The sequence below is a fragment of the Nocardia sp. CA-128927 genome (genome assembly GCF_050955855.1).
Taxonomy (GTDB): Bacteria; Actinomycetota; Actinomycetes; order Mycobacteriales; family Mycobacteriaceae; genus Nocardia.
Genome location: NZ_CP192087.1, coordinates 7,611,805 through 7,836,653, shown reverse-complemented (window position 1 = coordinate 7,836,653; position 224,849 = coordinate 7,611,805). Strand labels below are relative to the sequence as shown.

230 protein-coding genes, 5 tRNA genes and 1 pseudogene (2 of these 236 only partly in view) are annotated in these 224,849 nt (G+C 66.7%); 125 read left to right on the top strand and 111 right to left on the bottom strand.

What is annotated here, in order from left to right; genetic code table 11:
• Positions 1-211, top strand: partial view of an IS1380 family transposase gene (locus tag ACQPW1_RS36235; RefSeq protein ID WP_433655183.1) — the end only. Its footprint begins 1,175 nt before the window's first position; only the last 211 of its 1,386 coding nucleotides appear in the window; its start codon lies beyond the left edge, outside the window; its stop codon occupies positions 209-211.
• A 734-nt stretch (positions 212-945) separates the two neighbouring features.
• Complete coding sequence (locus ACQPW1_RS36230; protein WP_433656858.1) at positions 946-1,392, top strand: hypothetical protein; 447 nt, start codon at positions 946-948, stop codon at positions 1,390-1,392.
• Positions 1,393-1,502: 110 nt separating this feature from the next.
• Here the strand turns inward: ACQPW1_RS36230 and ACQPW1_RS36225 are convergent, their stop codons facing one another.
• The 4 genes from ACQPW1_RS36225 to ACQPW1_RS36210 are packed head-to-tail and all read right to left on the bottom strand — an operon-like array spanning position 1,503 to position 6,957.
• Positions 1,503-4,721: a helicase HerA domain-containing protein gene (locus ACQPW1_RS36225; RefSeq protein ID WP_433656856.1), complete on the bottom strand. Its 3,219-nt coding sequence runs from the start codon at positions 4,719-4,721 to the stop codon at positions 1,503-1,505.
• Entirely contained in the window at positions 4,718-5,326 is a 609-nt protein-coding gene (locus ACQPW1_RS36220; protein WP_433656854.1) for a hypothetical protein, read from the bottom strand. The genes ACQPW1_RS36225 and ACQPW1_RS36220 overlap by 4 nt, the downstream gene beginning before the upstream one ends.
• A gap of 27 nt (positions 5,327-5,353) precedes the next feature.
• On the bottom strand, positions 5,354-6,415 hold the full coding sequence (locus ACQPW1_RS36215) for a hypothetical protein (protein WP_433656852.1): 1,062 nt from the start codon (positions 6,413-6,415) through the stop codon (positions 5,354-5,356).
• Between the two features lie 8 nt (positions 6,416-6,423).
• Complete coding sequence (locus tag ACQPW1_RS36210; protein ID WP_433656850.1) at positions 6,424-6,957, bottom strand: DUF4365 domain-containing protein; 534 nt, start codon at positions 6,955-6,957, stop codon at positions 6,424-6,426.
• Between the two features lie 112 nt (positions 6,958-7,069).
• Here ACQPW1_RS36210 and ACQPW1_RS36205 point away from each other — a divergent pair.
• Positions 7,070-7,441: pseudogene (locus ACQPW1_RS36205) on the top strand (23S rRNA (adenine(2503)-C(2))-methyltransferase RlmN); the annotation flags it as partial.
• A 39-nt stretch (positions 7,442-7,480) separates the two neighbouring features.
• Here the strand turns inward: ACQPW1_RS36205 and ACQPW1_RS36200 are convergent.
• Positions 7,481-8,056 carry a hypothetical protein gene (locus ACQPW1_RS36200; protein ID WP_433665594.1) on the bottom strand — a complete coding sequence of 192 codons (576 nt, stop codon included), beginning with the start codon at positions 8,054-8,056 and terminating at the stop codon, positions 7,481-7,483.
• Between ACQPW1_RS36200 and ACQPW1_RS36195 the strand changes: the two genes are divergently transcribed.
• Entirely contained in the window at positions 7,999-8,397 is a 399-nt protein-coding gene (locus tag ACQPW1_RS36195; protein ID WP_433665437.1) for an Rv3235 family protein, read from the top strand. The two genes, ACQPW1_RS36200 and ACQPW1_RS36195, sit on opposite strands and share 58 nt — an antisense overlap.
• 102 nt (positions 8,398-8,499) lie before the next feature.
• Here the strand turns inward: ACQPW1_RS36195 and ACQPW1_RS36190 are convergent, their stop codons facing one another.
• From ACQPW1_RS36190 to ACQPW1_RS36180, 3 genes are all read right to left on the bottom strand, one after another.
• A complete protein-coding gene (locus ACQPW1_RS36190) occupies positions 8,500-8,820 on the bottom strand; it encodes a hypothetical protein (RefSeq protein ID WP_433656848.1) in 321 nt (106 codons plus the stop codon).
• Positions 8,821-9,188: 368 nt separating this feature from the next.
• A complete protein-coding gene (locus tag ACQPW1_RS36185) occupies positions 9,189-9,353 on the bottom strand; it encodes a hypothetical protein (protein WP_433654852.1) in 165 nt (54 codons plus the stop codon).
• Positions 9,350-10,483: an IS701 family transposase gene (locus ACQPW1_RS36180; RefSeq protein ID WP_433654850.1), complete on the bottom strand. Its 1,134-nt coding sequence runs from the start codon at positions 10,481-10,483 to the stop codon at positions 9,350-9,352. Before ACQPW1_RS36180 ends, ACQPW1_RS36185 begins: the two co-directional genes overlap by 4 nt.
• Positions 10,484-10,551: 68 nt before the next feature.
• Between ACQPW1_RS36180 and ACQPW1_RS36175 the strand changes: the two genes are divergently transcribed.
• Positions 10,552-10,785, top strand: coding sequence for a DUF397 domain-containing protein (locus ACQPW1_RS36175; protein ID WP_433656846.1), 234 nt, complete (start codon positions 10,552-10,554; stop codon positions 10,783-10,785).
• Positions 10,786-10,929: 144 nt separating this feature from the next.
• Positions 10,930-11,757, top strand: coding sequence for a helix-turn-helix domain-containing protein (locus tag ACQPW1_RS36170; protein ID WP_433656844.1), 828 nt, complete (start codon positions 10,930-10,932; stop codon positions 11,755-11,757).
• Positions 11,758-11,825: 68 nt separating this feature from the next.
• Here the strand turns inward: ACQPW1_RS36170 and ACQPW1_RS36165 are convergent, their stop codons facing one another.
• The gene (locus ACQPW1_RS36165; RefSeq protein WP_433656842.1) at positions 11,826-12,626 is read right to left on the bottom strand and encodes an SAM-dependent methyltransferase; all 801 of its coding nucleotides are present in this window, start codon (positions 12,624-12,626) and stop codon (positions 11,826-11,828) included.
• A gap of 342 nt (positions 12,627-12,968) precedes the next feature.
• Between ACQPW1_RS36165 and ACQPW1_RS36160 the strand changes: the two genes are divergently transcribed.
• Complete coding sequence (locus ACQPW1_RS36160) at positions 12,969-14,264, top strand: cytochrome P450 (protein WP_433656840.1); 1,296 nt, start codon at positions 12,969-12,971, stop codon at positions 14,262-14,264.
• Positions 14,265-14,405: 141 nt separating this feature from the next.
• The gene (locus ACQPW1_RS36155) at positions 14,406-15,191 is read left to right on the top strand and encodes an SAM-dependent methyltransferase (protein ID WP_433656838.1); all 786 of its coding nucleotides are present in this window, start codon (positions 14,406-14,408) and stop codon (positions 15,189-15,191) included.
• A 4-nt stretch (positions 15,192-15,195) separates the two neighbouring features.
• Here ACQPW1_RS36155 and ACQPW1_RS36150 read toward each other — a convergent pair whose 3' ends face one another.
• The 3 genes from ACQPW1_RS36150 to ACQPW1_RS36140 all read right to left on the bottom strand — a co-directional run bounded on the left by ACQPW1_RS36150 (position 15,196) and on the right by ACQPW1_RS36140 (position 17,406).
• Positions 15,196-16,452 (bottom strand): type II toxin-antitoxin system HipA family toxin, encoded by a 1,257-nt coding sequence (locus ACQPW1_RS36150; RefSeq protein ID WP_433656836.1) that lies wholly within the window; start codon positions 16,450-16,452, stop codon positions 15,196-15,198.
• Positions 16,449-16,754: a helix-turn-helix domain-containing protein gene (locus ACQPW1_RS36145; RefSeq protein WP_433656834.1), complete on the bottom strand. Its 306-nt coding sequence runs from the start codon at positions 16,752-16,754 to the stop codon at positions 16,449-16,451. The genes ACQPW1_RS36150 and ACQPW1_RS36145 overlap by 4 nt, the downstream gene beginning before the upstream one ends.
• Before the next feature lie 175 nt (positions 16,755-16,929).
• A complete protein-coding gene (locus tag ACQPW1_RS36140; protein ID WP_433656832.1) occupies positions 16,930-17,406 on the bottom strand; it encodes a DUF6194 family protein in 477 nt (158 codons plus the stop codon).
• A gap of 61 nt (positions 17,407-17,467) precedes the next feature.
• Between ACQPW1_RS36140 and ACQPW1_RS36135 the strand changes: the two genes are divergently transcribed.
• The 3 genes from ACQPW1_RS36135 to ACQPW1_RS36125 all read left to right on the top strand — a co-directional run bounded on the left by ACQPW1_RS36135 (position 17,468) and on the right by ACQPW1_RS36125 (position 19,378).
• Positions 17,468-18,199, top strand: a complete 732-nt coding sequence (locus tag ACQPW1_RS36135) for a MerR family transcriptional regulator (protein WP_433656830.1) — start codon at positions 17,468-17,470, stop codon at positions 18,197-18,199.
• 51 nt (positions 18,200-18,250) lie between these two features.
• The gene (locus ACQPW1_RS36130) at positions 18,251-18,757 is read left to right on the top strand and encodes a VOC family protein (RefSeq protein WP_433656828.1); all 507 of its coding nucleotides are present in this window, start codon (positions 18,251-18,253) and stop codon (positions 18,755-18,757) included.
• 321 nt (positions 18,758-19,078) lie between these two features.
• Positions 19,079-19,378, top strand: coding sequence for a hypothetical protein (locus tag ACQPW1_RS36125; RefSeq protein ID WP_433656826.1), 300 nt, complete (start codon positions 19,079-19,081; stop codon positions 19,376-19,378).
• A 109-nt stretch (positions 19,379-19,487) separates the two neighbouring features.
• Here ACQPW1_RS36125 and ACQPW1_RS36120 read toward each other — a convergent pair whose 3' ends face one another.
• From ACQPW1_RS36120 to ACQPW1_RS36105, 4 genes are all read right to left on the bottom strand, one after another.
• Positions 19,488-20,444: an alpha/beta fold hydrolase gene (locus tag ACQPW1_RS36120; protein ID WP_433656824.1), complete on the bottom strand. Its 957-nt coding sequence runs from the start codon at positions 20,442-20,444 to the stop codon at positions 19,488-19,490.
• Positions 20,445-20,548: 104 nt separating this feature from the next.
• Positions 20,549-21,355: an AfsR/SARP family transcriptional regulator gene (locus ACQPW1_RS36115; RefSeq protein ID WP_433656822.1), complete on the bottom strand. Its 807-nt coding sequence runs from the start codon at positions 21,353-21,355 to the stop codon at positions 20,549-20,551.
• Positions 21,356-21,588: 233 nt separating this feature from the next.
• Positions 21,589-22,062 (bottom strand): calcium-binding protein, encoded by a 474-nt coding sequence (locus ACQPW1_RS36110; protein WP_433656820.1) that lies wholly within the window; start codon positions 22,060-22,062, stop codon positions 21,589-21,591.
• Positions 22,059-23,312 (bottom strand): FAD-dependent oxidoreductase, encoded by a 1,254-nt coding sequence (locus ACQPW1_RS36105; RefSeq protein ID WP_433656818.1) that lies wholly within the window; start codon positions 23,310-23,312, stop codon positions 22,059-22,061. Before ACQPW1_RS36105 ends, ACQPW1_RS36110 begins: the two co-directional genes overlap by 4 nt.
• Positions 23,313-23,395: 83 nt before the next feature.
• Here ACQPW1_RS36105 and ACQPW1_RS36100 point away from each other — a divergent pair, with 83 nt between their 5' ends.
• Complete coding sequence (locus ACQPW1_RS36100; RefSeq protein ID WP_433656816.1) at positions 23,396-23,983, top strand: TetR/AcrR family transcriptional regulator; 588 nt, start codon at positions 23,396-23,398, stop codon at positions 23,981-23,983.
• A 53-nt stretch (positions 23,984-24,036) separates the two neighbouring features.
• Here ACQPW1_RS36100 and ACQPW1_RS36095 read toward each other — a convergent pair whose 3' ends face one another.
• Both ACQPW1_RS36095 and ACQPW1_RS36090 read right to left on the bottom strand, forming a co-directional pair.
• A complete protein-coding gene (locus ACQPW1_RS36095; RefSeq protein WP_433656814.1) occupies positions 24,037-26,004 on the bottom strand; it encodes a glycosyl hydrolase family 18 protein in 1,968 nt (655 codons plus the stop codon).
• A gap of 394 nt (positions 26,005-26,398) precedes the next feature.
• Positions 26,399-27,256, bottom strand: coding sequence for a C1 family peptidase (locus ACQPW1_RS36090; protein WP_433656813.1), 858 nt, complete (start codon positions 27,254-27,256; stop codon positions 26,399-26,401).
• 262 nt (positions 27,257-27,518) lie between these two features.
• On the opposite strand from ACQPW1_RS36090, the gene ACQPW1_RS36085 reads away from it, so the two are divergent.
• Together ACQPW1_RS36085 and ACQPW1_RS36080 are read left to right on the top strand one after the other, a co-directional pair.
• Positions 27,519-28,181: a papain-like cysteine protease family protein gene (locus ACQPW1_RS36085; protein ID WP_433656811.1), complete on the top strand. Its 663-nt coding sequence runs from the start codon at positions 27,519-27,521 to the stop codon at positions 28,179-28,181.
• The gene (locus ACQPW1_RS36080) at positions 28,178-28,780 is read left to right on the top strand and encodes a hypothetical protein (protein WP_433656809.1); all 603 of its coding nucleotides are present in this window, start codon (positions 28,178-28,180) and stop codon (positions 28,778-28,780) included. The genes ACQPW1_RS36085 and ACQPW1_RS36080 overlap by 4 nt, the downstream gene beginning before the upstream one ends.
• A 13-nt stretch (positions 28,781-28,793) precedes the next feature.
• On the opposite strand, the gene ACQPW1_RS36075 is transcribed toward ACQPW1_RS36080, so the two are convergent.
• The gene (locus tag ACQPW1_RS36075) at positions 28,794-29,180 is read right to left on the bottom strand and encodes a DUF5997 family protein (protein ID WP_433656807.1); all 387 of its coding nucleotides are present in this window, start codon (positions 29,178-29,180) and stop codon (positions 28,794-28,796) included.
• Positions 29,181-29,324: 144 nt separating this feature from the next.
• Between ACQPW1_RS36075 and ACQPW1_RS36070 the strand changes: the two genes are divergently transcribed.
• A complete protein-coding gene (locus ACQPW1_RS36070) occupies positions 29,325-30,266 on the top strand; it encodes a LysR family transcriptional regulator (protein ID WP_433656805.1) in 942 nt (313 codons plus the stop codon).
• Positions 30,267-30,390: 124 nt separating this feature from the next.
• Here ACQPW1_RS36070 and ACQPW1_RS36065 read toward each other — a convergent pair whose 3' ends face one another.
• Positions 30,391-30,723, bottom strand: coding sequence for a hypothetical protein (locus tag ACQPW1_RS36065; protein ID WP_433656803.1), 333 nt, complete (start codon positions 30,721-30,723; stop codon positions 30,391-30,393).
• 135 nt (positions 30,724-30,858) lie between these two features.
• Positions 30,859-31,128, bottom strand: coding sequence for a DUF2631 domain-containing protein (locus tag ACQPW1_RS36060; RefSeq protein ID WP_433656801.1), 270 nt, complete (start codon positions 31,126-31,128; stop codon positions 30,859-30,861).
• A gap of 161 nt (positions 31,129-31,289) precedes the next feature.
• Between ACQPW1_RS36060 and dxr the strand changes: the two genes are divergently transcribed.
• The 5 genes from dxr (at position 31,290) to ACQPW1_RS36035 (ending at position 38,083) form a co-directional block, all read left to right on the top strand.
• Positions 31,290-32,429 (top strand): 1-deoxy-D-xylulose-5-phosphate reductoisomerase, encoded by a 1,140-nt coding sequence (dxr, locus tag ACQPW1_RS36055; protein WP_433656799.1) that lies wholly within the window; start codon positions 31,290-31,292, stop codon positions 32,427-32,429.
• Positions 32,430-32,707: 278 nt separating this feature from the next.
• The gene (locus tag ACQPW1_RS36050; protein WP_433656797.1) at positions 32,708-33,907 is read left to right on the top strand and encodes a M50 family metallopeptidase; all 1,200 of its coding nucleotides are present in this window, start codon (positions 32,708-32,710) and stop codon (positions 33,905-33,907) included.
• 143 nt (positions 33,908-34,050) lie between these two features.
• Complete coding sequence (gene ispG, locus ACQPW1_RS36045; RefSeq protein ID WP_433656795.1) at positions 34,051-35,208, top strand: flavodoxin-dependent (E)-4-hydroxy-3-methylbut-2-enyl-diphosphate synthase; 1,158 nt, start codon at positions 34,051-34,053, stop codon at positions 35,206-35,208.
• 111 nt (positions 35,209-35,319) lie between these two features.
• Positions 35,320-36,186: a GNAT family N-acetyltransferase gene (locus ACQPW1_RS36040; protein WP_433656793.1), complete on the top strand. Its 867-nt coding sequence runs from the start codon at positions 35,320-35,322 to the stop codon at positions 36,184-36,186.
• Positions 36,187-36,274: 88 nt separating this feature from the next.
• Positions 36,275-38,083, top strand: coding sequence for a penicillin-binding transpeptidase domain-containing protein (locus ACQPW1_RS36035; RefSeq protein WP_433656791.1), 1,809 nt, complete (start codon positions 36,275-36,277; stop codon positions 38,081-38,083).
• Here the strand turns inward: ACQPW1_RS36035 and ACQPW1_RS36030 are convergent.
• From ACQPW1_RS36030 to ACQPW1_RS36010, 5 genes are all read right to left on the bottom strand, one after another.
• Positions 38,077-38,235, bottom strand: a complete 159-nt coding sequence (locus ACQPW1_RS36030) for a hypothetical protein (RefSeq protein ID WP_433656789.1) — start codon at positions 38,233-38,235, stop codon at positions 38,077-38,079. The genes ACQPW1_RS36035 and ACQPW1_RS36030 overlap by 7 nt on opposite strands.
• A gap of 435 nt (positions 38,236-38,670) precedes the next feature.
• Positions 38,671-39,171, bottom strand: a complete 501-nt coding sequence (locus tag ACQPW1_RS36025) for a peroxynitrite isomerase (RefSeq protein ID WP_433656787.1) — start codon at positions 39,169-39,171, stop codon at positions 38,671-38,673.
• 124 nt (positions 39,172-39,295) lie between these two features.
• A complete protein-coding gene (locus ACQPW1_RS36020; protein WP_433656785.1) occupies positions 39,296-39,787 on the bottom strand; it encodes a hypothetical protein in 492 nt (163 codons plus the stop codon).
• 12 nt (positions 39,788-39,799) lie between these two features.
• Positions 39,800-40,855: a MerR family transcriptional regulator gene (locus ACQPW1_RS36015; RefSeq protein WP_433656783.1), complete on the bottom strand. Its 1,056-nt coding sequence runs from the start codon at positions 40,853-40,855 to the stop codon at positions 39,800-39,802.
• Positions 40,856-40,897: 42 nt separating this feature from the next.
• Positions 40,898-41,245, bottom strand: coding sequence for a winged helix-turn-helix transcriptional regulator (locus ACQPW1_RS36010; protein WP_433656781.1), 348 nt, complete (start codon positions 41,243-41,245; stop codon positions 40,898-40,900).
• A 72-nt stretch (positions 41,246-41,317) separates the two neighbouring features.
• On the opposite strand from ACQPW1_RS36010, the gene ACQPW1_RS36005 reads away from it, so the two are divergent.
• The gene (locus ACQPW1_RS36005) at positions 41,318-42,076 is read left to right on the top strand and encodes an SDR family oxidoreductase (protein WP_433656779.1); all 759 of its coding nucleotides are present in this window, start codon (positions 41,318-41,320) and stop codon (positions 42,074-42,076) included.
• A 408-nt stretch (positions 42,077-42,484) separates the two neighbouring features.
• Positions 42,485-42,937 carry a DUF4254 domain-containing protein gene (locus ACQPW1_RS36000; RefSeq protein ID WP_433656777.1) on the top strand — a complete coding sequence of 151 codons (453 nt, stop codon included), beginning with the start codon at positions 42,485-42,487 and terminating at the stop codon, positions 42,935-42,937.
• Here ACQPW1_RS36000 and ACQPW1_RS35995 read toward each other — a convergent pair whose 3' ends face one another.
• Together ACQPW1_RS35995 and ACQPW1_RS35990 are read right to left on the bottom strand one after the other, a co-directional pair.
• The gene (locus ACQPW1_RS35995; protein WP_433656775.1) at positions 42,938-43,438 is read right to left on the bottom strand and encodes a hypothetical protein; all 501 of its coding nucleotides are present in this window, start codon (positions 43,436-43,438) and stop codon (positions 42,938-42,940) included. It lies immediately after the preceding gene.
• Between the two features lie 92 nt (positions 43,439-43,530).
• Complete coding sequence (locus ACQPW1_RS35990; protein WP_433656773.1) at positions 43,531-44,913, bottom strand: APC family permease; 1,383 nt, start codon at positions 44,911-44,913, stop codon at positions 43,531-43,533.
• Positions 44,914-45,128: 215 nt separating this feature from the next.
• Here ACQPW1_RS35990 and ACQPW1_RS35985 point away from each other — a divergent pair, with 215 nt between their 5' ends.
• Positions 45,129-45,944, top strand: a complete 816-nt coding sequence (locus ACQPW1_RS35985) for an ABC transporter permease (RefSeq protein ID WP_433665436.1) — start codon at positions 45,129-45,131, stop codon at positions 45,942-45,944.
• Positions 45,941-46,771 carry an ABC transporter permease gene (locus ACQPW1_RS35980; RefSeq protein WP_433656771.1) on the top strand — a complete coding sequence of 277 codons (831 nt, stop codon included), beginning with the start codon at positions 45,941-45,943 and terminating at the stop codon, positions 46,769-46,771. Before ACQPW1_RS35985 ends, ACQPW1_RS35980 begins: the two co-directional genes overlap by 4 nt.
• Here ACQPW1_RS35980 and ACQPW1_RS35975 read toward each other — a convergent pair.
• The 4 genes from ACQPW1_RS35975 to ACQPW1_RS35960 all read right to left on the bottom strand — a co-directional run bounded on the left by ACQPW1_RS35975 (position 46,768) and on the right by ACQPW1_RS35960 (position 49,837).
• The gene (locus ACQPW1_RS35975) at positions 46,768-47,631 is read right to left on the bottom strand and encodes a helix-turn-helix domain-containing protein (protein ID WP_433656769.1); all 864 of its coding nucleotides are present in this window, start codon (positions 47,629-47,631) and stop codon (positions 46,768-46,770) included. The two genes, ACQPW1_RS35980 and ACQPW1_RS35975, sit on opposite strands and share 4 nt — an antisense overlap.
• A 210-nt stretch (positions 47,632-47,841) precedes the next feature.
• Positions 47,842-49,101: an NADH:flavin oxidoreductase/NADH oxidase family protein gene (locus ACQPW1_RS35970; RefSeq protein ID WP_433656767.1), complete on the bottom strand. Its 1,260-nt coding sequence runs from the start codon at positions 49,099-49,101 to the stop codon at positions 47,842-47,844.
• Between the two features lie 12 nt (positions 49,102-49,113).
• The gene (locus ACQPW1_RS35965) at positions 49,114-49,629 is read right to left on the bottom strand and encodes a phytoene desaturase family protein (RefSeq protein WP_433656765.1); all 516 of its coding nucleotides are present in this window, start codon (positions 49,627-49,629) and stop codon (positions 49,114-49,116) included.
• Positions 49,565-49,837, bottom strand: a complete 273-nt coding sequence (locus tag ACQPW1_RS35960) for an FAD-dependent oxidoreductase (RefSeq protein ID WP_433656763.1) — start codon at positions 49,835-49,837, stop codon at positions 49,565-49,567. The genes ACQPW1_RS35965 and ACQPW1_RS35960 overlap by 65 nt, the downstream gene beginning before the upstream one ends.
• A gap of 129 nt (positions 49,838-49,966) precedes the next feature.
• On the opposite strand from ACQPW1_RS35960, the gene ACQPW1_RS35955 reads away from it, so the two are divergent.
• The 3 genes from ACQPW1_RS35955 (at position 49,967) to ACQPW1_RS35945 (ending at position 51,986) form a co-directional block, all read left to right on the top strand.
• On the top strand, positions 49,967-50,545 hold the full coding sequence (locus tag ACQPW1_RS35955; protein ID WP_433656761.1) for a TetR/AcrR family transcriptional regulator: 579 nt from the start codon (positions 49,967-49,969) through the stop codon (positions 50,543-50,545).
• Positions 50,546-50,660: 115 nt separating this feature from the next.
• A complete protein-coding gene (locus ACQPW1_RS35950) occupies positions 50,661-51,089 on the top strand; it encodes a ribonuclease domain-containing protein (RefSeq protein ID WP_433656759.1) in 429 nt (142 codons plus the stop codon).
• Positions 51,090-51,626: 537 nt separating this feature from the next.
• On the top strand, positions 51,627-51,986 hold the full coding sequence (locus ACQPW1_RS35945) for a DUF4254 domain-containing protein (RefSeq protein WP_433665435.1): 360 nt from the start codon (positions 51,627-51,629) through the stop codon (positions 51,984-51,986).
• Between the two features lie 218 nt (positions 51,987-52,204).
• Here ACQPW1_RS35945 and ACQPW1_RS35940 read toward each other — a convergent pair whose 3' ends face one another.
• From ACQPW1_RS35940 to ACQPW1_RS35905, 8 genes are all read right to left on the bottom strand, one after another.
• A complete protein-coding gene (locus ACQPW1_RS35940; protein ID WP_433656757.1) occupies positions 52,205-55,498 on the bottom strand; it encodes a hypothetical protein in 3,294 nt (1,097 codons plus the stop codon).
• A gap of 125 nt (positions 55,499-55,623) precedes the next feature.
• The gene (locus ACQPW1_RS35935; protein WP_433656755.1) at positions 55,624-56,220 is read right to left on the bottom strand and encodes a DUF4126 domain-containing protein; all 597 of its coding nucleotides are present in this window, start codon (positions 56,218-56,220) and stop codon (positions 55,624-55,626) included.
• 135 nt (positions 56,221-56,355) lie between these two features.
• A complete protein-coding gene (locus tag ACQPW1_RS35930; RefSeq protein ID WP_433656753.1) occupies positions 56,356-57,153 on the bottom strand; it encodes an ABC transporter permease in 798 nt (265 codons plus the stop codon).
• 4 nt (positions 57,154-57,157) lie between these two features.
• The gene (locus tag ACQPW1_RS35925) at positions 57,158-58,054 is read right to left on the bottom strand and encodes a 2-aminoethylphosphonate ABC transporter permease subunit (protein ID WP_433656751.1); all 897 of its coding nucleotides are present in this window, start codon (positions 58,052-58,054) and stop codon (positions 57,158-57,160) included.
• Between the two features lie 124 nt (positions 58,055-58,178).
• Positions 58,179-59,396 (bottom strand): ABC transporter ATP-binding protein, encoded by a 1,218-nt coding sequence (locus ACQPW1_RS35920; protein WP_433665434.1) that lies wholly within the window; start codon positions 59,394-59,396, stop codon positions 58,179-58,181.
• Positions 59,397-59,475: 79 nt separating this feature from the next.
• Positions 59,476-60,549, bottom strand: coding sequence for a 2-aminoethylphosphonate ABC transporter substrate-binding protein (locus ACQPW1_RS35915; protein ID WP_433656749.1), 1,074 nt, complete (start codon positions 60,547-60,549; stop codon positions 59,476-59,478).
• 83 nt (positions 60,550-60,632) lie between these two features.
• Positions 60,633-61,322, bottom strand: a complete 690-nt coding sequence (locus tag ACQPW1_RS35910) for a phosphonatase-like hydrolase (RefSeq protein ID WP_433656747.1) — start codon at positions 61,320-61,322, stop codon at positions 60,633-60,635.
• An 8-nt stretch (positions 61,323-61,330) separates the two neighbouring features.
• Complete coding sequence (locus tag ACQPW1_RS35905; protein ID WP_433656745.1) at positions 61,331-62,458, bottom strand: TIGR03364 family FAD-dependent oxidoreductase; 1,128 nt, start codon at positions 62,456-62,458, stop codon at positions 61,331-61,333.
• Positions 62,459-62,556: 98 nt separating this feature from the next.
• Here ACQPW1_RS35905 and ACQPW1_RS35900 point away from each other — a divergent pair, with 98 nt between their 5' ends.
• Positions 62,557-63,336, top strand: a complete 780-nt coding sequence (locus ACQPW1_RS35900) for a GntR family transcriptional regulator (protein ID WP_433656743.1) — start codon at positions 62,557-62,559, stop codon at positions 63,334-63,336.
• A 20-nt stretch (positions 63,337-63,356) separates the two neighbouring features.
• On the opposite strand, the gene ACQPW1_RS35895 is transcribed toward ACQPW1_RS35900, so the two are convergent.
• Entirely contained in the window at positions 63,357-63,863 is a 507-nt protein-coding gene (locus ACQPW1_RS35895; protein ID WP_433665433.1) for a C1 family peptidase, read from the bottom strand.
• Between the two features lie 614 nt (positions 63,864-64,477).
• Here ACQPW1_RS35895 and ACQPW1_RS35890 point away from each other — a divergent pair.
• Positions 64,478-65,119 (top strand): papain-like cysteine protease family protein, encoded by a 642-nt coding sequence (locus tag ACQPW1_RS35890; protein ID WP_433656741.1) that lies wholly within the window; start codon positions 64,478-64,480, stop codon positions 65,117-65,119.
• Positions 65,116-65,703, top strand: a complete 588-nt coding sequence (locus ACQPW1_RS35885) for a hypothetical protein (RefSeq protein ID WP_433656739.1) — start codon at positions 65,116-65,118, stop codon at positions 65,701-65,703. The genes ACQPW1_RS35890 and ACQPW1_RS35885 overlap by 4 nt, the downstream gene beginning before the upstream one ends.
• Before the next feature lie 230 nt (positions 65,704-65,933).
• Here the strand turns inward: ACQPW1_RS35885 and ACQPW1_RS35880 are convergent, their stop codons facing one another.
• On the bottom strand, positions 65,934-66,944 hold the full coding sequence (locus tag ACQPW1_RS35880; RefSeq protein ID WP_433656737.1) for an LLM class flavin-dependent oxidoreductase: 1,011 nt from the start codon (positions 66,942-66,944) through the stop codon (positions 65,934-65,936).
• Between the two features lie 142 nt (positions 66,945-67,086).
• On the opposite strand from ACQPW1_RS35880, the gene map reads away from it, so the two are divergent.
• The 5 genes from map to ACQPW1_RS35855 all read left to right on the top strand — a co-directional run bounded on the left by map (position 67,087) and on the right by ACQPW1_RS35855 (position 70,987).
• Complete coding sequence (gene map / locus ACQPW1_RS35875; protein ID WP_433656735.1) at positions 67,087-67,950, top strand: type I methionyl aminopeptidase; 864 nt, start codon at positions 67,087-67,089, stop codon at positions 67,948-67,950.
• A gap of 100 nt (positions 67,951-68,050) precedes the next feature.
• Positions 68,051-69,595 carry a cobyric acid synthase gene (locus tag ACQPW1_RS35870; protein WP_433665432.1) on the top strand — a complete coding sequence of 515 codons (1,545 nt, stop codon included), beginning with the start codon at positions 68,051-68,053 and terminating at the stop codon, positions 69,593-69,595.
• A 95-nt stretch (positions 69,596-69,690) separates the two neighbouring features.
• Positions 69,691-69,987, top strand: coding sequence for an AbrB/MazE/SpoVT family DNA-binding domain-containing protein (locus ACQPW1_RS35865; RefSeq protein ID WP_433656733.1), 297 nt, complete (start codon positions 69,691-69,693; stop codon positions 69,985-69,987).
• Positions 69,984-70,376: a PIN domain-containing protein gene (locus ACQPW1_RS35860; protein ID WP_150405688.1), complete on the top strand. Its 393-nt coding sequence runs from the start codon at positions 69,984-69,986 to the stop codon at positions 70,374-70,376. Before ACQPW1_RS35865 ends, ACQPW1_RS35860 begins: the two co-directional genes overlap by 4 nt.
• A 47-nt stretch (positions 70,377-70,423) precedes the next feature.
• Positions 70,424-70,987 (top strand): alpha/beta hydrolase, encoded by a 564-nt coding sequence (locus tag ACQPW1_RS35855; RefSeq protein ID WP_433656731.1) that lies wholly within the window; start codon positions 70,424-70,426, stop codon positions 70,985-70,987.
• Positions 70,988-71,078: 91 nt separating this feature from the next.
• Here the strand turns inward: ACQPW1_RS35855 and ACQPW1_RS35850 are convergent, their stop codons facing one another.
• Positions 71,079-72,116 carry an alpha/beta hydrolase gene (locus ACQPW1_RS35850; protein WP_433656729.1) on the bottom strand — a complete coding sequence of 346 codons (1,038 nt, stop codon included), beginning with the start codon at positions 72,114-72,116 and terminating at the stop codon, positions 71,079-71,081.
• Between the two features lie 206 nt (positions 72,117-72,322).
• On the opposite strand from ACQPW1_RS35850, the gene mqo reads away from it, so the two are divergent.
• The 7 genes from mqo (at position 72,323) to ACQPW1_RS35815 (ending at position 79,599) form a co-directional block, all read left to right on the top strand.
• Entirely contained in the window at positions 72,323-73,858 is a 1,536-nt protein-coding gene (gene mqo / locus ACQPW1_RS35845; RefSeq protein ID WP_433656727.1) for a malate dehydrogenase (quinone), read from the top strand.
• A 12-nt stretch (positions 73,859-73,870) separates the two neighbouring features.
• Positions 73,871-74,320 (top strand): GNAT family N-acetyltransferase, encoded by a 450-nt coding sequence (locus ACQPW1_RS35840; RefSeq protein ID WP_433656725.1) that lies wholly within the window; start codon positions 73,871-73,873, stop codon positions 74,318-74,320.
• Positions 74,321-74,470: 150 nt separating this feature from the next.
• The gene (locus ACQPW1_RS35835) at positions 74,471-76,498 is read left to right on the top strand and encodes a magnesium chelatase subunit D family protein (protein WP_433665431.1); all 2,028 of its coding nucleotides are present in this window, start codon (positions 74,471-74,473) and stop codon (positions 76,496-76,498) included.
• An 87-nt stretch (positions 76,499-76,585) separates the two neighbouring features.
• Positions 76,586-77,200 carry a cob(I)yrinic acid a,c-diamide adenosyltransferase gene (cobO, locus tag ACQPW1_RS35830; RefSeq protein WP_433656723.1) on the top strand — a complete coding sequence of 205 codons (615 nt, stop codon included), beginning with the start codon at positions 76,586-76,588 and terminating at the stop codon, positions 77,198-77,200.
• Positions 77,194-78,645 (top strand): cobyrinate a,c-diamide synthase, encoded by a 1,452-nt coding sequence (locus tag ACQPW1_RS35825; RefSeq protein WP_433656721.1) that lies wholly within the window; start codon positions 77,194-77,196, stop codon positions 78,643-78,645. Before cobO ends, ACQPW1_RS35825 begins: the two co-directional genes overlap by 7 nt.
• A 107-nt stretch (positions 78,646-78,752) precedes the next feature.
• Positions 78,753-79,166: a cobalamin biosynthesis protein gene (locus ACQPW1_RS35820; RefSeq protein WP_433656719.1), complete on the top strand. Its 414-nt coding sequence runs from the start codon at positions 78,753-78,755 to the stop codon at positions 79,164-79,166.
• A gap of 64 nt (positions 79,167-79,230) precedes the next feature.
• The gene (locus tag ACQPW1_RS35815) at positions 79,231-79,599 is read left to right on the top strand and encodes a VOC family protein (RefSeq protein WP_433656717.1); all 369 of its coding nucleotides are present in this window, start codon (positions 79,231-79,233) and stop codon (positions 79,597-79,599) included.
• Position 79,600: 1 nt separating this feature from the next.
• Here the strand turns inward: ACQPW1_RS35815 and ACQPW1_RS35810 are convergent, their stop codons facing one another.
• Together ACQPW1_RS35810 and ACQPW1_RS35805 are read right to left on the bottom strand one after the other, a co-directional pair.
• Positions 79,601-80,698 (bottom strand): hypothetical protein, encoded by a 1,098-nt coding sequence (locus tag ACQPW1_RS35810; RefSeq protein WP_433656715.1) that lies wholly within the window; start codon positions 80,696-80,698, stop codon positions 79,601-79,603.
• Between the two features lie 8 nt (positions 80,699-80,706).
• A complete protein-coding gene (locus ACQPW1_RS35805; RefSeq protein ID WP_433656713.1) occupies positions 80,707-81,837 on the bottom strand; it encodes a phosphotransferase family protein in 1,131 nt (376 codons plus the stop codon).
• A gap of 322 nt (positions 81,838-82,159) precedes the next feature.
• On the opposite strand from ACQPW1_RS35805, the gene ACQPW1_RS35800 reads away from it, so the two are divergent.
• Positions 82,160-83,548 (top strand): DoxX family protein, encoded by a 1,389-nt coding sequence (locus ACQPW1_RS35800; protein ID WP_433656711.1) that lies wholly within the window; start codon positions 82,160-82,162, stop codon positions 83,546-83,548.
• On the opposite strand, the gene ACQPW1_RS35795 is transcribed toward ACQPW1_RS35800, so the two are convergent.
• A complete protein-coding gene (locus ACQPW1_RS35795) occupies positions 83,541-84,500 on the bottom strand; it encodes an isopenicillin N synthase family dioxygenase (protein WP_433656709.1) in 960 nt (319 codons plus the stop codon). The two genes, ACQPW1_RS35800 and ACQPW1_RS35795, sit on opposite strands and share 8 nt — an antisense overlap.
• 58 nt (positions 84,501-84,558) lie before the next feature.
• Positions 84,559-85,032 (bottom strand): nucleoside deaminase, encoded by a 474-nt coding sequence (locus tag ACQPW1_RS35790; protein ID WP_433656707.1) that lies wholly within the window; start codon positions 85,030-85,032, stop codon positions 84,559-84,561.
• Between the two features lie 85 nt (positions 85,033-85,117).
• Here ACQPW1_RS35790 and ACQPW1_RS35785 point away from each other — a divergent pair, with 85 nt between their 5' ends.
• Positions 85,118-86,659, top strand: a complete 1,542-nt coding sequence (locus ACQPW1_RS35785; protein WP_433656705.1) for a PucR family transcriptional regulator — start codon at positions 85,118-85,120, stop codon at positions 86,657-86,659.
• Between the two features lie 127 nt (positions 86,660-86,786).
• Here the strand turns inward: ACQPW1_RS35785 and ACQPW1_RS35780 are convergent, their stop codons facing one another.
• Positions 86,787-88,172 carry a purine-cytosine permease family protein gene (locus tag ACQPW1_RS35780; RefSeq protein ID WP_433656703.1) on the bottom strand — a complete coding sequence of 462 codons (1,386 nt, stop codon included), beginning with the start codon at positions 88,170-88,172 and terminating at the stop codon, positions 86,787-86,789.
• Between the two features lie 94 nt (positions 88,173-88,266).
• Positions 88,267-89,241: a hypothetical protein gene (locus tag ACQPW1_RS35775; protein ID WP_433656701.1), complete on the bottom strand. Its 975-nt coding sequence runs from the start codon at positions 89,239-89,241 to the stop codon at positions 88,267-88,269.
• Positions 89,242-89,463: 222 nt separating this feature from the next.
• Here ACQPW1_RS35775 and cobA point away from each other — a divergent pair, with 222 nt between their 5' ends.
• Positions 89,464-90,654 carry a uroporphyrinogen-III C-methyltransferase gene (gene cobA, locus ACQPW1_RS35770; protein ID WP_433665430.1) on the top strand — a complete coding sequence of 397 codons (1,191 nt, stop codon included), beginning with the start codon at positions 89,464-89,466 and terminating at the stop codon, positions 90,652-90,654.
• A 299-nt stretch (positions 90,655-90,953) separates the two neighbouring features.
• Positions 90,954-92,414, top strand: coding sequence for an MFS transporter (locus ACQPW1_RS35765; RefSeq protein ID WP_433665429.1), 1,461 nt, complete (start codon positions 90,954-90,956; stop codon positions 92,412-92,414).
• A gap of 19 nt (positions 92,415-92,433) precedes the next feature.
• On the opposite strand, the gene ACQPW1_RS35760 is transcribed toward ACQPW1_RS35765, so the two are convergent.
• The 3 genes from ACQPW1_RS35760 to ACQPW1_RS35750 form a co-directional block, all read right to left on the bottom strand.
• Positions 92,434-92,847, bottom strand: coding sequence for a PPOX class F420-dependent oxidoreductase (locus ACQPW1_RS35760; protein WP_433656699.1), 414 nt, complete (start codon positions 92,845-92,847; stop codon positions 92,434-92,436).
• A gap of 97 nt (positions 92,848-92,944) precedes the next feature.
• Entirely contained in the window at positions 92,945-94,312 is a 1,368-nt protein-coding gene (locus ACQPW1_RS35755) for an aspartate aminotransferase family protein (RefSeq protein ID WP_433656697.1), read from the bottom strand.
• A 55-nt stretch (positions 94,313-94,367) separates the two neighbouring features.
• On the bottom strand, positions 94,368-95,858 hold the full coding sequence (locus tag ACQPW1_RS35750) for a CoA-acylating methylmalonate-semialdehyde dehydrogenase (protein WP_433656695.1): 1,491 nt from the start codon (positions 95,856-95,858) through the stop codon (positions 94,368-94,370).
• 136 nt (positions 95,859-95,994) lie between these two features.
• Here ACQPW1_RS35750 and ACQPW1_RS35745 point away from each other — a divergent pair, with 136 nt between their 5' ends.
• From ACQPW1_RS35745 to ACQPW1_RS35735, 3 genes are all read left to right on the top strand, one after another.
• Entirely contained in the window at positions 95,995-97,593 is a 1,599-nt protein-coding gene (locus ACQPW1_RS35745; RefSeq protein WP_433656693.1) for a PucR family transcriptional regulator ligand-binding domain-containing protein, read from the top strand.
• 57 nt (positions 97,594-97,650) lie between these two features.
• On the top strand, positions 97,651-98,358 hold the full coding sequence (locus tag ACQPW1_RS35740) for an NADPH-dependent F420 reductase (protein ID WP_433665428.1): 708 nt from the start codon (positions 97,651-97,653) through the stop codon (positions 98,356-98,358).
• 598 nt (positions 98,359-98,956) lie between these two features.
• On the top strand, positions 98,957-99,592 hold the full coding sequence (locus ACQPW1_RS35735) for an HD domain-containing protein (protein ID WP_433656691.1): 636 nt from the start codon (positions 98,957-98,959) through the stop codon (positions 99,590-99,592).
• 165 nt (positions 99,593-99,757) lie between these two features.
• On the opposite strand, the gene yaaA is transcribed toward ACQPW1_RS35735, so the two are convergent.
• The gene (gene yaaA / locus ACQPW1_RS35730; RefSeq protein ID WP_433656689.1) at positions 99,758-100,501 is read right to left on the bottom strand and encodes a peroxide stress protein YaaA; all 744 of its coding nucleotides are present in this window, start codon (positions 100,499-100,501) and stop codon (positions 99,758-99,760) included.
• A gap of 58 nt (positions 100,502-100,559) precedes the next feature.
• On the opposite strand from yaaA, the gene ACQPW1_RS35725 reads away from it, so the two are divergent.
• The gene (locus ACQPW1_RS35725; protein ID WP_433656687.1) at positions 100,560-102,317 is read left to right on the top strand and encodes a proline--tRNA ligase; all 1,758 of its coding nucleotides are present in this window, start codon (positions 100,560-100,562) and stop codon (positions 102,315-102,317) included.
• A 162-nt stretch (positions 102,318-102,479) separates the two neighbouring features.
• Complete coding sequence (locus tag ACQPW1_RS35720) at positions 102,480-104,231, top strand: acyl-CoA dehydrogenase family protein (protein ID WP_433656685.1); 1,752 nt, start codon at positions 102,480-102,482, stop codon at positions 104,229-104,231.
• Between the two features lie 51 nt (positions 104,232-104,282).
• On the opposite strand, the gene ACQPW1_RS35715 is transcribed toward ACQPW1_RS35720, so the two are convergent.
• Together ACQPW1_RS35715 and ACQPW1_RS35710 are read right to left on the bottom strand one after the other, a co-directional pair.
• A complete protein-coding gene (locus tag ACQPW1_RS35715; RefSeq protein WP_433656683.1) occupies positions 104,283-104,717 on the bottom strand; it encodes a ferritin-like domain-containing protein in 435 nt (144 codons plus the stop codon).
• 73 nt (positions 104,718-104,790) lie between these two features.
• Complete coding sequence (locus tag ACQPW1_RS35710; RefSeq protein ID WP_433665427.1) at positions 104,791-105,297, bottom strand: hypothetical protein; 507 nt, start codon at positions 105,295-105,297, stop codon at positions 104,791-104,793.
• 322 nt (positions 105,298-105,619) lie between these two features.
• Between ACQPW1_RS35710 and rimP the strand changes: the two genes are divergently transcribed.
• The 8 genes from rimP to ACQPW1_RS35670 all read left to right on the top strand — a co-directional run bounded on the left by rimP (position 105,620) and on the right by ACQPW1_RS35670 (position 114,443).
• A complete protein-coding gene (rimP, locus tag ACQPW1_RS35705; protein ID WP_433656681.1) occupies positions 105,620-106,294 on the top strand; it encodes a ribosome maturation factor RimP in 675 nt (224 codons plus the stop codon).
• A complete protein-coding gene (gene nusA / locus ACQPW1_RS35700; RefSeq protein WP_150405716.1) occupies positions 106,291-107,322 on the top strand; it encodes a transcription termination factor NusA in 1,032 nt (343 codons plus the stop codon). Before rimP ends, nusA begins: the two co-directional genes overlap by 4 nt.
• A gap of 68 nt (positions 107,323-107,390) precedes the next feature.
• On the top strand, positions 107,391-107,750 hold the full coding sequence (locus tag ACQPW1_RS35695; RefSeq protein ID WP_433665426.1) for a YlxR family protein: 360 nt from the start codon (positions 107,391-107,393) through the stop codon (positions 107,748-107,750).
• Positions 107,751-107,860: 110 nt separating this feature from the next.
• Positions 107,861-110,902: a translation initiation factor IF-2 gene (gene infB, locus ACQPW1_RS35690; RefSeq protein ID WP_433656679.1), complete on the top strand. Its 3,042-nt coding sequence runs from the start codon at positions 107,861-107,863 to the stop codon at positions 110,900-110,902.
• Positions 110,903-111,000: 98 nt separating this feature from the next.
• Positions 111,001-111,291 carry a DUF503 domain-containing protein gene (locus ACQPW1_RS35685; RefSeq protein ID WP_433656677.1) on the top strand — a complete coding sequence of 97 codons (291 nt, stop codon included), beginning with the start codon at positions 111,001-111,003 and terminating at the stop codon, positions 111,289-111,291.
• Between the two features lie 24 nt (positions 111,292-111,315).
• Positions 111,316-111,759 (top strand): 30S ribosome-binding factor RbfA, encoded by a 444-nt coding sequence (gene rbfA / locus ACQPW1_RS35680; protein WP_433656675.1) that lies wholly within the window; start codon positions 111,316-111,318, stop codon positions 111,757-111,759.
• A gap of 13 nt (positions 111,760-111,772) precedes the next feature.
• A complete protein-coding gene (locus ACQPW1_RS35675; protein ID WP_433656674.1) occupies positions 111,773-112,774 on the top strand; it encodes a DHH family phosphoesterase in 1,002 nt (333 codons plus the stop codon).
• A 253-nt stretch (positions 112,775-113,027) separates the two neighbouring features.
• On the top strand, positions 113,028-114,443 hold the full coding sequence (locus ACQPW1_RS35670) for an MATE family efflux transporter (RefSeq protein ID WP_433656672.1): 1,416 nt from the start codon (positions 113,028-113,030) through the stop codon (positions 114,441-114,443).
• A 44-nt stretch (positions 114,444-114,487) separates the two neighbouring features.
• Here the strand turns inward: ACQPW1_RS35670 and ACQPW1_RS35665 are convergent, their stop codons facing one another.
• The gene (locus tag ACQPW1_RS35665) at positions 114,488-114,892 is read right to left on the bottom strand and encodes a hypothetical protein (protein WP_433656671.1); all 405 of its coding nucleotides are present in this window, start codon (positions 114,890-114,892) and stop codon (positions 114,488-114,490) included.
• Positions 114,893-115,120: 228 nt separating this feature from the next.
• On the opposite strand from ACQPW1_RS35665, the gene ACQPW1_RS35660 reads away from it, so the two are divergent.
• The 3 genes from ACQPW1_RS35660 (at position 115,121) to truB (ending at position 117,796) form a co-directional block, all read left to right on the top strand.
• On the top strand, positions 115,121-116,077 hold the full coding sequence (locus ACQPW1_RS35660; protein WP_433665425.1) for a metallophosphoesterase family protein: 957 nt from the start codon (positions 115,121-115,123) through the stop codon (positions 116,075-116,077).
• Between the two features lie 145 nt (positions 116,078-116,222).
• A complete protein-coding gene (npt, locus tag ACQPW1_RS35655) occupies positions 116,223-116,891 on the top strand; it encodes a 4'-phosphopantetheinyl transferase Npt (RefSeq protein WP_433656669.1) in 669 nt (222 codons plus the stop codon).
• A complete protein-coding gene (gene truB / locus ACQPW1_RS35650) occupies positions 116,891-117,796 on the top strand; it encodes a tRNA pseudouridine(55) synthase TruB (RefSeq protein ID WP_433656667.1) in 906 nt (301 codons plus the stop codon). Before npt ends, truB begins: the two co-directional genes overlap by 1 nt.
• Before the next feature lie 340 nt (positions 117,797-118,136).
• Here truB and ACQPW1_RS35645 read toward each other — a convergent pair whose 3' ends face one another.
• Entirely contained in the window at positions 118,137-118,745 is a 609-nt protein-coding gene (locus tag ACQPW1_RS35645; protein WP_433656665.1) for a TetR/AcrR family transcriptional regulator, read from the bottom strand.
• A 140-nt stretch (positions 118,746-118,885) separates the two neighbouring features.
• Here ACQPW1_RS35645 and ACQPW1_RS35640 point away from each other — a divergent pair, with 140 nt between their 5' ends.
• Positions 118,886-119,305, top strand: coding sequence for a DUF4345 domain-containing protein (locus ACQPW1_RS35640; RefSeq protein ID WP_433656663.1), 420 nt, complete (start codon positions 118,886-118,888; stop codon positions 119,303-119,305).
• Between the two features lie 102 nt (positions 119,306-119,407).
• Positions 119,408-119,830: an EF-hand domain-containing protein gene (locus ACQPW1_RS35635; RefSeq protein WP_433656662.1), complete on the top strand. Its 423-nt coding sequence runs from the start codon at positions 119,408-119,410 to the stop codon at positions 119,828-119,830.
• 164 nt (positions 119,831-119,994) lie between these two features.
• Here ACQPW1_RS35635 and ACQPW1_RS35630 read toward each other — a convergent pair whose 3' ends face one another.
• The 3 genes from ACQPW1_RS35630 to ACQPW1_RS35620 are packed head-to-tail and all read right to left on the bottom strand — an operon-like array spanning position 119,995 to position 122,170.
• Positions 119,995-120,696, bottom strand: coding sequence for a GntR family transcriptional regulator (locus ACQPW1_RS35630; protein ID WP_433656660.1), 702 nt, complete (start codon positions 120,694-120,696; stop codon positions 119,995-119,997).
• Positions 120,683-121,414 (bottom strand): maleate cis-trans isomerase family protein, encoded by a 732-nt coding sequence (locus ACQPW1_RS35625; RefSeq protein WP_433656658.1) that lies wholly within the window; start codon positions 121,412-121,414, stop codon positions 120,683-120,685. Before ACQPW1_RS35625 ends, ACQPW1_RS35630 begins: the two co-directional genes overlap by 14 nt.
• A 15-nt stretch (positions 121,415-121,429) precedes the next feature.
• Complete coding sequence (locus ACQPW1_RS35620) at positions 121,430-122,170, bottom strand: maleate cis-trans isomerase family protein (protein WP_433656656.1); 741 nt, start codon at positions 122,168-122,170, stop codon at positions 121,430-121,432.
• An 86-nt stretch (positions 122,171-122,256) separates the two neighbouring features.
• Between ACQPW1_RS35620 and ACQPW1_RS35615 the strand changes: the two genes are divergently transcribed.
• Both ACQPW1_RS35615 and ACQPW1_RS35610 read left to right on the top strand, forming a co-directional pair.
• Complete coding sequence (locus ACQPW1_RS35615) at positions 122,257-123,222, top strand: D-2-hydroxyacid dehydrogenase (RefSeq protein ID WP_433656654.1); 966 nt, start codon at positions 122,257-122,259, stop codon at positions 123,220-123,222.
• A gap of 93 nt (positions 123,223-123,315) precedes the next feature.
• Positions 123,316-124,716, top strand: coding sequence for an amidase (locus ACQPW1_RS35610; RefSeq protein WP_433656652.1), 1,401 nt, complete (start codon positions 123,316-123,318; stop codon positions 124,714-124,716).
• 481 nt (positions 124,717-125,197) lie between these two features.
• Here the strand turns inward: ACQPW1_RS35610 and ACQPW1_RS35605 are convergent, their stop codons facing one another.
• Together ACQPW1_RS35605 and ACQPW1_RS35600 are read right to left on the bottom strand one after the other, a co-directional pair.
• A complete protein-coding gene (locus tag ACQPW1_RS35605) occupies positions 125,198-125,692 on the bottom strand; it encodes a DUF3830 family protein (protein WP_433656650.1) in 495 nt (164 codons plus the stop codon).
• Between the two features lie 130 nt (positions 125,693-125,822).
• Entirely contained in the window at positions 125,823-127,064 is a 1,242-nt protein-coding gene (locus tag ACQPW1_RS35600; RefSeq protein WP_433656648.1) for an aspartate aminotransferase family protein, read from the bottom strand.
• A gap of 144 nt (positions 127,065-127,208) precedes the next feature.
• On the opposite strand from ACQPW1_RS35600, the gene ACQPW1_RS35595 reads away from it, so the two are divergent.
• Both ACQPW1_RS35595 and ACQPW1_RS35590 read left to right on the top strand, forming a co-directional pair.
• Positions 127,209-128,678 carry an NAD-dependent succinate-semialdehyde dehydrogenase gene (locus tag ACQPW1_RS35595; RefSeq protein ID WP_433656647.1) on the top strand — a complete coding sequence of 490 codons (1,470 nt, stop codon included), beginning with the start codon at positions 127,209-127,211 and terminating at the stop codon, positions 128,676-128,678.
• Positions 128,675-129,760: a tartrate dehydrogenase gene (locus ACQPW1_RS35590; RefSeq protein WP_433656646.1), complete on the top strand. Its 1,086-nt coding sequence runs from the start codon at positions 128,675-128,677 to the stop codon at positions 129,758-129,760. Before ACQPW1_RS35595 ends, ACQPW1_RS35590 begins: the two co-directional genes overlap by 4 nt.
• Before the next feature lie 136 nt (positions 129,761-129,896).
• Here the strand turns inward: ACQPW1_RS35590 and ACQPW1_RS35585 are convergent, their stop codons facing one another.
• Positions 129,897-130,565, bottom strand: a complete 669-nt coding sequence (locus tag ACQPW1_RS35585; RefSeq protein ID WP_433665424.1) for a metal-dependent transcriptional regulator — start codon at positions 130,563-130,565, stop codon at positions 129,897-129,899.
• Between the two features lie 236 nt (positions 130,566-130,801).
• On the opposite strand from ACQPW1_RS35585, the gene ACQPW1_RS35580 reads away from it, so the two are divergent.
• The 4 genes from ACQPW1_RS35580 (at position 130,802) to ACQPW1_RS35565 (ending at position 136,239) form a co-directional block, all read left to right on the top strand.
• Positions 130,802-131,773, top strand: coding sequence for a bifunctional riboflavin kinase/FAD synthetase (locus ACQPW1_RS35580; RefSeq protein ID WP_433656644.1), 972 nt, complete (start codon positions 130,802-130,804; stop codon positions 131,771-131,773).
• A gap of 162 nt (positions 131,774-131,935) precedes the next feature.
• A complete protein-coding gene (gene rpsO, locus ACQPW1_RS35575; protein WP_194834828.1) occupies positions 131,936-132,205 on the top strand; it encodes a 30S ribosomal protein S15 in 270 nt (89 codons plus the stop codon).
• Between the two features lie 372 nt (positions 132,206-132,577).
• Positions 132,578-134,857 carry a polyribonucleotide nucleotidyltransferase gene (locus ACQPW1_RS35570; RefSeq protein WP_433656643.1) on the top strand — a complete coding sequence of 760 codons (2,280 nt, stop codon included), beginning with the start codon at positions 132,578-132,580 and terminating at the stop codon, positions 134,855-134,857.
• An 86-nt stretch (positions 134,858-134,943) separates the two neighbouring features.
• Entirely contained in the window at positions 134,944-136,239 is a 1,296-nt protein-coding gene (locus ACQPW1_RS35565) for a M16 family metallopeptidase (protein ID WP_433656641.1), read from the top strand.
• A gap of 4 nt (positions 136,240-136,243) precedes the next feature.
• On the opposite strand, the gene ACQPW1_RS35560 is transcribed toward ACQPW1_RS35565, so the two are convergent.
• From ACQPW1_RS35560 to ACQPW1_RS35550, 3 genes are all read right to left on the bottom strand, one after another.
• Positions 136,244-136,609 carry an adenylate/guanylate cyclase domain-containing protein gene (locus ACQPW1_RS35560; protein ID WP_433665423.1) on the bottom strand — a complete coding sequence of 122 codons (366 nt, stop codon included), beginning with the start codon at positions 136,607-136,609 and terminating at the stop codon, positions 136,244-136,246.
• Positions 136,504-137,409, bottom strand: a complete 906-nt coding sequence (locus tag ACQPW1_RS35555) for a hypothetical protein (protein WP_433656640.1) — start codon at positions 137,407-137,409, stop codon at positions 136,504-136,506. Before ACQPW1_RS35555 ends, ACQPW1_RS35560 begins: the two co-directional genes overlap by 106 nt.
• Before the next feature lie 71 nt (positions 137,410-137,480).
• Positions 137,481-137,810: an ArsR/SmtB family transcription factor gene (locus tag ACQPW1_RS35550; RefSeq protein WP_433656638.1), complete on the bottom strand. Its 330-nt coding sequence runs from the start codon at positions 137,808-137,810 to the stop codon at positions 137,481-137,483.
• 93 nt (positions 137,811-137,903) lie between these two features.
• Between ACQPW1_RS35550 and ACQPW1_RS35545 the strand changes: the two genes are divergently transcribed.
• From ACQPW1_RS35545 to ACQPW1_RS35535, 3 genes are all read left to right on the top strand, one after another.
• Positions 137,904-139,124 carry an MFS transporter gene (locus tag ACQPW1_RS35545; protein ID WP_433656636.1) on the top strand — a complete coding sequence of 407 codons (1,221 nt, stop codon included), beginning with the start codon at positions 137,904-137,906 and terminating at the stop codon, positions 139,122-139,124.
• A gap of 74 nt (positions 139,125-139,198) precedes the next feature.
• A tRNA-Gly gene (locus tag ACQPW1_RS35540) sits at positions 139,199-139,270 on the top strand.
• Between the two features lie 76 nt (positions 139,271-139,346).
• The gene (locus tag ACQPW1_RS35535) at positions 139,347-139,517 is read left to right on the top strand and encodes a hypothetical protein (RefSeq protein WP_433656634.1); all 171 of its coding nucleotides are present in this window, start codon (positions 139,347-139,349) and stop codon (positions 139,515-139,517) included.
• A gap of 23 nt (positions 139,518-139,540) precedes the next feature.
• Here the strand turns inward: ACQPW1_RS35535 and ACQPW1_RS35530 are convergent, their stop codons facing one another.
• A complete protein-coding gene (locus tag ACQPW1_RS35530) occupies positions 139,541-140,023 on the bottom strand; it encodes a MarR family winged helix-turn-helix transcriptional regulator (RefSeq protein ID WP_433656632.1) in 483 nt (160 codons plus the stop codon).
• Positions 140,024-140,109: 86 nt separating this feature from the next.
• Here ACQPW1_RS35530 and ACQPW1_RS35525 point away from each other — a divergent pair, with 86 nt between their 5' ends.
• Positions 140,110-140,991 (top strand): VC0807 family protein, encoded by an 882-nt coding sequence (locus ACQPW1_RS35525; protein WP_433656631.1) that lies wholly within the window; start codon positions 140,110-140,112, stop codon positions 140,989-140,991.
• On the opposite strand, the gene ACQPW1_RS35520 is transcribed toward ACQPW1_RS35525, so the two are convergent.
• The 3 genes from ACQPW1_RS35520 to ACQPW1_RS35510 form a co-directional block, all read right to left on the bottom strand.
• Positions 140,978-141,895, bottom strand: coding sequence for a transglutaminase-like domain-containing protein (locus tag ACQPW1_RS35520; RefSeq protein WP_433656629.1), 918 nt, complete (start codon positions 141,893-141,895; stop codon positions 140,978-140,980). The two genes, ACQPW1_RS35525 and ACQPW1_RS35520, sit on opposite strands and share 14 nt — an antisense overlap.
• 69 nt (positions 141,896-141,964) lie before the next feature.
• Entirely contained in the window at positions 141,965-142,900 is a 936-nt protein-coding gene (locus ACQPW1_RS35515; protein ID WP_433656627.1) for an FAD-dependent oxidoreductase, read from the bottom strand.
• Positions 142,901-143,475: 575 nt separating this feature from the next.
• The gene (locus ACQPW1_RS35510; RefSeq protein WP_433656625.1) at positions 143,476-144,363 is read right to left on the bottom strand and encodes a PaaX family transcriptional regulator C-terminal domain-containing protein; all 888 of its coding nucleotides are present in this window, start codon (positions 144,361-144,363) and stop codon (positions 143,476-143,478) included.
• A gap of 121 nt (positions 144,364-144,484) precedes the next feature.
• Between ACQPW1_RS35510 and ACQPW1_RS35505 the strand changes: the two genes are divergently transcribed.
• Positions 144,485-145,477 carry an alpha/beta hydrolase family protein gene (locus tag ACQPW1_RS35505; RefSeq protein WP_433665422.1) on the top strand — a complete coding sequence of 331 codons (993 nt, stop codon included), beginning with the start codon at positions 144,485-144,487 and terminating at the stop codon, positions 145,475-145,477.
• Here the strand turns inward: ACQPW1_RS35505 and ACQPW1_RS35500 are convergent, their stop codons facing one another.
• On the bottom strand, positions 145,478-145,630 hold the full coding sequence (locus ACQPW1_RS35500; RefSeq protein WP_433656623.1) for a DUF2867 domain-containing protein: 153 nt from the start codon (positions 145,628-145,630) through the stop codon (positions 145,478-145,480).
• 111 nt (positions 145,631-145,741) lie between these two features.
• Positions 145,742-146,149, bottom strand: coding sequence for a hypothetical protein (locus ACQPW1_RS35495; protein ID WP_433656621.1), 408 nt, complete (start codon positions 146,147-146,149; stop codon positions 145,742-145,744).
• A 240-nt stretch (positions 146,150-146,389) separates the two neighbouring features.
• On the opposite strand from ACQPW1_RS35495, the gene ACQPW1_RS35490 reads away from it, so the two are divergent.
• Positions 146,390-147,793, top strand: coding sequence for a pentapeptide repeat-containing protein (locus ACQPW1_RS35490; protein WP_433656619.1), 1,404 nt, complete (start codon positions 146,390-146,392; stop codon positions 147,791-147,793).
• A 3-nt stretch (positions 147,794-147,796) separates the two neighbouring features.
• On the opposite strand, the gene ACQPW1_RS35485 is transcribed toward ACQPW1_RS35490, so the two are convergent.
• From ACQPW1_RS35485 to ACQPW1_RS35470, 4 genes are all read right to left on the bottom strand, one after another.
• The gene (locus ACQPW1_RS35485) at positions 147,797-148,897 is read right to left on the bottom strand and encodes an SGNH/GDSL hydrolase family protein (protein WP_433656617.1); all 1,101 of its coding nucleotides are present in this window, start codon (positions 148,895-148,897) and stop codon (positions 147,797-147,799) included.
• Positions 148,898-149,126: 229 nt separating this feature from the next.
• On the bottom strand, positions 149,127-149,474 hold the full coding sequence (locus ACQPW1_RS35480; protein ID WP_433656615.1) for a VOC family protein: 348 nt from the start codon (positions 149,472-149,474) through the stop codon (positions 149,127-149,129).
• Between the two features lie 188 nt (positions 149,475-149,662).
• On the bottom strand, positions 149,663-150,742 hold the full coding sequence (locus ACQPW1_RS35475; protein WP_433656613.1) for a sensor histidine kinase: 1,080 nt from the start codon (positions 150,740-150,742) through the stop codon (positions 149,663-149,665).
• On the bottom strand, positions 150,739-151,407 hold the full coding sequence (locus ACQPW1_RS35470) for a response regulator (RefSeq protein ID WP_433656611.1): 669 nt from the start codon (positions 151,405-151,407) through the stop codon (positions 150,739-150,741). The genes ACQPW1_RS35475 and ACQPW1_RS35470 overlap by 4 nt, the downstream gene beginning before the upstream one ends.
• A 181-nt stretch (positions 151,408-151,588) precedes the next feature.
• On the opposite strand from ACQPW1_RS35470, the gene ACQPW1_RS35465 reads away from it, so the two are divergent.
• Positions 151,589-152,914, top strand: a complete 1,326-nt coding sequence (locus ACQPW1_RS35465; protein WP_433656609.1) for a DUF418 domain-containing protein — start codon at positions 151,589-151,591, stop codon at positions 152,912-152,914.
• A 299-nt stretch (positions 152,915-153,213) separates the two neighbouring features.
• The gene (locus tag ACQPW1_RS35460; protein ID WP_433656607.1) at positions 153,214-154,326 is read left to right on the top strand and encodes an alcohol dehydrogenase catalytic domain-containing protein; all 1,113 of its coding nucleotides are present in this window, start codon (positions 153,214-153,216) and stop codon (positions 154,324-154,326) included.
• Positions 154,327-154,790: 464 nt separating this feature from the next.
• Here ACQPW1_RS35460 and ACQPW1_RS35455 read toward each other — a convergent pair whose 3' ends face one another.
• Positions 154,791-155,231 (bottom strand): MarR family winged helix-turn-helix transcriptional regulator, encoded by a 441-nt coding sequence (locus ACQPW1_RS35455; protein ID WP_433656605.1) that lies wholly within the window; start codon positions 155,229-155,231, stop codon positions 154,791-154,793.
• 92 nt (positions 155,232-155,323) lie between these two features.
• Here ACQPW1_RS35455 and ACQPW1_RS35450 point away from each other — a divergent pair, with 92 nt between their 5' ends.
• Genes ACQPW1_RS35450 through ACQPW1_RS35440 form a run of 3 tightly spaced genes read left to right on the top strand, consistent with a single transcriptional unit; the run spans position 155,324 to position 156,520 of the window.
• Positions 155,324-155,746, top strand: coding sequence for a MarR family winged helix-turn-helix transcriptional regulator (locus ACQPW1_RS35450; RefSeq protein WP_433656603.1), 423 nt, complete (start codon positions 155,324-155,326; stop codon positions 155,744-155,746).
• Positions 155,747-155,774: 28 nt separating this feature from the next.
• Positions 155,775-156,077: a type II toxin-antitoxin system Phd/YefM family antitoxin gene (locus tag ACQPW1_RS35445; protein WP_433656602.1), complete on the top strand. Its 303-nt coding sequence runs from the start codon at positions 155,775-155,777 to the stop codon at positions 156,075-156,077.
• Complete coding sequence (locus ACQPW1_RS35440; RefSeq protein ID WP_433656600.1) at positions 156,077-156,520, top strand: type II toxin-antitoxin system VapC family toxin; 444 nt, start codon at positions 156,077-156,079, stop codon at positions 156,518-156,520. The genes ACQPW1_RS35445 and ACQPW1_RS35440 overlap by 1 nt, the downstream gene beginning before the upstream one ends.
• Here ACQPW1_RS35440 and ACQPW1_RS35435 read toward each other — a convergent pair whose 3' ends face one another.
• From ACQPW1_RS35435 to ACQPW1_RS35425, 3 genes are read right to left on the bottom strand one after another with little or no spacing between them, the layout of a single operon-like run.
• Complete coding sequence (locus ACQPW1_RS35435) at positions 156,521-156,724, bottom strand: alpha/beta fold hydrolase (protein WP_433656598.1); 204 nt, start codon at positions 156,722-156,724, stop codon at positions 156,521-156,523.
• Between the two features lie 4 nt (positions 156,725-156,728).
• Positions 156,729-157,169 (bottom strand): alpha/beta fold hydrolase, encoded by a 441-nt coding sequence (locus tag ACQPW1_RS35430; protein WP_433656596.1) that lies wholly within the window; start codon positions 157,167-157,169, stop codon positions 156,729-156,731.
• Positions 157,170-157,343, bottom strand: coding sequence for a hypothetical protein (locus tag ACQPW1_RS35425; protein ID WP_433656594.1), 174 nt, complete (start codon positions 157,341-157,343; stop codon positions 157,170-157,172).
• Between the two features lie 134 nt (positions 157,344-157,477).
• Between ACQPW1_RS35425 and dapB the strand changes: the two genes are divergently transcribed.
• The 7 genes from dapB to ACQPW1_RS35390 all read left to right on the top strand — a co-directional run bounded on the left by dapB (position 157,478) and on the right by ACQPW1_RS35390 (position 164,268).
• The gene (gene dapB / locus ACQPW1_RS35420) at positions 157,478-158,224 is read left to right on the top strand and encodes a 4-hydroxy-tetrahydrodipicolinate reductase (RefSeq protein WP_433656592.1); all 747 of its coding nucleotides are present in this window, start codon (positions 157,478-157,480) and stop codon (positions 158,222-158,224) included.
• Positions 158,225-158,416: 192 nt separating this feature from the next.
• Positions 158,417-158,914 (top strand): hypothetical protein, encoded by a 498-nt coding sequence (locus tag ACQPW1_RS35415; protein ID WP_433656590.1) that lies wholly within the window; start codon positions 158,417-158,419, stop codon positions 158,912-158,914.
• A 309-nt stretch (positions 158,915-159,223) separates the two neighbouring features.
• The gene (locus ACQPW1_RS35410) at positions 159,224-159,679 is read left to right on the top strand and encodes a flavodoxin family protein (protein WP_433656588.1); all 456 of its coding nucleotides are present in this window, start codon (positions 159,224-159,226) and stop codon (positions 159,677-159,679) included.
• Between the two features lie 165 nt (positions 159,680-159,844).
• Positions 159,845-160,531, top strand: a complete 687-nt coding sequence (locus tag ACQPW1_RS35405) for a response regulator transcription factor (protein WP_150405770.1) — start codon at positions 159,845-159,847, stop codon at positions 160,529-160,531.
• 89 nt (positions 160,532-160,620) lie between these two features.
• The gene (locus ACQPW1_RS35400; RefSeq protein ID WP_433656587.1) at positions 160,621-161,814 is read left to right on the top strand and encodes an ATP-binding protein; all 1,194 of its coding nucleotides are present in this window, start codon (positions 160,621-160,623) and stop codon (positions 161,812-161,814) included.
• Positions 161,807-162,826: a hypothetical protein gene (locus ACQPW1_RS35395; protein ID WP_433656585.1), complete on the top strand. Its 1,020-nt coding sequence runs from the start codon at positions 161,807-161,809 to the stop codon at positions 162,824-162,826. Before ACQPW1_RS35400 ends, ACQPW1_RS35395 begins: the two co-directional genes overlap by 8 nt.
• 242 nt (positions 162,827-163,068) lie before the next feature.
• Entirely contained in the window at positions 163,069-164,268 is a 1,200-nt protein-coding gene (locus ACQPW1_RS35390) for a winged helix-turn-helix domain-containing protein (protein ID WP_433656583.1), read from the top strand.
• Positions 164,269-164,413: 145 nt separating this feature from the next.
• Here the strand turns inward: ACQPW1_RS35390 and ACQPW1_RS35385 are convergent, their stop codons facing one another.
• Positions 164,414-164,857, bottom strand: a complete 444-nt coding sequence (locus ACQPW1_RS35385) for a hypothetical protein (RefSeq protein WP_433656581.1) — start codon at positions 164,855-164,857, stop codon at positions 164,414-164,416.
• Between the two features lie 282 nt (positions 164,858-165,139).
• Here ACQPW1_RS35385 and dapA point away from each other — a divergent pair, with 282 nt between their 5' ends.
• Entirely contained in the window at positions 165,140-165,988 is an 849-nt protein-coding gene (dapA, locus tag ACQPW1_RS35380) for a 4-hydroxy-tetrahydrodipicolinate synthase (RefSeq protein ID WP_433665421.1), read from the top strand.
• Between the two features lie 166 nt (positions 165,989-166,154).
• Complete coding sequence (locus ACQPW1_RS35375) at positions 166,155-168,215, top strand: ribonuclease J (RefSeq protein WP_433656579.1); 2,061 nt, start codon at positions 166,155-166,157, stop codon at positions 168,213-168,215.
• Positions 168,216-168,275: 60 nt separating this feature from the next.
• On the opposite strand, the gene ACQPW1_RS35370 is transcribed toward ACQPW1_RS35375, so the two are convergent.
• Positions 168,276-168,836, bottom strand: coding sequence for a hypothetical protein (locus ACQPW1_RS35370; RefSeq protein WP_433656577.1), 561 nt, complete (start codon positions 168,834-168,836; stop codon positions 168,276-168,278).
• Positions 168,837-168,865: 29 nt separating this feature from the next.
• Entirely contained in the window at positions 168,866-169,246 is a 381-nt protein-coding gene (locus ACQPW1_RS35365; protein WP_433656575.1) for a DUF4189 domain-containing protein, read from the bottom strand.
• Between the two features lie 161 nt (positions 169,247-169,407).
• Between ACQPW1_RS35365 and ACQPW1_RS35360 the strand changes: the two genes are divergently transcribed.
• Complete coding sequence (locus ACQPW1_RS35360) at positions 169,408-170,031, top strand: TIGR03085 family metal-binding protein (RefSeq protein WP_433656573.1); 624 nt, start codon at positions 169,408-169,410, stop codon at positions 170,029-170,031.
• A gap of 234 nt (positions 170,032-170,265) precedes the next feature.
• On the top strand, positions 170,266-172,836 hold the full coding sequence (locus ACQPW1_RS35355) for a DNA translocase FtsK (protein WP_433656572.1): 2,571 nt from the start codon (positions 170,266-170,268) through the stop codon (positions 172,834-172,836).
• A gap of 175 nt (positions 172,837-173,011) precedes the next feature.
• Here the strand turns inward: ACQPW1_RS35355 and ACQPW1_RS35350 are convergent, their stop codons facing one another.
• The gene (locus tag ACQPW1_RS35350) at positions 173,012-173,395 is read right to left on the bottom strand and encodes a hypothetical protein (protein WP_433656570.1); all 384 of its coding nucleotides are present in this window, start codon (positions 173,393-173,395) and stop codon (positions 173,012-173,014) included.
• Between the two features lie 107 nt (positions 173,396-173,502).
• Here ACQPW1_RS35350 and tnpC point away from each other — a divergent pair, with 107 nt between their 5' ends.
• Positions 173,503-174,894, top strand: a complete 1,392-nt coding sequence (tnpC, locus tag ACQPW1_RS35345) for an IS66 family transposase (protein WP_433655073.1) — start codon at positions 173,503-173,505, stop codon at positions 174,892-174,894.
• Between the two features lie 155 nt (positions 174,895-175,049).
• Here tnpC and ACQPW1_RS35340 read toward each other — a convergent pair whose 3' ends face one another.
• The 9 genes from ACQPW1_RS35340 to ACQPW1_RS35300 form a co-directional block, all read right to left on the bottom strand.
• Positions 175,050-175,994, bottom strand: coding sequence for a hypothetical protein (locus ACQPW1_RS35340; protein WP_433656568.1), 945 nt, complete (start codon positions 175,992-175,994; stop codon positions 175,050-175,052).
• Positions 175,995-176,260: 266 nt separating this feature from the next.
• Positions 176,261-176,773, bottom strand: a complete 513-nt coding sequence (locus ACQPW1_RS35335) for a hypothetical protein (RefSeq protein WP_433656567.1) — start codon at positions 176,771-176,773, stop codon at positions 176,261-176,263.
• Between the two features lie 457 nt (positions 176,774-177,230).
• A complete protein-coding gene (locus tag ACQPW1_RS35330; RefSeq protein ID WP_433655183.1) occupies positions 177,231-178,616 on the bottom strand; it encodes an IS1380 family transposase in 1,386 nt (461 codons plus the stop codon).
• 419 nt (positions 178,617-179,035) lie between these two features.
• Positions 179,036-179,111: transfer RNA gene (locus ACQPW1_RS35325), tRNA-Arg, on the bottom strand.
• A 19-nt stretch (positions 179,112-179,130) separates the two neighbouring features.
• A tRNA-Leu gene (locus ACQPW1_RS35320) sits at positions 179,131-179,207 on the bottom strand.
• A 10-nt stretch (positions 179,208-179,217) separates the two neighbouring features.
• Positions 179,218-179,289 (bottom strand) — tRNA-Arg (locus ACQPW1_RS35315).
• A 12-nt stretch (positions 179,290-179,301) separates the two neighbouring features.
• A tRNA-Tyr gene (locus ACQPW1_RS35310) sits at positions 179,302-179,383 on the bottom strand.
• 305 nt (positions 179,384-179,688) lie between these two features.
• A complete protein-coding gene (locus tag ACQPW1_RS35305) occupies positions 179,689-180,315 on the bottom strand; it encodes a hypothetical protein (protein WP_433656565.1) in 627 nt (208 codons plus the stop codon).
• A 97-nt stretch (positions 180,316-180,412) separates the two neighbouring features.
• Positions 180,413-181,237, bottom strand: coding sequence for a class I SAM-dependent methyltransferase (locus ACQPW1_RS35300; protein WP_433656563.1), 825 nt, complete (start codon positions 181,235-181,237; stop codon positions 180,413-180,415).
• Positions 181,238-181,370: 133 nt separating this feature from the next.
• Between ACQPW1_RS35300 and ACQPW1_RS35295 the strand changes: the two genes are divergently transcribed.
• Positions 181,371-182,342 carry a TerC family protein gene (locus ACQPW1_RS35295; RefSeq protein WP_433656562.1) on the top strand — a complete coding sequence of 324 codons (972 nt, stop codon included), beginning with the start codon at positions 181,371-181,373 and terminating at the stop codon, positions 182,340-182,342.
• A gap of 16 nt (positions 182,343-182,358) precedes the next feature.
• Here ACQPW1_RS35295 and ACQPW1_RS35290 read toward each other — a convergent pair whose 3' ends face one another.
• From ACQPW1_RS35290 to ACQPW1_RS35280, 3 genes are all read right to left on the bottom strand, one after another.
• Entirely contained in the window at positions 182,359-182,898 is a 540-nt protein-coding gene (locus tag ACQPW1_RS35290) for a hypothetical protein (protein ID WP_433656560.1), read from the bottom strand.
• Positions 182,899-183,048: 150 nt separating this feature from the next.
• A complete protein-coding gene (locus ACQPW1_RS35285) occupies positions 183,049-183,333 on the bottom strand; it encodes a YciI family protein (RefSeq protein WP_433656558.1) in 285 nt (94 codons plus the stop codon).
• 19 nt (positions 183,334-183,352) lie between these two features.
• Complete coding sequence (locus ACQPW1_RS35280; protein WP_433656556.1) at positions 183,353-183,919, bottom strand: amino-acid N-acetyltransferase; 567 nt, start codon at positions 183,917-183,919, stop codon at positions 183,353-183,355.
• 238 nt (positions 183,920-184,157) lie between these two features.
• Between ACQPW1_RS35280 and pgsA the strand changes: the two genes are divergently transcribed.
• From pgsA to pspM, 5 genes are all read left to right on the top strand, one after another.
• Positions 184,158-184,817 (top strand): CDP-diacylglycerol--glycerol-3-phosphate 3-phosphatidyltransferase, encoded by a 660-nt coding sequence (pgsA, locus tag ACQPW1_RS35275; RefSeq protein ID WP_433656554.1) that lies wholly within the window; start codon positions 184,158-184,160, stop codon positions 184,815-184,817.
• Complete coding sequence (locus tag ACQPW1_RS35270; protein ID WP_433656552.1) at positions 184,814-185,362, top strand: CinA family protein; 549 nt, start codon at positions 184,814-184,816, stop codon at positions 185,360-185,362. Before pgsA ends, ACQPW1_RS35270 begins: the two co-directional genes overlap by 4 nt.
• Positions 185,363-185,477: 115 nt before the next feature.
• Complete coding sequence (locus ACQPW1_RS35265) at positions 185,478-185,960, top strand: helix-turn-helix domain-containing protein (protein WP_433656550.1); 483 nt, start codon at positions 185,478-185,480, stop codon at positions 185,958-185,960.
• A 200-nt stretch (positions 185,961-186,160) separates the two neighbouring features.
• Positions 186,161-186,991: a PspA/IM30 family protein gene (locus ACQPW1_RS35260; protein WP_433656548.1), complete on the top strand. Its 831-nt coding sequence runs from the start codon at positions 186,161-186,163 to the stop codon at positions 186,989-186,991.
• A 136-nt stretch (positions 186,992-187,127) separates the two neighbouring features.
• On the top strand, positions 187,128-187,991 hold the full coding sequence (pspM, locus tag ACQPW1_RS35255; RefSeq protein WP_433656546.1) for a phage shock envelope stress response protein PspM: 864 nt from the start codon (positions 187,128-187,130) through the stop codon (positions 187,989-187,991).
• A 49-nt stretch (positions 187,992-188,040) separates the two neighbouring features.
• Here the strand turns inward: pspM and ACQPW1_RS35250 are convergent, their stop codons facing one another.
• From ACQPW1_RS35250 to ACQPW1_RS35240, 3 genes are all read right to left on the bottom strand, one after another.
• Entirely contained in the window at positions 188,041-189,255 is a 1,215-nt protein-coding gene (locus ACQPW1_RS35250) for a phthiocerol/phthiodiolone dimycocerosyl transferase family protein (protein WP_433656544.1), read from the bottom strand.
• Positions 189,256-189,573: 318 nt separating this feature from the next.
• Entirely contained in the window at positions 189,574-189,882 is a 309-nt protein-coding gene (locus ACQPW1_RS35245) for a hypothetical protein (RefSeq protein ID WP_433656543.1), read from the bottom strand.
• Between the two features lie 170 nt (positions 189,883-190,052).
• Complete coding sequence (locus ACQPW1_RS35240; RefSeq protein WP_405165762.1) at positions 190,053-190,247, bottom strand: hypothetical protein; 195 nt, start codon at positions 190,245-190,247, stop codon at positions 190,053-190,055.
• A 381-nt stretch (positions 190,248-190,628) separates the two neighbouring features.
• On the opposite strand from ACQPW1_RS35240, the gene ACQPW1_RS35235 reads away from it, so the two are divergent.
• Complete coding sequence (locus ACQPW1_RS35235; RefSeq protein ID WP_433656541.1) at positions 190,629-190,796, top strand: hypothetical protein; 168 nt, start codon at positions 190,629-190,631, stop codon at positions 190,794-190,796.
• A gap of 37 nt (positions 190,797-190,833) precedes the next feature.
• Complete coding sequence (locus tag ACQPW1_RS35230) at positions 190,834-191,583, top strand: DUF2382 domain-containing protein (RefSeq protein ID WP_433656539.1); 750 nt, start codon at positions 190,834-190,836, stop codon at positions 191,581-191,583.
• 238 nt (positions 191,584-191,821) lie between these two features.
• Here ACQPW1_RS35230 and ACQPW1_RS35225 read toward each other — a convergent pair whose 3' ends face one another.
• Positions 191,822-192,733, bottom strand: a complete 912-nt coding sequence (locus ACQPW1_RS35225; protein WP_433656537.1) for an AfsR/SARP family transcriptional regulator — start codon at positions 192,731-192,733, stop codon at positions 191,822-191,824.
• On the bottom strand, positions 192,730-193,230 hold the full coding sequence (locus ACQPW1_RS35220; protein ID WP_433656535.1) for a cupin domain-containing protein: 501 nt from the start codon (positions 193,228-193,230) through the stop codon (positions 192,730-192,732). The genes ACQPW1_RS35225 and ACQPW1_RS35220 overlap by 4 nt, the downstream gene beginning before the upstream one ends.
• 98 nt (positions 193,231-193,328) lie before the next feature.
• Here ACQPW1_RS35220 and ACQPW1_RS35215 point away from each other — a divergent pair, with 98 nt between their 5' ends.
• From ACQPW1_RS35215 to ACQPW1_RS35205, 3 genes are all read left to right on the top strand, one after another.
• Positions 193,329-194,279 carry a LysR family transcriptional regulator gene (locus tag ACQPW1_RS35215; RefSeq protein ID WP_433656533.1) on the top strand — a complete coding sequence of 317 codons (951 nt, stop codon included), beginning with the start codon at positions 193,329-193,331 and terminating at the stop codon, positions 194,277-194,279.
• A 109-nt stretch (positions 194,280-194,388) separates the two neighbouring features.
• Complete coding sequence (locus ACQPW1_RS35210; protein WP_433656531.1) at positions 194,389-194,559, top strand: hypothetical protein; 171 nt, start codon at positions 194,389-194,391, stop codon at positions 194,557-194,559.
• Between the two features lie 318 nt (positions 194,560-194,877).
• A complete protein-coding gene (locus tag ACQPW1_RS35205) occupies positions 194,878-195,594 on the top strand; it encodes a PIG-L deacetylase family protein (RefSeq protein WP_433656530.1) in 717 nt (238 codons plus the stop codon).
• A 69-nt stretch (positions 195,595-195,663) separates the two neighbouring features.
• Here the strand turns inward: ACQPW1_RS35205 and ACQPW1_RS35200 are convergent, their stop codons facing one another.
• The gene (locus tag ACQPW1_RS35200; RefSeq protein ID WP_433656528.1) at positions 195,664-196,266 is read right to left on the bottom strand and encodes an HD domain-containing protein; all 603 of its coding nucleotides are present in this window, start codon (positions 196,264-196,266) and stop codon (positions 195,664-195,666) included.
• A 121-nt stretch (positions 196,267-196,387) separates the two neighbouring features.
• Between ACQPW1_RS35200 and ACQPW1_RS35195 the strand changes: the two genes are divergently transcribed.
• From ACQPW1_RS35195 to ACQPW1_RS35185, 3 genes are read left to right on the top strand one after another with little or no spacing between them, the layout of a single operon-like run.
• The gene (locus ACQPW1_RS35195) at positions 196,388-197,551 is read left to right on the top strand and encodes a glycosyltransferase (protein ID WP_433656527.1); all 1,164 of its coding nucleotides are present in this window, start codon (positions 196,388-196,390) and stop codon (positions 197,549-197,551) included.
• 59 nt (positions 197,552-197,610) lie between these two features.
• Positions 197,611-197,802: a DUF3046 domain-containing protein gene (locus ACQPW1_RS35190; RefSeq protein WP_150405823.1), complete on the top strand. Its 192-nt coding sequence runs from the start codon at positions 197,611-197,613 to the stop codon at positions 197,800-197,802.
• On the top strand, positions 197,799-199,043 hold the full coding sequence (locus tag ACQPW1_RS35185; RefSeq protein ID WP_433656525.1) for a phosphotransferase: 1,245 nt from the start codon (positions 197,799-197,801) through the stop codon (positions 199,041-199,043). Before ACQPW1_RS35190 ends, ACQPW1_RS35185 begins: the two co-directional genes overlap by 4 nt.
• 3 nt (positions 199,044-199,046) lie before the next feature.
• On the opposite strand, the gene ACQPW1_RS35180 is transcribed toward ACQPW1_RS35185, so the two are convergent.
• A complete protein-coding gene (locus ACQPW1_RS35180; RefSeq protein WP_433656523.1) occupies positions 199,047-199,565 on the bottom strand; it encodes a CGNR zinc finger domain-containing protein in 519 nt (172 codons plus the stop codon).
• A gap of 151 nt (positions 199,566-199,716) precedes the next feature.
• On the opposite strand from ACQPW1_RS35180, the gene ACQPW1_RS35175 reads away from it, so the two are divergent.
• The 3 genes from ACQPW1_RS35175 (at position 199,717) to ACQPW1_RS35165 (ending at position 201,612) form a co-directional block, all read left to right on the top strand.
• Entirely contained in the window at positions 199,717-200,178 is a 462-nt protein-coding gene (locus ACQPW1_RS35175; RefSeq protein ID WP_433656522.1) for a VOC family protein, read from the top strand.
• Positions 200,179-200,246: 68 nt separating this feature from the next.
• Positions 200,247-201,134, top strand: coding sequence for a pyridoxamine 5'-phosphate oxidase family protein (locus ACQPW1_RS35170; protein ID WP_433656521.1), 888 nt, complete (start codon positions 200,247-200,249; stop codon positions 201,132-201,134).
• A gap of 28 nt (positions 201,135-201,162) precedes the next feature.
• A complete protein-coding gene (locus ACQPW1_RS35165; protein ID WP_433656519.1) occupies positions 201,163-201,612 on the top strand; it encodes a nuclear transport factor 2 family protein in 450 nt (149 codons plus the stop codon).
• Positions 201,613-201,762: 150 nt separating this feature from the next.
• Here the strand turns inward: ACQPW1_RS35165 and ACQPW1_RS35160 are convergent, their stop codons facing one another.
• Entirely contained in the window at positions 201,763-203,193 is a 1,431-nt protein-coding gene (locus ACQPW1_RS35160) for an MFS transporter (RefSeq protein ID WP_433656517.1), read from the bottom strand.
• Positions 203,194-203,292: 99 nt separating this feature from the next.
• On the opposite strand from ACQPW1_RS35160, the gene ACQPW1_RS35155 reads away from it, so the two are divergent.
• The 3 genes from ACQPW1_RS35155 to recX all read left to right on the top strand — a co-directional run bounded on the left by ACQPW1_RS35155 (position 203,293) and on the right by recX (position 206,420).
• Positions 203,293-204,315 carry an Lrp/AsnC family transcriptional regulator gene (locus ACQPW1_RS35155; protein WP_433656515.1) on the top strand — a complete coding sequence of 341 codons (1,023 nt, stop codon included), beginning with the start codon at positions 203,293-203,295 and terminating at the stop codon, positions 204,313-204,315.
• A 169-nt stretch (positions 204,316-204,484) separates the two neighbouring features.
• Positions 204,485-205,531 (top strand): recombinase RecA, encoded by a 1,047-nt coding sequence (gene recA, locus ACQPW1_RS35150; protein ID WP_433656513.1) that lies wholly within the window; start codon positions 204,485-204,487, stop codon positions 205,529-205,531.
• Between the two features lie 340 nt (positions 205,532-205,871).
• Entirely contained in the window at positions 205,872-206,420 is a 549-nt protein-coding gene (gene recX / locus ACQPW1_RS35145; protein ID WP_433656511.1) for a recombination regulator RecX, read from the top strand.
• 1,608 nt (positions 206,421-208,028) lie between these two features.
• On the opposite strand, the gene ACQPW1_RS35140 is transcribed toward recX, so the two are convergent.
• Positions 208,029-208,379 (bottom strand): hypothetical protein, encoded by a 351-nt coding sequence (locus ACQPW1_RS35140; protein ID WP_433656509.1) that lies wholly within the window; start codon positions 208,377-208,379, stop codon positions 208,029-208,031.
• A 156-nt stretch (positions 208,380-208,535) separates the two neighbouring features.
• Here ACQPW1_RS35140 and ACQPW1_RS35135 point away from each other — a divergent pair, with 156 nt between their 5' ends.
• From ACQPW1_RS35135 to ACQPW1_RS35125, 3 genes are read left to right on the top strand one after another with little or no spacing between them, the layout of a single operon-like run.
• Positions 208,536-208,871 carry a hypothetical protein gene (locus ACQPW1_RS35135; RefSeq protein ID WP_433656507.1) on the top strand — a complete coding sequence of 112 codons (336 nt, stop codon included), beginning with the start codon at positions 208,536-208,538 and terminating at the stop codon, positions 208,869-208,871.
• A 40-nt stretch (positions 208,872-208,911) separates the two neighbouring features.
• On the top strand, positions 208,912-209,370 hold the full coding sequence (locus ACQPW1_RS35130) for a DUF6879 family protein (RefSeq protein ID WP_433656505.1): 459 nt from the start codon (positions 208,912-208,914) through the stop codon (positions 209,368-209,370).
• Positions 209,351-210,205, top strand: a complete 855-nt coding sequence (locus tag ACQPW1_RS35125; RefSeq protein WP_433656503.1) for a helix-turn-helix domain-containing protein — start codon at positions 209,351-209,353, stop codon at positions 210,203-210,205. The genes ACQPW1_RS35130 and ACQPW1_RS35125 overlap by 20 nt, the downstream gene beginning before the upstream one ends.
• Positions 210,206-210,208: 3 nt before the next feature.
• Here ACQPW1_RS35125 and ACQPW1_RS35120 read toward each other — a convergent pair whose 3' ends face one another.
• From ACQPW1_RS35120 to ACQPW1_RS35100, 5 genes are all read right to left on the bottom strand, one after another.
• The gene (locus ACQPW1_RS35120; protein WP_433656501.1) at positions 210,209-212,458 is read right to left on the bottom strand and encodes a M20/M25/M40 family metallo-hydrolase; all 2,250 of its coding nucleotides are present in this window, start codon (positions 212,456-212,458) and stop codon (positions 210,209-210,211) included.
• A 145-nt stretch (positions 212,459-212,603) separates the two neighbouring features.
• Complete coding sequence (locus tag ACQPW1_RS35115) at positions 212,604-213,497, bottom strand: amino acid ABC transporter permease (protein ID WP_433656499.1); 894 nt, start codon at positions 213,495-213,497, stop codon at positions 212,604-212,606.
• The gene (locus tag ACQPW1_RS35110) at positions 213,494-214,174 is read right to left on the bottom strand and encodes an amino acid ABC transporter permease (RefSeq protein ID WP_433656498.1); all 681 of its coding nucleotides are present in this window, start codon (positions 214,172-214,174) and stop codon (positions 213,494-213,496) included. The genes ACQPW1_RS35115 and ACQPW1_RS35110 overlap by 4 nt, the downstream gene beginning before the upstream one ends.
• A 95-nt stretch (positions 214,175-214,269) precedes the next feature.
• Entirely contained in the window at positions 214,270-215,106 is an 837-nt protein-coding gene (locus ACQPW1_RS35105) for a glutamate ABC transporter substrate-binding protein (protein WP_433656496.1), read from the bottom strand.
• Positions 215,107-215,203: 97 nt separating this feature from the next.
• Positions 215,204-215,932, bottom strand: coding sequence for an amino acid ABC transporter ATP-binding protein (locus tag ACQPW1_RS35100; protein ID WP_433665420.1), 729 nt, complete (start codon positions 215,930-215,932; stop codon positions 215,204-215,206).
• Between the two features lie 370 nt (positions 215,933-216,302).
• Here ACQPW1_RS35100 and miaB point away from each other — a divergent pair, with 370 nt between their 5' ends.
• On the top strand, positions 216,303-217,862 hold the full coding sequence (miaB, locus tag ACQPW1_RS35095; protein WP_433656494.1) for a tRNA (N6-isopentenyl adenosine(37)-C2)-methylthiotransferase MiaB: 1,560 nt from the start codon (positions 216,303-216,305) through the stop codon (positions 217,860-217,862).
• 103 nt (positions 217,863-217,965) lie between these two features.
• Positions 217,966-218,739, top strand: a complete 774-nt coding sequence (locus ACQPW1_RS35090; protein WP_433656492.1) for an Rv2732c family membrane protein — start codon at positions 217,966-217,968, stop codon at positions 218,737-218,739.
• A 154-nt stretch (positions 218,740-218,893) separates the two neighbouring features.
• Here the strand turns inward: ACQPW1_RS35090 and ACQPW1_RS35085 are convergent, their stop codons facing one another.
• Positions 218,894-220,255, bottom strand: coding sequence for a DUF349 domain-containing protein (locus tag ACQPW1_RS35085; protein WP_433656490.1), 1,362 nt, complete (start codon positions 220,253-220,255; stop codon positions 218,894-218,896).
• Between the two features lie 253 nt (positions 220,256-220,508).
• On the opposite strand from ACQPW1_RS35085, the gene ACQPW1_RS35080 reads away from it, so the two are divergent.
• From ACQPW1_RS35080 to hflX, 5 genes are all read left to right on the top strand, one after another.
• Positions 220,509-221,261 (top strand): hypothetical protein, encoded by a 753-nt coding sequence (locus ACQPW1_RS35080; protein ID WP_433656489.1) that lies wholly within the window; start codon positions 220,509-220,511, stop codon positions 221,259-221,261.
• Entirely contained in the window at positions 221,258-222,184 is a 927-nt protein-coding gene (miaA, locus tag ACQPW1_RS35075) for a tRNA (adenosine(37)-N6)-dimethylallyltransferase MiaA (protein WP_433656487.1), read from the top strand. The genes ACQPW1_RS35080 and miaA overlap by 4 nt, the downstream gene beginning before the upstream one ends.
• A complete protein-coding gene (locus ACQPW1_RS35070; protein ID WP_433656485.1) occupies positions 222,181-223,017 on the top strand; it encodes a TrmH family RNA methyltransferase in 837 nt (278 codons plus the stop codon). Before miaA ends, ACQPW1_RS35070 begins: the two co-directional genes overlap by 4 nt.
• Before the next feature lie 33 nt (positions 223,018-223,050).
• Positions 223,051-223,953, top strand: coding sequence for a diaminopimelate epimerase (gene dapF, locus ACQPW1_RS35065; RefSeq protein ID WP_433665419.1), 903 nt, complete (start codon positions 223,051-223,053; stop codon positions 223,951-223,953).
• A 350-nt stretch (positions 223,954-224,303) separates the two neighbouring features.
• Positions 224,304-224,849, top strand: partial view of a GTPase HflX gene (hflX, locus tag ACQPW1_RS35060; protein WP_433665418.1) — the beginning only. Its footprint extends 909 nt past the window's final position; 546 of the gene's 1,455 nt are visible here — the first part of the coding sequence; it begins with the start codon at positions 224,304-224,306; the stop codon falls past the right edge of the window.

Sequence of the window (224,849 nt, the reverse complement as noted above, 5' to 3'; positions counted from 1 at the left end):
GCTCGCACTCGACCTGACCGCCTGGATGCAGACACTCGCCCTGCACGACCACCCCGCACGTCGCTGGGAACCGAAAACGCTACGGCTGCGGCTGTTTTCAGCCGCCGGACGCATCGCCCGCCATGCCCGCAAAACCACACTGCACCTGGCGCGGCACGCCCCCTACACCGAACTGCTCACCACCGCCGCAGCACGCCTGCAACCCGGCTGACCAGCCAGAAACCGTCCCTGCAACCAAGGAAACCAACCACCCGGGCCAGTGGAACCCGGCAGCCAGCCCGCTGCGCGGGCCAGCTGCCCTGCCCGCAACCGGAAAACTACGACCGAAACACCCAATCCGAACCCGATCAGGCCAGCACATCAACCCGGCGAAAGATCGAGGTTAGGACTGCACTTCTTAGGGGTGTAGTCCTCATAGTGACGCGACTGCTGTCGGCGCGGAGTCTTTGCCGCCGATATAGCCTGCGATTCCACGTGTGGCTGCGGATCCAGCAGCCCACCCAAAACCGACATCCGTTGACGGTGCTGGAGGACTGCCACTCGCTTGCCCGCGAGCAGGACATATTTCGGGCGAGCAAGTCCGTTTTACCGCATCACCGAGCCACTGATCACCTTCTACGAGGCAGTCATGCGTCCGGCCCGGGAGCGGCCGGAAAGTGTTCAGGCGCAGCAGGTTTGGGCGCGGACCAAGGAGCGGTTCGCGGCTCAGGTCGCCGGCGCGACTTCTAGCAGCAAGTGGTACGCGATCCTGAAACTCGTTGAGTTGAAGTCGTTCGGTATGTCAAACGAGTACGGTGCGCAGTTGTCCGTGACACTCGCGGCCAGAAAATCGCCCGGCTTGCGGTGGTCGTGAGCTATGGTTCCGGCTGCTCGTCCGGTTCACCTCTACGGGGAAGCGCAGGAGTTCGTCTCGTTTGACTCGACTTCGCACATGCTGGAGGCAGTGTGGTTTGGTTCGATCGATTGGAAAGTGAACGTGCAGCGTTGTCGGCGATTTTCGGCGATCCCGGCAATCGGCACGTCGTTGAGATTCCGATCGGCGGCCGGGAGTTCGTCGACATTGTTGCGAGCGGAAACGGCAAAAATGCCGAACTCCGGGTCCGGCTTGTCGATGGAACGACCCTTGAGATGAGGTTGGCGTATCTCTCGGTGGTCGGCGACTGTGCAAAGGAAACCGCAGTTCAGAGGTACGACGACAGCAGCCTGAATGTCTGGTACTCGGGTGTGGGGTTGGTCGTGCGATCGCTCGATCTCAGCTGTCGCGCAGATGATGGTGATGCCGAGGAGTGGGAGGCGGAGTTCGAGAACGACGTTCGGTCCTGGATCGACGGGGGATTCGAAGGGGAACTCAACTATTCGGTCTATGCACGCGTTGCTCTGACTCACCGTTGATGGATCCACGATGAGGCGTGCGCTGTCCGGATCGCCCGGCGTTCGACACCTCCAGTCGAGCCGGTTGTCCGCGTCGGCTTGTTTGGAATCTCCAGCACGAATTCTGCGATTTACCGCGAGTCGCGGCGGGCGCGGTCGAGGACTTCTTCCTCGGTGAGGGCGCTGGCTGGGTGGTGGCTGAGGCACATCGGGGTGACGATTTTGCTGAAGCCGGCACCTTCGGTTGCACCGTAGAACCTGCCTGCGGGTAGGCGTGAGATGTCGTCGATTCGGCCGCCCTTGGCTCGGGCCAATTCCTGGGCGGCTTGGATCTGTGCGGGGGCGTTCAGTCTGCCGAAGAGTTGGGTTGCGGCGTTGCCGGTGACCATGTTGTGCAGCGCTTTCGGCGCCTGGGTGGCGTACACGAGGCCGAGGCCGTACTTGCGGGCCTGGGTCGCAAGTTTGAGGGTGCTTTCTGTGGATGCCGTTGTCCCACGTGACGGTGCGAAGGTCTGGGCCTCGTCGAGCACGAGCAGGCCGCCGATCGGCCTGTCACCGGCCGGGTTTCGCTTGATCCAGGCAAACAGGGCCAATTCGAGTTGGTTGACGAAGGTCTGGCGTTGCTCGTCGGTGGGCAGTCCGATACAGCTGATCACCGAGATCCTGGCGCGTTTGCCCGCGGTCGGAGTGAGGAGCACGCCAGGGTCGAGGCGGGCACCGGCACCGCCGAACACCGGATCGTTGATCATGGCCGCGTGGAGTTCGTCGGCCATGTCCGCCGCCAGGCTGGCGCCATTCCTGACAGTGCTCACTCCCTCGGGCAGATTACCGAGCAAGGCGACGAATGCGTTGAGGTCCGAGCCACCGTCCCTGGCGAAATGCGCCAGCGCCTGGGTCAGCACAGCGGTGCCTGTGCGCAGTTTCCGCGCGGTCAGACCGGCACGGGAGATCAGGCCGGCGACCGAGGCATCGATAGAAGTGCGGAACTCGTCAGGATCATCGAGCATGCCGGTGAAGTCGGGCAGCGGGTTCAGCGCGAGCGGACGACCTGCTTCGCGCCGGGGAGTCCAGACGATCACCTCGGTGTCAGCGAAGTAACGGTCGGCATGTTCGGGGTCGTTGTTCGCCCAACCGTCCGGCTTCGACGGCCACCGGTCGCCCAGTCGGGACAGGTCATTGTTGGTGTCGATCAGGATGGATGAAACGCCATGAATCGCAACTTCTTCGACCAGACGACGGAGCAGGACGGTCTTGCCCGATCCGCTGCCCGCGAAGACCGCGGTGTGCTTCCTCAGCAGTACCAAGGGAATCTGGAAGCTGAGCCCGGTCTCCACGTTGCGCCCGAGAACGATCGACGGTTCGTTGTCGTCGGCTGCGGTCATCGATACCGCTGTGGCGGATTCCGCTGTTGGAGAAGGCATCTCGCCCTCCGTGGATACTGGGCCAGCAACTGTGGACTGGTCGCCCTCGACCATGCTGAACGGTTCTGGCCCGACGTCGATCAGTTGTTCCGGGCTGCTCGCGTCGGTTGTCTTCCTTCCCTCCGTAGGAAGCGATTCCAGGGCAACGGCTCCGGTCCGATTCCCGGCAAGTACCCGGCTGAACAATTGCGATCTGCTCGCCGGCCGTCGAGCCGCCAGCCAGCCGAGGAGCTCCGGCGAACCCTCGCTAAGCACGGTTCGGAGCGCTGTAAAGGTACGCAGATCGTCTGCTGATATCGGCAGCGCGATTCCTTGCGAGACTTCGAATTCGGCGACAGCCGCGGTCGTGACCGGGCCGGTCGAGAAGGGCGCATTGCGCAGAATCACCAGGTGCCGTTTACTGGCTCCGGGGTGGATTCCCGCCTCCAGACAAGCCGACCGCAGTCGAGTCAGTACTGCTCGGTGGTGGCTGTGGGCGATGGCCCGGAAGCTCCAATGCACCTCGTCCTCGTTGGCCTCGTCGAGTGTCTGGCGTAGCCGGGCATGTAGGGCGGGCTGGACGATCGTCGCCTGATCGACTGTCAGGTCCTGCTCGCCGCGTTGCTCGAGCACATAGCATTGCAGCGCAGCGTTCAGTAGCGAAAACATCAGAGTGTCTTCGTGTTTAGGATCCATCGGTGCGATAACGTCCGCAGTGGTTCGCAGGTCGGTGAACCGCTGGTCCAGCGTTGCCAGATCTACAGCGGCGGGCTCAGCAGGGGTGCGTATGCGCTGATCTGAGGTGCCGAAATGGGCCAGCTCGTTGACCTCATTCTCGGCCAGGCACCGGCTTGCGTGCGCTTCTACCAGTTGGAGTAGCCGACGTGGGGTGAAGTTGGGTACGTCCGGGTCGTCGAAAGCTTTCGGCAGCACCGGCCAAGTCGGATACGGCGGCTCGAAACCTGCTTCACCGTATAGGTTTCCGAGGTGACGTTCGACGATCGCGGAAGCCGTTGCAGCGGAAGGCATCGTGGTCGAGAGTGTCAGAACCTTGAAGCGGTCTTCGGCTGAATTCGTTGCTCGCGTGGCGATCAGCTCCCACGACTTGGGTATGCACGCGGCGACGATCAGCGTGCGGACGGTCTCCTCGCGCATCTGCATGAGACCATCCGCGAGCTGGCTCGCGAGGTCATTCTCGTCGTTCGAACCGGACTCAGCTATGACTGTGTCGACCTGGTCCAGCGCCAGAACAACGGGACCGGTGAGCGCAAACAACCGGATCACGTGCTGGAATATCAACTGTGGCGAGTCATTTCGGCGACGGAAACCCCAAGCGGCGCGGTCTGATTCGTCGATGCCATCGGCCAGGGCCAAATAGCTGTACCCGATCTCCCGCAGTTCCCGCTTGGCTTGATAGAGCACGAGGGCCCGCAACGTGTCCTTGCACTGCATCGCTACTCGCTCATCGAGCGCGTCGATCCGCTCGACAAATTCGTCGAGATCGTCTCTGCGAACGGCGATTGTGCCGTGCAGTCGCATCCGCAGCTCTTTCCCACAGCCGGTGATGTCGGCGAGGATGTTGAGCATCCTGCCTAGTTGCCCACCATCGGGAGCGAGCAATTGGTTGACGACGCCATGCACCGCGCCTGCCCAAAACGACTGACCCATGATCAGTTTGGGCATGAAGAACGAGCCGCCTCGTTGCTGTACATAGTGCCGGAGCCAGCCGAGCATATGTGTCTTGCCGACACCGCGATCGCCGCTGAGCACCAGCCCACGCGGAGTGCTGTTGGGCCGCCGCTCGGCCGCTTGCACCGCGCGGGTGATCTCGTCCACCGCCACCGGATGCAGGCCGTCGACGTGGTAGTTCAGCGGACTCCACACTTGGTCGGCGCCGAGCACACTGCTGAACTGGATCGTTGCCAGCGCATGGTGGTATTCCTCATTCACCGTGCCACCTCGATGGTGAGCACATGTCGCGGCGTGCCACCCAGCACCACCGCCGCATCTCGATCCACATCCGTCAGGGTCTTCTGGTCTGCCTCCGCGCGCACGTGGACGTCCTCGCGGCGAGCCAGGAGCGCGAGGGCTCGGTCGACATCTTTGCGAGGTACAGCGTCCAATCGTTCTCGCAGCACGGCAAGTCGCAACGGCGAACCGGTCTTGCGGGTCAGCTCCGCATAGGCCGCCTCCACCTGGCTCGCTACATCTGGTCGGAAGATATCGGCGAGTGTCTGCCCGGAGTCGTCGAGATGCCGCCGAAGGCCACCCAGCACTGCGTACAGGGTGCCACCGGCGGACCCGGATCGCGCGGGGCGTTCGTTGGCCAACTCCTCGGCGCACCGCACCGCCCCTCGGTCTGTTAGCTCGTGCACAAACGCGCGATTCACCATCGTGCTGCTGACCAGCGCGAGTTCATTGAGGTGCCGGCGAAACTTGCCGTCGAGTTTTATGCCCGCGACAGCGTGCAGTTCGGCATTGGTGAGCTCACGTGCCTCAGCCATCAGGACGAGCAGGACACAACGTTCGCTCAAGGTCAACCGGTCATCGCTCATGTCAATCCCGTTCCATTCCAATGGTGTTCACAAATCTGTTCGGTCGGTTACCGTGAAACCTGCTGCGGTGACATTGATTCCAGCGGGACGACCGGTAACGGTTCCTGCCGCTCGGACCGTGTGACCATCGCGGTGGGCGGTGATCGCAACCTCGTAATTACCACTGTCGCCGAGGGATACGTTCACCAGCCGTGTTCTTCCGACGGGGGCGCCGTCGACGACGAGCACCCCACGCACCCTGATGTGCCATCGGTCACTGCCCGGGTCGTCGGACAGGCTGATCACGGGTCCTTCGACGACGCCCACGGGAGGCAGGGGCGCCGGATCGACGCGCAGTCCGCCACGGCGAATTCGCTCGCCTGCCCCTGTCGGGAACTGCACGGACACCTCCGGCCTCGGCATCAGCCAGGACCAGTGAAAACCCAGTTCGAAAGCAAGAGTTTCGCCAGGCCCGGCCAATTCGGCGAGCGCCTCGCACTCGGCTGGTGAGATGCCTTGACGAAAGATCTGTTCGAAGGCATCGGCGTCCGACGAGTACGCGGCCTGACGCACCGCATCGGAGCCACGCAGCAGACGCAACGCCGTCTGCCGTCCGAGTGGATCTGGATCGTCCGGATCGATGGGCAGAGCGATGTCGAGACCAGGTATCCCATCGCTAAGCGTCAGGAGTGAACCTTCCAGCAACGCGCTGACTGTGCTTCCCGGGATGTCGTGACGCATGGAACCGGATTCGTCCATGGCCTCTTGCGCGCAAAACGTAATCAGGTCGCGCACGGCGAGAATCGTGCGGGCGCCCGCCGGAAGCGTGATCGATCCGGGGTCGGCCGATGTGCGGTAGGCGACGACATCTGCTGCGGGAGCGGTCATGTCGCGCCAAATCGCGGCCGGCGACCGACCTTCTGCGTCGGCGACACACTGCACGAGTTCGCGCAGCCTCGTTGTCGCGTCGGCGACGACATCGCTGGGTGGGACGAGGACGTCGAAGTCCTGCCAGGTCCACACACTCGCGTTGCGCCACTGGCCGGTGATGGTCCAGCCGTGCCCACGCAAGTAGCCGACCACGCCGTCGATCGTCGGTATTCGTGTCATCCGCGTCGTCATCTGGTCGGTAGCAAGGCGCTCTCAGTGATGAGTGCGCGCAGGCTGGTGGCAGTAAGGATGTTGCTCATCGGGATCTTCACCCGCAACCGCCGCTGGGCGTCTGGGGCAGGCAGTGTCTCGAGGTTGCTGAGCGACGTGTAATAGCCGATATGCCGAAGCAACAGTCCGGCTGTGCGCAGATCGGCGTAGTGGTTCGTGCTGCGCGGAACATGAACGACGAACAGGTAACGCGGCACCGTGAAGTCCGGACCCGCGAGTTTGTTGAACTGTCGCTGGTTCAGTCCGTCGAAATTGATCAGCCCGCTTCGGGTTTGGAGGGTGGAGACAGTCTTCACCTGCACATCGATCCGCGGCGAGAAACCGCGCGGGGTTCGACCCGGTAGCTTGATACAGAGATCGACCCCATCCAGGTCTACGTCGTCCTGTGACCAGCTCAAACCCGCAGCTGAAGCGAGGACGCGTATGTAGTCGGCTCCGAACTTGCCTTGGTGATTGCCGGCATCGAGTTGGTGATCACTTGCGTCGAGCACTGCGCCCCCCTGAAGCCGTAACCACCCCCGAACAGCGTTGACGACAATACTGTAGCAACTGGTCAGTCGCCATCTTGGGCTTTCACCCAATTGCCTTCCGGCGCAACGGATCGAACTCTGTGACACTCTCGTTCCGGTGGCCAACCGCTGGCCGATCGCCGAGGTCCTCGACGCCGCCCGCTACTACGCCGACAAGTCCGGCCGCCGCGTCTCCATCGAGTACGCATTGATCCGCGACATCAACGACCAGCCCTGGCGCGCAGACCTGCTCGGCCAGAAGCTGCACAAGGCGTTGGGCTCGCGCGTGCACGTCAACGTCATCCCCCTGAACCCGACCCCCGGCAGCAAGTGGGACGCCAGCCCGAAACCGGTTGAGGCCGAGTTCGTTCGCCGCGTCAACGCCCAAGGTGTGCCGTGCACCGTCCGCGACACCCGCGGCCAGGAAATCGCCGCGGCGTGCGGCCAATTGGCAGCTGAAGGCTGATTTCGATTCCGCCGATTGGCGGGCCGAAAGCGAACAACCTCAAGCCTGATGCTCGTCGACAACGCCGATCCAGAGATAGTCGCGAGCGCGTGTAGCGGCAACCAGGCTCTGACGATCCCTGCGGTCCGATTCGAACGACGTGATTCCCTGGGTGTTCGCTTCGACGATCCGGAAGACCTCCCCGAAATCAAGCCCCGTGGCGAGGTGCGCCGTACAGCCGTCGGTGGACTTGGTCGCGGGCGGGATCGGAGCCCCGCCAGCGTTGCCAAGGCGTGGTAGTTCATGACCTTCAGCCCGGCGCGTGCGGAGGCGCAGGAGCTGGTAAGAGTGGTCGCTTGGTTGGTAGACAGGGTTTGGTCTGCGTGGGATGCTTTCGCGATCGCGGGGGACGCGACGGGAACCGAGGGGGATTTGACGTGGATAGCTTTGTGGTGCGGCGGCCTGCGCCGAGTGCGGAACCACCAGTGGCAGACCGTCGGCAATGTGCGGGGGAGGCGTCCTTTTCTGCGAGTCGGCCATCAGATGATCGTCGACCGGCACCGCACGCCGCGCGGTCTCTGCGGTCAGGTAGGGCGGCTCCGCGTCGCCTGCCGTGTGCTGAGCACGTCGGGTCACGCTCGATCGGCGAATCAGATAGCGAGGCAAGGGAGTTCGCTCACAGAGCGCTACGACTCACCCTCGAGGTACTCGATCACCGCCGACCAATTGCTCACCTCGACGCCATGGCTGATCTGTCGGTGGTATCGACGGTACGGACCTTGGTCAGGGGTGGTTTCGTGCCTGGTCATGTGTTAGGCACGGCGGTACTGACACGAGTGGACGTCGTAATGGTCAACAGCGACGCTGCGGAGCTGTGCGCCGCGTACGACCGAGGGCATCGCCATTTCGCACTAGCCGCACACATTGCCCGCACTCGCGCTGATCGCTGGCACATGACTGCCCTCCGAGTGCTATGACCGACGCGATGGTCAGCGCGGGCGCAAGCGGCGGGTAGTCGCCGCGGTCTTGCGGCCAGTTGGCAGCCGAAGGCTAGTGTCCCGTTCGTGAAGGTTGCGGATTCATGCGTCGCCTGCGGCGGCGGGGAGCTCGCTGGAATCGAACAGGGTTGTCCAGAACTCGTGTTGCACGGCATTCCACAAGTCTTGATGCTGCGGTAGCTTCTCGCGCGCGTCGGCGAGATCCAGCGAGGATGCGTCGCTGTCGAAGACGATTGTTCCGGGCTGCGCCAGCGGGAGCGGCTTGTCCGGCCATTCGACCGCTGGGCCGGGGTCGTTGAACAGCGTTATCCGCAGAATCCACGGGCGTCGCCGAATCAGCTGCCAGTCAGCGGCTTTCCGTCCATCGGCCGTTGTGGTTGTGCGTAGTCCTCTGCGTCTCATCGCGATTGCCCCCGCCGGTGATGCTCCCCGATGCCGGGGGATACGCCACCCCGGCATCGGGAAGTTTCGTGCACCGACACTGCGACTCGGCGGCAGCGGACGCGCGGCTCGGCATCGGTCCGGGGGGCAGGAAGCGAGTCGGCTGCCTGTTCGTCGAAACGATCCATGCCGTGTGTCCTTCTGTGGTGCAACAGCGTTCGGTTGCCCACGCTGCACGCCCCGGACGGAGCGATCTGGGCGATCACAGTGTTTCAGACACTGTGCGCAGATGCAACGGCATCTGCGACTGCACCTGCGAACGCACGTACATCTGCACGTGCGTTGGCGTGTACAGTGTTTGGTGAGTGGCGTTAATACTGCAACGACACTCAGTTGAGGGGGTGTCCGCGGCGTCGGTAGTGGGAGAGGCGGGCTTGGTATTGGCGGCGGCGTCGCCATCTCGACCAGGCCCAGGTGTGATCGGTGTCATGGTGGCGGGTGAGGACGAGTGCGACGAGTAGTCGGCGGATCTCCGGTAGTGTCAGCGCGATCATGCCTTCGTCGTGGTCGACGAGTCCCCTTTTGCGGCAATGGCTTTGGACGCGGCCAGCCAGGCCAGGGCGAGCATCGACAGGGTGATGTGGGCGTACCAGGCCCGCCAGGATCGGACCTGGTAGTGGTCGAGTCCGGCCTCGCCCTTGGCTTGTTGGAACGCTTCCTCGATGTGCCAGCGAGACCCGGCCGTGAAGGCCAGATCGACCAGCCGCGCCGAGGCTGGGCCGTAGCAGAGGTAGTAGGCGATCTCGGTCGGGTTGCTGATGCTGCGCCGCGCCAGCAGCCAGTGCCCGCGCCCACCTGCCCAGGTGCCCTCGATCTGGCGGCGCGCCCAGTCGAATTCCCGGGGCCCGTGCGCGCCGGCACCGACCGAGAGCCGCTGCCACGTCGAAGCCTTGAACTCGGCGACCAGGGCGTCAGCGCGGGCACTGCGGTCGGCGCGGGTGGTGATCTGCTGATCGCATCGGGTGGCCATCACATAGAACACGTCACGTTCTTCGAGCCAGTCACGCAGGTAACCAGCCTGGCCGTAGGCTTCGTCGGCGGTGAACCATCGAAACGGCACCCCGGCGGCGAGTATCCGCTCCAGCATGGCGATCACCTGCCGCGGTTTGGTGGCGAACTCGACCTCGTCAGGGATGCCCGCGCCCCGGCAGCGGTCACGGTCACCGGTCCACGACTGGGGCAGATACAGTTCCCGATCGATCAACGCGTGCCCGTGCGTGGACGCATACGCCAGAAACACTCCGATCTGGCAGTTCTCGGTGCGTCCGGCCGTTCCCGAGTACTGCCGTTGCACCCCAGCCGATTTCACACCCTTCTTCAGGAACCCGGTCTCATCGGCTGCCAGCACCGCCTCCGGATCACCGAGATGTTCGATGACGTAATCACGCACGTCGTCGCGCACACCCTCGACATCCCAGTCCGCCTTCCGCAACAACCGCTGCATCCCCTGTGGGCCTGCCTCCCCGGCATGCTCGGCCACGGTCCACCCGTTCTTGCGTTCCAGACCCGCGACCAGCCCCGACACATATTCACCCGCCCGAGCACGCGGCTCAGACCGCGTGAACCGGGCCCCGATCCTGCTCATCAACGAATCAAACTCCGCCACAACACGATCCAACACCACACAACAGAACTACCAGCAACTACTCAACTGAGTGTCGTTGCAGTATTAACCAGAGAGTCGAGAGTGTCATGTCGGAGAGAACTGCGGAGCGCGAGCTACCTTCGAGCGAAATCGCCTGGCGGAAGAGCTCATACAGTGGCCCGCACGGCAATTGTGTAGAGGTGGCACAGTTTTCGGCCGATCGGATCGGATTGCGCAATTCGCGGTACCCACGCGGAACGGTGCTGACGTTTGCCCGTACGGAGTTCGATGCGCTCGTCGGGGCGATCAAGCACGGCGGCTTCGATAGCCTGATGCTGTAAAGTGTTTCGTTGGTGTGGCTACTGGGACGTGGCTCCCATGCGCATCGGCGGCGACACAACATCGGAGACGACTTGATGGCAATCAGGCCGGAACATGCTAGTCCTGCGGTAGCGGACCTCTCCGCGGCAAGAGGGCCAACGGTTTTGCGGATCGCGCTCGGCGGCCAACTGCGCAAGCTCCGTGAAGAGTGCGATATCAGTCGGCGCGTCGCCGGTGAGGCACTGCGGGCGTCCGAAACCAAGATCACGCGTATGGAGCTGGGTCAGACCGGTTTCAAGGAACGCGACATGGGGGACTTGCTCACCTTGTATGGGGTGCTCGACCAGGACGAGCGTGAGCGCTTTCTGGACTTGGCCCAACAGGCGAACCGGCCCGGTTGGTGGCATCGCTACAGTGACCTGCTCCCATCCTGGTTCGAGACGTACGTCGGCCTGGAGCAGGCCGCCCAGCGGATCCGAATCTACGAAACCCATTACATCCCAGGTCTTTTTCAGACTGCCGACTACGCCCGATACATCTTCGGTCTCGACTCGGCGCAGCAAGCGCAGCGCCTGGTCGATATGCGGATGCGTCGGCAGCGGATCCTGACTCGCGAACCGGACGCACCGTCGGTGTGGGCGGTCGTCGATGAGCATGTGCTGCGCCGGCAACCTCCGGACCCTCGAATTGCCCGGGAACAGCTGGAGCATCTCCTCGAGCTGATCGAGCGGCCGAACATCACCCTGCAGGTGCTGCCGGAGACGGCTGGTCCCACTCCCGCCGAAGGCGGCTCGTTCAGCATGCTTCGGTTCCCCGAACCGGAGCTGCCCGACATTGTCTACCTCGAACAGCTCACTGGCGCACTCTATCTGGACAAGAGCTCGGATCTACAGCACTACCGGCAGCTGATGGACGTCCTGAGTGCGGCCTATGCCGAACCACCGGAAGCGACACCCGCCGTGCTGAAGAAGCTCCTTGCGGCCCTGCCGTAGCGCTGCGTCGATGACCGGTGGCGCGCACGGAGTTACCCGCGCGGGCCGCCTGGATCACGCTGCCGGAGTCAGGGTTTGCGAGCGATCGCGCCGATCATGAGGCGTTCGGCGATGGTCAGGTTGTCGCGGACGATGCGGTCCGGGCGCCATTGCGGCAGGTAAACCAATCCGGGGTCGACCATCTCGAGGCCGTCGAACAAGGCTGCGACTTCGTCGTGCGTGCGGAAGCGGCCGGTGCCGAGGAAGGTGAGGAACGTCTTCTCGAGTTCACGGGCCTCGGGACCCGAGTCGCAGAAGTGGGTCAGGAACAGGTAGCTGCCCGACGGCACCGCACTCATGTACGCGTCGACAATGCCCTTCGGGTCCTCGTCGTCGTGCAGGTGATGCAGCATGCCCACCAGCATCACGGCCACCGGTTCGGTGAAGTCGATCAGTTTGTGGACGCCGGGCGAACCCAACACCGCCGCCGAGTCGCGCAGATCGGCCGTTTCTACGTTGGTGAGTCCGTTGGTGGCCAACAGGGCTCGCCCGTGCGCCAGCACGATCGGGTCGATGTCGACGTAGACCACCCGCGCCTGCGGGTCGACGCTCTGGGCGACCTGGTGGGTGTTCTCCATTGTCGGCAGTCCCGCACCGAGGTCCAGGAACTGCCGGATTCCGGCCTCGCCGGTCAGGTACCGCACACCGCGGCCCAGGATCGCCCGGTTGTACCAAGCGAGTTCGCCGATCTGGGGCATGGTCTCCCGAAGTCGATCAGCCACTTCTTGATCGACATCGTAGTTGTCCTTGCCGCCCAACACTGCGTCGTAGGCCCGGGCGATGCTGGGCCTGCCCAGGTCGATCCCTTCCGGCACTTCGGGATTGGCCACAATCCACCTCTCTCGACGTACGGCCCAGCGGGTCGCGTTCGGACGCCCCAGTCGGTAGTCCGCAACCGATCATGCTGCTGCTCAACAACATTAGCACCGTGCTTCCGGATCGGTCGTTCAGCGCACAGGCGCACCAATGTCTGGGCAACGCCCGGAGTGTGGCGCGGATGATCTGGGATCCGAACCCAATGTGTCGGCGGTTCAGTGGGTTTCGGCGGATGGCGGCACCGGTGGAGCGCGAAAACTGGAACCTGTTGCTGTTTGTCCTGCATGATCGTCTACAGCAGGGGGCATCACTGTGCGCGCCTGTGCCGATCGAGACAAGCGAACCGAGGCCCACAGATGTCCACTTCGCCGCCGCAGGTGCAGTTGCCCGACGATTTCTTCCGCCGCGCATACGAGATCTACCCGAGCTTGCGGGCAGCCGGTGGCGTGCACGAGGTGACCTTTCCCGGCGGTGGCGTCGCGATCCTGGTCACCGACTACAAGCTGGCCCGCCAGGCACTGGGCGAGGAGAGCCTGCGCAAGAACCCCGCCGCGACCACCAGTCCCGAGGTCAAGCAGTTCGCTGAGCTGACGTTGCCTGGGCTCGCGATGGCGGAGCGACTGCCGTGGTCGGATCCGCCCGAGCACACCCGCCTGCGGGCGCTGGTGGCCGACGCATTCACGCCCCGGACCGTGGCCGCGCTCCAGCCACGCGTGCAAGAGATCGCCGAGCGCCTGCTCACCGACCTCGCCGCAGCCGCCGATGCGCCCGTCGACCTGCTACCGGCGTACGCCACACCACTACCGGTGCAGGTGATCTGCGAAATCCTTGGCGTTCCGACCGGTGATCACCAGCAGTTCGGCGAATGGGTGCAGACGATGTTGCTGTCCCAGAACCCGGGTCAGGAACGCGCTCGCGCAAGCAAGAAGTTCGGCTACTACCTCATGGAGCAGGTGCGGCACCGCAGACAGCGCGCCGACCTGGTGTCTTGGACCCCGGACGACCCGCTGCCTGCGGATCTGCTCGGCACGTTGATCATTCGCTGTGATGCCGCTGTCGCTGCGGACCCCACGACAGCCGGGCTGCCGACGGCCGACCGGATTGCCGCGGCCGACCATGCGATCGCAACGAACACCACCGTGCTCCTGGCCGCCGGGTACGAAACCACTCGCGGGTTGATCGCCAACAGCATCATGCTCCTGACACCCGAGATCCGCGACGAACTCACCGCCGACCCGGATCGCATCGACACCTATGTCGAGGAGGTGCTGCGCATCCTGAGCCCAGGACCGTTCGCCACACTGCGCTACACCACGGCGCCATTGCTGTTGGGGCAGGTGGAGATTCCGCCGGGTCGGGTGGTCATCGTGGGGCTCGGCGCGGCCAACACCGATCCTGCGGTCTTCGACGACCCACTGCGGGTGCGCCTGTCCGACCGCAGTGGCCCGATCCATCTCGCGTTCGGCCTCGGCATGCACTACTGCATCGGTGCGCGACTGGCTCGACTCGAAGGACAGGTGGCGCTGCGGGTTCTGCTGGCGCGTTATCCGAACTTGTGTCTCGCCGCTGCCCCCGCTGACCTCCCGTGGGCCGAGTCGATACTCACGGCGGCTCCGCAGCACCTGCCGGTCCTGCTCACTCCTCGGGTGTGAGTGCGTCGCGCGAGCGTTCGGCGTTGATGTGCCGACGATTACGGCGAGCGACTGCCGACTGAACGTCGTGTTCATCGTGCGTGAACGCGCCGACAGGGTCCCGCTACCTTGTTACGATCGGCGCCCTACCGAGGAGGTCGGGTGTCGGACTTCAGGCGTCTTCCGATGGGGGTCGATCCGTATAAACCGAATTCGGCGCGGATCTACAACTACATGCTTGGTGGCAAGGACTACTACGAAGCGGATCGGGAGTATGCCGAGCGGGTGCTGAAGGTGGCACCGGACTCGAAAGCCTTGGCGCGCATAAGTCGTCGGTTCCTGCTGGCGGGTGTGAAGATGGCCGCAGAAGCCGGTGTCCGGCAGTTCATCGATATCGGTGCGGGGATCCCTTTTTCACCGTCCGTACACGAAGTGGCCCGCAAGATCGACCCGTCGGCGCGGGTGGTCTCGATCGATTTCGACCCTGTCGTATTCGCGCACGCCACCGTGTCCAGCTCACCCGGCGATACGCCGATGTTGGCCGACCTCCGCCAACCCGACACCATCATCGACCGACTGGCCGCGGAAGGGCTGATCGACTTCGAACAGCCGGTCGCGTTTCTCATCGTCGGCGTGCTGCACTTCATCATGGATGACGAGCACCCCGCCGAGATCATCGCCCAACTGCGTGCCGTCATGGCTCCGGGCAGCCACCTGATCCTCACCCACGCGTCGAGTGACTCCGACTCGAACTTCATCAGGCAGGCCATGTCGGCCACCAGAGGCAGTTCAGCCATACTGGCGTTGCGATCGCGCGCCGAAATAGCCTCCTACGTAGCGGGATTCGATATCGTCGACCCCGGATTGGCGCCCATCCAGGACTGGCTCGACGGTGACTCACCCACCACGCGCGTAGAGATCCTGGGCTGTATCTGTCGAAAGCCGTAGCAGGCTAGGGCGCGGGCTGCTGAAATTCTTTGCGTCGTTCGGAGATGAAGGTCATCAAATGGTCGGTGGTCTGGTCGTCGAATCCGATGTCGGGCACTCGTTCTACCCATGGTTCTGCTGCCTGGACAATCCGTGCCAAGCCGCGGTTGATCGCCCGCTTGGGAACACCGAGGCGCTCGGCCGCCTCTGCCCACCAACGGTGCGCGAGCTTGCTGTCGCGTCCGTAGAGCGACAGTGCCATCGGGTCATTCCAGCTCAGATATGGCTGGGTGCTCAGTAGGTCGTAGGCGGGGGTTACTTCCCAGATTCCGTCGGGGTTCTGGCGTACAGACAAGTTCTTGCCGTGCAGATCGCCGTTTCCGATGAGGTAACTGAACGCTGCGATTTCGAGCATCTGCAAGGTGGCCAACGGCTGCGAGCCACCGCCCTGCGCGGCTGCGTCCGCCAGGCCTTTGATGGCTTCTTGCAGTGTGATTCGGTACTTGGCGGCCGGATATCGGCCCAGGACCTGACAGGCGTCCTCTTGGGCCAGGCGGCGGAGTCGGCCGTGCTCGATGACGCGGTCGAATCGGTCGACGAAGAGCGCTGTGCGACCGTTCCTGTCGGTGGCGAGCTGGTGATCCGGAACTCGTATGCCACACCCGTCAGCCATCTCGAGGAAGAAATTCTCGTTCTCGACCAGGAACGGATACTCGGGCGGGTTGAGTTTGAGAATTGCCGGACCGTTGGTCGTGGAGACCGGTGTAGAGATCATTTGCGCGGATACCTTGATCTGTACGCCGGGCAGCGCGGTTCTATCGAGGTCGTTGACGTCAGCCGACGTAGCGCGGGCGAACAGTGTCGTGAAATCAGCATTCGACGTGTTCGGCTCATCGAACAAGGGGGCTGGATCGACGGGAACAGTTCCGGCGGGCAGCACCTGGACGTCGCCGATCGTGTCGGCGCCGACGGCAAGCAGAATGCTGAAGTGGTCGTCCTCGCTGGTCCGCGCAGCCGTGGTGATCGCGGTAAGGCGCAGACCTTCGGGTAGCAAGCCTGCGAAGAATGCTGGTACCGATCCCCCTGTCGATCGAAAGGTGCCCTTCACCTTCGGCAACGTGAATGCGACGGGTGGGGTTGTCGGGTCGGCGAGGTAGGACTCGGTGTGTGTGAATACGACGTCGTCGCGCTCGCGACGCAATCGCCCAGCGAGTCGGCCGGCCTTGTAGACGTCAGCTTCGTCGACTGCTCGGAGCTGGTCCGGATCGGGTGCCGCGGTCACGGTTGATCAGCTCTGGTCGCACGCAGTTCCGTAGCGTTTTCCGGCAGCGTCCGTGCCGCATTGTGTGGCATGCTCGCGAGCGTTAGCCCGAGTGCGTCCAGGATGCGGAGGGTCATCTCGAGGGTCGGTGACGTCTGACCCGCCTCGAGTCTGCGCACCGATGAGACACCGACATCGGCGAGGTCGGCTACGTCGAGTTGGGTCAGTCTCAGCGCGCGACGCCGCTCGGCGATGAAGTTCCCGAATGTTGCGAGCGGTGCCGTCTCGCTGCGAGATCGCCGGCGAGGGGCTGGTCTGCTCACGGACCCTCCTATCGTTGCTATTACAGCGTTAACGCCCCTGGCGGGGGAATTGACCTGTTGAGCTACTACACTCCGAGTCTTATAGGCCTCATAGCAACGATAGCATTGTCAGCTGCGACATCGTTTGGCGTAGGCCGGGTTAATCGTTGCTATGAGAGCGATAAGAAGGCTGGAGTCAGCGATCGTCTGATTCGGCACGCCGCTCATAGCGGGAACGGGCGCGGTCGTAGGCCGTTTGCAGTAGTTCTTGCGTCGGCGCGTCGGTGCGGGTGCCGGGGTTCACCACTGCGAGCCATCCCGCGATGCCATAGGTGGGGTGGGGGATGAGGGTGTCGGTGACGCTGTAGTCGATCTCGGTGGTGGCTGTCTGCTTCGGCTCGTGTCCGGTCCAGTTGATGAATGCTTCTTTACCGGCGGCGATGTTGACGCGGAAGGCATTCGGTCGGTCGAGGCGGGAGCTGGGTTCATCGGGGTAGTCCTTCGTCACGATTGTTGCGAAGGGCTGGGTTTTCGTCGGGACGACTCCATCGGGGGAGTAGTAGAAGAACGAGTCGCCCCAGCTGATCTCCGGCCAGGGGTCTGCGGCCGTGGGGGTGAGGGTGAGGACGCCGTCGAGGGCGGCAACGAAGTCGATGATCTCGTCTATGGTCATGCTTCGAGCGTCTCATTCAAGTGCTCGTGTGGACTTGGTGCGAGATTACGAGGAGATTTGATTGGAAAACCTCAAATCGCAGTTCAGGCGCACGGTTGATATCGCGCGGTGTGCCGGGTACTCGGTGCAGCAGGTGCGCAATCTCGAACGCGACGGCGTGCTGCCGCCTGCGGTACGCACCGCGACCGGCCATCGGGTCTATGGGGAGATGCATCGTCATTCGGTACTCGCTTACCGTGCGCTTGCGGTCGGCGCTGGCCCGACCGAGGCCAAGCGGATTCTTCGGGTGTTCCACTCGGGTCCGATCTCGGCGGCCCTCGCCCTGCTCGACGCGGCGCACGCTCGACTGCACACGGAGCGTATCGAGCTCGGGCATGCCAAGCAGGCCGCCGCTGCGATCTCGCTCGAGCCGATCGATGACGTGCGCAGCTCTGATTCCATGAGCATCGCCGAACTCGCCGACGCGCTCGGTATTCGAACGTCGACGTTGCGGCATTGGGACGCTGAAGGTTTGGTCATCCCCGAACGCGGTCGGCAAGGAGTGCGGCACTACACGCCGAATCAAGTTCGAGACGCCCGCATCGTGCATCAACTCCGAAAAGCGGGCTACCCGCTCGCGCACCTGCGTGCCGTGCTGCCGGAGTTGCGGCACGCTCATCGATCCGATGACGTGCAGTCCGCGCTGGCCGCCCGAGACGCCAGTATCACCGCTCGAGCGACCGCGTTCCTCGACGCCGCCGCGGAATTGCGCGCCGTGGTTTCGCTCAGCGCGGCGCTCGAATCGACGATATGAGATCCACCGGGCATGGTGGCAAACCCGTAGCGGTGTGGGCATGCTGGAGCGATGCAAGATCAAGATCGAGTTCCGGTCCCACCGCGCTACGCACGCGTCAACGCCTGGGTGATCAGCCCGGACACTGAGGCCGAGTTGCGTTTCCTGACAACGGTATTCGGATTCGTCGAGACACCCGGCTCGCGCATGTCCGACCTGGACGGCGACATCGGGCATGTCGAGGTCGAATTGGATGGCAACGTCATCATGCTGTTCGACGCGAAGCCGGATTGGTCGCCGACCCCGTCTCACCTGCGGCTCTATGTCGGCGACGCCGAAGCGACCGTCGAGCGAGCCGTCGTCGCCGGGGCGCGCGTCGTCACCCGCCCCACCCTGCTCGCCTTCGGTGAACGCGTCGCCCGCGTCCGTGATCCGCAGGGACACCTGTGGTGGTTGCACGAGCACGTCGAGGACGTCGCGCCCGACGAACTCGCCAGCCGATTCGCCGACCCCGCCGCCATCGAGGCGATGACGTACGTCCAGCGCAGCCTCCGGGAGGAAATGGCGGATCGGTCATAAACCGGTCGACTCTGTCAACTGACCAAGTCGATCGAATTGCGTAGATCGGCGTTCCGCGACGTGTGGAGATCGGCACCGTTTCCTGCTGATCGAGCCGCTGACCGCTTGCTGACCGACTGCGGCCAGGGTCACAATCTGCCTCTGAGCTGGGGGAATGTGGCTCACGTGAAGAAAAGTAGTTTCGCGAAGCAGCAGGTGGCTACCCCTTGGAGAACGCCATTGCTGGCTGCCGACGCCGATGAGGCCGTCGACGGCCGGTCGGCGGGACTGGGTTCGCCACTACTTGGCGGACTGTTACGACAGCGGGAAGGAACCACATACATGTTGATGCTCACCCCCACCGCCATCGAGGTCGTTCGCAACATCACGTCCGCGGAGGGCGCGCCGCAGGATGCCGGGCTACGCATCTCCACGGCGGACGGTGCGGAAACTCTGCAGCTCGAGGTCGCCGCGGTACCGGCCGAACAGGACCAGGTCCTGAGTGCCGAAGGGTCACGAATCTTCCTGGACCGAGAGGCCGCCGCCTTCCTGGACGACAAGGTCCTCGACACCGGAACGGATCGCAACGGCGAAGGTGGGTTCGTCATTGCCCAGCAGAGCCAATTCACCTCGGGTAACTGACCCGATCAGTCCGCGCATTCGGGCCAGACCTAGGCGCCGAATGCGGTGACGTCGGCGAATCGACAGAACGGCTTCCTATCTCGGGGATGGGAAGCCGTTCTCGCGTGGATTACGCGACGAGGGCGAGGTGAGCGGCCCTGCCCGTACTCGTACCGCCCGCTCGCGTCATCAGCCGAGCAACCGCCTCGGCGACCCGCCCCGGCTGCTCGAGAATCACCGAATGCCCGGCGCCGTCGACCATTACGAAATCCGAGTACTCGACGGCAGCGGCCATCGAGACCGAATGCGACGACGGCGTCATCAGATCTGCCGAACCGCACAGCACCAACGTCGGGATCTTGGAAAGCACTGCGAGAGCGTCGGTTTGGTCATAGACCATGAATCCGCTCAAGAAGCTCGCCATGGTCACGATCGGCGTCTCGTTGTGCATTGCGTTGGCAAGCGCGAGAACCCGCGCACTGACCTTGCGATCGCCGAACTCGGCGGTCCGGATAACGGGGGCGAAAACCTTGCAGGCCAACAGCTTTGCGTGCTGCATCAGAACCGGCGCCCGCCGGACCGCGGCCTGGAAGACCGAGACAACCGGGTTGCGCAGCAGGCGTCCGAACCCGGCGTCGGCAAGCCCGCTCGCCGCGGTCGCGATGAGCGCGACACCGGCGATGCGAGTGCCGATCTCGTGCGGCCGCTGGCTGACGTAGGTCAGCACGGTCATGCCACCCATCGAGTGACCGACGAGGACAACCGGCCCGGTCGGGGCGACCGCGTCGAGCACGTCGTGCAGGTCGTGGCCGAGCTGCTCGAGGTTGTAGGTCTGCCGGGACGCCGCGGCCGAGTCGCCGTGACCCCGGTGGTCGTAGCAGACCACCCGGGCGCCGGGGTACTGCCGAAGCAGCGCGTCGCGGACGTAGGTCCAGGACTCGGTCCGCAGGCAATGTCCGTGCAGCAGAACGACTGTCAGATCCGCATGTCGCGGGCCGTACTCGCGAACCGCAAGCGCCACACCGTCTTCGGTCGTCACCGTGGCACGACGTTCTGCCGAGGTGACGGTGGTGCTCGAATTCGACATCGGGTGCTCCGGTTCGCTGGCGGTGACACGTCTAACTCTCCGCCGCATCCCCCGCCGATATCAGGACCCCGAGTGCTGAGCTCGGTCCTCCGAGGTGGAGCAGATCACCACCCAAGGTGAGGTCTGCCGCCGGCATCCCGCAACGGTGCGTCGCGTAACTCGAGTAGATCCGCGACGAGCTCATACAGCCGAAGTGTGGGTGCCAGGCCTAGGTCGCTCAGCAAGACGCGGCTGAACGTATCGAATGTGCGAAGCGCCTCGGAGCGGTTTCCCTCGGCGAGGTGGACCCGAATGAGGGCCGCCTGGGCGCTCTCCCGCAGTGGATCGGCTCGAACGGCCGCCGCGGCCGCCGCCGTCGCGTCGCCGAAACGCCCTGCGGCAGTGAGGTTTCCCGAGAGCGTCTCCAGCGCGTGCAGTCGGAGTTGTCGCCAGTTCTCCGCCTCGTCGAGGACCCAATCCTCGTACCAGAGCGGCAGCAGGTCGAGGGACAGGCTGGTGATCGCCGCGAGGCTGAGGTCTGCTTCGGCAGATGGGGTCCCGCCGAGGATCCGATGGGCAAGTGCGCGCGCGTCACGGAGATCGACCGCGACGCCATTGGCGAGCTCCAGACTCAGAGGCGTGACCTGTAGCGCGCCACGGCAGGCCCGATCCATGCGGGCCAGCGCCGACCGCAAGGCGGCGTACGCGCGGCATTCGGAGACCTCGGACCACAGTGTTCCGGCAACGAGCAGCCGCCCGACCGCTTGATGATGCAGCGCGATGAAGGCCAGCAGCCGTTCCGATCCGACCGGGATGACGAGAACGTCGTTCCCCGCGAGCAGCCGAAAGCCGCCGAGCAGCGCGACACGCACCGCGCGGCCGGTCCCGGATAGGTGACCGGCTTGCGCCGTCGACGCGGTAGGGATAGGCATCTGTCGCTCGACCAACTTCTTCGCCTGGATCAGGAGCCGGATCGCGGTGTCACCGCGTTCGGTGCCGGACTCGCTTCGGAATCCAGGGGGTCGTGCCCAAAAAGTCCGTCTCCAACGATCCTCGCTGCTAGAGCAACGTGCAACCCTTGCGCACATCGAGACCCGGCCCTTCATCCGGGGCCGGGTCGTCGATTGCCTTTCTCGGCAGAATCGTGCCGCTGAGGTGCGCGTTCCTATGACTCGCAGCCGTCACGGATGTCCGGAGGCACCCCGACGGGTCCACAAGAGTCGGTGTCCGTGCCGCCGCTGAGCGTGTCCGAGGCGTCGTCGTCGCCGGGGCCGCTCAGCGTGTCGTTGCCCGCGCTGCCGCTCAGGGTGTCTTCGCCGATGCCGCCGTTGAGGCTGTCGTTGCCTACCCCGCCGGTCATGGTGTCATTGCCCGCACCACCGTTGAGGACGTCGTCGAAGGCTGTTCCGGTGAGCGTGTCGTTGCCACCGTTGCCGTTGATCGTCTTTCCTGGATTCGCGTTGGTGCAGTCGATCGTGTCGTCGCCGCCGGATCCGTCCACGGTGGTTTCGGTCTGGGTGACGCCAGGGCCGATGGTGCACGGTGCCGATAGTTCGTCGGCGGCGCCGGTCGCGGTGGTGAACCCGCCGACGACCAGCGTGCCTGCGGCAAGGAGTGTGAACAGCGCTCGTTTTCTCATCTTCTTCTCCAAGCTCGTAGTGGAATCGGACCACCACATCCTTTTCCCGGCGGCGTCACCCGTGCGTGACGCCGCCGATTATGCGGGTCGATCCGCGGCTGCCTGGAGGAGACGTTCGTTGAGTTGTTTGCGAACCGCGTCGACGTCGATCGGGTCGCCGGAGGCGATCGTCTGGTCCAGGTCGGCGCAGGCTTGGGCGGCCGCGGTGGAGCGGGGGAACATGACCGATTCGTACGCGCGGACCGCCTCGTCGATGTGGGGTGGGTGGCGATGGCGGCGGCGAGGTCGATGCCGTCGAGCATGGCGAGGTTGGCGCCGATGCCGAACGGCGGCATGAGGTGGGCGGCGTCGCCCAGCAGGGTGCAGCCCGGGAGATGGTTCCAGGTATGTCCGACGGGCAGGATGAACAGCGGGCGGTTGACGAAACCGCCGTCGCTGCAACGCAATAGGTCGAGCAGGCTGTCGTGCCAGCCGTCGAGCACGGTCAGCAGGTATTCGCGTACGGCCGCGGTGTCGTCGAGTTCCAGACCCGCGGTGACGTACCAGTCGTGCGGAATCTCGAGCCCGGCGTAGACCCGGATGTGGCCGCCGCTGTTGCGCTGTGCGGACAACATGGTGTGACCGGACTTCGCGATGATGGTGCCGTTGCCGACCAGGTGCGCGAGCGCGGGGTGGCGGATGTCGGCGTCGTCCAGGAACGTTTCGACGAGAGTGGTGCCGGTGTGGGTGGGGATATCGGCGGACAGGGCCTGCCGGACGCGTGACCAGGCGCCGTCCGCGCCGATGACGAGGTCGAACTGCTGGGTCGAGCCGTCGCGAAACCGCAGGCGGGCGGTGCCGTCGGGGAGTGGATCGACCGACTCGACGGCTTGCCCCCAGTGGATGGTGCCTGGTGCGAGGGATTCGAGAAACAGTTCGCGGAGCTGGCCCCGGTCGATCTCCGGTGCGTAGTCCTCGTCGGGTTGTTCGTGGTGCAGGAGCTCGGCGGTGATGGGGTCGAGTGCGCGCATTTCCTGGCCTTCAGGGCGTGCCAAAGCACGGAACTTCTCGAACAACCCGGCCGCGCGAAGAGCGACCTGGCCGGTGTCGGCGTGTAGGTCGAGGGTCCCGCCCTGGGTACGGGCGGTGGGGGACTGCTCTTGTTCGAACACGGTGATCGAGCGGCCGTGCAGTTGGAGGCCACGAGCGCAGGCAACGCCGCCGAGGCCGGCGCCGACGCTGGCAATGCGGGGGGATGCGGAGGAGCTCATGCCACCATGAAACCTAAGTCACTAAAAAAGTGCAACCACTAAACTTTAATAGTGGATGCACCTTAATCGGGTAGCGTGAGGGGGTGGACGAACCGATCGGGCGCCGCGAGCGCAAGAAGGCCCAGACTCGCCAGTCGCTGGCGGATGCCGCGCTGCGACTGTTCCTCGAGCACGGCTACGACCGGGTCGGCGTCAAAGACGTGGCCGAGGCGGCCGACGTATCGGTGACCACCTTGTTCAAGCATTTCCCCAGCAAGGAGGCGCTGGTCTTCGACCTGGACGACGACCTGGAGTCGGCGCTCGTCGCCGCGGTCCGCGAACGCCCACCCGGCCAATCCATCCCCCAGGCCTTGCGCGAGCACATCCTGTTGCGAGCAACCGGCGTGGCAGCGGCGGATGGGCAAACTCCCGCCTTCGTCCGCATGATCGCCGACACCCCGGTCCTGCGCGACTACGCCCGCCGCATGTGGCTGCGCCACGAAACCGCCTTGGCGACAACGATTGCGGAAGAAGTCGGCGCGCCCACCGACGACGCCGCCTGCGCCGCGCTGGCCCGATTCGCCCTCGACGCAAGCGATCTCATCGAACGCCATCCCGATCCACGCCGCGCCGCGGACGAGATCTTCGCCATCCTCGAAAAGGGCTGGGCCGCCAGCTATTCCGAGGCCTGAACGCGCAAAGGTGGGCCTCGTAGCCCGAGGCCCACCTGTGTGTTCGCGAGTTCCTACTTCAGTGTGATGTCATCCACGCTGTAGGACCCTTGGCCGTACCAGCCGTGCACCCAGATGGTGACTTTGGTGGTCGATGCACCGGTGGTGAATTTGGTCGAAAGTTGTTGGTAGGCACCGCCGGTACCCGGAGTCCAGGTGGACGTGTCACTGGTGCCTGAACCGGTGACGCCGAGGTAGACGTAGTTGCCGTTCACCCACGCCGACAGTGTGTACGCGTGATTCGGCTCGACGGTTATCTGCTGCGTGCACTGGGCAGTGTCGCCGCTGCTGGCCGCCGCGGTGAGGGCACTCTTGCCGCCGTGCACCGGGCTGGTGACGAGGGTGCCGAGATTGCCCGCGCAGGACCACGGCGACAGGGAACCGCCTTCGAAATCACCGTTGACCACACCGTTTCCGGTGGGCGGCGTGGTGGTTGTCGTGGTCGGCGGAACGGACGTGGTGGTTGTCGTGGTCGTAGTCGTGGAGGTGGGCGGAGTCGTCGGTGTGGTCGTCGGCGGTGTGCAGGTCGAAGCGCTGCCGTTGACGGTCTTGACCACCTGGTTGAACAGTGTCGACGCCGCATCCAGGTTCTCCAGCGAGTACATCATCGCGCCGCCGAGTCCCTTGCAGTGCAGGTAATCCGACTTGGCCTGGATGGATTGCAGCGAGTCGCCGCCCCAGAAGTTGGTGCCGTCGTAGAAGTAGGCGGCCTGTGCTACCGGGTCGTAGAACGTGCGGGACGGATTGTCGACGACGCCAGCCAGCTCCTTGTACATCCGGATGCCAGGAACGTTGCCGGACGACGGTCCACCCGGCGCCGGACCCGTTGCGGGTTGGAACAGCCCATTCTTGTTACCGGGCTGCACGCCCGTCCAGCCGCGATAGTAGAACGGATAGCCGATGGTCAGCTTGGTCGGCGGGAAGCCGCCGGGGATGCCGTAGGAACTGTCACCCGTGGTCCACGCGGTGATCGCCTCATCGATGTTGTACTTCGCGTTGCCCGGCGGCACCGGGTTCATCGGGTCGTCCGGCCTGCTGTAGATCGGATCCTGGAAGTTTGTCGGGCCCTTGGCATCCCACGCCCCGTGCATGTCGTAGGTCATGACATTGACGAGGTCGAGGTAGTTGCCGAGTTTGTCGGTCTCGTAGTTGCGGATCTTGTCCTGCCCCGCCGCCACGGCCGCGGTCAGCGAGTAGTGCTTGTTGTCCACCAGACCCTGTGCGTCCAGTTGCTTGCGCAACTCGGCCGTCAGCAAGGTGAAGTTGGCTCGGTCGGCCGTCGAGGCGTGGTTGCCGACATGGCCGCCACCGCCTGGATACTCCCAGTCCAGGTCGAGGCCGTCGAAGACGCCCTTACCGGTGCCCGGGCCGCCGTAACCATCGGCCTTCGGCAGGTTGCCCTTGATGAACATGTCGATGCAGGAGGACGCGAACTTCTTGCGCGCGGCATCGGTCGCGGAGATATCGGAGAAGAACTTCGAGTACGTCCAGCCGCCGATCGACAACAGCACCTTCAGGTTCGGGTGCTTGGCCTTCAGCTGCTTGATCTGCTTGAAGTTGCCGACGATCGGGTCGTTCCAGGCGTCCGCGGTGCCGTCGACGCTGATCGAGGCGCCGAACGACTTGCCGTAGTCGGCGAACGAATCACCCGCGCCGTCACCGGCATTCGGGTTGTTCTCGTCCTGGCTGGCCGCCTTGTTCGCCTCGAAGCAGGTCAGGTCGGTGGGGTGGATGTTCGCGAACGCGTACATCATGTAGTCGAGCTTGCCTGCCATACCCGAGGTGTCGACGTTCTTGAGGTAGAAGGCGTTTTCGTAGACCGACCATTGGTTGTAGTAGCCGATTTTGACACCGCCGGAGGTCGGGGGAGCCGCGGCCGCGGTCTGGGCCGGCGCGTTGGTGAATCCCACCAACACCGCGGCTATGCCGATCAACAGACTCGCGACCATTGCGACGAGCCCGGTAGATTTCGCCGTTCGCATGGGGTCCTCCCTATGGGGACGTTGGATCGGTCCCCGATGAACGGAAATCGCATAAAGGTCAGCGAATCGTTCACCGCGACATTTCTGTGTGCGCGCGGCGATGGCCCGAAGATCGTAGGCGAACGAGAACCGAAATATATTGTGCTGGTGGTTGTCCCGGCCGATGGGGGTGCCGCCGAGTCCGGCCAACCGTTTGAATCATGACATGAACGGCGGCGTCCGGATCCCCAGTGTGAGAGTGGGGAGTGCGGCTGGTCAGCGGGTTGTTTCCCCAGTTCCTAAGGGGTAGACGCGGAGAAGATTGCAGGGGGTGCAATCGGCGGAAAACGCCCGGTTCCTGCCGGCGGTGCAGCCGACAGGAATCAGGACTTCGAACTACTCATGACGTGATCAATCATCCGGTGACAAGTCGTCCCATCGAGTGGATTTCATCGACGTCGCCGCCGGTGATGAACGACCACGGCGCGGTAAAGAATCCGTTGTCGCCCCAACTCGCTCCCCAGGAATTCTGGATCGTGACGCCATTCTGGTCGTAGCCGACGATCGTCACCTCATGGCCGCCCACCGTGCGCTCGTTGCGTGACGGGTTGTAGCGGGAGTTGCTCTTGCTCAGATTCATGAAACTCTGCCGTACCTCGAACCCGATCGGGACAGGCAGGCCCGCCGAGATCGCATTCTTGATGTTGGTCACCCGATCGCCGGAATCCAGATCCTGGGCGCCGGAGAGCTTGTAGTGCGCGGCGTTCGCCCGTTCCGACGCATCGGGCTGGGTGGTGTAGTCGAAATCGCCCTGCCAGTAGTGGGATTTGGTGTCGATGCCCTGGCTGCGCTCCATCGGCAAGGCGACACCGGCCCAGGTGCCCTGGTCGTCGCCCTTGGCGATCTGCGCGTAGATGTACATCGGCGCCATCGGACCGCCGGCGATCTTCTGCTCGTTCATCAGGACGCCGTAGCCGGTGTAGCCCGTCGCCCACGCCACGCAGGACCCGACCGGACCCTGGTCGCCCGCGGGTGCCGCGAACTGCTTGAGCGAGTAGGACGGCGGCGCGACGGCGGACCCGACCCGAACAGGCAGTGCGAAGCCGGTGCTGGTGTCCTTGTCCTGGTTGGCCTTTGCCGCCTGCACATCGAATCCGAAGGAATGGTGCTTGAGTTCGGGCGCCGTGGGCGGTTCCGCTTGCGCGATTCCCGTCGAGACGATTGCGACACCTACCGCGAATGCCATTGCGGCAGGCAGGAATGAGTAACGCATGGTGACTCCTGATTGATGATTTGTCCGTTTTGTCGACTTTGGGCTAGTGCCCGATGCGCACCGGACGTCGAAAATTGTTGAACTGTGGAACAGTTCGGACGTGCCGCTGCTACATTGCGAATGCTCCTCGCAAAACATCAGTGCGGCAACAGCATTCGGCGTTGACATCTTGTTTCGAATTGGGGACCGTCCCCACTTGCCGTCGCCGGAAGCGGCAGCGTAACTTTCCCTGAAATTCAGCGACCCGAAAGTGGGTGCCCGAGTGCTGCCACGAAGAAAACTGCATGCTTCGCTGATCGCCGCGACAGTGGTGATCCTTTCCTTCGGCCACAGCCCATCGCTCGCCGAACCACTCTCCGCTGGAAAGGATTTCGCCGCACACTCGACCGGACTGAAGGTCACCACCGCACTCCCCGGTGTAATAGAACCGCGCCAGCTGGCCTCGGGTTCGAAAACCCTTCCCTACGCCCAACAGGTACAAGAGTGGAATCAATGGTGTTGGGCGGCCGACGGTGCCTCGATATCCACCTACCTCGGCCGCCGCATCGCCCAGGCCGACTACTGCAAACTCGTGCACGACACCGCGCGGGGTAAGCCGTGTCCCAACGAGAGCGCGTCACTCGAGGAGATCGCCGACGCATTCAAAAAGATCGGCTTCACCGCGTCGGTCGGTTCGCCGTTCTCGATGACCAAAATCGCCGCGGAAATCACGGCGAACCGCCCGATCCTCACCGGAATAGCCTGGGCCGCAGGCGGTGGTCACGCCCAAGTCGTCTATGGCTACGACGCAGACACCGGCACGATCACCTACGGAGACCCGTGGCCGACCTCGCAACGAATCGTCACGCAGACACTCGCGTCGTACACCCAGAACTCCGAATGGGCTTGGTTCGGCGAAGACTACGGAATATCGAAAAAGAAATGACCCGCCGCTCGCTCTGCGCAGCAGCACTCCTGTACGCCGCCTTGGCAATTCAGGGATGCGCGCCCCCACCGCACACCCCGCCGAATGCCGACATCAGCCCGGCAACCACCCCGGATGCCGCCACGATCGCCCAAGTCCTGGAATCACCGGCGACAGCCCAACTAGCCGCCTCATTCCTCCGATCCCAAAACCCACCCACCACCGAAACCCCGCCGACTCTCCACCGATCCGGCCCCCACGTAATGGTCTACGCAACCAACCCGAAGTTCGCGACCGACCCCCAATCCCCACTACACAACGCAGGCACCCCGTCCTACATCGCCATACCAACAACAATCGGCCCCCGAACCGACCCCGACACAATCCAACTAACCCCAACCCCGCCCTACACCCCACAGGCCATCGCGACCGGAACCGAGGAATCCCAAGCAGCCCAGGCCCTACCCCCCAACGCCCACCTACTCCTCGACTACCCGTCCCACACCTGGTTCGCCTGGACCGAAACCCAAGTCACCGCAATCTCATCCAGCACTCACACCGACATCAAGGGTCGAGAATTCGACACGACCCAATTCAAACAATGGCTGACGTCACGGTGAGCTCCGTGACGCCTTACGTGCGGTTTTTGGCGGGGCGGTTTGTGGCTGCGCGGCGTTCGGCTTCCTTGGTGGCGATTCGCTCGTTTTCCTTCAGGACCTCGGCGTAGGTTTCGCGTTCGCGGATCAGCCATTCTGGCGGGTCGGCGAGGAGGGCGGCGATTTCGTCGGCGGTGAGGGCGTCGGAGACTTCGGCGCGGGAGAGGCCGGAGTTGGAGACGCCGAGTTTGCGGGCGGTTACGTCGCGGGGGAAGGGGCCGGTGCGGCGGAGGTCGGTGAGCCACTCCGGGGGATTGGTGCGGAGGGCGTCGAGGTCGGCGCGGGAGAGGGGGGTGTTGCGGAAGGATTCGGGGGCCGCGGGCAGGTAGATGCCGAGCTTGTTGGCTGCGGTCAAGGGCTTCATCATCTGAGGGTTCGGGTCCGGGCTCACAACTCCACCTCGCTGGCGCTCGGTTCCGTCGTGCGCCCGAGGGGGCTGTGCCATCGATTCACTCGCTGCCGCTCGCTCATTGGAGACAGCCTATCCGGTGGCGATATTGTTCCTGGCATGAGCCGGTTCGAGTCGATCGATGTCGTGCGGCTGCGGTGGTTTGTCGCGGTTGCGGAGGAGCTGCATTTTGCGCGGGCGGCGAAGGGGTTGAATATCGCGCGGCAGCGGTTGAGTCAGACGGTGATCGAGCTGGAGGAGGAGCTGGGGACGAAGCTGTTTGTGCCGGGGGCCCAGCCGACCCAGTTGACTGAGGATGGGGAGGAGTTGCTGGGGGCGGCGCGGGAGTTGATCGCGCGGGCCGCGGCGGCGGTGGTCGAGGAGACGCCGGACGGGCCTGCCGCGTTGCGGGTCGGATTCGTGCCCGGGGTGACGGTGTCCAAGTGGACCAGGATCTGGAGTGAGCGTTTTCCGGATACCTCGCTCGAGGTGGTCGGGGTGCCGATGAGCGAGCAGGAAGAGGCGTTGCGGGAGGGGCGGGTCGATCTGTGCTTCGTGCGACTGCCGATTGATCGAGACGGGATGAGTGCGATTCCGCTGTATCGGGAGCTGCCCGTCGTGGTGGTGCCGAAGGATCATCCGATCTCGGTCTTCGAGCAGGTGAGCATGGCGGACCTGGCCGACGAGCGGATGCAGGATGCCTCCGATATCGACGCTGTCGAGGGTGCCATCGAGCTTGTCGCGGCCGGCGTGGGTGTCGCTGTGGTCCCGCATTCGATCGCTCGGCTGCATGCTCGCCGCGACCTGGTGTATCGCACGGTCACCGATGTCGCGGACACGGAGATCGCCTTGGCGTGGCCGACGGATCGGACCAGTGATCTGGTCGAGGATTTCGTGGGGGTTGTCCGAGGTCGTTCCGAACGTAGCTCTCGGTCGCCTGTTGTGCGGGCGAAAAGCCCTGAGCCGCAGAAGAAGTCGGCGGTCAAGCGAACCGGTGGACGGCCGAGTCCGGCAAGGAATTCGGTCGCCAAGAAGAAGCCCGCGAAGCGTCGCGGACGCTAGCTCGCGGACGGCTACCGTCGAGCGGAACATGACTGCGGCACAACACAAGTGAGCTCTCGATCATGTTCCGCTCAACGACGGTCAACGCGTTATCGGGCCGTAACCCGTTCGCCTACAGGCGAGTTCAGCTCTTGCTCCCGCAGACACGGTTGAGCTGGTCGGTGACGGGATCCAAATCGCTGACGTTGTCGTCGGCCAACGCGTTGGCGTAGGCGATGATGACGTCCTTCTCGGCCTGTTCGCCACCGCTCGCGGCGATGGACAGCAACGTGAAGTGCAGCGCCTTGGCGACCGGGTCCTCCAGGACGCCGTTGGGCGATCCGTCGATGGCCTTGTTGATCGCGTCGACGGCGCGGCCACAGGTCTCGGACTGAGCGTGGGCCGTGGCGGCGGGCAGCAGTAACAGCGAACCGACAGCGCTGGCGGTCAGCAGCGCGGCGGCGAAGATCTTGGGCATTGGTGTCCTCACGGTCTGGTCAGCAACAAAGGTCCGCGACCAACTCGGTCGCGGACCTCTGGACCCAAAACCGTACAAGACACCACTCGCCCGGCGAAAGCCGGTATATCTCAGGGCAAGTCGGGTGCCCGCCGACTAGCGAGGCTTGCGGCGCAGGAACGAATCCCGGACCAGGATGCCGACGATGGCGGCGGCGAAACCGATCAGGTAGATGTCCTCGACACGTCCCTTGTGGTTACCGATGACCATCGCGACCAGGATGAACGCGACGATCCAGCCCGCGACGCGGAAGGTGCGGGGCGACTCACCGCTCCACCCCCATGCGGCGGAGGGAACCTCGGCGGTGTCCACGTGAGTGACGATGCCGCGCTCGGTGCTGGCGGGTTCGAGTTCCGTGGCGGCCACGATTCGCTCCTTAGCTGGTTCGGGATGGACTGCTGCTCGATATCGTGACATACGACGGTGCGTCGTTGTAAGTCGGGACACGCCGCTGGGGGACGGTAGCCGACGAAGTCGGCGGGGCGGGTAGGCACTGTGCCTTCTTTTTTGTGCGCCACAATGAACTCGTGTCCGACATCGTGAGAGTCCTGCTCCTCGGCAGTACCGGATCCATCGGTACCCAAGCGCTCGAGGTGATCGCCGCCAACCCCGACCGGTTCGAGGTGGTCGGCCTGGCCGCGCGCGGCGGCAATACCGAGCTATTCGCCGCGCAGATCGCGGCCACCGGGACGCGCAATGTCGCGGTCGCCGATCCGAAAGCCGCCCAGCAGCTCGACATCGCGCTGGCAGGTCCGGACGCGGCGACCGAGCTGGTCCGGCGCACCGAGGCCGACGTCGTGCTCAACGCGCTGGTCGGCTCGCTCGGCCTGGAACCGACCCTGGCCACCCTGCAATCGGGCACCCGGCTCGCGCTGGCCAACAAGGAATCGCTGGTCGCGGGCGGCTCGCTGGTCACCCGCGCCGCGGCGCCCGGCCAGATCGTGCCGGTCGACTCGGAACACTCCGCACTTGCGCAATGCCTGCGCGGCGGTCGCGCCGAGGAGGTGGATCGGCTGGTGCTCACCGCCTCGGGCGGCCCGTTCCGCGGCTGGACCGCCGAGATGCTGGAATCGGTGAATCCCGCTGAGGCCAAGACACATCCGACTTGGTCCATGGGTCCGATGAACACGCTGAACTCGGCCTCGCTGGTCAACAAGGGCCTGGAGCTGATCGAGACGCACCTGCTGTTCGGCATTCCCTACGACCGCATCGACGTCACCGTGCACCCGCAGTCGATCGTGCACTCGATGGTCACCTTCACCGACGGCTCCACCCTCGCCCAGGCCAGCCCGCCGGACATGAAACTGCCGATCGCGTTGGCCCTCGGCTGGCCCGACCGAGTCCCCGGCGCCGCCCTGGCCTGCGACTTCGGCACCGCCGCCACCTGGACCTTCGAGCCCGTCGACAACGAGGTCTTCCCGGCCATCGACCTGGCCCGCCAGGCAGGCGAGGCGGGCGGCACCGTCACCGCCGTCTACAACGCCGCCAATGAGGTTGCCGTACAAGCCTTCCTGGACGGCGCCATCCGCTTCCCCGACATCGTCCGCACCGTGGCCGCCGCAATCGAAGCCGCCGACCAGTGGCGCACCGAACCCACCTCCCTCGAAGAAGTCCTCGCCGCCGACACCTGGGCCCGCGACTTCGCCCGCGCCCGAGTTCGCGCCTGACCCCTCATCCGTGAGTGGCACATGGCTGCGGCAAAACGTGAGAGCACCTCTTCACCATGTGCTACTCACGGAACCTGATCCGCACTGTGGGGAAGGCTCGGACTCGCCCGACAACCACCTCCTGGCACACTGAACACGCAGGGCCGGGCGGGGTCCGGTTACTGTGGTCGGGGTGCTCGCGGCCGTGACGGGATGTGCGGGTCCAGGTTTGTGGGCGGCCGATCCGGCGGTCGCACTTCATAAGGCGAGCTGCGCTATGCAGGAGGGCTGCTAAACACATGGTCTACGCGTTGGGGTTCGTGCTGTTCGCGCTAGGCATCACGATTTCGATCGCGTTGCACGAATGCGGGCACATGTGGACCGCCCAGGCCACCGGTATGAAGGTGCGGCGGTACTTCATCGGTTTCGGGCCGAAGATCTTCTCGTTCCGGCGCGGTGAGACCGAATACGGCCTCAAGGCGCTGCCGCTCGGCGGCTTCTGCGATATCGCGGGCATGACCGCCCTGGACGAGCTGCAGCCGGAGGAAATCGACCGCGCGATGTATCGCCAGGAAACCTGGAAGCGGATGGTCGTGATGTCGGGCGGCATCGCGATGAACTTCCTGCTCGGTTACATCCTGGTGGTCATCCTCGCGATCGGCTGGGGCCTGCCGCGATTCGACCAGCCGCCGGCCACCGCGCTCGGCAACATGAGCTGTGTGCCGCAACAGAATCCGGACGGCAGCACGCAACCGTGCACCGGTGCGGGCCCGGCTCAGCGCGCCGGTCTGCAGCGCGGCGACATCGTCAAGTCGGTCAACGATGTGAAGGTGACGACCTGGAAGGACTTCCAGGCCGAAACCCAGAAGCAGTCCGGCCCGTTCACCTACACGGTCGAGCGTGACGGCACCACCATCACCATCCCGGTCACCCCGGAACGTGTCATGCGTTACCCGGAGGGCGGTGGGGTCGGCCGCGAGGTCGGTGCGGTCGGCGTCGGCTCGGACTTCTACGAGCCGGTCAAGTACAACGTGCTGAGCGCGATCCCGGCCGCGGGTGCGTTCACCGGCGACATGTTCGTCCGCACCATGCAGTCGCTGGCCCAACTCCCGCAGAAGGTGACCGCACTGTGGACCGCGGTGACCGGCGGCGAGCGCGACCCGGAAACCCCGGTCAGCGTCTACGGCGCGAGCAAGATCGGCGGCGAGACCGCCGAACGCGGGCTCTGGGGCGTATTCATCCTGGTACTGGCCAGCCTGAACTTCTTCCTCGGCGCCTTCAACATCCTGCCGCTGCTGCCATTGGACGGCGGCCACATGGCCGTGGTGCTGTACGAGAAGATCCGCAACACCATCCGCGGTTGGAAGGGCCTGGCCCCCGGCGGCCCGGTGGACTATCTGAAGCTATTGCCGATCACCTACGTCGCGGTGGTGATCGGCGGCGCCTACATGGTGCTCACCTTGGTCGCCGACATCGTCAATCCGATCAAGTTGTTCTGAGTTTCCCCGGACGCGGTACCCTGTCGCCGGCACTTGGGGGACAGCACGTTGTCGTGGGCGTCACAGGGTGGTCGTTCGGCGTGCGCGACTAAGCTCGGAAAGCGAACGGCCCACAATGAACGTACGAAAGTAGGCAGCCGAAAGTGACCAGCACAATCGGATTGGGGATGCCCGCCGCACCTGCGGCCGTTCTCGCTCCTCGACGCAAGACCCGCCAGTTGAAGGTGGGCAATGTCGGGGTCGGAAGTGATCACCCGATCTCCGTGCAGTCGATGACCACCACCAAGACCCACGACATCAACGCCACCCTGCAGCAGATCGCGGAGCTCACCGCGTCCGGCTGCGACATCGTCCGGGTGGCCTGCCCGCGTCAGGAAGACGCGGACGCGCTGGCGACGATCGCGCGCAAGAGCCAACTCCCGGTGATCGCCGACATCCACTTCCAGCCCCGCTACATCTTCGCGGCCATCGACGCGGGCTGCGCCGCGGTGCGCGTAAACCCGGGCAACATCAAGGAATTCGACGGCCGGGTCGGCGAGGTCGCCAAGGCCGCGGCCGCCGCGGGCATCCCGATCCGCATCGGCGTCAACGCCGGTTCGCTGGACAAGCGGATGCTGGAGAAGTACGGCAAGGCCACTCCGGAGGCGCTGGTGGAATCCGCGCTGTGGGAGGCGAGCCTGTTCGAGGACCACGGGTTCGGCGACATCAAGATCTCGGTCAAGCACAACGACCCGGTGATCATGGTCGAGGCCTACCGTCAGCTGGCCGCGCGCAGCGACTACCCGCTGCACCTCGGCGTGACCGAGGCGGGCCCGGCGTTCCAGGGCACCATCAAGTCCGCGGTGGCGTTCGGTGCGCTGCTGTCGGAGGGCATCGGCGACACCATTCGCGTCTCGCTGTCCGCGCCGCCCGCCGAGGAGATCAAGGTCGGCGATCAGATCCTGCAGTCGCTGAACCTGCGCCCGCGCAAGCTCGAGATCGTGTCCTGCCCGTCGTGTGGCCGCGCCCAGGTGGACGTGTACAGCCTCGCGAACGCGGTCAGCGCCGGTCTCGAAGGCATGGAAGTGCCGTTGCGGGTGGCCGTGATGGGTTGCGTGGTGAACGGGCCCGGCGAGGCGCGTGAGGCGGATCTCGGTGTCGCGTCCGGCAACGGCAAGGGGCAGATCTTCGTCAAGGGCGAGGTCATCAAGACCGTGCCGGAGGCGATGATCGTGGAAACCCTGATCGAGGAGGCGCTGCGCATCGCCGAGCAAATGGGCGTGGACGCGGGTGCCGGCGAGCCGGTCGTCACGGTCGGCTGACCCACATAGCGGGTTGTAGCCGGACTTCGTCTGGTTCAGTTGAACAGAAGACGAACTGTTGCGTTCGGCATAGCCGTACCACATCGCCGATATTCGTGGCAGGCTAGCAACGTGCGGAGTCTGCTGGAGCCGACGCGTAGGGCGAAGTACGTCCCCGCGCGCCAGCTCGCGAACCGGGACCTGGGACAGGTCCTTCGAGTGCTGGATGCCGATCCGGTGGCCTCGTGCATGGTCGCCGCCCGGCTCCAGGAATTCGGCCTGGATACCGCCCGGTGCGGGCAGGGCGAACTGTGGAGCCGAGGTGGCCCGTCGGAGTCGCTGTGTTTCTCCGGTGCGAACCTGGTCCCGCTGCGCGGTGACCACGACGCGCTACGGGCGTTCGCGGACCGGGCGATCCGGTGGCCGCGGATCGCCTCGTCGGTGGTCGGACGCCGTGAGCTGGCGTTACCGCTGTGGGAGATGCTGGCCGACCACTGGGGTCCGGAGCGGGAACTGCGCGGCGAACAGCCGCTGCTCGCTCTGTCGCAGCCGCCGCTGGTGGAGCCCGATCCGAACGTCCGCCGCGTGCGGCCGGACGAACTCGATCGCTACCTCTGCGCGGCGATCGCCATGTTCATCGAAGAGGTCGGCGTGGATCCCCGCGCGGGTGACGGCGGCCGCGGCTACCGTCGCCGCATCCAGAGCCTGATCGAATCCGGCCGCGCCTGGGCACGTTTCGAGGACGGCGAGGTCGTGTTCAAGGCCGAGGTCGGATCCCTGTCCCGGCGCACCGGTCAGATCCAAGGCGTCTGGGTGCATCCCGAACATCGCGGCACCGGGCTCGGCACCATCGGCACGGCCGCCATCGCCAACGCGGTCGTGGCATCCGGTCGCACCGCGAGCCTGTACGTGAACGACTACAACGAAGTCGCGCGCCGCGCCTACGGTCGCGTCGGCTTCCGGCAGATCGCCACCTTCTGCACCGTCCTCCTCGACTGACCCCGCCTACGCTGAAAACCGTTTCAGTGGAAAGAAACACGGAGCGGCGCGGAGGTTTGCTCAGCGTTGGCTATTACCATCGGAGCCGATGTCGACCAGGACCTATCCGCTGAGAAAACCACTCATCGTCACGCTGGCTGTCGCGATGCTGGCGGTGCCCGCGGCCGGTTGCGCGCGCGGCCCACAGGGTCCGGTGCCCGCGGCCGATGATTTCGTCACGGCCTTCGCGAAGCACGACCTGGCGGCCGCCGCCGACCTCACCAATCAGCCCGAAAAGGCCGGTGCCGCACTGGGTTCCGCGTGGGATCACCTGCAGGCCGAGCAGCTCACGGCGCACACCGGCTCGGCCAGGGTGAGCGGCGACACCGCGACTGTCGACTACACCTACGAGTGGCGGCTGCCCAAGGACCGGACCTGGCGCTACACCGGGCAGTTGCAGATGGGGCGCAGCGGCGGCCGCTGGAAGGTTCGCTGGACATCGTCGAACATCCATCCCAAGCTCGGTGACACCCAGACGATGTCGTTGCGGGCCAACCCGGCACCGCGCGCACGGGTGAACGAGCAGGCGGGCAGCGATGTGCTGGTGCCGGGCAGGGTTTCCCGGGTCGCCTTCACCGCGGCGAATACCGCCGACCCCGGCGCGGTCGCGACCTCGCTGTCGGCGGCGCTGAGCCCGTTCGACCCGGAGCTCACGCCCGAGTCCGTCCGGGACGCGGCCCTCGCCGCCAAGGGCGCGTACACCGTCGCGTTGCTCAGCGAGAGCGAATTCGACCAGGTGAGTACCGATCTCATCGGCCTGCCCGGGGTGATGATCACCTCGGAGTGGGACCTGGTGCCCACCGATCGCACCTTCGCGCCGGACCTGCTCGCGCAGATCCGCAAGACGGTGATCGCCGAGGTGGACGGCAAGGCAGGCTGGAGCGTGGTCACCATGAACGCCAACGGCGCCGACACCGACGTGCTCACCGAGGTGCCGTCGCAACCGGCGCCGTCGTTCTCGCTCAGCGTGGATCGCAACGTGCAGAATGCCGCGCAACGCGCCGTCGACCTGCGCGAGGAGCAGGCCATGATGGTGGTGCTGCGGCCGTCCACCGGCGCGATACTGGCGATCGCGCAGAACAAGGCGGCGGATCGGGACGGCCCGGTCGCGACCATCGGCCAGTACCCGCCGGGTTCGGTGTTCAAGACGGTGACCGCGGCCGCCGCGATGTCCACCGGCCTGGCCACGCCGGACACGGTGCTGCCCTGCCCGAGCCGAATCATCATCGGGGACCGCACGATTCCCAACTACAACCTGTTCACGATCGGTGACGCGCCGATGATCACGGCCTACGAGCGGTCGTGCAACACCGCGTTCGCCAACGTGGCCAGCAGGCTGCCGGGTGACGCGCTGCACACGGCCGCCGCGAAACTCGGTGTGGGACCGGGCTATACGGTCGCGGGCCTGCCGACGTTCTCCGGCTCGGTGCCGCCGTCGGACGAGCTGATCCAGCGCACCGAAGACGGCATCGGCCAGGGCAAGGTGGTGGTCAGCCCGCTGGGCATGGCATTGATGGCGGCCACCGTCGCGCACGGCTCGGTGCCGGTTCCGTACCTGATCGCGGGCCGCGCCACGACGGTCGACGATGCGGCGCCCGCTCTCGCGCCGCAGGTGATCACCGGGCTGCGGGCAATGATGCGCAGGGTGGTCACCGGCGGCACCGCGGAACGGATCGCCGATCAGGGTGAGGTGTACGGGAAAACCGGTGAGGCCGAGGTCGACGGTGGGTCGCACTCGTGGTTCGTCGGCTACCGCGGTGATATCGCGTTCGCGACGTTGTTGGTCAAGGGTGGCAGCTCCGACAATGCGGTCGCGGTCAGTCGCGACATGATGGCCGCGCTGCCACCTGGCTACTGAGGCGCGCGGTCGTGCGCGGCTACCTGATTGCTGGACGAGGTGCCGCTGTGCGTGATCGCGGCACCGGCGTCGCCGCCGTCGAGAATCTGGACGGTCGCGGCGCCGCCGAGGACAATTGCCACGCTGGCCAGAATTGTGGTGGAACGCTTCATTGTTCGGCTCCCTCGGGTCAGGGGTGTCGACGGGGGAAGGGTTCTAGCGTTTCCGCGCAGGGATTACCGCGCGAAGTTGTCTGGAAGTTTGCTGTCTTTCGAACCGTAAACCGGGATCGATTCACCGAACAAGCTCGAGTGGCTGATGACACATGGCAGCAAGAAAGTGTCTCAGGTCACATTTCGGACGAATCTCGGAGAGAGTACCCCCGAACCGGTGGGTGTTTTCGCGGAATTCGCCGAATCTCGAAACAACTCCGTGGAACGGGCTATTCGGCCAGATAATGTTCCGGAACCTGTGCCGCTCGGCGGAGGGTATTCGGTTCATGCCGGATCGCCCGCTACATCTTTCGGTGTAGCGGGCGCAGGCGTGATCTGATCGACGCAGGTCGCGCGTCCGGGACCATGCGCAGACGCGACGGTGGCCGAGGTGAGTCAGTCGGCCCGGCGCAGGGTAGCGGCGAGGTGATGTTGCAGTGGCTCGCCGACGGCCGCCATGCGCAATGTGTAATCGATGGTGTCGCCCTTCAGCTGAAAGGTACGGCCGAGGGCGGTAACGAGTTTCGCGGTGCTGCTGCGGCCGATGCTGGTGGAATCGAATTCCATGTGCAGCGCGTCATCGGCGACATTCAGTGCGCCCTCGCATATTTCGGTGATTCCGGTGGGGTGGGCCAAGATCAATTCCACCCGGTCGGGGCTCGGGCACCGCAGATAGCCGGTTTCGGCGTGCATCGGACGGCTGCCGTCCGCGGCGCGGGTGCGCTGCCGATAGGTGAGGAACGGGCGGCCGAGATGGCCGAACCGGACTTCTTCCAGGTAATCGAACGACTGGATGGTCGGGTATTCGCCACGGCCGTTGCCACGCCAGGTGCCGAGCAATGGAGCCAAGGGGGCGATATCGGGATGGGGTGCGATTGACGGTTGGGGTTCGACCACGGCGCACAGCCTAAACCTGTTGGTTCTCGGGGGGTTCGTATACTGCCGAATTCGGTTTCGCGCCTAAGGTTAGCATCGCCTAATCGCCAATCGCGTTGTGCGGCCTATCGGAATTCAGCGTGGCTTACCCACGGCCGGTTGGGGCCGAGGCTCGGGGGCTGGTGTCTTGGGCCTTGATTGATGCTTCGACCTCATCGACGGCGGTGCGAATCATTGCGCCGTAGGGGGTCTCGGGGAGGGTGTGCAGTGTGGCTCGGGCCGCGGTGAGTTCGCGTTGGGCGGCGGTGAAGGAGCTCAGCCTGCGGTAGTTGTCGGCCAGGTTGAGGTGGAGGGAGGGATAGAAGCCTTGGACGTCGAGGAAGGAGTGGTATTCCTGGGCGCGGGTGTTGGTCAGGGAGTCGGCGGCGTCCAGGGCGCGGATGTCCCAGGTCAGTGCTTCGGCCGCGTCGTCGTAGAGGTCGGCGAGGTAGTGGGCGAGGGTGCAGCGGTGTAGGGGATCACCCTGCGGGCCAAAGGAATTCCAGAGGGTGAGGAGGGACTCGCGGGCCACGTCAGGTTGGCCTTCGTGGCCGAGTGCGACCGCGCGCGTAATGGCGGTCATGGTGTCGTCTGTCATGGGTTCGGGTTCCTAATCTGTTGATTGCCACGTTGGCATGGCAAGGGTGGTGAGGTCTCCGTCGGTGGCGGAGCGAAGAACGATCGGGAGGTCGGGTGCGGCGATGTCGAGCATCAGGTCTGGGCCCAATGCGGTGTGCACGGCGGGGAGCAGAGTGGTGATGTTGAAGGCGAGTTCGATGTCGGCGCCGGTGACTGTGGCGGGCAAGTGGTTTCGTTGGTTGCTGCCGGTCACCGTGAGACCTGTGTGATCGACTTCGAATCGAACTGTGGGGGAGCTGCTTTCGAGGAGAGTGAGCAACGGTGTGCGAGCCGTGACCACTCGGGTTCGCACCGGCGCGAGGGCCGACAGCACCGCCCGATAGTCGGGGAACGGTTCATCGATCACTCGGCAATGTCGCTCGGTACCGTCACCGGCCAGCAGTAGACCCTGATCCGTTGGGGTCGCGATGATTTCGTCCAGCTGACGAAGCCAGGCGATGATCGGGGCCAGTTCGCCGGTATCGACGACCAGCGACCAGTCGCTGCCCTGCCGATCCCGCGACACCACAGTTCTGGTCGAGAGTCGGTAGCGATCAGTAGCGGTGAGCGTCAACGAATTCGCGCTCGCCTCCAGCAGAATGCCTGCAAGAATAGGTATTTCGCGGCTATCCGCAGCGGCGGCCCGTACTTGCTCGAACGCCTCTGCCAACAGCGCGGCAGGCAATGCGACACGGTCGCTCATCGACCCGACTCCGAGTGACTGCTTGATCCGCTCGGCAACGAGCGTGGCCTCCAAGGCCCGTCGCTGCAACTCACCGACGTGCTCGTCCAACAGTCGTTCCGCGCGCCCGGTATCGCCGGACAGAATCTCCGAGATCGAATCGAGCGGCATCTCTATCGCCCGCAGTCGACGGATCAACGCCGCGCGTTCCCGCTGCGCCTCCGTGTAATACCGGTACCCGGTGAGCGGATCGACCCTGGCGGGCACCAGCAACCCGCAGTCGTCGTAAAACCGCAGCGCACTCGCCGTGAGCCCGCTCGCTCGCGCCAGTACGCCTATCGTGATCAACCCGTCGGACTCAGCCACCAGGTCATCATGGAGTCTCAGGTAGGCGGAAGGTCAAACTGCTCAGTCGTTCGAGTCGGTGAGTGTTGTCTCCCACCGTCGCGACCAATCCCAGACGTGCTGTAGCGCGGTGCCGAGTTCCGTTCCCGCGGTGGTGAGTTCGTAGGACTTGTCCGCTTTCTTCACGATCAGACCCGCGCCCTGGAGGTGTTGTAGGCGCACCGAAAGCATGCTGGAGGAGCAGTTGTCCATCCGTCGCCGCAGTTCGAGGAATCCGAGCGGTCCGGGTGCCAGTTCCCACAGCACGCGTAGCATCCACCGCTGTCCCAGCAGTTCCATCGCGGCCGGTACCGGCGCGTTCGCCGGATCGACCCGGCCGTTGGGCGGCTTCGCCCCGCTTGCACTTCTCATTTAGAACTACCATAGTGATTCTGATTTAGAAGCAATCCGCCGGGCCGACGGTCCGCAATCGAGAGGGAAACGGTGGGCGAACCAGCCGGACAGCGAATCGTTCTGATCACGGGTGCCTCGCGCGGCATCGGCGCGGAAACCGCGCGCATCCTCGCCGCCCGCGGCGACCACGTGATCATCAACTACCGCGAAAAGCTCAAGCGCGCCAAGACGATTGCGGACGAGATCATCGCCGCAGGCGGCAGTGCTTCCACCGCGGGCGCGGACATCTCCGATGAATCCGCCGCCCGCACGCTCATCGAAACCGTCACTCAGGAATTCGGCCGCCTCGACGTCCTGATCCTCAACGCGTCCGGCGGCCTCGAACGCAACGCCGCCCCCGACTACGCCATGTCGATCAACCGCGACGCCCAGACCCGCCTCGTCGAACTGGCCGTCCCGCACATGCCGTCCGGCTCCCGAATCGTCTTCGTCACCAGCCATCAGGCCCACTTCCACGGCCGCAAACCGGTTCCCGCCGACTACGAACCCATCGCCGCCAGCAAACGCGCGGGCGAAGACGCCCTCCGCGCCATGATCCCCACCCTCGCAACGCGCGGCATCACCCTGCACACCGTCTCCGGCGACATGATCGACGGCACCATCATCGTCCAACTCCTGGAGCGCCGAAACCCCGACGCGGTCTCCGCCCGCCGCGACAACGCCCCACTCCCCACCATCACCGAATTCGCCACCGCCGTAGCCGAAGCCACCACCAGCCCAGCCGATTCCGGCCACACCGTCTACATCGGCGGCCCCGATTACCTCACCGCAGACCAGGTCTCCGCCTGACCATCCGTCAGGTGTCGATGCGGCGCCGGATGCGTTCGTGCGAACTGGGCTGTCGGCTCTCGTCCACGACCGCCGCCACACTCGCCACAACTGCACGTGCGATTTGCCCGGCTCGCGAAGGAATGCGTGCGGCGGCGACCCGTAAGGGCATAGCCGCAGGTGATTACTTCCGAGTGGCAGATTAAGGTGTGGTCACTCGAGGTTTGCCGCGCTGGATTCCTGCGGCGGCAAACTGGTGGGGAGGCGACTGACCAGTGCGTGTCGGATGAACGGAAGTGGGTGAAATCGACGTGGAGGGGGGAGCTCTCGTTCACTCTATCGATGTGTGCCAGGTGCGGGATGTGCTGCGGCGACGTCACCACCCGAGGGGCGGGGCGTACCGACGCGCGGCCAGGTGGGGGTGTTGAGGTGAACCGCTTGGGCAACGACCGGGCGCTCCCGGCGAAAGACCTGATGCTCGCGGCCTTCCGCGGCTTCCCGCACGAGGACCATCCGATGCTGGAGGCGGCGGGCGAACTGGCCCAGCTGCATCTGGTGCGCGAGCGGACCCCGGCCGCCGAGTCGGTCAAGATCGATCAGCGCCGCGTCCATCTGATGCGCACCATCGATCGTTGGGTCACCTTGGCGACCCCGGTGCCGGAGATCGCCGCACCCGAGCACTCGGAGACCGTCGGCAGAATGGTGGACCGGCTCGCGGGCATGACCGCGCAGGCGGTCGCCGCGCTGGCCTTCGCCCCGGAGGCGGTCTTCTACGACGCGTGGGTGCAGATCGAGGAGATGGCCGACGGCTACCAAGACCTCATCGACGACCTGCGCAACGGCATCCGGCGGTTACCGGACGACCCGTACGACCACTGGTGACTACTTGCCGCGTCCGAACAGCCGGAACGACCGATTCCGGCGCTGCGGCAGGGTCGCGTAGACCATGGTCATATCGGCGAACACCTCCGCCTCCCGCTCCCGATCGACCCCGAATTCACTGCGCCCGAGCACATGCTCGATCGACTGCGGCGAAATCGAGGGCAACATCAACGTCAGCGTCGGCGGCACCGGCGTGCTGCGATCCGACTCCTGCGAGCCGTGACCGAGCAGCATGTGCCCCACCTCGTGCAGGATGATGTGATCGGCATTGCGATCGGTGGCGTCGGCGTCGTAGATGATGAGGTCGTCGTGTTTGCGCGCGACCCACAGACCGCCTCCGCCGCAACCGATCTCGTGCAACAGTGCCTTGGGCGCGGTGTGCAGGCTGATGGAGCGGCCACGGTGCGCGGCAACGGCGGCGAGGTAGGCGGTCAGATTCCACGGGTTGGGGAGGGGCACGGTTCGGGTCGAGTCACCGAAACGAGCTTCCATGCTGGTCATCTCGGCACACATTACTCACAGGGTCGCTCGTAGTCACCTACTGATACGGACTAACTAGACATGGGAATTGTCTCGTCCAACAACAAGATCCACTATTCGGCAGGTGGTTCCGCCGCCGGAGGTTCGGCATGCAGGTACCGGATCAACAGGTGATTCACGCCCCACAGCACGACGCCGATCGCGAGCAGGATCCCCGCGATCGTGTACTGCTGCGGATTGCGATCGGTCCACGGTGTGACCAGGAACCCGCACGTCAGCGTGCCGATCACCGGCAGCGCCGTCGGCGTGCGGAAGTGCTCGTGCTCCACGTGATCTCGACGCAGCACCAGCACCGCGACGTTCACGATGGTGAACACCGCGAGCAGCAGCAGCGCGGTGGTACCGCCGAGTTCGGGCACCTCGCTGACGAAAGCGATCAGGCACAGCGCGAGCAGCGTGGTGAACAGGATCGCGATGTACGGCGTGCGCCGACCGGAATGCACGCGCCCCAGCGCCCGCGGCAACACCCCTTGCTTGGCCATGCCGTAGAGCAGCCGACTGGCCATCAACATGTTGATCAGCGCGGTGTTGGCCACGGCGATCATGCTGATGTAGGCGAAGACGTGCGTCGGGAACGAGGGCCAGCCGACCCCCACCACCTGCAGCAACGGTGTGTCGCCCTGGCTGAGTTGGGGTACCGGCACCAGCGCGACCGCGGTGATCGACACCAGCACGTAGATGACGGCGGTGATGGCGAGCCCGGCCAGCAGCACCTTCGGGAAGATCCGGCTCGGCTGCTTGCATTCCTCGGCCATATTGACCGAGTCCTCGAAGCCGACCATCGCGTAGAAGGCCAGCGTGGTGGCGGCGATGACACCGCCGACGGCCGTCCGGTCACCGGTATCGAATTCAGTGATCCGGCTGAAATCGCCGTCGCCCGCGCCGAGCGCCCAGCAGCCGATCCCGATGACGATCAGCAGACCGGTCAGCTCGACGCAGGTGAGCACCACGTTCAGCTTCACGCCCTCGCTGACGCCGCGCAGATTGATCACCGCGATCACCGCCATGAACGCCAGCGCGATCATCGTGACCACGATGCCCGTGCCGATATCCAGGTCGAAGGCCTCGGCGAAGTTGGCCGCGAAGGCCCGCGACGCGGTCGACGCCGAGGTGATCCCGGAGCACATCACCGCGAACGCGACCATGAACGTGAGGAATTGGATGCCGAAGGCCTTGTGCGTGTAGAGGGCGGCACCCGCGGCATTCGGGTACTTCGTGACCAGTTCCAGGTAGCTCATCGCGGTGACCAGTGCGACCAGGAACGAGACGACGAACGGCACCCACACCGCGCCGCCGACCTCGTGGGCCACCTTCCCGGTCAGCGCGTAGACCGATGAGCCGAGGATGTCGCCGATGATGAACAACAGCAGCAGCCACGGGCCCATCACCCGCTTCAGCTCCGGTTCCGCTTCCCGCTGTGTGGTGACGTCGGCCATGCGGTTCCCTCCCGGATGTTTCTCAACAGATGGTTGAAGTACCCCGAATCACCCGAAAGTAGTCGACCGGTATTCACTTTCGGGCCGAAACTGCCGACGCGATGAACCGAACCGCCCGCTGTCTCGGTATCTCCTACGACAGCCGCCCGCGACATGCGGACAAGTGCCGGTTCCCGGCAAACCGGTGCGGATATCCGCAGGATGAGAGCGTGCAGATGAGCCTGCTGACGGTGCCGTCGCGGCCGCGGATCGGTGCGGTCGCCCAGTGGTGGGTGCTGACCTGCCGGCTGGTCCGGCCGTCCTGGCGCAATGGCGAGCTGGTGACCGCGGTGGTCGCGCCCACCGTGTTCACCCTCGGGTTCTATGTGCCGTTGAACCTGGTGATGAGCGTGTACGGGCACGGACTCAGCAGCTACGCGCAGTTCCTCATGCCGATGATCGTGATGCAGGCGGTGGCCTTCTGTGCGACCTCGGCGGCGTTCCGGGCGGCCAGCGATGCGAAGGACGGGCTGACCATCCGATTCGGATCGATGCCGATGCCTGCGACGGCGCCGCTGGCGGCTCGGATCACCGCCGCCATGTACCGGGCGGTGATCTCGTTGGCTGTCTCCGTGCTGTGCGGCCGGGTGATCGGCGTCGAGTTCTATGGGAGCTGGTGGGAGACAGCGGGGTTCATGGGGTTCGCGCTGTTGGTGGCGTTGTCGCTGTGCCTGGGCGCGGACCTGATCGGCAGCCTCGCGAAGAGTCCGGAGGCGATCACGCAGGCGCTCATCTTTCCGCAGTTGATCCTCGGCCTGGTGTCCACCGGTCTCGCGCCCGCGCGCCAATTCCCGTCCTGGTTGCAGGGTTTCGCTCGCAATCAACCGGTGTCGCAGTTCGTGTACGGAATGCGTGCGCTGGCGGGTGATCCGAGCGGTAACGCGGGTGTCGTCGGCTGGCCGGTGCTCGGGCCGGGATTAGCCTGGGCGGTAGGGATACTCGTGGTGTTCGGCGTGCTCGGTGCGGTGGTTGCGGTGCGGAGGTCGGAGTGACTCGGGCGGACGACCGTGTCGCGGCCGCGAATCTGCCGTTGGTGCACGGGCGGACCGAGACCTGGCGGCTGCTGTTGCCGCAGACAGTCATTCAAACCCGGCGGTTGCTACTGCGTTGGTGGCGTGATCCGTTGACGATGGTGCAGTCGTTGGTGTTTCCGGCGTTGCTGCTTATCGTGCTGAATACGGTTCTCGGCAAACAGATTTCGACGTTCTCCGGAGCGAGTGCGCTGTACGGGTCGGTGCCGATGGTGGCGCTGGTCGGGGTGATGTCGGGGTCGCTGGCCGGGGCGATCACCCTCGGTAGGGAACGTGATCAGGGTCTGCTGGCCCGATTGTGGGTGCTGCCGGTGCATCGCGCGTCCGGGCTCGCCTCGCGGATCCTCGCCGAGGGGGTCCGAATCCTGCTGTGCACCATGGTGTTGTTCGCGGTGGGGATGGTGCTCGGCTTCCGGTTCGAGCAGGGTGTGCTCGCCGGTCTCGCCCTGTTCGGCGTGCCGCTGCTGTACGGTCTCGGCTTCGCGACGCTGGTCACCGCGGTCGCGGTGTTCAGCGCCAAGACGGCTCTGGTGGAGGCGGTTTCGCTCGGATCATCGATCATGATGTTCTTCAGTACCGGTTTCGTGCCGCTGACCGCGTATCCGCGCTGGGCCAAGCCGATCGTCGCGCATCAGCCGATGACGTACGCGATCGATGCGATGCGCGGGCTGTCGCTGGGCGGGGCGGTGCGCGGTCCGTTGCTGGCCACCGTCGCGTGGTCGGTCGGCGCGATCGTGGTGTTCGCGGTTCCTGCGGCCGTCGGGTATCGGCGGGCCAGCCGGAGCTAGCGGCTCATCCGCGCGGCGGTCTCCATGATCATCTCCGCGGAGTCGCGCGGGCTCAACGCCATCGCGCGCAACTGGTCGAAAATGACGCCGAAGCGCCGGATTTCAGGATGGCCCTCGATCAGCTCGTCGCCCGCGATGCCCTCCACGTACACCAACTCGGGGTCGGCCGGGTCGTGGAAGTCCAGCAGGGTGAACGAGCCTGCCATGCCGGGATGCGCGCCCGCGTCGAACGGGAGGATCTGCAGAATCACGTTCTTACGCTTGGTTTCCTGAAGCAGCCGATCCAGCTGGCCGTGCATCACGGCGGGGCCGCCGACGGTGCGTCGAATGGCCGCCTCGTCCATCACCACCCACAGCTCGAGCGGCTCGTCCTTGGTGAGGTTGGCGGCGCGGTCCATTCTGGCGCGCGCCCGGTCCTCCATGATCGCCGCCTCCACCTTCGGCATCGAGGTGTCGATCACCGCCGTCGCGTACTCCATCGTCTGCAAAAGCCCTGGGATGGTGGAGGTCTGGTAGTGCCGCGCGGACAACGCCTCGGCCTCGAAGTTGATGTACGCCGCGTACACCTCCGACACACTGCCCTCGTACGCCCGCGACATCCCCGGCTTCAGCGCGTCCGACAGCAGCTCCATCGCGTCGTCCCGCTGTTCCTCGCTCACCGCGTACAGATCGAGCATCGCCCCCAGAGTGCGCCGCTGCGGCCGAGCCTGCGCGGTCTCGATCCGATACAACGTGGTGACGTTGATCCCGGTCTTCGCGCTCACCTCTTCTTTACTGAGCTCGGCATGCTCGCGCATCTCATGCAGCATCGCGGCCAACCGCCGCAACCGCACGGTGAGGACGGTGCGCTTGCCTGCCATGACAACATCCCTTCGGGCCCGCCTGCGGCGGCAAAATGTGCGACTGAAGGCGCGTTCGTAGGACGAAAGCGTACCGGGTTGTTCCCGCTGGATTCCAAGGTTTCAGGTTCCAAAGTTATGCGACGTGCCCCGCCGCGCCCGTCGAGAAGCTCACGGGACGTTCCCAATCTTCTGAGCAGCTCCCACACCGGAAGCGCTCGGCGCGATCGTTCAGCCGCGTTTGTGGCGGAAAGCGCCGAGACCGTTGCGGCTGAGCATGGACAGGGTCGTTTTCCACCAGGGGCGATCGGGGTCGGGATCGGCGCCTGCGCCCAGGCGATGCAGTTGGTCGGTGTGCCATTGCAGGTCCAGGGCACCGTCGAGGGAACGCAGGCTGGTGAGTGCGGACAAGGGGCCGCGCAGACCCATGGCGATGCCTGCGGTGGTGAGGCGTTCGTCGCGGCCGGTGAGGACCGCGTCGGCGGCGTCGGGGGTGAGGCAGGTGGGTCGGCCGATGCCGACCACGTCGCAGTCTCCGGAAGCGAGGGCGTCCGCCATCGCTCTGCGGGATCGGAAACCACCGGTGACGGCAATGGGGAGGGTGCCCGCGGCGACGCGGGCTGTGCGCGCGTACTCGAGGAAGTAGGCCTCGCGGGCGAGTGTGCTGTCCGCAGGTGGGTCCTTGCGGCCCATCATGGCGGGGGATTCGTAACTGCCGCCGCTGATTTCGATCAGATCGAGGCCCTCGGTGGAGAGCCGCTCGATCACCGTTCTCGACTCACCCTCGGTGAATCCGCCGCGCTGGAAGTCGGCGGAATTGAGCTTGATGCCGACGGCGAAACTCGGTGCCACGGCACCGCGAATACGACGGACGACCTCGACGGCGAACCGCATCCGGCGCTCGGGGTCGCCACCCCAGCGGTCGGTGCGCTGATTGGCGAGCGGTGATAGGAATTGCGACACCAGATAGCCGTGTGCGCCGTGGATCTGCACGCCGTCGAATCCCGCGATCTCGGCGATCCGGGCCGTTGCCGCGTAGCGGTCGACGATCGCCTCGATCTCGGCGTCGGTGAGCGCCCGCGGCGTCGGCATGCCGGGGATCTTCGGGGCGATCGCCGACGGCGCGACCGGGCGGGTCCGGGTGGCCAGCGGATTGGCTTGCCTGCCAGGGTGATTGATCTGCATCCAGATCGGCGCGCCGCCGTCATGGGTTGCTTTAGCCCATGCGGTCAGTGCGTCGAGGTCGCGCTCGTCGTCGACGACAACATTGCCCGGCTCACCGAGATGGCCGCGGTCGACCATCACGTTGCCGGTGACGACCAAGCCGTAACCGCCCGCACCCCAGCGGGTGTAGAGCCGAGTCAAGCGCTGGTCGGGTGCGTTGGCCGGGTTACCGAGGCCTTCGCTCAATGCCGATTTCATCAACCGGTTGGACAGGATCTGCCCGCACGGCAGGGCGAGTTGGTCGGCCAGGGTCGCGGCGGAGGTCATGGCGGGGTCCTTCTATCGTGCGGTACGAACGGCGAGCTGTTTGGCCGCGGCGAGTGGCTCCCACCCCTCGGGGTCGCCCGAGGCGCCGAGGCGGGCGAGGACCTTTCCAGCGCGAATTTCGCCGTCCAGATCGCGCCGACACGCTGCCCCCGCGGCATGCATGCCGGACAGCATCGCGCTCTCCACCGCGGGTCCCCATGCGGTGCTTGCGCCACAGAGGAATAGGCCGCTGATCTCGGTGCGCACGCCGGGTCGGAACGGCCCGAACTGGGTGATGGACATTTCGAGTCCGTACGGGGTGCCGTTGGTGGAGCGGGTGTAGCGGTGCTGGGTCAGCGGCGTGGCCGCCTCCCGCCACACGATGTGCTGCTCGATACCGGGAATGACCTCGGCAACGCGGGCGATCATGATCTCGGTGAACGCCTCCTTCACCCGGAGGTATTCGGAGTTGCGCTGATAGCTGTCATCGCCGACGGCCGGCCAGCTGGGCAGGCCCCAGAATTCCGGTTCGGCGGGTATGAGGGTCATCACCTCGAGCACCGAATTCCCATTTCCCCGCCCGCCGGAAGACGTGGGTGCAGCCGCCGATCACGTCATAGGCCTCCAGCACCAAGGTGCGTTTGCCCGCTGCCGCCAGATAAGCGGCGGCGGTCATGCCACCCATCCCCGAGCCGACGACGATCGCGTCGAAGGTGTGTTCCGCGGTCGCTGCGTCCTGCTCGACGAGAGCGGTCATGTATTTCTCCTCGATCGTGCCTTGCCGGGGCTAGGTCAACGGCACATTCCTGTTACCTGGGGTTACGCTTTGCTACACGGTAGTAGCATGATCGGTCTACCGCAAGAAGGAGATGGGTAAGGTGCGTTCATGACGATGCGTCCGCGTGAGCGGCTCATCATGGGTGCCATCGACCTGATCCGCCGCAACGGTGTCGCGGGCACCGGCATGACCGAGCTGCTCGCGCACAGCAAGACCGCCCGCCGGTCGATCTACCAGAACTTCCCGCGCGGCAAGCAGCAGCTGATCGAGGAGGCGACCCGGATGGCGGGCAAGGTGATGGCGGCGGCCATCACGGCGACCGGGGAGTCCAGTGCCACGGCGGCTCGGCTCGCCGCCTTCGTCCGGATGTGGAAGGACACGCTGGTGGCCGGCGACTTCACCGCGGGCTGCCCGGTGGTCGCGGCCGCGTTGTCGGGATCGGAGGTGCCCGCGGCACCGGCCATCGCCGCCGAGGCCTTCGCCGAATGGGAGGAGCTGATCGCCGATCAGCTGACCAGTGAAGGATTCGATACCGCGCTGGCGCAATCCCTGGCGACCACTGCGGTCGCCGCTATCGAAGGCGCCGTTGTCATGTCTATCGCCTCCCGTTCGGTCACTCCGCTCGACCGGGTCGCGGATCAGCTGGATCATCTGCTCCGAACTAGGCAGTCCGAGCGCGGGGCTTAGTCGGTGGGGTCGGCTTCGAAGTCGGGTCGCGAAAGTGTTGTCCGGCACCAAGGCTTCACGGATCGGAAACCTGGAGAAACCTGGAGTTCGACTTTGACACGTAAGTTCACCCGGTATGACTGGGGAGGGTTCGACCTCGAAGCGGTTCGTGCACATCCTTGCTGTGGTGGCGGCGGCGTTGGCGCTGGTCTTCGGACTGTCGACCGGTGCGCACGATCAGTCGCCCCGGTCGGTGCAGGGGGAGTCGGTCACGCTGGTCAGCGCCGCTGTCCCGCAACGCGCCTGGGACACGCTGGCGCGGATCGATGCGGGTACCTGGCCGCCGAATGATGGGTCGGGGACCAAAGGCGGTGGGACCTGGTCGAATCGGGAGGGGACGTTACCCAGTGCCGATTCGGCGGGGCGTCGGATCAACTATCAGGAGTGGGACGTCAATATCAAGAAGCCGGGGCAGAGTCGCGATGCTGAGCGCATCGTCACCGGCAACGATCGATCGGCTTGGTACACCGGCGATCACTACGCCACATTCACCCGCATGCGCTGAGACATTCCCTCGCTTGGGTGGAGTGGCGTAATCGGACTCGAGCGCTGTTCGCAACCCGCCTTGACGTGTTTCGCGGCCAACGCCGCGGCCTCCGGCGGCGCTGAGCAACCGGTCGGCATCCCTTCTGACGCATGTTGATCCGCTATCAGGACTCGCGACCGGCGCGCTGAACGCAGGTCGGGTACTCGCACGGGGAATCGGCTCGCGCATCGCCCGAGGTCCCCTGTTCACCAGGCGCTGAAGCTGTTGTCCAGCTGTGAAACCGGGCGCCTGAAGATGCGCTTACAGACGTGTCGCAGCAATGCAGACGCACTCTTGCGTTCTTGCAACGGTAAGTGCATGATCCAGCTAGCCTAGTTGTGAACAACCGATCCGATGACCGGGATAACCGAATCGAGAGCCAATTATGTTGGTACAAAGCGTGTTGGAGTCTGGCGAACTCGGGGTGTGGCAATGAGTGCGCCTACGGTGGGTGTCCTGCCTACTGCTCCGCAATTGTTGTGCGCCTTTCAGGGACGCCGTTTCCAAGATCGCGAAATGCTGCGCTCCGCGCACGCGCTCGCGGAGCTGCATGCGCGCAGGCAGCAGGTGCGGGATTCCGCGCTGATCGTCGAAATCGACTGTCGCCGAAGCGAACTCGTCGACGACATCAATGATTGGATCGGCAAGGAGATCCCCCAGCATCGTAACGGTGCGTCGCTGCACACGGAAAGCCTCGGTGCGGTGGTGGACCGAATGGCGCGCAGCTGGGTGGACGCCAATCAGGCCATTGACGTCGACGGCGCGCGCAGTGACAACACCCATAAACATTGGTACCACCTGGCAGAACTTGTCGATGGGTACACTGATTTGGTAACCGACGTGGCCGGTGGCCGTCGTCGATTGCCCGAGCAGTGATCTTTTCGACTGTCAGATTTCACCGCGATAGTGACACTGCCCCGACAGCGTCGCTTGCTCAAAAGGCGATGTCCCAGGGTTGTCATCCGACCAGTGACCCCCTCTGGACGATCACGTCGCCTGCACAGTGACGGCGGGCGCAACGGGGCGCCCCGCCCGGCGTGCCGCGTGGTCGACTGGCGCGGCACGCCCGCTGAGAACCTCGGCATTCTCTGCAATCACTCGGCAATGGTGAAGATTTCGTGCGCCGCCACCCGAACGTTGCTCTGCCCGTGCGTCCGCATTCGGGCGAGTAACTCCACCCAGGTGGCCGTCCAGCCGAAGTGATTGCCGCACTGCGAGATCAACGCCAGCGCGGCCAACGCGGTCGCACTGTCCACGTCCGCGGACAGGTCGCGCGCCACCCTCGTCATGGTCTCGGCATCCATCCGCTGCCCAGTCCGCACCAGCTGCGCCCGCAGCTGTTCAGCCGGATAGACAACCAGGGCGCCCCGCGCCAGCCCGCACGCCTGCTGGATCGACCGCACGCTCGACGCGGCATCGGCCCAACGGATCTGGGCGAGCAGCAGATCGATCGCAAACCGCCGCCACTGCGTCTCGCCGGCCAGCCGCTCGGCCACGACGACCGCCGTCGCCCGCGCCTTGTCCGCCACCCGGGCCGAGGCGCCGAGATTGGTGAGCAGTATCGAGAGTCGCTGTCGCGCAGGAAGATCACGACCGGCGATGACAATGTCCTCGGCGGCCAGCAGTCGATCCACCGCGGCCGGAATCTCGGACCGGAAATCACCGCCGACGAGCACCCGCGCGGCCTGCCGCCACAGCCCGGCCTCGCCGAGATCGGCGAGCCTGCGCACCAGCATGTCGCCGGTGTCGGCGGGCGCCCAGCGCTGCCACCCGCTCAGCACCCGCATCGCCTCGGTGGCCAGCTGGACATCGGCGCCGCCCGCCATCTCCCGCACCAGCGCGGCCATCTTGCGCCGCTGCGGAATCGGTAGGAGCGCGGGCGTGAGATTCAATGCCTGGCCTGCCACCGCCGGATCGTGCGACGCGTCGGCCAGGATCTGCCAGGCCTCGTCGTGCTCCAACAGCCAGCGACAGGCGAAGACGACCGCGCGTTTCACGTCGCGATGCTGGCTCGGCCGATCCCAGATCGCCCGGATCGTCGCCATCGCCTCCGGCACATGCAGCGCCGCGAGCAGCCGCACGCCCTCCTTCAGTGAGGTGATCTTCGGCGAATCCAGCAGCGGGGTGAGCGCGGCCGCGAGCCGATCCGGGGCGATGCTCCTGGCCCGGGAAGCGATGCCGCTCACCGCGACTCGCGCCCGATCGGAATCCACATACCGGCCGAGCACGCCGATCGCGGCCTCCGCCTCGACACTGCGGCCGAGCGCGGTGAGCGCCGCCTCGGCCACCGTCAGCTCGGCGTGCTCGGTGTAGCCGACCAGGCGCGCGAAGCTACCGGGCAGGCGGCCCAAACGCAGTACCGCCCACTGCTTCTCCCAGGTCGAGGATTCCTTCGACCGCACCAGCCCGGTGAGCGCCCGCGCGTACAGCTCGATCTGCCGCGGGGTCCACCCGTCGAAGCCATCCGGAAAGTCGGGCACCAGACGCACTTTCGGCGCGATGAAACGGCCCGGCGTGGCACCGTTGAGCACCGAGTCGAGCAGATCCGTTCGGCGGGTGGCGATCACGTGCTGCACCCGTGGTAGCGAGATGAGCGAGCGGTCCCGATTCAGCAGGATGCCGAGGTGCTCGTCGCGCGTGGCCCGGTTGGCCAGCGCCAGATCCACCGCGCTGCGGATCACCGCGTCGTTGCGTGCGCCGGTGGCCCGCAGCAGTAACTGCTGCAACGGCGCGACGTTCCACGCGCGTTCCCTCAGGCCGCCGGCCAGGCCGAGGGTGAGGCCCCATTCATCGCGCACGGCATCACCTTCGAGTCGCCGACGCAGTGCCGCGAATAGCCGATGTTCCGCGCCGCGTGGCAGGTTGCGGTCCAGGTCCCACAGCGGCACCGAGCCCGCATGCGCCGCAAGGCTTTCGACCAACCGGAGCGCCGTTTCCGTGCAGGCCGGATCGTCGACCCGGGCACCGTGGACCAGCAGCGCGCGAGCCAGCACGCCGACCGCGCCGGTGGTCGTCGTCGATCGATCGCGGGCTTGCAGCGCGTCCGTGCCCAGAATCTCCAGCGCGGGTAGGTGTTCGGTGCGCAGCAGGGTCGGTGGGATCTGGTTGATCGCCTGTAACGCGGTGCACCGCACCGGATCCTGCTCGTTGCGCAGGCGGCGCAGCGAATCGAGCAGCGCGCCGACCACCGCCGGGTCGCGGCTGCCCACCGCCGCGACCACCAGCAGCGGATAGGCCTCCGCACGCTCGTCGGCCGTCGGGCGGCGGATGCTCTCGTGCAGGACGGGTTCGGCTTCCTCCCACGACAGCCGGGCGATGAGCCGCTCCCGGACCGGCCGATCGTCGGAACCGCCTTGGCGAGAAAGCAATTCACGGGCCAGTGTCGCGCGCTCGTGCCTGGGCAGGCTGTCGAGCGCGTCGAGATCGACCTGCGCGGCATCGACGCCGGGCCGGATGAACACCTGCCGCACCAGTTCGGTGCGCCGCCCCGGTGGCAGGGCGTGCAGGAATCGCCGCCGGTGGTTCACCGAATACGCGGAGCATACGGCGATCAGTCGATCGTCAGGGAGCTCGCGCAACGCGGTGAACAACGCACGTCCGGCGAGGCAGTTGCCGCGGCCGCTCGGATGCAGGATCAGCTCGACGACGGCATCGGGGTCGTGCCGAGTCAGCTTGCCCGCGATCGCATCCAGGTTGCGGAGCTGCACGTACTGCACCGCGCGCGCGGCGAGGGCGAGTAGTCGGTCCGGGTCGCGGATCGCGAAGGTGTCCGCGCCCGCGCTGATGCGCAGCCACAACTCGGGCCAGTCGGACTCGCCTGCTTGGGCCGCCAGGTCCGTCAGGTAGGTGAGCACCGCCGCAGCGTGCCTGCGGCTCAACGTCTGCCAGTTCGGCGCCGCGTAGGCGAACTCGGGCAGTTGCTCGGTGACGACCCGCGTCGAGCAGTAGGGCAGAATGCGCGCCGCCTCGGCATCCCCGTAGAGCCGCCGGACCTCGGGCAGCAAGCCGTCGGCCAGGCCGACGTCGCGGGTGCGGCGGCCGATCGCGCGATACAGCACCCGCCGCGTCCGGTGTGCCATCCGGGGCAGCCGCTCGATCAGCAGCTGCGGCTCGACGCCGATCCGGACCAGCGCGACGACCGCGCGCGCGACGAACTCCTGTCCCGTCGAATCCAGTTGGCCGAGAAGGTGTTCACGGTCGGCGGCGATCGCGGCCAGGTGAATCGAGAGGATCCGCTCGTAGCGTCCGCGCCCCGCCAGATCGGTCAGCAGCGCGCTGAGCTCAGCCGTGCCGGCCATCCGCAACGCCACCGCCGCGATGGCCCGGCGCCGCTGCGGCGCGGACAACGGCTCGATGTCCTTCACTAGCTTCGTCGCCGGTGATGCCATATGTTCGACCGCCAACCTTCCCTCGGATGCGGAGGAAACCCCCGTGGTCGTTGTGAGGATATGTCGCGCACACCGGGTTTCGCCGGACCGAGATCGAAACGGCCCGCGCTACACCCGCGCCGCGGTCAGGTCGCGACCGCGCCGCGGGCCTCCCGGCGCTCTCTGCGGCGGCGCAGATAGCGGCGGATGCGGGTGGCGAGGAAGGCCACCAGGATCAACCCGATCAACAGCAGCACGCCCGCGACGATGGCCGCCGGGAGCGGATGGAAAATGGCCAGGGTCACGATGCCCGCGACGGAGACGTCCTCGGCGGTGCTGGTCACGATGTTGGTCACTGGTTCCGGCGAGGTATTGATCGCCATCCTGGTTCCGGCCTTGACCAGGTGGCTCGCCAGCGCCGTCGCACCGCCGACCGCGCCTGCGGCCAGCTCGGGCAGCGAACCGTCTTGTCCCGCAAGCAAAGCCGCGACGACGGCACCCGAGGCGGGCCGGACCACGGTGTGCAGCGCGTCCCAGAACGAATCGAAGTACGGAATCTTGTCCGCGACCGCCTCGATCAGGAACAGCACCGCGGCGGCGATCAGCACGTCGGTGCGCTGCAGCGCGTCCGGCACCGAATCGGACAGGCCGGTGCGGCCGAAGAGGCCGAGCAGCAGCACCACGGCGTAGGCGTTGACGCCGCTCGCCCAGCCCGCGGTGAAGATCAGGGGAAGTGCTGACACGACGTCATCCTAGGTCGAGACGCGGCCGCCCGCCCCGACCACCGAGAACACGCCCAGCCGCACACCCTTTGATTTCTCGCAGACGGAATCGCATGCCATTCCATCTGCGGGAAATCAGAAAGTGTGCGGCTGTGGTCAGCGCAGGGCGGCGCGGCTGCGGAGGCGGCCGAGGAGGACGAGCGCGACGAGGGTGACCAGGACCAGGAGCGTGGTGCTTGCGGCGGCGTCGAAGACCTCGCCGCGGTCGGTTTGGGCGAAGATGCCGACCGGGAGGGTCTTCCAGGTGGCCGGGTAGACCATGATGGTCGCGCCGAGTTCGCCCATGGACAGGGCGACGGCGAGTCCGGCGGCAGCGCCGAGTGCGGGCAGTAGTAGCGGCAGCGTCACCTGGCAGAGGACCCGGAGGGGATTCGCGCCGAGCGATTCGGCGGCCTCGCGGTAACCGGGGTCGAGCCGGTCCAGGGCGGCGGCGACCGCGCTGAACGCGTACGCCAGCACGAGCACCGAATGCGCAAGGATGACAATCCATTTGGTGCCGCCGAGCAGCACGGGACGCTCGTTGAACGCGATCAGCACACCGAGGCCGATGGCCACCGACGGGACCGCGACCGGTAGATGGAACACCGCGTCGGTGCAGCGCCGCCACCAGCCGGGCGCCTCGCGCGAGGCCAGTGCCGCCCAGGTGCCGAGGATCAGCGAGACGGCGCCGGCCAGCAGCGCGGTCTGCAGGCTCACCGAGAGGCTGGCCGCCTGCTCGCCGGACAGCGCGCGCCCGAAGTTGGCGAAGCCGAGGTCCGAGGGCAGCGGGCCGGTCCAGTGCCCGGCGAACGCGGCCGCGACGACGGTGGCGATCGGCGCGACGAACACCACGAACACCACGAGTGCGAACGCGGCGAGTACGACGGCCCGGCCGCGCTTGGTCCACATCAGCATGGCGTCAGTTCTCCTTCCGGGCGGTGAACCGGGCGAAGATCAGCCGGTACCCGATGTACAGCGTGAGCGACAGCAGCACCTGCACCGAGGCGAGTACCGCGGCGCCGGGCAGATCGAAGGTGACGATGCCGCGGGTGTAGATCAGCGCGGGCAGCGTGATCACGCCCTTGGCGCCGGTGAACAGCACGATGCCGAACTCGTTGAGCGTCAACAGCAACACCAGGCTGCCGCCCGCCGCGAGCGCGGGCCAGGCCTCCGGCAGCACCACCTGGCGCAGCACCCGCCACGGCGAGGCGCCGAGACTGGCTGCCACGTCGAGCTGTTCGCGCGGCAGTTGCGCGAACGCGGCGAGCAGCGGGCGCACCACGAACGGCGTGAAGAAGGTGATCTCGGCCAGGATTACGCCGAGCGGGGTACTCAGGAAGTTCAGTGCGGGTTCGTTGTTCCCGGTGATGCGGGTGATCAGCGCATTCACCGCGCCCGCCGTGCCGTACAGGAAGGTGAATGCCAGCGTGATGAGAAACGACGGCAGCGTCAGCACGGTGTCGATGAGCCGCCCGACCACCTGCGACCCGGGAAACGGCACGAACGCCAACACGATCGCCAGGAACGTGCCGAGCACCAGGCAGCCCGCGACCGAGGTCACCGCGATGAACACGGTGCGCCACAACGCATCCCGGAACGACTCGGATCCGAGTACCTGCGACCAGACCGAAGTGCCCCGGCCGCTCGGCGTCACCGTGGACTCGGCGAGCACCCGCACGATCGGGTACACGGCGATGAACAGCACCACCAGCAGCGGCGGCAGGCTCCACAGCACGGGCTTCCAGTTGCGTTGCCGCACCGGCTGACTCGACGGTTCGGGCGCGGCAATCGGCTCGAGCACCGCAGGTACGCTCATGACCGACCGCCTTCTCCCCGTCGTCCCGCTGGCCTGCCGCATACCACTTGATTCCCCGCACACCGAATGGCATGCGATTGCGTGTGCGGGAAGTCAGAAGGTGTGCGCGAATTCTGACGGCGCCTCATTGCGAGACCTCGCGGGGGGTTGTGTGGCCGACGGCGCGGGGGATCAGGACACCGGCGGGGTCGGGGAAGCGGACGCCGACGACGGCACCGATGGCGGTGTCGACCTGGCCGGGGACGTCGGCGGTGACCTCGTCGGCCAAGCCGTCCACCGCGACATTGAGGCGGGTGGATGCGCCGCGCCAGACTGCCGAGACGACCGTGCCGCGCAATGCGTCTCGCTCGGCGGTCGCGCCGATGCGCACGGTGTGTGGGCGCACGCACAGCAGGGCGGGGGCGTCGAGGGTCCAGTTCTCTTGGCCGACACCGGGTGTCGGTGCCTCCGCGCGCAGGGTCTGGGTGCCGACGGTGACCAGTGCCGAACCGCCCGACAGCCGGTTCACGGTGCAGGGCAGCAGATTTGCGCCGCCCAGGAATGCGGCGGTGAAGTCGCTGGGCGGCCGCCGCCAGAGGTTCTCGGCGGTGTCGATGTCGACCAGGTGGGCGTCGCACATCACCGCGATGCGGTCGGCCAGTGCGAGCGCCTCGGACTGGTCGTGCGTGACGTACAGCATCGCCGTGTCCGGCAACGCCTTTCGCAGCAGTTGCAGCTCGCCGAGCATGGACTGCCGCAACTGGGCGTCCAGCGCCGCGAGCGGCTCGTCCAGCAGCAGCACCTTGGGTCGGATGGCCAGCGCCCTAGCGATCGCCACCCGCTGCTGCTGGCCGCCGGACAGCTCCCTGGGCAGCCGCTTGGCGTAGGCGCCCATACCGACCATGGCCAGCGCCTCGGTCACCCGGGCGCCGATCTCGTTGCGCGGCACCCGATGTGACTTCAACCCGAAGGCGACATTGCCGTGCACACTCATGTGCGGGAACAGCGCGTAGGACTGCACGACCACGCCGATCCCGCGCTTGGCGGGGGACAGGTCGGTGACGTCGCGGCCGGCCAGCCGGACCGCGCCCGAGGTCGGCCGGACGAATCCGGCCAGGGCCTTGAGTGCGGTCGACTTGCCGGAGCCGCTCGGTCCGAGCAGGGCGACGGTCTCGCCCGCGGCGACGCGCAGCGTGAAATCGGCCAGCGCGACAGTGGTTTTGCGGCCGCTCCGGTAGCTGACCCCGACCCGGTCGAACACGATCGCCGGTTCGCTGGTGGCGGTTCGAGACGGGGCGGTGGTGGATGTTTTCTTGAGCGAGCGTAGCGAGCGATCAGTAGATACAGCCGCCTTGGCGCTCATGGTGGAGCCGAGCGCCAGCGAGACGGAGTCATGAGCGTCACCGGTGGACATGTCGACTCCCTATGTGGTTGAGGGCGTTTCAGCTACCGGTGGCCTTCTGGTAGGCGGCCAGGTCGCCGTCCAGATCGGTGAGCACCTTGTTCCAATCGACCGGAAGCACCTCGACACCCTTGAGTGCCGCACTCGGCGACGGACCCGCCCCGGTGGCCGGGGCATCACGCAGTTCCGCGCGGGCGGGCACCGCGAAAGCGTCCGGGCCCAGCGTCTTCTGCACCTGCGCGGAGAGCAGGAACTCCATCAGCTTCGTCGCGTCGGACTTGTGCGGTGCGCCCTTGGCCAGGCCCATCACGTAGGGGACCGCGACGGTCGACTTCTTGCCGTCGGCGGCGGCCGGGAAGAAGACGGTGAACTTCGAGCCCTTCTCCTTGATGGTGCTCAGGTTCATCTGCACGTCACCGTTGGCGAGGGTCAGCTCACCCTTGTCGACCTTGGCCTGCAGCTTGCCGGTGGACGAGGACGGCCCGACATTGTTGGCCTGCAACTTGTTCAGGTAGTCCAGCGCGCCCTGCTTGCCGAGCAGCTTCTGCAGCAGGATCAGCACGGCGGTGCCGTCACCGGCCTGGCCGGGTGTCGAATACTGCAGCTTGCCTTTGAATTCCGGCTTCAGCAGGTCGTCCCAGGTGAGCTTGGTGGCGTCGACCGACGGGTTGGCGATGAAGCAGAGGTAGTTGTTGGCCAGGGTGACGTACTTGCCCTCGGCGTCCTTGTCGGCCGCGGGGACCGAACTGGTGTCGACGCCGCTGTCCTGCAGCAGCCCACTGGCTTTCGCCTTCTGGATGAACGGCGGCAGCGTGACGAGCAGGTCGGCCTGCGGGTTGGCCTGCTCCTTGTCGACCCGGTTGACGACCTCGCCGGAACCGGCCTCGACCAGGTTGACCGCGATCCCGGTCTGCTTCTTGAATTCCGCGAACTGGGTCTGGTACCAGGGGCCGACACCGTCGGCGGAGTAGACCGTGACGGTCTTGCCGCTCTCGCTCTCGGTGCCGGTGCCGCCACAGGCCGCGGTGGCCGCGACGGCGGTGGCGGTGGCGACGAGCAGCGCGGTGCGGGCGAGGGTGCGTGCCAGCTGGGCCGGCTTGTACGAAGTACGCACGATGACTACAACTTTCGGTTCGTGAGGAGTGTCGGAGTCGGAGGGGCGGGTGGACCGTCGGCGGCGGAGGCCGGTGGACGGAGTCAGGTGTGGTCGGCGAGTGCCAGTTCGGCGAACTCGACCACCGACGGCACGACATGGGTGGCGCCCGCCGCGCGCAGCTGCGCGTCGTCGTGTGCGCCGGTGAGCGTGCCCGCGACGATCCGGGCGCCCGCGGCCAGGCCGGTGGCGATGTCGCTCGTCGTATCGCCCAGTACCGCAACGCGATCCACGGCGTCGGCCTGCAACCGCAGCAGCGCGGTGAGCACCATGTCGGGGTAGGGGCGGCCGCGTCCAGCATCCGATGGTGCCAGGGTCAGGTCGGCGATGTCTTTCCAGTCCAGCGCCTGCAGCAGGCGGTCCTGGGTGGACCGGCTGAAGCCGGTGGTGAGCGCGACCTTGACGCCCGCGCCGCGCAGCTTGGTAATGGCCTCGGCCGCACCGGGAATCGGGGTGATGTCGACCTCGTCGATCAATGCCTCGTACGCACTCTCGAAGGCGCGGTTGGCTTCCTGGGCGCGATCCTCGTCGGTCAGCAGCGCACGGAAGACGGTGATCTTCGACTGACCCATCGTGTCCAGCACGTACTTCCGGGCCTGCTCGCGTTCCGGCCCTTCGGCTGCGATGCCCGCCGCGGTGGCGGCTTCGTCGAAGGCGCGCAGGACCAGGCCGCCGTCGGCGACGGTGGTGCCCGCCATGTCCAGCACGGCCAGTTGAATGGTGTTGTCGGACAACGTAATCCTCACAGGTTCAGCAGGTCGGCGGTTTGCTCGCCGATCGCGGGTCCAAGGGTCATGCCGCGGCCACCGGGGCCGGTGATCACCCACGTGTGCTCGCCCGCCTCGGCGCGGGCGACGATCGCGGTCGGGTCGGTGCTCTGGCTGTACACGCCGGCCCAGCGCCGAACCACCTGCGGCAGTTTGCGTCCGAGCAGTTCCTCGGTGACCGCGGTGAGGTGCTCGTACGGCGCCTCGTCCACGTCGAACGCGAATGGCTCGTCGTACTCGTGGGTGTCGCCGATGGTGAGCCCGCCATGCAGCCGCTGCACGCAGAGCAGCTGCATCTTGTGTTCGGCGGCGGTAGCCGATTGGGACTGTTCGCGATTCAGCGTGTCCACCTCGTCGCCCGCGAAGCCGGGGTAGTAGCGGAAGCTGTCGCCGTCCGCGATGGCGGTGGTGAGCGGTTCGCCGAGCGGCGCGGTCTGCATCATCTGCAGCCGGACCCGGCGCACCGGCAGGTTGTCGACCAGCTCGCGGGTCAGGCCGCTGTGCGCGGCGCCGGGGCAGGCCAGCACCAGATCGGCGTCGAAGCGGCGGCCCTGGTCATCCCGCACGGTCGCGCCCGCGCCGGTGTCGATGACCGACCTGGCCTCGGTGCTGGCGTGGAAGGTGTACCGGCCCGTGGCCGCCATGTAGGCGCGCAGCGCGGGCAGTGCTTGCCGCGACTCGACCGCGGCGTCCGTCGAACAATGCAGTCCGGCAAAGAATTTGCCGCGCAGCGCGGGGTTGATCGCACGCACCTGCTCCGGTTCGAGCAACTCGAACCCGCGCGCGTCGGCCGACGGACCGACCGCGGCGGCCTCGGCGACAGCGAGCTCGGCAGGCGTGCGGACCAGCGTGATGGACCCGGCGGGGCGGAACCCGACGCCGGGCACCTGGCCGCCGATCTCCTCCCACAGCTCCCGCGAGCGCAGCGTCAGCGCCAGCTCGGCGGCGGAGCGCCCGGAGACCCACACCAGGCCGAAGTTTCGTACCGTCGCGCCGCGGGCCTCGGTCTCCCGCTCCAACTGCACGACCTCGTGACCGCGGCGGACGGCGGCCAGGGCGTGTGCGGTGCCGAGGATCCCACCTCCGATGATGACCAATCGCATGGTCCCCATGGTGCACATTGGTCTAGACCAAGGGGTGTTTCCTGCGCTAACGCCAGGTTAACAATTGGTATAGACCAATTGCGGGTAGGCTGTGCCACATGGAAGCAACGGAGGTGGAGGGGGTCGGCGCCGCGGTGGCACCCGACGACATACGCGGCGGGCGCGCCGAATTCGCGCTACCCGACCGGCTGCCGAAGTCGTATCGCGTGCGTACCGAGCTCGAGACGATCCTCAGCGGCCTGGACGAGGGTGATCCGGTGCCCTCGGAGCGTGATCTTGCGGTCCGGTTCGAGGTGGCGCGCGAGACAGTGCGGCAAGCGCTGCGAGATCTGCTGGTGGAGGGGCGAATTCGCAGGCAGGGGCGCGGCACCGTGGTCTCTCGGCCGAAAATGGTGCAGCCCTTGTCTCTTCGCTCCTACACCGAGGGTGCCATCAGTTACGGCCGCGTCCCCGGCCGTCTGCTCGTCAGTTGGGACGACGTGCCCGCCGATGCCGACACCGCGCGCGATCTCGCTGTGCCCGTGGGGACTTCGGTGATGCACCTGGAGCGCGTACTGCTCGCCGACGGCGAACGCATCGGCTTGGAGAGCACGTTCCTTCCCCTGCACCGCTTCGCCGGTCTCCGCACCACCTATGACCCGACCACGTCGCTGTATGCCGCGGTGCGCGGTTCGGGAGTGATCTTCGGCCGCGCCACCGAACGCATCGAAACGGTGCTCGCGTCCCCGCGGGAGGCCGCGTTGCTCGAATGCACCACGGCCCTACCGCTTTTGCTGCTGCACCGCCGCAGCCTGGATGCCGACGGTGAACCGATCGAGCGGGTCCGTGGCCTCTACCGTGGCGACCGCATCGCCTTCGAGGCGCACCTCACCAAGTAAGCCCGCTCGCTCAGTGGCTGTCAGGCGGGAAACAGGCGGCCCATCGAGTGGATTTCGTTCACGTCCGCGCTGGTGATGAAAGACCAAGGGGCGGTGAAAAAGCCGTTCTTGCCCCAGTTCGGGCCCCATGAATTCTCGATGGTCACCCCGTTGGCATCGTATGCGACGATGGTGACCTCGTGGCCGCCCAAGATTTTCTCGCGGGTCGATGGATTGTAGTTGTCATGGGTGCTGTCCAGGTCTTCGAAGCTTTCCCGGACATCGAATCCGAACGGCACCGGCAGGCCGGAGGCGATCGCCTTCTTGATGTTGGTGACGATATCGCCCTTGGACAGATCCAGTGCTCCGGACAGTTTATAATGGGCGGCGTTCGTGCGTTCCTTGGCGTCGGGCTGAGTCGTGTAGTCGAAATCGCCCTGCCAGTAATCGGCTTTGGTGTCGATGCCCTGCTGCTGTTCCAGCGGCAACGCGACTCCGGCGTAGGTGCCTTGATCGTTGCCCTGTGCGATCTGCGCGTAGATGAACATGGGGGCCATCGGATCGCCTGCGATCTGCTGTTCGTTCATCAGTACCCCGTACCCGGTATACCCGGTTGCCCAGGTGACGCACGATCCGACGGGGCCCTGATCGCCTGCGGGTAATGCGTACTGGCGCAGCGAATATGAGGCTGGTGGTGCACCGATCGCGCCCAGCGTGACCGGCAGTGCCGAGCCGACGGTGGTATCCCGGCTGAGGCTGTCGTGGGCGGCCGCGCGATCGAGTCCGAACGCATGGTGCTTGAGCTGCGGAGCGGGTTCGTCCGGGGCGGCGTGCGCGGTGGCCGACACCGCGAGGCTGATTCCCAGGGCGGATACGAGAGCGGTGGACAAGCGCGAATAGTGCAAGGTTCCTCCTGCTGAGCCCCCATGATCCATCACTTCTGGATGGAATGATCGGCGAACTGAACAGGGAGTGTTCCACGGCATTTCGGCGGCGACAATATAAAAGTCAGGCTGATTCATTTAAGTCGTTGTTAACGACGGTGTCTCGCAAGTAAATTCGCCCAAGTCGCCCATATGCACTGTGATTCGATGCGGCGGTATTGCGGCCGGGTGTGCGGATATGTAGCGTGCCATGGTATTTCCGCTCGGAAGGATGAGGCATGGCGTCGAAATGGAAGCTGGTCTGCGGCCCTGTCGCGATATTCCTCGCCTGCGCAGTCCACGGCTCCGCCGTCGCCGACCCGGGTCCCGCCGACGGGCATTCTTACGGCTTGGTGGTGACGCCGAACCTGCCTCGGGTGCCGGAACCTCGCAGCGCCGCCTTCGGTGCGCAGACCCTGCCGTATCTCCAGCAGACCCAGATCGCGGATCAGTGGTGCTGGGCCGCCGACGGCTCCTCGATAGCCACCTATCTGCACCGGCCGATCAGCCAGAATCAGTACTGCGCACTGGTACACGGCGTCAGCGCCGAGGGTGCCTGCCCGAATGAGGAGGCATCGCTCGAGCAGATCGCCTCGGCTTTCCGCGGGATCGGTTTCGATGCGGCCGTCGGCGCACCCTTGTCGATGGCCAAGGTCATCGATGAGATCTCGGCCAATCGCCCGATCCTCAGCGGTATCGCGTGGGCCGCGGGTGGCGGGCACGCGCAGGTGATCTACGGCTTCGACAAGGATGCCGGGACCATCACGTACGGCGATCCGTGGCCGTCCTCGCGGCGCAGCGTCACGCAGGCGATCGACTCCTACAGCCGGAATTCGGACTGGACGTGGTTCGGCGAGGATTACGGCATCGCGCCCCGATGAGGGGATCGGTTTCATGGTTCGCGATCGGCGCCTTGGCCGTCGGTCTGGCGCTGTCGGGTTGTGCGAACAACGGTCCATCCGAGATGGCGTGGGAGAGCGAGCCACCCGACAGTGCCATCGACAGCGCGATCGGCACTCCGGCGGCGCAGCGTCTCGCGGGATCGTTCCTTCGATCGTCGGATGCGTCGAATGATGTAGGGGCCGCGGCACTTCGGCGAGCGGGTGCGCCGGTCACGGTGTACGCGACCGATCCGTCGTTCCGTGACGATCCCGGACGCACCCTCGAGCGCGCCGGGATCGCGTCCTATATCGCGGTGCCGGTCGACCTGGCTGGGCGAAGTGCCGCCGATACGGTGCAGTTGGAACCGTCGCCGCCGTATCTGCCGCGGGCCATGGCGACGGGGGTGGAAGAGACGAGCCAACCGCGCGCGGCCGATGTCCGGCTGCTGCTCGACTATCCGACCCATACCTGGTTCGCTTGGACGCGAACCAGGGTCACCGTGCTCACCTCGGGTACGACCCCGGCATTGGCGGGCAAAGAGTTCGACAGCGCGGAGTTCCGCGCCTGGCTGCAAACCCGTTGACCCGCCGCGCACCTTTTCGTTCGATGCGCACGAAACAGCGAGCAATTTCGTACGCGTGACGCGACAATGTGCGCCGCTCTGCCACTGCCACGCGCCTCGCACCGCCGCGCACCGACTTGCTTGCCGCGCACGGATTTACGTGCCGCGCATCGACTCGCGCGGCGCGCACGGAATCGTCAGTGATTTCGTGCGCGGGGCGTCGATATGTGCGCGGCGCAATGGGTTTCCACTCAGCCGACCTGCGGTGCGACCTTCGCGCCGAGCAGTTCGATGTTGTGCAGCACCTTCTCGTGCGGCAGGGTGCCGACGCTGGTGTGCAGCATGAATCGGTCCAGGCCGAGGGTGTCGCGGATGTCGGCGATCTTCTCGGCGACGTAGTCGGGGTTACCGACGAACAGCGAACCCTCTTTCGAGCGCAGGCCGTCGAACTGGGCCTTGGTCATCGGACCCCAGCCGCGCTCCCGGCCGATGACGCTCATGGCCAGTGCGTACGGCTCGTAGAAGTCGGCGACCGCCTGCTCGTCGGTGTCGGCGATATAGCCGTGCGCGTGCACCGCCACCGGCTGCTTCTCGTGCCCGCCCTCGGCGAGGGCGCGGTGGTACAGATCGACCAGCGGCTTGAACCGGGCGGGCTGACCACCGATGATCGCGATGGCCAGCGGCAGGCCGAGCAGTCCGGCACGGACCACCGATTCCGGGGAACCACCGACCGCGATCCACACCGGCAGCGGCCGGTTGTCGGTGCGCGGGTAGACGGTGGCGTTGCGCAGCGGTGCGCGGAACTTGCCGGACCAGGTGACCGGTTCGTCCTCGCGGATGTGCAGCAGCAGCGCCAGCTTCTCCTCGAACAACTCGTCGTAGTCGGACAGGTCGTAGCCGAACAGCGGGAACGACTCCGTGAAGGAACCGCGCCCGGCCATCAGCTCCGCGCGACCGTTCGACAATCCGTCCAGCGTCGCGAAATCCTGATACACGCGTACCGGATCGTCGGAGCTCAGCACGCTGACCGCGCTGGTCAGCTGGACCTTCTCGGTCCGCGCCGCGATGGCGGCCAATACGACCGCAGGCGAGGAGGCGGCGAAGTCTTTGCGATGGTGTTCGCCGACGCCATACACGTCCAAGCCGGCCTGATCGGTGGCGACAGCTTCCTCGACCACCTGACGCAACCGCTCGGCCGCACTCGGCGCGGGCCGGTCGCCGACCGGGTACAGCTCGGCGAACGTCGTGAGTCCCAATTCCACGGTCGAGCCTCTTTCCTCAGTAGTGTCGATGTCAACCAATAGCGTAAACGGACCACGGTCCGTAGGTATTCCGCCTGGCCTCCGGTGCCGCGTCGGTCTGGCGCGTGGGCGTACGCGGCGGGGGCCGATTACGCTGTTCGCTATGTCTGTCCGCACTCGCAAGCCGCTCGTCCCCGGCACCCAGTCACCCACCCGCGAGGTCCCGCGCACCATCGAGCGCCCGGAGTACGCGTGGAAGAAGACCGTCAACGAGGGCCGCGAGCCCTGGGTGCAGACGGCCGAGACGATCGACAAGATGCGGATCGCGAGCAAGATCGCGGCACAGGCGCTGGAAGAGGCGGGCAAGGCGGTCGCGCCCGGCGTCACCACCGACGAGCTGGACCGGATCGCGCACGAGTACATGTGCGACCACGGCGCGTACCCGTCGACCCTGGGCTACAAGGGATTTCCGAAGTCCTGCTGCACCTCGCTGAACGAGGTCATCTGCCACGGGATTCCGGACTCCACGGTGATCGGTGACGGCGACATCGTCAATATCGACGTCACCGCCTACATCCACGGCGTGCACGGCGACACCAACAAGACCTACCTGGCCGGTGACGTGGACGAGGACGTCCGGCTGCTGGTCGAGCGGACCGAAGAGGCGACCCTGCGGGCGATCAAGGCGGTCCGGCCGGGCCGGGCGCTGAACGTCATCGGGCGCGTCATCGAGTCCTACGCCAACCGCTTCGGCTACGGCGTGGTCCGCGACTTCACCGGGCACGGCGTCGGCCCCACCTTCCACAGCGGCCTGGTGATCCTGCACTACGACCAGCCCGCCATCGAGTCGATCATCGAACCCGGCATGACGTTCACCATCGAGCCGATGATCAACCTCGGCGGCATCGACTACGAGATCTGGAACGACGGCTGGACCGTGGTCACCAAGGACCGCAAGTGGACCGCCCAGTTCGAACACACCCTCGTCGTCACCGACACCGGCGCGGAGATCCTGACGCTGCCGTGAGAAACCGCAACAGACGCACGCCCTTTGATTTCCCGCACACGGAATCGCATGCGAATTCATGTGCGGGAAATCAAGAGGTGTGCGGCTGTCGGTCGGCGCGGTGAAGGGCGCGCTGCTCGTCGCGGGGACTACGTCGGACGCGGGGAAGAGCGTTGTGGTGGCTGGTATCTGCCGGATGCTGGCGCGGGGTGGGGTGCGGGTGGCGCCGTTCAAGGCGCAGAATATGTCGAACAACTCCGTGGTCACCCTCGACGGCGGCGAGATCGGGCGGGCGCAGGCGCTGCAGGCGCAGGCGTGCGGGCTCGAGCCGAGCGTGCGATTCAACCCGGTGCTGTTGAAGCCGGGCAGCGATCGGCGCTCGCAGCTGGTGGTGCGGGGTAAGGCGGTCGGCACGGTCGGCGCGCGGGACTACTTCCAGCACCGTCAGCGGCTGCGCGAGGTGGTCGCCGACGAACTCGCTTCGCTGCGTGCCGAATTCGACGTGGTGATCTGTGAGGGGGCGGGATCGCCCGCCGAAATCAATCTGCGGGCAACGGATCTGGCGAACATGGGTCTCGCGCAACCGGCGCGGCTCCCGGTGCTGCTGGTCGGCGATATCGATCGCGGCGGCGTGCTGGCCCACCTCTTCGGCACCGTCGCCATCTTGGAACCCGAAGACCAGCAACTGATTTCCGGGTTCGTGATCAACAAGTTCCGCGGCGACGTCGAGCTGCTGCGTCCCGGCCTGGACCGGCTGACCGAGCTGACCGGCCGACCCACCCTCGGCGTGCTCCCGTTCACCGAGGACCTCTGGATCGACGCCGAGGACTCCCTGAGCACCATCGCGGACGCACCGGTCGGCCGCCCGCTCCCGCCGGTCGGCACCGAGTGGCTGACCGTCGCCGCGATCCGGCTGCCGCGCATCTCCAACTCCACCGACATCGAGGCGTTGGCCTGCGAGCCAGGGATTTCGGTGCGCTGGGCCAGCGAACCGTCGAGGCTCGCGGGCGCCGACCTCGTCGTGCTGCCCGGCAGCAAGGCGACCGTGTCGGACCTGGAGTGGTTGCGGCGCACCGGAATCGCCGACGCCCTGCGCACGCGTGCGCAGGCGGGCGGTCCGATCCTCGGCATCTGCGGCGGCTATCAAATGCTGGGCAAGCGAATCGTCGACTCGATCGAGTCGGGCGCGGGATCGGTCGACGGGCTGGGCCTGCTGGACCTGGAAATCGAATTCGCCGATCCGAAAGTGTTGCGCCGCAGCAGCGGCCACAGCACTACGGGAATCCCGGTGCACGGCTACGAGATTCACCACGGCCGAGTGGTCGGCAATGGCGATCCGGCCTGGCTCGACATCAACGGCGAACCGGAAGGCAGTGTGCGCGGCCCGCTCTGGGGCACCCATCTGCACGGCCTGTTCGAATCCGACGACTTCCGCCGGGCCTGGCTGGGTTCCGTCGCCGCGGCGGCCGGACGCACGGGTTTCGTTGCCGCCGAAGATACTTCCGTCGCCGCCGTGCGCTCCACCCAACTCGACATGCTCGCCGACCTGATCGAGCACAACCTCGATCTCGCCCAGCTGGAGCGCCTGCTCACCGACGGCGCACCCACCGATCTGCCCACCCTGGCGACCACCGCGTTCCCCACTTCGGCAACCTCGCGTACATGAACTGTTGACGCGACGAACGCTGCCCCTTACCTTTCAGTAAGGAATTCGGCTCCGGGTAAGGCGCGGGTCGGTGGGCGTGGGAGAAGCACGGGTCGGTGACTGAAGTGGCAGCAGACAAGAAGTCCAACAGCAGGGCGGGAAACGTGGTGTCCGCGACCGTGACCAGCAAGGGGCAGATCACCATACCGATCGACGTCCGGGTCGCGATGGGTCTGCGCGCCGGGGTCCGGGTCGCCTTCGTGCCCACCGTCAACGGCACCTATGAACTGGTGCCGGAGACCCGAACCATCAAGTCCCTCAAGGGAATAGTCGGCTGGTCCGGCTCGCCGATCGGCCTCGAGCAGATGAACGAGGCGATCACCGGAAACGTCGTGGAAGGCAAGCAGAAATGATCGGTCTGGACGCCAATGTGCTGATCCGCTACCTCACCCAGGACGATCCGGAGCAGTCCGCGCGCGCCAACCAGGTGATCGACGGCCTCAGCGAGAGCCGCCCCGGTTACGTGACGATGATCGTGCTCGCCGAGATCCACTGGGTGCTGCGCCGCGGCTACAAACAGGACCCGGAGGCGGTCACCGACGTGCTGCTCGGCCTGCTCGACTCGACCGAGATCGTGGTCGAACGCGCCGACACCGTCCGCCAGGCGCTGCGCCAGGCCGCCGACGGCGCGGATTTCGCCGACGCACTCATCCAGCAATTGGGCCAGGAGGCGGGCTGCGACCTCACCGTCACCTTCGACCACAACGCCGGTGAACGCGCGGGCATGCGGCTACTGGCCTGACCAGAAGACAGGACTTCGTTCAGCTGACCCGTGTAGCGTCATTCGGCATGAAATCTCGGCAGATCACGGTGGGCGACCGGGCATGGACCGTGCGGGTAGACGGACCGGAATCCCGGCACAGCGTGCTGCTGCTGCCCGACGCAGCTGACTCGACGGACGTCTACGACCAGGTATGTGCTCGATTGCACAATTCGGATCTGCGCACGGTGGTGCTGGAGTCGATCGACGGCCTCGACGCCGCCGGCGTCACCGCGATCCTGGATCAGATCGGGGTGCCCTGGGCGAACGTGGCCGCGCGGGGGACCGGCGCCGAACTGGCGTGGCGGGCGTGCGCGGCCGGATTCGGGCGCTTCATCAGCCTCGTGGTGGCCGATCGCGGCCATCCGGCGGCGCCAGGCCGGGATGGGACCGTGGCCGACCCTACGGTCCGTCCAGTGGAGTTGCCGACCACGGTGCTGGCGACCAAGAACCTGCCGCGCTCGGTGGCCGACGCCTCCGGGCGCTTCGTCTACGGCGAGTTCCGGGTGGTCGACATCGACGTCACGAACGTGGCGACCGAGGCCGACCATGAGCTGGCCACCGAGATCGTGTTACGCACCAGCACCTGGTGAGCCGTTGCCGGACTTGGCTCGGTAGACACGTGAGCGAGCGCAGCGAGCGAACCAATAACACAGCGCCCATGGGGCACGACGGAACCGAGCGCTAGCGAGGTGTAGTCGTGAGCCAGTCCAGCCAGCTGTCGAGTTCCGCGAAGGCGTGCGCGAGCGGCTCGGCCGAGGACAAGAACACATCGTGCTTGGCGCCGTCGATCGGCACGATGTTGGTGCGGTCGCCGAGGCAACCCGACCAGCGCTGAATCTGCTTCACGTCCAGCACCGCATCGACCACATCGACGGCCGGACCGTACTGGCGGGCGAACTTCGTCATCCGGGAGCGCAGGATCAGCGACGGCACGCCGATGTCCAGACCGGCGTGCAGCTGCGCGTGACCGTTGCGGATCGCGCGCAGCCAGCCGAACCGAACCGGGAAGCCGTGCAACGGTTTCCAGTCCAGGTTGTAGTCCCATTCACCGGCCACGCTGTGGTGCAGGCTGTCGCCGTAGGTGGTGATCTTCGCGCTGGGCAGCTGGAACATCTTCCGAAAACGGCCGAGTCCCTTGATGATCGGCGTTCCGACGGTCCGGTAGTAGGACGGTCCGTGCAGATCGAACCAGGGGCTGTTGAGCACCAGGCCGGCGATCCCGGCGGCCGCCGTGCCGCGCGCTCGATTGAGCCGATTCAGCCACAGCGGCAGGATCAGTCCGCCGGTCGAATGCGCGTTCAAGACGACCGGTGCGCCGGTCTCCTCCCGCACGATTCGCAATGCCTCGTTCAACTCGTCGTCATACAGTGCGAGATCGGTCACATAGTGCGGTGTCTGCCCGTCGCGCAGCGAACGGCCGCACTTACGCAGATCCAGCGCGTAGAAGTGGTACCCGAGTGCCGCGAAATGCTCCGCGAGATGTTCTTGGAAGAAGTAGTCGGTGAACCCGTGCACATACAGCACGGCCCCCGCGGTGGCCTCGATATCGTCGCCGGGCAGATAGCGCACCAATGTGGCCACTGCCTCGCCTTCTCCGTCCGGATCGGGCCCGAGAGCCAGCGTGCGCTGCTGGTACTTCTCGCCGAGGACATCGGCTTTCCACTGGCCGGCGCCCTGGGTGTCGGTTTGCGGAGCGGCAAGTGAAGTTTCCTTTGTCACATACACAATCTAGGTCACATTCGGCGGGTTCGGCGCGGGAGATCGACGTGGTGAGGTGCACAATTGGGGCTAGGTGAACGGCGGGTAACCTAACTCCCGCCATGGTTTACGAACCGGAACCGAGGCAATAACACGCAAGCACCGTGCCCAGGCAGGTCCACCCGCCCGGTGGGCCCGCGTAGAAGGACAAGGAAGTCGATCTAGCCGTGCCGAACGCTGCCATGACTGAAAAGACCGATGTTGTACTCATCGGCGCCGGCATCATGAGTGCCACTCTCGGTGCGCTGCTGCGCCAGCTGCAGCCCGATTGGTCGATCTCCCTGTTCGAGCGGCTCGACGCCGCGTCGGCGGAGAGCAGTGACCCGTGGAACAACGCGGGCACCGGACACTCGGCGCTGTGCGAGCTGAACTACAGCCCGCAGAACCCCGACGGGTCGGTGGACATCAGCAAGGCCATCGACATCAACGAGCGGTTCCAGGTGTCGCGCCAGTTCTGGTCCTACGCCGTGGAGAACAACGTCCTCGGTGACCCGTCCCGATTCATCAATCCGATCCCGCACGTGAGCTTCGTGCACGGCGCGGACAACGTCGACTACCTGCGCAAGCGCTACGAGGCGCTGTCGCGGCATCCGTTGTTCGAGGGCATGGAGTACATCGACAGCCCCGACGAATTCGCGCGGCGGCTCCCGCTGATGGCGCGTGGCCGGGACTTCTCCGATCCGGTCGCGTTGAACTGGACCGACGGCGGCACCGATATCGACTTCGGCTCGCTCACCAAGGAACTGCTCGCCTACCTCGGCGCCAGCGGCGCGGACCTGGCCTTCGGCCACGAGGTGCGCGACCTGTCCAAGCAGTCCGACGGGTCCTGGCTGGTCAAGGTGCGCAACCTGCGCACCCGCGAAACCCGCACGCTCATCAGCAAATTCGTGTTCGTCGGCGCGGGCGGCGGCGCGCTGCCGCTGCTGCAGAAGTCCGGCATCAAGGAGATCGACGGCTTCGGCGGCTTCCCAGTGAGCGGTCAGTTCTTCCGCTGCACCAACCCGGAACTGATCCGGCAGCACGAGGCCAAGGTGTACGGCAAGGCCGCCGTCGGCGCGCCGCCGATGTCGGTGCCGCACTTGGATACTCGCGTCATCAAGGGCGTGCCCGGCCTGCTGTTCGGCCCGTACGCGGGCTGGACGCCGAAGTTCCTCAAGGAAGGCAAGCTCACCGACCTGTTCAAGTCGGTGAAGCCGAACAACCTGTTCTCGCTGCTCGGCGTCGGCGTCACCGAGCTCGGCCTGACCAAGTACCTGGTGAGCGAGCTGCTCAAGTCCGAGGCGGGCAAGGTGGACACGCTCAAGGAGTTCATCCCGCGCGCCGACGGCCGGGACTGGGAGCTGATCACCGCGGGCCAGCGCGTGCAGGTGATCCGGCGCAAGGGCGCGGGCGGTGTGCTCGAATTCGGTACCGCCGTGGTCGCCGCCGCGGACGGCAGCATCGCGGGTCTGCTCGGCGCCTCCCCGGGCGCGTCGACGGGCGTCACCGCGATGCTCGACGTCATGCAGCGCTGCTTCCCCACCGAGTACGCCGGCTGGACGCCGAAGCTCAAGGAGATGATTCCCTCACTCGGCGTCAAGCTGTCCGAGGACCAGGCGTTGTTCCACGAAGTGTGGGATTGGACGTCCAAGACGCTGAACCTCACCGGTGGCACAGATAACACGCCGAGGCATGCGGGGGTCGCGGCGAACGTCGAGGTGTGATAGCAACAGGCGATGATGTCAACGGTTGCTCTCAAACGGTCATGGGCGTTGGATCTCGACAACGCCACCCTCTATCAGCTGTTGAAACTTCGCGTCGAAGTCTTTGTCGTCGAGCAGAAATGCGCGTACCCGGAATTGGACGGGCTCGACCTGCTGCCGGAGACCCGGCACTTCTGGCTCGATGACGAGGGTGAGGTGATCGCCACGCTGCGCTTGCTCGAGGAGCACGAGGACGGGGTGAAGTCCTTCCGCATCGGCCGCCTGTGCACCGTCCCGGCCGCGCGCGGCCACGGCTACACCACGCGCCTGCTGCAGGCCGCGCTCGCCGAGGTGGGCTCGGCGACCGTGCGGTTGAACGCGCAGACCTATCTCGTCGACATGTACGCCAAGCACGGGTTCAAGCCCGACGGCGAGGAATTCGACGAAGACGGGATCCTGCACATCCCGATGCGCAAGGGGTGATCGTCGGGCCGTTGCTCGGCCGCCACCCTCGTCGCAGACCCGCGACGAGGGCGGTTGTCTGTTCAGGGGAGCCATGATCGGAAGGGCAGCGTCGGTGGGCCAGGTGCGCGCGCATAGAGTTGGGGCGTGTCTTTGTCCCATGCCGAAACTGTGCCGTCGCCTCACTCGCTGACCGGATCACGCACGCGTCCGGCCGGCGACGGGGAGGTGGGTTTTCCGTTCTCCGCCGTGGTCGGTCAGGAGCGGCTGCAACTGGCGCTGATTCTGTGTGCGGTGCATCCCGGCATCGGCGGTGTACTGGTGCGCGGCGAGAAGGGCACCGCCAAGTCGACCGTGGTGCGCGCGCTGGCGCAACTGCTGCCGCCGGTGGTCGACGAGACCGGTGCGCGGCCCGCGCGGCTCGTCGAGCTGCCCGTCGGCGCCACCGAGGATCGGGTGGTCGGGTCGCTGGATCTGGAACGGGTGCTGCGCGACGGGGAACAGGCGTTCCGGCCCGGACTGCTGGCCGCCGCGCATCACGGCGTGCTCTACGTCGACGAGGTCAATCTGCTGCACGACCACCTGGTCGATGTGCTGCTCGACGCCGCGGCGATGGGTCGGGTGCACATCGAGCGCGACGGCGTCTCGCATTCGCATCCGGCACGATTCGTGCTCGTCGGCACCATGAATCCGGAGGAGGGGGAACTGCGTCCGCAGCTGCTGGACCGGTTCGGGCTCACCGTCGACGTGGCGGCCTCGCGGAACGTGGACGTGCGGATGTCGGTGGTGCGGCGCCGCCTCGATTACGAGGCCGATCCGGCCGGGTTCGCCGACAGCTATGCCGCCGCGGATCGGGCGGTGGCCGAGCGCATCCTCGGGGCCCGGGATCGGGTCGCGCAGGTGCTGCTCGACGACGGCGAGCTGCGGCGAATTGCCGCGCTGTGCGCCGCTTTCGACGTGGACGGCATGCGCGCGGACCTGGTGGTCGCACGGACCGCGACGGCGCACGCCGCGTGGCGCGGTGCGGACGCGGTGACCGAGGAGGACGTGCGGATCGCCGCCGAACTCGCACTGCCGCACCGGCGTCGGCGCGATCCGTTCGACGAGCCGGGCATCAGCGAGGACCAGCTCGACGACGCGATGCGTGACGCCGCCGAGGAAGTGGATCGCGAGGCCCAGTCGCCGAGTGCGACAGACGAATTCGAGTCGAGCGAGCAGCCGGACGGCGCGGAGCAGTCGGCGCCCGAAGGTGACGCATCCCAGTCGCCGACCGGCGACAGCGATACCGATCCGGACGACGACCCGGACTCGCCGCCCGACGGCCCCGGTGACGGGCAGCGGCCCAGCGCCCGCGAAGGTCGCAGTGGCACACCGGCTTCCGCGGCCGCGACACCGCCGCGTTGGGAAGTGCCGGGCATCGGTGAAGGCGCTCCCGGACGTCGCTCGCGGGCGGAGTCGCGGCACGGTCGTGTGGTTCGGCCGAGCACCGATACCTCCACCGGTCTGCACCTGCTCGGCACCGTCTTCGCCGCCGCGCCGCATCAGTGGTCGCGTGGCCGGGGCGATGGTCCGCTGAAGCTGGCCGCCGAGGACCTGCGTGGCGCGTATCGCGAAGGGCGCGAAGGAAATCTGGTCGTCTTCGTGGTCGATGCCTCCGGGTCGATGGCGTCCAGGGATCGGCTGTCCGCCGTCACCGGCGCGGTCGTCACCTTGTTGCGTGATTCCTACCAGCGGCGCGACAAGGTCGCCGTCATCACGGTGCGTGGGCAGGACGCTGAACTTGTCCTGCCGCCAACATCTTCGGTCGATATCGCCGTGCGCCGCCTGTCCGCGATGCGTACCGGTGGGAAGACACCGCTTGCCGCGGGACTGGTGAAGGCACGCGAGATCGTGCTGCGGGAACGGGTTCGTGACCCGCGCCGCCGCCCGATGCTGGTGCTGCTCACCGACGGTCGCGCCACGGGCGGGGTCGATCCGGTTCCGCGCGCCCGTGCGGCCGCTGCCCGCCTCGCGAACGACGGGGTCACCTCGATCGTGGTCGACTGCGAGCGCGGGATGATCCGGCTCGGTCTGGCCGCCGAGCTGGCTCGCGAACTGCGCGGCGGATACCTGAGATTGGCCGAGCTGACCGGAGATTCGGTCGCCGACGTGGTGCGCGCCGGATCGGGACGGCTCGGCGCTGCCGCACGCGCCGCTTGATCCGCGGTGTGCCGACGGCGGTTCGGTCGAGTCTGCGTCAGGATGCGGTCGGTTCGATGAAGAACCTAGGACTATCAAGGAGATTCGATGCCTAAGGGTGTGCCGGAGACCGTGCCCGACGACGGGCTCACCACGCGCCAGCGCCGGAATCAGCCGGTGCTCGCGGTACATACGGGGCCGGGCAAGGGCAAGTCGACCGCGGCGTTCGGCATGGCGCTGCGGGCCTGGAACCAGGGTTTCGATGTCGCGGTGTTCCAGTTCGTGAAGAGCGCCAAGTGGAAGGTGGGGGAGGAGGCGGCTTTCCGCACCCTCGGCACCCTGCACGAGGAGACCGGTGCGGGCGGCTCGGTCGAATGGCACAAGATGGGCGAAGGCTGGTCCTGGACCCGCAAGCCAGGCACCGACGAGGACCACGCCGCCGCCGCGCTCGCCGGGTGGCAGGAGATCGCTCGCCGATTGAAGGCCGAACAGCACCGCTTCTACGTCCTCGACGAATTCACCTACCCGCTCAAGTGGGGCTGGGTCGACATAGATGAGGTCATGGAGACGCTAAGTAACCGTCCCGGCAACCAGCACGTGGTCATCACCGGCCGCGACGCGCCCGAGGCCCTCATCGACGCCGCTGACCTCGTCACCGAGATGACCAAGCTCAAACACCCCATGGACACGGGCCGCAAGGGCCAACGCGGCATCGAATGGTGAACTGCCCCGCGGTGGTGATCGCCGCGCCCGCTTCGGGGAGCGGGAAGACCACGGTGGCAACGGGATTGATCGGTGCGCTGCGGCGGGTCGGGCATCGGGTCGCGCCGTTCAAGGTGGGGCCGGATTACATCGATCCCGGGTATCACGGGTTGGCGGCGGGGCGTCCTGGGCGCAATCTCGATCCGGTGCTCGTCGGCGCGGAACGTGTTGTGCCGCTGTATCAGCACGGTGCGCGGGACTGCGATCTCGCGGTGGTCGAGGGTGTGATGGGGCTGTTCGACGGCCGCATCGATGAGAACCATGCCGGGCCGGTGGCTGAAGGGTCTACCGCGCAGGTCGCGAGTCTGCTCGGGGCACCCGTTGTGCTGGTGGTCGATGCGCGCGGGCACAGTCAGAGTTTGGCCGCGCTGCTGCATGGTTTCGCGACTTTCGACAGCAGTGTTCGCCTCGGCGGAGTGATCCTGAATCGGGTCGGCAGCGAACGGCACGATCAGGTGTTGCGCGCGGCCTGCGACCGGGTCGGAATTCCGGTACTGGGTTCGTTGCCGCGGATGACCGAATTGGAGGTGCCCTCGCGGCATCTCGGGCTGATCCCGGCCGTGGAGCACGGCACCGCTGCCACCGCTGCGGTATCGGCGATGACGGATCTGGTTGCGGCGCACGTTGATCTGCGTGGGATCGCGGCGTTGGCCCGCTCGACCGTGGACGGCCCGGCCTGGGATCCGGCGGACGCGGTGCGAGTTGTGGGAGCGCAACTCCAGTCGTCCGAAGCGCCAGGCGCCGTTCGGATTCCAGATACTGACGCGGTTGTGAGTTCCGGCCCACTGATCGCGATGGCGGGCGGGCCCGCGTTCACCTTCGGCTATGCCGAGCACCGCGAACTGCTGCTGGCCGCCGGGGCGCGGGTGGTGGTGTTCGACCCGCTTCGGGACGAATTGCCCAGCGGGACAGCAGGTTTGGTGCTTCCTGGTGGATTTCCGGAGGAGCATGCTCCGGAGCTGGCGGCGAACACGGAATTGCTGACCGCGGTCGCCGAGCAGGCTCGGCGCGGAATGCCCGTGCACGCGGAATGCGCGGGATTGCTTTACCTGACGCGCTCACTCGACGGACATCCGATGGCCGGGGTGATCGACGCGGACGCCGAGTTCGGTCCGCGACTGACCCTCGGTTACCGAGATGCGGTGGCGCTGGCGGATTCTCCGCTGTGGCGAGCCGGGGAACGCGTCTGTGGACACGAGTTCCACCGGACCCGCTTGATCGCGGCAGCCTCGGACGCCCCGGCCTGGGGTTGGCACGGCAGCGACGGCGCACGCGTGCGAGAGGGTGCGCTCGTCCATCAGGTGCACGCCTCCTACCTACACACCCACCCCGCCGGAAACCCCGAAGCGACAACCCGTTTCGTCGCAGCCGCAGCCGAGTACGCGGGTGCTCGTGCCAGCCGTTGACCGATCTCTGTTCAGCGGGGCGACCTCTACCGACATCGCATCCGCAGCACGCCGCCGGACATCGGCACGCGTGTGACTCTCCGCTGTGCTCAGCTCGAAGGTGATAAGTGCCTGAACTAGTTGTCGGCCTGGGCCTACGCCCAGGAACCTCTGCCGACCGCATCGTCGCGGTGGTACGTAAAGTGCTGGGTTTCAACCAGATCAGCTGTTTGGCGACCATCGATCGACGAGCGACTGAGTCGGGACTGCTCGGTGCGGCGGCCGAGCTCGGGGTACCGATCCGCAGCTATACCGCCGCTGAACTGGCTGAAGTGCCAGTGCCGAACCCGGACTCGCGAACGGTGGCCGCGGTGGGTACCGCGAGTGTCGCGGAGGCAGCCGCCATCCTCGCCGCCGAGGGCGGCACCTTGGTCGTTCCCAAACGCACCGTGCACGGCGTCGTCATCGCTGCGGCGCAACGCGACGCACCCCCGACCGAGCGGCACCGGATAGCCGACGACTACGGCTGCACCCTGTCCTGAACCAGGTGAGCCCACGGACGCCGAGTGGTTTGATGACGGAGTGGATATCCGAGGGATCGATAACGTGCTGGTTCCCGTGGGGAACCTGGCCGCGGCGGTGGACTTCTACGAGAACAGACTCGGGCTCTCCGTGCGATTCACCGTGCCGGAGCGCGGAATCGCGCTGTTCGGAGTCGCGGCGGAAACGCCGGGGATCATGGCCATGGTCGACCCCGCCGCGGGGCAGGGCGCACCGCCCGCGATGCGGGTATGGCTGGAGGTGCCGGACGCGCAGGCCGCCGCGGCCGAACTCGAAGAGCGCGGTGTCGAAATGGTCACCGCGCCCTTCGAAGTCGCGACCGGATGGAGCGTCGAGGTATCCGACCCGTGGGGCAATGTGATCGGGCTGACCGACTACCGCAAGCGCCCCGAACTGGCCCGCCCCGCGTTCTGACCTACGGCGCGACCGAACCCCAGTCGGCGAAGCCGGTGGGATCGTGGCGGCCGAGGCTGGCGTGCTCGAACAGCCCCCAGCCCTCGGCATCACCGCAGCGGGCGTGCGCCACGTGGTCGATGACGCCATAGGGCGCGCGGGCGACGATGGCCGGGTCGGTGAGGTCGTACCGGCTGGACAACGACCAGTCGCGGCCCTTCCACTGACCGTGCTGCCAGTCCGGATCCCCGCCGTAACCGCAGCCTACGTGCAGCGGCACATTGGTGCCCGTGGTCACCTCGACCTCCAGCGGCTTGCCGTCCGGCGTGGTCAGTTCGAGCCGCGCTCCTACGGGAATCCTTGTGCCGGAACGGTAGTCGATCGAGACGCGCGGCCAGCCGAGCTGTTCGGTGCGCCCGTCCGGCCAGATCCGCACGGCGTCGTTCAACGTGCGGGTACCGTCCGGCTCCTCCTGCACGATGACGACGATCGCGAAATCGTCGAACCGCAGTGGTACATACATCCACCAGAAGCCGCCGGACGGTTCGCTGGCCACCCGCCCGGGCGGCTCACTCTCGCCGACCGGCCGGATGCCCCACGAGCGATCCCTGGTTCCGGTCCACACCGACGGGTCGACGGTGATGTCTTCCCCGTCGACGTGCAGCGTCCCCGCCCACGAGCCGAGCTGGGCGAACCGGCTCGCGTCGATGATCGGCCGATTGCCCGCCAGGATCAGGTGCGGCTGCTCCTGCACGGTGGGGAAGGCGCCCTCCCAGGTGAGGTCGAAGGACAGCTCGTCGTGCTCGCAGATCACCCGGAGTCGTTGCAGCGGCTCGAGCACCTCGATGCGATAGCCGCCGACCTTCAGGTCGAGGCCGCGCTCGCCGAGCGCGTCGGAGAAGCGGACGGTGCGCAGCGCGTCACCGCGCCGGACGGCGGCGTAACCGTCGATCACCCCGAGGTTCGGATAGACCCCGAACCCGGTGATGAGGAAGGTGCCGCCGTCGCGGTCGTGACCGTTGAAATAGCTTCTGTCATAGAAGTTTCGGTCGCTGCTGGCCACCCGGGCCAGCGATAGTCCGGTCTGGTGAATCGGGTACTCGTCCAACGGAACTGGCATGGTTGATCTCAATCCCACTCGTAGGTTCCATCGAGCAGCCGTTCCAGGCTGGCTCGGTGCATCACATAGTCGTCCCGGTCCGGGGTGTCGGTGTCCTCGCCGAAGTGGATCATCCGGCGCTTCACCCTGGCCATCACGATGCCGTGCCGGAGCGCGGCGTAGATGATGTGCCAGTCCAGGTTCTGCACCGTATGTCCGGTCAGCTCTTCGTATTTCGCGACCACGTCGGCGCGGCGCAGGAAGTCCGGCAGGCCCGGCTGCTCGAATCGGGTGGCGATGTCCTGGAAGAACCGGTGGATGAAGATCACCCAGGCGACGTCCAGTTCGCGCGGCCCCAACGCGGCCATCTCCCAGTCCAGCACCGCCGCGGGCGCGAATTCGTCGTAGATGATGTTGCCGGGTCGCGCGTCGCCCCAGCTGAGGACGTCCGGTCCCGGATCAGCGGGCCAGTGCTCGTCGAGCCAGGCGAAGGTCCGCTCGAGCAGTGGGATCTCGAAGCCGTCGTCGGTCAAAGCCCAGCGGTACCAAGCCTTCTGGGCCTCGACGTGCCTGCGCAGCGACTGCCCTGGCCCGCGCAGCGCGGGGAATCGGATCGCCGGATCCGGGATGGCGTGCACCTTCGAGATCACCTCGACGGTGTGCGCGGTGAGCAGTGCGCGTTCCTCGGCGGTCGCGTCGAACAGCCAGCCGATGAACACGTACGGCGGATTGTCCGTCGGCACCCGGCCGTCGACCCGCTTCATCACGAAAAACGGTGTGCCGAGCGGCTTCTCGTCTTCCTCCAGCCAGCACAACCCGGGCACCGGCACATCGGTGGTCTCGGCGACCCCGGCCATCACCTTGTACTGGGTGGCCAGATCATAGGTCTCGAATACCGGGAACGATCCGCTCTCCGGCGCCATCCTGGCGACGAACGACCCGCTCTCCTGCCGCCCGTCCACGCTCCACTCGGCGTCGAACAGGATGGAGGTGCTCGACATCCCGCCCGCCTGCGGGCGCGACAAGTTGGCGACCTTGGGCGGATGATCGGCGGAGACCCTCGAATCCAGCCAGCGCGCCAAGTCCTCGGCCAGCACGTCGAGATCGCGCTCGCTGACGGTCAGCTGCTGCCGCTTGGCGGGATCCGGATCTTCGGCCATCGTTGTCCTCCTGACGCCATGAAGCGCGGGCCTGCCTCGGCACAGCCCACATCGACGGCGGGCCGCCGCGATACGCGACAGTAACGCGTTCCAGTCGGCTTGCGGGTGGAAAACGATCGAGGTTGCCGAACCCGCTCACTGGTCGGAACCGGGCCTTGACATGCGACGACCTCGCCTGCGCTCGAGCCTCCCCGACCACCTTGGTACGGCTGGCACGTACGACTGATTACCGAGGTGAAGACCAGGGATTTCCTGGAGGTTCGCGACTCCTCGCCGCAATACCGTTGCCTCACATGGAGGTTTACGGATTGAGGGGTTCGTTTTGAGTGCTATCAGTACGGACATGGTCGACCGGGACAGTGCCACGAAAGCCTCGGCCATCCGCGAGGATCCGGATTCGAACTGGAATCTGTTGACCCGCATCGCATTCCGGTTCTGCTTCACCTATTTCGGCTTGTTCTGCCTGATCTTCCCGCAGTTCTTGTTCGTGTATACCGGGGTCCTCGGCGACAAACTGCCGAAAATGGCGATCTTGTGGCCCTATTATCAGCTCAGTCCGGTCTTCGAGTGGGTGGGTCGGCACGTCTTCGGCGCCGACGTTGCGCTGCACCTGGATTCGCATAGCGGGGACCAGGGGATCATGTGGGTCTTCCTCTTCACCATCCTGGTGGTCGCCGTGGCGGCCGCCGTGGTGTGGACGGCGCTGGATCGGCATCGTCCCCACTACTATCGGCTGAACGCCTGGTTTCTGCTCTTCCTGCGGCTGGCTCTCGCCGGTCAGATGTTCTGGTACGGGATGGGCAAGGTGATTCCGACCCAGATGCAGCAACCGTCGTTGACGGCCCTGCTCACGCCATACGGAGATTTCGGCCTGTCCGCGGTCCTCTGGTCGCAGGTCGGCGCCGCCCCGGTCTACGAGATCATGCTCGGCGTCGCGGAGGTGCTAGGCGGACTGCTGCTCGTCCTGCCGCGGACCGCGACGGTCGGGGCGATGCTGAGCCTGATCTGCATGGCGCAGGTGTTCCTGCTGAATATGACCTTCGACGTGCCGGTGAAGATTTTGGCGGCGCACCTCATGCTGATTCCTCTGGTTCTGCTCGCGCCACAGGGGCGCCGGTTGGCGAATATGCTTGTGCTGCAACGTGCATCGGAGCCGGCGATGCAACCGGAACCGTTCCGTTCGCGACGCGCCCGCTGGATCGCTGTCGGCATACAAGTGGTACTCGGCATCTGGTTGCTGACCGGTTCTACGCAGGAAAGCTTGAAGTGGTGGTGGGAAGGCGACGGTGCCCCGAGGCCGCCGCTTTACGGGATCTGGACGGTGTCGGAGTTCAGTCAGGACGGTCAGCCGCTCGCGCCGCTGACCACCGACCAGAACCGTTGGCAGCGGGTGGTTTTCGACATCGGCGGCATGGCCTACCAGAAGATGGACGGCAGTCTGGTGCCGGTTGTCGGCGCGGTCGACAGCGCGGCGCACACCCTCACGGTGTCGCAGGCGGCAGGCCAACCATTGCCCGGGCAGATCGCGCAGGCAGAGCCGAACCAGATCGGCACCTTCACCTTCGCGCAATCGGCACCGAATCGGCTACGACTGGACGGTCAACTCAACGGCCACCAGGTGACGCTGTCGCTGGAGCAGGTGGATCTCGAGTCGTTCCCGTTGCGCAGCACCGGCTTCAAGTGGGTCCAGGACTACCCGCACTTCAGCTGATGGTGATGGCGTCGAGTCGGGTGCGGAGGAACTCCGCCGAGACGACCGGTGGTAGGCCGCTGACTTTGCCGATGGGTGGGTCGAGCGGGGTGACGACGGCGTCGTGGTCGAGTTCGTAGAAGTAGATCAGGGAGACCAGGTCTTCTTCGGGCGCTTCCGGCTGGGGTGGCAGGACCCGATGTCGTCCGGACGGCCAGCGATTGCCGCTCCAATAGGCAAGCAGGTCACCGATATTCACGGTCAGGGCGGCGGGGTCGTAGGGGGCGTCGGCCCAACCCGCCGCCTCGGTGTACACCTGTAGTCCGCCCGCGCCGGGCTCGCGGTCCAGCACGGTGACGGTGCCGAAGTCGGTGTGCGGGCCGATCCGGAACTGGCCCGGCTCCGGTGCGCCGACCGCGGTCAACGGTGGGTAGTGGTTGATGTTGCAGGTCCAGGTGGGGCGGCCTGCCAAGTCCTGGAAAGGGTTGGCGGGCAGGTGAAGTGCGGCGGCGAACAGCGCGAGGAGTTCGTCGGACAGGGTGTGCACGGCGTCGGTGTAGGCGGTCAGCAGTTCGCGCAGCTCGATCACCTCGTCCGGCCAGACATTGGGCAGGAACCAGACGTCGTCGATGTGCCGGTCACCGGTCGCGGTGTCCGCGCCGACGGCGAAGGTCTCCTTCAGATCGGGCGGCGTCTCGGTGCCTTCCGCATAGCCGTTGGCCTCCTTGCCCGGACCGATCCAGCCGCGTCCGCCGACCGAGACGGCGTACTTCTCCTTCACCGAGTCCGGCAGCGCGAAGAAGCGTCGAGTCGCGGCGCGCACCTGGCCCGCCAAGCCGTCCGGCACACCGTGTCCGTAGACCAGCAGAAACCCGGCCCGACGCAACCCCTCGTCTACCTCGTGCTCGACCTCGGCCGCCGCGGCACCTCCGGCGCGCCACCTGGACAGATCGATCGATGCGATCGCGTTCATTTCGTCTCACTTCTGCTGGAGCGCTGGTCGATGGCTGAGCGCGGTCAGGCCGGGTTGGCTACTGCGCCTCGACTTCGTCCGCGACGCCGATGTCTTCATTCCAGAGCGCGGGGTTCTCGGTGATGAACTTGGTCATCATCTCGACGCAGCGGTCGTCTTCGAGGACGGTCACCGCGACGCCGTTCTCAGCCAGCCAGTCGTGGCCGCCGTAGAAGGTCTGCGATTCGCCGACGATAACCGAGCCGATGCCGAATTGGCGGACCAGTCCGCTGCAATACCAGCACGGCGACAGGGTGGTCACCATGATGGTCGGGCCGTAGTCGCGGCGGCGGCCCGCGGCGCGGAAGGCATCGGTTTCGGCGTGGATGCTGGGATCGCCGGACTGCACGCGGCGGTTGTGGCCGCGGCCGAGCAGGGTGCCGTCGGCGGCGAACAGCGCCGCGCCGATCGGGATGCCGCCCTCGGCGAGACCGAGTTGAGCTTCGTCGTATGCCACCTCGAGCAGTTGTCGTGCCGGTATCGCCTGCGTCATGAGTCCAGCCTCCAAGGGAACCGCCCCGCACCGCAACGTACAGAACGTCTGTCCACTTCGGGGGCGTGGATGACAGGATGACCATATGTTGCCCACCGTGCGCGAGTTGCTCGACGACCAGTTCGTCGCGGCCGAGCCGCTCGTATTGGCTGGTCACAGCGCGCTTCGGCGGGCGGTGCGCTGGGTGCATTCGAGCGAGATCTACGAGATCAGCCCGCTGCTGTCCGGTGGCGAACTGCTGCTCACCACCGGGCTCGGCCTGGCCGGGGTGGATGCGGGGACGCGGCGGCACTACCTGCGGGAGATCGCCGGGCGCGGGGTGGCCGGGGTGGCCTTCGAGCTCGGCCGGACCTTCGACGCCATCCCGCCGGACATGGTGGCGGAGGCGTCGCGGCACAGTCTGCCGCTGATCGCGTTGCGCGCCGTGGTGCCGTTCATCGATCTGTGTCGTGCCGCGAATACCGAGATCGTGTCGCGGGAGGTGCGGTCGTTGCGGTTGCTCAACGAGCTGGCGCGTGACCTCACCGGCGAGTTGGCGGCGAGTAACGGGCTCGCGCAACTGCTTGCCCGGATCGGCGAGGTCACCCGCTGCGCGTTGATTGTGACGAGCGGCAATGGGGCGTTGATCGCCGCGCATGGCGTCGATGATGATCGATCTGCCTGGGCGGCCGTGGAATCCGCGGCTGCTACGGCGTCGATCCGTGCCAGGGAGAACACCTGGGGAACGCTGACCGCAGGGCCCGGCTCGTCGCTGGACGGCGCTACTCTCGCTACTGTCCTCGAGCAGTCCGCGCCGAGTCTCGGTCTTGCGCTGGCGAATTCGGGAGCTCCGACCGGGCGTCCGCAACTGGCGGCGACCACCCTGCTCGCGGATCTGCTGGACGCCAAGCCGATTCGTCAAGCCGATCTGAAGGTTCGGGCTGCGGCGGCGGGTGTGCCCGCGCTGGCGGGGCGCACATTGGTACCGGTGGCGGTCGACGCACCCGACGCTCGCATCGCGACTCGCCTGATCGACACCGCGGCAAAGGAACTCGGCAGGCCCGGCCTAGTTGCCGAGGTGCACGCCACGACCTACGGGGTGCTCACACTGGACGAGTCGATCGCAGACCCCGTTGGTGAGTCTGTCCGGCTGCTGCGAAATGCCTTCGCCACCAACACCGTCGAGGGCGTCACCTTGGTTGTCGGCGACCCCTGCGCGTTCACCTCCACCGCACTCACCGGGTCGCTGGAAGCCACCCGGTCCGCGCTGCGCCTCGCTACTCGTCATCGCCGTGACTGGCTGGCGGGCAGCCCCATCTCCACCTGCCGCGAGCTGGCCACCGAACTCGTCGTCGAATCGCTGCCGGTAGGCGAACGAACCCGTCTGATCGCCACCACCATCGCCCCGCTGATCGCCTGGGACACAACACATCACAGCAACCTCACCCGCACCCTCGAGGTCTACCTGCGCCACGGCGGTAGCCCCACCCGCTGCGCCACCACCCTGCACATCGGCCGCCAATCCCTCTACCAGCGCCTCGATCGCATCCGCGACCTCCTCGGCTACGAGCCCGCCGCCCCCGCCCTCACCGGCACCCTCCTCCTCGCCCTGTGCGCCCACCGCCTCACCAGCCCCGCCAGAGAGTGATCGTTGGGGGTCGCCGCGCATGAGTTGTGCAGCTGCGCACGAAATTGCTAGCAATTTCGTGCGCAGCTTGCGAAAAGGAGCGCGGGAGGTGGCTTCCGCATCGTTGCAGCTGTTGGCGTTGGCGTGCTCAGGTGGCGGTGACGCGGCGGCGGGCGAGCAGGAGGTAGGCCGCGGCGGCGAGGACGAAGCCGACGAAGAAGGTGATGTCGCCCAGGTCGGGGAGTTCGCGGACGATGTAGCCGGTGAACTTGGCCTGGTTGGAGAACAGCAGCACCGAGATCGCCAGGCCGAGTAGAAATGCCGCTACGCCAGGCCAATTGGTGTAGGCGCGGTCGTAGAGCAGGTCCTCGATCTTGCGGCCGCGGCGCAGGTACTGGTCGACGAACATCACGCCCAGCCACGGACCGATCCAGTACGCGACGATCAGCAGGAACGCCTCATAGCTGGCGGCGGCGTCGGGCAGCGCCCACCAGGCGACCAGGAAACCGATGGCGCCGAAGCAGATCGAGACGACGGCCCGCTGCGTCCGAATCGGCAGCTTGATACCGATCGTCACGAATGCCATTGCGCCCGAATACACATTCAACGCATTGGCCGCGACGGCGCCGAGCGCGATGGCGAGCAGCGTCAGGTTCGCCAGCACGCCGGGCAGATTCGCGGTGAACACATCCGTCGGACTGCCCTGCACCGCGCCGACGATGGTGGCCGAGGCCGCGCCGAGCGCCGACAGCCACAGACACGAGACGAACAGCCCGGCTCCGGCATAGCCACCGGTGGCGACCCGCGACACGGTCTTGGGCAGGTAGCGAGAGTAGTCCGCCGCGTAGGGATTCCAGCCGCCCGCATAACCGAACGCGGTGCCGACCGTCAGCAGGAACCCGCCGATCCCACCGACGCCACCCGACGGCGCGGCGGCACCGAGGTCGGCCTTGCTGAAGATCACGATGGTCACCACGAGGAACACCACCGCGAGCACCGGGAACACGAACCGTTCGAACGCGTGCACCAGGTTGTGGCCGAACGCGGCAAAACCGGTCTGCACCAGCACGATCAGGATCAGTGCCGTCAGCTTCGGCATGCCGGTCAGCGTGCTCAACGCGAACGCGCCGCTCACGCTGTTGGTGGCGAACCAGCCGACCCCGCACATGATCGACATGAACGCGGCGGGCAGCGCGTTGCCCCGATATCCGAATGCCAAGCGCCCCAACACCATCTGCGGCACGCCGTGGGCGGGCCCGCGCCCGGACAGCACGTAATGCGCTGCCGCGCCGAGCCCGACGCCCGCCGCGAAACCGAGCGTCGCCTGCCAGAAGTTCATCCCGAACGCGGTGACCGACAGCACGCCGATGAAGATGGTGGCGAATTCCAGGTTCGGCGACATCCAGGTCCAGAACAGCTGGCGCGGGCTGCCGTGCCGGGCGTCGTCGGGGATGTGCTCGTTGCCGCCCGGTTCCACCGCGATGACGCGGTCGGCGTATTCGGACGCCAGCGGCGTGTCGTCGGTCAAAGCCATGTATGAACACTCGTCCGTGCGGGCTCGGTGGGCAACGGACGAACCGTACGTCAGTAGCTACCGTGCGACGGACAATCCGCCCACCCGGCCCGGCTCATCCGGTGACGGCGCTGACCTGGTTGCTCCAATTCGGCGACGAGGTGAAGAACTCACCGCCCGCGCGAAAGGCGTCCCGCGCGGTGGCATCGCCTTGCAGCTGCGCCATCAGCCACGCCGTCGGATAACCGAGATACCCGTACACCCCGTTCGTGCACGGAACCGACGCGCCCGCGCAGTCCGGCTGACCCTGCACGTCGTTGTGGTTCGGGCCGTTGAGCGTGCCCCACACCTTCGACAGATTCGCCGGAGTCGCTTCGTAGTACGCCTGATTCGACTGCAACCCTTCCGCCTGCCAGGGCAGTAGCTGCTGCGATGGTGAGATGAGTCCATCGGACGAACCGTTCACCAGGAACACCGAACCCGCTGTCAGCGAACGGGTGTCGGCACAGGTGGTCGACGTGGAGCAGAAGTGCTGCGCCGGAACCTCCAGCGGCACCGCGGTTTTGATCGCTCCACCGGCATCGCGCATGGCATTCAACACCCCGGACGCTCCCTGCGAGTGCCCCATTGCACCGACTGCCGCCTTGTCCAACTTCCCGTAGAACACGCTCGCCGGATCATCACCCTGCGCGAGCAGGTAGTCCAACGACTTCCGAATGTCGACACCGGACCCGGTGCCCTGGTTCTCGGTGCCGATCACGACGAAGCCCCACGACGCCAAATGCCGCAGTAGATAGGCGTATTGGCTCGGGACGGCATTGGTCCCGTCGCCCCACACGACGATCGGATGCCGAGTCGCCCCCAGATCGGTCGGGTACCAGACGTCGAACTTCGCCCCGGTGCTGTCGCAGCAGCCGAAGCCGAGCCGCTCGGTCACCGCCGCCGGACCCGGCTGGAAGTACTTCGACTCGACGCCCTGCGTCGGCACGTAGGGCGCCGGATCAGCGTGTGCCACACCGGCTGTGGCGGGCACGATGGCCAGCGCTGTCGAGGCGACCACCATGTGCACTGTCCGACTCCAGCGGTTCATGCGCCCGAGTATAGGAACGATCAACGACGCCTCCACCCGGTGCGCACGGCCATTTCCCGCTGGTCGAGCGCGGTTTCCACAGCCGATAGCGCCGGTGACCACAGTCGATTGTCGTCACGCCGAACCCAGGCCGTAGGCTCGAAAACTGTGCCGAACACCCCAGACCACACCGATGACCAGGCGGTATCCAGTGCCGCGCCGCAAGAGGGGGACCCGAACTATCTGGTCGGGCTCGATCTCGACGGTCGCCGCGTCGTCGTGGTCGGCGGCGGCACCGTGGCGCAGCGCAGGCTCGGCCTGCTGATCGCCTCCGGCGCGGACGTGCACGTGGTCAGCCGCGAGGTCACCCCCGCGGTCGAGGGCATGGCGACCTCCGGGCAGCTCACCGTCACGCTGCGGGCCTACGCCGACGGCGACCTGGACGGCGCCTGGTACGCGATCGCCTGCACCGACGAGCCGGAGACCAACGCGGCCGTCGTCGAGGAGGCCACCCGCCGCCGGATCTTCTGCGTGCGCGCCGACAACGCCCGCCTCGGCACCGCGGTCACTCCGGCGACCGCCCGCTACGACGGCATGACCCTCGGTGTCCTGGCGGGCGGCCAGCACCGCCGCTCGGCTGCGGTTCGCAACGCACTGCTGGAGGCCCTGCAATCCGGTGTGGTGACCGATGATTCGACACCGATCACACCGGGCGTCGCGCTGGTCGGCGGTGGCCCCGGCGATCCGGACCTGATCACGGTGCGCGGCCGCCGCCTGCTCGGGCGCGCGAATCTGGTGGTCGCCGACCGCCTCGCCCCGCCGGAACTGCTGGCCGAACTCGGCCCCGACGTCGAGGTGATCGACGCCGCGAAGATCCCGTACGGCCGGGCCATGGCCCAGGACGCGATCAATGCAGCGCTCATCGAGGGTGCCAAGGCGGGCAAATTCGTCGTCCGGCTCAAGGGTGGCGACCCGTATGTCTTCGGCCGTGGCTTCGAGGAGCTCGAGGCCTGTGTCGACGCGGGCATCCCGGTAACCGTCGTCCCCGGCATCACCAGCCCGATCTCGGTACCCGCGGCCGCGGGCATCCCGGTGACCCACCGCGGCGTCACCCACGAATTCGTCGTGGTCAGCGGTCACGTCGCCCCCGATCACCCGGACTCCCTGGTCGACTGGCCTGCCCTCGCCCGCCTGCGCGGCACCATCGTCCTGATGATGGCCGTCGAACGCATCGAGCAGTTCGCCACCGTCCTGATCGAGAACGGCCGCCCCGCGACCACCCCGGCCACGGTCATCCAAGAAGGCACCATGCGCACCCAGCGCGTCCTGCGCGCGGACCTCGGCACCGTTGCTGCCCGCGTCCGCGAGGAAGGCATCCGCCCGCCCGCCATCGTGGTCATCGGCCCCACAGCAGGTTTCTCCGCGGACAGCTGAAGCCCACAGCCGCACGGGTTCTGATTTCCCGCACGCCGACTTGCCGCGCAAACACGCGTGCGGATGCTAAAAGGCGTGCGGCTGCCGCACCGCAGGGTTCTCAACGGACAGCGGATCGGAGCGCTGAAGCCCACAGCCGCACGGGTTCTGATTTCCCGCACGCAGACTCGCCGCGCAAACACGCGTGCGGATGCTAAAAGGCGTGCGGCTGCGGGGGCGGTGCCAGTAGGCCGCCGATACCGTGCGGCCCGTCCAGGTAAGTACAGTGGCTCACTGTGCTTGAGAATCCCGCTGCGACGATGCAGTATCCGATGAAGCAGCGGGCCTTCGGGCTCGCCATCCTCGTGCTGAGCGGGCTGCAACTCATGGTGGTGCTCGACGGCACCGTGGTGATCTTCGCCCTGCCTCGGTTGCAAGAGGAGATGGGGCTGTCCAGCGCGGGTAGCGCGTGGACGGTGACCTCCTACGGCCTCACCTTTGCCGGGCTGATGCTGCTGGGCGGCCGGCTCGGCGACGCGTTCGGGCGTAAGCGGATGCTGATCATCGGCGTCGCGCTGTTCACCTTCGCCTCGCTGCTGTGCGGATTGGCGCAGAACGAGGGCATGCTGCTGGCCGCCCGCGCGCTCCAGGGCGCGGGCGCGGCGATCGCGGCGCCGACCGCATTCGCCCTGGTGGCAACGACTTTCGCGCCGGGTAAGGCGCGCAACCAGGCGATCGCGATCGTCGGCTCGATGGTCGGCATCGGCTCGGTCGGTGGTCTGGTCGTCGGCGGCGCGCTGACCCAGGTGTCCTGGCGCTGGATCTTCCTGATCAACGTGCCGATCGGCGTGCTGATAATCGTCGGCGCGATCTACAAGCTGGCCGACACCGCGCACCACCGCTCACCGCTGGATGTGCGCGGCGCGATCCTCGGCACGCTCGCCTGCGCCGCCATCGTGTTCGGCGCGACCGAGGGACCCGAGATGGGCTGGGACAACCCGTTCATCATCGGCGCGCTGATCGGCGGCGTGGTGCTGCTGGTGGTGTTCGTGATCATGGAGCGGCAGATCGACGATCCGCTGCTGCCGTGGTCGCTGTTCGACAGCCGCGACCGGGTCGCCACCTTCCTGCTGATCTTCCTGGCCGGCGGCGTGCTCGGCGCGATGACCTTCTTCGTCGCGCAGTTCCTGCAGAACGTGATCGGCTACAGCCCGCTGCAGGCGGGCGTCGCGGCCATCCCGTTCACCATCGGCATCGGCATCGGCGGCGCGCTGGCCTCCAAGGCCGCGCTGTACGTCGCGCCGCGCTGGCTGCTGGCCGGGGCGGCGACCGTGCTCGGCATCGGGCTGCTGTTCGGCGCGACGCTCGACGGGGACGTGCAGTACCTGACCACCCTGCTGCCGCTGCTGATCGTGATCGGCTTCGGCGTCGGCATGGCGATGGTGCTCGCGCCGCTGTGCGTGCTGGTCGGGGTGTCCGCGGAGAACATCGGGCCGCTGTCCGCGGTGGGGCAGATGTTCATGAACCTGGCGACGCCGGTGGCCATCGGCCTGCTCACGCCGATCGCGGCGTCGAAGACGCTGTCACTCGGCGGGCGGACCGGCAAGGTGACCGAGATGAACGCGCATGAGGTCGCCGCGCTCGGCAGCGGTTACACGCTGGTGCTTTTCGTGTGCGCGATCGTCGCGTTCGCGGCCGGTCTGATCGCGCTGACGCTGCGGTTCACGCCGCAGCAGCTCGCGCAGGCGCAGCATGCGCAGGAAGAGGCCCAGCAGGCCTGAGCCTGCCGGGCCGGGGGTTTCAGAACCGGCCTGCGACCTTGCTCGGCGTCACGCGGACGATCAGGCGCGGGCCGTCGTTGACGGAGGCGGGATTGAAGTCCAGGTACTTCTGACCGCTGTACTTCAGTGAAAGCTCGTCCGGCAGCGTCTTCTCCGGATCCGGGGTGAGCGTCGCGGTGCCGCGGACCTCCGCGTACTTGTACGGCTCCTCCGGCGGGTTGATCATCACGGTGATGCGCGGGTCGCGGGCCAGATTCTTGCCCTGCTGACGATCGGTGGTGGTGGAGAAGAGCAGCTCGTCGCCCTCGCGCTTCAACCAGATGACGGTCAGGTGTGGTTGCCCGTTGGGGTTGACCGTGGCCACGGTCGCGAACACCTTCGACTCGTCCAGATACTTCTTCAGATCTTCGGAAAGCTCAGCGGTATCGGTCACGCATAGCAGGAACACCCCACCGGCCGAAGACATTCCGGCCCGGCAAAAGCCGGGACCCACGAGGGATGGGTCCCGGCCGCCACCAGAATGCGTGTCGTCAGGAAACGTACTGGTCGGCCACGGTCAGCGTCTGGTCGAGAATGGCCAGGCCCTCCTTGGCTTCCGCCTCGCTGACAATGCACGGCGGCACCACGTGCAGCCGGTTGAAGTTGACGAACATCAGCAGCCCGGCGGCCCGGCACGCGGCGACGACTTCGTTCATCTCCGGACTGGTGCCGCCGTAGGGCGCGAGGGGTTCGCGGGTTGCCCGATCCCGGACGAGTTCCAGTGCCCAGAACACCCCGGTGCCGCGCACCTCACCGATGCTCGGGTGCCGATCGGCGAGCTCGCGCAGGCCGGGGCCGAGCACCCGGGCACCGATCTCGGCCGCATTCTCGATGATGCGTTCGTCGGCCATCGCGGTGATCGTCGCGACCGCGGCCGCCGTGGCCAGCGGATGACCGGAGTAGGTGAGGCCACCGGGGTACGGCCGGTCGTCGAAGGTCGCGGCGATCGCCGGGCTGATCGCCACCCCACCGAGCGGCACGTACCCGGAGTTCACGCCCTTGGCGAAGGTGAGCAGATCGGGGACGACACCCTCGAAATGCTCTATGGCGAACCACTTTCCGGTCCGCCCGAAGCCCGACATCACCTCGTCGGCGATGAAGATGATCCCGTACTTGTCGCACAGCGCCCGCACACCCGCCATGTAGCCCGGCGGCGGAACCATGATTCCCGCTGTGCCGGGTATGGATTCGAGCACGATCGCCGCGATGGTGCTCGGCCCCTCGAACGCGATGGTCTGTTCGAGATGCGCCAAAGCGCGCTCGGTTTCCTCGGTTTCATCGGTCGAGTGGAACTGTGTGCGGTAGAGGAACGGGCCGAAGAAGTGCACCACGCCGCTGTTGCCGTGATCGTTGGGCCAGCGCCGCGGATCACCGGTCAGGTTGACCGCGGTCTCGGTGCCGCCGTGATACGAGCGGTAGCGCGCCAGCACCTTGTAGCGGCCGGTGTGCAGCCGGGCCATCCGCACCGCGTGCTCGACCGCCTCGGCGCCACCGTTGGTGAAGAAGATCTTGTTCAGCTCACCGGGTGTCCGCTCGGCGATCAGCCGGGCCGCCTCCGAGCGGGCGTCGTTGACGTGCGGCGGCGCGACGGTGCACAGCTTGGCGGCCTGTTCCTGAATCGCCGCAACGACTTTCGGGTGTTGATGGCCGATATTGGTGTTCACCATCTGGGAGGAGAAGTCGAGCAGCCGGTTGCCCTCGCCGTCCCAGACGTAGCAGCCCTGGGTGGCGCTGATCGTCATCGGGTTCAGGTGCGCCTGGGCGGACCAGGAGTGGAAGACGTGGCGGCGGTCGAGCTCGTACGCGCGTTCGGCGGCCGCGCGGGCGGTCTCCGGTGTCAATCCGTTCGGGAGGGTCATCGGCGAGTTCTCCTGCGTCGCTGGGCTTGTCGGTTAGTTGTTCGCGGGGCTTCCGCTACTTGTTCTCGGGGAAGCCGAGATTGATCCCACCGTGGCTCGGGTCGAGCCAGCGCGTCGTGACGGCCTTGCCCCGGGTGAAGAAGTGCACCCCGTCGGCGCCGTGCGCGTGCGAGTCGCCGAACAGCGAGTTCTTCCAACCGCCGAAGCTGTAGTAGGACATGGGAACCGGGATCGGCACGTTGATACCGACCATGCCGACCTCCACCTCGTTGTGGAAGCGCCGGGCCGCGCCGCCGTCGTTGGTGAAGATGGCGGTGCCGTTGCCGTAGGGGTTGGCGTTGATCAGCGCGAGCGCGTCGTCGTAGCTGTCCACCCGCACCACCGAGAGGACGGGGCCGAAGATCTCGTCGGTGTAGACGCTCATGTCGGTGCCGACGTGATCGAGAATCGTCGGCCCGAGCCAGAATCCGTCCGCCGCGCCGTCGGCCTCGATCCCGCGACCGTCGAGAACGACACTGGCACCGGCGGATTCGCCCGCCGCGATGTACTCGGCGACCTTGTCCCGGTGCGCGCGGGTGACCAGCGGGCCCATGTCGGTGCCGCGGGTGCCGTCGCCGGTCTTGATGGTGGTGGCCCGCTCGGTGATCTTGCCGACCAGTTCGTCGGCGGCGTCGCCGACCGCGACGACCACGCTGATCGCCATGCATCGCTCACCCGCGGAACCGAATCCAGCGTTCACCGCGGCGTCGGCGGCCAGATCCAGATCGGCGTCCGGCAGCACCACCATGTGGTTCTTCGCGCCGCCGAGCGCCTGCACCCGCTTGCCCGCGGTGGTCCCGCGCTGGTAAACGTACTTCGCGATCGGGGTGGAGCCGACGAACGAGACCGCCTTGATGGCCGGGTTGTCCAGCAGCTCGTCGACCGCGACCTTGTCGCCCTGCACCACATTGAAAACGCCTGCGGGCAAGCCTGCTTCGTCCCACAGCTCGGCCAGCCACAGCGACGCCGACGGATCCTTCTCGCTCGGCTTGAGCACCACCGTGTTGCCCGCCGCGATGGCCAGCGGGAAGAACCACATCGGCACCATCGCCGGGAAGTTGAACGGCGAGATGACGGCGACCGGGCCCAGCGGCTGGCGGATGGAGAAGATGTCCACCTTCGTCGACGCGTTCTCGGTGTAGCCGCCCTTCAGCAGATACGGTACGCCGCAGGCGAATTCGACGACCTCCAGGCCGCGGCTCACCTCGCCCATGGCGTCGGCGAGCACCTTGCCGTGCTCCGCGGTGATCAGCTTGGCGATGTCCTCCTTGCGCTCGTTCAGCAGTTCGCGGAACCGGAACAGGATCTGCGTGCGCCGCGCCAGCGAGGTGTCCCGCCAGGCCGGGAAGGCGTCCGCCGCGGCGTCGATGGCCGCGCGGGTGTCCGCGACATTCGCCAGCGCGACCTGCCCAGTCACCACCCCGGTGGCCGGATTGGTCACCGGCGCGGTCGCCTCGCTGGTGCCTGCGAAAGCCTTGCCGTCGAGCCAGTGCGCGATTGTCTGCATTTCTCCTCGATTCGATCCGTGAGCGTCGCGGTGCGTCGGCGGATGGACGCCTCCTTGGTACTACTCTCCGGCATCATCCTTCCTCGACGGCCCGACGATCTGTACGCAATTCCGGATTTCGTATTACGATTCGTCGGTGCTTCCCTCCGTGGCCGATGTGCTGGCGATGCCGGTGGTGCTCGCCGGGGAACCCCAGGTCGTGGCGGGCGGATCGCTGGACCGGCCGGTGCGCTGGGTGCACGTCAGCGATGTGGCGGATGTGGCGCAGCTGCTGGTCGGCGGGGAACTGATTCTCACCACCGGGCAGGCGATGAGCCACGGCGACATCGCGACGGTCGGTTACCTGACCGCGCTGGCGGCCGCCGGGGTCGCGGGGTTGGTCATCGAGCTCGGCGGATACGTGCCGGAACTGCCGCCGGTCGTCGCCGCGACCGCCGACACGCTCGGTCTCCCGCTGATCGTGCTGCACAAGATCACCCGGTTCGTCGAGATCACCGAGGCGGTGCACCGGGTCATCGTGGCCGAGCAGTACGCCGAACTCGAATTCGCGCGCACCGTGCACGAGACGTTCACCGACCTCAGCGTGCGCCGCGCCTCGCTCGCCGAGATCGTGAAAACCGCTGCGGGCATGCTGGATTCGTCGGTGGTGCTGGAGGACCTTTCGCATCGGGTGCTCACCCTCACGGCCAAGCACGCGTCCACCCCGACGCTGCTGGATGACTGGGAGACCACCTCGCGGCTGCTGCCCGACGGCTGGGACGCGGTCGCCGTCGGCCCGCACACCCAGCGGTGGGGACGGCTCATCCTGCCGTCCAACGACGTGCCGACCGCCCGCGCCCGGATGGTGCTCGAACGGGCCGCGCAGACCCTCACCCTGCACCGGATGATCGAGAAGGACCGCTTCGGCCTGCACCGGCAGGCGCAGACCGGGCTCATCGACGACATGGTCAACGGTCGCGTGCTGGACGAGCGGGACGCGGCGGCGCGGGCCGCCGCGCTCGGCCTGGCCCGCCGGGCCGCCTACGTTCCGCTGGCCATCGATATCGCCGCGGTCGCGGAGACCGATCCGGTGGCCAGGCAACGCCGGGCCGCGGGCATCCTGGACGCGGTCACGCACGGCCTCGGATTGGCGAAGCTGACCGCGCTCGCCGCCGCCGATCAGGGCGACCGGGTCGGCATGATCCTGGCGCTGCCGCGCACCGGCGATCTCGACGCCAGCCTGACGGCCGCCTGCACCGCGATCACCGGCGAGGTGCGCCGGGTCGACGGCGTCGAGCGGGTGGTGATCGGCGTTGGCGCGGAATCGGATTCGCTGCTCGACACCGCGCACGAGCTGCCGCACGCCGCGCACGTCGCGGAAGTGGCGCTGTCGCTGGAGACTTCGGCGCCGCGGCCGTTCTACCGCAGCGGCGATGTGCGGCTGCGCGGCCTGCTTTCGCTGATCCGCAACGAAACGGGCGTGCAGCGGTTCGCCGAGACGGAGCTGAGTGCGTTGCTGCGCTACGACATTCGGCACACCGCCGACCTGACCCGCACCCTGCGTCAGTTCCTCGATCTGGCGGGGAACAAGACCGAACTCGCGCGTCGGCTCAACATCAGCAGGCCGACGCTCTATGACCGGCTGGCCCGCATCGAGCGCATTCTCGCCGTCGATCTCGAGGACGGGGAGTCGCGTACGTCGTTGCACGCCGCGCTGCTGATCCGCGATCTCACCGCCAACGCCGACGTACCGTGACCGGGCCCCGCGTGACGGCGCTCACGGCGCCGAGCTGTTTGCGTCACACACGGGAACATCGCAGGTCGCGGCGGCGTTTCAAGCTCTATGACAACCGTTGGATTGATCGGTAGTGGGAACATCGGCAGTACGGTGGCGCGGCTCGCCATCGACGCCGGCCTCGATGTGGTGCTCAGTAACTCACGTGGTCCGGAGACCCTGGCCGATCTCGTCGCGTACCTCGGGCCACGGGCTCGGGCGGCGACCGCCGAAGAGGCGGCCGCGGCGGGGGACATCGTCGTGGTGACCGTGCCGCTGCGCAACTACCGGCAGGTGCCGGTGGCGCCGCTGGCGGGCAAGGTCGTGATCGACACCAACAACTACTACCCGGACCGGGACGGGACGTTCCCTGAGCTCGCGGACGGGTCGACGACGAGCAGCGAACTGCTGCAGAAACATCTCCCGACCTCGAAGGTCGTGAAAGCGTTCAACAACATCTACTTCGGCCACCTCGCCACGCTGGCCCGCCCGGCCGGCTCGCCGGATCGCACGGCACTGCCGATGGCGGGCGACGACGCGGACGCGAAAGCCGCTGCGGCACAACTGCTGGACGTACTCGGCTACGACACCGTCGATGTCGGTCCGTTGAGCGAGAGCTGGCGCTTCCAGCCGGACTCACCGGCCTACGCGGACGTGTACTCGTCGGCACTTCCGTTCTGGGAGAACGCCGGTGCGCCCGCCGATGCCGCGAAGATCCGCGCGCTGCTGGCCACCGCGCAGCGCTGACGGATATGCGGAACCCGGGAGCGTAGCCTGCTCCCGGGTTCCAGATTGCCGCCCAATTCGCACACCCCGGCGTCAGGATCGGATGAGCTTCAGGTTAGCGACGTGTCATACGGTTAGACCACCTCCGCATGGGCGCGGAAGACCGGAGTTGAACCGGCATCTCGTCGCGGGCATGTCCTTTCCTCGTCCCGCGGTGTTCGGCGGCGAATACTCGTGCTGGAGCGAGAGTCTGAGGTTGACCACGGTTGCCTCTACCAGTTGGGCCACCCGGACATGGATGCCCGGAGGGGGACTCGAACCCCCACTGACGCCGTGTGATTCAGCTTTAGCTTCAGATTGAGTTTGCGCTCCTGCGCATCCCTCGCACGCGGCGAGGGAGTCTGTGGTGCCTCCCCGCCACGCAATTACCGCGTGGTGCACCAACATTCAGCTCGGGGCGACCGAATCCTCCCGTTCCGGCAACCTCGAGCTCCCGTGCCACGGTGCGGACCCGTGGTCGGTCGGCGCATCCCATTTTCTGGGCTCGATTCGGTGATGTGCTGTGAACCACAGGGTCCGGAGCATTGTCGGCGGCGGCGCGGTTCGACAGACTGAGTCGATGGGGACATCGACGGTGACAGACCTGCTCGGGCGTTGGGCGGCACTTGCGGGGGCGGATGCCGAGGCAGTCGGGGATGACCTGATCCGCCGCTATCAAGAAGCTCATCGGCGATACCACACGGTCGATCACCTGGCCGCGATGTTGCCGGTGATCGATGAGCTCGCCGGGGACGCCGATGACGCGGACGCGGTTCGATACGCGGCGTTCTTCCACGATGCCGTCTACGCGGTCGATCGTGCGGACAACGAGGAACGCAGCGCGGTTTTGGCCGAGGAGGTTCTCGAATCACTCGGCGCCGCACCGGAACTCGTTCGCGAGGTCGCCAGGCTGGTACGCCTGACCGCCACCCATGATCCGGCCGACGACGACCGCAACGGCGGCGTCCTGTGCGACGCCGACCTCGCGGTGCTCGCCGCCGATGAGCAGGGGTACGCCGCGTACGCCGCAGCGGTCAGGGCGGAGTACCGGCACGTGCCCGACGATCTGTTCCGTACCGGGCGAGCGGCCGTACTTCAGGGCTTGGCCCGGCAGCCGAGACTCTTTCGAACCCCTATTGCCCGAACACGATTCGAGACGGCGGCGCGTGCCAATCTCGACCGTGAACTGGCGACGCTGACGGAGCCGACGGACTGATGCGGTCGCGGGGCGAGCCCGGTTGGTCGCCGGGCTCGATGCGGCAGGACTGATCACGCGATATCGAGACGGGCGCATGCCGAGTAGCTGCCGATCCTCATCGAAAGGCGTGGCACGTGCGGCCGCGAACTGGCTTCTCGGGTCGATGAGCGCCGCCTCCGCCGCTCAGGTGATGATCAATAGCTCAGTGGGCGAGGCGATTTCGGTGCGCAGGCCCGCTTTGCTCGCGACGCTGGCGAGGCCGCGGACGTCGGTCGGTTCGGCGCGGGTGAGCACGAGGGCGCGGGCGAGCAAGCCCTTGTGGTGTTTGTTGAAGTGGCTGACCACAGTGCGCGAGCCGTCGGGGTGTTCGGTGAGGACGTTGGCGGTGACGGCGCCGGGTACGCGGCCGAGCTGCTGGTAGGTACCGGAGCGCAGGTCGACCACGAGGTCGCCTGCGGCCTCGGCGAGCAGGGCCTCGGCAAGCGAGTCACGCCAGACGGCCGAAAGGGTCGGCAGGCCGGGCAGTTTCGAGCCGCCGGACAGCCGGTACGCGGGGATCGGGTCGCTGGCGCGGACCGCACCGAACAGCGCGGAGCCGATGCCGAGGCGCGCGTACGCCTTGGCGCGCTGCGGTTTGCTGAACGAGCGCGCGTCGAGCGCGTCGTAGAGCACGCCGGTGTAGCGCTCCAGCGCGGGGCGGGTGGGGGAGGTGCGCAGGGCCGCGTTGCGCGCGATCTCGGCGTCAGCCCCCTTGCCGAGACCGAGCACGGCGCGACTGGCGTCCGGGTCGGTGGCCAGCTTGGTCACCTCATCGATGAGCCGGTCGCGCACCGCCGTGAGCTGCGGCATCGACAGCTCGCCGAGGTCGAGCGGAACGTCCGTACCACCGTCGGACTTGGTTTCGGAGGGAGGCAGCAGCACCAGCACGAGCGATAACGGTAATGCGCTGTGAACATCGTCCAGCCAGCGACTACCCTGTGCATCCGTGATCACCCGCCTCTCTCGCCTTTTCCTGCGTACCCTGCGCGACGATCCCGCCGACGCCGAGGTGCCCAGCCACAAACTGCTCGTCCGCGCCGGCTACGTACGGCGCATCGCGCCGGGCGTCTACTCCTGGCTGCCGCTGGGCCTGCGGGTGCTGCGCCGGGTCGAGGACGTGGTGCGTCAGGAAATGGACGCGATCGGCGCCCAGGAGATCTCGCTGCCCGCGCTGCTGCCGCGCGATCCGTACGAGACCACCAACCGCTGGACCGAGTACGGCGACAGCCTGTTCCGCCTGCAGGACCGCAAGGGCGCGGACTACCTGCTCGGCCCGACCCACGAGGAACTGTTCGCGCTCACCGTGAAGGGCGAATACAACTCGTACAAGGACCTGCCGGTCACCCTGTACCAGATCCAGAACAAGTACCGCGACGAGGAACGCCCCCGGGCGGGCATCCTGCGCGGCCGCGAATTCATCATGAAGGACTCGTACTCGTTCGATCTGGACGAGGACGGGCTGAAGGCGAGCTACGCCGCGCATCGCGAGGCCTACCAGCGGATCTTCGACCGGCTACACGTCAAGTACGTCATCGTGGCGGCCACGTCCGGCGCGATGGGCGGCAGTGCGTCCGAGGAGTTCCTCGCCGACAGCCCCGTCGGCGAGGACACGTATGTGCGCTGCGTCGAGTCCGGTTACGCGGCCAACGTGGAGGCCGTGGTCACGCCCGCGCCCGCGCCGCTGCCGCTCGACGGACTGGCCGAGGCCGTCGTGCACGACACCCCGGACGCCCCCACCATCGCGACCCTGGTCGACTGGGCCAACAGCGCCGGGATCGCCGAGCAGTTCGGTCGTCCCGTCACCGCGGCCGACACCCTGAAGAACGTGATGGTGAAGCTGCGCCACCCGGACGGCAAGTCCGAGATCGTCGGCGTCGGCATCCCCGGCGACCGCGAGGTCGACGACAAGCGTCTCGGCGCCTCCGTCGAGCCGGCCGAGGTCGAACTGCTCACCGAGGCCGACTTCGCCGCGAACCCCTTCCTGGTGAAGGGCTACATCGGCCCGAAGGGCTTGCAGGCCAACGGTGTTCGCTACCTGGTCGACCCCCGCATCGTCACCGGCACCGCCTGGATCACCGGTGCGGACGCCAAGGGCAAGCACGTCGTCGGCCTCGTCGCCGGACGTGACTTCACCCCCGACGGCACCATCGAGGCCGCCGAGGTCCGCGACGGCGATCCCTCGCCCGACGGCCGCGGCGTGCTGGTGGCGTCGCGCGGCATCGAGATCGGCCACATCTTCCAGCTCGGCCAGAAGTACACCAACGCGTTCGACGTCGACGTGCTCGGCGAGAACGGCAAGCCGGTGCGCCTGACCATGGGCTCCTACGGCGTCGGCGTCTCCCGCATGGTTGCGGTGATCGCCGAGCAGCAGCACGACGACAAGGGCCTGCGCTGGCCCGCCGAGGTCGCCCCCTACGACGTGCACGTCGTCATCGCGAACAAGGACGACGCCGCCCGCGCGGGCGCCGAGGAAGTAGTGGCCGGCCTCAACGCCCAGGGCCTCGACGTCCTCTTCGACGACCGCACCGCGTCCCCCGGCGTCAAGTTCAAGGACGCCGAATTGCTCGGCATGCCACTGGTTCTCGTGGTCGGCCGCGGCTGGGCCGAGGGCAAGGTCGAACTCCGCGACCGCTTCACCGGCGAAGCCGAAGACCTCCCCGCCGACTCGGCCGTCGCCGCCGTCGTCGCCAAGGTCCGCGGCTAGTCACCAACCAACCAGCGCGGCCCTGATGGACACCCCATCGGGGCCACGCTGTTTTGCCGGACGGAACAGACCGGGGGACCTACGGTGGCGTAGGCGGGATTTGCTGTGTGAGGTACGACAGACCCGCTCCGGAGTGCGATTACCCGCTGGTAAGTTAACGGCATGACGAGCACCGACGCGTTGTTGTTCAACCCGGCCACCTACGACCCGCAGCAGTTCGACGCCGAGACTCGGCGGCTGCTGCGCGCGACCGTCGAGTGGTTCGAGTCACGGGGTAAGCAGCAGCTGCTGGCCGACGACGCGGACGCGGTGTGGACGGCGGACTTCCTGGACTTCGTCGCGAAGGAGAAGCTGTTCGCGACGTTCCTGACCCCGGCCGCGTACGCCGACGGCGACGAGAATCGGCGCTGGGACGCGGCGCGCAACGCGGCGCTGTCGGAGATCTTCGGCTTCTACGGCCTGGCCTACTGGTACGCCGAGCAGGTCTCCATCCTCGGCCTCGGCCCGATCTGGCAGAGCGATAACGAGGAAGCGAAGAAGCGGGCGGCCGCGGATCTGGCCGAGGGCCAGGTGATGGCGTTCGGGCTGTCCGAGCGCGAGCACGGCGCGGACATCTACAACACCGACCTCGTGCTGACCCCGAGCGAGCCGGGCAGTGCCGACGCCGAGGCCGGAATCCTGTTCCGCGCTAACGGTGAGAAGTACTACATCGGCAACGGCAATGTGGCGAGCATGGTTTCGGTGTTCTCGCGGCGCGAAGACATCGAGGGCGCGGACGGCTACGTCTGGTTCGCCGCGGACAGCAGGCACGAGAACTACCGCCTGCTCGGCAACGTCGTGCACCAGCAGATGTACGTCAGCACTTTCCGTTTGGAGAACTACCCGGTGCGCGCGCAGGACATCCTGCACACCGGACCCGAGGCGTTTTCCGCGGCGCTGAACACCGTCAACGTGGGCAAGTTCAACCTCTGCCACGGCGGCATCGGCATGGTCGAGCACTCCTTCTACGAGGCGATCACGCACGCGAACAACCGCATCCTCTACGGCAACCCGGTCACCGAGTTCCCGCACGTGCGAACGAATTTCGTGGACGCCTACGCCCGCATCGTGGCGATGAAGTTGTTCAGTGACCGCGCCGTCGACTACTTCCGCAGCGCGAGCCTGGAGGACCGGCGCTACCTGCTGTTCAACCCGATGACGAAGTCGAAGGTGACCTCCGAGGGCGAGACGGTGATGACGCTGCTGCTGGATGTGCTGGCGGCCAAGGGCTTCGAGAAGAACACCTACTTCGCCGAGGTGGCGCGGCTGATCAACACGCTGCCCCGGCTCGAGGGCACCGTGCATGTGAACGTCGGCCAGATCCTGAAGTTCATGCCGAACTACCTGTTCAACCCGAAGGACTACCCGGAGATCGGCACCCGCCAGGACGCCGCCGACGACGCGTTCTTCTGGCAGCAGGGCCCGGCGCGCGGCGCGGGCAAGGTGCAGTTCGCGGACTGGACCCCGGCCTACGAGAAGCACGCCGACATCCCGAACGTCGGCCGCTTCTTCGAGCAGGCCCAGGCGCTGCGCACGCTGCTGTCCACCGCGGCCCCCAGCGCCGACCAGCAGAAGGACCTGGACTTCATGCTGACCATCGGCCACCTGTTCTCCCTGGTGGTCTACGGGCAGCTGATCCTGGAGCAGGCGGCGGTGACCGGCCTGGATCGCGATCTGCTCGACCAGATCTTCGACTTCCAGATCCGCGACTTCAACGGCTACGCCACCACGCTCTACGGCAAGCCGTCCGCCACCCCCGATCAACAGGGTTGGGCCGCTTCGGCTTTGCGTCCGCCGGTCGCCGATCGTCCGCGCTTCGACCGCATCTGGGCCGAGGTCGCGTCCTACGACGGCGCTTACGAGATGCGCCCGTAACTCCGCAGCGAAAAGGCCGGTCCCACTGCGGGACCGGCCTTTTGCGAGTAATCAGGCCTTGCCGGGAAAGGCGATCGTGGGCGGGTTGGTACCCAGGATCGACTGCCAAGTGGCAAGGCGCACAGCGCTTTCCGTCAGCGCATCGACGCCCATCCGGCGGGTGCCCGCGGAGTCGCTGCGCTCGACCACCGAGCGCCAGGCGACGGCGGTGTCGGTCTCGACCGTCGCGGCCAGCCGGGCGGCCGGGATCGGGTCGTTGACCACGAACGGGACCGTGTAGGCGGCATTCGGCGGCGGCGCGGTGACGCCACCCGCGGTGAGGGCGTCGATGGTGGCGTCCCGGCGGGCGCGGTGCGCGGCGGTGTTCTCGGCGACGAGACGGCCGCGTTCCGCGGAGGCGTACGCGGCGATCACGCCATAGGCGTACACCGCGCCGTATTCGGCCTGTAGCGCATCGAGCAGTGCTTGGCGTTCGGCGTCGGTCATGCCTGCACCTCGCTGGCGCTCGGTTCCGGCCTGACCGAGGTCGCTGTGTCGTTGATTCGCTCGCTCCGCTCCCTCATGAAAGCAATACCCCTGCCTGGACGGCGCAGGCCGCGCTGATCGAGGCGAGCAGCCCCGCCCGATAGCCGGACTGGCCGCGGGCCAGGTCGGCGGCGGACTGCTGTGATGTGGTGAGTTGTGCGCGGAGCGCGTCGACGGTCGGCGGCGGGCTGGGCGGTATCGCTGTCCCGGAGGCCACCGCGGACGGTCCGGAGGCCTGTCCGGGGTTGCTCGTCCTGGTCCGGTGGACCGGCTTGGTGCCGTCCCCGTAGACGCCGATCAACCGGTCGATCTCGGCCTTCAAAGCGTCTGCGTGCGCGGTCCTTTCGGTCGCGATCGCGGTCAACGCACTGTGCCGCTGCGGCGCCAACGCGATAGCCGCGGTCGCCGCGGCGGCATCGGTGCGGGCCTGAACCTCTTGGGTGGCAAGCGGATCCGGCTCGTAGACCTTGTCATCGCTACAGCCGGCTGCCGCGCCGAGCGCGAGCACACCGACCGCGCCGCCACCGGCCAGCCGTAACATGCTGCGACGGTCCAGGGAATCGTGCCGGTCGGAGGGGCTGCCGGAGGTGCACAGGACAATCGGCTGCGCGGGAAGGCGGATGGGCACGGCACCATCGTGCCAGATTCGCGAGGCACCACTGGACCAGGCATAGTCGTGGCGCGCGTAGTGCTTGCCCGCTGGTCCTTTACACTCTCTGGGCGCGTTACGCTAGACCCTCGGTATAAGTAATTCCCACCCGCTTGCGACTGCTTGCAGGTCGCTCGAAACAACACCGCCTGCGAGCGCTCGCAGGTCGCTCGAAACGACACCGCCGTCACAACTGAACCAGGAGCCGCCCCATATGCCGATGCCGACCGAGGAAAGGCTGAGCCAGCTGATAGCTGGGCTCGTCGAACGCCGAGGATTCGACCTCGAGGGCGTCGAGATTTCGACGACCGGCAAGCATGCGGACGCGCAGGCTCGACTGAAGGTGACCGTCGACAGCGACGGCCCTTCCGATTTGGACACCATCGCCACCCTCAGCACCGAGCTTTCGGAGTTGTTCGACGAGGCAGGCGATTTCGGCGAGACGCCGTATCTGCTGGAAGTCACCACACCGGGCGTGGACCGTCCGCTCACCGCGGACCGGCACTGGCGTCGCGCGCGCGGGCGCAAGGTGCGTGTGCTGCTCCGCGACGGCGCCACCGCTCCCGAGCCGGGCGGCTCGGCGAAGTTCGATGCCAGGGTCGGCGAGCTCAGCGGCGATACAGTGGCCTTAGTGCTCGGCGGCAAGCACAAGCCGCACCTCGTGCAGGTCCCGCTGGCCGATATCGCCGAGGCGGTGGTGCAAGTGGAGTTTTCTAAGCCGGGCGCCAAGGAATTGGAACTCGCCGGGGGCGTCGTCCCCGGTCGCCCGGTACCTGGCCAGGAAAATGATGAGCCGGCGGTCGACGCCGCGGATGTTCGAGGATCAACACCATTACTACCCGAATCAGTAACAGCGTCCGATTCGCCGACCGAAGGGATCGTGGAATGAACATCGAAATCGAAGCCCTGCGCGCGATCGTCGCCGACAAGGGGATCTCGATCGAGACCGTGATCTCCGCGATCGAGTCGGCGCTGCTCACCGCTTACCGGCACACCGAGGGCCACCAGCCCAACGCGCGCATCGACATCAACCAGAAGACCGGCACGGTCCGGGTGATGGCGCGCGAGCTGGACGCCGACGGCAACATGGTCTCCGAATGGGACGACACCCCAGAGGGTTTCGGCCGGATCGCGGCGACCACCGCCCGCCAGGTGGTGCTGCAGCGGCTGCGCGACGCCGAGAACGAGAAGTCCTTCGGCGAGTTCTCCACGCACGAGGGCGACATCGTCGGCGGTGTGGTCCAGCGCGACGCCAGAGCCAACGCCCGCGGCACCATCGTGGTGCGCATCGGCAGCGAGATCAACGGCGCCGAGGGGCTGATCCCGCCCGCCGAGCAGGTGCCCGGTGAGACCTACGAGCACGGCGACCGGATCAAGTGTTACGTCGTCGGCGTCTCGCGTGGTCCCCGTGGCCCGCAGATCACCCTGTCGCGCACGCACCCGAACCTGGTGCGGCGACTGTTCGCGCTCGAGGTACCCGAAATCGCCGACGGCTCCGTCGAAATCGTCGCGGTGGCGCGCGAGGCCGGGCACCGCTCCAAGATCGCCGTGCGCAGCACCGTGTCCGGGGTCAACGCCAAGGGCGCCTGCATCGGCCCGATGGGGCAGCGCGTGCGCAACGTGATGAGCGAACTGGCCGGCGAGAAGATCGACATCATCGATTACGCCGAGGATCCGGCGACCTTCGTCGGCAATGCGCTCTCGCCGTCGAAAGTGGTGTCGGTCACCATTGTCGATCCCGAGGCCCGCGCCGCGCGGGTCGTGGTGCCGGACTTCCAGCTATCGCTGGCCATCGGCAAGGAGGGGCAGAACGCCCGCCTGGCCGCCCGGCTGACCGGCTGGCGGATCGATATCCGCAGCGACGCCGCCCCGGACATGGGCGGCGGCTCGGTGCGGACGGAGGCGCACCGGAGTTGACCGGAACCGACGCGGCGCGCCGTCCGTTGGACACCGCGGGTCGGGAATCGGACCGTCGGGATGACATGTTGGTAACTTCCGCAGGGGAGCGGTTCGTTGATCCGACCGGGTCGGCGGTAGAGTGGACACAGGTTCAGCACGCGCAACCGATTCGGACCTGTATCGGATGCCGGAAGCGCGAGTTGGCCGCCGATCTGTTGCGGATCGTGGCACGGGAAACGGACACCGGAAACGGCCCGAATTCCATCACGATCCTTCCCGATCCGCGGCGCAGACTTCCCGGACGGGGTGCCTGGTTGCACCCCGTCTCGGCTTGTCTGACCGCGGCAGAACGGCGCCGAGCAATCGGCAGAGCACTAAGAGTGTCCGGAAATCTGGATATCTCAGCCCTGGAGAAGTACCTCGAGAACAGGCACGAGCACTCATGAGCACACCGTGAAGCACCAACGATGAACGTCCATCGGAGATAACCCGAGGTCGTGCGGGCCCCGTCCCTGAACAACGGGTGCACCTGCTCGACCTCTCAGTGAGGAGAGCAGTGGCAGGCAAGGCCCGCGTGCACGAGTTGGCCAAAGAACTCGGTGTCACCAGCAAGGAACTACTCGCACAGCTCAAGGAGCAGGGCGAGTTCGTGAAGTCGGCGTCCTCGACGGTGGAAGCTCCCGTCGCGCGCCGTCTGCGTGAGTCGTTCGCATCCAAATCAGCCCCCGCGAACGGCACCAAGTCGGGATCACGCCCCGGCCCGTCCTCGTCGGCCCGTCCGGCCGCGAAGCCCGCAGGAAACGGTCCCCGTCCGGGTCCGCGTCCGCCGGCTCCCGCGCCCGCCCCGGCCGCAGCGGCTCAGCAGGAAACCGTCCGCGAGGCCCCGCGTACCAGCGAGGGACCGGCCGTGAAGCCGGGACCCGCGGCACGTCCCGCCCCGCAGCAGCCTGCGGCCAAGCCCGCCGCGGCCCAGGAAGTCGCACCGGCAGCCGCCGCGTCGGCGTCCACCGAAACCCCCGCGAGCTCCGCGCCCGCGGCACCGGCCGGGCCGCGCCCGACGCCGAACGCCGCGCGTCCGGGTCAGCAGCAGCAGCGTCCCGGTGCCCCGGCACAGGGTTCGCCGCGTCCCGGTGGTTCGGGTCCGCGTCCGGGTCCGAAGACCCCGCGGGTCGGCAACAACCCGTATTCGTCGGCTCCCGAGCGTCCCGCGCCGCGTCCGGCCCCCGGCCAGGGTGGCCCGCGTCCGGGTCCGGCTCAGGGCGGTCCCCGTCCGGGTCCGGCCCAGGGCAGCCCGCGTCCCGGCACTCCGGCGCAGGGTGGTTCGCGCCCGGCGCCCGGCCAGGGCGGTCCCCGTCCCGGCGGTCCGCGGCCGAGCCCCGGCTCGATGCCGCCTCGTCCTAACCCCGGTGCCATGCCGTCTCGTGCGGCACGTCCGGGCGGTGCCGGTGGACCCGGTGCCGGTCGTCCGGGTGGTCCCGGCGGTCGTCCCGGCGGCGGTGGCGGCGCAGGTCGTCCCGGTGGCGGCGGCGGTGGCGGTGGCTACCGCGGCGGCGGCGCTCCCGGTGGTGGCGCAGGTGCCGGCACGGGTGCTCCCGGTGCCGGTGGCGCTCCCGGTGGTTTCCGCGGTCGCCCCGGTGGCGGTGGCGGCGGTCGTCCGGGTGGTCCCGGTGGTCGTGGCGGCGCGGCCGGCGCGTTCGGTCGTCCCGGTGGCGCACCGCGTCGTGGCCGTAAGTCGAAGCGGGCGAAGCGCGCCGAGTACGAGAGCATGCAAGCGCCCGCCATCGGCGGCGTTCGGCTGCCTCGTGGCAACGGCGAGATCATCCGTCTCGCTCGTGGCGCCTCGCTCTCGGACTTCGCGGAGAAGATCGACGCGAACCCGGCTGCCTTGGTACAAGCCTTGTTCAACCTCGGCGAAATGGTCACCGCGACCCAGTCGGTGAACGACGAGACCCTCGAGCTGCTCGGCAGCGAGATGAACTACGTCGTGCACGTGGTCAGCCCGGAGGACGAGGACCGCGAGCTGCTGGAATCGTTCGACCTGACCTACGGTGAGGATGCCGGCGGTGAGGACGATCTCGAGCAGCGTCCGCCGGTGGTGACCGTCATGGGTCACGTCGACCACGGTAAGACTCGACTGCTGGACACGATCCGTAAGGCCAACGTCCGTGAGGGCGAGGCCGGTGGCATCACCCAGCACATCGGTGCCTACCAGGTGATGACCCACCTCGGCGAGACCGACCGGCTCATCACCTTCATCGACACCCCGGGTCACGAGGCGTTCACCGCCATGCGTGCCCGTGGTGCCAAGGCCACCGATATCGCGATCCTGGTGGTCGCCGCCGACGACGGCGTCATGCCGCAGACGGTGGAGGCGATCAACCACGCGCAGGCGGCCGACGTGCCGATCGTGGTGGCGGTCAACAAGATCGACAAGGAAGGCGCGAACCCGGACAAGATCCGGCAGCAGCTGACCGAATACAACCTGGTTGCCGAGGAATACGGTGGCGACACCATGTTCGTCGACATCTCCGCGCGGGAGAACATCAACATCGATGCGCTCCTCGAGGCCGTCCTGCTCACCGCGGATGCGGCGCTGGACCTGCGGGCGAACCCGGACATGGACGCGCAGGGTGTTGCCATCGAGGCGCACCTCGACCGCGGCCGTGGCCCGGTGGCGACCGTGCTCATCCAGCGCGGCACGCTGCGCGTCGGCGACTCGATCGTGGCGGGCGACGCCTACGGTCGCGTCCGGCGCATGGTCGACGAGCACGGCGAGGACGTCATCGCGGCGCTGCCGTCGCGACCGGTCCAGGTCATCGGCTTCACGTCGGTGCCGGGCGCCGGTGACAACCTCCTCGTTGTCGACGAAGACCGGATCGCTCGCCAGATCGCCGACCGCCGCAATGCGCGCAAGCGCAACGCGCTGGCCGCACGCAGCCGCAAGCGGATCAGCCTGGAAGATCTGGATGCCGCACTGAAGGAGACTTCGGAGCTCAACCTGATCCTCAAGGGCGACAACTCCGGTACCGTCGAGGCCCTCGAAGAGGCGCTGCTCGGTATCCAGATCGACGACGAGGTTCGGCTGCGGGTCATCGACCGCGGTGTCGGTGGTGTCACCGAGACCAACGTCAACCTGGCGTCGGCGTCGAACGCGATCATCATCGGGTTCAACGTCCGGGCCGAGGGCAAGGCCACCGAGCTGGCCAACCGCGAAGGCGTGGACATCCGGTACTACTCGGTGATCTACCAGGCCATCGACGAGATCGAGAAGGCCCTCAAGGGCATGCTCAAGCCGATCTACGAAGAGGTCGACCTGGGCCGGGCGGAGATCCGCGCGATCTTCCGTTCGTCGAAGGTCGGCAACATCGCCGGCTGCATGGTCCTCGAGGGTTCGGTCAAGCGCAACGCCAAGGCGCGCTTGCTCCGCGACAACGTGGTGGTCGCCGAAACGGTCACGATCTCTTCCTTGAAGCGGGAAAAGGACGACGTCACCGAGGTCCGTGAGGGCTTCGAATGCGGTTTGACGTTGACCTACAACGACATCAAGGAAGGCGACATCATCCAGGCCTACGAGCTGCGCGAGAAGCCGCGCGACTGAGTTCACGCACCGCACGTCACGTCGGGCTGTTCGCCCGGCGTGACGTGCGGGATGAGCTCGCCGCAGCTCGTGCCTGTTCGACACAAAGAGGTGCGTAGTTGTTCCTGGGGGCACTCGAGTTCGACCTTCTCCTCGGAGACGTGCACTCGCTGAAAGAGAAGCGTTCGGTGATCCGGCCGATCCTGGCCGAATTGCAGCGCTTCGGGGTGAGTGCCGCCGAGGGCGGAGAACATGACCGCCATCGTCGTTCATTGCTGGGGGTTGCCCTGGTCAGTTCCGGAATGGATCACCTGACCGAGGTACTCGACCGCTGTGAGCGGCACGTCGCGGCACGTCCGGAGTTACAGTTGCTGGCAGTGCGCCGCAGGATCTTCGGACCCGAAGACTAACTATCTAGTGAGGAAGGTTCAGCCATGGTGGATCAAGCCAGGGCACGCCGACTCGCCAAGCGGATTTCCTCGATCGTGGCAACCGCGATCGAATACGAGATCAAGGATCCGCGGCTGGGTTTCGTGACCATCACCGACGCCAAGGTCACCGGCGATCTGCGCGACGCGACGGTGTACTACACGGTGCTGGGCGAAACCTTGGACACCGAACCGGACTATACGGGCGCGGCCGCAGGCCTGGAGAAGGCCAAGGGGGTGCTGCGCTCGAAGGTGGGCGCGGGCACCGGCGTTAAGTTCACGCCGACCCTGGCGTTCGTGCTCGACAAGGTGCCCGAGGTCGCGAAGGACATGGAAGAGCTGCTGGCTCGGGCCAAGGCCGCGGACGAAGAGGTGGCGAAGGTGGCCGCCAACGCCAGGCACGCCGGCGACGCCGACCCGTACAAGGTCGAACGCGACGACGCCGAGTGACATGCGGTAGACGATGACGACAATGCGGGACGCGGTTGACCTCGAATCTGCCGTCGAGGCGTTGAACGCCGCCCGCTCGGTCACCATCGTCTGCCACGTACAGCCGGACGCCGACACCGTCGGCAGCGGACTTGGGCTCGCGCTGGTACTGCACCGGCGCGGAATCCCGGTATGGGTGTCGTTCGCCGAACCGGCCGAGCTACCCGAATCGATGCGGTCGTTGCCCGGCGTACACCATCTGGTGGCGCCCGCCGACGTGCCCGCCGAGGTCGATCTGCTGATCGCGGTCGACTGCGGCAGCGTCGGGCGGCTCGGTGCGCTGGTCGATCGAATGTCCGGGGCGGCAAAGACTTTGGTGATCGACCATCATCGATCCAACACCCGGTTCGGCACGGTCAATGTGGTCGACGCCGGTGCGGAATCGACGACCAGCCTGATCGTGCGATTGCTCGACGCGTGGGGCGTGCCGATCGATCTCGAAGTGGCGCACTGCCTTTACGCCGGTCTGGTGACCGACACCGGGTCGTTCCGGTGGGTTCGGCCAGGTACGCACGAGTTGGCCGAGCGGCTGTTGGCCACCGGCATCGACGGTGCCGAGATCGCCAGGGCGCTGCTGGACACCCATCCGTTCGGGTGGTTGACCATGCTGTCCAGGGTGCTCGGCACCGCGCAGCTCGTGCCGGGCGTGCACGGCGGCATCGGGCTGGTGTACGCGTTCGTGCGGCTCGACGACATCGCCGACGTGAGTTCCGAAGAGGCGGAGAGCGTTATCGATATCGTCCGCACCACCTCGGAAGCGGGGATCGCGGCGGTATTCAAGGAATCCAGTACCGGTGCCGACCGGTGGACGGTGTCGCTGCGTGCCCGCGACAGTCGGCCGGGAGCGGATGACGGGGTGGACGTTGCCGAGATAGCGGCCGCGCTCGGAGGTGGCGGGCATCGGTTCGCCGCCGGGTACACGGCCTATGGAGCTGCGGACGAGCTTGTTGCTACCCTGCTGGCCGCGCTGGGTTGAGCGGTGTCGTGCTGTCCTCACCCACTCGATCGGTTCTGCGCGTACGTGACGGCAACGGCATATCGCTGACGCCTATGCGATCTGCGAACGGCGACGGGGTGGGTGAAGCCGCTGGTCTGTCGGTGCCTCATGGCAGGGTAACGGGAGTAGTTGCTGCCCGGCCTGCGGTGCCGGGGCACGCTGATCGCGATCCGACCGCCGTGCCGGGCTGACGCCCTGTCCGCGTGGGATGCGTTGTGGTGAGGGAGGTTTCATGAGCGGTAAGGTGTCGATCGAGGGCGACCCGGCGGAGGGTGCTGCGCCGTCGACGGTTGCCACCGGCGAGATCGACCCGGCGGCCGAGGCCGGGCCGGGCCGGATACTCCGGCTCGCGGTGCCGACCCTCGGTGTGCTCGTCGCCGAGCCGATCTATCTGCTGTTCGACCTCGCCGTGGTCGGGCGGCTCGGCGCGCTCGCGCTGGCCGGGCTCGCGGTGGGCGGCTTGATTCTGGCGCAGACGAGTTCGCAGTTGACGTTCCTGTCCTACGGCACGACCGCGCGGGCGGCGCGCAAGCACGGTGCGGGCGACGAACGTGGCGCGGTGGCCGAGGGCGTGCAGGCGACCTGGTTGGCGATCGCGGTCGGTGTGTTGATCCTGGTGCTGGTTCAGGCCTTCGCGGTGCCGCTGACCAGCGCGATCGCCGGCGGTGGGGAGATCGCCACCGAGGCGCTCGAGTGGGTGCGGATCGCGCTGTTCGGGGTGCCGCTGATCCTGATCTCCATGGCGGGCAACGGGTGGTTGCGCGGGGTGCAGGAGACTCGTCGTCCGCTCATCTATGTTGTTGCCGGGCTGGCGGTTTCGGGTGTGCTGTGTCCGGTGCTGGTGCACGGGCTGCTGGGTGCACCACGGCTGGAACTACCCGGTTCCGCCGTCGCGAACGTCGCCGGTCAGCTGGTGATGGCCGGATTGTTTCTGAATGCCCTTGTGCGTGAGCGGGTTTCGCTCGCACCGCACTGGTCGGTGATGCGCGCGCAACTGGTCCTCGGCCGGGACCTGATCGTCCGCAGCCTCGCGTTCCAGGCCTGCTTCGTCTCCGCCGCCGCGGTCGCGGCCCGCTTCGGCGCGGCCTCGGTCGCCGCGCATCAACTGGTACTGCAGCTCTGGAACTTCCTTGCGCTGACCCTCGATGCACTCGCCATCGCCGCGCAGACCCTGGTCGGCGCGGCCCTCGGCGCCGGCGACGCACCCGGTGCCCGCGCGCTGGCCCGTCGGGTCACCGGCTGGTCGGAGGTATTCGCGCTCGCCCTTGCCGCGTGCTTCGCCGCGGGCGCGGGACTGATCCCGAAACTGTTCACCGACGATCCCGCCGTGCTGGACCGCACCCACGTCACGTGGTGGTTCTTCGTGTGCATCATCCCGGTGGCAGGCATCGTGTTCGCCCTCGACGGCGTCCTGCTCGGCGCGGGCGACGCCGCTTACCTACGCACCACCACGCTCGGCTCGGCCCTGCTCGGTTTCCTCCCGGCGATCTGGCTATCGCTGGTCTTCGACTGGGGGATCGCCGGAATCTGGTCCGGCCTGGTCGCTTTCATGCTCCTACGGCTGGTCGCCGTCTCCTGGCGAGCCTGGTCCGGCCGGTGGGCTCGCGTTGGTGCGGATGTCCCTGGACGCGTTCGGAGCTCGGGATAACTGACGAAACCCCGGACGGTGCCCGGGGTTTCGCGTTCAGCGAGTTAGCTGTTGGTCAGGAAGCACTGGTCGTTCGGCAACGATTCGACCGTTGCGGCGGGCACCGTCACCTTGGCGCAGGCCAGCGTCGGGTACGAGCTCGGCGTATCGGAGCCGAGCGGGAAGTCGGCGCAGTAGGTGAGGGCCAGATGCTCGCCCGCGGCCAGCTGGCGGGTGAGCGTGAAGTCGGCGGGTGCGGGCTGTCTGGGAGACAGGATGTTCTGCCGCGGGTCGCCGTCGACCAGCAGCGTGCACTGCACGGTGCCGCCGATGAGGTCGGTGCTGATCCGGCTCGGTGTCGAGGTGAGAGTCTCCCCGGCTACCTGCAACGATGCGGTACTCGGCGGACTGATGGTTGCCCCGGCCAGACCTGGAACGGTGAGGCAGGCTGCCGCAGCCGATGATGCCACGACAATCCTTCGGAATGTGTTGCGTGCGATCATGTTCGAACAACATAGTGGGTCGTGTGTCCAGATTTGCGCGGGTTGCAGGTTCCGAGATAAATGCCTCATTCCGGTTTGGCGGGGCTCTTGATGGTCACTCGCAGCTGCGACGAACTCTCCTCGTGTGCCACTCACCTGAGGACGGGCGGCGGGGTGACGGGCGAAGATCGGTGCGGGTGTGCCAAGGTAGGTGTGGTGATACCCAAGTTGATGGCGGTGAGCGACATTCACGTCGGGCACCAGGGGAATCGGCCGGTGGTCGAGCAGATCCATGCCGACTCTCCGGAGGATTGGCTGATCGTGGCCGGGGACGTGGGAGAGAAGACCGACGATTTCCGGTGGGCGCTCGAGCTGCTGCGTAGCCGGTTCGCCAAGGTGATCTGGGTCCCGGGCAACCACGAGCTGTGGACGACGGCGAAGGACCCGGTGCAGATGACCGGCGTCGCGCGCTACGACTACCTCGTGTCGATCTGCCGGGACCTGGACGTGCTGACCCCGGAGGATCCGTTCCCGGTGTGGGAGGGCGCGGGCGCCGAGCAGCACGGTGGATCGGTGACGGTGGCCCCGCTGTTCCTGCTGTACGACTACTCGTTCCTGCCGCAGGGCGCCACCACCAAGGCCGAGGGACTCGCCATCGCGCGGGACCGCAACGTGGTGGCCACCGACGAATACCTGCTCTCCCCGGACCCCTACCTCACCCGTGACGCCTGGTGCCATGCCCGCGTGCAGGTCACCAAGCGCAAGCTGGACGCGCTGCCCGAAGGCACGCCGCTGGTGATGATCAACCACTTCCCGATGGTCCGCCAACCGACCGACGTGCTGTTCTACCCCGAGTTCGCGCTCTGGTGCGGCACCGAACTGACCGCCGACTGGCACACCCGCTACAACGTGGTCTGCTCGGTCTACGGCCACCTGCACATCCCGCGCACCTCGTATTACGACGGCGTCCGCTTCGAGGAGGTGTCCCTCGGCTACCCCCGCGAATGGCAGCGCCGCGGCCTCCCCGAACGCCTGCTCCGCCAGATCCTCCCGGCCCCCGAGTACCCGCCGGGCTCGCTGAACAGCTGGGGCGGACACTTCAAGGTCACGCCGGAAATGGAAGCGGCCGCCGCGGAGATGCGCGCCAAAGCCGAGCGTCGCCGCGGGGTCTGAGCGCAGCCCCGCGCAGAAGGCTGAGCCGCATACGCTTTAGCTTTCGGCACACCGAATCGCATGCGATTTCGTGTGCGGGAAATCAGGTGGTGTGCGGCTGACCACCATCGGTATGGGTGCGGGGACTCGTCTAGGCTCGGTGGTGATGATCGAGAACATATTGCCGTCCGGGGTCGCGTCGGCTGAGCTGCTGGAGTATCCGGAGGACCTGAAGGCGCTTCCGGCGGAGGAGCATCTCATCGCGAAGGCGGTGGAGAAGCGGCGCCGGGACTTCATCGGGGCCAGGCACTGTGCTCGGCTCGCGCTGGCCGAGCTCGGTGAGCCGCCGGTGGCGATCGGCAAGGGGGAGCGGGGCGCGCCGATCTGGCCGCGCGGGATCGTCGGCAGCATGACGCACTGCGACGGGTATCGGGCCGCGGCGCTGGCGCACAAGATGCGCTTCCGCTCGATCGGGATCGACGCCGAGCCGCATGCGGCCCTGCCCGACGGTGTGCTCGATTCGGTGAGTTTGCCACCGGAGCGGGAGTGGTTGAACACCACCTACTCCGGACTGCACCTGGACCGGTTGGTGTTCTGTGCCAAGGAAGCCACCTTCAAGGCGTGGTGGCCGCTGACCGCGCGCTGGCTCGGCTTCGAGGAAGCGCACATCACCTTCGAGATCCAGGACAGCACCGAGGATTCCGGTCACGGCACGTTCCACAGCGAGCTGCTCGTGCCCGGGCAGACGAACGACGGTGGGGTGCCGTTGATTTCGTTCGACGGCCGTTGGCTGATCGCTGACGGGTTCATTCTCACCGCGATCGTGCACGTCTGATGGACGGTCTCGGCGGGCTGCTGATCGTCGACAAGGCCAGCGGCATGACCAGCCACGATGTCGTTGCGAAATGCCGGAAGCTGCTGCACACCAAGAAGATCGGGCACGCGGGCACGCTCGACCCGATGGCCACCGGTGTGCTCGTGCTCGGCGTGGAACGCGCCACCAAACTGCTCGGCTTGCTCACCCTGACCACCAAGGCGTACACCGCGACCATCCGCCTCGGCCAGGCCACCACCACCGACGACGCCGAGGGCGAGCTGCTCTCGACCACCCCGGCCCTGCACCTCGCCGATGCCGAAATCGCCGCGCACACAGCGAAACTCACCGGCGACATCGAGCAGGTCCCCGCCACCGTGAGCGCGATCAAGGTGGACGGCGAACGCGCCTACGCCCGGCACCGCGCGGGCGAAGAAGTACAGCTGGCCGCCCGTCCGGTCACCGTGTCCCGCTTCGACATCCTCGCCCGCCACGACATCCAGGACGGCGAATTCGTCGACCTCGACGTGATCGTCGAATGCACCTCCGGCACCTACGTCCGCGCCCTCGCCCGCGACCTCGGCGCCGCCCTCAACGTCGGCGGCCACCTGACGGCGTTGCGCCGCACCAGGGTCGGCCCGTTCACCCTCGAACACGCCCGTACCCTGGACGAATTGGCCGTAGCCGCCGACTCCGACGCCACCATGCTCAGTCTCGACATGGACGAGGCCGTGCGAACCGCGTTCCCGCACAGGGAGATCGACGAAGCCCAAACCAACGACCTCCGCAACGGCCGCTGGCTCGACCCCATCGGCCTCCCCGGCGTCTACGCCGCGATCGATCAGGAAGGTCGCGCGATCGCCCTGCTTCAGGAGAGCGGCAAGCGCGCCGCGTCCGTCATGGTCGTGCGCCCGTCGAACCTGTAAGCGCGGCAGGCATCCGGCGGTTCCGCCTGCTCGAGCGGCCGGTGTGTACTGACGATTCAGGCGGAATCCGGGATGGAGACGAGGCGATGGGTCTAAATGCCAGGCTCGATCCGGAGGGTCGCGCTATCGGCGTTTCTTCAGGTGGGCAGTAAGCGCGCCGCGTCCGCGATGTCGTCCGCTCGTCGAACCTGCGGGCAGTCTCATCGTCCGCCAGCCTGCTCGGGTGGCCGCCTTGCTGACGATTCAGGCGGATTCCGATATCAGGCGATCGCGCCGCGCCAGGAGAGCAGTATGCGCGTGGTGTCCGTGATGGCATTGCCGCTATCCGGTGGCTGGCTCATCACCGCTTTGCGTCGGCCGTTTGGAGATCGGGTCCGAGGATCGGCTGGAGTGCGCCGAGTAGTGCGCCGACGCTGATCTCGAGCAACTCCGCGCGCGAGTAGTGCTGGTTCTCCAGCCATTCGATCGTCAGTATCCGGACGAAGGTGAGCCAGCTCAGCAGCACCGAGGAGACCTGGGTTCGGGTGGTTCCTTCGACGCCGAGGGCATCGAGCAGCCGGCGGCGTAGTTCGCCGAGTTCGCCCGCGATGATGGCCTGGATGGTCGGATCGCCCGCGAGCACGCGATTCGCCGCGAGCACGCTGTTGGCGTTCGCCTCGAAGTAGTCGAAGTGGGTGTTCAGTCCGGCGGTCAGTTGCTCGGGGAGCGGTCGTCCGTTGTCGAGTGGCGTGGCGACCAGTAGTTGCTCCGCCGCCTGCTCGTAGACCCCGGCGAAGAGGTCGCGCTTGCTCGGGAAGTGGCGATAGAGCAGGGCGCGCGACACCCCGGCGGACGCCGCGACGTCCTCCATCAGCACCGCGTCGTAGGCACGCTCGGCGAACAGTCGCGCGCCTGCCTCCAACAGCACCTGGCGGCGCTCGTCGGGGGACAGGCGGCGGCGAGTGCTCATCCCGAAACTCTAGTTGACGTCTGTCTACTAAGGATCGTAGGGTCTGTTAGTAGACAAACGTCAACTTGTGCGCGGTCGGTGATTCGAGTGGGGAATCCGCTGTCCGCCAGCAGGATTCGTCGCACCCGCGGAGGGGCAACATGGCAACCGCACTCAAATGGCTTTCCATGGCGATGGGCGTCGCCTGCGTCGCGATCGGCATCTTCCACCTGGCAGCGGGCATCGACGGCATCCCCGGCATGGGCTCGTCCGGCGTCACCGCCGACAGTCAGACCCGCTTCTTCGGCGCGATCTTCCTCGGCTACGGCGTCGCCTGGATCTGGGCCGCCCGCCAGACCCCGATCCCGTCGACCGTAATCCGCTGGCTAGCAGGCATCTTCCTGCTCGGTGCCGTCGGCCGCTTCATCTCCGTCGCCGTCTACGGCTGGCCGCAGTGGTTCCAAATCGTCCTCACCGCGATCGAAGTAGTCCTCCCCCCGATCTACCTCTGGCTCGCCACCGCCGACGAAAAGCGCACCACCACAACCTCGATGGCAGGCACAACCCCCGCCTTCGGCTGAGCCGCACGCCGCCTGGGCGTCGGCCTGCTCTGCTGGGCGGCAACGGAATCCGTACAGTGTGGATTGGCCGCTCGAAGGTGCGGCAGTGGGAGGCAGTGGGCAATGGGTGAACGACCGGTCGATACGTTCGAGCTATGGGATCGGGACGGTGACGGGCTCGTCTCGGTCGCCGACATCACCGCGGGCATCCGGGAACTCGGCCTCGAGGTCGACGACGATGCCGTCGAACGCATGGTCGCCGCCGCCGACACCAACGGCGACTTCCTGGTCTCCCGAGCGGAATTCGATGCCGCACTGGTGGGCGGTCGCATCGAGGTCACCGACGCCGACGCCGCCTTCAAGGTCTTCGACACCAATCAAGACGGGCGAATTTCGGTCGACGAACTCGAATCCCTCATCCGCCACGTAGGCGAGGGCCGCATCCACGAACCCGCCGCCGACCTCCTAGCCGCCGCCGACCAGGACAACGACGGCTACCTCTCCCTCCCCGAATTCCGCACCCTCCTCGACTTCCTCTCCCGCTGATCCATCGAACGGGACATGGCGGCGGTGACACGCCGTTGGGCCCGCCCTCATGTCCCATTGGACGGCGGTAGGGGCGCACGCCGCTTGGCTGCCGGGTGATTCAGTTCGCCGAACGGGACTTGGTGGCGGTGACCGCCGATGACCGCGCCCCCATTGCCCGTTCGCTATGTCGAGACTCGGGCCTCGGCGGAGACGGCGGTCTGGCTGGTGCGGTCGGCGGCGATGGCGCGGACCGCGTCCTGCATGTGGTCGATCAGTAGCTTGCGGGCGCGGGCGGCGGGGCCGGTGCCGATGGCGGTGCGTAGTTCGACGTGCTCGCGGGCTTGTTCGGTCAAGTCGGGATTCGTTGTTTGCAAGGCGCCCAGGCACATTCGGGTTTCGATCAGCAGGGTGCGGGCGGCGCGAGCCAGCCGGGGGCTGCCCGCGCTGTCGACCAGCGCGACGTGGAAGGCTTGGTCGGCGTCGGAAAGTCCGGCGGCATCGCCGATTTCGGCGGCGGCACACATCTGGGTGACGCTCTCGCCGAGTGCCGCGTAGGCGATCTCGCGGCGGCCGTCCAGGATCAGTTCCAGCGCACCGCCTTCGATGGCGGTCCTGGCCTGGTAGATGTCGACGACGTCGTCGATGGTGAGGTCGATGACGAAGATGCCGCGATGCCGGATGCTGTGCAGCAGACCCTCGGAGACGAGTCGCTGCATCGCCTCGCGCACCGGTCCGCGGGACACGTCGAAGCGGGCGGCGAGGTCGGCCTCGCCGAGCTGGTCGCCGGGCGCGAAGCTGCCGCGCATGATCGCCTCGCGGAGTCGATCGGCGATCACCTCGGCCGTCGATTGTCTACTGACCGGCTCGATCTCAACGAGCGGCATGCGCGTGCCTTTCTGTAAACAAGGTGCCGAGGGCCGGGCAGGTCACGGCGGCGCCGGCCAGCCGCAGCCCGGCCCAGATGGTGACCTGGTTGGCGGTCAGTACCGGCTTGCTGAGCGCGGCCTCGAGCTCCGGCAGCACCGCAAGAGTATGCATGGCCGTGTCGGGAATGAGCAGCGCCTCGGCGTCGGGATGATCGTTGGCCACGGCCAGCTGCCGCACCTGCTCGGCGTTCAGCGTGCCGACCTCGGCGGCGGTGTCGATCCCCGCGCTGCGCATCGAGACCACTCGGATCCCGGCGTCGGCCAGGAACTCGACGAACAGCTCCGCGACATCGTCCGGATAGCTGGCCGCGATGGCGACGGTGTGCACGCCGAGCGCGTGCACCGCATCGATGAAAGCGAGGCTGGTGCTGGTCGCGGGTACACCGGCTACCTCGGCGAGCGCGTCGACCTGGTCACGGGCGCCGCGCGGCCCGTAGACGAAACTGCCTGAGGTACAGGCCCATACGACGGCCTCGGGCTGGTGCGGTGCGAGCAGTTCGGCGCCGTGCCGCAGCTTGTCCGGGCTGCCCAGATCCAGCAGCTCGGGGATGGCGTGCAAATCGGTGCCATAGATATGGGCCACCGGCAGGCCCGCGCCGAGCTTGTCGGCGGCCAACGGGTAGTCGTCCTCGGCCGCGTGGTCCGGGTAGATGAAACCGATGGTGGGTGTCTGCATGTGTTGTTCTCCCGATCAGAAGACGTTCAGTAGCCACTTGCCCGGGCCCATCATCGGCAGCTTCATCCGGCCGAGGCAGGCCCACATGGTGAGCTGGTTCGCGGTGAGCACGGGTTTGCCGAGCGCCTGTTCCAGCGGCTCGATCACGTCGTAGGTTGGCAGGTTGGTACAGCTGACGAAGATGGCCTGGGCGGCTGGATCATCCGCGCCGACAATGCGTTCCGCGATGGTGCGGTAGTTGACCTTCCAGATGCCGCCGCCCAGCCCGAGATGGTCGGAGCGGACGACGGAACAGCCTGCCTCGCCGAGGAAGTCGTGCAGCTTGTTGGTCAGGATCTCGTCGTACGGGGTGAGCACCGAGACCCTGCTGATGTCGAGATGCCGGATCGCCTCGATCAGCGCCCCCGAGGTGGTGACCGCGTCCAGCGCGCCTGCCGCACAGATCGTTTCGCGCAACGACCGCTCGTACTCGAGGCCCTTGATGAAGCTGCCCGAGGTACACAGGTACGCAACCACTTCCGGTTCGACGTGCAGCACGTCGCGGGTCGCGGTGGTCAAATGCGCTGGATTGGAGACCAATTCGGCCATCGCCAACGAGACCGGCACAGGTTCGTACGGCGTTCGGGCGAGGTGGAGGCTGACCTCCATCGGCGCCCAACGCCAGAGCTCACGTTCGAGCGCGAGGTCGAACGGCGCGATGATGCCGATGCCCCGTTGTGCGACGGGGCCCTCGATATCCGGGAAGCTGAGTTCCACTACGGCCCCTCTCGCACTCAGCTGGATTGACCTCCGAGCAGAGTCGGATTGTTGACAATCATACGATGCGATCTTAGTGTGTCAATGTGGAAACGGGCCCTATTGTCACCGTCCTGCACAGTGACCGCGTGCCCGAGGCGGATCTGATGGCCGCCGTGACAGCTCGGGCGACTGTGCGCTACACCGAGGCATCCGGCCTCGCGGTAGCGCTGCGCGGTGCCGACGTGCTCTTCGTCTACGACTTCCTGACCCGCGCGATCCCCGGCGCGTGGCCATCGGCCGACCGGCTGCAATGGTTGCACATGGGATCGACCGGGGTGGACCCGGCGATGTTCCCCGAACTGCGGGCCAGCGACGTCGTCGTGACCAACACGCGCGGCCTGTTCGACACGGCCATCGCGGAATACGTGCTCGGCCAGATCCTCGGATTCGCCAAGGACCTGCCTGGATCGCTGCGCAGGCAGCTACGACACGAGTGGGAGCATCGCGAGAACGAACGGGTCGCGGGCAGCACGGTGCTCATCGTCGGCACCGGCTCGATCGGCCGCGCCATCGCGCGACTGCTGCGCGCGGCCGGGCTGAACATTCGCGCGGTCGGCCGCCGAATGCGTTCGGAAGACCCCGATTTCGGCACGGTCGGCACCGACCTCTACGCCGAGTTACCGGTGGCCGACTATGTGGTCGCGATCGCCCCGCTGACGCCACTGACCCGGAACATGTTCGGCGCCAGAGAATTCGCCGCGATGAAACCGCACGCGAGGTTTGTCAACGTGGGCCGCGGGGAACTCGTAGTTACCGACGATCTGGTCGCCGCCCTCGGCGCCGGATCAATCGCCGGGGCGGCGCTCGATGTAGTCGCCCCAGAGCCGCTGCCGCCCGACCACCCGCTGTGGGATCTGCCGAATGTGTCTATCACACCGCACAATTCGGGCGATTTCCGCGGCTGGCGGACCGAGATCGTCAGCGTGTTCGCCGAGAACTTCGACAACTGGATCGCCGGCCGACCACTGCAGAACGTGGTCGACAAGGAGCTGGGGTACGTGCCCGGCTGAAGGAGCCCACCACATGAGCGAGCGGCAGCGAGCGAATCAAAGACACAGCGCCCCGTGGGGCATGGCGGAGCCGAGCGCTAGCGAGGCGCAGCCATGAGCTACCCCGACATCAACATTCCGACCGACCCCGCGGCGATGACGGCTGTCCAGCTGGTCTCGGCCTACGCGGCGGGCGCTCTCTCCCCGGTCGAGGCGACCGAGGCGATTCTCGCTGCCATCGCGACCCGCGATCCGGCCGTGAACGCGTTCTGCCTGGTGGATCCCGATCGGGCGCTGGTGCAGGCCAAGGACTCCGAGGCGCGCTGGCACTCGGGTCACGCCCGTGGGCTGCTCGACGGTGTGCCGATTTCGATCAAGGACATCTTCCTCACCGAGGGCTGGCCGACCAGGCGCGGGTCCACCTCGGTGGACCCGGCCGGACCGTGGACGGTTGACAGCCCCGTCGCGGCGCGGTTGCGCGAGGACGGGATGGTCTTCCTCGGTAAGACGACGACGCCGGAGATTGCTTGGAAGGCGGTCACAGACAGCCCGCTCACCGGCATAACCCGCAATCCCGTCGATCCGACGACGACTGCTGGCGGTTCGTCCGGTGGTAGTGCCGCCGCCGTTGCCGGAGGTATGGGACCGGTCTCCGTCGGCACCGATGGTGGCGGCAGCATCCGCATCCCGGCGTCCTTCTGCGGCATCGTCGGTTTCAAGCCGACGCACGGCCGGATCCCGCTGTACCCGGCGAGTCCGTTCGGTCCGCTCGCACACGCGGGGCCGATGACCCGGACGGTCGAGGATGCCGCGCTGCTGATGGACATCCTGTCGCTGCCCGACCCGCGTGATCCGACGAGCCTCGCGCCGACCCTGACTACGTTCCGCGGACAGGTCGTCCGTGATGTCCGCGGACTCACCGTCGCGTACTCGCCGACGCTCGGTTACGCCACCGTCGACCCCGAGGTCGCCGAGCTGGTCGACGCGGCGGTGCAGCAGCTCGCCGACGCCGAATTACGAGTCGTCGCAGCCGATCCCGGCTTCGACGATCCGCGTGAAGCATTCGAGCTGCTGTGGGCAGCGGGTGCGGCCACCATGCTGTCGAAGTTCCCGGAGGGCTCGCGCGAGCGGGTGGATCCGGCACTGCGCGCGGTCTGGGAGCAAGGCGATGCCGTCGGGGCCGTCGACTACCTCGACGCCCGCAACGTGGCCGCCGAAGTCGGCATCACCATGGGCGCCTTCCACACCGCCTACGACGTACTGATCACGCCGACCATGCCGATCACTGCCTTCGAAGCGGGCCACAACGTCCCGCCGGGCAGCGGCCAGACCACCTGGCCCCAGTGGACCCCATTCACCTACCCCTTCAACATGACTCAGCAACCGGCCATCAGCATCCCCGTCGGCACCACGAAAGACGGCCTCCCCGTCGGCATGCAGATCATCGGCCCCCGCCACTCCGACGACCTGGTCATGGCGGTCGCCCGCTACGCCGAACACGTTCTGGCAGTGTGAAATACGAAATCACCGCCGGTCTGGTGTAGCGCAGGACCGGTGACACTGTGCGCAAATCTCATGGCGCCGCGCACGAATTCGCCAACAATCTGTTGCGCGCGAGGCGATTTAGTGTGCGGCGTTCCGGCGGTCGCGCGTGGTCAGGTGTAGTCGGCGGCCTCATGACGGCGCGCACGTCTCATGACGGCGCGCGCGAATTCGTCAGAGAATTGGTGCGCGGGAGACGAATCGATGCGCGGCGAGGGCCAGCGGTGTGCGATCGTGGTTCGCGCTCAGCCGAATGCGGTTGACGCTGCGTCGGAGTGGCACTGCCGCCGCTGGTTTGTCGGCGGCGCCGGGCCGGCGGCGGCGCGCACATTTCATTGCACCGCGCACGAATTCGTCGGCGAGTTGGTGCGCGGGGCGCGAATTGGTGCGCAGCGAGAAACCCTTCGCGGAGAAGTGAAGGGTTCTCGCAGCGTGCGATCAGTAGGGGTGGGAGTCAGTCGCGGGCGAAGGTGAGGGTTTCGCCGGAGACTCCGTGTAGCCAGAGGTCGTTGCAGGCTGCGGCGATGTCGGACAGACCCTCTTCGATCGTCGCGAACACGTTGCCGGGCACCCAGCCCATGTCGCCGTTGATCAGCAAGTTGTTGCGGCCGTAGAAGATTGCGAGATCGGTCGCGCCCTGGTCTTGGTGGGCGGTCGAGCCCGGCTCGTAGCCGTAGGCGGGATTGCCGATCTCCCACGCCTCGAAGTCGAACAGACAGACGTCGCCGGGGATGGGGGTGACGGTCGGGTTTTCCCGGTGCGGGGCCGCGGTGATGCGGGGGACCAGCGTGTACACCTCGTTGCGGGCGTACTTGGCGTGGAACGCGTCGCCCTCCTGCGGCAGCGCGTCCCAGACCGCGGCGCAGGTGTGCGGGGCCTCCGCGTCGAGCAGCCGGGCGCGGCAGGTGACGGCGGCCTTGGTCAGGGTGATGGTGATGTAGCGGGCCATCGGTTTCTGCTTTCTGGTCGTCGGTCAGGGCCTTCTGTTCGGTCGAGCTGCGCCTGTTCGGTCAGGCTGGGGCTGTTCGATCGGGCGCAGCGCGGTGGCGGCCAGGTATGGCCCCGGCCGCCGTAGCGAGCTAGAACTCGGCCAGCACTTCGGTCCAGATCGCGAGCGCGTCCTCGATCTGAGTATCGGTCACGATCAGCGGCGGGATCATCCGCACCACATTCATGTGCGCGCCGCAGGTGAGCAGCAGCAACCCCTTCTCGACCGCGAGCCGTTGCGCGGCACTCGCCGTCTCGGTGTCGGGTTCGCCTGTCGCGGTGGTGAATTCGGCACCGGCCTGCAACCCGAGACCACGCACGTCGCCGATCGCCTTGGTGGCGCTCGCGCGCAACCCGGTGAGCAGTTGCTCGCCGCGCGCCGCGGCGTTGTCCACCAGGTGCTCGGATTCGATCACCTCGAGGGTGGCCACCGCGGCCGCACAGGCCACGGCATTGCCGCCATAGGTGCCGCCCTGCGAGCCGGGCCACGCCTTGGCCATCAGCTCGCGCGAGGCCGCGATGCCGGACAGCGGGAACCCGCTGGCGAGGCCCTTCGCGATGGTGATGATGTCCGGCCGCACCCCGAAGTGCTGATGCCCGAAGAACTTTCCGGTACGCCCGAAGCCGGTCTGGATCTCGTCGATGACGAGCAGGATGCCGTGCCGGTCGGCCCGTTCCCGCAGACCGTGGAAGAACGCGGTGTTGCCCGGAATGTATCCGCCTTCGCCGAGCATCGGCTCGACCACGAACGCGGCGGTTTCCGCGGGCGAGGTGATCGTGGCGAACAGGTAGTCCAGCTCGCGCAGTGCGAACGCGGTGGCCTCCTCTTCGGTCCAGCCGTAGCGGTACGCGGTCGGGAAGGGTGCCACGTGCACACCGGACATGAGCGGGCTGAACCCGGCCGAGAATCGGGTGCCGGAAGTAGTCATGGTCGCCGCCGCCACGGTGCGGCCGTGGAATCCGCCGTGGAAGACAACCACGTTCGGTCGTCCGGTGGCCTGGCGGGCCAGCCGCAGCGCCGCCTCGATCGCCTCGCTGCCGGAGTTGGCGAAGAACAGCGTGTCCAAGCCGTCGGGCAGCACCGTGCCGAGTCGCTCGATGAGCTGGAGCATCGGCCGGTGCATGACGGTGGTGTATTGGCCGTGGATCAGGCTGGCCACCTGGGCCTGGGCCGCCGCGACCACCTGCGGATGGCAGTGCCCGGTGCTGGTGACACCGATGCCCGCGGTGAAGTCGAGATAGCGGCGCCCGTCGGTGCCGTAGAGGTAGCAGCCGGTTCCATGGTCGACGGTCACCGGGGTGGCCTGCCGCAGAACGGGCGAAAGTTCGGTCATGGTGATCCGCCTCCCGGAAAGTGATGCGCTCGCAACATCCGCAGATTGTCTATTGTCGGATTGTTGACAATATGCATAACATGGCGACAGAGGCCGCAGCAATAGCCGGCGGCCGAGTCCGGTAGCGAAAGGAGCCCGGCGCCGATGCTCACCGAGACCTTGTCCGCCGCGGAGCGAACCGTAATCGACACTGTGCCAACGGGTTTATATATCGACGGCCAGTGGTGCGAGACGAACGCCGAGCTGCCCGTATTGGATCCGGCCACAGGCCAGCCGCTCTGCGCGGTCGCCGACGCGAGCCCGCAGGACGGACTCGACGCGTTGGCCGCGGCGCACGCGGCCCAGCCGGGTTGGGCAGCGACCCCGCCCAGGGAACGCGCCGATCTCCTGATGCGCGCGCACCACGCGCTACTCGACGACGCCGACCGTCTCGCGCTGATCATGACGCTGGAGATGGGCAAGCCACTGGCCGAGGCACGCGGCGAAATCGCTTATGCGGCAGAGTTTTTCCGCTGGTTCGCCGAAGAGGCCGTCCGTCTCGACGGCGGCTACATGCCCGCGCCCGCAGGCGGTTCGCGGTTCCTGGTGACCAAGCAGCCGGTGGGACCGAGCCTGCTGATCACGCCGTGGAACTTCCCGATGGCCATGGGCGCTCGCAAGATCGCGCCCGCGCTGGCCGCCGGATGCACCAGCGTGGTGAAACCCGCTGAGCAGACACCCTTGTCGATGCTCGCGCTCGCCGACCTGCTCGACCGGGCCGGACTGCCGCACGGCGTCGTCAACGTGCTCACCACCGCCGACCCCGGCGCGCTGATGACGCCGCTCATCCTGGATACCCGCTCCCGGAAGCTGTCGTTCACCGGCTCCACCGCGGTCGGCAAGCGGCTGCTCGAACAGTGCGCGCAGACGGTGATGCGCACCTCGATGGAGCTCGGCGGCAACGCGGCCTTCATCGTGTTCGACGACGCGGACCTGGACGAGGCCGTCGAGGGTGCGATCGCGGCGAAGATGCGCAACATCGGGCAGGCCTGCACCGCCGCGAACCGAATCTTCGTGCAGCGCGGCATCATCGAGAAGTTCGCGAACCGGCTCGCCGCTCGGATGGCCGCCTTGCCGATGGGCCGGGGCACCGAGCCCGGGGTCGTCGTTGGTCCGCTCATCGACGCCGACGCGGTGACCAAGGTGACCGAACTGGTCGCCGACGCCTGCCGCCGCGGCGCGCAGGTGCTGACCGGCGGCACCGCGATCGAGGGCCCGGGCAACTTCTATCCCGCGACCGTGCTGACCGGCGTGCCCGACGACGCGCAGATGTGCCACACCGAGATCTTCGGTCCGATCGCGTCGATCGCCGTCTTCGACACCGAGGACGAGGTCGTCGCGCGCGCCAACAACACACCGTATGGGCTGGTCGGCTACGTTTTCACCGAGCATCTCCGTCGCGGGCTGCGGGTGTGCGAGGCGTTGGAAACCGGCATGGTCGGCCTCAACCAGGGCGTCGTGTCCAACCCCGCCGCGCCCTTCGGCGGCGTCAAAGAGTCCGGGCTCGGCCGTGAAGGTGGTTCGATCGGTATCGACGAGTTCTTCGAGACCAAGTACATCGGAGTGCGCCTGTGACGGACCGTAGCTACCGCATCGCGACCATTCCCGGCGACGGCATCGGCGTCGATGTCACCGCGGCGGCGGTCACGGTGCTCGACACCGTGCTGCCCGGGATCGAGTGGACCGAATTCGATTGGTCCTGCGCGAACTACCTGCGCACCGGCCAGATGATGCCGCCGGACGGGCCCGAGCTGCTGGCCGGGTTCGATGCGATCCTGCTCGGCGCAGTCGGCTTTCCCGGTGTGCCGGACCATGTTTCGCTGTGGGGGCTGCTGATTCCGTTGCGGCGGGCCTTCAGTCAGTACGTCAACCTGCGTCCGGTGCGGTTGTTGCCGGGCACCGAGTCGGCACTGCGCGACCGGACCGCCGAGGACCTCGACATCCTCATCGTGCGGGAGAACTCCGAAGGTGAGTACTCCGAGATCGGCGGCAAGCACAATCCCGGCCGCGCCGACGAATTCGTGCTCCAGGAGTCGGTTTTCACCCGGGTCGGTTGCGAACGGATCATCCGGTACGCGTTCGAGCGGGCTCGCGAACGCGGTGGCCGACTGTGTTCGGCCACCAAGTCGAACGGCCTCATCCACTCGATGCCGTACTGGGACAGCGTGTTCGACCGAATCGCTGTCGAGTACCCCGACGTGCAGACCCGGCAGATGCACGTCGACGCGCTCGCCGCGGAGATCGTGCTGCACCCGGACCGCCTGGACGTGATCGTCGGCTCGAACCTGTTCGGCGACATCCTTTCCGATCTCGCCGCCGCGGTGACCGGCGGACTCGGGCTGGCGCCGTCGGGCAACATCAACCCCGAGGGCACCGCGCCGTCGATGTTCGAGGCGGTACACGGCAGCGCACCCGATATCGCCGGACAGGGCATCGCCGATCCGGTCGCGCAGATTCTCGCGGGTGCGATGCTGCTCGACCACCTCGGCGAACACACCGCGGCCGCGGCGGTGGACCGTGCCGTCTGCGACGTACTCGGCGCAGGCCAGGTGCGCACCCCGGACCTGGGTGGCACCGCGACGACTACCGACCTCGCCGCAGCCATCGCAAGCCGCGCAGCCGAATTGGTCGGCGCGGTAGGCGCCGAATCGCGCTGACGCGAGCCGCATGGCCGGTCGGTGCGCCGCACTCTCGAGCGATGAGCCGCCTGATCACGCGGTGAGTCGAATGGTCAGGCGAGGCGCCGCACCGTCAGTCGGTGAGCCCCGCACCGTCAGCGGGATCGCCGCACCCTCAGGTGGTGAGCCAGATCGCTTCCGCTGCGGGACTCCCCAGGTCGGTGGGTGTTTCGGCGGTGCCGATGCGAATCGCGATGGTGCCAGCGAAATCTCGCCGTTCCACGACCGTGATGGCGGTATCCAAGGCAATGCCGACCGAGTCGAAGTAGCGCAGCATGTCCGGGTCCGAGTCGGAGATCCGGGCGACCCGGCCGGACTCGCCTGCGCTGAAGTCGCTGAGCTGGCGCGCCGGTGGGGTCGGCACCGCACCGTCGACCGAGGGGATCGGGTCGCCGTGCGGATCCCGGTCGGGGTAGCCGAGTTTGGCGTCGATCCGGGCCATCAGCAGTTCGGAGACCGCGTGCTCGAGCACCTCGGCCTCGTCGTGCACCTCGTCCCAGCCGTAGCCGAGCTCGTTGACCAGGAACGTCTCGATCAGCCGATGCCTGCGCACCATCGCGATCGCGGCCAGGCGGCCACCCTCGGTGAGCGTGATCGATCCGTAGCGCGCATGCTCGACCAGTCCTTGGTCGGCGAGCTTGCGCACGGCCTCGGAGACGGTGGACGCGGACACCCCGATGCGCTCGGCGAGCAGCTTGGTCGACACCTTCTCCTGCGACCACTCCTGTGCGGTCCAGATCACCTTGAGATAGTCCTGGGCAACCGAGGAGAGCACCGGTGCGATCGTCGCGGTGCCGCCGGTGGCTTGTCTCGGCGCGGTAGCGTCGGCTAGCTCACGGCGGGTGGCGATATCTCGTTTACCGGGCACATACTCGAGCTTAAGCACATGCCTCCCGAATGACACAGCTCGCCGCACAGTGAAACCGGGGATTCACCGCTCGTACACAACACCGGAAGCGTCGCGTGACATCGCAGGCTTCGGTCGAACCCCGTTCAGCTGCGCGATATAAGCTGCCGACTGTGCAGAGATGGCGAGGGCTGGACGACGTTCCCGCGGACTGGGGCCGGTGCGTACTCACGATCGGCGTGTTCGACGGTGTGCACCGTGGACACGCGCAGCTGATCAGCAGAGCGGTGAAATCGGCCGCCGCGCGCGGGGTCCCCGCGGTGCTGATGACCTTCGACCCGCACCCGATGGAAGTGGTGCGGCCCGGCTCGCATCCGGCGCAGCTCACCACGCTGACCCGTCGTGCGGAATTGGCCGAGGAACTGGGCATCGACGTGTTCTGCGTGATGCCTTTCACACAGGCTTTCATGAAGCTGACCCCGGCGCGCTACGTGCACGATCTGCTGGTCGAGCGGCTGCATGTGGTCGAGGTCGTGGTCGGCGACAACTTCACCTTCGGCAAGAAGGCCGCGGGCACCATCGACACCATGCGTGAGCTCGGCGGTCGCTGGGGCTTCGAGGTCGACGGCGTGAAGCTGCTCGGCGAACACGCGGTCACCTTCTCCTCCACCTACATTCGGGCCTGCGTCGACGCGGGCGACATGGCCGCCGCGGCCGAGGCGCTCGGCCGCCCGCATCGGGTCGAGGGCGTGGTGGTGCACGGCGACGGCCGCGGCCGTCAGCTCGGCTTCCCGACCGCGAACGTCGCGCCGCCGATGCACGCCGCGATCCCGGCCGACGGCGTGTACGCCGGCTGGTTCACCGTGCTCGGCCCCGGCCCGACCATCGGCACCGTCACACCGGGCGAGCGGGCGATGGCCGCCATCTCGGTCGGCACCAACCCCACCTTCTCCGGCCGCGCCCGCACCGTCGAGGCGTATGTGCTCGACGGCGAGGCCGACCTCTACGGCCAGCACGTCGCGGTCGATTTCGTCGACCACGTGCGCGGTCAGCGCAAGTTCGATTCGGTCGACGAACTCATCGAGCACATGGGTCGTGACGTGGAGAACGCGCGCAAGATCCTTGCCGCTGTGGATGACCGGTAATCCACGCCGGACCGGCCGTGGAATTCGATAACCCCCGGCCGATTCGGTCCGCCGAATTCGATCCGGTAAGGTAGATCCTCGGGTTTGCTGCGGTCCGCGGTGGCACCCGAACCGGGTAACCGGAAACTCGAGCGCGGTACTGAAATAGAGAGTGGATGCCTCATGGCCCTGACCACCGAACAGAAGTCGGCGATTCTCAAGGAATACGGCCTGCACGAGAAGGACACCGGCTCGCCGGAGGCCCAGATCGCGATGCTGTCCAAGCGCATCTCCGACCTCACCGAGCACCTGAAGGTGCACAAGCATGACCACCACACCCGGCACGGCCTGCTCGCGCTGATCGGTCGTCGTCGTCGGCTGTCGAAGTACCTGGCCGCCAACGACATCCAGCGTTACCGTTCGCTGATCGAGCGTCTCGGCCTGCGCCGCTGATTGCTGCACACACCGGTTACCCGAGGTAGCCGGAGACCGGCCAACGGGGAGACGTACAATCTCCCCGTTGGCTATTCGTGTATGCGGGCCGCCGTCTTTGCGTGCGCCCGGAAATACGACGACATTGCACAGCCGTAAGCACCCGCCTGCGTGGCGTCGGTCTTCGGTAGTGGCCTCCCGGCAGGGCAAACACCGCCGGCGGGCTTCGATCGATGACCGCCTCCGCGTCGCCGTGATCCAAGGGGATTCGGCCGGGTGCTCGTGCCGCAGCCAGGATGGTTGCCGCGCGTCCGTACCAGGTACGGCTGACGAAGAGCCGGATCGCGCCAGATGGCGCTTGATCCGGCGAAGACGAGAGGTTGAGAGAAGAGAATGACCGAAACAACTGAACGCAAGTCCTCGGCCGTAGAGGTCGAGCCCGGTGTGTTCGAATCCGTCGCGCTGATCGACAACGGCAGCTACGGCACCCGCACGGTCCGCTTCGAGACCGGCCGCCTGGCCCGTCAGGCCGCGGGCGCGGTTGTGGCCTACCTGGACGACGAGACCATGCTGCTGTCCGCCACCACCGCGGGCAAGCACCCGAAAGACCAGTTCGACTTCTTCCCGCTGACGGTCGATGTCGAAGAGCGCATGTACGCCGCCGGCCGCATCCCCGGCTCGTTCTTCCGTCGCGAGGGACGCCCGTCCACCGACGCGATCCTGACCTGCCGCCTGATCGACCGCCCGCTGCGCCCGTCGTTCGTCGACGGCCTGCGCAACGAGATCCAGGTCGTCGTCACGATCATGAGTCTGGATCCCAACGACCTGTACGACGTGGTGGCGATCAACGCCGCGTCGGCATCCACCCAGATCTCCGGTCTGCCGTTCTCCGGCCCGGTCGGCGGTGTGCGTGTCGCGCTGATCGAAGGCCAGTGGGTCGCGTTCCCGACCGTGGAGCAGCTCGAGGGCGCCGTGTTCGACATGGTTGTCGCGGGCCGCGTTGTCGAGTCCGGTGACGTCGCGATCATGATGGTCGAGGCCGAGGCCACCGTGAAGGTCATCTCGCTGATCGAGGGTGGCGCGCAGGCACCGACCGAGGCCGTGGTGGCCGAGGGCCTGGAGGCTGCCAAGCCGTTCATCGCGCGTCTGTGCAAGGCGCAGCAGGATCTGGCCGAGCTGGCTGCCAAGCCGGTCGCCGAGTTCCCGCTGTTCCCGCCGTACCAGGCCGATGTCTACGAAGCTGTCGAGGGCACCGCCAAGCGTGAGCTGGGCGAGGCGCTGTCGATCGCCGACAAGCAGGAGCGCGAAGCGAAGATCGATGAGATCAAGCTCGACGTGCTTTCCCGGCTCGGCGACGACTTCGTCGGCCGCGAGAAGGAGCTCGGCGCCGCGTTCCGCTCGGTCACCAAGAAGCTGGTGCGCCAGCGCATCCTGACCGACGGCTTCCGCATCGACGGCCGCGGTCTGGCAGACATCCGTGCGCTGTCCGCCGAGGTCGCCGTGATCCCGCGGACACACGGTTCCGCGCTGTTCGAGCGTGGCGAGACCCAGATCCTGGGCGTCACCACCCTCGACATGGTGAAGATGGCCCAGCAGGTCGACTCGCTCGGCCCGGAGACCAGCAAGCGCTACATGCACCACTACAACTTCCCGCCGTACTCGACCGGTGAGACCGGCCGCGTCGGCTCGCCGAAGCGTCGCGAGATCGGCCACGGCGCGCTCGCCGAGCGGGCCCTGATGCCGGTGCTGCCGAGCCAGGAAGAGTTCCCGTACGCCATCCGTCAGGTGTCGGAGGCGTTGTCCTCCAACGGTTCCACCTCGATGGGTTCGGTCTGCGCCTCGACCCTGTCGCTGCTGAACGCCGGTGTGCCGCTGAAGGCGCCGGTCGCCGGTATCGCGATGGGCCTGGTGTCCGACACGATCAAGAACGACAAGGGTGAGGACGAGGTGCGCTACGTCGCCCTCACCGACATCCTCGGCGCCGAAGATGCCTTCGGCGACATGGACTTCAAGGTCGCGGGCACCCGCGAGTTCGTCACCGCGCTGCAGCTCGACACCAAGCTGGACGGCATCCCCTCGCAGGTGCTCGCCGGTGCGCTCAGCCAGGCGCACGACGCCCGCACCGCCATCCTGGAGGTCATGGCCGAGGCCATCGACACCCCGGACGAGATGAGCCAGTACGCGCCGCGCGTCACCGCGATCAAGATCCCGGTCGACAAGATCGGCGAGGTGATCGGGCCCAAGGGCAAGGTGATCAACCAGATCACCGAGGAGACCGGCGCCAACATCTCGATCGAGGATGACGGCACGGTCTACGTCGGTGCGACCAACGGACCTGCGGCGCAGGCGGCGATCGACATGATCAACGCCATCGCGAACCCGCAGCTGCCGAAGGTCGGCGAGCGCTTCCTGGGCACGGTCGTCAAGACCACCGCCTTCGGCGCGTTCGTCTCGCTGCTGCCCGGCCGCGACGGCCTGGTGCACATCTCCAAGCTCGGCAACGGCAAGCGCGTCGCCAAGGTCGAAGATGTGGTGAACGTCGGCGACAAGCTGCGCGTCGAAATCGCCGATATCGACAACCGCGGCAAGATTTCGCTGGTCCCGGTCGAGGAGAACGCCGAAGAGCCGGCCGAAGCCGAGACCGTTGATGCGGGCGCGGCAGCGACCGAGTAGTACTTGTCTTTGTGACGACGAAGAAGACGACAGCCCCTCTGCTCCGACGCGAGCAGGGGGGTTCGTCTCTGGAGCTGCGAGCCAACATGACCGATCCAGGCGTACAGCGCACCGTGCTACCCGGCGGACTGCGCGTGGTGACCGAACACGTCCCCGGCGTGCGCTCGGCATCCATCGGCGTATGGGTGGGTGTCGGTTCGCGCGACGAGGGCCCCACCGTCGCCGGTGCGGCCCACTTCCTCGAACACCTGCTGTTCAAGGCGACACCGACGCGAACCGCGTTGGACATCGCGCAGGCGATGGACGCCGTCGGCGGCGAGCTCAACGCGTTCACCGCGAAGGAGCAGACCTGCTACTACGCGCACGTGCTCGACGAGGACCTGCCGCTGGCCGTGGACATGGTCTCCGACGTGGTGCTCAACGGGCTGTGCCGGGCCGAGGACGTCGACGTGGAACGGCAGGTGGTGCTCGAAGAGATCGCCATGCGCGACGACGACCCGGAGGACCTGGTCGGCGACGCGTTCCTGTCCGCCCTGTTCGGTGACCACCCGATCGGGCGGCCGGTGATCGGCTCCATCGAATCCATCGAGTCGATGCACGCCGCACAGCTGCGCGGCTTCCACCTGCGCCGCTACCGGCCGGACCGGATGGTCATCGCGGTCGCGGGCAATGTCGAACACGACCACACGGTGGAGCTGGTGCACCGCGCGTTCGAGAATCGACTCGACCCGACCGCCACCCCCGCTAAGCGCCGGGAGGGCAAGTTCCGGCCTGCCAGCGATCCCGAACTGCACTGGAGCCACCGCGACAGCGAACAGGCGCACCTGGCGTTCGGCGTGCGCGCCTTCGGGCGGCACGAGGGGGAGCGGCGCTGGCCGCTCTCGGTGCTCAACACCGTGGTCGGTGGCGGACTGAGTTCCCGTCTGTTCCAACGGATTCGGGAAGAACGCGGGCTCGCGTACTCGGTGTACTCCAGCGTGGACACCTTCGCCGATACCGGCGCGTTCTCGGTGTACATCGGCTGCCAGCCCGAAAACCTCGGCAAGGTAGCCACGCTGGCGCGTGCGGTGCTCGAAGAGGTTGCGGCCAACGGCATTACGGATGCCGAATGTGCGCGTGCCAAGGGATCGCTGCGCGGTGGACTCGTGCTCGGGTTGGAGGATTCCGCCTCCCGGATGAACCGCATCGGGCGGAGCGAGCTCAGCTACGGCAACCACCGCAGTGTGTCGGAGACGTTGGCGCGCATCGACGCGGTCACTACCAACGAGGTCTCCGCCATTGCGAACACCCTGCTGTCGCGTCCGTTCGCGGCGTCGATTGCCGGGCCGTACAAGCGAACTCGCGAACTGCCCGCCGCGGTGCGTCGGTTGGTCGAGGGCTAGCGCGTCAGTTCGCGGCGCTGACGTTCGCGGGCGCGTACAGCGTCACGGTCGCGGACTTGCCTTTCAGCGCGATCTCCGGCCGCGCGATCAGGTCGTTGTGCTCGGCGCGCAGTAACCGGCGGGTCTGCTCGCTGAGCAGCACGGTGTCGCCGGTCTGCCGGGTCGCCGCCTCGACGCGGGCCGCGACGTTGATCGCGTCACCGATCACGCTGTAGTCGAATCGTCCTGCGCCGCCGATGTTTCCGGCGATCACCTGACCGGAGTTCAAGCCGATCCCGATCGCCAGTTCCTGCTCGGGCGCGTTCCGCACGGCCGCCGCGACATCGAGCGCTGCGGCGAAGGCTCGGTCGGCGTGATCGGGGCGGGGCAGCGGCGCGCCGAACACGGCGAGCAGCCCGTCGCCGACGAACCGTTGCCGATTCGTGCGGCCGCGACGCTCAGGTGCGCGATCGGCGCGGTCACCGAGTTGGCCAGCAGCAGCATCGGCAAACTGGTGATGGTGGCCGCGGCCAGCATGGACGCCCCGATCCCGACCACGATGGTCATGATGGTGTGCGGACCGACCAGGCCGGCGACGACGGTACCCGCGATAACCACCGGCCCGGGCACCGCGAGCAACAGACGCCGGTTCAGTGTGAACCGCAGAGCCGGAGCGATTTCGCTGTTCGGAAGTTCGGCGCTGATCTCGGCCAGCAGCGGGCGAATCAGCAGTTCGGTGAGGTAGAAGCGCAACGACAGCCAGTACAGCCACGCCAATATCGATGACGGAAAAAACAGCAGAAACGACTGCGGCTCCAGACCGACCAGCCGGACGCCGAGGCTGTTCCACACCACGATGAGCGCGATAACCAGTGGGTAGGTGCGCTTCTGGCGCAGCGGTGCCAACGGTAGGTCCGCGACCGCCGGCCACGCGGCGGCGGCATGCTCCTGGGCATGGGTGCGCGACCAAGTATCGAGGACACGCAGTCGGGCGCGCGTCGGGCCGATCCATAGCAGCGCGTCACTGGCGTAGACGATGAGTGACGCGGCCGCGATGACACACAGTGTGTGGAACGGCATCGGGACATACAAGATTGTCAAGAGTGCGCTGCTGATGCCGACGAGGCAGCCGAGGACCGGCAGTAGCCGCAGTGCCCGGGTGACGAATGCGACATCGTTGGTGTGCGCCACCGCTCGATGATGCGCTACCGATTCCCGGTTTCGGCGGACGCGCGCAACCGGCGGCGGGTGAGCCGAGCGTCTCAGGTGTCGCTGGCGCGATTGGCGTTGTCGACCACCGAGGCAAGCAAGCCGGGAAGGGCGGTTTCGACGTCCGCTGTGCGCAGGCGCTGCCAGATCTGGCCGTCCACGATCACCCGCTCGATCACGCCTGCCTCGCGCAGGATCTTGAAGTGATGCGTCGCGGTCGACTTGTTGATCACCTCGTAGAGCTCGTTGCAGCGCACCGCGGTGCCCGCGTTGCTCAGGCGGCGCACCATCTCCAGGCGGATGGGGTCCTGGATCGCGCCGAGCACGGTGGACAGCGGGGCCACCGGCGGGGCATCGGCCACCGCCTCCTTAGCTTCGGTCATGATCTACCTCACTTCGGGGTTTGATGATCGTCATACTAACTGTACTGTCGTACGAGGTTCGATCATTATCAAACTTACCTGATCGGAGTTCCGATGGCAGCGACGACGGCGGTACCCGCCGCTGACGAGCAGACATCACAACGTTGGGCCTACGGGCTGGTTTTGGCCGCGGGTGGGGTCGCGCTCGGCGTATCCGGAGTGCCTGCCCCGCTGTACGGCATGTATCAGAAGGAATGGCACTTCTCGCCGCTGACCACGACTTTCGTGTTCGCGGTTTACGCGTTCGCGGCCTTGGGCGCGGTGCTGGTGTCCGGCAAGATCTCCGATGTGGTCGGCCGCAAGCCGGTGTTGCTCGGCGCGTTCGTGACGATGATCGCGGGGCTGGCGGTTTTCCTGCTGGCCGATAACGTCGCGATGCTGTTGGTGGCGCGCGCGTTGCACGGTTTCGCGGTCGGCGCGACGGTGGTCGCCGGTGCGGCGGCGCTGCTGGATCTGCGACCCAAGCACGGCGCGCGATCCGGTCAGCTCACCGGTGTGGCGTTCAATGTCGGTATGGCCGTGGCGATTCTGGGCTCGGCCCTGCTCGCGCAGTACGCGCCGCATCCGCTGCGCACGCCGTACGTCGTCATCACCGTGGTGTGCCTGCTCATCGGCATCGGCGTGATCGCGCTGGAGGAACCACACACCGGTCGCATCGCCGGACGCATCCGGATCGCGAAACCTTCTGTGCCGCCGGAGATTCGCGGCGACTTTTGGTTCTCCGCGCTCGGCGTGATGGCCGCCTGGTCGGTGCTCGGCGTGCTGCTGTCGCTGTACCCGTCGCTGGCTTCGGCCGAAACCGGCATCCACAACCTGGTTTTCGGCGGCGCGGTGGTTGCCTCGACCGCGCTGGCGGGCGCTACCTCGCAACTGTTCGCGACCAAGATTCCGGCCCGTCGCGCGGCCATCGGCGGCGACACCGGCATGGCGGTGGCGCTGTTGCTCACCGTGCCCGCGTTGCACACCGGCAACTGGGTCGTGGTGTTGCTGGCCGGTGTATTGCTCGGTGCCACTTTCGGTCTCGGCTTCGGCGGCTCGCTGCGCCACCTGTCCGAGGTTGTGCCGCAACACAAGCGGGGCGAGACCATGTCGGCGTACTACCTGCTGGCCTACACGGCCATGGCGCTGCCGACCATTCTTGCCGGTTGGGCCGCCACCATCTGGGGTCTGAGCACGGTGTTCCCCTGGTTCGTCGTGGTCGTCTCGCTGGCCTGCCTGACCGCCGCCGGACTCGGTCTGCGCCGCACCAAGACGGCCGTCGAGTTGGCCGCATGATCACGGATTGGCATTTTCCGCCGTCGATCAGCTAAAGTTCCATCTCGCATCCCGGAGTCACCCGGGGTGCGAACGCGGATGTAGCGCAGTGGTAGCGCATCACCTTGCCAAGGTGAGGGTCGCGGGTTCAAATCCCGTCATCCGCTCTCATAGCAGCCCGATCCGAATACGTGAGACGGGCTTGAAACTGGTTTGAGACGGGCCGTTCCTACCGTCTTCCCCATGCAGAGAACGATTATCGGCCGCCTCGCGGTGGCCGCCGCGGCCGTCGCCGCGACCATCACCGGAGCGGCGGGCGTTGCCCACGCTGACACATTCTGGTTCTACGCCGGAGACTACTACGGCGCCCCGGGTACACCGCATGATGTCTTGTGCCAGATGACAATTCAGTAAGCGGAATGCTATCCCAACTCGACTCAGTGCGCGGCTGCGGGCGTGAAATCAGGGTCGGAGATCCGCCGGGTGTTGGTCACCAGGATGTCGGTGGTTCGGTCGATCCAGTCGCTGATCGCCTCTAGTTCCGCGGGGGAGTACCGGGTCATCAGTTCGGCCATCTCCGTGCCGAACGGGACGAAGACCGCGGCCAGCAGCGCGTCGACGCGCTCGTTGGGTATGAGTTCCACGAGGACCTTGCGGCGGTCGTGCGGGTCCCGGGTGCGCTTCGCGTAACCGGCTTTCTCCAGCCGGTCCACCAGGCCGGTGACCGCGCCGGTGGTCAGGCCGGTGTGTTCGGCGATGGTGCCCGCGGGTACCGGGCCGAGGATGCGCAGGGTGTCCATGCACTTGCGCTCGACCGCGCTGAGGCCGAGGAGCTTGCCGGTCGCGGCGTGGAAGTTCACCATGGCCGACGCGAATTCGCGGCCGAGGAGGGTCGGGTCTGCGGGCACCTCTTGCGTCATGCCTTGAATATACCTTAGCTTCTCATTATCTTAGTTGCTAAGAGTTTTATCTACTGAGGTAAATCGAGGGAACGGGGTGAGCTTCCATGCACGGCACGAGCGATAAGCGGAAGAAGGCCGGGTGGTTGGCCATGATGGTCGCGAATACGGCCATCGATCTGGTCCTGCCCACGGTGGTTTTCGCGCTGCTCGCGCCGACCGGGTTGCCCGCGGCGATACGGCTGTCGCTCGCTGGGGCGCTGTTGGCTGCCAAGGCCGTCGGCGGTGGCATGCAGACCGGTGAATTCCGTTGGCGGCTGGCCGTTGCCTTGGCCGTCGCGTCTACCGCGGCGCTCCTCGGGTGCTACTTCGGTGGGCTGGGGGATACGGCCAGCATGGTGGCGGGTGCGGTTGTCGCCGGGCTGATCGTCATCGGTGACTTACTGCGAACCCGGCTGCGGCGCAACGACACACACCCGATCGATCGGTTCGCGGTGTTGGTGCTCGCCGAAGTCGTGGCCGGTGTGGTGCTGACCTCGATCAGTGGCGATGCGCGTTTCGTGCTGGCGCGGAGTTCGTTGTACATCGCCGTCGGTGGGATCGTTGTGCTCGCAACGACGTGGACCGAGCACCCGTTCATGCGCGATGCGCTGAAACCAGTTGCCGCGAAGGGTGATCCGTTGCGAGCCGAAGGATTCGATCGAACCTGGTCGGAGTCGGCACGGTTCCGGACGATCTACCGGTTCGTCACCGCGACGTTGGGTGTGGTGTTGCTGGTGGACGCGGTGTTGCGCGTCGTCGTGATCTACAGCTACTCGCCGGACGAGGCCGGGGAGTCGTCGTTGCTGTCCGGCCTGCCGCTGATCGTGCTGGTCGGGTTGTGGCTCTTCGTCAATCGCACCTTCGTGGTACCGCGGGCCGAACGGCTGCTCGATCTGGAAATGGCTCAGGCGCAGCGGATTCCGGCTGCCAAGCTCAGCGCAGGGTGATCGGGCGCGGCACTCCGGCGGGCGGGGTTGCGGTGTGCACAACTGCGGGCACCCGCAGTGCTCCGTCCTCGAAAGCCGCACGGATTCGGTCGATTTCGGTTGCCGGGTCGCGGAGCAGCTCGCTCAATGCGTCCATCTCGGTCATCGTTCGGGCATCGACCTGGGCGGAGAGGTCGAGCGGTCCCCAGATGTCCCAGAGGATCATCTCGTGCTTGTTCAGTGCGGCGAGGTCGAGCACGAGATTGTGCCGCAGTTGCGGCCAGCTGCGCAGGAACGGTGCGGGTTGCTCGGGGGAGACGACGAAGCGGTCCGGGTTCGCCTCGCCACTGCGGCAAGCGGCCCAGGCGTCCGCGCCGACGAGGAACCGGTCCCGCGGCATGTCGAGCACGTCCAGCAGCCTGCCGTCGGTGGGGTCCCGGTAGCCGGGCGCGAACTGCGGGTCGATGAGTCGCCAGCGCCCCTGGTCGGCGTCCCAGACCTCGGCGATCGTGTGGTCCGCCGCCCAGCCCGGCATCAAGTAACTGGCGAAGCCGGTGCGGCTGCGGGCCGGAATCCCGTGGTGGCGAGCCATGGCGACGAACAACAGCGTGAAGTCCCGGCAGCACCCGACCACCCGCTCGGTCGGCGCGCGTTCCGCATCGAGCGGTGCTGGGTTCAGCTCGAAGAGCCTGGCGAAGATGTCCTCGGCATAGCGAAGATCGATCTCCGCGCGCCGCTGCGGGGCGAAGCCGTGCTCGGTGATGTCACCGTTGCCCCAGAAGTGGAACACCAACCCGGAGGCCGCCTCGCGAAGCGCTACTGGATCAGGATCGAGTGCGGCTACCCACGCCACCAGCGCACCGGGATCGGTGAACGTGCTCTGTGTCGTGTAGTAGCTGATATCGAGTTCGGTGCTGCTGCGCATGGACGTGGCCTTCCGGTCGAAACGGTGACCACCCACGTCTACGACCTGACACGGTGTCAGAGTCAACGATCAGTCGGCGAGCATCCCCGCGACCTCGCGCGCGCTACCCCAGGAGAGGCTGACGCCGAGCCCGTCGTGACCGTAGTTGTGCACCACCCTGGACTCGCCGATGCGCTCCTCGTCGAGCCTGGCTTCGGTGCGACCGGGGCGCAGGCCGACCTCGTGGCCGACCACCTCGGCGTCGGCGAGTTTCGGCTCGACGGCGATGCAGCGGCGCAGGATCTGTTCGGCCACTGCGGGATCCGGCTCCAGGCTCCACTGTCCGTGTTGCCGCACGCCGCCGAGGATCAGGCGATCGCCGTGCGGGAAGAAGCCCGCCCATTCGGTTTCGCCGCCGATCTGGACGTAGAAGTCGGTGATGCCGGGGTTGTGCACGATCACGTGCTGTCCGCGCACCGGTTGTACGGCGTTGTCGCCGGCGAGTTTGCCTGCCGCCACGCCCGTGCAGTTCACCACGACGGGGGCGGCGGCCGCGGCCTCGGCGAGATCACGCACCGTTCGCTGTTCGATCTCGACGTTGTGTGCCGCCAGGCGGTCGGTCAGGTAGCGCAGGTAGCGCGGCAGATCGATGAGCGGGGCCGTGCACCAGAAACCGAAGCGCATGCCGTCGGGTAGTTCGTCGGCGGCGCACATGTCCACGTCGACGAAATCGTGGATCCACGAGGGTGGTTCGGACCAGTCGCTCGAAACCTGAAGTCCGCGTTCGAAATGCAGGCCGGAGGCGGGATCGTCGGCCAGCGTGGTGAACTCGGTGAATGTCACCCGGCTCCACGCCGAATCCCTTGGCGTGGTGCCTGGTCCCCACAATCCGCTCGCCACGGCCGAGGTCGTTTCCGCAGGCAGTCGCTCCGCCCACAGCCGGACCCGATGACCTTCCTCCGCCAGGCAGACCGCGGTGGTCAATCCGATCACGCCCGCCCCGAGTACCAACACATCATTAGCCATATTCGGACGGTACTCACGAATCACGTTCTCCGGCTTGGAAAGAACGAATGGGCAAGCACCGAAGTCCGACACGCGAACGGCCGCACAGGTTGCCCGCCGTACGCGCGGCTGACCGGCCGCGCATGAATTGGTCCGCCGCGCATGAAGCAGCTAGCGATTTCGTGCGCGGTCCAGCAATTCGTGCGTAGGGGGGTTCGGGTGGGCGTCCGTCAGCGTGAACGTGGTCCTCTGCGGCGGACAGTTGCGATAGGCCACGACGATTTCCTGCCCGCCGGGGCCGCTGGCCCGCGATCCTGACAGCGCCGTCCCATCACGCCCGCTCCACCGGTGCCAGGACCTTAATGCCTGAATCTCTCTTTCGAGTGCACAGTACCGTTCATTTCGGATACGATCGACGGTGTAATGAACGATTTGAACGTGAGTTCTCTGCGCGGAAGACCGCTCGCGCCGATGTGGCGGCTCGCGGCGGTCGAAGTCGTGGGCGATGTCGCGCTCGTGGCAGCGGTGCCGCCGTCGAGTGGGCGAGAGGTCGGCCTCGCGGGCCGACCTGGCTGCTCGGCTCGGGATGGCGTCGATCACGAAACCTGCTGGTGCCCAGCATGAACGATCACGTCGCTGATCACCTCGGCGTAAGCACGGAAGAGCCTTGGCGGAGCGGGTGTCTCAGCGGCGACCAACAGCGACCAGCACTCGGCGACCACTCTGCGAGCCTTGGTGCCAGCCCAAGGTTGCGGGAGCAGTTGCGGCGGGAGCAGTGGATCGGGCTCCATCGCGCGGGTGAATTCGGCAGCCAGTTCTATTGTTGCGGTCAGCAATTCGGTGTCGGTCAGATCGGCGGTGCGCAAACGTCGCAGCGTGCGCCGCGCGAAGTCCAGGAGTCGGCGGTGGCGCGCGGCGATATCGTCCAGCGGCCACAGGCGGGCGGCGATCCGGCGCGGCGCATCGGTGCCGCCGACGTGCAGGTCCGCGGTGGTGAACGTGGTGACGTGGTCGGCGACGTCGAGCTCGGCGGTCAGCGCGTCCAGATGCGGCTCCCACGCATTGGCGCTGACGTACAACCCACCCTGGATCGGCGCTCCGCCGAGCCGAACTATGCCGTCGCGCATGGCATCTCGAGCTGCGCGGGCGGTCTCAGGAATAGCGAAGGCGACCAGATGCCAGCACCCGTCCCAATCGGCCGCACCACGATCCTGATCGAACATGTAGCGCACGAATTCCGCGTCGGGCGCGAGTGCGCTCATCGTCGCCGTGGTGGCGTGCAGCACCGCCTTGCGGCCTCGCCCGTGCTGGGTGAACTGCCCGTCGGCGACCAGGCGGCGGATGCACAGCCGGACCTGCTGATCGGTCATACCGAGCGCGTTCGCGACCGTGTAGAGCTCACCGGCGTCGATGGTTGCGTCCTCCCGGACCATGCTCTCCACCAGGGTCCGGGTCGTCACCTCGATGCTGTGCTTCTCCACCATCTACCTCTCGGTCCGCTCGCTGATCCGTTCAGCATACAAACGGTGGTTTCCAGAACGAACGATTGGAGCGGCGATGTCGTCGGAAACAACGCGCGCTGAACCCGTTTCGCGGCGCCGCCGAATACTCGTGTCGCTCATGGCGATTCTGCTGCTGATAGGTGCGGCAGGCGGCTGGGTCCTGTATCAGAACAGCTACGACCTGCGGGAACAGCAGGTGACCATCCCGGGCAGTGCACAGCCGTTACACGGCGTGCTCGCGCTACCGAAAGCGGGCACGGCACCATTCGGACTGGTGGTCTCCGTCCATGGTGACGGCCCGGTCGACGCCACCCACGACACCTTCTACCGCCCGATCTGGGAGTCGTTGGCGCGAGCGGGTTACGCGTCGCTGTCCTGGGACAAACCCGGCGTCGCAGGCGCGCCCGGCGACTGGCTGGACCAGACCATGGCCGACCGGACCACCGAGACACTCGACGCGATCGCCTGGGCCAGAACGCGATCCGAGATCGATCCGACCCGGATTGGTCTGTGGGGCGCCAGCCAAGCGGGCTGGGTGCTGCCCGCAGTCGCCGCGCGAGACCCCCGTCTGCAATTCATAATCGCCGTCTCACCCGCCGTCAACTGGCTCCAGCAAGGCCGCTACAACTTGCTCGCCGAACTGACCGCCGCGCACGCGGATCCAGCGCAGGTCGACGCCGCGGTCGCCAAAAGCGAACGCACCCGCAAACTTCTGCGCGACGGCGCGACCTTCGAACAGGCCGGAGCCGCCGCCGCGGACACCACCCCACAACGCTGGCGGTTCAACCAACGCAACTACACCGCCGACGCCTCCGCAGACCTCGCCGCGGTCCGCATCCCCGTGCTGCTGATCCTGGCCGACCACGACATCAACGTCGACGTCGTCGACACCGAAACCCGCTACCGCCAACTGATCCCCGCCGACCTACTGCGCGTCGAGCACTACCGCAACGCCACCCACGCCTTGGTGCGCAAGGATATCGAAGACAGCGCGATCAAGACCACCGCCGTGGCCATCGCCGCACCCCGATCCCTGTTCGCCGCAGGATTTCTGAGCGACCAACGCCACTATGTGCAGGACATCAACGCAAGGTGATCACGAATCACCCTGACGTTCCGCCGCTTCCGCAGCACCGGTGATGTTGCGGACCATCCCGCCGAACACGATCTCGTGGAACGGCGAGATCGCCTTCCAATACGCCTGCCCCGACAACCCGCGTGGTTCGAACACCGCGCGTTGCCGATACATCGGCGACCACCGAATACCGGCGCAGCATGTCTAGATAGGTCAGGACGTCGGGTCCGCCGATATCGAAGGAGTGGTTCACCTCCGGTCCGAGCAGGGCGACGCGGCCGCGGATCAGTCGCTGGGGGCTTCGGTCTCGTGCAGTACGCGCCAGCTGTATCGGGGCGGGATGGACTCGGTGGTCAGTACGGCGGTCGTCCAACGGTCGGCGTGCTTGCCGGAGAAGTGATGTCGCTCCATGAAACGGACAACGGTCACGTTCCCTTCGGCGAGCAGCACCTCCACCTCGGAGATCTCGATATCGAGGCCCGGCCGCGAATTCCGGGCGCGTCGCAATCCGGACAGCAGTTCGGAGCGGCTCAACCGTGCGCCGGAGGTGGTCACCATGGACATCGTGTCGTGCTGGGTCGCGGCGAAGCGTTCCAGGACCTCCGGTTCCGCATCGGTCCCCAGCCACGTGGCGAGCAGGGCGTGCACGGCCTCGACCTCGGCCACCGGATCGAGCGAATCGGAAGCAGACATCTCCGCAGACTACTCGAGCAGCACGTCCGAGTAACCCAGCGACGCGGCTCCGGCCTGCGCCGATCGTTGTCCTCGTTGGGCCATCCGACGCCTACGAGTCGCACCGATCCGCGGCGAATGTCGCGAGCAGTCTCCATGATGTGTCACTCATGGATAGAGGACATCTGAAAGGGTTTGGGGCGCAGCGATAGCCGATCTTGTCCGGTAGTCGACCGGCGGCAATGCGGCTACCATGCGCTAATGCGATGGGGGAGGTTGGGCGACCGACTGCACCGCGCGGCGTTGCTGCTTGCGGTGCTGGTGGCGGTTGTCTGCGGCCTCGGTATCGCGGCGCTCACCTGGTGGCTGCTGTGGCTGGCCTTCGGGGCGAAGGCCGAGACACCGAATCAGCTCGACCTGACCAAGATCGCGTTGGCGGTGGCCGCGGGCGTCGGCGCCGCCGTCGCGCTGGTGGTCGCCTATCGACGGCAACGCGACCTCGAGCGCGGGCGGTTCGCCGAGTTGTTCGGGGCGGCCTCGCGGCAACTGGGCGATTCCGACGTGGCGGTGCGGATCGCCGGGGTCTATGCGATGACCGGGATCGCCGACGAGTTCCGTTCGTCGAGCCGCCGCCAGCAGTGCGTCGACGTGCTCTGTGCTTATCTGCGCCTGCCGTATGACCCGGTAGCCGGGGCGAACCACCTTGTGTCGCAGGCGGAAACGGTGGACGAGTCCGGCCTGAAGGTCGAGCGGGTCTACCAGTTCCGGCAGAACGATCGGGAGGTGCGCCGCACCATCGTGCAGGTGATCGCCGACCACCTGCAGCGATCGGCCGACATCTCCTGGTCGAACTGCGAATTCACCTTCAACAACGCCGTCATCGAACGCGCGGACTTCCGGCACGCGGTGTTCACCGGGCGCAACACCTCGTTCGCCCGTGCGGTGTTCATCGGCCGCACCTCCTTCGAGCACGCGGTCTTCGCCGGTCCGCACGTCACCTTCCGCGACGCGGTCTTCGAGGACGGGCCCGTGCTGTTCGACCACGCGCACTTCGGTTCGACCCGGCCCGAGAAGGTCGAACGCGCCGGTTACGGCACCACTTTCGACGGGGCGCTGTTCGACGGCTCGGTGTCCTTCGAGAAGGCCACCTTCGTCGGGCCGCGCACGACCTTCATCGGCGCCCGCACCACCGGCGCCCGAACCTCGTTCCAGGACACCAAGTTCCAGGCCGAGCTCACCTCGTTCGAACGCGCCGTCCTGGACGGTCAGCACCTCGCCTTCACCGGCGCCGACATCGCCAGCCCGCGAATCACCTTCGCGGGCGCCCAGTTCGAGGCGGGCACCGTCGCCTTCGACGACACCCGCATCGGCACCGCGGGGCGCATGCGCAACCGCGGCACCCGCGAAACAGACTTCAGCCGAGCCGAATTCCACGGCACGACCACCTTCGCGGGCACGACGTTCGCGGGCCGCTCCGTCGACTTCACCGAGGGCGACTTCTTCGGCGACATCTCCTTCGTCGACGCCCGCTTCGCCGCCACCGAGGTCACTTTCGATCGGCCCAAGGCCTGGGTCGGCACGCACTTCGACTGGGATGACATCCCGACGCGCAAGCCGACCAACGTCAAACCCAACCCGTGGCCGCCGGAGCCGCCCGCCGAGTGACGGCTACACGTCCGCGTAGGGCCGAATCCTGTTCCAGGACTGCGCGTTCAGCTTGCCCAAGGTGTAGCCGACCAGCAGATCATCGGCGATCTTCCTGGCGATCAGCTCGTACACCGCCTGGGTGGGATGGGCGAGGTCGCTGGTGGTGAGGCAGCGGCGGATCGCCGGTTCGACCGTGTCCTTCGCGCCGAGGTAGGGCACCGGGACGCCGTGCAGTTGCGCGAAGCCGGTGAGGTCGAAGGCCTTCGCGTTGTCGGCGACGTAAGTCATCCAGTCGCACATCCGCACCAGCGAGATGTGGTTCTTCGTGGCGCCGGGCTGCGGGTCCTTGGCGGTCATCGGCCAGTGCCTGGTGAGGTAGTCGAGCACGTCGTTGAACTGGGCCGTGTTCGCCGAGAACTGGTCCACCTGTTTGCGTTTGCCGTCGGCGATCTGATCCTGGAACCGGATCGAGACGGTCGGGCTCGGCAGATCGATCAGCATGAAATGGTTGCGATCGGGCGGGCCGGGGAACGCGTTCGCGATGCTGTCGACCAGGCCTTTGATTTCCGCCAGCACGGGTGTGATGCCGGTGCCCGCCTTGTCCTTCATCCCGCGCGGAACCTCGAAAACGCCGTCCGACGAGGTCATGTTGTTGCCCTCGGCGCGCTCGGCGGTGACGATGTCGTTCAGCCCGATCCAGATGATGTGCATGGTGTCGCCGGTGAACTGGTCGCCGAGTGCCTTACGTGCCTTGATGTATTGCGCGACCTGCGTCTTCAAGTAGCCGAGCGCGCCGACCTTGGGGCTCCAGTCCGAGCCCGCGATTGCCCCGCCTTCCGCGTAATTGGCATAGCGCACAGGGGGATTCGCGTCTACGTCGGTTTTCAGCAGCATCGAGTGCTTGGTCAGGCTGCGATGGTATTCGGTGGCTTGTTCGGTGAGCTCTTTGGTGGACTGGACCAGGGGATCCGCCCCCGCCCACTCGATCAGGAAGTCTGTCCAGTTCTTTCCGTCGCTGTATCGGCCGATCTCGTTCGTGCGCATCGCTTTGATGGCGCGCGCGAACAACCCGGTAGGTGCCTCTCGCTTGATCCCGATGTCGGACAGACTGTCCCCGAGCACGATCAAATTCTGCAGGGCAATAGGCATGGATTTACTCGCAGTCCTGTATCTCGCGCCACTGGCATGACCGCAAGGCCTTCCGGTAGGTCAAGGGTACTCATCCGGACGGTGCGCCACGCCCAACTCGAAAAACATACCGCGACAGCACAAATCGTCGCCGTGTATGACGATTCGGAGTGATCAGTCGGTATGTCCGGGGCGGCATCCGGCTGGATGCCGCCCCAGATCCTTAACTTGGCCAGCCGCCGTACGGGACGGTGATCAATTCCATGAAGTGGCCGTTGGGGTCCAGGAAGTAGACGCCGCGGCCGCCGTCGTTGTGATTGATCTCGTTGACGCCCTGTTGACGCGGATCGGCCCAGTGGTCCAGCTTGTAGCGCTGGATCTTGGCGTAGGCCACGTCGAATTCGGATTCGGAGATCAGAAAGGCGTAGTGCTGAGGCGAGATTTCCGTGACGTGCGGTGGCACGTTCGCGAAATCGAAGGTTACCGAGTTATCCAACGGGAGCGGAATGAACGGGCCCCATTCGATCCCGAGTTCCGATCCGAGGATGTCCGCCCAGAATTCGGCGGTCACTCGATTATCGCGGCAACCGACAATGGTGTGATTGAACTGTACTGACAGTGGAGTTTCTCCTTGTGCCGTGACGGTCCCGACCCCGGGCTCGGTACAAGGCGGCCAACGGGAGCACCGTCACGATCATGGACGCTAGCAAACGTCCCATGGATTTCGCCAGTATCGGGTGACGCAGACCATGTTTCGGGTCAGCGCGGCAGGCGCAGCGCGGCGCGATAACCGTCGGCGGTCGGGCCGGATTCGAAGGTGCCGCCGAGCAATTCGGCCCGTTCGGCGAGGCCGATCAGCCCGTGCCGTGAGCTGGGCAGCGGCACCGCGGGACGGTTCGACTCGGTGTTGGTGATGGTGACGCCGTAGTGGTCGCTGTCGTGCCACAGCGTTACGGTCGCGGTCGCGCCGGGCGCGTGCTTGCGGACGTTGGTGAGTGCTTCCTGCACTGTTCGATAGATGGTGCGTTGGCCGGGCGCGGCGAGTTCGTCGGGGAGTTCGCCACGCAGCTCGACCTCAATGCCGCTGGAGTCGAGCAGCTTTCGCAGATCGGCGAGCGTCGGCTGGGGCGTGAGCTCGGTGCTCTGACCGCCCGCGGCGCGCAGCAGCGTGACCATGTGGCGGAGTTCGTCCAGGGTGTCCACGCTGAGTCTGCGGATGGTGCGCGCGGCCTCCACCGAGTCGGGGTCGGTGGCCGCGACCTGGAGTGCGCCCGCGCGCACCGCGATCAAACTGACCTGATGGGCGACGACGTCGTGCATTTCCCGGCCGATCTGCGCGCGTTCGCGGGCCAGCACGGCCTGGGCGTGCAGTTGCCGCTCGTGGTCGCGCGCCTGCTCGATCTCGACCAAGCGGGCGGACAGATCGCGGCGGGTGCGCACCAGCTGGCCGAGCAGCACCGGAGCGCCCGCCCAGGCCAGCGAGTACGCGAAAGAGACGAACATGCCGCGCTGGTCCAAGGCGTGCCCGGGCGGCCACGGCGCGGACGCGGCGATCGAGGTGGCGAGCACGGCTCCCCACAACAGCGCGCGGTTGCTCGTGCGTTGGGCCAGGGTGTAGAGCGCGATCGCGGGGGCGGCGAGGTTGGCGAGCATCCAGCTCGCCGGGAGCGTGAGCACGAAGGTCAGCAGGGGAAAGTGGCGGCGCAGCAGCAAACCGGCGCACGCGATACTTGCCGCGACGAGCTCGACTCGCGAGGTGTCCTCGCCGTCGACGAGAATGTCGGCCAGGGCGATGGCGACCAGTGACAGGTCGATCAGCCACGGCGACAGCCGGTTCACGGCAGGAGTCCGGCCCGCTGCGCCAGCAACGCCGCCTGCACGCGGCTGGTCACCCGCAGTTTGGTGAGAATCGCGCTGACGTGGTCCTTGATCGTGCCGACGCTCAGGTGGATCTGCTGACCGATCTCGGCGTTCGATAGCCCGCCCGCGATAAGAACGAGTACCGCGCGTTCCCGTTCGGTGAGACGTTCGACGCGCGCGGCGTCGGCATCGATGTCCGCGGTGGTGGTCGGTTCGGCATTGCGCAACAGGGCGGTCGAGACCTTCGGCGACAGTACGACGCCGCCCGCAGCGAGCGTTCTCGTGAGCTGCGCGAGCTGCTCGGGCTCGGTGTCCTTGAGTACGAAACCTGCTGCGCCGGAACGCAATGCGGACAGAATGTAGTCATCGGTGTCGAACGTCGTCAGCATCGCGACCACCGGCGGATCGGGCATGGCGCGCAGCTGCCGCAACACGGTCAAACCATCGACGTCAGGCATCCTGATATCGAGCAACACGACATCCGGCCGCACCGCCGCAACCGCAGCCACCGCCTCCGACCCGGTCGCCGTAGCAACCACCTCGATGTCGGCGGCCGCATTCAAAATCAGCTCGAAACCAGACCGCACCAGCGCCTCGTCATCGACCACCACCACCCGAATCACCCGCCACACCTCCTTCACCACATTCCCGTTTCCGCACGTGAGCCTAGATCCGGCTGGAGTGCCGACCCGCCAGCGAGGCGGTCGGACGGCCGATCGGCGGGGGTGCTCCAGCCGAACGGCGGGGTAGCAGCCGCCACTGGCCGGAGCCGATCCGGACGCGTGCCGGATACCGTCCGGAACAGGCGTTCTCAACGCTGAAGGTATGGCACACAACGGACTTCCGGCTTCAGTCGACACCGGTCCGCCGACTCAGGTGGGTGGGGTGGATCGGGTCGACGGTACGGAGAGGGCCGGTGCTGCCGAGCGGACCGGTGCTGCCGGGCGGGCGGGTGAGCCGGTTCAGGGCGTTGGTCCGTCGCGGGCCGGTGCTGCGGGTGACGCGGTGCGGGTCGGGGCCCGGCTGGTTGGGGTGGATCTTGCTCGGGGGCTTGCGGTGCTCGGGATGTATGCGGCGCATGTGGGGCCGGAGCCGGGGCGGGGTGGGGTCATCGGGTTCGTGATGGAGGTGACGCATGGGCGTTCGTCGGCGTTGTTCGCGTTTCTTGCGGGGTTCTCGATTCTGCTGATCACCGGTCGGCGGGTGCCGAAGGTAGGGCAGGCGGGGCGGCAGGCGCGGGTGAAGGTGCTGATTCGGGCGGGGATTCTGCTTGTGCTCGGGACCGCGTTGACTGCGTCCGGCACGAAGGTCGAGGTCATCCTGGCGTACTACGGGATGTACTTCCTGTTGGTGCTGCCGTTCGCCCGGCTGCGGGCCGTCACGTTGGCCGTGATCGCGGCGGTGAGTGCGCTGGTGCTGCCGCAGATCGTCTTTGTGGTCACGAGAGACTTCGAGTGGACGGAAGCCGTGAATCGATTCGATCCGATCGCCTGGGTGAGTGGTCGTGGCGATCCGATCGGGATCAGCGATGGGATCGTCGGGCTGCTGTTCACGGGCAGCTATCCGGCGCTGAGCTGGTTGCCGTTCGTGTTCGCGGGCATGGCGGTGGCTCGACTCGACTTGGCCGCCAACGTGATTCGCGTTCGCCTAGCGGCTACCGGCATCGGCCTGGCCGTGCTCGGTTACGGCGGATCCGCGCTGGCCCTGCATTTCGCGCCGAGTGTGACCGCCCGCCCGGGGATCATGTACGCGCCATGGTGGTCCGACATGGCCGAGGATCCGGCAGGCTGGCGCTACCAGCTGGGGGCGATGCCGCACAGCGAAACCACGCTGTCGATCATCGCGAACACCGGCGTCGCGCTCACGGTGCTGATCGCCTGCCTCGCCGCCTGCGACCGGTCCCCGCAGTTCCGGCGGCTGGCCACACCATTGATCGCCGTCGGCAGCATGTCATTGACCGCCTACGTCTTCCACGTAATCGCGATCGCCGTCCTCGGCTTCGCCGTCCTCCCCGCAGGCAGCCTCCCGGTCCTACTCGGCCTGAGCGCCATCATCATGATGTTCGCCTACTGCTGGTCCCACTTCTTCCGCCGCGGCCCCCTGGAATGGTTACTGCACCGCGCAACAACCGTCGCCGACCGAGTCCGCTAGCCGCGCCCAGCGCCGTCGGAGCTGTCCCATCTGGCCGCGCCCGCCGCGCACAGATTCTCGGCCTGCGCACGAGATCGCTAGCTGATTCATGCGCGGCGAACCGGTCCGTGCGCGTCGGTTGCGCGCGCCGGTGCGTGGGTTGGCCGCACGAGTTGTGCACACTGCTGCGTGCGAATTCGTGGGCTGCGCACGAGATCGCTGGCCGTTTCATGCGTGGCGGGTCGATCCGTGCGTGCTGGCGGGTAGGGGCCGGGTGACACCCCTGTGCCTGGGACAGTGGGGACGGTAGCGTCGGCGGAATGAAGATTCGTGGGGCGGTCCTGGAGCGGATCGCGGCGCCCGTGCCGTTCGCCGAGTCGGCGCCGATCAGTGTGGGTGAGCTGGAGCTCGGCGAGCCGGGGGCGGGGGAACTGCTGGTTCGGATCGAGGCGGCGGGGCTGTGTCATTCGGACCTGTCGGTGGTGGACGGGAATCGGGTGCGGCCGGTGCCGATGCTGCTCGGACATGAGGCGGCCGGTCGGGTCGAGGTGATCGGGCCCGGCGGGAGTGATCTTGCGATCGGGCAGCGCGTGGTGATGACCTTCCTGCCGCGTTGTGGCGAGTGCGCGGGCTGCGCGACCGACGGCCGGACGCCGTGCGTGCCGGGCAGCGTCGCCAACAACGCGGGCGAACTGCTCGGCGGTGGGCGGCGGCTGAGCCGCGACGGCAATGAGGTGCACCATCATCTCGGGGTGTCCGCCTTCGCGACGCATGCCGTGGTGGATCGCCGGTCGGTGGTTCCGGTCGACGATGACGTGCCGCCCGAGGTGGCGGCGGTGCTCGGCTGTGCGGTGCTGACCGGCGGTGGCGCACTGTTGAATTCGGCCAAGCCGGGGCCGGGGGACCGGATCATGGTGGTCGGGCTCGGCGGGGTGGGCATGGCGGCGGTGCTGGTCGCGGTGTCGTTGGCGGCCGATGGTCACGAGGTCATCGCCGTCGACACCGTTCCGGAAAAGCTCACTCTGGCAAAGGAATTGGGTGCCACGGCGGCCTATACCCCCGCGCAGGTGGCCGAGCTGGGCGCGCAGGCGGAGATCGTGGTAGAGGCAGCAGGCAACATCCGTGCCTTCGAAACAGCCGTTGCCGCAACGGCCCCCGGTGGCACGACGGTGACTGTCGGCCTACCCGCCCCCGATGCCCGCGCCAGCATCTCCCCACTCGCCCTTGTCGCACAAGGCCGTTCGATCGTCGGCAGCTACCTGGGCTCAGCCGTGCCCTCCCGCGACATCCCCACCTACGTCCGCATGTGGCGCGAGGGCCGCCTCCCCGTCGAACGCCTGGTCTCCGCCCACATCGGCCTCGACGAAATCAACCACGCCATGGACGAACTGGCCGCAGGCCACGCCTTGCGCCAGGTAATCATCTTCGACTGACCAGAGTCGCCGCCGTGAGTGGCACATGGCTGTGTCAAACGTCGAGAGACCCGCACCATGGTGTGCCACTCACGCTTGTCCAGAGGTGCCTGGCGTGGTGTGCGTGGATTCGCCTGGCGCGCACGGTGAGTGGAGGGTGGGTCGTCGACGGACGCGAGTCACCGCCGTGAGTGGCACATGGCTGCGGCAAACGTTGAGAGGCCCGCACCATGGTGTGCCACTCACGCTCGACCGTAGGTGCTGCGCGTGGATTCGCGTGCCGCGCGCGGACTTGCCCGGTGCGCGCGGATTTGCCGAGTGTGACGAGGTCGGGGAGCCGGTGACGGCAATTCCGAGGAGGCCGCCGACACCATCGCATCGACTATCGATCTCGCCGTTGTGCGTGGCAAGCGAACAGCTGCGCGGCGAGCGACGGGTGCGCGGCAAGCGGACGGGTGCGCGGCAAGCGGACGGGTGCGCGGCGGTCAGCGGGGGTGCGGCGCGTCCATGGCATCGACGAAACGTTCTAGTAGGCGGGCGAATTCGGTGCGTTCGGCGGTAGTCCAGTCGGACATGGCGGCGGCCATGGCGGTGCGGCGGCCGGTTCGGGCGGCGGCCATGGCTTGCTGTCCGCCGTCGGTGAGGCGGAGTACGGCGCGTCGTCCGTCGTGTTGGTCGGCGACTCGTTCCAGCAGTCCGTGCGAAACAGCTTGGGCGACAAGGCGACTGGCGCGCGGCTGATCGACGCCGAGGGCGGGGGCCAGGGTGCTTACGGTGGGGGATTCGGTGGCGGCGACCGCGTCGAGGACTCGGTGCAGGGCGGTGGGGATCGGGGAGTCGCCGGCGAGTGCGCCACGGGTCTGTCTGCGTCGAATCCTGACCATTGCGGCTTCGACGGCTTCGGTGATCGCGTCGTGCTCGTTCATCGGTTGATTCCTCCTGCCGTCCGCTCTTCCATCCATCGTAGTTTCATGTAATAGTACATGTAGTTGTTCAGATACATGCTTTGGAGGAAATCATGGCCGTACGGCGCCACATCGGTTACTGGCTGGTGGAACTCGATCGACTGATCACCGCGCGATTCGACGAGGACCTTGCCGCCGGCGAACTGAGCCGCAGGCACTGGCAGATCCTGCACTCGCTGTCGGACGGTCCGCAGCAGGCGAGCGCGCTGTACACCGCGCTCGACACCTTCCTGGCCGATTCGGCGGAATGGGACGCCGAGCTGGCTTCCGTTGTCGCCAAGGGGCTGGTGGTCGACGAGTCGGGCACGCTCTCGCTGACCGACGCGGGTCGAGCGGCCCACGATCAGGCATGGCGTCGGATCGGCGCGCGCCGCAGGCAGATGACCGACGGCATCACCGACGAGCAGTTCGCCGAGACCATGCGGGTGCTGGAAAAGATGGCCGTGAATATGGCTGGCGCCGAGGCGGTTCGCTAGCTAATCTGAATTGACCAGAGTAGTCAAAATGGTCGAAACGGGTGATCGGATGGCACGAAAGCGGTCGGAGCGACCTGATGTCGCATGGCCCTTAGCCGACGCGAAGGCCAGGTTGTCCGAGTTGATCGACAAGGTGGAACGGGAGGGACCGCAAGTGATCAGCAAGCACGGGCGAGAGGTTGCCGTCGTCGTACCCATCGATGAATGGCGTCGCCGGAACGCGCGACAGGGGAGCCTGGCCGAGTTCTTCGCCGACTCGCCGCTACGTGACTCGGGCCTAGTGGTGGCACGTGACAGGACGGATCCGCAGCATCGCGACGTGACCCTGTGATGGCGGTCGAGGTCGAGCCGGCGGATTATCTCCTCGACACCAACGCCGTCTCGGAGTGGGTCAAGCCACGACCGGACCCGGGACTGATGGACTGGCTGCACGAAGCTGACGAGGAACGAATGTTCCTGAGCGTGATCACGATCGGGGAAATCCGCCGCGGCGTCGACCGAATGTCCGACGGACGACGCAAGGCGCGCCTGACTACTTGGCTGTGTGAACAGGTTGCGGACAGATTCGACGAACGACTACTGCCTGTCGACTTCGGCGTCGCGCAGGCATGGGGTCGAATCCGTGCCAGAGCGGAACGCGTCGGGGAGCGGGTCGACGCCGTAGACGCGCTCATCGCAGCGACCGCCGAAGCCCACGGACTTGCGGTTGTCACGCGCAACCGCAAGGACTTCCGTGGCACCGGGGTACAGCTACTCTGCCCATGGAATGAATAGCTATGCGCGGGTGAGGGATTCGGTCACCACCTCGATGTAGTCGGCGGTCCGACTGATCAGCAAGGAGTGACCACCCTCGGCGAAAGTGCGGAAATCGCAGCCGGGGTGCAGGTCACGCAGACGCCCGATGTGGGTGCTGGTGATCAGCGGATCGTCGTCCGCTCGGAACAGCAGAGTCGGCCCGGCCCAGGCGGGGCCCTGCATGAGTTCATCGACACTCTCGGCGAGCTCGAGAAGAAGACGATACGAATTGGCGGCACCCCACACTGCCCGCCGCATCGGTAGCCGTCACGACCTGTTCGATCCAGAACTCGGCCTCATCGGAGTCCTGCCAGGTACTCCGCAGCGCGGTACGAATCGCCTCCTGCGTCTCCAGCCACGGCGTCGCCAAGGTGGTCTCGACCCGCATCCGCAGCCGGTCGACATCCTCCGGCCCGTACAACCCGGTACTCGACAAGGTAAGCGACCGGACGCGATCCGGCACCCGACGAGAAAGGAGCTCCGCATACATGCCACCCGCCGATTGGCCGATCACATGCGCCCGATCGATACCCTCCGCATCGAGCACCGCGACAAAGCCGTCGACCAACTCGGCGCAGGAGCCGACACTCGACGGATAGTCGGGAGCGATCGTTCGGAACCGGGGCACCTACGCGTCCGCCAAATCCAGCCAGCCGATACCGATCCCCGAACCACCGCTCAGCAGCAACACCGCATCGCCGGTCCCGCCGGTGTAGTACTGCCAATCATGCTGCCCGGCAGCAAGTTTCTTGCGGTCGTGTTGCTGCAGGAAGATCGCTGCCCGTTGCCGAATCGAAGTCACGCCCGCGACGGTAGGGGAGATACCGGTGATGCGCAAACATGCGCATGTAGCAATGTAAATCACAGAGGTCAGCGGACCGCCGCAGCAACACGGTCGATAGGCTGACACCGACGAAAGCGGAATGAGGAGGTGCGGTGACCATACGGGTCGGAGTGCTCGGAGCGCAGGGCAAAGTCGGACAGGCCATCTGTGCGGCAGTGGACGCGGCGGCCGATCTGGAACTGGTCGCCACCGTCGACAAGGACGATTCGCTCGACGCGTTCACCGCGGCGAACACGCAGGTCGTCGTCGACTTCACCCACCCCGACGTGGTGATGGGCAACCTGAAGTTCCTGGTGCAGAACGGCATCCACGCGGTCGTCGGCACCACCGGCTTCGACGCCGCCCGCCTCGACGAGGTGCGCGGCTGGCTGGCCGACCGCCCCGAAACCGGCGTGCTGATCGCACCGAACTTCGCCATCGGCGCGGTGCTGTCCATGCGATTCGCCGAACAAGCCGCCCGGTTCTTCGAATCGGTCGAGGTCATCGAACTGCACCACCCGAACAAGGCCGACGCCCCCTCCGGCACCGCCTACCGCACCGCAGGCCTGATCGCCGCCGCCCGCGAGCAGGCAGGCGTCGGCCGCAGCCCCGACGCCACCAGCACCGAACTGGACGGCGCCCGCGGTGCCGACGTCGACGGCGTGCGGGTGCACTCGGTGCGGCTGGCCGGTCTGGTCGCCCACCAGGAGGTGCTGTTCGGCACCCAGGGCGAGACCCTCACCATCCGGCACGACTCCATCGACCGATCCTCGTTCGCCCCCGGCGTGCTGCTCGGCGTGCGCGAGATCGCCAACCGCCCCGGACTCACCGTCGGGCTCGACCCCTTCCTCGACCTGTGAACGAGCACCGACGAGCGGACCGGCGATTCAGCGCGTCGGAGCGCACGAGTCAGACGCGCGCGAGCGAGGCGAAGTGGTGATCGAGCGAACCATCGACACCGTGCGCGGAGCAAGGCGCCGAGACGCGGCCGTCAGCGAGCCAACCGCGAACACGTTGCGCGAGCGAGCAATCCGCACCACTGAGGTGCGGGCGTGAACGCCGCGGACGGGGCAAAGCAGAACCGGGACGTCGTCAAGGTCGTCGCTTTCCTCGCAGTCCTGGTACTCGTGCTCGGCTTCTACTTCCTGCTCCTCGGCCGAATCGCGTTCAGCCTCATCGGCACCGGCGGTGTCGCCGCCATCCTCATCGGCATCGGCGTACTGATCCTCCCGTTCGTCGGCGTCTGGGTCGTCGCGGCCACCGTGCTCGCCGCCCTGGCCCACCAACGCCTGGCCCGCCGCATGCACGAGGAGGGCCGCGAACTCGACACCTCCGACCTACCGCACCGCCCCTCCGGCCGGATCGAACGCGGCGCGGCCGACGAACTGTTCGCCCAGGTCAAAACCGAATGGGAAGCAGACCCCGACAACTGGCGCGTCTCCTACCGCCTGGCCCGTGCCTACGACTACGCCGGTGACCGCACCCGCGCCCGCGCCACCATGCGCCGCGCCGTCGCACTGGAAAAACTCGAACGAGACCAAGCACGCTAGGCGGGTGGGCAGTTGCGCGGGTCGGTGACAATCCCCGACAGACCCGCCACCGTTGCGCAATTCGAAACGATCTTGTGGATACCGCCTGGCGTCAAGGCCGGGCGACCGGTGAATTCGGTCACGCCGGAGCCTATTTCGCTACCCGCGGCCGCCGACGATCAAGGACATAACTGCCGTTGCGGCATACTTCGGTCGATATCCGCGCACCGACTCGACACGGTGATTCGAACAGGGCTCGCACCACGCGCTCGACCGGCTGTGTCGACCGCGAGCCGCGGCAGAATCGGTGGCGCGCACTAGGCTCGACATGTGGCGCAGCTGCTGATCATCCATCACACGCCGTCCCCGCACATGCAGGCCATGTTCGAGGCGGTGATCTCCGGCGCGACCGACCCGGAGATCGAAGGAGTCGATGTCGTACGCCGAGCGGCCCTCGCCGTCACCGCCTCGGATGTGTTGTCCGCCAACGGATATCTGCTCGGCAGCCCGGCCAACCTCGGCTACATGTCGGGTGCCCTGAAGCACGCCTTCGACACGTTCTATTACCCTTGTCTGGACTCGACCACGGGTCGGCCGTTCGGTTACTACCTGCACGGCAACGAGGGCACCGAAGGCGCCGAACGTGGTGTGGAACGGGTCACCACCGGCCTCGGCTGGCAACAAGCGGCCGCACCGGTCATCGTGTCCGGGCCACCCACCAAGGACGACATCCAGCGCTGCTGGGAGCTCGGTGCGACCATTGCCGCGCAACTAATGGGCGACTGACAGTTTTTGTCCCCAAAATAGCTGGCAGTGACAATCTCTGCCGGTAGCGATAAAGGGACGGCCCCGATTTCTAGTGTCTGACCATTCGGTGCTTCGGCCCGGCATACTGACAGAACGTTGTTGCGGTGGGGATGTGACGAGTTTGCTCGGGAATGGAGATTTCAGGTGACGTTGGCCGAAGGGGGCAATAACGCACCGCGCCGGATCGGAGTGGTCGAAGACCACGAATCAGTAGCGATCGGACTGGCCGCCATGCTTGCGCCGGAACCCGATCTCGACCTGGTGTTGACGGCCGGCACGGTACCGGAGTTATTGGCTGCAGCTCAGGATCTACCGCAACTGGATCTGGTCGTACTCGACCTGCGCCTGGCCGACGGGTCGACGCCCGAGGACAATGTGCGCGCGCTGCGCGACCGCGGCATCGAGGTGCTGATCTTCACCGGCGCGGACAACGCGTTCCTCGTGCGGTCCGCCGCGCGAGCCGGCGTGCTCGGCGTGGTGCGCAAATCCGAGGACGTGCAAACCGTCGTCGCGGCCGTGCGCCGCGCGGGCTCCGGCGAACAGGTGGTGACCACCGACTGGGCCGCCGCCATCGACGGCGACCCGCAGCTCTCCGACGTGGGTCTCAGCCCGCGTCAAGAAGAGGTACTCACGCTGTACGCGTCCGGCGAGAAGGCTTCCCGGGTAGCGCGATTGACCGGTCTGTCCGAACAGACCGTCAACGACTACCTCGGTCGTATCCGGCAGAAGTACGCCGACGCGGGACGCCCGGCGCCGACCAAGACCGACCTGTACAAGCGGGCAGTGGAGGACGGATGGCTTCCGGTGCCCGAGCGGCATCCACGCGGATGATCGCGTCCAGCATGCTGGACACTCCTACTACTCCACCTGTGTCGCTCGATCGCATTACACCGAGCCGTTGGCGCAGGGGGGCAGCTCCGGTGTCCAAACAGAGTGGGTACGAGGGCGCGTCCGATCGAATTCTGCGTCGCTTCGGGTTGGCGATCGGCATCGCCGGGGTGATCGTCGCGGTGGTGGAACTGCCGGAGATCGCGGACCAGAGCCGACTGATCGCGGGCGGCTGGACGATCCTCACGGTGGTCTTGGCCTTCGGGTTGTTCCCGGTACTGGCCGCGGTGTCGATCGCGTCGAGCAGGCAGCTCATTCAGTTGGTTTCCGGCGCGGCGGCGGTGAGCTTTCTCGCGGCGATGGCCGTGATCCCGTTCGCCTATCCCGATCCGGCGCCCGAGGCCTCCTCGGTGTGGCTGTATCGCGTGCTCGCGCTTGGTGTGCTCGCGGCCGTGCTGGCGTGGCGTCCGATGTTCGCGGTCGTTTACCTCGTGATCGGTGCGGCGCTGTCGGCGTTCGCCAATGCTTTCGTACTGCCGGACTCGACGCCCGTGGTGTGGGCCGGTGACTTCGTTCGCGCGGCCGGACTGTGTGCGCTGTTCCTGTGGTGCGCCATCTACGCCAAGGCGGCCGCGGATCGCGTGGACCGCGAGTCAGCGATCGAGAGCAGGCGCGCGGCGGCCGTGGCCGGTGCTGCGGCTCGCGATCGCGAACGCGCCCGATTCGCCGCGCTGATCCACGACGCGGTGCTGTCCACCTTGCTCGACGCGTCCAGGGCGGGCACCGATTCGCCCGTGCTGCGCAGGCAAGCCGAGCGGACCCTCGAACAGCTGGACGAATGCCGCGTCGGCGATGTGGAACCGAATCGACTGGACGCACAGTCGGCCACCGGCTTCCTGCGCTCGGCCGTGCACGAGGTCAACCCCGGGATCCGCTTCACCGCCCGACGCTGGTCCGGATTCGACGACCTCCGCCTACCGGTGGACGCCGCGGGCACCATCGCCGCCGCGCTCACCGAGGCGGTGCGCAACAGCTTGCGACACGCCACCGTGCCGGGCCGCGAGGTGCAACGCACCGTCACGGTGACCATCAGCGCGGGCGGCATCCGGGTCGTATTCCGTGACGACGGTGCGGGTTTCGACATGGGCCAGGTGCCCGCCGATCGTCTCGGCATCTCGGTGAGCATTCTCGGCCGGATGCGTCAGCTGGCCGGCGGCGCGGGCTTCGTGGAATCACAACCGGGCGAGGGCACCACGGTGACGTTGGTGTGGGGCAGTGATGGCTGACACGGATACCGAATTCGGGCTGCGCGATCTGCTCGGACTGCGAGATCCGGCGGCCGGGCTGTTCCTGCTCATCCTGCAGGCGACCATCATGCTCTACATGGTGCGCAACTTCGGCGACTCACCGCTGATCGCGGCGGTGGCCGCGCTGGTGCTGCTGGCCGCGGCCGGGGTGCTGGTACTGGTGATCCCCGTCGATCCGCTGCCATTGCCCGCGACCATCTTCGTGGCCGCCTCCGGACCGATAGCGACCGCACTCACCTCATTCGATGTCGAGTACGGCTGGTCCAGGCAGGTGTGGACCGCGTTCGCGTCGTCCTATGTGCTCGCGGTGCTCGTGCTGCGCGGTCGGTTGGGCGCGGCGTGGCTCGGCGTCGGTGGTGTCGCGGTCGTGATCGCGACCGTCGGCGTGGTGAACGGGATGCGCGGCGGGGTGATCGCCGGATCGATCGTGCCGATCTCCACGGTGGCCGGCGTCTCGCTCTTCGCGGTCATCATGCGACCCACCCAGCGTTCGTTGCGGCTGCTGCGCGAGGAATCGACCATGCGCGCCGCCGCCGAGGCCACCATGGCCGCGGAGAACGGCGAACGCGACCGCCAGCTGGCCCGCCTCGACAAGGTGGCCAGGCCCATCCTGGAACGCATCGCCGACGGCGTGGAACTCACCGCCACCGAACGCGAACAGTGCCGACTACTGGAAGCCGAACTGCGCGACGGCCTGCGCGCCCCCCAACTCGTCACCGACGAACTCAGCAGCGCCGCCCGCGGCGCCCGCTCCCGCGGCGTCGAGGTGGTCCTACTCGACGACGGCGGCTTCGCCGGCGTCCCCCGCTGGGTCCGCCAACAGGTAATAGAGGCCGCGACAAAGGAATTGGACGCCGCCAACGCCGGCTCGGTCACCGTCCGAGTCCTCCCGATGGGCCGCCGCATCCTCGCCACGGTGCTCGCCAACGCCCCCCACCAAGACCGCCGCACCGAGATAGATGCCGCGGGCAGCATCAAAGTCTCCACCTAGGACCGAGCTGAGCGGAGTTAGCCCTCGCCGCTACCGACCGGTGCGAAGCCGAACGCACGCCTGGCTCGCCAATGGGACGCCGGTGTTGAACATCGAGTAGCCGCACCGCTATGTCCCGGTGGGCGACCAAACCGGATGCCTCCGCACCGAACGGGACATGACGACGGCGAACGTCGAGTGGCGCCGCCCTCATGTCCCGTTGGCGCTGAAGGTTGTCGGACCCGCGTGGCATTGTTCGGGGTATGCGGAAGATTGGTGTGGGGGTGGCGCGGCGGGTGGCGCTGGCGGCGCAGGGGTTTGCGGCGCGGAAGCCGGTGCGGGCTACGCGGCGGTCGGTGCTCGGGGTGGTCGAGAAAACGCAACTGTTGCAGTTGGATTCGGTGTCGGCGGTGGTGCGGGCGCACTATGCGCCGGTGTTCAGTCGGATCGGGGCCTACGATCGGGCGCTGCTCGAGGAGGCGGCGTGGAGCCATAATGCGCGGCGGCCGCGGCGGTTGGTGGAGTACTGGGCGCACGAGGCCGCGCTGATCCCGGTCGAGGATTGGCCGTTGATGCGGTGGCGGATGGCGCAGTTCGAGAACGGCCGGTGGTCGGCCGTGCGCAAGGTGGTGGAGCGCAATCCCACACTGGGCAAAGACATTCTGGATGTGATCACCGAGGTCGGCGCGTGCACCGCCGGTGAGGTGGAGCGGCATCTGGAGCTGGACAAGCCGCGCGCCAAGGGTTCCTGGTGGAACCTCAGCGATACCAAGATGATCTGCGAGCAGCTGTTCGCCTCCGGCGCGCTGTCGGTCGACAAGCGGGTCAGCTTCGCCCGGCACTACGACCTCGTCGAACGCGTGATCCCGCCGGATATCTTGGCGCGCACCGTCTCCGAGGAGGACGCGGTCCGTGAACTGGTGCTCCGCGCGGCCACCGCACACGGCATCGGCACCGAAACCGACCTACGCGATTACTACCGACTGCACCGCAGCCAAACCGAACCCGCCATTGCCGACCTCGTCGACGCGGGCGAACTGCTCCCGGTCGAGGTCGAAGGCTGGGACAAACCCGCCTACCTGCGCGAGGGCACCGCCATCCCGCGCCGCATCGAAGGCGCCGCCCTGCTGTGCCCGTTCGACCCGCTGATCTTCTTCCGCGCCCGCACCGAACGCCTCTTCGACTTCCACTACCGCATCGAGATCTACACCCCGGAACCCAAACGGGTACACGGCTATTACGTCTTCCCGTTCCTACTCAACGGCGAACTGGTCGGCCGCGTCGATCTCCGCGCCGAACGCGCGGCGGGACGACTATCCGTCCCCGCCGCCTTCGCCGAACCCGGCCACGACACCCTCGCCACCGCCCACGCCCTCACCGAGGCTCTCCGCGACATTGCCGACTGGCTGGAGCTCGACAAGGTAGTAATCGGCCCGCGCGGCAACCTCGCCCCGCTGTTGTAGCCGTCACGGCAGGCCCGGAACTTCGCACGCCGCTTGCTTCTTCACACCGCGCAACCACCTGACAGGTATGCGAGGAACTAGTCAGGTGTGCGAGGAACGAGGGCCGAACCCCTGGACAGCAGAGCCAGGGGCCTCAGCCGGACCGTCAGACGTCGCGCTTCTGCCCGTACCCACGCATCTGGTCACGCAACGCACCCGACACCGCACCCGACAACCACGAATTCAGCGACTGATTGCTCTGCGCAGCAGCCTCTTCGGCCTTGGACTTCAACGTTTCGACCAACCGCAACGTCACGCGACTGATGTCACCGGTCATTTCCTCGAACGTCGGGTGGTCGTCGGCGCTGGACTGCTTGCGCAGGTCGACCTTGGCTTCGGTGCCGTCGAAGGAGAGGTGCACGGTGCGGTCACCCAGTTCGGTGCTGAGCTCGGCGGCGAGTTCGGACAGCGCGGCAAGTAGCACCAGCCGGGCCGAGCTTTCGGTCGCCGCGGCCAGCGCCGCCGCGGTGGCCTGGGTCTTTTCGTCGCCGAGGGCGGCGGCCGCGATCAGGTCCTCGCGTAGGCGGGCGGTGTACTTGTTCAGATCCATGACATCAGTGTGACGCCATATCTGATGTCACGCAAGGAAGGTGATGACATCATGATCGCGCGGTGGGTGACCGCGCGCCCGACCGGCCGGTCCGTTCAGTGGCGACGGTGTCGAGGGCGTTCCTTCGACCGGGTAGCCTTTCTGACCATGACGAACGGTGAATCGACGCCAACCCACGGTGCGAGCGTGGGGCCCGATGGCGGCAGCGTGCGTAACCACGGAGAGGCAGCGAGCACCGCGAGTCAGGCCGAGCTGCGCGCGTCCGGCACGGTCGGTGTCGCGATGGTGACCCCGTTCGGTACCGACGGCAAGCTCGACATCGATGCCGGCGTCGCGCTCGCGGCCCGCCTGGTCGACCGCGGCGTCGACCTGCTGGCCATCTCCGGGACCACCGGCGAGTCGCCGACCACCTCCGAGCAGGAAAAGGCGGACCTGCTGCGCGCCGTCGTCGATGCCGTCGGCGAGCGCGCCACCGTGATCGCGGGCGCGGGCACCTACGACACCGCGCATTCCATCGAACTGGCCCGCAACGCCCAGCGCGCGGGCGCGCACGGCCTGCTCGTGGTGACGCCGTACTACTCGCGTCCCTCGCAGGAGGGCCTGCTCGCGCACTTCACCGCGGTCGCCGACGCCACCGACCTGCCGGTCACCCTGTACGACATTCCGCCGCGCTCGGTGGTGCCGATCGCCAGCGACACCATTCGCCGCCTGGCCGAGCACCCACGCATCGTCGCCGTGAAAGACGCCAAGGGCGACATGAACGCGGGCGCCGACCTCATCGCGAACACCGGCCTGGCCTTCTACTCCGGCGACGACACGCTGAACCTGCCCTGGCTGTCGATCGGCGCGACCGGATTCATCAGCGTCATCGGACATCTCGTCCCCGAGCGGCTGCGCGAGCTGCTCACCGCCTACACCACGGGCGCGGTCGCGCGCGCCCGCGAGATCAACGCGAGCCTGGTGCCTTTGAACGCGGCGATGTTCCGTTTGGGCGGTGTCGCGATGAGTAAAGGCGGCCTCCGCCTGCTCGGGATCGACGCGGGCGAGCCGCGGTTGCCGCAGTTGATGCCGAACCCTGAACAACTCGAGCTCCTTGCCGCTGATCTACGGGCGGCGGGGGTGCTCGGATGAGAGAGCGGAGCGAGCGAATCACCACACAGCAGAGCGAGCTAATTACCCAGTGCGCGTCGCGCATAACGGAGCTGAGCGTCGAGGTGCCCATGAGGGAGCGTAGCGAGCGAATCATCGGCACTGCGACTTCAGTCAGGCCGGAACCGAGCGCTAGCGAGGTGCAGGCATGACTGAGCCTGTCGCACGTCGTCCCCGTAGAACCGCGTCCCGCGCTGCGGGAGCACCGCCCCCTGTTCCGGCCGAGCAGCCTGCGCGCATCGAGCAGCCGAAAGCCGCGCCGCAGCGCGAGGTTACGGTGCAAGCGGAGACTGTCGTCGTGCAGACCGAAGTCACCACGCAGTCCGAGCAGCCTGCCGCGATGAAGACTTCGCAGCCGAGGAAATCGACCGCCGCGAAGAAGTCCGCACCGGCCAAGAAGTCGGCCCCGCGCGCCGAGGCGCCGCAAAACGGCCAGCAGGCAAGGAAATCCGGCCGCGGCCGCCAGCAGTCCGGTCGCGGTCGCGCCGAACAGTCTGCGCCCCAACAGGATCCGCGCGCCGCAACGCTCGCGAACGATCGCCTGGGCGCGCCGCCGAAGCTCCCCAAGAACGGCCTGCGCATCTTCGCGCTCGGCGGCATCGGCGAAATCGGCCGCAACATGACCGTTTTCGAGTACGGCGGCAAGCTGCTCATCGTCGACTGCGGCGTGCTGTTCCCCGAGGACCAGCAGCCTGGCGTCGACCTGATCCTGCCCGACTTCCGGCCGATCGAGCACCGGATCAACGACGTGGTCGCCGTCGTGCTCACGCACGGTCACGAGGATCACATCGGCGCGATCCCGTTCCTGCTGCGGCTGCGCGCCGACATTCCGGTGGTCGGCTCCAAGTTCACCCTCGCGCTGGTCGCGGCGAAGTGCCGCGAGCACCGCCAGCAGCCGAAGCTGATCGAGGTCATCGAGGGCCAGCACACCGAGCACGGTCCGTTCGACTGCGAGTACTTCGCGGTCAACCACTCGATCCCGGACGCGCTCGCCGTCGCCATCCGCACCCCGGCGGGCGTCGTGCTGCACACCGGCGACATCAAGCTCGACCAGCTGCCCCTGGATGGTCGCCTCACCGACCTGGCCGGTTTCTCCCGGCTCGGCGACGAGGGCGTGGACCTGTTCCTGGTGGACTCGACCAATGCCGAGGTGCCCGGCTTCGTCACGCCGGAACGCGAGATCGGCGGCGTGCTCGACACGGTGATCGGCAAGGCGCGCAATCGCGTGATCGTGGCCTCGTTCGCCAGCCACGTGCATCGCATCCAGCAGGTCGTCGACGTCGCCCAGAAGTACAACAGGCGAATCTGCTTCGTCGGCCGCTCGATGGTCCGCAACATGCAGATCGCGCAGGACCTCGGCTACCTCACCGTGCCGGACAGTGTGGTCGTCGACCTGGACCAGGCCGCGACACTGCCCGGCGATCGACTGGTGCTGATCTCGACCGGTTCGCAGGGCGAGCCGCTCTCGGCGCTGTCCCGGATGGCCCGCGGTGACCACCGCCAGATCAACATCCGCGAGGACGATCTCGTGGTGCTGGCCTCCTCGCTGATCCCCGGCAACGAGAACTCGGTGTTCGCGGTGGTGAACGGTCTGGCCAGGCTCGGTGCCACGGTGATCACCCAGCAGAACGCCAAGGTGCACGTCTCCGGACACGCGTCCGCGGGCGAGCTGCTGTACCTCTACAACGCAGTTCGGCCCACCAATGCCATGCCGGTGCACGGCGAATGGCGGCACCTGCGCGCCAATGCCGCGCTCGCCATCGCGACCGGCGTGCCGGAGGACCGGGTCATGCTCGCCGAGGACGGCGTGGTGGTGGACCTGGTCGACGGCATCGCCTCGATCGTGGGCCGGGTGCCGGTCGGGCACGTGTACGTCGACGGCCTCTCGGTCGGTGACGTCGGCGAATCGACGCTGTCGGACCGCCTGGTGCTCGGCGAGGGTGGTTTCATCTCGATCACCGTCGCGATCGACGAGACCACCGGCAAGGCCGTGAGCACGCCGGAGGTCAATGGCCGCGGCTTCTCCGACGATCCGACGGCGCTCACCGTCGCGGCCGAACTGGTCGAGGCGGAACTGCAGCGACTGGCGACCGAGGGTGTCACCGACATCCACCGGATCGCGCAGAGCGTGCGGCGCGTCGTCGGCCGCTGGGTCGCCGACACCTATCGTCGCCGCCCGATGATCGTGCCGACTGTTATCGGCGTCTGATCCTGAATACCGAAAAGCGCCGGAGGCCAAAGGCTTCCGGCGCTTTTCGGTTGTCTTAGCTCATTCCTGGCAGGCCGCGGATTCGATCTTCGCGCTCTTCACGATGTTGCACGCGAAGGTGTGATCGACCTTCCATTCGCCGCCCTCGGAGACGAAGGAGACGAACGCGTCGTCGACCGGGCTGCCGTTGATGGTGACCTTGGCGTCAGCCTTCAGCTTGCCGTCGCTGGGGTCGTTCACCTTGGTGATCTCGACCTTGACGCCCTGCTTCTTGGCGGCGTCGACCAGGTTGGCGACCAGGTAGGGATCCTGCTCGGCGGCCTGGATCCAGCTGATCTTCTCCTTGTTCGGCACGTTCGGATCGAACGCCTTGGTCAGGCGGTCGTTCAGCTGCTGGGTCGACGGCTTGGCCAGCGCCGGCGAGGACGGCGTGGTCGGCGCGGAGCCGGTTTCCTTGTCGCCCTTGTCACTTCCGCCCTGGAGCTCGCCGGGCTTGGTGTCGGCGTTGGCGGTGGTGCTCGGCGACGAGGACTCCTTGTCGCCGGAGGCACAGGCGGTGAGCGTGCACGCGGCGGCGGTGAGCACGATGGCCACGGCGGTCCGGAAAGTGCGGTGTTTCACGATGTTTCCCCTGAATCGATTCGCGGACGTCAGCCGTGGTTGGACGTGCAGTTCCAGTGCACGATGTAGGCGTCGGACGAGTTGTACGACCGCGCCTTGCTCTGCGCGGCCCCACGCGAGGCGGCGTAAGCCCAGCTGTAGGCGCCGGTGCGGCTGGAATACGCCACCGCCCCACAGCCATTCGCGAACCACACCACCGTCTCGCAGTCGCTCGCACCGCAGCTGCGGACCGCCCGCGCCTGCGCCGCCGCCGAATCGGGGTAGTCGTAGGAGTAGCCGATCAGCCCGGTTGAGGTGGACAACGCGATCGCGCCGTAGTTGTACGCCTTGGCTTGTGCGGCAGGCGCGCTGATAGCCAGCGCGCAACCAGCCGCGGCCACAATGGCTGCACCAGTAACAAACTTCTTCACAGGGAATTTGCCCTTCTTGTTCATGAGGCCCACGACCCGATGGACCGAGTGACAAGGTACATAGCGAACACTCATTGCGCTACCCAAGAATTCGGGGCCTCCCTTGTCGACATCGGAGATATCGGGGCAGCGTTCGGCGAGCTGGTCGGTATGTTCAAGGGGTGAGCATCGCGCAGCGAGAACGTCAGAGCCTCGTCGAGACCATGGCGGCCGTCGGGCCGGAAGCGCCGACGCTCTGTGGCGAATGGACGGTGCGAGACCTGGCCGCGCACTTGGTGGTTCGTGAGCGCAGGCCCGATGCCGCGCCGGGCATCATGCTGAAGCCGTTCGCCGGGTATCTCGACAGCGTGCAGGCGAAAGTCGCGCGCCAACCGTTCCCTGAGCTGCTGGAGCAGGTCCAGACCGGGCCGCCGTGGTGGTCGCCGCTGCGCCCGATCGACGCCATCGCGAACGTGACCGAGATGTTCGTGCACCACGAGGACGTGCGCCGCGGCAGCCCCGGCTGGGAGCCGCGCGCGCTCTCGCAGGCCGACGAGGACAGGTACTGGCAACTGGTCGGCCGGATGGGGCGGCGGGCCTACCGCAAATCGCCGGTCAAGGTCGTGCTGGAGACGCTGGACGAGAAGCGGGCGGTCGTTCGGCCGAAGTCGGGCGACGAGGTGGTCTTGCGGGGCATGCCGTCTGAGCTGCTGCTGCACTCGTTCGGCCGCAACGAGGTCCGCATCGAGACGACTGGCACTCCGGAAGCCGTCCAGGCCGTATTGAGCCTGGATCGCTCCATCTGACCGCCACTTCGCAGACCTCCTTCGCCCTGTGGACGGTCGAGGGGGGTGCGAACAGATGGTTTGCTATGCGAAGTAGACCCCGACCGGTCGGCTTCGACACGCAGGATCGGCGGCTGGGGGCGTGCGCTCCGGATCACCGGCGACCTGGGCATCTGCACAGTTCGGCACTCCTGAGACGCGCGATACTGGTGTTGCGGATGGTCTGGAAGGGGCGTTTGCGGCTAGCCTGGGTCCATGGCAGGTAAGTCCCGCAGCACCACGACTACTCGGGCGCGGGCGGGATCGGCGCGGGGGAGAACCACCACGGCTCGGTCCCGTTCGGCAACGCCCCGCACCACGGCGACCCCGCGCGGGCGTCGCCCACCGGCTCGCACGCCGGTTCGGCGCAAGTCGAACACCGCGCCGCTGGCGGTGCTGAGCCGCGGCATCAGCAGCGGCTGGAACATGCTCGCGCGCGGCCTCGGCGCCACCACCCGGACCCTGAGCAAGGCGGGGGAGATCGAGCACGGTCACCGCCGCGACGGCATCGCACTGGCCCTCATCGCGCTGAGCGCGGTGATCGCGGCCGCGGTGTGGCTGTCGGCAGGCGGTCCGGTGGGGCACTGGGTGGGCGAGGCCATCCGTGCGGTGTCCGGATCGGCGTCGGCGGGGCTGCCGTTCGTGGCCACCATGATCGCGGTCATTCTCATGCGAACCGAGGCACGTCCGGAGATCCGACCGCGGCTGGTGCTCGGCGGACTGCTGGTCGGTCTGCCGATTCTCGGGCTCTGGCACGTCATCGCCGGGGCGCCGACCGATCCGCACGGGCGTTCGCGCGCCGCGGGTTTCGTCGGTTTCGTGGTGGGCGGGCCGCTCACCAACGGGCTCACCGCCTGGCTTTCGGTGCCGATCCTGTTGCTGGCCATCGTCTTCGGTGTACTGCTGCTGACCGGCACCACGGTGCGCGAGGTGCCTGCCAAGCTGCGCGAGTACTTCGGCACCGGCAGCGGTGGCGACGAATACGGTGAGTACGACGGCGAATTCGGGTACGACCCGGCCAAGTACGACGCCGACGGGTTCCCGCTGCACTCCGCCAAGGCGAAGCGGCGCGGTCGCACCCCGGTGGAGAACTATCCCCCCGACGAATTCGGCGATCCCGACGCGGTGACCGAGGTCATCGGCGAGCCGCCGCTACAGGACGCCAAGCCGATCGCGACGGAAGAGCCTGTCGCCAAGCCGAAACCGAAGAAGCAGCGCCCGGTGGTGAAGGTCGAGGACCAGACCCCGCCGCCGAAGCAGCTCGAGTTCGTCGCCGACCGGGAGGTCGAGGGCGACTACATCCTGCCGCCGATGTCGCTGCTGACCGACGGCGATCCGCCCAAGAAGCGCAGTGCCGCCAACGAATCGATGATCGAGGCGATCACCGAGGTGCTGGTGCAGTTCAAGATCGACGCGGCCGTCACCGGTTTCGTGCGCGGCCCGACGGTCACCCGCTACGAGGTGGAGCTCGGACCCGGCGTGAAGGTCGAGAAGATCACCGCGCTGGCCCGCAACATCGCGTATGCCGTTGCCACGGAGAACGTTCGGCTGCTCGCCCCGATCCCCGGCAAGTCCGCGGTCGGCATCGAGGTGCCCAACTCCGACCGCGAGCTGGTCCGCCTCGCCGACGTGCTCAAGGCGCCGTCGACCCGAAATGACCACCATCCGTTGGTGATCGGGCTCGGCAAGAACATCGAGGGCGACTACCTCGCGGCGAATCTGGCCAAGATGCCGCACCTGTTGGTCGCCGGTTCCACCGGTTCGGGTAAGTCGAGTTTCGTGAACTCGATGCTGGTCTCGCTGCTGCATCGGGCCACACCGGACGAGGTCCGGATGATCCTGATCGACCCGAAGATGGTGGAACTCACGCCGTACGAGGGCATTCCGCACCTGATCACGCCCATCATCACCCAGCCGAAGAAGGCGGCCGCCGCGCTGACCTGGCTGGTGGAGGAGATGGAGCAGCGCTATCAGGACATGCAGGCCAACAAGGTTCGCCACATCGACGACTTCAACAAGAAGGTGAAGTCGGGCGCGATCACCGCGCCGCTGGGCAGCGAACGGGTGTACCGGCCCTATCCGTACATCCTCGCCATCGTCGACGAGCTCGCCGACCTGATGATGACCGCGCCCCGCGACGTCGAGGACGCGATCGTGCGGATCACCCAAAAGGCCCGCGCCGCAGGCATTCACCTGGTGCTGGCCACCCAGCGTCCCTCGGTCGACGTGGTCACCGGCCTGATCAAGACCAACGTGCCGTCCCGATTGGCCTTCGCCACATCATCGTTGACCGACTCGCGAGTCATCCTGGACCAGCCGGGCGCCGAGAAGCTGATCGGCATGGGTGACGGCCTGTTCCTGCCGATGGGCGCGAACAAGCCGACCCGCCTGCAGGGCGCGTTCATCAGCGACGAGGAAATCCACGCCGTCGTCGACTTCGCCAAGAACCAGGCCGAACCCGAATACCAAGAGGGCGTCACCGCCGCCAAGCAGGGCGAGAAGAAGGACGTCGACCCCGATATCGGCGACGACCTCGACGTCTTCATCCAGGCCGTCGAACTCGTCGTCACCTCCCAATTCGGCTCCACTTCAATGCTGCAACGCAAACTCCGCGTCGGCTTCGCCAAGGCAGGCCGCCTGATGGACTTGATGGAAACCCGCGGCGTAGTCGGCCCCAGCGAAGGTTCCAAGGCCCGCGACGTCCTCATCAAGCCCGACGAGCTGGACGGCCTGCTGTGGACCATCCGCGGTGGTGGCGACGAGCCGCCGCCGGAGGAATCCGACTAAGGCTCCACCCGAGGCTGACTAGTGTTGCCGCACTGAGTGTCTCCGTCTGGCTGACGGTGCTGTGTGGTGCGCCCGGAAGGATTCGAACCTCCAACCTCCTGGCTCGTAATCAGGTGCTCTGTGTACGCCATGGCGGCGTTGCCGACGGAGCCGATGGGCCACGCCGTTGGTGCAATCACCAAATTACGACGCCACCGCCGACACCAAGAGCGCGCCCTGCCGCGATCTGGATATTAGCCAGGTTGGCTGCGACCGTATCGATCACCATCAGATGTGTCGCGTCGGGCCATGGCGGGTATGGGAACGGCGCGATCGCGCTGAGGTTGTGGCTGAGCTTGGCGCATTCGCCCGCGAACTCCAGTACCTCATCCGGCTTGACCCACAGATTATCCTCGGTAAGGACTGGGAAGAACCGTGCACCCAACTCGCGGACGGCACGGTTACCCCATACTTCGGTACGCCAGCGCTCGAAACCGGCGAGGTCCATCCACCCCTCAGGCGGGTCGAGGAACGACGTCTCGCCGTCCTCCAGAGTAAAGACGTGCACGGTCAGGCTCACAACGCAACCCGATCGTAACCATTCAGCCTGTGCGACTGATGGTTTGAGTGGTGTGGCGGCTTGACTATGGGCCCGGCAACTGGTCAGCTTGCTGGGTGTCCGATCCCGTGCCCACTGTTGAGCAACTGCTCATGGTTGTGGCCGAGCAGGCGCGGTTGATCGGGGAGTTGCAGGCCAGGATCGTTGAGCTCGAGCGGCAGTCGAAGCAGAACTCGAAGAACTCCAACCGTGCGCCCTCTGGTGATCGGTTGAACCGCAGCCTGTCTCGTGCCCAGCAGCGCAAGGCTGGTCGTAAGCCGGGCAAGCAGTCCGGCGATCAGGGTGTCACGTTGCGTCGCAAAGAGATTGCCGATGATTCCTGCGATTACGTGCCGGGTGCGTGTGGTAGTTGTGGCGGCGGTCTGGCTGGTCGAGAGTCGGTGAAAGTGGCTGCGCGGCAGGTGGTCGACATTCCCGAGGTGATCGCGGCGTCGGTGTTCGAGCACCGCCTGCACTCGGTGCGGTGCGGGTGCGGTCATGTCACCGCGGCGACGGCCCCGGACGGGGTGAGTGCACCGGTTCAGTACGGCCCGAATCTTCGGGCGTTGGCTTGCTATCTCGTGGTATATCAGCATGTTCCGGTGGCGCGGGCCGCGGAGTTGATCGCGGATGTGACCGGGGCGCGGCCGTCGACGGGGTGGATCAGTTCGGTGATCGCCGCGACCGGTGAGGCACTTGCCGACACCGACGCGTTGATCCGGGCGCAGTTGATGGCGGCGTATCTGCTGCATGTGGATGAGACCTCGATCAATGTCAACGGCTCGAAGATGTGGCTGCACGTGGCCTCGACCGCGACGTTGACCGCCTATTTCCTGCACAAGTCCCGGGGACGGGTCGCGGTGGATGAATTCGGGATCCTGCCCGGCTATACCGGTGTGTGCGTGCATGATTCGCTGTCGGTGTATGACGGCAAGGACTACGCTGGCGCCGTCCACGCCTTGTGCGGGGCGCACATCGCGCGAGAGTTGGTCGCCGCCGGTGAGGCCGATCCGTCCAACGCCTGGCCCACCGCGGCGCTGGACGCGTTGTACGGGCTCAACACCGCCGCCCACCAGGCACGAGCGCTGGGCCGGTCGGCCATCGCGGCCGAGGTCCTCGACCCACTGCTGCACCGGTGGCGCCATGCGGTGTTGTGCGGGTTGTCCGATAATCCCCGTCGCGCCGGCCTGAAACAGTCCAAGACCCGGAACCTGTTGACCAGGTTGAAGTCCCGCGAGGACGAGGTGTTGCGCTTCGCCCGCGACTTGCAGGTCGGCTTCACAAATAATCAGGCCGAGCGCGATCTTCGACCCGTCAAAACCCAGCTGAAGATCTCAGGCTGCCATCGCTCGAGCGACGGGGCACGAGCGTGGCTGCGAATCCGCAGCTACATCTCCACCATGCGCAAAAACGGCGCCCCCATCCTGGATGGTCTCCACGCCACCATCAGCGGAAACCCTTGGAACCCAGCCACAGCCTGAATGGTTACACCCGATCACACCTGCAGAGGCGGGCCAAGTGGATTTCTCTGGTCGGGGCCACCCTGCATCGACGTAGCACACACCACCATCCGTACAGCATTCCAACGCCGCGGCATCTAACGACGCAACACCAGCGTCCGGACTCACCAATAACTCTAGTGCGAATCCTCCCCTGGCGGAATGAATGTGTCTGCGCCATCGGCGTCGCTGACATAACCAGAGGCATCGATCGTGATCGCCTTTCCTTGCGACGTGATGAGCCAGGCTAATACCTGCTCCGTGAGCGGCGCGCCCTGCGCCCCTTCCTTCTTCCAGTGCGCCCGCCAGCCTCCCCCGGGCAGTGCGGCTACCACCTGGTCGGCCTTCTCCAAGCGAGTGAAATCTTCGAATTCCGTCACAGGCTGCAGGGCTCCGCGTTTGGGGTCGACGACGAGCGCCGTTCCAATCGAATGCTCCCAGCCCTCCACATGCACTATACGGGCGTCTTCGGTGTCGGTTCCCGCAAAATACGCGATCCATCCGGTTTGATTGAAGAATTTAAGCGGCGTTGCCCTTATCTCTTCGACCTCGCCAGGGAAAATAACTGAATCCGGATCGGTCATTTCATCCTCCTCTAGCGGATCGCCCTCACTCCAAGGTGCGATAATCTTCTGCACCATTAAGTTATTACGTAGGCCGGCAACTTCTTCAGTCAATGCGGAGTATGCCGATCGCAAGAACGCGTTGATACCGTCGAGCAACTCCTCGGTTTCCACCTTTGCTCTTAGTGGTTTCGTGGACGATCCCACCAAGATTCCATCACCAGTCCGGAGAAACTGTAGAACCTCGTCGTGCTCCGCGAAGCTTAACGTGGAGTTCTTGCCTCGGGAAATATTTTCGGCCACATGACGTAGCCCCACCGCTATATCGACGAGGGTCACATACATATCTCCCGAGATGAGGAACATGGTGTCATTTATGACGATCTCGACATCGACAAGAAAGTAACTGTAGATCAGATTCAATTCCCCGAGATTTGCAGGATCAGCAACTTTGGAATAGTCCCAGGTCTTGCGCAAAGGTGAGGAACTATCCGGAATCGAGAATGATAGATGGATCACAAATATTCTCCCGTGTGATTAATTGCTCGGATAGGCGGTGCGCACGACACCCTCCTCATCAATAACAACTTCGACGGCCGTGTAAGTCGTGCTCGGATTCCCATTCTTGTGACCAACTCTTCATGGAAATCGAGACTGATTCCTCGATAACGTGTCCGGAGTGATTCGGAAACAGATGGAGCTAAATGCCGCCGGAACGACACCGCCATCACGAAGAATCGAGGCTTATTACCAATCTCGGTATTCCCTTATGGCCACGATGGTAATCATGAGTCCACTTCTATCTTTTCATTCCACGCTTGAATCGCTCTGTTGGCCAGTTCGGGGCTGGCCGCCTTCAGCCCGATGAAGAAGTTTTGGGCCAGTTCCGTGAGCATTGAATCGAGCTCGTTTCGCGTCATAGCCTCGAATTCGGGATGCGGGACCCAATCAGTTCGCGACGCGCATCGAATTTCGACATGCTCTCCTGTTGGTCGAAACGTCAAAGTTCGCTCTAGGCCTTGGGGATACATGTCAACTTTCCCTGTGCGATTCTCGCTAAGGCTGACCATAAGGGCTGGAAGTTGCTCCATGAATGCCGATAACTCGTACCCGACGTCGTGCGGCCATTCCTCCTGTCCGAACCCTCCGATCTGGAAGACGCCAATTCCAGCCTCTTCCATCGCGTAACACCCGGTCATGACAATTTCCCTATAACCGAATCCCGGCTCAAATTCGAACTGGATCGCAGGCATCGCATCGGACGAAACCGTAGGAATGAATGCAACATGAAAACCCATCTATACCTCACCTAATCGGATATGCCGTCTTGTACGCGCCGTCGGGATCGTCGGGATCGGGATCGGTATTAGGGACAAGAATTGCTCGCGTGGCTTGTGCTGTAGTTCCATCTGGCGCAATTACCTGCCCGAGTCCAGCCGGAATGGCGACCGTGCACGCTTTAGCGGCGCCCGGGCGGTAAGCACCAGCCATTCGCGTTCTACAATCGGTTCAGCAAGATACAACTCGACCAGATCATGGCTGAGCAACTCTGCGGCATCATCTGTTTTCATGGCAGCCCCCTAACCTCGATCTTTCGCCGGGTTGATGTGCTGGCCTGATCGGGTTCGGATTGGGTGTTTCGGTCGTAGTTTTCCGGTTGCGGGCAGGGCAGCTGGCCCGCGCAGCGGGCTGGCTGCCGGGTTCCACTGGCCCGGGTGGTTGGTTTCCTTGGTTGCAGGGACGGTTTCTGGCTGGTCAGCCGGGTTGCAGGCGTGCTGCGGCGGTGGTGAGCAGTTCGGTGTAGGGGGCGTGCCGCGCCAGGTGCAGTGTGGTTTTGCGGGCATGGCGGGCGATGCGTCCGGCGGCTGAAAACAGCCGCAGCCGTAGCGTTTTCGGTTCCCAGCGACGTGCGGGGTGGTCGTGCAGGGCGAGTGTCTGCATCCAGGCGGTCAGGTCGAGTGCGAGCGCGACGACGGCGAGCCAGATGCGGTTGGCGTCGAAGCTGTGGAACGGAAGATTGCGCAGGCCAGTGTCTTTCGCGTTTCTGATCCGGTCTTCGCAGCGGGCCCGCTGGCGGTGACGCAACTCGAGGTCGGGCAGCTGGCCGCGGGTGGTGTTGGTGACGAACGCGGTCAACCGCATCCCGTCGCGGTCGGTGAACCGCAGCTGAGCACCGGGGTGTGGTCTCTCTTTCCTGACGATGAGCCGCATGCCGGGCGGCCATCCGGTCAACTCGGTGATGCCGGTGACTTCCACGACCCAGGCGCCGTCGCGGACCTCGCCGTCTGCGTCGTAGGCCGGTGTCCAATCCTGCGGATTCAGGTGGGTGCCCATGGCGGTGACGATCTCGTCGGTGAGAGTGAACCCGACCGAGTACTGCAGCCGGCGGCGGTGGCAGTAGTCGAGGAACTCGTGGGTGCCGCCACCGGAATCGGTGCGCACCAGCACTTTCCGGCCGACCCGCCATCCCGGCTGCCACGGCAGCTGAGCGAGGGCATCGCGGAGAACCTGCTTGTGGTCGGCAGCGGTATTACTACCGGCGTTGCCCGGCCGCAGCATGGGCGCGGCGGGCTCGCCGGTGCCGGTGCGACCGTGGTCGATGAACGACCACAGCGAGTGGAAGCCGAAGCCCCGCTTGAACGTCGGTGTGGCGTTCTGTTTTTCCGAGTGCGCGTCGGTCAGGGTGGCGTCGAGATCGATGATTAACGGATCATCGATGTTGATCCCGTGACCGGGGGCGTTCGGCCCAGCCACGGCCCACGCCTGCGCCCGCGCGTCCGCGCGTGCAGAAGCGATGGCGGCCAACGCTTTCGGTGCCTGGGCAGCCAGCGCGGTGATCGTCCGCGACACCGTCGGATCCGAGGCCACCAGACCGAACACGCCCGGCTCGGCCCGTAACAACGCCACATCCGCGGCGCAGTCACCACCGACCGCGAGTGTCACCGCCAAATCCAGCACGATCTTGCCCGGGTCGTGGACAGCCATCGGTTTGCGCCACGGCCCCAACTGTTCCGACAAACCCCAGGTCAAACCAGTTATCTCGGCAGTACGCAGCAGCAGTGCCGCACCTGCGTGTGACACCACGCCCGCACCGTCACCGTCGATGGTCAGCCGCGGATACGGCGATATAGACTTGCCCACCAGAAAGGTGCTCCAAAACCTCGATCAATTCAGCCTTCGCAAGTCGAATTATCGCAGGTCGGAGCACCTTTCGCCATTCCCGCCGCAGGTTAGGCGCCATTACCATGATTGGCCGAGGCTAAGCTCGTCGGTGCCGATCCTGTAGCCGCCGAGCTCGCGCAGCTCCTGGGAGCTGTCAGCTAGTGATGATCAACAAAACCCCCACACTGTACCGGCGCACCGCAGCAGACACCCGCCGTCGGCGGACCGCGCTCGCTCCTGGGCTGCAAGTCTTACAACTCGAGCCTGCTGTGGACGATCCGTGGTGGCGGTGACGAGCCGCCGCCGGAGGAGCCCGACTAAGGCTCCACACGACCTCCGCATCACGGCTGACTAGTGTTGCCGCAGTGAGTGTTCCCGCCTGAGTGGCGGGTGCGGTGTGGTGCGCCCGGAAGGATTCGAACCTCCAACCTCCTGGCTCGTAACCAGGTGCTCTATCCGTTGAGCCACGAACGCGTTGCCCGCTTGCGCGGACTGGTTCCCTCGGCGAGATTCGAACTCGCACCTCCCGGAATCTAGGTCCGGTGCCTCTACCGATTGGGCTACGAGGGATCGGGTTTCGTATCCGTGGGTGGAGTCGAACCACCGGCCTGCACCTTCGGCGGGTGCCGCTCTTCGACTGAGCTACACGGATGTGAAACACGGGTGGCAGCAGGAGGATTCGAACCTCCGGTGGTGAATACACCTGATTTACAGTCAGGCCCCTTCGGCCGCTCGGGCATACTGCCGTGATCGTCGCTATGGAGTTGTTGAGCATGGGAGTCGGGACACGAAAAAGGGGTCACCCCTTGGCGTTTGCCGCGGAGTGACCCCTTCTCGGGTCTATGCAGACACGGGTCAGGGGCCGCTCCGTACGGTCAGCCGTCGATAGCCGACCGTCGATAGCACAGCGTTGGCGTGCGACTGCCAGGCACCGCTGCGCGACCTCTGTCGCTGCTGGGTCCCGGTCATCGTCTTCGCCTTCCTGAGTGGGGTGTGTTCTGTGGTACCGACGTTAACATCCGAATTTGGGGTTGGGAACCGATTTTCGGCGTCAGAAGGTTCGGTTGGTTTCCCGCGCGATCTTGAACCCGGCGCCGGTGGTGCCGTTCGTGCAGGTCACCCCGCTCTCGGTGGAGTCACAGGTGAACGGTCCGACGGTGAGCATCCCGCCATACGGAAGTACCCGACCGCCACCACGGTTGCCGCCGTCGATCGGCGCGCCGACGAACACGCCCTGGTTCAAACAGAGGGCCCGCGAGTGCGCGCTGACGGCGAGCGTGCTCGCCTGCGGGTTCTTGCTCCAGCAGTCCTTGAACTCCGCGGGCGCGGGCGAAGTGGACCCCTGACAGCCGACCTGAGCGTTGTCGTCGATCGGCTGGTCGAGGATCGCGCAGAGGAACGACCCGCTCGGCGACTGGAAGTAGTACCCCATCTGCTGCCGGTACTGCGCCGGATCGACCGGACCGGACACGGGACCACGCGTCGTGGTGGGCGCGGCCGAGGAGGTGGTCGCCGGGGTCGTCGTCGGTGCGGCCGAGGAGCTGACCGGATGTGAGCTCGGCACCACCGAGCTGGAGGTCGGTGTGGCCGAACCCTTGTCGTCGTCACCACACCCGGCCAGCAACGCCAGCGCGACGGCGCACGGCACCACAGCGATACGAGCTCCTCGGATTTGCATGACGGCATTCTGTCCTGCGACAGCGAGCTTTCGGTCAGGACGCGCCGTGTCCTGCCCGCGAAGCTGATCCCGTCATCGCCCCAGGTGACGGACCGAACTAGTGCTTGCGCGCTTGCAGGGTGTAGCTGAGCGGCAAACGCTCAGGATGCTCCGTGAGGTGCCATTCGCCGCCGTCCCCGAGCGTCATCAGCCCGGGCAATGCGTCCCACGGCACGCTGCGATGCTCGGTCAGCCCGGTGATCGACATGCCCACATTCAGCAGCGCGGTCACCATGTCGCCGAACCCGTGGTTCCACTCGTGGGTCGTCGTCTGCTCGAACTCGGCGTCGGTCTCGACGTAGGTGCCGCCGTCGGAAAACACCATCGGCTCCGGCGTTTCGAAGTACGGATAACCGAGAACCAGTCGGTCCGTGTGCTTTTCGTCGGTCGCCCACAGCATCGGATGACCCTCCCGAATGAACAGCCGCCCACCGGGCCGCAGCAGTCCGGCGACGGTCTGCGCCCAGCGATCGATACTCGGAAGCCAGCACAGCGCACCGATTCCGGTGTACACCAGATCGAATCGCGCAGCACCGAGCGCGGATACCGCGTCATAGACGTTCGACTCGACGAAATCGATAGGCGTACCGGTCTTTTCGGCGAGCAATCGCGCTTGCGTCAGCGAGGCGGGCGAGAAGTCGAGCCCGGTCATGGTGGCACCGAGCCGGGCCAGTGAGAGCGTGTCGGTGCCGATGTGGCATTGCAGATGCACACCGCGCAGCCCGCTGATGTCGCCGAGTAGCGGCTGATCGAACCGCACCACCTCGCTGAGAAAGTCCGGTTCCGCGAGGAACTGTTCCACCACATAGTCGGGCGACGCGGCATGGATCGGTGCGCGCTCGTCCCAGTTGGCCTTGTTGAGGTGGAGGTAGTCGTCGGTCACGATCGCCACTCTGGCATGGACGCCGCGCCGTGCGCATGTGAAATTATGGTTAGCAACCACCCCGCTAGCCGACAAGAACGGACAAATCGGGCACTATGGACGCCATGACCTTCGCTATCGATCGACACACTGCATGCAGGTAACCGCCGTCGAGTGGGTGATCACCATCGTGGTGATCCTCGGCTTGTTCGTCTTCGACTTCTTCGCCCATGTGCGCACGCCGCACGAACCGACCTTCCGGGAATCCGGGTTCTGGTCCGCCGTCTACATCGGGATCGCCCTGGCCTTCGGCGGTTTTGTCGCCTGGCAATGGGGTTCGACGTTCGCGGGGGAGTACTACGCGGGCTTCGTCACCGAGAAGGCACTCTCGGTGGACAACCTGTTCATCTTCCTGATCATCATGTCCACCTTCGCGGTGCCACGGATCTATCAGCAGAAGGCCTTGCTGATCGGCATCGTGATCGCGCTGGTGATGCGCGGCATCTTCATCGCCGTCGGCGCGGCCGCGATCAGCGCGTTCAGCTGGGTGTTCTATCTGTTCGGGGCTTTCCTCATCTACACCGCGGCCAAGCTGATCAAGGAGAGCGGCCACGAGGCCGAGGAAGAGCAGAAGCGCGACAGCCGGGTGGTCGCGCTGGCCAAACGGCTGCTGCCGACCACCGACAGCTATGACGGCGACAAGCTGGTCACCCGCGTCGACGGACGTCGCGCGGTGACCCCGCTGCTGCTCGCGTTGCTGGCGATCGGCTTCGCCGACCTGCTGTTCGCCCTGGACTCGATCCCGGCGATCTACGGTCTGACGAGCGAGCCGTACCTGGTATTCACCGCAAACGCGTTCGCGCTCATGGGTTTACGGCAGTTGTACTTCCTGATCGGTGGACTCCTCGATCGTCTGGTCTACCTGTCCTATGGTTTGTCGGCGATCCTCGCGTTCATCGGCGTCAAGCTGGTGCTGCACGCACTGCACGAGAACACGCTGCCGTTCATCAATGGCGGCGAGCACGTCAGCGTGCCGGAAATCTCCACCGGGATTTCGCTCAGTGTGATCCTCGGCATCTTGGTCATCGCGACGGTCGCCAGCCTGCTGCGCACCCGTAAGGGCTGAGCAGAGCGCGGAACGTTCAGAACACCCGGTTGCTGTCCGCCGCGATCTCGAACCCGTGCCCGTCTTCATCGTTGCTGCAGATGACACTGAAAGTCTCGGCCCGACAGGAGAATCCGTGCGCGTGCAACGTGGCTCCGGCGGGCAGCACCGGTCCGACGCCGGTGCCGAGCGCGCTCTGTGGCCCGGTGTAGAAACCCTGGTTCACGCAGAGATATCCGGCGTCCTCGCCGACCGCGATCGCGGCGGCCGTCGGATCGGTGCTCCAGCATTTCTGCATGTGCGGCGGTGCGGGACCGGTCGCGCCCTGACAACCCGCGGTGCGACGCGGCTGCCCGGTCGGCTCGTCGAGGATGCCGCAGATGATCTGCCGGTCCGCGGTCTGGAAGTAATAGCCGTCCGCGTTCCGGTACAGCACCGGGTCGGCGACGCCGGGCTGGGTCAGCGGGCGGGCCGAAGAAGAGGTTGCTGGGTCCGATTTGTCCGGAACGCCCAGGTACGCGTACAACAGGCCAGCGGTGGCAGCCGTCGACGCGAAAACCGCTACGTATGTGCGCATGGCCGCGAGTCTGCCGTGTGGGGTAGGGGGTATGTCCGTATCGCGCACGGTGTGTCGCCGGAAGTTAGCTGACTTCGACTAACTAGTGGGGCTCGCCGCCTGATTCCCCGCAGGCAGGACCGGTTGAATAGGGAATCAGGACGGGCGAGTTCAGGACGCGAAAGCGCCGAGCACCGGAAGCCATTCGACAACGCGAACATCATCGATCAGCTTCTGCTGCGCGAACGGGTCCTGGGCGAGCAGCGCGTCCAGCGCACCGGCATCCTCGGCCTGGAACAGGATCAGCGCGCCGGACCCGTCCGGGTAAGGACCGCTGGTCAGCTGGGCACCGGCCGCGAGTTGATCGGCGAGCCAGGCGCGGTGCGCGGGGCGGTGGGTGTCCCGGCCCGGAACCGTGGCCTCGGAGTAAGTGTAGTGAACGGCGAAGATCGGCACGGGCGAATCGCTTCCTATGTCAGAGAGTGAGCAGCATCCGAGTATTACCGAGGGTGTTGGGCTTCACGTAGCTCAGGTCGAGGAACTCGGCGACGCCGGTGTCATAGGACCGGCACATCTCCGCGTACACCTCGGCCGTCACCGGCGTCCCCTCGATCTCCGCGAATCCGTGCCGCGCGAAGAAATCCACCTCGAAGGTCAGCACGAACACCCGCCGCAGCTCCAGCTCGCGGGCCACCGAGATGAGCCGCTCCACCACGATCCGGCCGACGCCGCCGCCCTTGACATCCGGATGCACCGCGACCGTGCGCACCTCACCGAGATCGGCCCACAGCACATGCAGCGCACCACAGCCGACCACCCGGCCGTCGAGCTCGGCAACCCAGAATTCCTGCACCGCTTCGTAGAGCGTGACCAGGTTCTTTTCCAGCAGTATCCGGCCGGCGTAGACATCGACGAGGCGTTTGATCTCGGGCACGTCGGAGGTTCGCGCGCGTCGGACAACCAGGGCAGAACTGTGCGCGCTCAGAGGCACGCCCGGATGTGCGTCGCTGGTCGAACCACCTAGTGGTCCCCGAGAGTTCATGGGGTGCAGAGTAGTCGGGTGGGTTACCGATAGGCTGAACGTGTGCCACACATCCAGTCGTCCCGCTCACCGCATAATGCCGGGCAGCGGGTCCGGTATGACGCGCGCCGGGTAGGCGCCGGTCTTCGTCATGCCGTGCAGGGTCTGGGGTGTTTATCGTGAGCGAGCGTAGCGAGAGAACAATGTCGCAGCCGCCTTGTGCGCTCATGCCGGAGCCGAGCGCCAGCGAGGTGCAGGCATGAGTGCGCAGCCGGAAGAGATAGAGCGACGCTGGTCTGCGGCCAGTCCGATCCGTCCCGGCATCGTCGCGCCGCACGCCGAACCTGTCGTGCCGCTGATGAATATCGCGAACATCCTGACCATGCTGCGCATCGCGCTGGTCCCGCTGTTCGTGATCGCGCTCTTCGTCGACGGTGGGCACGAGCCGGTCTGGCGACTCGTCGCGGCCGCGCTGTTCGGTATCGCCGCGATCACCGATCGGTTCGACGGGCAACTGGCGCGCAAATACGGTCTGGTCACCGACTTCGGCAAGCTCGCCGATCCCATCGCGGACAAGGCGCTGATCGGTTCCGCGGTGATCGGGCTGTCCGTGCTCGGCGATCTGGCCTGGTGGATCACCCTGGTCATCTGCGGCCGCGAGGTCGGCGTGACCCTGCTGCGGCTGGCCGTGGTGCGCCGCGGCGTGATTCCCGCCGGACGCGGCGGCAAGCTGAAAACCCTCGTGCAGTCCCTCGCGATCGCGGTCCTGTTGCTGCCGTTGGGTGGCTGGCTGGCGAGCGCGGGCATGGTGCTGATGTATGTGGCCGTCGCACTCACCGTGATCACCGGCCTCGACTATGTCGGCCAGGCGATGCGGGTGTGGTTCGCGGGCGGGCCGGGCCGAACGCGCGGCGCATGACGGCGACTCCATCGGTGTCGACCGATCCGTTGGTCGCGGACGTGCCCGTCGCCGACCTGGTGCACGCGCTGACCGCGGCGGGCCAAACCGTCGCGACCGCCGAATCCCTCACCGCCGGACTGTTGTCCGCGACCATCGCCGGGGTACCGGGCGCCAGCGCCGTGCTGCGCGGCGGCCTCGTGGTGTACGCCACAGATCTCAAACACAGCCTCGGCGGCGTCAGCGACGAAGTACTGGAGACGGAAGGTCCGGTCGCCGCGAGCACCGCCGAACAGCTGGCGGTCGGCGCGCGCACGAATTGCGGGGCAGACTGGGGCGTAGCGCTGACCGGTGTCGCCGGACCCGATTCGCAGGACGGGCATGCGGTCGGCACCGTCTTCCTCGGTCTGGCCGGGCCGGGGCACACCGAGGTGATGCGGTTGAAACTCCTCGGGGACCGGTGGACGATCAGGATCAGTGCAACGCACATCGCCGTGCGCGAGTTGCTGCGATGTGTACGACGACCGGACCCGGGTCCGGTCGGGCCGGGCGGGCAAGGTGAGTGATTTGCGCCGGGCGGGAACCAACCGGCCCTTGTCCGACGTTGTGCCAGAAAGAACGGCGTGCGTGGCACTCGTGAGTGTCATGCAGGTCCCCTGACAGGGAGCGAAGGAGAACGAGATGACGCTGCTGCGAGAGGCCATCGGGGACAGTCTGCGGCGTGCTCGTCTCGCCCAGAGCCGGACCCTGCGCGAGGTGTCCACCTCGGCGCGCGTGAGCCTGGGCTATCTCTCCGAGGTCGAGCGGGGCCGCAAAGAAGCCTCCAGTGAGTTACTGGCCGCCATCTGCGCGGCCCTCGATGTGCCGCTGTCCCGGGTGCTCTGGGATGTGAGCACGATCATGGCCGGTGCGGACGGTTTGCCCACGCGTACTCCGGCCGATGCCGCAGCCGCACCGCTGCCGGTCGAGGCGGAGCAGTCCACCGCGCCTGCCGAAGCCGCACCCGCCGAGGCCGCACCTGCGGTAGAGCCCGCGCTCGCACCCGCGAGTGCCAGTCTGTCGGTGGCCGGAGCGGGCGGACGTCCGCTGCCGCTGGCCATGGACACCCGAATCGTCATTCCCGCACCGAAGGCCGACATGCTGGTCCTGGTGAAGGGCATGTGACACCCGACGACAGGTGGCAGCCGCGGCAACGCTGCGGACCGGCGCCAAAAGCGGATAGATTCTCACTAGGCGTCGGTTGGGCCGGGTATACCCGGCCCAGCGGCCGCATGGTGGAGGATAGGCACATATCGAGTGCGTGACGGTCGCGCACTGGAGCCGCGTCGAGGGCGCGGCACGTCAGATGGAGGCGGGATCAATCGATGGCTAATCCGTTCGTCAAGGCCTGGAAATACCTGATGGCCCTCTTCGATTCGAAGATCGAGGAGCACGCGGATCCGAAGGTCCAGATTCAGCAGGCTATCGAGGAAGCTCAGCGCCAGCATCAGGCCCTCTCGCAGCAGGCCGCATCGGTCATCGGCAATCAGCGTCAGCTGGAAATGAAGTTGAACCGGCAGCTCGACGAGGTCGAGAAGCTCAATGCCAACGCGCGCCAGGCGGTCACGCTCGCCGACCAGGCAGCCAACGCCGGCGACACCGAGAAGGCGATTCAGTACACCAACGCCGCCGAGGCGTTCGCCGCGCAGCTGGTCACCGCCGAGCAGTCGGTCGAGGACCTGAAGGTGCTGCACGACCAGTCGCTGCAGGCGGCCACTCAGGCCAAGAAGGCCGTCGAGCAGAACGCGATGCTGTTGCAGCAGAAGGTCGCCGAGCGCACCAAGCTGCTCAGCCAGCTGGAGCAGGCCAAGATGCAGGAGCAGGTCTCCGCGTCGCTGCAGCAGATGGATTCGACGCTGTCGGCGCCGGGCTCCACCCCGAGCCTGGACGCGGTGCGCGAGAAGATCGAGCGCCGCTACGCCAACGCGCTGGGTTCCGCCGAGCTCGCGCAGAACACGGTGCAGGGCCGCATGCTGGAGGTTCAGCAGGCCAGCGTCCAGATGGCCGGGCACAGCAAGCTCGAGCAGATTCGCGCGTCGATGCGTGGCGATCAGCTGCCCGCGGGTGGTGCGGCCCAGCCCGCCGTCAATCCCGCACCGGCCCAGACCAATCCGGCGCAGCCGCAGATGAACAAGGGCCAGGCCGCACAGCAGTAACGGTCGGACGCTCGGCGAGGACTTTGTCGGTGGTGGGTGGTTCACTGGCAAGCACTGCACGGGTACCCGGTGGGCCGGCCGTCGGCCGCGCCGGGACCGTGCTGGTCCGATCCGCGCCACCAGTGGGAGAGATGGCATGACTCGGGATAAGGCGCTTCCGGGCCGCAGGCGCGATGCGGCGATCGTGCGAGCGCAAGCCGCACTGGCCCCGCAACCGGGAAGCCTGCGCGAGGTCGGCGAGCACGCGCTCGTCGCGGTGCGCCGCTGGGCCGACCCGCGAGAGCGAGAACTGCGCCGTCGGCGTCGAGTTCGCCGCCGCAGCTTCCAGCTCGGCACCGCCTCCGGTCTCACCACCGCCGGAGCTGTTGGGCTCGTGGTCATCTCGGCGCCCGCCTGGATCGTCGTCGTGCTCGGCGGCGGCGCGGTCGCGCTGGTCACCGGCACCGCGCTGAGCGCCCGCCGCTACCTGCGGTTGCGTGGCGCACCACTGCCGCAGGCCACCTTCATTCCGCGCAAGCAACCACCGATGTGGTCGCGGGCGCGCGGACCCATCGCCAGACTGGTCCGCGCCGAACGAGCGCTGCACGGTCTCGGCGCACAGATCGCTCGCGGCAACCGTCTGCCCGACGACGAACTGACCGACATGCTCGAAACCGCAGGCTCCGGTTCGGCCGCCCTGCACGCCCTCGCCGCCGACGTCATCGCCATGGAACAGGCACTCGGCGCCATGGGCCGCGCCAAATCCCCCGCATCGGACGGCCTCACCGACAACCTGCAGTTCGCCCTCGGTCGCCTCGACACCGGGGTCGCCGAATACGAACAGGTCGTCGCGGCAGCAGGACGCATCCTCGCGGTCCCCGAAAGTGCCGTACTACGACACAATTTCGATGCGATCGTCGCCGATCTGCGCCACGCCGCCGACCGCCTCGACGGCTGGGCGCAGGCGCTCACCGAAGTTGCCGATCAGCAGGTGCCGATCTCGCAGCCGGGACAGCGCTGAGTTCGGCCAGTGGCCATGATTTGAGATCCGTCCCCTGCGCTGGCCGGTCTCAGTGGAGCGTGCGGAGGCGGTCGACGATCCCGGCGACCAGTTCCTGCTGTGCGTCTTCAGTGATTCCGTCGGCGGGCTGGGTCACGGCGAGTTTCAGTTGTCGGTCGTAGGTGCTGACGGTGTACATCGCCCAGTTGGTTGCTTGTCCCAGACCGCCGAACCCCATATCGGTGATCGAAAGGTCCGCGGGGGTTTCGAATGGCGGTATCCGTCCCACGTTGCTGATGTAGGAGATCGGCGGCAGATCGGCTTCCATCTCGGGGCTCATGACGGGATCGAGGCTGGAGTAGATCGCGCGTCGGTCCGCGACGCGGGCCCTGATGTCGTCGGTGACGCGCTGCCCGAGCATCAGCGGTGCATCGTGTCTGTCGACGAATTGGCCGGTCAGGACGATGCCGGCGGCGTTGGTGATATCGAGCACCGGGATCGGGGTGGGTAACAGGGCCCGGAAATCCACCGAGCACCGGCTCAACATCGGGACCGGCCCGCCTTCGTCGATCAGACTGCGCTCGGCGGCGAGCACCGCACCGGAGACCGCAGCGTGCACCGTGACACCTTTCGTGTGGACAGTATCGACGATCTCAGCCGACTGCTCCGGGGTGAATGACACGATGGTATGGCGGGGTAAGCTGCTCTTCCGGTTCAAATGCGTTGCGGAATTGAGGAATTCGGCATCCGGCAGCAGCAGTGGCGGCGTGTCGGCCGGGTCGAGGAGGTGCTGCGGGCCGACCGGGATCGCGCGCGGGGGCCTACCCCGGAGGTCGATGCCGTGGGTCAGTGCGGTGTAGTCGGACCACAGCTCGGCCAACAGAGCGAGGGCGGCGTTGCCGTCCGCGACCACGTGATTGAGGGTGATGGCCACCGCAGCGGTCGCATCGTGCTGGACCACCTCGAGCCGGGCCACATGCTCGCTCTGATCGAGCGGACGCACGGGCTCGTGCAGGAACGCGTGCGGGTCACCGGCATGCACCTCGACGGGCACCGCGTACGCGGCCCGCAGCTGCAAAGCGTACTGCTCCCCGTCCTGGCGAATCCGCGAGTAGAGCACCGGATTGTGCTCGGTCAGCGCGACGAAGGCGGCTCGGAGTCGATCGAGGTCGAGTCGCCCGATCGCCAAGGTGGCGTATTTCAACGCCATCCGGCGTAGTGCGAAGGACTTTTCCAGTTCGCCGAGTTGACGCTCCTGCCCGGCGACATGCGTGTTCACGGTCATCGCGGATCCCGCCTTTCATCGACACGCCGCAGCGGTGGACCGACTCCATCGCGCGAGCGCGGCGCTCGCGATGCGGTAGGAACGAGCGCCTATCTCCCACGCTAACCAGACCGAACGGTTTTAACAACCGATCGGTATGTCCATATGGTGAGATGTATTAGACACCGCTGACGGGAACATTCGAACGGTTTGCTGACCGCAGCACTCGCCACAGCGTGACTCGACTGGCTCGAGGCTGGAACAACGCTGGCCCGACGGTTTCAGTGGGGATGGTGGCGGCCGTCGAACCAGGTCCTGGTGGGCAGGATAGACGCTCGATTACGTCCGGCGGCGGAGCCAACGTGTCAGCAGCAGGATGACAACCGGGAGCGCGACGAACGCCGCCAGTAGCGCGAGAATCGCCGCGGCGGTGGTGGTTTCGGCGTACGGCTCAGGCGCCGGTCGTGGTGCCGGGTAGGGCGGGCCGGGGTATTGCGTTGCCAGGTACCGGGGTGCGGTGTTCTGCGGCGGTGAGTACGGCGGGCCCAGGTACTGCTTCGCCAGGTATCGGGTCGCGGCGTCGTGCAGGGGCAGGCACGGCGAGGCTTGCGGTCCCGGATGGCCGGGCGGTGGCGGGGCAGCGCTCATCGCATCATCGTCGCGGTTCGGCGGGCATCGGTGTATCCACCGAACGATCGACATCGCGATGCGGGTGCCCATCTATGAGGTAGGCACCCGCTCATCCTCGTGCTCCGAGCGCTGTCGCGGTATCCGCCGGACGTCCGATAACCGGCGAACCATGCGTTACCGATCTCGGGTCAGCGCAGTCCATCCCGGCGTCGCAATTCTTCGGCTCGAGCGCGCAGCGCGGCATTCACTAGTTCGCGGCCCTCGGCCATCAGGTCGAGCACCTCCCAGGAGGCTTTCCGGGCGGCGCCGCCGACGATTCCGGCGATAGCTCCGCCGTGGCGCCGGGCCGCCGCCGCCAGCTCTTGTGCGAGTTCGTTTTCCATCAAGGCACCGACCGTCACGTGGGATTCAGTGAATGAGTGTGTGCCGAACGTGGTGTGTACATAAGCCGACCATCCCTTCCTGACTGCGGCTATCCGGAAAGCTGCACGCAAGATCAGAGTACAGCCGTACACTGACCGAGGTCACGGCCGGGAGAGCGCAAAATCGAAGCCTCCGCGAAGCGTAATCGGCAACGGGTCTGACCGGAATACCGACCGACACCGAACCGTACTGCTCGTCGGCGACACATCGGCCGGTCGCAGGCCGATTTCACCGACGAAGCGTTTGGTCAAGATCACGCCGGGTAGTTGCGTCCATGTAGCTGATCGGCCGGATTCCATCACTGGGATCGGGAACATTCACTACAAGGGCAGGAGCAGAAGATGCTTGATATTGCCTACCGAAAATCCGCGATCGACCAGGACACGCAACGGCTGGACATCAGCAGATATCTGGCCTGGGGCAACGTCGAAGATCCGGTCCGACGCTCGCGGCAATCGCAGCGAATCGCCGAGGATCTCGACCAGTCCGAGCAAAAGGCAAGTGCCTGAATCACTGTCATCGAATGCAACGCGGAGGAATCAGATCATGACCGGAATGCTGGAAGAACTCATCGGAAGCGCTGTGTACTCCCCGGAGGGCGACAAGATCGGCAAGGTGAAGCGGATCTATGTCGACAACACCTCCGGCGCACCGACCTGGGTGTCGGTGACCACCGGGATGTTCAGCGGTGACTCGCTGGTCCCGCTGGCCGGCGCACAGCTGCGGCACGACCCGGAAGCACTGCAGGTGCGCGTTGAGAAGGAGGAGGTGAAGACCGCGCCGCATCTCGAGCACGACGGTCTGATCAGCCCCGAAGCCGAGCGCGAGCTGTTCGACCACTACCACATCGACCCGAACCGGGCCGGCATGGAGATGGGCGGCAAGCAGCAGATGCGTGGCGGTCGCCGCCCCGATGACCAGGGCATGGTGCGCTCCGAGGAGCGGCTGGCGGTCAACAAGCAGAACGAAGAGGTCAGCCACGCGCGGCTGCACAAGTACGTGGTGACCGAGGAGCAGACCGTCACCGTGCCGACCACGCACGAAGAGGTCCGGATCGAGCGCGAGCCGATCACCGACCGCTCGCAGGTCGGCCGTGCCGACATCGGCGAGCAGGACGCCGAGGTCACCCTGCACGAGGAGCGGGTGACGGTGCAGAAGGAGTCCGTGCCGGTCGAGCGCGTCCGCCTCGCCGTCGACCAGGTCCAGGACGAGCAGACCGTGTCCGAAACGGTCCGCAAGGAGCGGATCGAAACCGAGGGCGTGGAAAACGATCGCCGCAACCCGCGACGTAAGTGACCATCAGCCCGTCGATTGGTATCACTGGGTGAGGATCAGGACGAACCTGATCCTCACCCAGATATCTGTTGCGGATACGCAGGTCGACCAATCATCCAGGGCAGCAACGATATTGCTGAAGCAGTAGCGGTGCGTGCCGATCAGATGCCTTATCAAACCTGGCATCGCCATTTGGCGGCGCAGGTCAGTTAATTGCCCAGCGCGGCAACAGTATCGGTGAACCTGTCGGCGGCGTCGATCAGAAGCCTGGCTCAGGGCGTCGGAATCGGTGCGCGAGTACCGCGACGTCGCGGTATCGGGTGATCCTTTGAGCGGCTGAATGTGATGGGCTACTTGGTTTTACGGTGGGCCGGGCCGGATGCAGCGCCGGATCGTGCCGGAGGATGCGGACTTCGAGGTCGACGGTTTCCGGGGCGAGGGCGGCGCCGAATTGCGCGGCGAGGGTGAGTCGAAGGACGCGCAGCCGATCGAGGGCATCGACCTGCCTACCCGCACGGTAGAGGGCGAGCGCGTGCAACCGGGCCAGCGGCTCGTGCAGTGGGTGCTCGCCCGTCAAAATGCTCATCTCCCTGAGACATTCGAGGCCCGAGCCGAGCCGCAGCGCGGCATCCAATCCGGCGACGGTCAACTCCAACCGCCACGCGTCCAGCCGCGCCGCTTCCACCGCCGCGTACGGCGCCCACAGCAGATCGGCCAATGCTGGTCCGCGCCAGAGCCGCCGGACCTGGTCCGCGGCCGCGCGGGCTTCGGCATACCGACCTGCCCGCTGTGCCGCATGCAGGCGATCCGCGATGGATTCGGCGGCGAGCAGATCACCGACGACCATCGTCGTCCGGTATCCCGCCGGGGTGCGCAAGACCGTCCCGCCGTGCGCACCCAATGCCGTCCGCAACCGAGACACGACAACGCGCAATCGTTCGACCGGTCGCGAGAGTTCGCCATCACCCCACAGATCCGCGGCAAGTCGCCGATCGGGTACCGGAACCCCGCCCGCGAGCGCCAGCCGCACCAGCACCGCGCGCTCCAGCGGACGGTCGACCCCGATCATCCCCGCCCCGTCGGTAACCGACACCGGCCCGAGGACGTGCACCTGCGCGTACCCAGGTTCGGGTGCGCAGGTCGAATAGACAATGCCTTGCGGCACAGTCATTCTCGCTTCTCCTTCCGATTCGATGGTGCCGGACCGACCACGGTGACCCCGTAGCGCGCGAATTCGGCCTCGACCTCCGCGCCCGAGGGCCGCCGGGTATCGGCAGGCGGCAGCACGAGCTCGGTGGCCGCGGTACCGAACACCCGGTGCGCCCGCTCCACACCCGCCGGGGTGTAGTGATGCAGCACCCGAGCCGTGGCAGTGTGCACCGCGAACCCATGCGGAATGCCACGGGGCAGCCACACCGACGTGCCGGGCCCGGCCTGAATGCGGGCCAGCCCGCGATGCACGGTGAGCTCACCGTCGAGGACGAAGCACAGTTCGTCCTTCCGCGAATGCAGATGAACCGGCGGCTCGTCACCCTTCGGCAGCACGACCTCGGCGAGCGACAGCACCCCGCCCGTGGTTTCGGCGCGTTGATGCCAGATCATCAGGCACCCGAACGCCCATTCGGCGATCGGTTGATGCTGCCCGAGCTCGTGACGTTGTTCCGGCAAGGCATGGCTCCTCGATCGGTGACTCGATGTGATCCATGCTCGATCCGCCGGCCGAGAACGGAAACACCGATCGGCTGTCGGATCTACAATCCAGACTTGTGGATGTGGAACTCCGGCACCTGCGGGCATTCCAGGTACTGGCCACCGAGCTGAACTTCACCCGGGCGGCGGCTCGGCTGCACCTGACCCAGCAGGCGTTGAGCAATCAGATCAAGCAGCTCGAAACCCGCATCGGCGCGACGCTTTTCCAGCGCAACAGCCGTCAGGTCACGCTCACCGACGCGGGCCGGACACTGCTGGCCAGGGTGCCCGACATCCTGGACACCATCGGTGCCGCGATCGCCGATACCCGCGACACCGAGACCGGGCAGCGCACCGAGTTGATCGTCGGCATCCGCGGCGTCACCGGCCTGGACATCACACCCCGGGTGTTGCGCGCCTTCGCGGCCGAGTTTCCGCACGTCGCGGTGACCGTCGGCAAGGTCGAATTCGACGACGCGAGCGCGGGCGTGCTGGCCGGTGCCTCAGACGTCGGGCTGATCTGGTTGCCCGCGCCGGAGGGCCTCGACGTGACGCCGCTGCTGTCGGAGGAGCGGATCGCGCTGCTGCCCGCCGATCATCCGTTCGCCGCCGACACCGCTGTCCTGCCGACGGAACTGGCCGTCCAGCCGTTCGCGTGGTGGACCGATAACCGCGATCTCGCCGCGCGACTTCATGACACTGGCCGACTACCGCGACGGCCCGGCGATCATCGGCGCCGAGGTGGCCACGCTGGAAGACCTGCTCGCCGCGGTGGGCAGCGGTCAAGCGGTCGCGGTCTCGGCTGCCTCCGTGTCCCGCTTCTTCCCGTGGTCGGGTGTCATCACTCGGCCGTTGCTCGATGTCGCGCCCGCGGTGCTGGCTGTCGCCTGCCGGGCGGGCGACACTCGGCCGCTGGTGGCGGCCTTCATTCGGATCGCGACGAAGGTCGGCGCCGAACTGATGGCCGAGGGCGCGGCCGAATCGCCGGGTACTACTCACGGCGGGTAGGCAGTCAGGGTTCACCCTGATCTTCCCCGGATATCGTTGCTGACCTGGTGATTTATCGTGGCGCAGCTGTCAGAGTGGAACATGTCGGATCGTGGGAGAGCGGTTCGCGGAGACTCTCGGAGGCTGGCAATGTTGTGGAAGATTATCGGAATCGTCGCGGTCGTCTGGATCGCGCTGGCCATCATCGGTGCGCTGATCAAGGGGCTGTTCCCGATCCTGGCGATCAGCGCCATCGTGTTCGGGCTGTACCTGCTGTACAAGGCGGTGTCGGGCTCGGACAACTCGGTCAGCAAGTTGTAGCTTCCGCCTGCGGAGCGGCTTCTGCGCGCCGGGTAGCGCTGCGAAGCCGTGCGGGCGGTAGTCGGACGGATCCAGGTGTGGCCGGGATGCCACCGGGAGGCGCGAGCGAAGTCGCGAACCGTCCGACCAGGGGCCGTGCGCTCCCCGATGAGGGGAAAGCGCACGGCCCCTTTTAATCCATCGCAAGAACTGATTTCGTTCGTACATGGGTAACTCACCGGGTACCGGCTGACTCACCCAGGCTCTATACCGGCGGCCGCCAGCGCAACAGTCGCGGCACACTAGTCTGGCCTGAATACGCGGAGAGGTGGGCAGCTGGTGGAGCGGCTTTCGGAGGACTGGCAGCGCGGATTGGTGATCGTCGCGCACCCCGACGACATCGAGTACGGCGCCGCCGCGGCGGTGGCCCGGTGGACGGGGCAGGGCAAGGACATTCGCTACGTGCTGGTCACCAGCGGCGAGGCCGGGATCGCAGGCCTGCCGCCCGCCGAATCCGGACCGGTGCGCGAGGCCGAGGAGATCGCCTCCGCGAAAGCCGTTGGCGTGCAACAGGTTGACTTCCTCGGCTACCCCGACGGGCGCGTCGAGGAATCCTTGCAGCTGCGCCAGGACTTGGCTGCCGCGATTCGTCGCCATCAGCCAGAACTGGTGGTGCTCTTCAACTTCGGTGACACCTGGGCCCCCGGCTTCGCCAACAGCGCCGATCATCGCGCCGTCGGCCGGGCGGCGCTGGATGCGATCTCCGACGCGGGTAACGAGTGGATCTTCCCCGAGCTGACCGAGGCGCCGTGGTCGCCGCGCTGGGGAGCGGTGATGGGCCCCAAGGTAACTCACGCCGTCGACGTCACCGCTCACATCGATCAGGCCAGGGCGTCGTTGGCCGAGCACCGTCGCTACCTCGAGGTGCTCAGTTCGGAACCGTTGGAGGATCAAGTCCGCGCCATCGTGGACAGGGCGACCGGCCCGATCGAAGGCTTCCCGGCCGAGCGCGCCGTCGGCTTCGAGCTCTACTACTTCAGGGACGCTGCGCACTGAGTTCGGCGAGATACGTTGTCACCCAGCTGAACCGACGGCACCAGCGTCGGTGAGGGAGCTGGTATCGCGTTACTCCGGCACCAGTTCCCCATGATCTCGGTCGAGCGGCCGTTGGGCGGCGACGCGCCTGATGACGGGCAGCCAAGCGTCGAGGGGAGCGACGGTGAGGCCGACCACCTTGCCCGCGTCATCGGCGCGGCGCAGGGCGAGGGCGGCGTCGAAGTCCGGGTCGGCACGGAACTCGGCGATCTCCGCGGCGTTCATCGGACCACCCTGAGCAATCAAGGTGCGCTGGCTGGAAGGGGACAGGCCCTCGGTGTGCGCCGAATCCGTCGCTGCCAGATAGCGTTTCGCGACCACATGCAACTCGACCAAGCGGGCGACCCGACCGCCGAGCAACTCGCGGATCGCGTCCGCGCCATGCCTGCCGTGGCCGGCGTCATCGCCCGGGAAGAGCTGATGACCGATGTCGTGCACCAACCCGGCGACTTGCAACTCCTCATCCAACGGATACCGCTGCCGCAGCAACTCCGCACACTGCCGATCGTGGTCGAGGATGTCGACCGGATCGCCGCTGCGGTCCGGCATGTCCCAGACGTCCTCGCCGTTCGCCAGCAACACCATCAATTCGTCCACCGTGGACACCAGCACGATCGCTCCACTCTCCGACACCAATTGGTCTAGACCATAGTGCCAGGCGCGCCGGAGGTCACGTGAAGTTCTGCTGACGAGCAGGTGAAGACGCGGGACAGGGATACTGTCGGCCCGTCAGACGGTGTGGCAGGCTATGCGGATGCGAGTAGCCGTAGTCGCGGGGCCCGATCCCGGGCATGCGTTTCCCGCCATCGCGTTGTGCTTGCGTTTCCTGGCCGCCGGTGACGAGCCGGTGCTGTTCACGGCCCCACGCTGGTTCGACGCCGCCCGCGATGCCGGAATCGGCGTCCGCCGCCTGAAGGGCCTCGCCCCGCGCCCGGCCGACGACGACACCGACGCGGGCCAGCGCATCCATGAGCGCGCCGCGCACATCTCCACCGAGATCCTGCCCGACCTCGGCGCCATGCTGCCCGAGCTGGTCGTCTCCGACGTGCTCACCGCGGGCGGTGGCTTGGCCGCGGAACGCCTCGGCGTGCCCTGGGTCGAGCTGTCCCCGCACCCGCTCTACCTGCCGTCGAAAGCCTTGCCGCCCATCGGAAGTGGCCTCGCCCCCGGTGAAGGGCTGCGCGGCCGGATGCGCGACGGCGTGCTGCGCACCATGACCGCCCGCGACATCCGCAACGGCCTGCGCCAGCGCGAACAGGCTCGCGAGGGTGTCGGCCTGCCCGCCACCGACCCGGGCCCCGCCGCGCGCCTGATCGCCACTTTGCCCGCGCTCGAGGTGCCGCGCCCCGACTGGCCCGACAACGCCCACGTCATCGGCCCGCTCTTCTGGGAACCCACGGATGCGATCCTGGCACCCCCGCCGGGCGACGCCCCCCTGGTGATGGTCGCCCCCTCCACCGCGCACACCGGCGTGGCAGGCATGGTCGAGACAGTCCTCGACGCCCTCGCAGGAGCCGATGTCCGCGTGGCTATCTCGACCCTCGACACCCCGCCCGCCGATCTACCACCCTGGGCGACAGCAGGTTTGGGCCGCCAGGACGAACTCCTCACCCACGCTTCGGTAGTCGTCGGCGGGGGTGGCCACGGCCTGCTCGCGAAGTCCCTCTCCGCTGCTGTTCCTGTCGTCACCATTCCCGGCGGCGGCGATCAATGGGAGCTCGCCAACAGGGCCGTCCGCCAAGGAAGTTCACTCCTCGTCCGCCCCCTGACTCCGGCTGCCGTCCGCGCCGCCGTCCTGGAAATCCTGTCGACCCCGCACTTCACCGCCGCAGCGAAAGGGGCGGCGGCCACCGCCGCTGACGTCGCCGACCCGATTCAGCTGTGCCACCAGGTCCTCGATACGGTGCGCGCGGGCTAGCGGTATCTGACCAACGGGGCAGGTGGGGGTCCACAGGTGGCGCGGGTATCTTGGGCACGGTGCGATTGACGGAGTTCCAGGAGCTGTTGCATACCGAATTCGGGTCGGCCCGGGGCGATGCCCTGCTGGCCGATCATGTGATCCCGTCGTTGGGGCGGACGGGGTCCGATGCCATCGAGGCCGGGGTCGATCCGCGGGATGTCTGGCGGGCGCTCTGCTCGGAGTTCGACGTGCCGCGGGGGCGGTGGTGAGCGTGCCGGGGCACGCGGTGGATCGGGACGGGCCGTTGTATCGGTTCGACGATCGGGAGCGGATGATTCCGGTCGATCCGGAACGGTTGGCCGCGCGGTTGGCCAAGGCCGAGCCGGTCGACTTCGCCGGATGTCGGCAGACCGGGATCGAAGCGATGCTGCTCGGACGTTACGGCCAGGCGCTCGATCTGCTGGATCGGGCACTGGAACTCGTGGACACCGAAGAGCGCCGGATCACCGTGTGGATCAATCTCGGTGATGTCTATCGCTATCAAGGCGACGCTTTTACGGCCGAGACGTTGTATCGACGTGCCGTCGAGCATGCGCGGGTGGCCGCGCCGGACGTGCTCTCGTTCGCCGTGCAACACCTGGGAAAGGCACTGGCCGAACAGGATCAGCTGACCGAGGCACACCCGCTGCTGCGCGAGGCGCTCGACTTGCGTTCGGCCGAGGGCGATTCCGAACTGATCGAATCCACCAGGGTCGCGCTGGAACGACTGTCCGCGCTGCCGATTCCGTTGCCGCCGAAGGTTGCCGCGCTGCTCGGTGACGCGCCGACCTGGTCGGACGAGCACGAGGGCAAGAGTGGCGGCGTCGCGTTCGTCAACGAAACCTATTGGGTCAAGCGGGGACCGAAGGCCGTCGCGGAACACGAGCGGCTGAACTGGCTGTGCGACCGCGGAATTCGGCTGCCGGAGATCGTCGCGTTCGACGGTGACGTGCTGGTGCTGGCCGACGCCGAGGCTTCGAGCCTGGCCGCGCGCGACGACACGGGCTCGGGGGAGACGTCGGTGGGCGCGGTCATGGGTGCCCTGCTTCGCCGGCTGCACAGCATTCCGGTCGCCGAGTGCCCCTTCGACGGACGGCTCGATGCCGTGCTGGCACAGGCGCGTCGCCAGGTGATCGAGGGCTTGGTCGATCTCGACGACTTCGAAGAGGAGAACCGGGATCTCGGCCCGCAGGACGTCCTGACGCGACTGCTCGCCGAGCGTCCCGACCACGAGGACCTGGTCGTGGCACACGGCGACTTCACGCCACCCAACGTGCTGGAGGGCGCGATCCTGCTCGACGTCGGCGCGCTCGGCGTGGCGGATCGGTACCGCGACTTGGCACTTGCCGTGCGCGACCTGCGCGACGACTTCGACGAGGACGAGGTGAACGTCTTCTTCGCCGCCTACGGCCTCACCGAGCCGGATCACCGACGCCTGGAGTACTACCGCCTGCTCGATGAATTGTTCTGAGACTCAAGGCTTCTTGGCGTAATGGCGGGCCGCCTTGGTGCGGTTGCCGCAGGTCGCCATCGAATGCCAGCGGCGGGTGCCGTTCTTCGAGGTGTCGTAGAAGAACAGCACGCAGTCGGGATGGGCGCACTGGCGGATGCGGTCCGGCGCTTCGGCGAGTAGGTGGAGCAGGTTGTCGGCCGCGAGCCAAGCGGGCAGCCAGGCGGGGTCGGGGACATCGATGACATCCTCGGGGCCGGTGTCGGTGAGCGTGCGCCGGATTCGACCGTGGTCGAGCACCTCGTTCAGCGCGGTGTGCGCGGCGCTCTGCACCACGTCGTAGATGGCGGTGCGCGCCGCCAGGACCGCGTCGAGGGTCGCCGCGTCGGCGGTTGCCCGGTCGGCCAGCCCGGCCGAAGACAGCCACACGCCGAGGCCTGCCAAGTCGGTTAGCAGGTCCTGCGGCTGTCCGTGCTGGTTCCACCGCGTGTCCAGCAGGTCGAGTGCCAGCGGTTCGCCGAGGTGGGGGCGTGGATCGTGCATGACTGAGGGTATCGAGCTCCTTCCGGTGATCGAGGCACCCGGTTCTCTAACCGGTTAAAAGCAGTTTACGGGTTGACTGGGGCGTTCTGTTGCCGCTATCGTCTAACCAGTTAAACCGATAAAGACGGTTTGGCCATTCGGGGAGGATCACATGACCACGGTTGCCGCACCTCAGCTCGCCACCGGGCACATCGGCCTGAACGTGTCCGACCTGGATCGCTCGGTCGATTTCTACCGCCACGCACTGGGTTTCGAGCAACTCACCGCGAGCACCGACGGCGACCGCAGATGGGCGTTCCTCGGCGCGGGCGGCAAGCTCTCGTTGACGCTGTGGCAGCAGAGTGCGGGCACGTTCTCTACCGGAACCCCTGGCCTGCACCATCTTTCGTTCCAAGTCGACACCATCGAGCAGGTGCGCGCGGTCGAGGCGGCGTTGCGCGAACAGTCGGTGCCGATCGTCCACGACGGTGTCGTCGCGCACGGTGAGGGCGCGAGCTCCGGCGGCATCTTCTTCACCGACCCCGACGGCATCCGGCTCGAGGTCTACGCGCCGAGCGGCGCCGAGTCCGCACCCGCACCTAGCGGCGACGCGCCGACCTGTGGATTCTTCTGAGCCGCAGTGTTGTTGAACGTTCCGGCGGCTGCCGTCGCCGGATGACCTCCCGCGACAGGAGTATTGCGATGGCGCCCTTCCATTCCGGTGAACTCGCCGTCCAGCAGCGCATGGGTCAGACGGAGATGGCCGACCACGTCGGCCGGTCGATCCGGGCCGACATCCCGGCCGTCGCCGCCTCTTTCCTGGCCGAGCAGCCGATGGTGGTGATCGCGGCCGCCGACGACGCGGGCAGGCTGTGGGCGAGCGAACTAGTCGGGCCGCCTGGCTTCGTGCACGCCGTCGACGCGGACACCATCGCCGTCGACGCGCGGCCGCCCGCGGGAGATCCGTTGTGGGAGGCGCTGACTCATCCGGCCCGGATCGGCATGATCGCCCTGCAACCGCAGCGGCGCAGGCGGATGCGCGTCAACGGCGCGGCTACGGCCGCGGGCCTCGGTTTGCGCATCGCCACCGATCAGGTCTACGCGAACTGCCCGAAGTACATCACCCGCAGGCACATCGAGTCGTACCGGCCGGATATCGAGCCGCCGTTGCCGCGGCACAGCGCCGAACTCGATGCACGCCAGCAGGCGACGATCACGGCGGCCGACGCGTTCTTCGTCGCCACCGCTGACACCGAGGGCAACGCCGACGCCTCGCATCGCGGCGGCAATCCCGGCTTCCTTCAGGTGCTTTCACCGACCCACCTGCGCTGGCCCGACTACCGGGGCAACTCGATGTTCATGACGCTCGGGAACATCGAAGTGAACCCGCGCTGCGGCATCCTCGTCCCGGACTGGACCACCGGCGGCACCCTGCAACTCACCGGAACCGCCGAGTTGACCTGGGCGCCGGAAACTTTCGCCGTCGGTGCGCAATGCTCGATCGACTTCACCATCACCGAGGTCGTCGAACGCGCCGGCGCGGGCCCACTGCGCTGGGGCCCGCCCGAGCTTTCCCCCGTCAACCCCTGACCCGAGTCACCCGAGAAAGGAGTCGTCCGTGCGACCTCCAGTGCCACCGTTCGATCTAGAATCCGCCAAGGTCAAGGTGCTCGCCGCCGAAAACGCCTGGAAAACAAGCGATCCGGAGAAGGTCGCCGCCGCCTACACCGAGGACTCGGTCTGGCGTAACCGGGACGAGTTCTTCACCGGCCGCGCCGCCATCGTCGAATTCCTCACCCGCAAATGGGCTTCGGAAAACGGCTACGCACTCCGCAAAGACCTCTGGGCCTTCGAAGGCAACCGCATCGCCGTGCGCTTCCAATACGAATGGCACGACGAAACCGGTCAATGGTGGCGCAGCTACGGCAACGAACAGTGGGAGTTCACCCCCGAAGGCCTGATGTCCCGCCGCGAAGCCAGCATCAACGACGTCCCCATCCCCGAATCCGCCCGCCGCATCTTCGGCCCCCGCGAACCCGGCGACGACTCGGTATTGCCCCAGCAGTAGCTCACCCAAACAGGACATGGTGGCGGCGAAGTGCGAGTGAGCCCGCCACCAGGTCCCGTTGACCACGCCGCGCGCACAGCCCATCCGGCCGCGCACCGAATGCCTTGGCGCGCACGAAATCGTCAGCGAATGCATGCGCAGCAGGAGAACCTATGCGCTGCGGCAGCGACGAGGGGCTGCGACGACTGTCTGCTTGACGCTGCCTGATTCCACAACCGGGCGTTGGCGGTGGAACAGGGTGAAGGCGATCAATCCGAACACGATGCCTACCGCCGCGGCGACTGTGAAGGCCGCGTCGAGCCCGGCTACGAAGTGCGGCAATGTCATCGGCTGGTCCGCGTCGGCCACGCCACGGAATACGGTGCCCAGCACCGCGACTCCGAGCGCGAGCCCGAGCTGCCGCGCGGTGTTCACCGCACCCGCCGCCGTGCCACCCTGCTGCGGTGGCACCGCGGCCATACCCACCGACACGAGCGCTGGCGCGTTGATACCGATCCCGGCACCGATCACCACGAACCCGGGAACCAGTGCCGCCCAGGATGATCCGGCATCGACAATCGTGAGCAGCCCGGTGCCGATCCCGACCACCACCAGCCCCGCGCCGATGGTCCACTTCGGCGGAGCATCGTGCATGAGCCGCCCGAACACCCCGGCGACCAGGAACGCGGTCGCGGCTATGGGCAGCAACGCCAAGCCCGCGTGCAGCGGCGTCATCTGCAACTGCTGCTGCAACCAGAGCGAAACCAGGGGAGTGCTGGCGAAAGCCGCGAACGTCTGCCCACTTGCCCCGAGCAACGTCGCCCCGAAGTCACGATTGCGCAGCAGCGTCAGCGGGAACATCGGTGCGGCACTGCGGGATTCGACGACGGCGAAGACGACCACCGCGACAGCGCCCAGTATCAGTGCGGCCACCGCGCGACCATCCGACCAGCCGTGCTCACCGCCGCGAATGACGCCGTAGGTGAGCGCGGTCGCCGCGGTGGCGAAGGCGAGCATGCCCGGCACGTCGACGGCCCGGTCCGCGCGCCGCACCGACGCCGGGAACACGCTGGCGGTCAACGCGATTGCCAGCACCGCGATCGGCAGGTTGACGAAGAAGATCCACCGCCACGACAGCGCCTCGGTCAGCACGCCACCGAGCACCACCCCGACGCCGGCCGCCGCACCGGACACCGCACCCCAGACGCCGAAGGCGATGCCGCGGTCGCGTCCGGTGTAGGTCGAGTGCAACAGCGACAGCGTGGTCGCGAACATGGCCGCGCCGCCGATCCCCTGAAGTATCCGCGCCGCAATGAGATTCGACGAGGTGTCGGCGATGCCGCAGCCGAGCGAGGCGAGCGCGAACAGGACGAGCCCGGCGAGATAGGCGCGTTTGGCGCCGACCCGGTCGGCGAGCGAACCGAGCACCAGCAGCAGCGCCGCCAAGGCCAGCGCGTAGCCGTCCACCACCCATTGCAGGCTGGACAGTCCGGCGTGCAGATCGGTCGCGATGTCGGGCAGCGCGACGTTCACGATGGTGACGTCGATGAGGAGCATCAGCGTGCCGAGACACGCGGCGAACAAGGGGAGCCATTTCTTCACTGGGGGCCTCCACGGCGGAATCGAACGATATCGACGCCAAGCGTGCGGCAATCGAACGTATCCCCCTAGCCGGATGGCTCGCTGCGTTAGATTCCTCCTATGCCGCACGATGCCTCCCCGGAATCCTCCGCGCTGGACGTTCTCGATCGACAGATCCTGCACGCGCTGGTGCACGACGCGCGGATCCCGTTCACCAAGCTCGGCGGCATCCTCGACGTCTCCGAGCAGACGGTGGCCCGCCGCTACCGTGCGCTGCGCGAGCGCGGCATCATGCACGTGTCCGGTCAGGTGAACGCGGTGCCGCTCGGTCACGCGCGGTGGGTGCTGCGGATCAAGTCGACACCGGACAAGGCGTTGCGGCTGGCCGAATCACTGGCCAGATTCCCGGATTTGAGCTGGGTCACGCTGCTGTCCACCGGTTCCGAGGTGACCTGCGTGAGCAGGCCGCGCTCCCTCGAACGACGGGACGCGCTGCTGCTGCACACGCTGCCGCGGGCGAGTCAGGTGCGTGAGGTGACCGCGCACGAGGTGATGCACCGATTCGAGGCCGACGAAGAATGGCCGCGCTTCAGCCACCTCTTCACCGAACAGCAACTGCATGAGTTGGGACCGCAGCGCTCCCGGCTGGAGAGCACCGGACCGGAGACGCCGCCGGATCTGACGCCCGAGGACGAGGCGATGCTCGCGCTGCTCGGCCGCGACGGCCGCGCGCCGTACGCCCAGATCGCGGCCGAAACCGGTTGGACCGCACCACGAGTCGCGCGCCGGATGACCGAGCTCGCGGAGTCGGGCGTGCTGTATTTCGACCTCGACTTCGCGGTCGAGCGAATGGGGTACACCGTGCGGGGCGCGCTGTGGCTGCGGGTTCGCCCGGCCGACCTGGACGCGGTGGGCCGGGCGATGGCGACTCATCCCGAGATCGTGTTCGTCGCCGCGACCACCGGCCCGACCAACCTGATGGCGTCGATAATCTGCCGCGACACGCCCCACCTCTACCGCTACATCACCGAACGCCTCGGCCCGCTGGACGGCATCACCGATCTCGAGGTCACCCCCTCGCTGCGCGTGCTCAAGCAGGCGCAAACGCTGCTGGACAGCGACCGGGTGTCGGTGGTGCGTTGACTAGCGCGGCGTTTGCCGAGGCCACAGAAGTCCGTTCGCGTGTTCCCGGGCGCGTCGCTTGACTCGAACACGTGTTCGTCTAATCTTGGCGCCAGAACTTGTCGGTGCCGCCCTCTAATGTTGGCGCCAACCACAGCAGAGACTTACCCGTCGAAAAGGGGATCAAGACATGGCACCACAGGCGTACGACCGCGACAAGGCTCTCGAACTCGCTCTTGCTCAGGTTGAGAAGAACTTCGGCAAGGGCGCGGTCATGCGTCTCGGTGATGAGGTACGTCAGCCCCTCGCGGTGATCCCGACCGGCTCCATCGCGCTGGACGTCGCGCTCGGCATCGGCGGCCTGCCGCGCGGCCGCATCGTCGAGGTCTACGGCCCGGAATCCTCGGGTAAGACCACCGTCGCACTGCACGCGGTGGCCAACGCCCAGGCCGCGGGCGGCGTCGCTGCGTTCATCGACGCCGAGCACGCGCTCGACCCGGATTACGCCAAGAAGCTGGGCGTCGACACCGATGCGCTGCTCGTCTCGCAGCCGGACACCGGTGAGCAGGCGCTGGAAATCGCGGACATGCTGGTTCGCTCCGGCGCCATCGACATCATCGTCATCGACTCGGTGGCCGCGCTGGTGCCGCGCGCCGAGATCGAGGGCGAGATGGGTGACAGCCACGTCGGTCTGCAGGCCCGCCTGATGAGCCAGGCGCTGCGCAAGATGACCGGTGCGCTCAGCAACTCCAACACCACCGCCATCTTCATCAACCAGCTGCGCGAGAAGATCGGCGTGATGTTCGGTTCTCCCGAAACCACCACGGGCGGTAAGGCGTTGAAGTTCTACGCCTCGGTCCGCCTCGACGTGCGCCGCATCGAGACGCTCAAGGACGGCACCGACGCGGTCGGCAACCGTACCCGGGTGAAGGTCGTGAAGAACAAGGTCAGCCCGCCGTTCAAGCAGGCCGAGTTCGACATCCTCTACGGCCACGGCATCTCCAAGGAGGGTTCGCTCATCGACATGGGTGTCGAGCACGGCTTCGTCCGTAAGTCCGGCTCCTGGTACACCTACGAGGGCGACCAGCTCGGCCAGGGCAAGGAGAATGCCCGCAAGTTCCTGCTGGAGAACGTCGATATCTGCAACGAGATCGAGAAGAAGATCAAGGAGAAGCTCGGCATCGGCGCCGATGTGACCGCGGATACCGCTACCGCCGAGGTCCCCGCCGATTTCTGATCCGATGAACGGCCGACGCTCGTCCCCACCGAGCCGGACCGCGCCCGATGAGTCGCGGTCCGAGCCGGTGCAGGAGATGCGTCGTCGGCTCCAAGAACTCCTGTCCGCCTCTGGTGCCGCCACCGATCCTGGATCTTGGCCCGGCGAACAGGACCCCGGACGAGTCCGGTCGGCCGAAGGTGGTTCGGCCGAACCGGACACGTTGGGAACTCGGTCGAGCGCGTCCGATCCGCAGCGGGCGCGTTCGACTGGGTCCAGCCGCGGACGTCGAAAGTCGTCCCGGCGCACAGACTCCCTGTCGGCTGATTCCGAACAGTCCGAAGGCCGATGGGCGGATCCGGTGGCGGCCGGATCCGAGCGGGGTGCTCGCTCCACGGAGCTCACCCCGCCAGGCGGGACGGTCGAGCAGGCGAAAGAGGCGTGTCTTCGCCTGCTCGCCGTCCGCGCCCGCAGCCGTGCCGAACTCGCCCAGCGCTTGGCGACCAAGGGCTACAGCGAAGAGATCACCGAGCGTGCCCTCGACCGGCTCACCGAGGTCGGCCTCATCGACGACGCGGCCTTCGCCGAACAGTGGGTGCACTCCCGGCACACCTTCTCCGGCAAGGGCAAACAGGCCCTCGCCCAAGAACTTCGCCGCAAAGGCGTAGCCCAGGAAGACGCCGCCCCCGCCCTCGAGGCCATCAGCTCCGACGACGAGGAATCCCGCGCCCGCGAACTCGTCCGCCGCAAACTCCGCAGCATCCCCTCCGGCCTCGACCGCGACAAAACAATCCGCCGCCTGGTCGGCATGCTCGCCCGCCGCGGCTACAACCAATCCACCGCCTTCACCGTGGTCAAAGCCGAACTGGCCCAAGCCGAGTTCGACACCGCAGACATCGAACCGGACTAACGACGCAGTCCCCAATTCCAGCAAACAGCCCAGCGCCGTCCGCAGATCTCGGCACAGCGCGGTGAGCAGAGATCCGCGTCGATCGGTTCGTAGGCGCATCGGTTCCTTGCCACCGCAAGTCCAGCCGCCTCGCCAGGCGGTGCTCTCGAGACACCGAGGCGAGCCGACTGCCCGCAAACAGATCTCCTGCAGCGGCCATATGACCCAAGCGACAGATAGGTTCGGCCTCGCACACCTGCTTCTGACTTCGCACACTCCTCGGCACGCCACGAGGTATGTGGAAGAAGAAGCAGGTATGCGAACAGGCCTGGGTTCCAGCGTGCGGACTGGCTGTGGTCCCGTTGCGGGAGCTCCGCGAATTGAGGCGAGTCGAATGGTTGCTGTTGAAGATCGTTGAGCGACCATATGACTCGCCTCGACGGGTTAAACGCCTTGGGGGTCGCGGGAGGGGTGCGGTCTGATCGATCTGCCCAAGGATTGGCACGAGGGCGACCTGGCCGGACTGGGCAACGCGATCGCCGGTAGTCATGGCGAGGATCAAGTGGCGGTGATGCAGTAGGTGGCGTCTGCGGGGTCGCTCATCAGGGTCCAGTGCTCGAACCATTCCCCCAACCGTGGCGCCGAGGGTTTCGTGCCAGGTGGCGGTGGCTTCGATGTCCGACGAGGGTCGGCCAACGCTGTGCCGGCCGAATCGAATCGTGTTTGTCGGAATCGTCAGATCCTCAAAGCGTTCAGTCGGTTCGGAACCGCTGTCGCTGGTCAACCTCGAGTCGGGAAGTTTGTGGCTACGGCTTGTTCGCCGAGTTTCAGTCGCGGCCTTCGAAGCAGCTGTTGCTCGCTGGGTTCGAGTCGGGGCGTTCGAGGTCGCGCCTTGCTTGCCGGGTTTGGGTTGCGAGGTTCGGAGCGGCCGTCGCTTGCCGGGTTTGAGTTGGGAGGTTCGGGGCCGCTGTTGCGTGTCGGGCTCGGGTTCGGGGTGTTCGAGGTCGCGGCTTGTTCGCCTGGTTTCAGTCGCGAGGTTCGGGGCCCTGGCTTGTTCTCCAGGCTCGAGCCAGGGGGTTCGGAGCGGCTGTTGCGTGTCGGGCTCGAGTCAGGCGTTCGAGGTCGCAGCTTGCTTGCAGGGTTTCAGTCGGGAGGTTCGGAGCGGCTGTTGCTTATCGGGTTCGAGTCGGGAGGTTCGAGACCGCGGCTTGCGTGTCGGGTTGAGTCGGGAGGTTCGAGGTCGCGGTCTGCGTGTCGGGTTGAGTTGGAGGCTCGGCGCGGTTGTTGCGTGTCGGGTTCGAGGCTGCGGCTTGCTTGTCGGGTTTCAGTGGGGAGGGTTCGGGGCGGTTGTTGCGTGTCGGGCTCGAGTCGGGAGGTTCGATACCGCTGTTGCGTCTCGGGTTTCAGCTGGGGCGTTCGAGCGGCTGTTGCTTGCCGGGTTTGAGTTCGAGGTCGGGGCCGCTGCTTGCTTGTCGGGTTTCAGCCGGGGGCATTTGAAGCAGCTGTTGCTCGCTGGGTTTCGGTCTGAACGTTCGAAGTCGTCGGTTGCTTGCTTGGTCGGCGTTGGTCCGGGCGTTCGGACCTTTCCGGCCGCTATCTACCGCCCGTGTCGTCGAGGGGGCTTGACGCCTACGCTCCTTCATCGGACCCGGGGGCGGGCCAGAGGTCTGCCGATAATGCCCAGCGGGCGTAGGTGTTTTCCGGGTTCACTGTGATCACGTCGCACACTCGCACTACCTGGTCCAGCTCGTCCCCTAGATGGGCGAGGGCTGGGGTGACTACGGCGTCTGCGTCGACTCGCTCGATCGTGTTCAGCAGTTGCGGTATCGGATCATCGGTTTGCGCGCCGAAGACCACGATCTTGGCGAGCTCGTAGCCGAGTCTCTTTGCCACGCTGCGGATCTGTGTCTCGTCCCAGACCTGCGACACTCCCGACACATCGCGGCGCAGATACCCGATCGCCGTCGGCCGTCCCCACATCCCCAGTTGCCCTCTCGTCGTAGCCAGGTCTCGCGTGCAATTTCCGAGATTAGAAGTGGCCAGTGCCGGTTGGACAGCTTGTTGCGAAAAGTTGCCGATTTGGGGGCCGCAGGTTCCGAACTGCACTTATCATCTTGGCGGATTTCAGTGCACCACATGCGTATTCATCACTTGACCAGCTGCCTTGCCCTTGACCCGTCGTTCGACGGAGCGGGACAATCGACGAGCTCGGGGCAACAGTTCGCAACATCCCATGACAAGGGGTCAACGATGCGTCTGACTTTTATCGGCGAGGATCCGGGCTCGAATCCGAACGGCTCGCCCACGGTGTATCGCACCGACCGGGATTCGTGGATCGTGCAGGGATGGGTAGTCACCGACCCCGAGGCTCTTGCCCACATGAACATTCCGCAGGGCGAAACCTGCGTGGAGATCCCCGACAGGATGATCCAGTTCTTCAGGAAGGGAGACCGTGGCATCGATAGCCTATGAAGAGTTCGAGCGATTACTGGGCGAGTTCGTTGTGGAGTCAATGCATCTGGAGACGCGAGACACCTATCGCACGGCGGTCGAGTTGCCGCACATCGCACAGTGGACCGCCGGTGAACCCGACGATCTGGTCTGGCTGCAGGGCTGGTGCGCAACAGTCCGCAACCATGTGTCCGCAGGCCGATCGGTTCGTCGAGCCAGGATCGTTTCGGAACCGCTGAGCGACTACCAGCGCTGGTCCAACAGCATTGCCGCGCCGATGGTGGAGGCCGGTGAGGACATCCGCTGGGTGCCGCGCCGCCTGACGTCCTCGGTGCCCATCCCCGGCAACGACTTCTACCTGCTCGACAATCGACTCGTGATCTTCCTCCACTACGCGGGCAGCGGCGTGGCCACCGACCAGGTCACCTCCGTCGATCCGCACGACATTCAGCTGTGCCGCACCGCCTTCGAGGCCGTGTGGCAGCTGTCCATACCGCACCGTGACTACCGGCCCAGCTAGTTCCGCGCAGGAGGCCCGGCGGGCCCTCGGCAACCGGCTGCGGGATATCCGCAAAGCCGCCGGTATCACCATTCGTCAGCTCGGTGCGGAGACCGGCCAGCACTTCACTCGAGTGTCCAAAATCGAGAACGGTGTGCAGTTTCCGACCGATCGCGACATCCGCGACTGGTGTCAGGTCTGCGCCGCCGTCGATCAGGAACTCGACTTGGTCGCGACACTGCGCGCGGTCGACTCGGCCTACCTGGAATACCGGCGGCAGAGCCGGGCAGGCATGAAACGGGTGCTCGGCGCGCACACGCCCGAGCGTTACCAGGCGACGAAGGTGTTCCGCATCTACGAGCACAACGTGATCCCCGGTCTCTTCCAGACGGCGGAGTACACGGCGGCCATGCTGGCGTTCTGGATTCGCTTTCTCGACACCCCCAACGACATCGAGGAAGCCGTTCGAGTGCGCATGGACCGGCAACGGGTCCTGCATCGTGGCGGCAAACGGTTCGTGGCCGTGCTCGAGGAGCAGGCGCTGCGCACCTGGTTCGGCACGGCGGAAGTCCAAGTGGGACAACTGGGTCGCCTACTGGAATTGATGTCGATGCCGAACATCTCGCTCGGCATCATTCCGCTCATGACCGAACGCGAGGCGGTCGGCTCCACCGGCTTCTGGATCTTCGACGACGCCATGGTCGCCCTGGAAACGCCAACCGCGGGCATTCAGGTCACCCAGCCTGCCGAGTGCGCCCTCTATGCCCGCATGTTCGAGGTGCTCAAGGGCGCGGCCGTGTATGGCCGCGAGGCAAGGAGTCTGATCTTGCAGGTGCTGAGCGAACTGGACGAATGAATCTCAGAGCCCCGGGATGGTGACGAAAACGGCACCCGCGCTGTCTTGCTGGAAGTAGATGTCGCCCGGGGGATTTCGGTACGACGCGATCCCGGAATCGGGCAGCCAGGTGTAGTCGACCAGTTGTAGCGGCAGCGGTCCGGCAGGCGCGACCAGTTGCACGTCGATGCCGTCAGGTGAGGGAGCGTAGAACTGGAAGCCCGTTTTCGGCAGCGGGGTAATGTCGCGGCCTGCCACCCGCATGGAGATGGGTGCGTTGTCATAGCGCAGCGCGATGCTCGTCGCGCCGCGCGTGGACCGTAGGCGCAGGTGTACGGTGCGCTTTCCCGATTCGGTTGTGTCGGAAAGTATTTCGGCGGTCGGCGCGGACAGTTTCTCGGCCGGTGCGAGGCCGCTCGAAATGGCGGTCGGCCAGAGTTGCGCGAACCGCTCACTGAGCGTGGTCTCGCTGACGAGGTGGCGGGTCCAGCGATCGGGAGTCTCCCGCGAGAGCCACAGGGCCTCATGACGGTCAGCGTCGAGCGCGTACACGAGCTGAGATGTCAGTGGATGACGCTCATCGAAGCGGTCCACCGCCAGCCCGGCGGCAGCGAGCACGAGGGCGAGCACGAACGCTGTCGAAGGGATCGCCCACCCGCGCCGAGCAGGCCACGCCTGAGTGAGGGTCAGCATGAGCAGACCACCGAGCAGCACCACTGCGGGCGCCACCAAGAACGGGGCGGTGGTGATGCCGGTTTGCAGCGGGGTCCACGTTGCGCTGCCGAGGAATACCGCCGCGGGCACCAGGAAAACGGTCAGCACAGGCAGCCGCCACTGCTCGGGCACCGCGAAGGTGGCCGCCACTCCTACCGTCGCGCCGAGGGTGGGAACCACCAGCACGTGCGCGGTAGCAGGCGCCACGATCGCCAGCAGGCCGCCCAATACCGCCAGACAGCACAACAACCCGGCCATAGCGGCCGTGACCCCGAACAGTCGCCGCGCGATCACAAACCAAGCAAGGAGCACCGCAGCCGACATCACCAGAATCGCCACATAGTAAAACTCGGGCCTATACGGATCGACGAACAAGGGGCGGTACTCGGGCCGAATCGCCTTCACCACTTCCCACAACCCATACACCGCACCGGCCGCCAGCGGCGCAGCGACCAAAACCGTAGCGGCAGAACCTAGTATCCCCCGCAGACTGGCCTCGCCGGCCCGCCGCAGCCGCCAGCACAGCCATCCCACGCTGACGACGGTGACCGCGGCGAGCGCGATGATCACCCAGAGCGGCAGCACCACCAGCAGTCCGAACGGCAGCTGGAAGAACGCGCGATCGGCATCATCCGCGACGGTGAGATCCTTACCACCGAACTCCTTGGTCAGCGCAAGGCTGTTGGCACCCATCTGCTGCACCGTCGCCAGATCCACATGCGCCGGGTCGTCGTAACGATTGTGGTAGTACGCGCTGCGCCCGGCGTAGGCCCAGTCCAGCACGCGCAGGCCGCCCGGCTCGAACGAGGCGAAGTCGGTGTTGCTGCCGGTCTGCGCACCGGCCAGCGTCGTGGACAACGAGTCCGTGTTCGGATGCGGCGCGACCCGCTCGACGGCGTCGACCAGCGCAGGATGGGTGGTCCGCCACAACAACACTGGGCCGCCTGCGCCGCGCGCCTCGTGGTTGATGACCACCCCGGTCTTCCGGCCGTCCATGCCCCCGGCGACGAACGCCTCCGCGCCGAGCAGCCCGGTCTCCTCGGCATCGGTCAGCAGGACAACGACATCGTTACGCAACGTGGTGCCGCCCGCGCGCAACGCACGCACACTTTCCAGCACCGTCGCGACCCCGACCCCGTCATCATTCGCGCCCGGACCCGAGGCAACGGAGTCATAGTGCGCCGTCAGGAATACCGTTCCGGTCGAATTCGTCCCCGGCAGCGTGGCAACGATATTGGCGACCCGCGCCATCCCGAGCACATCGCGCTGGACTCCGGTGGGATATCGGCCGACACCCTCCTGTATCTCGGTATCCAAACCGAGCTTCCGCAATTCCCCGACCAGATGATCGCGAACGCGATCGTGCTCTGCCGTACCCACCGGATGCGGCCGCTGCGCGATCTCCTGCACGACCCGGAACGCCCGCTCAGCACTGAAAACGTTCTCGGGCGCGGACTCCGATAGATGCCCGCGCGGCTGCTGATCCCACGCCGTCAGCACCACCACGGCAAGCAGGACCACAAACGCCACGAACCCGGGAAGCCGTCGCCCTATCCCCACGGACGCGATCGTAGCCCGCCCGACCGACAGGCTGGTTGCCCCCAAAGTCAATGCCCCTTGCCAGCAGGCCTTCAACGAGAACGGCGGTGCGCAGGACGCGGGTTACCGCATCCAGCGCACCGCCGTATCGCGTTGCGTCGAACAGCTACTTCTTGATGAGATCCATGCCAGGCGTGGCATCGGCGATGATCGAGTCGGCCGCGAGCACCGCGCCCCGGCCCTTTTTGCGCGCCCGCAACCGCTTCTCCAGCTTGGTCGCCGTGAACGTCAGCGCACTGTTCAAGACGATCATGACGATGGCGATCACGATCAGCGACGGAACCGTGTTCTGTTGCGCCGCACCGAGCTGCTGGCCGGAGCGCACGATCTCGGTGTAGGTGATCTGATAGCCGAGCGCCGAATCCTTCAGCGCGACAACCATCTGCGAGACCAGCGCGGGCAGCATCGCGGTGATCGCCTGCGGCAGCAGGATCAACCGCATCAGCTGGTTCTTGCGCATGCCGAGCGCGACCGCCGCCTCGGTCTGGCCCTTGGGCAGCGAACGAATGCCCGCGCGGACGATTTCGGCGATGACCGAGCCGTTGTAGATGGTCAGCGCGATCACGACCGCGGCAAGCGCCAGATCATCGACCTGGAACAGCTTGTTCTTGGAGAACAGCGCGAACAGGAAGATCATCAGGATCAGCACCGGGATGGCACGTGCCACCTCGACGACCGTGCCCGCGATCGCCCGCACGATCCGATGCTCGGACAGCCGCAGAATGCCGAAGACCATGCCGATCAGCAGCGCGAACACGATCGACAGCAGCGCGGCGACGACGGTGCCCTTCAGGCCGGGCAGCAAGTAGGTCTGCCAGACCTCGAGGTCGACGAACGGCTTCCACTTCTCCGCCGTGAACTGTCCCTTGTCGGCGAAGCCGCTGTAGAGCACCCACAGGAACGCCGCTACCGCGACAACAACGACAACCGAGTAGAAGTGGTGCCGAAGACGTCCCTTGGGGCCGGGCGCATCGAAGAGAACCGAAGGCGCGGCAGTCATCGGGCCACCTCGAATCGTTTGGCGAGCCAGCCGAAGAGCAGCCCGGTCGGCAGGGTCAGGATGACGAAGCCGAGCGCGAAGATGGCACCGACGGCGATCACCGCTGCCTCGTTCTCGTTGATGTTCGCCATCAAGGTGGCGGCTTCGATCACGCCGATGGCGGAGGCGATGGTGGTGTTCTTGGTCAGCGCGATCAGCACGCTGCCGAGCGGCGCGATCACGGTGCGGAAGGCCTGCGGCAGCACGATGAGCCGCAGATTCTGGGTGAAGGTCAGGCCGAGCGAACGACCCGCCTCGGACTGGCCCATGGCCACGGTGTTGATACCCGACCGCAGCGATTCACAGACGAAGGCGCCGGTGTAGATGCTGAAACCGAGGACGGCGTAGCGGAAGTTGTTGTCCGCCACCGAAGTCGGGCCGTCGCCGGCGAGCTTCCAGCCCATCGTGGTGTACAGGCCCAGCGACATGAAGATGATGATCAGGGTGAGCGGGGTGTTGCGGAAAATGGTGACGTAGGCGGTGCCGACCGCGCGGGCGATCGGTACTGGGGACACACGCAGCGCAGCGACGAAAGTGCCCAGGATCAGCGCGCCGACCGCCGAGAGAACGGTCAGTTTGATGGTCACCCAGAAGGCGTCGAGGATTTGGTCGTCATACCTCGAGATCAGGTCGAACACGGCGTACGTGTCCCTCCCATCGGGTCTCGATTTTCAGGGGAAGTGCGGCGGGTGGCCCGACCTGGTGTGGTCAGGCCACCCGTGCGGGGTAGAACTCAGTAGCGGTTGACCTTGGGCGGCTCCGGCGCCTGGTATCCGGACCCACCGACGGTCGCGTCGAAGGCCTTCTTCCAGGAACCGTCGGCGAACATCGCCTCGATCGCGTCGTTGACCTTGTCGCGGAGTTCCTTGTCGCCCTTCTTGAGGCCGATGCCGTAGTTCTCCGTGGTGAACGGCTTGCCGACAACCTTGAACGCACCCGTGCTCTGCGCGGCGTAGCCGGCCAGGATGATGTCATCGGTGGTCACCGCGTCCCACGAACCGGCGCGCAGGCCCTCGAGGCACAGTGAGTAGGTGTCGTTGGTCTGCAGCTGGGTGTCCGGGAAGTTCTTCTCGATGTTCTGTGCGGGCGTGGAGCCCTTCACCGAGCAGACCTTCTTGCCCTTGAGGGTTTCCGGGGTCGTGATGTCGGTGTTGTCGGCGCGCACCAGGAACGACTGTCCCGCAACGTAGTACGGACCGGCGAAGTCGACCTTCTGCTTGCGGGCATCGGTGATCGAGTAGGTGCCGACCATGTAGTCGATCTGGCCGTTCTCGATCAGCGTCTCGCGCTGGCTGGACGGCGCTTCCTTCCAGGTGATGCCGTCGGGCTTCACGCCGAGCTTGTCCGCGACGTACTTGGCGACCTCGACGTCGAAGCCGCTGTAGGAGCCGTCCTTGGTACGCAGACCGAGGCCCGGCTGGTCGAACTTGATGCCGATGGTGAGCTTGCCGTCCTTGGCGTGATCCAGGCCGGACTTGCTGTCACCGCCGCCACACGCGGTGGCGGTCGCGGCGGCGAGTGTCAGCGCGATAGCGCCGACACCGAGTCGCAGGGCACGGTTGATCCTCATCGAGTTTCCTTCTCCCTCTTATGGGTTTGCTGGCCGTGGTCTTGGTACAAGGCCGACCAATGGTTCAGCACGAGCTCAGCGGGTCGATCTGTATTGTTCAGTGGCTCAATATCTTGCCGAGGAAGTCCCTGGCACGTTCGGACTTCGGCGCGGTGAAGAACACCTCTGGTTCGGCGTCCTCCACCACCTGGCCGTCGGCCATGAACAGGACCCGATTGCCCGCGCGACGGGCGAAGCCCATCTCGTGGGTGACGACCAACATGGTCATCCCGTCCTTGGCCAGCGACACCATCACGTCGAGCACTTCCTGGACCATTTCCGGGTCCAGTGCCGAGGTCGGCTCGTCGAACAGCATCACCTTCGGGTTCATCGCCAGCGCGCGGGCGATGGCGACGCGCTGCTGCTGGCCACCGGACAGCTGGGCCGGGTACTTGTCGGCCTGGTTGCCGATGCCGACCCGGTCGAGCAGTTCCATGGCGTGCGTGCGCGCCGCGTCCTTCTTCACCTTGCGGACCTTCATCGGCGCGAGCATGACGTTCTCGACGATCGTCTTGTGCGCGAAGAGGTTGAACGATTGGAAGACCATGCCGACGTCGGCGCGCAGCGCGGCAAGGCCGCGGCCCTCGGCGGGTAGCGGGACACCGTCGATGGCGATGTCACCGGAGTCGATGGGTTCGAGGCGGTTGATAGTGCGGCACAGCGTCGATTTCCCGGAGCCCGAGGGCCCGAGAACAATGACTACCTGTCCCTTGGGGACTTCCAGGTCGATATCGCGCAGGACGTGCAATTCACCGAAGTGCTTTTGCACGTTGCGCATCGAGATCATCGGCGCGCTGGCGGCGCTGGCGTCCCCGGTTGAAGCGTTCCCGGTTGTATCGGGCGCGGCGGCGTCGTCGGTCATGGTCCAAGACTGTAAAGGCAAAATGTGGATTTGCCCGAGTTTCCGCGACACACCGTTTTGCCACGCCGAGATGACACGTCACGTTAACCCGGCCGACCGGTTCGTCCGGATCGACGGTTTTGGATCCCGGGGCGGGCGCGTCGGTGTCGCGGCGTGCCTGATCAGGGGCGGTGCGGGCGGGAGAGCCCCCTTCCGCGAGAGAGCGGGCCGACGGCTAACGCGCCGTCGTTTGGCGGCGCGTTCGTAAGTTCCATGCCCCTAAAATTGGGGTTGGGCGAGCCCGTACCCTGGACCCGTGGAATCGATCGGACAGGCAGTGTTGACTCCCACCCATCCCGCCGCTGAAGGCACCCGCAGCTATGAGGTCCGCACCTTCGGCTGCCAGATGAACGTGCACGATTCCGAACGCTTGTCCGGACTCCTGGAGGACGCGGGTTACGTGAAGGCCGCGCCCGGGGCGACGGCCGATCTGGTCGTCCTCAACACCTGCGCGGTGCGGGAGAACGCCGACAACAAGCTCTACGGCACCCTCGGCCATCTGGCGTCGATCAAGGCGGATCAGCCCGGCATGCAGATCGCCGTCGGCGGCTGCCTGGCGCAGAAGGACCGCGGCACCGTGGTGCGCAAGGCGCCGTGGGTGGACGTGGTGTTCGGCACGCACAACATCGGCTCGCTGCCCGTCCTGCTGGAACGGGCGCGGCACAATGCCGAGGCGCAGGTGGAGATCCTGGAATCGCTGGAGGCGTTCCCGTCGAGCCTGCCCGCCAAGCGCGAGTCCGCCTACTCGGGCTGGGTGTCGATCTCGGTGGGCTGCAACAACACCTGCACCTTCTGCATCGTTCCGTCGCTGCGCGGCAAGGAGGTGGACCGCCGCCCCGGTGACGTGCTCGCCGAGGTGCAGGCGCTGGTCGACCAGGGCGTGCTGGAAGTGACGCTGCTCGGGCAGAACGTGAACGCCTACGGTGCCTCGTTCGCCGATCCGGACGAGGCGCGCGACCGTGGCGCGTTCGCCAAGCTGTTGCGCGCGTGCGGTGCCATCGACGGACTGGAGCGGGTGCGCTTCACCTCGCCGCACCCGGCCGAGTTCACTGACGACGTGATCGAGGCGATGGCCGAGACCCCGAACATCTGCCCGCAGCTGCACATGCCGTTGCAGTCCGGCTCGGACAAGGTGCTCAAGTCGATGCGCCGCTCGTATCGCAAGGCGCGTTTCCTCGGCATCATCGACAAGGTGCGGGCAGTGATGCCGCACGCGGCGATCACCACCGACATCATCGTCGGGTTCCCGGGGGAGACCGAGGAGGACTTCCAGGAGACCCTGGACGTGGTCCGGCAGGCGCGGTTCACCAGCGCCTACACCTTCCAGTACTCCAAGCGGCCGGGCACCCCGGCCGCCGATATGCCCGATCAGCTGCCGAAAGCCGTTGTGCAGGAACGTTATATGCGGCTCATCGCGTTGCAGGAGGAAGTCTCGCTCGACGCGAACCGGGCGCTCATCGGCACCGAGGTCGAACTGCTGGTCGCCGACGGCGCGGGCAAGAAGAACGCTGCCACCGCGCGGATGAGCGGTCGGGCTCGGGACGGCAGGCTGGTGCATTTCCGGCCGGGTGGTACGCCGGAGTCGATTCGGCCCGGTGACATCGCCACGGTCGATATCACCGAGGCGGCACCGCATCATCTGATCGCCGACTCGCCGATCAAGTCGCATCGCCGCACCACCGCGGGTGACGCGCACGAGCGTGGCATCACCCCGAAAACCGAACCGATCGGCGTCGGTCTCGGACTGCCCCGCATCGGTGCCCCCGCGCCGGAACCCGTCGCGGCCGCTGGCTGCTCGACCGGTTGTGGTGCATGAGTGCGCGAACGGCAGACATCGCTGACGTGCTCGGTCATGCTGGAGCCGAGCGCAATACGAGCGAGGGTCGACGCGTAGCGCCGAGTATCCGCGAGGGGGCGGCATGAACGACAAGCCTGGCGAAGACGGCTTCGTAGCGGGCGGTGCGGACCCCGCGCCCGGACACGGCGATCAGCCCACGAGCGCAAAACCTACTACCGGCGGTAGTGGGTCGGCCGAGGCGAACGAACCCGGTGATGGCACAGTGGACGCGGGCAGTGCAGCGAACCACGAACAAGCCGAACGAAACGAGGGTTCAGTGAACTCGGTCGAGAGCAGCAACTTCGAGCAGTTCCGCGACGACCTGGACGCCGTGGAGCGTCGCATCGCAGGGGAAATCGACCCCGGTGTGCGTGCCATGGTGGTGGCCGGCGCGGTGTTCGTCCTGTTGCTCTCGCTGGTGCTGCCGCACGCCGGTGGCGCGCGCGGTTTCGACGTGCTGCTCGGCACCGAGGCCGCCCGGATGGAGCACATCGGGCTGCCGTCCCGGATCTTCGTCTGGTTCCTCGTCATCTTCGGCGTCGGCTTCTCGACGCTGGCGCTGATGACCCGCCGCTGGTTCCTGGCCTGGATCGCGGTCGCGGGCACCGCCATCACCAGCGTGTTCGGCGTCTTCTCGATCTGGCACCGGCAGACACCCGGGATCAACAACTACCACGGTGCCGGGCCCGCCATCGGTCTCATCCTCGGCACCATCGCCGCGATCGTGTTGACGTTCCACTGGATTCGCGTGGTCTGGAGCCGCACCGCATTGCAGTTGGCCGCCGAAGAGCAGCGCCGCAATGCGTCGGTCGCCGCGGAGGAGCGCGACCGTCGTCGCCTCACCGGCGAAAACTGAAGTAGCCGCACACTTTCCGGTTCGCGCTGTGTCGGCGTGCCGCACACCTGACAAGGCGCACACCTCCTGATAAGGCGCACACCGAATCGCATGCGATTCGGTGTGCGCCTTATCAGGGAGTATGCGGCTGTTCAGCGACTGCTGCCGTGGGCGGTCAGCGGTTGGTGACGGCGCCTTCCGCGGCCTCGGCCCACTCGCGCCACTGCTTGGCCTGTTCGAGGGCTTTCTCCGCGTCGCGGGCCTTGCCAGCCGCCTGGGCCTTGGCGGCCTGCTCCTCGAATTGGGCTACCCGCTCACGGAATTGGGCCGCGCGGGCCATCGCCTCCGGGTCGGTGCGGCGCCACTGCGCGTCGACCGCGTCGCGGACCCGCTTCTCGATGGTGCGCAGCTTGCCTTCCAGCTCCTGGATGCGTTCGCGCGGGACCTTGCCGACGGCGTCCCACTTGTCCTGCAGCTCGCGCAGCGCGGCGCGGGCGGCTTCCAGGCCGTTGGCCGGGTCGATGTGCTCGTAGGCCTGCAGCAGTTCTTCCTTGGCGGCCGCGTTCGTGTCGAACTCGGCGTCGCGCTCGGTGACGGCGGCATTGCGGGCGGCGAAGAACACGTCCTGCGCGCTCTTGAAGCGTCGCCACAGCGCCTCGTCGGCCTCGCGCGGCGCCCGGCCCGCGGCCTTCCACTCGGCGAGCAGGTCGCGGAAGATGCCCGCGGTGCCGACCCAGTCGGTCGAGCCGGACAGTTCCTCGGCGCGCACGCAGAGCTCTTCCTTGCGCGTCTTTGCGGAGGCGCGTTCCCGGTCGAGTTCGGCGAAGTGCGCACCGCGCCTGCGGTTGAACGCCTCACGGGCTTTGGAGTACCGCTTCCACAGCGCGTCGTCGACCTTGCGGTCCACGCCGCGGATCGACTTCCACTCGTCGAGGATCTCGCGCAGCCGATCGCCCGCGGCCTTCCACTGGGTGGACTCGGCGGCGATCTTCTCGGCCTCGGCGCACAGCGTTTCCTTGCGCTCGGTGTGCTCGTGGCGCGCCTTGTCTTTCTCCTCCTTGGCCTGCGCGGCAGCCTCTTCGGAGTGTTCGGCGATCGCGGCGAGGCGCTTGGTCAGCCCGTCGATATCGCCGATGACGGCCGCGGTGGGCAGCGATTCGGCGAGAGCGACGGCGGCGGCCTTGGTCTTGCGGGCGTCCGCGCCCGCGGCCAGGCGGGCTTCCAGCAGGGCGACTTCGGTGGCCAGGTCGTCGAAGCGGCGGCCGAAGTGGGCAAGCCCCTCGGCGGCGTCACCGGCCTGCCAGGAGCCGACCTGACGCTCACCCTCGGCGGTCTTCACCCAGGCGGTGCCGTCGTCGTCGACTCGGCCCCAACGGCTCGGGTCGGAGACGGCGGGCACGACGGGGTGCGGATGCTGAGTCTGGCCCGGGGTCGCGTGCGGCTTGGGGGGTTGGATCGAGCCGCCGGGTTTCGGGGCACCGGAAGAGCGCGGCATCGCGCCGGGGCTGGCTTTCGCGGTTCCGTTGCTGTCGGTCATTGCTCCTCGTCCCTGCCGCGCGTCACGGCTGCCTGGTTACGCCCTAGCTCATCCCATTGAACCCGGTTTGAGCGCTTGTGACCATCGACCCATGCCTTCACGCGGAGGAATCTCGGGGATTGCAACCCCTGATGACCTGGGTTGTAGCTCATCGAACAGTATCAATCTCGACCAGCTTTGCGGCAGAGACACTCGAAGCCGGGCGGTACCCGCGGTGCGTAAGGGCGCCGCGCGGAACGGTTACGGTTACCACGTGTTCTCGATTGCCGCCCTGGTCCCGTCGCCGCCGATCCTGGTGCCCGAGCTCTGCGGCGGTGCGACGGGCGCGATTCCAGGTCATCCGGGGGATCCGCGAGCGCGGCTGCGGGCCGCCGTGCTGGCCGCCGCGGAAGTGCTTGCGGCAGTGACAGACCGCTGGACAGTTATCGGTACCGGAGCCGCCGACCAGGTGTTCGGTCCGGAGACGGTCGGTACGTTCCGCGGGTTCGGCGCGGACGTGCGGGTCGCGCTTTCCGCGGCCGCCGCGGCCGAGCCGGATCCCCAGCATCCGCTGCCGGTGTTGATCGCTGGGTGGTTGCGGGGGCAGGTAGCTCCGGCTGTGAGTGCCGAGGTTCGCATTGTCGCCGAGGACACTTCGGTGGCGTGCTGCTTCGAACTGGGGGCGAAACTGCGTGCGGAATTGGACAATTCGGACGAACGGCACGGTGTGCTGGTGATCGCCGATGGTGCCGCGACGTTGTCGTTGAAGGCGCCGGGTTATCTCGACGAGCGGGCCGGTGCAGTGCAGGACGAGCTCGATCGCGCGTTGAGCGCGGGGGACCTGGCCGGGTTGCGCGCGTTGGATCCCACGTTGAGTGCGGAACTGGTGCTGTCCGGTCGGGCCGCGTATCAGGTGCTGGCCGGGTTGTTCGACACTGATCCGATGGTCGAGACGCTGTATCAGGACGCACCGTTCGGCGTCGGCTACGACGTGAGTCTCTGGCGACCTGCTGGGACGGAGTCATGACCGGCATCACTCCGATCGCTGTCGTCGGCCCCACCGCGACCGGCAAATCGAATCTCGGCCTCGATCTAGCCGAACGGCTCGGTGGCGAGATCGTCAATATCGATGCGATGCAGCTCTATCGCGGCATGGATGTCGGCACCGCGAAACTCACCGTCGCCGAACGGCGTGACATCCCGCATCACCAACTCGATGTCCTCGACGTGACCGAAACCGCCACCGTTGCCGCCTATCAGGCCGCTGCGAGTGCGGACGTGGTCGCGATCATGGCGCGCGGTCGCGTCCCGGTTATCGTGGGCGGCTCGATGATGTATGTGCAAGCGCTGCTGGACAAGTGGGAGTTCCCCGCCACCGACCCTGCCGTGCGCGCCCGCTGGGAGGCCGTGCTCGCCGAGGGCGGAGTCACCGCGGTGCACGCGGCGCTGCGGGACGCAGATCCGGCCGCGGCGGCCACCATCCTGCCCACCGACGGGCGACGCATGGTGCGCGCGCTCGAGGTCGTCGAACTCACCGGTCAGCCCTTTGCCGCCTCCGCGCCCGAAATCGGTACGCCGCGTTGGGACACGGTGATCATCGGTGTCGACCGCGAGACCGCCGCGCTCGACGAACGGATCGAACGACGCACCGAGCTGATGTTCGCCGACGGACTCGTCGACGAGGTACGCGCCCTGATCGAGCACGGCCTGCGCGACGGCGTGACCGCCCGGCGCGCCATCGGATACGCACAAGTCCTGTCGTACCTCGACAACGAATACGACTTGAAGCACGCGCAAGAACGCACCCTGATCGGCACCCGGCGCTACGTTCGACGGCAGCGCTCGTGGTTCCGGCGCGACCCACGGGTGCGCTGGGTGGACGGCGCCGCACCCGATCTGGTGGCGACCGCGCTCGCCCTGCTCGACGAGAAAGAACGGACTCCGCAGTGACCCGACGTGTGAGCACCCGCAATGCCTCCGTCCAGGTGTGGCAGGCCTACCTGAACAACCGGACCAAACGCCACCGCGACGGGCGCTTCCTGGTGCAGGGCGTCCGCCCGATCACCCAGGCCATGGCCAACGACTGGCCGCTGGAGACGCTGCTCTACCGCCTCGGCACGCCCGACCTGTCCAGCTGGGCCAGGGAGCTGTTGGACACCAGTGACGTGCCGCAGGTCGGCCTGGTGCCGGAGCTGATGGCCGAGCTCGGCGAAAAGGTCGGCGGGATACCGGAATTGGTGGCCGTTGCGGTGTCGCGGCAGCAGGAGCTCGACACCTTCGAGCCGGGGGAACCGGGGGAGGACGCACCCGTGGTCGTGGTGTTCGATCGGCCGAATTCGCCGGGCAATCTGGGCACGTTGATCCGGTCGGCGGACGCGTTCGGTGCCAGCGGCGTGATCGTCACCGGGCACGGTGCCGACCAGTACGACCCGCAGGCCGTTCGGGCGTCGACGGGTTCGCTGTTCGCGATGCCGGTCCTGCGTGCGGCCGGGGCCGCGCAGGTCCTCGAATTCCGGGATCGGCAGGAACGACGCCGCATCCCGACCCGGATCGTCGGCACCGACGAGAACGGTCCGCGCGCCACCTACGACCACGACTTCACCGAGGCCACCATCCTCGTCGTCGGCAACGAGACCAGCGGGATGAGCGCCGCCTGGCAGGAAGCCTGCGATGCCATGGTGCACATCCCGATGGGCGGCACCGCGAGCTCGCTCGGCGCGCCCTCGGCCGCGGCCGTCGCACTCTACGAAATTTCCCGGCAGCGCCGGACGTTTGCCAAATGACGAGTAGTTAGGGAGAACACGCACGTGTCGGATATCGAGTTCACCAAGGGGCACGGCACCCAGAACGACTTCGTGGTGCTGCCGGACCTCGAGGTTCGGCTGGAGCTGACCGCCGAACGCATCAGCGCACTGTGCGACCGCCAACGCGGTCTCGGTGCGGATGGTGTGTTGCGGGTGGCGCGGGCCGGTGCGTTGCGTGACGCGGGCGTGCTTGCCGAGCTTCCTGAGGGCGTGGGGGAGACCGACTGGTTCATGGACTACCGCAACGCCGACGGCTCGATCGCCGAGATGTGCGGCAACGGCGTCCGCGTGTTTTCCCACTACCTGGTGGCTTCCGGTCTGGAAACCGCCCACGAGTTCGTCGTCGGCAGCCGTGCGGGTGGGCGACCGGTCGTCGTGCACTCCGCCAGCGCGGTCAACGGGGACGTGACCGTCGACATGGTCACGGTCGGCATGGGCACCGTGCGCGAACTCGGTGAATCCACCGCCACCGTCGAGGGCTGGGCCTACTCCGGTATCGGCATCGACGTCGGCAATCCGCACCTGGCCTGCGTTGTCCCCGACCTGACCGCCGACGGCTTGGCCAAACTCGACCTGACCGTGCCCCCCGGCTACGACCCCGATCTGTTCCCGCACGGCGTCAACGTGGAAATCGTGACCGCGCTCGCCGACGGCTCCGTCGATATGCGCGTCTACGAACGTGGTGTCGGCGAAACCCGTTCCTGCGGAACAGGAACCGTAGCGGCAGCCGCGGCCGCCCTGGTTCGCGAGGGCTTCCAGATCGCCACCGACACCGGTGAGGTTCGCGTCCGCATCCCCGGTGGTGAGGTCACCGTCGGGCTGGACAAGGGCACCGCCTGGCTGCGTGGCCCCTCGGTACTCGTTGCCTCGGGCACCATCGCCGAGGGCTGGTGGCAGCACCTCGGTTCGCTCTAGGCGTACCGCCGCTTTCGCGTCGGTTGCGCGCTGGTGGCGGTAGCGCTGATCCGTCCACCAGGGCGTACCTCCGACCACACACTGCCTCCGGGCGAACTTGACTCGACAACCTCCAACACGCTGTGCTCAATATCCGAATGCGCCATGTCGGTGCATCGTGGGATCATGGATCTTGTATGACGAAATCTAAAGTTTATGAATTCACTCCGGCCGACGACTTCACCGAGACGGCCGATGACGACATCCAGCTCGACGCTGCCCCCGAGGGCGCTCCGTCCGACGACGCCGTAACCGGCGCTCTGCCCGATGACGCCGTAATCGGCGATGTGGTCGCTGAGCACGCCGCGCGGATGAAGCGGTCCGGCGGCTGGACGTCGGCCGACCCCACGGTCGGCGAGATGCAGCTCGACGAACGCAGCTCGCTGCGTCGCGTCGCCGGGCTGTCCACCGAACTCACCGACATCACCGAGGTCGAGTACCGGCAGCTGCGCCTGGAACGGGTCGTGCTGGTCGGCGTCTGGACCACGGGCAGCGCGGCGCAGGCCGACGCGAGCATGACCGAACTGGCCGCGCTCGCCGAGACCGCCGGTTCCGAGGTGCTCGAAGGGCTCATCCAGCGCCGGGACAAGCCGGACCCGGCCACCTACATCGGCTCCGGCAAGGCCGAAGAGCTGCGTGCCGTGGTGCTGGAAACCGGCGCCGACACGGTGATCTGCGACGGTGAGCTCACGCCCGCGCAGCTGACCGCGCTGGAGAAGGTCGTCAAGGTCAAGGTGATCGACCGGACCGCGCTGATCCTCGACATCTTCGCCCAGCACGCCACCTCCCGCGAGGGCAAGGCGCAGGTTGCGCTCGCGCAAATGGAATACATGCTGCCGCGACTGCGCGGCTGGGGT

Excerpts from the sequence above, each read along its gene's own strand:
- ACQPW1_RS36220 (WP_433656854.1), bottom strand. The coding sequence starts at position 5,326 with ATGAGCGATGACCGGTTGACCTTGAGCGAACGTTGTGTCCTGCTCGTC.
- ACQPW1_RS36215 (WP_433656852.1), bottom strand. The coding sequence starts at position 6,415 with ATGACACGAATACCGACGATCGACGGCGTGGTCGGCTACTTGCGTGGG.
- ACQPW1_RS36190 (WP_433656848.1), bottom strand. The coding sequence starts at position 8,820 with ATGAGACGCAGAGGACTACGCACAACCACAACGGCCGATGGACGGAAA.
- ACQPW1_RS36185 (WP_433654852.1), bottom strand. The coding sequence starts at position 9,353 with ATGATCGCGCTGACACTACCGGAGATCCGCCGACTACTCGTCGCACTC.
- ACQPW1_RS36175 (WP_433656846.1), top strand. The coding sequence starts at position 10,552 with ATGTCGGAGAGAACTGCGGAGCGCGAGCTACCTTCGAGCGAAATCGCC.
- ACQPW1_RS36160 (WP_433656840.1), top strand. The coding sequence starts at position 12,969 with ATGTCCACTTCGCCGCCGCAGGTGCAGTTGCCCGACGATTTCTTCCGC.
- ACQPW1_RS36140 (WP_433656832.1), bottom strand. The coding sequence starts at position 17,406 with ATGACCATAGACGAGATCATCGACTTCGTTGCCGCCCTCGACGGCGTC.
- ACQPW1_RS36130 (WP_433656828.1), top strand. The coding sequence starts at position 18,251 with ATGCAAGATCAAGATCGAGTTCCGGTCCCACCGCGCTACGCACGCGTC.
- ACQPW1_RS36125 (WP_433656826.1), top strand. The coding sequence starts at position 19,079 with ATGTTGATGCTCACCCCCACCGCCATCGAGGTCGTTCGCAACATCACG.
- ACQPW1_RS36120 (WP_433656824.1), bottom strand. The coding sequence starts at position 20,444 with ATGTCGAATTCGAGCACCACCGTCACCTCGGCAGAACGTCGTGCCACG.
- ACQPW1_RS36115 (WP_433656822.1), bottom strand. The coding sequence starts at position 21,355 with ATGCCTATCCCTACCGCGTCGACGGCGCAAGCCGGTCACCTATCCGGG.
- ACQPW1_RS36110 (WP_433656820.1), bottom strand. The coding sequence starts at position 22,062 with ATGAGAAAACGAGCGCTGTTCACACTCCTTGCCGCAGGCACGCTGGTC.
- ACQPW1_RS36105 (WP_433656818.1), bottom strand. The coding sequence starts at position 23,312 with ATGAGCTCCTCCGCATCCCCCCGCATTGCCAGCGTCGGCGCCGGCCTC.
- ACQPW1_RS36095 (WP_433656814.1), bottom strand. The coding sequence starts at position 26,004 with ATGCGAACGGCGAAATCTACCGGGCTCGTCGCAATGGTCGCGAGTCTG.
- ACQPW1_RS36090 (WP_433656813.1), bottom strand. The coding sequence starts at position 27,256 with ATGCGTTACTCATTCCTGCCTGCCGCAATGGCATTCGCGGTAGGTGTC.
- ACQPW1_RS36080 (WP_433656809.1), top strand. The coding sequence starts at position 28,178 with ATGACCCGCCGCTCGCTCTGCGCAGCAGCACTCCTGTACGCCGCCTTG.
- ACQPW1_RS36075 (WP_433656807.1), bottom strand. The coding sequence starts at position 29,180 with ATGAAGCCCTTGACCGCAGCCAACAAGCTCGGCATCTACCTGCCCGCG.
- ACQPW1_RS36070 (WP_433656805.1), top strand. The coding sequence starts at position 29,325 with ATGAGCCGGTTCGAGTCGATCGATGTCGTGCGGCTGCGGTGGTTTGTC.
- ACQPW1_RS36065 (WP_433656803.1), bottom strand. The coding sequence starts at position 30,723 with ATGCCCAAGATCTTCGCCGCCGCGCTGCTGACCGCCAGCGCTGTCGGT.
- ACQPW1_RS36050 (WP_433656797.1), top strand. The coding sequence starts at position 32,708 with ATGGTCTACGCGTTGGGGTTCGTGCTGTTCGCGCTAGGCATCACGATT.
- ACQPW1_RS36035 (WP_433656791.1), top strand. The coding sequence starts at position 36,275 with ATGTCGACCAGGACCTATCCGCTGAGAAAACCACTCATCGTCACGCTG.
- ACQPW1_RS36030 (WP_433656789.1), bottom strand. The coding sequence starts at position 38,235 with ATGAAGCGTTCCACCACAATTCTGGCCAGCGTGGCAATTGTCCTCGGC.
- ACQPW1_RS36020 (WP_433656785.1), bottom strand. The coding sequence starts at position 39,787 with ATGACAGACGACACCATGACCGCCATTACGCGCGCGGTCGCACTCGGC.
- ACQPW1_RS36010 (WP_433656781.1), bottom strand. The coding sequence starts at position 41,245 with ATGAGAAGTGCAAGCGGGGCGAAGCCGCCCAACGGCCGGGTCGATCCG.
- ACQPW1_RS35995 (WP_433656775.1), bottom strand. The coding sequence starts at position 43,438 with ATGACCAGCATGGAAGCTCGTTTCGGTGACTCGACCCGAACCGTGCCC.
- ACQPW1_RS35990 (WP_433656773.1), bottom strand. The coding sequence starts at position 44,913 with ATGGCCGACGTCACCACACAGCGGGAAGCGGAACCGGAGCTGAAGCGG.
- ACQPW1_RS35985 (WP_433665436.1), top strand. The coding sequence starts at position 45,129 with ATGAGCCTGCTGACGGTGCCGTCGCGGCCGCGGATCGGTGCGGTCGCC.
- ACQPW1_RS35975 (WP_433656769.1), bottom strand. The coding sequence starts at position 47,631 with ATGGCAGGCAAGCGCACCGTCCTCACCGTGCGGTTGCGGCGGTTGGCC.
- ACQPW1_RS35970 (WP_433656767.1), bottom strand. The coding sequence starts at position 49,101 with ATGACCTCCGCCGCGACCCTGGCCGACCAACTCGCCCTGCCGTGCGGG.
- ACQPW1_RS35965 (WP_433656765.1), bottom strand. The coding sequence starts at position 49,629 with ATGACCCTCATACCCGCCGAACCGGAATTCTGGGGCCTGCCCAGCTGG.
- ACQPW1_RS35960 (WP_433656763.1), bottom strand. The coding sequence starts at position 49,837 with ATGACCGCTCTCGTCGAGCAGGACGCAGCGACCGCGGAACACACCTTC.
- ACQPW1_RS35955 (WP_433656761.1), top strand. The coding sequence starts at position 49,967 with ATGACGATGCGTCCGCGTGAGCGGCTCATCATGGGTGCCATCGACCTG.
- ACQPW1_RS35950 (WP_433656759.1), top strand. The coding sequence starts at position 50,661 with ATGACTGGGGAGGGTTCGACCTCGAAGCGGTTCGTGCACATCCTTGCT.
- ACQPW1_RS35945 (WP_433665435.1), top strand. The coding sequence starts at position 51,627 with ATGCTGCGCTCCGCGCACGCGCTCGCGGAGCTGCATGCGCGCAGGCAG.
- ACQPW1_RS35940 (WP_433656757.1), bottom strand. The coding sequence starts at position 55,498 with ATGGCATCACCGGCGACGAAGCTAGTGAAGGACATCGAGCCGTTGTCC.
- ACQPW1_RS35930 (WP_433656753.1), bottom strand. The coding sequence starts at position 57,153 with ATGCTGATGTGGACCAAGCGCGGCCGGGCCGTCGTACTCGCCGCGTTC.
- ACQPW1_RS35925 (WP_433656751.1), bottom strand. The coding sequence starts at position 58,054 with ATGAGCGTACCTGCGGTGCTCGAGCCGATTGCCGCGCCCGAACCGTCG.
- ACQPW1_RS35920 (WP_433665434.1), bottom strand. The coding sequence starts at position 59,396 with ATGAGCGCCAAGGCGGCTGTATCTACTGATCGCTCGCTACGCTCGCTC.
- ACQPW1_RS35905 (WP_433656745.1), bottom strand. The coding sequence starts at position 62,458 with ATGCGATTGGTCATCATCGGAGGTGGGATCCTCGGCACCGCACACGCC.
- ACQPW1_RS35900 (WP_433656743.1), top strand. The coding sequence starts at position 62,557 with ATGGAAGCAACGGAGGTGGAGGGGGTCGGCGCCGCGGTGGCACCCGAC.
- ACQPW1_RS35895 (WP_433665433.1), bottom strand. The coding sequence starts at position 63,863 with ATGTTCATCTACGCGCAGATCGCACAGGGCAACGATCAAGGCACCTAC.
- ACQPW1_RS35890 (WP_433656741.1), top strand. The coding sequence starts at position 64,478 with ATGGCGTCGAAATGGAAGCTGGTCTGCGGCCCTGTCGCGATATTCCTC.
- ACQPW1_RS35885 (WP_433656739.1), top strand. The coding sequence starts at position 65,116 with ATGAGGGGATCGGTTTCATGGTTCGCGATCGGCGCCTTGGCCGTCGGT.
- map (WP_433656735.1), top strand. The coding sequence starts at position 67,087 with ATGTCTGTCCGCACTCGCAAGCCGCTCGTCCCCGGCACCCAGTCACCC.
- ACQPW1_RS35860 (WP_150405688.1), top strand. The coding sequence starts at position 69,984 with ATGATCGGTCTGGACGCCAATGTGCTGATCCGCTACCTCACCCAGGAC.
- ACQPW1_RS35855 (WP_433656731.1), top strand. The coding sequence starts at position 70,424 with ATGAAATCTCGGCAGATCACGGTGGGCGACCGGGCATGGACCGTGCGG.
- ACQPW1_RS35840 (WP_433656725.1), top strand. The coding sequence starts at position 73,871 with ATGATGTCAACGGTTGCTCTCAAACGGTCATGGGCGTTGGATCTCGAC.
- cobO (WP_433656723.1), top strand. The coding sequence starts at position 76,586 with ATGCCTAAGGGTGTGCCGGAGACCGTGCCCGACGACGGGCTCACCACG.
- ACQPW1_RS35825 (WP_433656721.1), top strand. The coding sequence starts at position 77,194 with ATGGTGAACTGCCCCGCGGTGGTGATCGCCGCGCCCGCTTCGGGGAGC.
- ACQPW1_RS35810 (WP_433656715.1), bottom strand. The coding sequence starts at position 80,698 with ATGCCAGTTCCGTTGGACGAGTACCCGATTCACCAGACCGGACTATCG.
- ACQPW1_RS35805 (WP_433656713.1), bottom strand. The coding sequence starts at position 81,837 with ATGGCCGAAGATCCGGATCCCGCCAAGCGGCAGCAGCTGACCGTCAGC.
- ACQPW1_RS35795 (WP_433656709.1), bottom strand. The coding sequence starts at position 84,500 with ATGAACGCGATCGCATCGATCGATCTGTCCAGGTGGCGCGCCGGAGGT.
- ACQPW1_RS35790 (WP_433656707.1), bottom strand. The coding sequence starts at position 85,032 with ATGACGCAGGCGATACCGGCACGACAACTGCTCGAGGTGGCATACGAC.
- ACQPW1_RS35785 (WP_433656705.1), top strand. The coding sequence starts at position 85,118 with ATGTTGCCCACCGTGCGCGAGTTGCTCGACGACCAGTTCGTCGCGGCC.
- ACQPW1_RS35780 (WP_433656703.1), bottom strand. The coding sequence starts at position 88,172 with ATGGCTTTGACCGACGACACGCCGCTGGCGTCCGAATACGCCGACCGC.
- ACQPW1_RS35775 (WP_433656701.1), bottom strand. The coding sequence starts at position 89,241 with ATGAACCGCTGGAGTCGGACAGTGCACATGGTGGTCGCCTCGACAGCG.
- ACQPW1_RS35765 (WP_433665429.1), top strand. The coding sequence starts at position 90,954 with ATGCAGTATCCGATGAAGCAGCGGGCCTTCGGGCTCGCCATCCTCGTG.
- ACQPW1_RS35755 (WP_433656697.1), bottom strand. The coding sequence starts at position 94,312 with ATGACCCTCCCGAACGGATTGACACCGGAGACCGCCCGCGCGGCCGCC.
- ACQPW1_RS35750 (WP_433656695.1), bottom strand. The coding sequence starts at position 95,858 with ATGCAGACAATCGCGCACTGGCTCGACGGCAAGGCTTTCGCAGGCACC.
- ACQPW1_RS35735 (WP_433656691.1), top strand. The coding sequence starts at position 98,957 with ATGGGGACATCGACGGTGACAGACCTGCTCGGGCGTTGGGCGGCACTT.
- ACQPW1_RS35720 (WP_433656685.1), top strand. The coding sequence starts at position 102,480 with ATGACGAGCACCGACGCGTTGTTGTTCAACCCGGCCACCTACGACCCG.
- ACQPW1_RS35715 (WP_433656683.1), bottom strand. The coding sequence starts at position 104,717 with ATGACCGACGCCGAACGCCAAGCACTGCTCGATGCGCTACAGGCCGAA.
- ACQPW1_RS35710 (WP_433665427.1), bottom strand. The coding sequence starts at position 105,297 with ATGTTACGGCTGGCCGGTGGCGGCGCGGTCGGTGTGCTCGCGCTCGGC.
- rimP (WP_433656681.1), top strand. The coding sequence starts at position 105,620 with ATGCCGATGCCGACCGAGGAAAGGCTGAGCCAGCTGATAGCTGGGCTC.
- nusA (WP_150405716.1), top strand. The coding sequence starts at position 106,291 with ATGAACATCGAAATCGAAGCCCTGCGCGCGATCGTCGCCGACAAGGGG.
- rbfA (WP_433656675.1), top strand. The coding sequence starts at position 111,316 with ATGGTGGATCAAGCCAGGGCACGCCGACTCGCCAAGCGGATTTCCTCG.
- ACQPW1_RS35675 (WP_433656674.1), top strand. The coding sequence starts at position 111,773 with ATGACGACAATGCGGGACGCGGTTGACCTCGAATCTGCCGTCGAGGCG.
- ACQPW1_RS35670 (WP_433656672.1), top strand. The coding sequence starts at position 113,028 with ATGAGCGGTAAGGTGTCGATCGAGGGCGACCCGGCGGAGGGTGCTGCG.
- npt (WP_433656669.1), top strand. The coding sequence starts at position 116,223 with ATGATCGAGAACATATTGCCGTCCGGGGTCGCGTCGGCTGAGCTGCTG.
- truB (WP_433656667.1), top strand. The coding sequence starts at position 116,891 with ATGGACGGTCTCGGCGGGCTGCTGATCGTCGACAAGGCCAGCGGCATG.
- ACQPW1_RS35645 (WP_433656665.1), bottom strand. The coding sequence starts at position 118,745 with ATGAGCACTCGCCGCCGCCTGTCCCCCGACGAGCGCCGCCAGGTGCTG.
- ACQPW1_RS35640 (WP_433656663.1), top strand. The coding sequence starts at position 118,886 with ATGGCAACCGCACTCAAATGGCTTTCCATGGCGATGGGCGTCGCCTGC.
- ACQPW1_RS35635 (WP_433656662.1), top strand. The coding sequence starts at position 119,408 with ATGGGTGAACGACCGGTCGATACGTTCGAGCTATGGGATCGGGACGGT.
- ACQPW1_RS35630 (WP_433656660.1), bottom strand. The coding sequence starts at position 120,696 with ATGCCGCTCGTTGAGATCGAGCCGGTCAGTAGACAATCGACGGCCGAG.
- ACQPW1_RS35625 (WP_433656658.1), bottom strand. The coding sequence starts at position 121,414 with ATGCAGACACCCACCATCGGTTTCATCTACCCGGACCACGCGGCCGAG.
- ACQPW1_RS35610 (WP_433656652.1), top strand. The coding sequence starts at position 123,316 with ATGAGCTACCCCGACATCAACATTCCGACCGACCCCGCGGCGATGACG.
- ACQPW1_RS35605 (WP_433656650.1), bottom strand. The coding sequence starts at position 125,692 with ATGGCCCGCTACATCACCATCACCCTGACCAAGGCCGCCGTCACCTGC.
- ACQPW1_RS35600 (WP_433656648.1), bottom strand. The coding sequence starts at position 127,064 with ATGACCGAACTTTCGCCCGTTCTGCGGCAGGCCACCCCGGTGACCGTC.
- ACQPW1_RS35595 (WP_433656647.1), top strand. The coding sequence starts at position 127,209 with ATGCTCACCGAGACCTTGTCCGCCGCGGAGCGAACCGTAATCGACACT.
- rpsO (WP_194834828.1), top strand. The coding sequence starts at position 131,936 with ATGGCCCTGACCACCGAACAGAAGTCGGCGATTCTCAAGGAATACGGC.
- ACQPW1_RS35570 (WP_433656643.1), top strand. The coding sequence starts at position 132,578 with ATGACCGAAACAACTGAACGCAAGTCCTCGGCCGTAGAGGTCGAGCCC.
- ACQPW1_RS35565 (WP_433656641.1), top strand. The coding sequence starts at position 134,944 with ATGACCGATCCAGGCGTACAGCGCACCGTGCTACCCGGCGGACTGCGC.
- ACQPW1_RS35550 (WP_433656638.1), bottom strand. The coding sequence starts at position 137,810 with ATGACCGAAGCTAAGGAGGCGGTGGCCGATGCCCCGCCGGTGGCCCCG.
- ACQPW1_RS35545 (WP_433656636.1), top strand. The coding sequence starts at position 137,904 with ATGGCAGCGACGACGGCGGTACCCGCCGCTGACGAGCAGACATCACAA.
- ACQPW1_RS35535 (WP_433656634.1), top strand. The coding sequence starts at position 139,347 with ATGCAGAGAACGATTATCGGCCGCCTCGCGGTGGCCGCCGCGGCCGTC.
- ACQPW1_RS35530 (WP_433656632.1), bottom strand. The coding sequence starts at position 140,023 with ATGACGCAAGAGGTGCCCGCAGACCCGACCCTCCTCGGCCGCGAATTC.
- ACQPW1_RS35525 (WP_433656631.1), top strand. The coding sequence starts at position 140,110 with ATGCACGGCACGAGCGATAAGCGGAAGAAGGCCGGGTGGTTGGCCATG.
- ACQPW1_RS35520 (WP_433656629.1), bottom strand. The coding sequence starts at position 141,895 with ATGCGCAGCAGCACCGAACTCGATATCAGCTACTACACGACACAGAGC.
- ACQPW1_RS35515 (WP_433656627.1), bottom strand. The coding sequence starts at position 142,900 with ATGGCTAATGATGTGTTGGTACTCGGGGCGGGCGTGATCGGATTGACC.
- ACQPW1_RS35510 (WP_433656625.1), bottom strand. The coding sequence starts at position 144,363 with ATGGTGGAGAAGCACAGCATCGAGGTGACGACCCGGACCCTGGTGGAG.
- ACQPW1_RS35500 (WP_433656623.1), bottom strand. The coding sequence starts at position 145,630 with ATGTATCGGCAACGCGCGGTGTTCGAACCACGCGGGTTGTCGGGGCAG.
- ACQPW1_RS35495 (WP_433656621.1), bottom strand. The coding sequence starts at position 146,149 with ATGTCTGCTTCCGATTCGCTCGATCCGGTGGCCGAGGTCGAGGCCGTG.
- ACQPW1_RS35490 (WP_433656619.1), top strand. The coding sequence starts at position 146,390 with ATGCGATGGGGGAGGTTGGGCGACCGACTGCACCGCGCGGCGTTGCTG.
- ACQPW1_RS35465 (WP_433656609.1), top strand. The coding sequence starts at position 151,589 with ATGGCACACAACGGACTTCCGGCTTCAGTCGACACCGGTCCGCCGACT.
- ACQPW1_RS35460 (WP_433656607.1), top strand. The coding sequence starts at position 153,214 with ATGAAGATTCGTGGGGCGGTCCTGGAGCGGATCGCGGCGCCCGTGCCG.
- ACQPW1_RS35455 (WP_433656605.1), bottom strand. The coding sequence starts at position 155,231 with ATGAACGAGCACGACGCGATCACCGAAGCCGTCGAAGCCGCAATGGTC.
- ACQPW1_RS35450 (WP_433656603.1), top strand. The coding sequence starts at position 155,324 with ATGGCCGTACGGCGCCACATCGGTTACTGGCTGGTGGAACTCGATCGA.
- ACQPW1_RS35445 (WP_433656602.1), top strand. The coding sequence starts at position 155,775 with ATGGTCGAAACGGGTGATCGGATGGCACGAAAGCGGTCGGAGCGACCT.
- ACQPW1_RS35440 (WP_433656600.1), top strand. The coding sequence starts at position 156,077 with ATGGCGGTCGAGGTCGAGCCGGCGGATTATCTCCTCGACACCAACGCC.
- ACQPW1_RS35435 (WP_433656598.1), bottom strand. The coding sequence starts at position 156,724 with ATGCAGGGCCCCGCCTGGGCCGGGCCGACTCTGCTGTTCCGAGCGGAC.
- ACQPW1_RS35395 (WP_433656585.1), top strand. The coding sequence starts at position 161,807 with ATGGCTGACACGGATACCGAATTCGGGCTGCGCGATCTGCTCGGACTG.
- ACQPW1_RS35390 (WP_433656583.1), top strand. The coding sequence starts at position 163,069 with ATGCGGAAGATTGGTGTGGGGGTGGCGCGGCGGGTGGCGCTGGCGGCG.
- ACQPW1_RS35385 (WP_433656581.1), bottom strand. The coding sequence starts at position 164,857 with ATGGATCTGAACAAGTACACCGCCCGCCTACGCGAGGACCTGATCGCG.
- dapA (WP_433665421.1), top strand. The coding sequence starts at position 165,140 with ATGGTGACCCCGTTCGGTACCGACGGCAAGCTCGACATCGATGCCGGC.
- ACQPW1_RS35375 (WP_433656579.1), top strand. The coding sequence starts at position 166,155 with ATGACTGAGCCTGTCGCACGTCGTCCCCGTAGAACCGCGTCCCGCGCT.
- ACQPW1_RS35355 (WP_433656572.1), top strand. The coding sequence starts at position 170,266 with ATGGCAGGTAAGTCCCGCAGCACCACGACTACTCGGGCGCGGGCGGGA.
- ACQPW1_RS35335 (WP_433656567.1), bottom strand. The coding sequence starts at position 176,773 with ATGGGTTTTCATGTTGCATTCATTCCTACGGTTTCGTCCGATGCGATG.
- ACQPW1_RS35305 (WP_433656565.1), bottom strand. The coding sequence starts at position 180,315 with ATGCAAATCCGAGGAGCTCGTATCGCTGTGGTGCCGTGCGCCGTCGCG.
- ACQPW1_RS35295 (WP_433656562.1), top strand. The coding sequence starts at position 181,371 with ATGCAGGTAACCGCCGTCGAGTGGGTGATCACCATCGTGGTGATCCTC.
- ACQPW1_RS35290 (WP_433656560.1), bottom strand. The coding sequence starts at position 182,898 with ATGCGCACATACGTAGCGGTTTTCGCGTCGACGGCTGCCACCGCTGGC.
- ACQPW1_RS35280 (WP_433656556.1), bottom strand. The coding sequence starts at position 183,919 with ATGAACTCTCGGGGACCACTAGGTGGTTCGACCAGCGACGCACATCCG.
- pgsA (WP_433656554.1), top strand. The coding sequence starts at position 184,158 with ATGAGTGCGCAGCCGGAAGAGATAGAGCGACGCTGGTCTGCGGCCAGT.
- ACQPW1_RS35270 (WP_433656552.1), top strand. The coding sequence starts at position 184,814 with ATGACGGCGACTCCATCGGTGTCGACCGATCCGTTGGTCGCGGACGTG.
- ACQPW1_RS35265 (WP_433656550.1), top strand. The coding sequence starts at position 185,478 with ATGACGCTGCTGCGAGAGGCCATCGGGGACAGTCTGCGGCGTGCTCGT.
- ACQPW1_RS35260 (WP_433656548.1), top strand. The coding sequence starts at position 186,161 with ATGGCTAATCCGTTCGTCAAGGCCTGGAAATACCTGATGGCCCTCTTC.
- pspM (WP_433656546.1), top strand. The coding sequence starts at position 187,128 with ATGACTCGGGATAAGGCGCTTCCGGGCCGCAGGCGCGATGCGGCGATC.
- ACQPW1_RS35250 (WP_433656544.1), bottom strand. The coding sequence starts at position 189,255 with ATGACCGTGAACACGCATGTCGCCGGGCAGGAGCGTCAACTCGGCGAA.
- ACQPW1_RS35245 (WP_433656543.1), bottom strand. The coding sequence starts at position 189,882 with ATGAGCGCTGCCCCGCCACCGCCCGGCCATCCGGGACCGCAAGCCTCG.
- ACQPW1_RS35240 (WP_405165762.1), bottom strand. The coding sequence starts at position 190,247 with ATGGAAAACGAACTCGCACAAGAGCTGGCGGCGGCGGCCCGGCGCCAC.
- ACQPW1_RS35235 (WP_433656541.1), top strand. The coding sequence starts at position 190,629 with ATGCTTGATATTGCCTACCGAAAATCCGCGATCGACCAGGACACGCAA.
- ACQPW1_RS35230 (WP_433656539.1), top strand. The coding sequence starts at position 190,834 with ATGACCGGAATGCTGGAAGAACTCATCGGAAGCGCTGTGTACTCCCCG.
- ACQPW1_RS35225 (WP_433656537.1), bottom strand. The coding sequence starts at position 192,733 with ATGACTGTGCCGCAAGGCATTGTCTATTCGACCTGCGCACCCGAACCT.
- ACQPW1_RS35210 (WP_433656531.1), top strand. The coding sequence starts at position 194,389 with ATGTTGTGGAAGATTATCGGAATCGTCGCGGTCGTCTGGATCGCGCTG.
- ACQPW1_RS35195 (WP_433656527.1), top strand. The coding sequence starts at position 196,388 with ATGCGAGTAGCCGTAGTCGCGGGGCCCGATCCCGGGCATGCGTTTCCC.
- ACQPW1_RS35180 (WP_433656523.1), bottom strand. The coding sequence starts at position 199,565 with ATGCACGATCCACGCCCCCACCTCGGCGAACCGCTGGCACTCGACCTG.
- ACQPW1_RS35175 (WP_433656522.1), top strand. The coding sequence starts at position 199,717 with ATGACCACGGTTGCCGCACCTCAGCTCGCCACCGGGCACATCGGCCTG.
- ACQPW1_RS35170 (WP_433656521.1), top strand. The coding sequence starts at position 200,247 with ATGGCGCCCTTCCATTCCGGTGAACTCGCCGTCCAGCAGCGCATGGGT.
- ACQPW1_RS35155 (WP_433656515.1), top strand. The coding sequence starts at position 203,293 with ATGCCGCACGATGCCTCCCCGGAATCCTCCGCGCTGGACGTTCTCGAT.
- recA (WP_433656513.1), top strand. The coding sequence starts at position 204,485 with ATGGCACCACAGGCGTACGACCGCGACAAGGCTCTCGAACTCGCTCTT.
- ACQPW1_RS35140 (WP_433656509.1), bottom strand. The coding sequence starts at position 208,379 with ATGTGGGGACGGCCGACGGCGATCGGGTATCTGCGCCGCGATGTGTCG.
- ACQPW1_RS35135 (WP_433656507.1), top strand. The coding sequence starts at position 208,536 with ATGCGTATTCATCACTTGACCAGCTGCCTTGCCCTTGACCCGTCGTTC.
- ACQPW1_RS35130 (WP_433656505.1), top strand. The coding sequence starts at position 208,912 with ATGCATCTGGAGACGCGAGACACCTATCGCACGGCGGTCGAGTTGCCG.
- ACQPW1_RS35115 (WP_433656499.1), bottom strand. The coding sequence starts at position 213,497 with ATGACTGCCGCGCCTTCGGTTCTCTTCGATGCGCCCGGCCCCAAGGGA.
- ACQPW1_RS35105 (WP_433656496.1), bottom strand. The coding sequence starts at position 215,106 with ATGAGGATCAACCGTGCCCTGCGACTCGGTGTCGGCGCTATCGCGCTG.
- ACQPW1_RS35100 (WP_433665420.1), bottom strand. The coding sequence starts at position 215,932 with ATGATCTCGATGCGCAACGTGCAAAAGCACTTCGGTGAATTGCACGTC.
- ACQPW1_RS35090 (WP_433656492.1), top strand. The coding sequence starts at position 217,966 with ATGAACGACAAGCCTGGCGAAGACGGCTTCGTAGCGGGCGGTGCGGAC.
- ACQPW1_RS35085 (WP_433656490.1), bottom strand. The coding sequence starts at position 220,255 with ATGACCGACAGCAACGGAACCGCGAAAGCCAGCCCCGGCGCGATGCCG.
- miaA (WP_433656487.1), top strand. The coding sequence starts at position 221,258 with ATGACCGGCATCACTCCGATCGCTGTCGTCGGCCCCACCGCGACCGGC.